Genomic DNA, 230,686 nt, shown 5'->3' with positions numbered 1-230,686 from the left:
GCACATCTTCGGGGCCGGTAATCACTCGAAATCCACCGGGCGCCACTTCAACAGGCCGACGCCGACGCTTCAGTCGGTGCTGCGCCTGATGTCGACGGGTGCGGCATGAGCATCGGGTTTCCCGACTGGTACAAGGGCGGCTGGCCGGTCCGTGAGGATGTGGTGCAGGCGTGGCTGACCCCGTTCTTGAACCTGCTCACGGTGGCCGATTCGGTCGGCGTGCAGATCATGAACACCGACGGCACGCCGCGGCGGCCGACGACGTGCTCGTATCTGCCGGGCCAGTACGACACTCAGCTGCCGCTGGTGCCCGTGTATGGGTCTGGCGGCATGCCGGGCATGTCGACGGTGCTGGATCCGCAGTCGGTGCTGATCGGCGCGTTGGCCTCCACCCGCGACGAGTCGTGGCAGCTGCTGGAGTACTGCGTTCAGCTGCTGTTGGCACTGCCCCGCGCCGGCGGCACGGTGAAGATGTCCGACGGTAGCTATATGCAGGTCACCTCGGTCAGCCGGGGGTTGGCTCCGGAGTTGCGTGCGGACGCGAATCCGGATCTGCGTCTGGTCGTCGCGACCCTCGATATCGACTGCCGTCTGCCGCGGTCGGTTCCTGATTACGGCCCGATCCTCACCGAGATCGCCGCCTCTTTCTGAAATTCATTACCTCCCTCTCGGATTGGAGAGACCCATGACCGCTACGGGCGTCCAGCTGTTCCAGCAGATGAAGGACAAGCAAGACCCGTTGGTGTTCGCGCCGCTCAACAGCTTGGCGTTCGCGCACAAGTGGAGCATCGGCGCGTCGTACATCCCGCAGCACATCTGCGATCCCACGACCGGCGCGCTGCTGCCGCTGCCCCAGGGCTGGCAGACCCTCGGTGAGTTGCAGAAGAAGGCCGGTGTCGACATGACGCCGGACGTAAAGACCTCCGATGTCGAAGGTCTCGGGTCGCTGGCCCCGCGCCGCACCATCAAGACCAGCGAAGGACTGGCGATCGATTACACCGCGCAGGAATGGCGCAAGGTGAATCACGAGTTGTATTCCGGCGCAGACCTTTCCGACACATGGGCCAACTCGACCTCGGGCGAGTGGCGCGGGCACAAGATGATCTCGTCCACGTCCGACTACTGGTCGCTGATCGTGATCGCGTTCGACGGCATTGTCGGCAGCGAGTACTACCCGTACTGGATCCTGCCGAAGCTCGCGAACACCAAGCCCGGCAAGGTGTCCCTGGCGGATGGCTCCGAGATCGCGTTCCCGCAGACACTGACCTGCTACCAGGACAGTGCGTTCGTCAGCTCGGACGGTGTGGTCGGCTCGTTCTACGACTTCGGCGTCGCAGGTGTCGGCAACATCCCGCTCGCGAAGCTGGGTGGCTTCATGCAGGTCACCGCTATCACGGTGAGCCCGTCGACGGCGACTCTGGCAGTGGCGGGCACGCAGCAGTTGAAGGTGACCGACTCGAACGGCAAGGACGTGACCGCCTGGTCGACGTTCTCGTCCGGCACCCCGGCGGACGCGACGGTGTCGAGCTCGGGTCTGGTCACCGCGGTGGCGACCGGCAGCTCGGTGATCACCGCCTCCTACACCCCGGACGGCGCGACCACGGCGCTGACCGGTACCTGCAACGTCACCGTCTCCTGAGATTTCCGGGCGGCGCACACGCCTCCCACTGCGCGCCGCCCGGAAAACCCCATCCCTTACAACACATCTGGAGCTTTGAATGGCTGCTGCCTCCCCGCGCAAGCGCACGACATCGTCGCGCAAGCCGACCGCGCCGAAGTCGCCGAATCTCGCTGCGTTCGAGACGCTGCGCGAGCGGGCACAAAAGACCGTGTGGCGTCTGAGTGACGGTAATCCGGAGCCGTTCGTCGTGCCCGGCTTCGATCCGCCCATCGAGGCGCACTGGCCGAGGACGCTGGCCGATCGCGATACGTTCCACACCGCATCGAGCCAGATGAACTTTTTCGCGATGCTGCGAATTCTGTTGGCGCCAGAGGATTACGTGCGCGTGCTGGCCGCGTTCGACGAGCTGCCCGATTCTGGTGAGCTGCTGATCGGTCTCACCTTCAAAATCATCGATCACTACAACGGTCCGGGCGCGAGCGACGCAGCGCCGGGGGGTTATACGGCCTCGTAGAGCTCGTCGGGCGCTACGGGGCCGAGCTGCGCATCGACCTGCGCAGGCAATTTCACGGTCTGGATCTGAACGAATTCTTCCGCGGCGAACGCGACTGGCACGAGCTGTTCGAGTTCATTGCCGACCTGCGCGGCGGCGGCTCCCGATATCGCGCCGCACTGCTGCGGGATCCGGAACTGATCGAGTACATGGCGACCAAGGCGCTGCCGAAGAAAGCGCCGCCCCCGCCGCTCGAGGAGTTCGACCCCATCCGCGGCGAGCTCGCGAACATGCAGGACATCCTGTGGCGCATCCTCTACGCCACGATGCGCGCCGACCCGAAGGGCGCACCGACGGCCGCTCGCCCCGAAATGCCTTGGGAAGCAAGGCAAAACGAGCTGCTCGCGGCCAAGTCGCTGCACATCCGCTCGATTCTCGTCCCGTGGGAGGTGAACTGATTGGCCGACTACACCGCGGGTAATGCCGGGGTCTCCATCCATCCGGATTTCGACAAGTTCGTCGAGGAACTCCGTGCGGACCTGGAGGCGGTCGATGCTCGCCTGAAGGTCACGGTCGAGCCGCAGACCGCGGACGCGGACACGCAGATGGAGAAGTGGCGCGCCGACGCGGGCCGCGACATGTCCGTGCGTGTGGACGCGGACACCGAGCAGGCCAGCGCGGACCTGGACCGCTGGCGTGCCGAGCAGGAAGCCAACCCGGTCAAGATCGGGGTTACCGCCGACGAGGCGACCAGTAAATCGGCGAGCAACAAACTCAAGCGAGACCTGGAGTCGCTCAAGGGTGACCTGAAGGAAGCCGCGACCCTCAACATGAAGGTCGTCGGCGTCAACGGTGCCGCGGCGGCGGTCTCCGATCTGCTCGCTATCGCTGATGCGGCGACGCAGGCGTCTCGCGCGCTGGCGCTGCTGCCCGCCGCAGGTGGTGCGCTCGCGTTCGGCGGCATCTCCGCGGCGATCGGCGCGCACGGTATCTCGGACGTTTTCAAGGCGTACACCGCGGCGTCGGCGGATTCCGCTCAGACAGCAGTCAAACAGCGCGACGCCCTCAATGCTGTGGCTGAAGCCCAGTATCAGGTGGGTACCGCGCAGCGCGCCGGGCAGACCGCGGTCCGCAATCTCACCCAGGACGAGCAGGATCTCAACACCGCCTACAAGGACACCTCGCGGTCGATCCGGGACGTGAACCTTTCGCTCGAGGAGCAGAAGGTCAACGTCACCGATGCGTCGGTCGCGGTCTCCGAGGCCGCGAAGAACCTGCAGAAAGTCCAGTACGACCCGACCGCCGACGCGGACCAGCGGCAGAAGGCCCTCGACGACTATCAGCGTGCGGTCATCGGGCAGCAGCGGGCGCAGAACAAGCTCAACGACACCGCGCAGGACGCCGCCGAGGCCAACCGCAAGGGTATCGAGGGCTCGGATCAGGTCGTCGCGGCGAAGCAGAAGGTCAGCGACGGGATTCAGGCCGAGGCTGATGCCGCGCACCAGCTGAGCCAAGCCCTGATCGGTGTACAGAAAGCCGAGGAACAGGCCGCCCAGTCCGGCGGACAGGACAAGATCGCCTCTGCGCTGGCGAAGCTGTCGCCCAATGCGCGCGAACTCGTCGCCGATATCCGCGCTCTCGGCCCGGCATGGACCGACGTGCGCATCGCCGGGCAGGATGCGCTGACCAATGGCCTCGGCCCGGCGATCGAGCGGCTGGCCAACACGCAGCTGCCGGCGTTCAAAGCGGGTGTTGTCGGTGTCGACGAAGCACTGAACACGGGCCTTCGCGCGACACTCCTCGAGTTGTCGTCGCCCGGCAGCAAGGCGAACTTCGGTGAGTTCCTCACCAACACGGTCGCCGGGTTCCGGAATGCCTCGGGCGCTGCGGCGCCGTTCACTCAGGCCATTACCACGCTGGCGGCGGCCGGTTCGAGGGAACTGCCCGCGATGGGGCAGGCCGTCGACGACATGGCGACGAAGTTCGACAACCTGATCCTGCGCACGACCAGCGATGGCGAATTCGATGCCTGGATGAAGCAGGGCATCACCTCGGCGCGCGAGCTCGGCCAGACCGTCGAGCACCTCGGTTCGTCCGTGGCGTCGGTGTTCCGCGCGGCGGGTGACGGCAGTTCGGTAGTGCAGTCTCTCGACAACCTCACCGGCCGCATGGCCGCGTTCCTCAAGAGCGGCCAGGGCCAGACGGAGCTGGGTTCATTCTTCCGTGAACTACGCCAAGACGGCCAACAGCTGGCACCGTTGCTGAAAGATCTGCCGGGCCTGGCACAGGGGGTTGTCGAAGGCTTCCACCTGTGGGGGTCGGTCATCGGAGCGCCGCTGCACGAGATCGCGCACTTCCTATCCGATCACCCGCGCCTCGTTGAGCTGGCCATCGCCGCCTACGCGGGTTTCAAGACGGTCAAGCCTGCGGTCGACGGCGCGAAGCTGGCGATCGACTTCCTCGCGAAGAGTGCCGGCGGAGCCGCCGAGGGCTCGGGCGGTCTGGGCAAGCTGAAGGCTGCGGGGAGTGGCCTGATCGGGCTGCTCGGGAACCCATGGACAGTCGCATTGAGCGTGGCCGCGGTCGGGTTCCTGACGTTCTCCGAGTCCGCCGATAAGGGTTCGGCTGCGATCGACCGCTTCCACGGGCAGGTTCTGCAGACCACGCAGGACGCCAGCGCCATGCGGAAGGCGTTGCAGTCTTCCGGCGGCGCGCTCGATACCGGTGTGATCGACGCCAACACGAACGCGATCAAGAACTACCGGGATGCGCTGGCTACGAACGCCAAGGACATGCCCGGTGTCACCGACTACTGGTCGGCGGGCCTGGCGGGCGTCTCGAGCTCATGGTTCGGCGGCCTGGGGAAGGGCGTCGCCGCCAACTACAGCACGCGGAAATCCGTCGACGAGGAGTCGCAGGCCGCCTCGGCGGCGCTGGACAAGATCGGGCTGAGTAACGATCAGCTGTCGGCGAAGATCACCGGCAGCAAGCCGCAGTTCGACCAGTTGATCGGCCAGCTGAAGGGCATGGGCTCGGGCGGCGAGGATGCGGCGCACAAGCTCACCGAGCTGCGCGACGAGTGGGCCGTCGACGCATCCTCGGTGCATCCGGTCGCGGCCGCGATCCAGGATCTGAGCGATAAGAACCGGGACGCCGCGAACTCGATCGACGCCGCGACGAATGCGCTCGAGCGGCAGCGTCAGGGCGGTCTCACCGTCGAAGACGCGACGTTGAAGGTCAACGAGGCGCTCACCGCGATGGGCACGAACGCCTCAACCGCGGCAGGGGCCACGATCGACGCGTCGGGCGCGATCGATACGACCACCTCGAAGGGGCAGGCGCTCTATCAGCTGCTGAACCAGCAGCTCGCCCCAGCGTGGGAGCAGGAAACCGCGGCCGTCTACAAGGACGCGATCCAGCACGGCCAGAACGCCGACCAGGCGCAGGCTGCCGCGCAGAAGAAGTCCGACGCGATCCGCGACTCGGCGACGAAGTCCATCGAGGCGATGGGCTACACGCAGAGCCAGGCCGACGAGCTGCTCAAGCACTATCAGCCGCTGGCGGGGAACTTCAAGGCCACGTTCACTGCGGACACCACGCAGGCCACCGGCGCGGTGCAGCAGCTCGAGAAGCTGATCACCGACAGCAAAGACCGGGCCGGGAACATTCCTGGCGGCCTGCAGTACTACGCGTACAGCCTTGGGCTGCCGGGGCAGTATTCGCCCGGGTTCGGGACGCCGGTGACGCCGACTCCGGCGCCGGGTGTGCCCTCGAACGTCGCGCCGTTCTTCGCGGGCGCGCACGCCACTGGCGGCCTGCTCAGCGGACCCGGCAATGGCACCTCGGATTCGATGGTGATCCGCGCCAGCACAGGCGAATTCGTCGAGTCCGAGGGCGCTGTCGACACGTACGGCGTCTCGTTTTTCCAAGCTCTGAACGAGCGCCGGATCGACCCGAAGCTGATCGCGATGCTTCCCGGCTACGCGACCGGCGGTCAGCCCGGCAGCACCCCGGCCTCATCGAGCACGTCGGCCACGGCCTCGGGTGCGAGCAACATCGCTGCAGTGCTGGCGCTGGCGCAGTCGCTCGCCGGGCAGCCGTACGGCGGTGCGCTGGACTGCTCTGGCCTGATCTCGCAGCTCGCGCTGAAGGCGGACGGTCTGGATCCGTCCAGCGGCCGGATGGCGACCAGCAGTGAGGGCCCATGGCTGCAAGCGCTGGGCTGGAAGCTCGGAACCGGTTCCGGCAACGGCGTCTTCAGCGTCGGATGGATCGACGATCCATCGATGCCCGGCGGCGGCCACACCGCCGGGACGCTGCCGAACGGCCAGAACATCGAGTCGTCTGGCAGCGCGGGGAAGGTGCTGCTCGGCGGCAGTGCGCTCGGCTCGAATGCCAGCCTGTTCACGCAGCACGCCTACCTCAACATGAGCTCGGCGACGGTGAACACCGCCGATGGCGGCCTCGGCAACCCGGCGGCCGGCACCCTGGCGACGCCGACGCCGGGTGTGAGCTCGCAATCAGTGCTCAATCCGCAGGCTGCTGCGCCTGCTCCGCAGTCCGATGAGCAGATTCAGCTCGCCCAGGACAAAGCCGCGTTCGATCAGGCGAACTCGCAGCGCAACGCCGTTTATGCGAACCCGGCATCGACGCAGGCGGACAAGACCGCTGCGGACTATGCGTACAACAAGGCAGCGAACACGGTCGGCCGGGATATGCAGAACCAGAGCGCCGGTGCGGCAACGCTGTTCAGCGCTCAGGGTGCCGGTCAGGCGTTGGGCATCGGCATCGGTTCGGTGATCGGTGCCGCGATCGGCGCATCGATTCCCGGCGGGCAGGGCGCGGCGGTGAACGCCGGGATCGGCGGCCGGTTCGGGAACAAGTTCGGTGGCGAGCTGGGCGGTGCGCTCGCGGGTGGCCTGCTGAACTCGCTGGGCCTGGGCGGGTCGATCCTGTCCCAGGGCAACGCGTGGAACAGCGCGTTCCAGAAGGGCATCGCGGCGTCTGGGGCGGCGTCCGGTATCGCTGGCGCAGGTTTGGGTGCGGCTGGGTACGCGCCGCAAAACCTGCCGACGATCGTCACGACCACGACGCAGCAGGGCTCGCCCACCAACCCGGCCACGGCCAGCTACGCCGGCACCGCGGGCACATCGGCGAGTGCCGCATCGAACGCCGCGCTGGCGCATACCTACGTCCCGGGTGGGGGCGCGCAGCAGTGGCTCGGCACTGTCCAGGCGATCCTGACCGCCACCGGCCGCAATCCGGCAGATGCCGGGATCACCGTCGAGCAGATCCAGGACGAGAGCGGCGGCGACCCGAACGCGGTCAACAACTACGACTCGAACGCCGCGGCCGGCCATCCGTCGAAGGGTCTCTTGCAGGTGATCGACACGACGTTCGCGGCATACCAGGATGCGCGGTTTCCGGGTTCACAGACCGACGCGGCACCGAATATCGCTGCCGCGCTCAACTACGTGGACAGCAAGTACGGCGGCCCGGAGAAGATCTGGCCGACGACCGGCGGCTACGCCGATGGCGGCTGGGTCGGCGGCCCTGGTGGTCCGCGCTCGGACAGCGTCCCGATGCTGTGGTGGGGCTCGAACGGCGAGTACCTGCACGTCACGAATGCGGCTGGCGCGCAGCAGAATGCGCCATTCCTGGACGCGATGAACGCCGGCGCGCAGTTCCAGCCGTTGCCGATGCCGAGCAACTACGACATGTCCGCGACGCGCGGCGGCAGCGGTGAGACGCACTACCACAACGACGTGCACGTCAACGAACCGCGGATCATGCACATGGGCGAATTCATGGACCACATGAATCAGCAGGTCGCCCGCTCGACGCTCGGGGGGATGTCGACGTGGCCCGTATGATCGACCGCTCGCAGTATCTGCGACTCACGCTGTCCAACAAGACATCTGGCCGCAGCTGGAATCTCACGGATGGCACCGAGGGCGTCGAGATTCAGAAGAACACGAGTCAGCTGCTCACCGACGCGGACGCTGACACGTTCTACATCAAGAGCATCTACGGCCAGTCGTATCAAGGCTTTCAGTGGAAGCAGCGCAGGCCCACATTCGGCGTGAATGTGCACCATCCGGATCCGGATCAGTGGATGCAGATCGAGTCCGATTTCCGCGACGACCTCGGCATGTTCGACGACACATTTTCGATTACTGCGGAGGCTCCCGGGTCGACGCGCGATCTCGAGATGCGCCTGTATCAAGCCCCGGACTCGTATTCGAAAGGCGCATGGGAAGGGAAATCACCCTTTCTGCAGGACACCTCGACGATGGCGATTATGGCCGCGTGCGAGCGGCCGTTCTGGGCGGCTGAAAGCATCGTCTACCCGTGCACATTTCCCACCGGCAATGGCACGCTGCCGATCTGGGTGGAGAACCGCGGCAACGTCCCGATCTTCCTCGAATGGAAACTGCCCGCCCCGGGGACATGGACGGTCCCCGATTACAGCTGGGGCCAAGAGCTGAAGTTCGGGCGCACGCCCGGCCAGGACGCCACGCGTACGGTCACGTTGAATCCGCTACAGGCCGGTGAGGATCTGGACCTGGACACCGATCCATATCAGAAGCAGATGGTCGCGGCGTCGAATACACCTGTCGAACAGCGGAATCTGGGCGTGCAGCTCATGTATCCCGTAGCGCCGAAGACGCCGCCGACACAGGTCCCGCTCGAGCTGGTCGGCGGCACGGCGAACACCACGGCGTACGTGGTGTGCCCGGCCTGGTTTTCGCGGCCGTTCGGGGTGAGCTTGTGACGACGATGACGCCCCCGGAGCCGCTCACCCTGGCGGACATTCCGGATACGTGGGACGAGTGCGAGCGCATCCGCGAGGAGCGTCTGGCAATGCGGCGGGCGAAGCCGCGGGCGCGCGTGTTCACGAACCCGCCAGACGGACGCGAGGACGAGGGTCTGATCCTGGTCGGTGAGGCGGCCGACAACATCGCCGGTTCGTTCCCGCTGAAAAACAAGGTCACCGACCCGGGCGTCGGGACTTTGCGGCTGCGGCCGGATCACCCGATCTCCCGCTACATCATCAACATTCCGTTGCTGGCCAAGGCGAATCCGTCGATGGCGGACGTCATCAAGGCGAACGTCGTGCTGATCGTCGATCACATGGGCGGCGCGTTCCAGTGGTCCGGGCTGGTCAAGAACTGGCGGCTTCGCAAGGATGCGAACGGGATCCGTTACGTCGAGCTGACGTGCATCCACGACACCCAGTTCCTGCAGTACTACTTGTGCCCGCCGAACCCGATCCTGCCGCTCGAGGTCTTCCAGTGGCCAAGGGATTTGCCACTTTTCGGGCCCTCGAAATGGTGTATCTCCCTGGTAATCCTGCTCCAGCTGATCCGGCGAAACGGCAACCTCTGGAATATCCCCGAGGACCCGTTCGACGTCGGATCCTGGGACGCTCTATTCGACTGGTCCAGCTGGCAAGTGTTCATCAAGGCGAACCCGTTCGACCTCGATGATTCGTCGCTCTGGAACTTCTTCTCGATGCGGATGGATCGTGTCGATCAGCTGATCGTCGACGCGATGGACGATGCGCAGCTGACGATGCAGTGCCGCCGCGTCATGACGATCGACGGCGAAACCATCGACGTGCCAGGCGTTTCCACCTGCCGCAACGGTGCGCTGGTGTTCGAGGTTGTCGACAACTCCGGCTTCTACGATCCGGCCGGCACCTCGGTGATCGGCAACCTGTTCGACGGGTTCGCCCGCACAGTCGTCTCGTGGGCCGAGGGCGGCGTCGAGGACGTTTTCACCGCGACCAGCAACGACAACGTGCTGCTGCCGGACGAGTACTACGCGGCCGGATGGAACGGCACGATGCCGCCCTATCCGTGGGTGACGATCATGGACGGCCCGTACACGTCCATCGAAACCAGTGACCTCACGCACTCACCGGACACCGCGGTGTCGTTCATCGTGGGCGGCGACAACCCGTTGGCCGATGAGGCCGCGAAGATCGCGATCGAACTCGGCGGTGACCTACTCGGGTTCCTGCTGACATCTGGATTCGTCGACAACGCAGGCGATATCGCAGCCGACGTGATCATGCCGTTTATCCAAGGCTGCATTTTCGCGTGGGACCAGTACACCCACAACACGCGTGCGCATGCGCTCGGCTGGGTGCACCTGGGTGAGGTGCTCGGCGGTAGCGCGAACGTCAACGCCTGGTCGCTCGCTGCGATCGACGCGTTCCGTGCCGCGATCGACGCGACGGCCAGCGAGACCGCGCACGTGTTCACGATCGGCGGCTCGGCCCGCTACCTGCCGTTCCTGGATTTCCTGCCCGGCAACAGGATCGGCAGCACGGACCTCGAGATCTCGAACTTCCTGTTCGTCGACCAGGTCGCGATCGCGACGCTCGCCTGGGACTACTCCCAAGGCAAGCCGCACGACTACGAGGTCCAGGTCGGTGAGGCGAAATCCCGGCTCACGCAGGCGGAGCGCTTCGCTCGGATGCTCTCCAAGATGCAAGCCTCCATCGCCGATATCGGCGTCCACCTTCTCTCATGACGGGAGCCTCTATGCCCGAAGACGAGGACCGCGAGGCGGGAATCGCCGAGCTCACGCGCTACCTGGATTCGCTGCCGCTGCCGGGCCCCGGCAGGGTGCGCCGGTACGCGCTGCACTCGCTCCACTCGCGCGTGATCGCAACGGAGTGGTGGGACAAGGGATTGCGGCTGCACCACGACAAGGCCGTCATCTTCCCGATCCCCGGCCAGCAGCGGGGAGCCGAAACCGGCAGCAAGCTGCTCGACTGGGTGGACGCCGACACGTACGCGCAGTACATGGCCGAGCATCCAGCCGCTGCGGCGGTGCTGGCCGAGAAGCAGAGCACCCCGAAGGAGCGGTTGCAGGCCGCGCTCGCCGTGCTGAATCCCGAACTCGCCGAAAAGCTCCCGGCCATGACGCCCAAGGAGCGCGAGAAGGCGAGCGCCGAGTACGCCGCCAAGCTACCGAACGCGACCAAACGGCTCGCCGATCTCGCCGAACGCAATCACCGGATCCGGCAGCACCTGAAAGACCAAGACGGGAGCGCGCAGCGATGACCCAAGGACTCGATTACGCGGGCGGACGCCCAGGCGGCGCGGCCATCGCACGCGCCGGATACAGCTTCGTCTCCCGTTATCTCACTGACGGTGGACCTGGATTGCCGGGCAAGCTGCTCACGCCGGAGGAGGCCGACGATCTTCGAGCGCACGGCATCGACATCGTGGCGAATTACGAGACCTACGCCGATCGGATGCTCGTGGGCTACGACGCCGGATGCTACGACGCCGAAGCCGGGCTGACGCAGGCGCGTGCGTGCGGCATGCCCGACGGGCGTCCGATCTACTTCTCGGCCGACTGGGACGCAACCCCCGCGCAGCAGGCCGCGATCAACGGGTATCTGACCGGCGCGGGGACGGTCATCGGCGAGCAGAACGTCGGTATCTACGGCGGTTACTACCCGGTCAGTCGCGCCCTGGATGCCGGGGTCGCGCACTGGGCGTGGCAGACCGATGCCTGGTCCGGCGGCCAGGTCGATCCCCGAATCAACATGCACCAACGCATCGGCACCGCATGGGTGGGCGGCGTTTCGTGCGACGTAAATGAGGCCGACACACCGGATTTCGGCCAATGGAGCCTAGGAGGCGATATGCAGTTGAGCGACACCATCACCGATGCGTACGGGAATTCCGTCAGCGTCGGGGATGCGCTGAAATGGCTGCTCTACCACACGGATCTGACAGTCGACCAGATCGGCGGCGCGGGCACCCGCAACGACATGCCGGCGCAGTTCGGCGGCTGGCCGCAGCTGAATAACAGGACCGTCGTGGATGCGCTCGCCGAGATCGGTGCGCACCTCGGTATTCCCGGCTACACCGCTCCGACAGCCCCCGCGACTCCCGGGAGCGCGTCGTGAACAAGGTTGTCTCACTGATCGAATCGCAGCCGGTACGGATGGCCTTCTATCCGGTGGTGGCCGGTTTCGTCGGCTACCTGGCGATCCGCGCGGGCGCCGATGCAGATACCGCGAACTGGATCGCAGGCATCGTTGCCGCCATATTCGGCATCGGCGCGACGGAGGCCATACACGCCAAGGTCACCCCGGTGGCGCTCGCGGCCAAACCGTCGCCGCCCCCTACCGTGCCCGGCTCCGGTCCGGCTGCTGATCGGCATGCGTAGTGCAGGTGATGCTGAATGTGCTACCGCTGGCGGCCCTGACTCCGGTCGGTCTGCTGGCGACGTTCACCTGGATGGTGCTGCGCGGGCTGCTTGTGCCTCGCAGCTGGGTGGACAAGGCGTCGGCCGACGACGCCGCCGAGATCGCGTGGCTGCGGCAGACCAACGCGGACCAGGCCGTCACCATCGGCAGTTTGGTGACGCAGAACGCGGAGCTGACCGTGCAGGGCCGGTTGTCGGTCGCGTTGCTGCAAACGCTGCCGACGGCCCCGGCGGCATCGAACCACGTGGGTGACCCCGGGAGCGGCCATGTTCCGTCGATCGAAAAAGACTGATCGCCGCCGCTGTGAACCGGATGAGGTGAGGAACGCCCGGCAGGCCGCCGAGAAGGCGGCCGCCCAGCGCCGCCGCGTCGAGGAGAAAGCACCCGAAGCGCAGCGGATCGGCTCCGCGATCCGGGATGCCCTCGAGCGCAACCACTTCGGTGAGTCGATCGAACTCGCCTGGACTCTCCGAAGGGGGAATTCGTGAGCACCACCAAACGGCACGCCATTCTGGCCGCCGTTGCCGTCGCCAACCTTGGCGTCGTGGCTGTCGTGACACCGCTCTATGGCGCGGTCATGACGGCCGATGTGTTCCTGGTGCTGCTGATGATCAAGGCGGTCATCTTCGTTGCGTTGTATGCACGGCCGGGCAGCAACTGGCGTCAGACCGCGCCCGGGCGCGCGATTATGGGCCTGATCGCCTGCATCGCAACGATTTTGGGGATCGGCGTCGTGAATCTGGCCCTGGGCGACTATCCAGGCCGCCCGTTCGTGCGGCTCGCCGCATTCGCCGCGGTGGGGCTGACCCTCATGAACATGGTGCTTTCTCTCATTGACTCGCAACGCAGTTCGAAGCGTCGCGGCAACCAAGAACTATGAAAGGTCAACTGTGACAAACGAAGTGCGTTACAAGCTGGGCAAGAAGGACATCACCCCCGGGGCGGTGAAGTTCAAGCTTCGGGACTACCTGAAGAAGGACGTGATCCCGGCGATCCCGGCCTCGTTCGGGCATCAGGCGAAGATCGCCGACTGGCAGATGCTCGCCAACGATCGCGTGGGCGACTGCGCGATCGCGGGCGCGTTCCATGAGACGGCGCTGTGGTGCGCCGAGGGCAACAAGCCGTTCCGGATCGACGACGATGCCGTGCTCGAAACGTATTCGGAGTTCACGGGTTACGACCCGTCGCAGACCGATCCGGTGACCGGCGAGAACCCGACCGACGAGGGTACCGACCCGCAGGCGTTCGCCGAATACCGGCGCACCACCGGCATCACCGACGCTGGCGGCAACCTGCACAAGATCGGCGCGTATCTCGCACTCGATCAGGGCAACGTGGCGCAGCTGCGCGCGGCGATGTTCCTGTTCTCAGCGGTCGGTATCGGCGTGCAGTTGCCCGAATCGGCGCAGGACCAGTTCCAGGCCGGTGAAGTGTGGACCCCCGTGTCCGGCTCGCCGATCGAGGGCGGCCACTACATCAACGGTGCGGCGTCCGACAACGATTCGAATATCGGCATCGTCACCTGGGGCGCGTTCACCTGGATGACGGCGTCGTTCTACCGCCGTTACAACGACGAATCGTTGGTGTATTTGTCGGAGGAATTCCTCACCTCGGGTGTCTCCCCTGAAGGGTTCAACCTGCAGCAGCTGCAGGCCGATCTGGCGGCGATCGGCCACTGAGCCATGGGCTCTCCCCTCGGCCCGTCCGGGTACACCACCTCGGGTGTACCCGGCATCCTCACCGGCAACGATGGCTCACTGCCGTCGATGGTCGACAACACACAGGCCAAGGTCACTGCCGACTATCAGGCGCAAACGCAGCAGTCGACAGGCTGGAACTCGGCGTCGAGCAACTTCTTCGGCGGCATCCTGAGCGGGTTCCCGAACGTCAACGGTCTCGTCACCGCCGCGATCGACACATTCCTCGCTGACCTGTGCGACGCGATCACTGGGGCCACCGGCGGCCTGATCAACCTGAACGGGTGGGCGTCGTCCTTGCGCGCTGACGCCTCGGCGGCGCTGACGAATACCAGCACGATCGCGTCGGGCGTGACGAGCAACATCACCGGCTCGGCCGAATCCACGGCGGCTGCCGATGTCGGCCCTGCGGTCCAGCTTCTTAACGCCACGGTCCAGGCGAGCGGGAAGGCTCCGAGGATCGACATCTACAACCGCAGCGCGACATGGACGAAGCAGACTGGGATGACGACGGCGGACGCCATGGAGATCGGCTCGGGCGGCGGCGGCGCACAGGGCGGCGTGGCCTTCAATACGTCCGGCGCGGCGGGCGGCGGTGGCGGCCAGGGTGGCTACACGTTCACCTCCGGGATCTCGGCCGCATCGTTGCCGTCGACGGCCCCGGTGGTGGTTCCTGTCGGCGGCTCGGGCGGCGGGGGCGCTGCCAGTGTCCGGTACTCCGATGACTTCGAGCGCGCCAACAGTATTTCCCTGGGCGGCAGCTGGCGCACCGACTCCGGAAGCCAATCGGCGCAGATCGTCAACGGCATGGCTCAGGCGTTCACCCCGTCCACGTACGTGGGTGAGACGGGCAACTGGAATGCGTGGAGTTCACCGCTTGATACGGACAACTACGTCATCCAGGCGCAGCTGGCTACGCCGTCGACGCAATTGGCGACCAACAATTACACCGGCATCTACTGCGCGGCGCCGACGACCTATAGCGGTTCGTCGGTGCTAGTGGCATTCGTCGGCGATACCAGCGGCGGGTGTGGGCTCATCACCCAGACCAATGCGCCATCGGGCGCGTATATCGCGAACGGCGCGCAAACCGGTCAGACGGTCGTCGCGAACTCCACCACCCCGTTCACGACCTCGAGCCAGATCGCTCTCACACGCAACGGCAACGTGTTCACCGGGTACATCAACGGAACACAAGTCGTGCAATGGACCGACACCGGCAACACCGTCCCCACCGGATCAGGAAATCGCCTGTGGGGGATCATCACCGAATGCAACTGGCCTGTGGCGCAATCGTTGTATTCGTCGCCCGCCATTGCGTCCGCCACCGCGCGTGACGTTTCATGGTTGTCGCAGCCCGGAGGCGATGGAGATACCGCTTCCTTCAACGGGTCCAGCTACCAAGCCACCGGCGGGAAGGGCGGTGCCGGCGGTGGCGTTGACGCTTCAGGCACTCGGCGGCCAGCCAGCGGATCATTCCTGAACACTTCGACCACGTGGACAGGCGATGCGGGCAACGGGAATCAGTCCTCGTCCGCGTCCGGAGGTGTCGGAGCAGCAGGCCAGACCGGGTATCTACCGAGCGGTGAGAGCGGCGGGGGCGGTCTCAACACCGGCGGAGGCGCGCCGGGCACGAGTAGCTCACTGGATGGATCCGCCGGCGCAGGCCCAACCGGAGGCGTGTACGGACCAGCATCCGGTGGCGGCGGTGGCTTCTATCTGCCACTGGGCAGCACCTCGGTCGCCGGACAGGGTGGCCGGGGCGGGTTTCCCGGCGGTGGCGGAGGTGGGGGTGGTGCGTCGCTCGACGGCCTCGGCGGCAATGGTCCTGGCGGTGCTGGCGGCGACGGACAAGTCGTGATCACAACGTATTTCACGTGAGGTGGTGACAATGACGGACCCCCTCCGTGGCGAAGACGGCGAAATGCTCGGCGAGTGGCAGTGCCCGGACTGCACGACGCATGTCCATCTCCACGACAATCCGGAGCACGACAGCCACGACTGGACGCGGGACTTCATTCGCGAGCACCGGTACGTACATGAACAGCAGCTCGAGGCCGAGCACAACGGCGACCGCGGCATGCTGCGGCTCGCGCTCAAATACCCCGCTCTACACGCCGCGATCATCCAAGTCCACGGACCCGCAACGGATCTGCATCCCGAGCATCGCGCGCAGATCCTGCGATCCGCGGGGATCGCCGACCACCATGAGGAGATCTGATGCCACAGAACATTCCGGTGAAGTCGCAGGGCGCGAGCGAGATCCTGGACTACCCGTTCGATTTCATCGCCGCGCCCGCTGTCCTGGACTGGCCCGATGAGCAGATTTCCTCGGCGACGTTCACTGTCGATTCCGGGCTGACGAAGGTCACCGACTCGCACACCACGAGCAACGCCACGGTGTGGCTCACAGGCGGCGAGGTCGGTATCACCTACACCGTCACCTGCACCGTTCAGACCACGCAGGCGCGGACCTATGTCCAGTCCATGCACCTGCGGATCATCCAGAGCTGACGTAACCAAACCTCTTGCAGCCGACCGGAATTCGCCGGTCGGCTTTTTCGTGCACGAAAGGATTCACCATGCCCGACGTCGACACCCTCACCTGGGATATGCAGGCGCGCATCATCAAGTACTACCCCGAGTCGGTCTCCCGCATCACCCGCGACCTGATGCACGGGCACGAGCCGCTCGGATTCCACCTGCGTCACTTCGAAGAGGTCGGGCTTGCCGAGCCCGACGAGGTGATGGAAGCGCCCGGCAACCTGCTCGTCACCGGCGGCCTGAACCGGATCACGAACCTGATCATCGGCGGCGGCGGCGTGGCCCTGGCGCACGCAGACGCTGTTGTCGGCGTGGGTACCTCGACCACTGCGGCGACGGTGAGCGACACCGCGCTCGGCGGTGATGGCAACGCGAGCACGGCCTACTACCAGCAGGCGGACAGCTCGTATCCGACACAGAGCAACGGCATCATCACCGTCAACTGCACGTTCCAGTCCGGCGTGGCCAACTTCGCGTGGAACGAATGGTGCTGGGCCATCGACTCGGGCACCATCACCGCGGGCGCGACGCTGGCCAGCACCGGCACGTCCCCGCTCATGCTGAACCACAAGGTCCAGTCGCTCGGAACGAAGGTCTCGGGCTCGATCTGGACACTGTCCGCGACATTAACTTTGGCGTAGTTTGCCTTCATTAACACGGTATCGATACTATGTAAGGCATGTCAAGAGCTCCAAAGCATCCCGAACTCGCGAATGAGCGGTGGCTGCGCTCGCATTACGAAGCCGGTTCGGTGCGTTCCATCGCTCGCGAACTCGGCTGCAGCGCACCCACGGTCCAGTACTGGATGCGCAGACACGGCATCGAGAACCGGGGTGATGAATGGCTGCCGAAGGTCTGCGACGAGTGTCGCGAGGAATATCGACCAGATGGCCCTTCTCAGAAGCGGTGCCGAGCCTGCCGCGAGCGCGACCATCGGCTGACCTATCCCCAGCTGGCCGATCCGGATTGGTTGCGGGCGAAATACGAATCCGGATTGTCGAGCATCGAGATCGCAGAGGAGATTGGTTGCTCACCGAGCGCCGTCCAGTTGCGCATGAGACAGCACGGAATCAAGGCGCGGGGTCGATGGTCGGGCAAGTGGCAGCCGAAGAACTGCGAGAGCTGCGGCGAGACATATATCCCGTCGGGTCCCGCGCAACAGTTCTGTAGTGACAACTGCCGTGCTGCGAAGTTGGTCTGCGAGGAATGTGGGACCGAGTTCGTGGGACGCCCCCAGCAGCGCGGCGAGGTGGTCTACCGGCGCAGGTTCTGCACGGACGAATGCCGCCGAATTAACCAACGGCGCACTACCGAACGCCGCTTCATCAATAGCAACGGTTACGTCGTAATCCCGAATCCGACCCTACAGAGAGATCTCACCGATCGCGGCTACGTCCGCGTGAACGTCGGTCTTCGAGGTGATCGCAACGGCGGCCGCGTCCTTGAGCACCGCTGGGTAATGGAGCAGCACCTCGGGCGGCCGTTGCTGCCGTCCGAGAACATCCACCACATCAACGGCGACAAGACCGACAACCGGCTCGAAAACCTTGAACTCTGGGTGAAGCCACAGCCCAGCGGCCAGCGCGTCGAGGATCTCGTGGCCTGGGCTCGCGAGATCCTCGAGCGATACGGCGACACCGCCTGATCCATCCGCAACGGAAACCCTCCCACCTCTGGTGCGGAGGGTTTTTCGTTGTCCGGGAAAGGAATTCATGATCACTGTCCTGACCTGCCGCGGCACGGGCGAAGTCACCGGCGCGCCGACGAATATGCTCGCCCAGCTGGCGCACCTGCTGGATCCGGCGAAGTACGAGATCGGCGCGGATATCCCGTATCCGGCGGCGGTCGGCCCGGTCGGCAGCTCCGGTGTGCTCGGGCCGTCCGAGGCGGGCAGCGTCGCGGCCGGCCTGCCGCTGATCGCCGACGCGATCCGTGCGACACCGAATCTTGTCGGCCTGTGCGGCTATAGTCTCGGCGCCGAACTCGTCTCGGCGTTCCTCGAGGCGAAGGCGCGCGGCGAGTACGCCGATTGCGAACTCGCCTGGGCGGCCGTCATCGCGAATCCCAACCGCGCGCCGGGCGAGTCGATCGACCCGATGCCGGTCGGATCGGGCATCAACGGGCCTCACGGGCCGTGGCCGGCGCATCTGCCGGTGTTCAGCGCGGCGAATCCGGGCGACGGCATCACGAGCTGTCCGGACCGCTCCCCGCTGCGCGCCCTGGCGCACGGCATGTCGGCGTTCAGCTTCGCCACGCTCGGCGGCTGGACGGAATCGCTTGCGCAACAGCTGATCTCCGGCGAGTGGATGACCGAGGACTACTCGCCCGGCCAGCTGCTACGCGCGGGCCAGCTGATGCTCGGGTATCTGCTGGGCGGCCAGCACACGACGGCGTACGTGACCGCGGGCTATCTGCTGCGTCTCGCTGACCACATCAACGCAATGTGAGGTGAGCGATGACGGTCGCGGTTGCCGCACGTAATACCGGCTCATTCACCACTGCCGCAACGAGTTTCAGTATCACGTTGCCGAGCAGCGGCGCGGCGACAGGCGACGTGTATGTGGTCCTGGTGACGCCGGGCGCGGCGTCGACGCTGAGCACGAGCAGCTCGGGGTGGTCGCTGGTCACGCAGGGCGGTGCGTCCGCGTCGCCGATCACAGTGTTCGTGGGCGTCGTCGGTACGGCCTCGTCGACGCTCACGGTCGCTTCGTCGGCGTCGGTACTCGCCACGTCGGCGGCCGTCCGCGTCACGGGCGCAGGCAGCACGGTGAGCACGGCGTTCGCCAACGGATCCAGCACGACACCCACGCCGCCCGCGCTCACACCGTCCGGCGGCTCCCAGGGATATCTCTGGCTCGTCGCGGTCGCGGACGACCAGGGCGGCAACTTCTACCAGACCACCACCGCGCCAAGTGGTTTCAGCAACTTCCAGGCGGTCGCTACGGGTACGAGCGGCAGCACCACCGATGCCGCGATCGCCACGGCTGAACTGCTCGCGACCGCGGCGAGCGAGACGCCGGGCGCGTTCGGTGCGACAACGTTCTCGGCGACGTGGACCACGCTGACCCTGGCTGTCCCGCCGGGCGCTATCGCCGCCTCGGACACGGGGACAGGCGCGGACACGGGCGCGGTAACCGGCACCGAATCGGGCGCTGATACTGGAGCGGGTACCGACACGGGCGTCGTCCGCGGACAGGGTGCGGACACCGGTACGGGCACCGATACCGGCGCGGTGACTGCCACCGAGTCGGCCACGGACAGCGCCGCCGGGACGGACACCGCTGCCGTGCAGGTCACCGGCACCGAATCCGGTACCGGAACGGACGGCGCGACCGTGCCCGCGACGCTGACCGATACGGAGACGGGCACCGGAACGGACACTGCAGCTGTCCAGCAGATCGTGTCGGGCAGCGATACCGCGACGGGAACCGAGGACGCGTCTGTCCCCGCGGTGACCGGACAGTCCGCGGACAGCACGACCGGCACGGAGGATGCGACGGTCACGGCGCAAGTCGTCGGCACCGACGCAGTCACCGGAACGGACGATGCGATGGTCATCGTGCAGGTGTCCGCGGAGGAGTCCGCGACCGGAACGGACGCGCCGTGGCCGACGCCTACCTCGGCGGACACGGCGACGAGCACCGAGTCGGCGACGGTGCTGGACGTGGTCACCGACAGCGACACCGGAACCGGGACGGACACTGCCGCGCCACCGCTGGCGGACGTTACTGAGCCCGTGACGACCACGGACGCGGCGACCGTTCTGGTCGATGTCGCCGAAACCGGCACGGGCACCGAGGGATTCCACACCATCACCGATGCGGATACCGCGGTCGGCACCGACACCGCGCACGTCATCGCCCAGGTTCCGGTCGAGGAGACTGCCGCCGGATACGACATCGTCCTTCCGGCCGGCACCCCTGGAGTGATCCTGCGCGGGCCGCGCGTCGTGCGCGTCACGGCCGAGGATCGGACGGTGCGCGTCGAGCGCGAAGACCGGACGGTCCGGGTGCCGCGCGAGGTGCGCGTGCTGTGTGAGGCATGAAAATATGCCGGGAAATATACCGGCGAGCCTGCGAGCTGGGCGGACTCAATTCCGTTGCGTGAGGCCCGATATGCCGGCGAGCACGCTGCCGATGGATGACCCGGGCTGCATGGTGCACGTCCAGTCGGAGCGCATCATCGCGCCGTACCCGTTCTGCGAATCCACGGTGCCGCTGAGGGTGCCGGTCAAGCCGCCCCGAGCGTCCTCGTGCAGGTTGGTGTCGCCGAGCTCGAATCGCGCTGAGGCGGGCGACTTCAGCTTGTCGCGCACCAGGTTCTCGCACGCGTCCCCGACCGTCGCACGCATGCTCTGATAGCTGTGTATCGCACTCGTCTCCGCAGCAGCGGCACTGCTGACGGACGCATCGAACTGCTCGTCCATGTGGTTGTCGTGGTAGCCGCCGATTGCGTTGGCGCCCGCGATGACAGCGGCGCCGAGGCCGAGACCGACCGCGATGCAGGCCGCAGCGAGTGCGATGTGTCGTCCACGGATCCGCTTCATGATGGTGTCCCTTGCTGGGCAGGATGATTCGCAGGTACATAGCATTGCGCCCCGACCGCGTTACGTACGCGGGCGGGGCGCATTTTTCGTGTCGAGGGTCAGTGCATCGCCGACACCGCGCGGCCGTCCCGGGTGTGTACGACGACGGTCGGCTCGTCGGTCGCGCGAATCCCTACGATCGCGAAGGCGACGCCGTCCTCGCCGATCGGCTCCCGATGCTCCTCGCCGTTCACGGTGATCGAGACCGACTCTGCATCCTCGGCGGCGAGTCCGGCAACGGCGAACCACCACTGATCCGGCTGCCGCAATGTCGGCACGCGCTTGCGTGACATCTGTTTCAGCGGCAGACCGACGGGCGTGCGCTCGTAGCGCGGCGCTTGCGGCCGCGTTGTGCCGCCCAGCATCGACGGCGCCGACCATTCCCCGTCGATGTTCTCCATGATGATGATGAACCGGGCCTCGGTGGAATCCATGGTGACGGCAACAGCGTCATCCATGACCCGGATGGCGGTCGGGCTGAAGTTGACCCCGAACCTGTCGTCGAGATCGGCGACGCGAGCCTCTGCGACAGCGACCGCCGGATGGTCGGACTGGATCATGATGTGTCCCTTTCCGTCTCAGCAGGTCATCGGCTCGGAGGACGAGTTATCTGAGTGTTCGCCCGGGTTTCCGTTGATCCCGTCGAGGATCACCTCGGTGTGAAAAGAGTACCGAATCGAGGCGTTCGAGCAGGACGCATAGAACCAGGTATCGCGGTCGTAGTTCGGGCTGAACACGGTGTGCGAGGTGTGCTCGTAGGTTTCGAGCCGGTTGAAGTCCAGGCGCCACAGTTTGACGCGCAAGGCGATCAGCGCTGGCGGGTGTGGTGAGCAGTGCAGGGTGTAGCCGAAGGCGATCGGGGCGACGCTCGCGTGACTGGTCTTGACCGGCGTCAGCGCTCGCGCGAAGCAATCCACATGATCGGCCTGCCGGACGGGGGTCGCGTGGGCGGGTGCTGCGCCGATCATCAGAGCTGCGACGGCGGCGGCAATGGTGACGATCTTCATTTGTTCCTCCCTGAATTGTGCTGGGGCTATTCGGGTTTCGATGGCCCCGGGTGCCGGTCGCGCTCGGCCCATTGGTCGGTACCTTGCGCGATGCGGGGCAGCAGTGCGACGGATGGCGCTGAGGTTCGGTGGTGTGGGTGCGGTATGTGGGTCGCGCCGGGCGTGCGGCGCGGCAACTCGGTCACTTTGGCTCCCGGAGCTGTGTCACGGTCGGCGAATCGCTACCGCGGCGGTAGGCGTGCACGCATTTCGGGCTGCAGAACACTCGGCCGTCGAACCGGAAGGGCGCTGCTTGGATCAGATCGGCGCACCAGTCGCACCAGTCGTCATCGCGGGGCACGCGCCCTCCCGGGGCGGTCATCCGTGTATCCGGGCTGGTCGCACGTGGCCCGCTTGGATGAGCGTGTCGAGCGCTGCCTGCCTGCGCGGACACGCGTCGGTGTCACAGTCGATGTGCAGCTGCATCGCCTGATGTGCCTGATCCGGCGTGAACGGTTCGAGTGGTGCCGTATGCACGAGTGAGGTCGGCCAGCCTCCCGTTGCGGGCTCGGCCTGGACGGGGACCAGCTGCGCGACGGGTGTGGGGTCGTGCGATCCCCACACGTCGCGGAGCAGCATTACCCAGATGACGGCGAGCACGACCAGCGCGCAGCCGCCGACTGTCCATGCGCCGATCATGCGGACATCGCCAGCTTTGCCTCGGCATCGTCCCCGGCGTGCGGTCCTGCAAGCGCCAGGAGTTCGGTGCGGGCGCGAATCCAGTCGTCGATGCCGTCGACATGCCACATGCTCGGCACGATCACGTGTGTCGCACGGGCCCGGGCGATCGCGTTCGCGACCGTTGCCCACGGCCCCATCTCATCAGGGTTGATGACAACGACGATTGTGTCGACGGCGCAGCCCAACTGCACGCCGAGATCGGTCATCTCCTGTTCGATGCGGGCGCGGTCTTCCTCGGCGATCAGGTCGGGTCGGATGCATCGGACGGCGACTCGTCCGGCTACAGGTCCAGTCATGAGGTTCCCCTGTCTCGATGCCCCGGCGCGGTGGATCGGCCAGGGCCATAAGTGGACTATGCCACTAGTAAGACATGTGGCATAGGCCACTTGGAGAAGTTTGAAGGATTTCCGGAAAAATTCCTGATCTGAACTAGATATTTACGGGGTAGTCCTGTCGAAACGCCCACCGTTCAGGCGGGTAAACGCCCTCGTCGAACTGGACCGGAACGTCGGCGGTGTCGCAGGCCACTAGCCAGTAGACCAGCACCGCCGACGGCTCGGACAGCTGCAGCGCAGCGGATTCCTCGGGGCTGGCGAGGCGGGCGCATACCTGATCACGCGCATACGTGGGCCGGATGTCGGTGCATCGTGCGAGATAGCCGAGAGTCCCACCGCCGACGCGTGCGGTCTCCAACAGCCGCGGCGCGACATCGGCCAGCGCGGCAGGGAACCACGATGTACTCAACTCGACGGGACCGCTCGGGTTGCTGATGATCCGTTGCCGCTGAATCACTCGGCTACCAGCGGAGATGTTCAACGCTTCGGTGACGTACTCGGGACCGTCGACAATGCCGACGAACGGAAATGCGGCGTCCTCGGAATCGGAATACATGCTGCCCATCGCAGCGGCGCGCTCGAGCCGTTCCCGCGCTCGAGGTGCGGCATTCGGGGTGCGCACGAACGTGCCAGACCCTTGCCGCGATTCGACGAGGCGCTCACGACGCAGCACCTCGAGAGCGCGGCTCGCGGTCGGCCGCGCGACGCCGTACGTCTCGGCGAGCCGACGCTCGGACGGTACTTCGGCGCCGGGTTGGAGATCGCCGCGAATGATTTGATCACGCAGAATTCCAGCAATTTGCAGGTACTTCGCCGGTACTTCTCTGATCTCGGACACCCGTACACCCTTCGTAACTACCATAGGCCACTAGCCACTATACGGACGATGGAACAGGTACCCATTGATGCGCTCAGCAATCGCTATCGCGGCGGGAGGCGGCGGCGACGCGGTCACCGCGGCCATGCTCGCCCATGCCCGCCCGGACCTGGGGATCGCGGCGATCATGTCGTATTCCTGGGATCGGTTCATGATCGACCCGAGTCCGGGCCCGCGTGTCCGCGCCGATTTCGAGGGCCTCGTCGACCGCGGTGGCGTCGCAGAGATCCCGCCAGTCGCCGCACTGAGGATCGGCCAGTCGACGCTGCCGAGGCTCGCCGCAGCGATCGACCTGCCGCTGCTGCTCGTCGAGGCCGAGGGGGGAGCAGTTGGGCTGTCGGCGCTGATCGCCCGTGCCGCAAAGGCTTTCGACGCGGATCGGATCATCGTCGTCGACGTCGGCGGCGACATCCTCGCCGAAGGGCACGAGGCGAGTTTGCGCAGTCCGCTCGCGGATTCGCTCGCCCTGGCCGCGGCGATGCGCAGCAGGATCGACACCCGCGTGCTGGTGGCAGGCATCGGCATGGATGGCGAGCTGTCTGCGGCCGAGGTCGACGAGCGGCTCGGCAAGCTAGACGCGCAGCGGCTCGCCGAGCTCACCCCGCGCGACGCCGAACCGTTCGATGGCATCTGGGCGTGGCACCCGAGTGAGGCGAACGCGTTGCTCGCCGCAGCGGCGGCTGGGTGGCGCGGCACGGTGGAATGCCAGCGAAACGCCGCAGTCGAACTCACCGACGCGTCGCCTGCCGTGTTCGAGGTCGGCGCGCAGCAGCTCGTCGACGCGTCGCTCGCCGCGGTGCTGACCGAGACGACGAGTCTGGCCGAGGCCGAGCAGCTGCTACGGGATCGGCGCGACGGCCGTAGCGAGCTCGACATCGAGCGGCAACGCGCGGCCGGCGACCGGCTGAAAGTCCGGATGCCCGGACCGGAAACACTCGCCGAGATCGACGAATACGCGGCCGAGGCGCGCAAGCGCGGCGTTACCGCGCTGACCGTGCGGCGGGTAGCTGAGATGGTGTCTGCGATTGCGCCAGACGCGACCGACGCGCTCCGCGTGCTGCTCAGCGAGAACCGGCCGCACAATTTCCGGCCGCCGCTTTATGGGGTGGACTAACCGCGCAGACGCACGTCACGGTGACTTTCGTCCTGACTTCGCAGTAAATCGAATAATCGACCCGCCCATTTGGACGGGTGACCTTTACACTGTGTGCGTATCGCGCCGCCGTGTTTCGGGATGTCCGTCTCACCTCGGTAGATACAGGGCCGTCCCGGGCTGTCACAACCAGCCCGGGGCGGCCCCTATTTATTATTCAATTATTGTTGCTGGCTCGTTACGCGGCAGTGAGACCCTGGCGAGCTCCGGCAGCTGCGCGCCGCCGTGACGCATCGGGCACGAACGTGTAGATCTGCGTGGTGGTCACCCGCGCGTGGCCGAGCAGCTCCTGCACAGCCCGGATATCGCGTTCGACCGAGTACGCCAGCGAGGCGAAACGATGCCGCAGGTTGTGTGCCGTCCAGGCGTCCGGCAGCGCGGCACTCACGAGCTTGCCGAGGTGGTTCGCTGAGATGTGCCCGTCGATCTGGCCCGGGAAGATGAACCCCTTCGGGAGCGCCCGGATTGCACTGGCGAACGCGTCATCGACCGGAATGAGCCGTATTCGGCCGCCCTTGCCGAGCACTCGCATCCCCCACCCGTCGCCGATCCACTCAAGATCCTCGGTGTGCGCGCGGGACGCCTCGGCGCGCCGCATGCCGGTCACGGCAAAAATCAACACCGCCATACGGACACGCAGGTCGGCCGATCGCAGGGCGATATCGACCGCCGAGTCGGGCGCCGGCCGCGGATTCGGCGGCGGCGTCTGCACGGGCGCCAGGGCGAGCGAGGGGTCGGCGTCGATGTAGCCGCGGGCGTGCCCCCAGGAATAGAAGCACTTAAGCGAGGAGCGCCACGACCGGCGCGTCTCGGGTGCCCAGTTGTGCGCCGCCATCCAGGCAATCAGCTGATCCTCAGTGACCTCCCATGGAGGAATAGCCTTATGCTCAGTGGCGAACCGGCGTAGGTGATAGGTTCGCAGATGGCGCGTGGATTTAGGACGTCCCGCGGCAAGCATGACCTTGTCGTAGGCGTCGATCGGACCGACCCACTTGGGAGGGACGGCCATCCTATAGCAATTCTTTGTCATATCTAACGGTTGTAGTCGCCGCTTCATCTCGGACGCGTCTCTTTTGTAAATGTCTTCCATTTGTAATGCCCCCGTAAGTTTTATACCAACCGGTATGTGAAGAATGTACGAAATACGAGACTTGCGGGTCAAAATAACTGTCTTGTTTACCCCGTAAAGGGCGAAATTATTCGACCTTGCCGAGGCACGAATAACTCACGACCACAAGTAATCCATCATTTCGCCATGAAACCGTAATGTACGGCTGGGCTCCGATAACCGACACTTACCGGCGCTCAGCGCGCCGCCAGACGATCTCCCACGACCGGCCCGTCTTCGAGATGACGAGCGCCGCACCGTTCACCACGGCGAGCTGCCCCCACCGCGGATAGAACTCGCGACGCAACCGCTCGCACCGCGCGGCGATCCGTGCACGCGCCTCGTCGAGCGCATCGACGTCGGCTCCGTCGAGCCCGCGAGCGTTGGCGGCGCGGAGTGCATCGAACACGGCTGTACGCGCATCGTCGATCGCTGTGGCCTCGGCGGCGAAGTCGAGAACCTCGGCAGCCGGGGCGGTCACGCCGCTGTCCCGCACGTGATGCACATCACCGACGATGGCACCTCCGACGGCTGCCACCGGCTCGCGGGTATCACCTGACGCTGCCGAATGCTCCTACGAATGCCCAGGTCAGAGACCCGAGGCAGCAAACCGGCAGGTTTCTGGTTCGAGTCCAGATGGGGGAGCATAAAAGTTCGGGCCGAACCCGATATCGGCAAAAGCCCAGTCTTGTTGGACTGGGCTTTCACCAAAAATATGCCGAGAAATCACAGCCAGGGTTTCGTCAGCTGCGCGTACCCGGATCCAGCACCGCCGACGAATCCAACTCGCCTGCGCGCAGCTCGGAAACCGGGAAGACGACGTCCCACTGCCAGTTGGCCACCGAGACTGGAACCCGAACAGTGGGCAGGTCGAAACTCCCTGGGCCGTTCTTTCATGACGAGGTAGCCAGCCGGACGATGCCCGGATTGATCAGACCATCCAACGCCGAGAACGGAACTCTCGCGATCCCCTGTCCGCAGCCGAACGCCCACAGACGGTACGGCGAAAAAATGAATTCCACACCACCCGGCCACAAACCGACCACCATCGAGTGCTCGAAGCTGTCCGGAGTCACCGTGCCACTGGACGACGGACCACCAGCGAGCAGCGAGGCCGCGTCCGTGTGACATGAGTCGCCGGGCGCGCCTTTGATGCTGGGAGCGATGACACCCGCCAGTTTCGTCGCGCCCTCGGCGGTTCCAGCGGTCGCCAGGAACGATTGGTCGGCGGGAATGGCCGTCCAGGTGTCCGTGCGGATCAGGACCGACTCGGCCAAAGGGAAGCCGTGAGCGCCGCCGATGTATTCGTCTCCAGAGAACGCGACAGCGGCTATCCGACCGATGCGTTGGATCGCAACGCTTTCGGTGAGTGTGAACGGCGCGTTGCCATCGAAGTCGTCGGTCGGTGGGTTCTGGTCGGTGGCCGTCGTGAGCCCATCGATCTCCTTCCGGGTGCGATCCTGGAACATGGCGTTCACCGCCCGCATCGCCCGAGCATCGGCTATCCCCGAGAACTCCGGGGTGGCGACGCTGAGTTTGTAGGCCCGCCCGGTGATGCCGGTGCCGCTCGAAGTCGTCATCTTGACCGAAACGCTCCAGGTGTCCGCTTCGTGCGTCGATCCGTGCTTCGATGTGCCGAGACCATACGCGAATCCCGCAACCGCGCCCGTGACCAGGATTACCACGATCGCGATCTTCCCCCGCACACGCATGACGGCCCCTCTCACTGAATATTCGATGACAGGAACTGAACGTCAAGGCCCGCACTGAATGCCGGGGGCTGCACAGTCGACCCAGGGGCTCCCGTCCGGGCCCGGACCAAATCCATATTGGATGTGCTGGAGCGGCCGGTCAGGGCGCGACTCGAGGGTGAACGGCTTGCCGTTGTTGTCGAGGGTGATGCTGGATTGGTCGTCCACCGTCGCGTAGTCGGCCCTGAATTCCCATGAGCAGGATTTGCCGAGCACACCAACGGCTGTGACGCGCAGGGTTCCGGGTGTTGCTCCGGCGCCGAGGTCGATCTTGTGTTTCGCAAAGTAGTCATGGTCGATGATGCCGTTGTCGTCGGTCTCGGCTATGGGCTTCTCAGGGGTCTGAAGATCGAAGGCGACCTGATCGACTGCCCCACCTCCTTGCGGAGGGAGGTCGATCAGGGTGACTGCGCTACTGGGTATGCACTTGACATTCGACACCGAGATGTTCTCGATGGTCAGGGTGCTACTGCGATCGCTGAGCAGTGACATACGGAAGGTTTCCGTGGTTCGCATTGGGCCGCCGTAAGCCAGGGCGGGCTGGTCGCCTCCGGGGAGAAGCCGACCACCGAGCGGACGTAGGTACCCCCACACTGCCTGCCCGTCCGCCCCGTCGAGTTTCTTCAGACCGGCGATCTCATCGGACGTCAGCTTGCGGTCCAGCACGATGGACCAATTCTCGGGAACCTTGGTGTCGAAAAGATACTGGGCGGTGAACGGCGTCGACTCGCTGTCGACGGTCTTCGCGGCTTTCCGTTGGGCTTCCGTGGAGTCGGCGGCAGTCCAGTCGTTGTAATAGTGATGACCTACGACGTATGCGGCGATGAAGACCAAGGCGGTCAGGATGGCAAGGACCACGCGCTTGGGAGTGATCTTCAGGCTCTGGATTATGAGATCCCGGCCGGCCATGTAGTTCCGGCTGTTCCGTCCGAGCCTGGCCCGCTGGCTGGTCCGGCCGGCCCCCCGATCATCCGTCATTTCTCGCGTTCTCCCCTGTCGTTGATCCGCACATCCCGGCCGGCCATGTAGCTCTGACTCTCCTTGCCGAGCTTGGCCCGCTGGCTCACGCGGCCACCCGCCGCAGCAGGGTCGGCTCCGCCCGGTTCGGGTCTCTCCCGCTGAGCCCACCAGGCCAGCGGTCCCCCGGAGGCAGCGCCAACGAACGCCGCAATCGCGAACGAGACAGACCAGTGGGTGCCCTCGGCACTCGGGGTCCACGGGAACTTCACGGTCATGAGGAGCGCCGCGGACCCCCCGAAGACGATCAGCGGCACCAGTACAGCCACCAGCCACCGTGCAGTTCGCTGCATACGATCCCCCAAACTGTGCGCCATCGCGCGAACTCTGCCCGAAAGTATAGGCATGCGGGAAACGTCGGGGCGGCGGTTTCAACCTTGCCCGGCAACACTATTCGCGATATCGGAGCCGCCGCGCCGAACCGGACCGATGACGGCCATCGCGTCCCGACCGCGGCGACGTGGAAGGCACCGAGCCGATCCGGACGCATCACATCCATGGCCGTACATGGCGCTGGGTCGTGACATACCCCACTAGGGTAACGACGAGCTGGGTCTCGGGCGTCCGTATGATGACGAGCGTGAGCGATCGGCGCCTGCGGCCCCGAGTATCCGGACCGGTCCGGATACTCGGATTGCTGATGCTGATGTTCGGTGTCGCGGCCATGCACGTCGGCGTGTTCACGATCTGCGCCGATACGTACCGGATGATGCCCGAACACTCGGTCGTCGCACCCTTGCCGGCTCACGGCCCGGCCGTGTTCATCGGCCACGACATGTCCTGTCCCGGCGCCATGCATGCGTGCGAATTCATCCTGTGCGCGGCAGCGGTGGTTATCGGTCTCGTCCTGCTCACCTGGTTGGATACCGCATCGGCGGAGGTCGGCCGGTGCAAAGCCCGGCTCGGGCGAACGTACCGTGAGCGGCCACCACCTTGGACCGTGCCGTCCCTGGCCGAATTGTCGATCCTGCGGGTCTGACAGGTCCTCCCGCGCTTCCACGGGCGATGCCCGGACGCGGGTTCCGGCCTGCCCGCCCCATTTCGCACAATTCAGCAGGAGAAATCCATGTCGTCCAACCAGTTTCCACACCCGCCGCTGAACCGGCGGGGATTCCTCGCGCTCGGTACGGGTGTGGCCACCGCCGCGGTGCTCGCCGCTTGCACGAAGACCTCGTCGACCGCGCGCAATCTCGTCCAGCCTGATTCCGGCCCCGTCCGAGCCGCCGAGAACGCGCGCCGCGCCGCGGGCGCGCCCGTCCGGCCGGTTGCCCTGCGCGCGGCCCCGGCCACGGTGGATCTCGGCGGTGTCCAGGTGCAGACCTGGACTTACGGCGGGAAACTGCCGGGCCAGGAGATTCGCATCAACCGCGGGGACGTCCTGCGGGCCACCCTCACCAATGCCTTGCCCGCGCCCACGACCATCCATTGGCACGGGATCGCGCTGCGCAACGACATGGACGGGATGCCCGATCTCACCCAGCCCGCCGTCGCTCCCGGCGGCGATTTCACCTACGAGTTCACCGCACCGGACGCCGGTACCTATTTCTTCCACCCGCATGTCGGCGTGCAGCTCGACCGCGGCCTCTACGCGCCGCTGATCGTCGAGGACCCCGCCGAGGGCAAGGACTACGACGCCGAGGCCGTCGTCGTGCTCGACGACTGGCTGGACGGGGTCGACGGCCGCGACCCGGACGAACAACTCCGGCAGCTGCAGGCCAAGGGCATAGCGGGGATGGGGATGGGTGGCATGTCCGGAATGAACATGGGCGGGATGAATTCGGGCGGCATGTCCATGCCGACCGACCCGAACGCGCCGCTGGGCTCGGACGCAGGCGATATCAAGGACTACCCGTACTACCTGATCAACGGCCGGATCGGCGCCGACCCGGTCACCTTCTCCGCCAAGCCGGCCCAGCGGATACGGCTGCGCATCATCAACGCCGCCGCCGACACGGCCTTCCGCGTCGCCGTCGGCGGCCACCGAATGCGCGTCACCCACAACGACGGCTATTCGGTGCAACCGGTCACCACCTCCAGCCTGCTGATCGGCATGGGAGAGCGCTACGACGTGATCGTCGAACTCGGCGACGGCGTCTTCCCGTTGGTCGCTGCCGCCGAAGGCAAGACAGGGCAGGGGTTCGCGCTGATCCGCACCGGCGGCGGAACTCCGCCCGCGGCCGACGCCCGCCCGGCCGAATCGAAGGTTGCGCCGCTGACCGCGGACCAACTCGTTGCCACGGAGGCGGTACGGCTACCGCGGCGCTCTCCCGACAAGACGTTGGACCTCGCCCTCGGGTCGGATTCGAAGAAGTACATCTGGACCATCAACGGCAAGGCATACCCCGACCACACCCCGCTGGACATCACCCAGGGACAACGGGTGCGGCTGCGGTTCGTCAACCACACGATGATGTTCCACCCGATGCACCTGCACGGGCATACCTTCCAGCTCGTCGATTCCGCAGGCACCGGCCCCCGCAAGGACACCTCCATCGTGCTGCCCATGCAGACCGTCGAGGTCGACCTCGACGCCACCAACCCCGGCCAATGGATGGTGCACTGCCACAACGCCTACCACGGCGAGGCCGGCATGATGAGCGTCCTGTCGTACGTGCACTGACTCCCGGAAATTCCGAACCCCGTAGGCGCAGGCCACGAAGCCGCACCGGGGGCGAGGCCGATCCGGGTCCACCCACCGGCCGGCGGACCGGGCGCCGGTAACCGCGAGCGCGCCGCCGACCGGACCGGGGGAACCGTGCACTGCCGAGCCGGGGTGCTCGCTCCCGCGCGCCGAAACGCGCACTCGACCTCGCAGGTATCGGCCCGCGCCGAGGTTTCAGCGTTCGACGGTGCCGGATGCCGATTTGCGCAGTACCGCGAGTCGGCTGTCGTACTCGGCCTGGTCGATCTCACCGCGGGCGAACCGCGCGGCCAGGGTCTCTTCCGCCGTCGGCGGATGCGGCGGCGGTGGCGGTGGGGTCGGTCCGCCGCCCTGCGCCGCGTACCGGACCAGCAGCACCAGTCCCGTGATGAGTACCGCCCAGAACACGACCATTCCGATACCCATCCATGCATATCCCCAGCCGGACATGTCGTGGTTGTACCAGAACATCATTTCGCCGCTCCCTTGTCCGCGTCGGCGAATCACGTCGCCGCCGATCCGGTGTTCAGCTCAGGGTGCGTCCCGACCCGCGGTATGTGATAGGGCCGATGGGCTCCTCGGGCCCGGACCTACGATCCTTCGGTGGGAGTTCGGCTGATTCGGCCGGAGAGCGACTCCTCGGCCGGATTCGCCTCGTCGGCCAGTGCGGTGCTCGGGTCGTCACGCGGGTAGCTGCTTCGTCCGGCGGATCGCTCTCGGCGGCGCCCGAGGCGTCGAGCGGATGCGGTTGGCAGGTACTTCGGCGGTGTTCCCGCAGTGGACCGATCGAGAGTCCGTGAGGGGGCGGCGGTTCGTTCCATTGGTGATCGGATGGGCGACCGATGCCCCGGGCGTCCGTGACCTTTGGTCCCTACCGCGTCGGGGTGGCGTGGAGGAGGTTGGGTGAGTGGGATTCTCTTGCAGAGGAAGTGATCGCCGTGAGTATCACCCGACGCATCGCCTTGCTGTTCCGGGTCAAAGCGAACAAGTTGCTCGACCGCAGCGAGGACCCGCGTGAGGTTCTGGACTATTCGTATCAGCGCCAGCTCGAGTTGCTGGCCCAGGTGCGGCGCGGCTTGGCCGACGTCGCGACCAGCCGTAAACGCGTCGAGTTGCAGGAGAACCAGCTTCGGCAATCCGCCGATCGCCTGCAGAGCCAAGCGCAGCAGGCGGTGGCCCAGGGGCGCGACGACCTGGCACGCGAGGCGCTGACGCGACGTGCGGCGGCCCTTGCTCAGGTGGATCAGTTACGGCCGCAGTACGACGACTTGGCCGCTCAGGAGGCCAAGCTCACGACCGCCTCGCAACGATTGGAGGCGAAGGTCGAGGCGTTCCGGACCCGTAAGGAGACCATCAAGGCCACCTATACCGCCGCCGAGGCGCAAAGCAAGGTCAGCGAGGCCGTCACCGGCATTTCCGAGGAGATGGGCGACGTCGGGCTGGCGATCCAGCGGGCCGAGGACAAGACCGCCCAAATGAGCTCGCGCGCACAGGCTTTGGACGAGCTGATCGCTTCCGGCGCGCTGGCGGATGCCACTGCCGCCGTGGGTCAGCGCGACGATATCCAGGCCGCACTCGATGCCGGGCGTGGCAGCACCGTCGATGCCGAACTGGCACAGCTGAAAAGCACGCTCGCCCCGGCGATCGAGGCCCGCGCGCAGGAAGGGAGCGGGTCATGATCGTGCGAATTCTCGGCGAGGGCCAATACGTCGTCGAGGACAGCCACCTGGCCGACCTCAACGAACTCGACGACCAGCTGATGGACGCCGCCGAAACGGGCGATGACACCCGGTTCGCACTGGTCCTGCACCGGATGCTGGCCAGCGTGCGGGATCTCGGTGCGCCGGAGGCGGACGACTCGCTGATCGCGTCGGATCTTGTCCTTCCCAACGTCGACATGCCGCTGTCCGAGATTCACGCGATGCTGCGTGATGACGGACTGATTCCGGGGTAACCGCGATGCGTACTCGTTTCCGGCCGGATCACAAGCTCACGGCCCGCATGGGCGTGACCATGTTCTTGCTCGGGCTGATCTACGTCGCCTTCATCGCGGCGCTGGTGGTGCTGATCAAATCGGTCGTGGTGATCGTGCTGATCGTGGGCGGGCTGCTGTTCGTGCAGTTCTGGTTCTCCGACCGGATCGCCCTGTACGCCATGCGCGCCCGCATCGTCACACCTGAGCAGGCGCCACAGTTACACGGCATCATCGATCGGTTGTGCGCGACCGCGGATATGCCCAAACCGCAGGTCGCGATTGCCGATCTGGACATGCCGAACGCGTTCGCCACCGGCCGCAGTCCCCGCCGCGCGGTCATCGCGGTCACCACCGGTCTGCTGCATCGCTTGGATGCCGATGAACTCGACGGGGTGCTGTCCCACGAACTGTCGCACATCGCGCACCGGGACGTGGTCGTGATGACCACCGCCTCGTTCATCGGCGTGCTCGCCGGCCTCGTCGCACGATTCACCCTGTACTCGGCCATGTTCGGCGGTGGCGGTGGCCGGGACCGCCGCAGCGGCGACCAGCTGTTCCTGCTCATCATGGCGGTGATGGCGATCTCCGCGGCCGTCTACGCGATCAGCTACCTGCTCCTGCGGGCCCTGTCCCGGTACCGGGAACTGGCCGCCGACCGCGCCGGGGCCATCCTCACCGGCCGCCCCTCGGAACTGGCGTCGGCACTGACCAAGATCAGTGGCGATATCTCCCGCATCCCCAGCCGCGACCTGCGTGCCGAGCAACCCTTCAACGCCTTCTTCTTCGCACCCGCCCTCGGTGCGGGAGCGAGCCTGTCCCTGCTGCTGTCCACCCACCCCAGCCTCGAGCAGCGCCTGGACCAGCTGGCCCGGCTGGCCACCGAACTCGGCCAGGAAACCTGAACGGCAATGAACTGGCTCGATTCGATACTGGGCCGCACCCAGCCCGTGCAGCCCAATCTCGATGTGCTGTTCGAGATTCCGCTCGCGGCCTACACGCTGCAGGCCGCGCTCGACCTTCGCTCCACCGGCTCCGGGGCGGTGTGTTTCAAACCGGCCGAGGGCGCCGGTGCCCGGCAATCCGAGGCCGAGATCCTCGACTTGTTGCACCGCGAGCCGGACGTCACGGTGGCGGTGACGACCGACGATTTCGGCTTCACCTGGATCACCTGCCAGCAGGAGGTTGCCGACCTGTCCGCGTTGGTGACCGCGCTGCACGCGATCAATTCGACCTTGTCCGACAAGGGATTCGGCCCGAGCCTGCTGTGTACGGTCATCGGCTTCGCCACCGCCGACACCCCACCACACCGGCTCGGCCTGGTCTACCTGTTCAAGCGCGGCACCATCTACCCGTTCGCGCCCACCGGCGACACACACCGCGACAACACCCTCGAATTACAGGTCCGAGCAGCACTTTCCAGCGAACTCCCCATCGAACCCGACCTCGAGCGCTGGTTCCCGCTCTGGAATGCACCGCTGACATGAACTTTCGGGCAGCCTCGCCGCCGACTCAATCGGATTGGGCGAGAAATTGTTCCAGATTGTCCAGCATCATCCGCCATTGCTTCTCGGACTCCGGGATCTCACCTTCGCTGCGGTTGTTGCCCTGACGAATGGTCAGTATCGTGCCGCCAGGCACCTCGGCCACGATGTAGGTGACGGTGTGATAATTCTCCGGCACATCAGGTGCCCCGGTCAACGGGCTGTAGTGACTGACAACGAGCCGCGTCGGCGGCTCGAACTCGAGCACTTGGCCGCGGTCTTCGTATGACTTCCCCTTCCATTCACCGCGCCACCGGATGGGGCCGCCGACCCGCCAGTCGGTGACCACATCGGTACCGAAGAAGTACTGCCCGATCTCGCTGGGATCGGTTAGCGCCCGCCACACACGCTCAGGAGGGTACGAAACGGTCGTGGAGACCACAGCATCGGGAAATTCCATGATCAGGATTGCCTTTCGTTTCGAGTTGATCTCACGCCAGTCTGCTGAGGCGAGCTCATACCCATACTGAGGCGATCCCACCCCGAAAATCATCGCCGCAGCTCAGTTCGGCCGTCCAGGAACGTGACGGCGATTGTAATGGCGATGACCGGAGACGCTCCGGCTACTGCTCCGGCTGCGCGCAGTCCGTTGTGCTGGGGCGAGTCCGGATGCGGCGGTGACGAACACGGTCGGGTGGGGCGGCCGGCAGCACGCGGAGGCCACACCGGCACCCATCCGGAGCGGTGATTACCCGGGCAGGTCACTGGTCGGCCGCGCCAAGCGCTGCGGCGACGGCCGCCTCGGCGTGCAAACGTGTGGTGGCGAAGACCGGAACCGGGCTGTCGTCGGGTCCGATCAGCAGCTCGATTTCGGTGCAGCCGAGGATCACTCCTTCGGCGCCGTGCGCGACGAGGTCTGCGATGACGATCTGGTACGCAGCGCGCGACTGGTCCCGGATAACACCCTGGCACAGTTCCTCGTAGATGATGCGGTGCACCGTGCCCCGGCCTTCAGCATCTGGAACGAGTACTTCCAGTCCGTTCTCGGTCAACCGACTCCGATAGAAGTCCTGCTCCATCGTGAACGCAGTTCCCAGCAGTCCGACCCCGTGGAGATTATGTGGTTGGCTCGCGCCTTCGGAAACTGCCCACGGCTGAAGCTGATCGGTTTTGTACTGGATCAGTGCCGATGATTTTCGCGGTGAGCTCGCCTCTGTACGTGTAGGAGGTGATTGGCATGACCGCAACGGTCGTGATTCAGTACCAGGCACGCAGCCAAGACCGGAGGTTCGGTCGGCTCCTCGCAGGAGAGTCGAAATGAGCCCGGCCGATCAGCCGGGCACCACGGCGGTGGTCACCGGCGCCGGCCGCGGATTCGGTGCGGCGATTGCCGCCGCACTGGTCAGCGAGGGGCACCGGGTCGTCGGTGTCGCGCGTACCGCCGACGCACTGGCCAAGGTGCAGCAGGAGCTGGGTTCGGTGTTCGTCCCGGTGGTAGCGGATGCAGCTGCCGAGGAGACCGCCCGCACCCTGATCCAGCAGTACCAACCTACGTTGCTTGTGCTCAACGCGGGCGCGACCCCCGGCATCGGCCCAGTACACGAACAGACATGGGAATCGTTCAGCCGCAACTGGCAAGTCGATACCCAGCACGCCTTCCATTGGATCCGCGCGGCCCTGCGGCACCCGTTGGCGCCGGGCAGCCTGGTGGTGGCCATATCCAGCGGTGCCGCTGTGGGCGGCTCCCCGCTGAGCGGGGGATATTCGGGCGCGAAGGCGATGATCCGATTTCTCGCCGGATACGCCGCCGAGGAATCCCGCCGCGCCGAGCTCGGCATCGGCTTCGCCACCGTGCTGCCGCAACTGACCCCCGCCACCGAACTCGGGGCCGCCGGGGTCGCCGCGTACGCAGGCCGCCGGGGAGTCGACCCGGCCACGTTCGCGGCGGCATTCGGACCGCTGCTCACACCCTCCCTCGTCGGAGCCGAGGTCGCGCGGCTGTGGCAGGACACCGATAGCCACGGCGAGCACCGGGTGTACCAGCTCAACGGTCATGGTCTTCACGCGTTGGCGTGAACTACAGAAAGAGAAGATTATGTTGCTGGAAGGCAAGAATGTCGTCGTCTACGGCGCGGGTGGCGCGGTCGGCAGCGCGGTGTCCCGCGGTTTCGCGCACGAGGGTGCCAGGGTGTTTCTGACCGGGCGGAACCCAGAGGTTATCGGCACGGTCGCGAAAGAGATCACCGCCGCAGGTGGCGCGGCCGAGACAGCGGTGGTGGACGCCGAGGACGAGAACGCGGTGACCGAGCACTTGGCTGTGGTGGTCGCGGACGCGGGCAGTGTCGACGTGTCGTTCAACGCGATCGGGCTCTCGCCGGTGGGATTGCAGGGCATCCCGCTCACCGACCTGCCGGTCGAGAACTTCCTGCGTCCGATCGAGACATACACCCGGGCAAATTTCATCACGGCGAAATCCGCTGCGCGGCACATGATCGCCCAGAAATCGGGGGTCATCATGATGAACACCCCCGAACCGGCCCGCCTGCCGACGCCTCTGGTGGGCGGGATGAGCGTGGGCTGGGCGGCGATGGAAGGTCTCAACCGGGCGCTGTCGGCCGAATGGGCCCAGCACGGCATCCGCGCGATCTGCCTGCGCACCACAGGCATGGCGGAGACGCCGACCATCCACACCGTGTTCAGGCTGCACGCGGATGCGATCGGCATGGCAAAGGATCAATTGCTCGAGATGGAGGGCGCGATGACCCACCGCAAGCGGTTGACCGCGCTAGCGGAACTCGCGCAAGCGGCAGTGCTGCTCGCCTCGGACCGGGCCTCGGCGATGACCGGCACCGTCGCCAACCTGACCGGCGGACTCATCGTCGACTGACCAACCCCTTCGCCCCGACCACCGCACACCATGTCGCTGGTCGGGGCATGGCCAATAAAGGAGTAACAGCAATGAATGACCTGCTCGCGACTGCGGTCGCCGCGCACGGCGGCCTGGACCGGTGGAATCGGATCCGGACGATCACCGTCGATGCCGCCGTCACCGGCGCCTTCTGGCAGATCAAAGGACAGGCCGACGCGCTGACGAAGATCCGCTTCGAGGTGGACACCACGCGGGAGCGGTTGACGATGGATTTCGTCGGCCAGGACCGTCGATCGGTCTTCGAACCCGACCGGGTCGTGCTGCAACAACCCATCGGAACCGTGGTCGGCACGCGCGAGGACCCGGAGCGGTCATTCGACGGCCACGAGTTCGAGACCCCCTGGGACGACCTGCATCTCGCCTACTTCACCGGCGAAGCACTATGGACGTACCTGAATACGCCGTTCCTGTTCACCTGGCCAGGGTTCGTCACCGAAGAGATCGCCCCGATCGAGGTCGACGGCGAAAAATGGCGGCGGTTGGAAGTGACCTTCCCCGTCCACATCAAGAGCCACACCCGCACACAGATGTTCTGCTTCGGCCCGGACGGATTGCTGCGCCGCCACGACTTCACCATCGACATCGTCGGCCACACAGTCGAGTCACAGCTGGACGCCACCGACTACCGCGACGTCGACGGAATCATCATCCCCGCTACGCGACGTGCCTACGCCCCGATGGGTGACGAGGAGATCGTTTTCGTCGGCATCGACATGGCCGAGATCACCACGCGCTGACCTGAATTCCCTTTCCGCACAGAGACTCTCAGTGAGGTCGATATGAACAACGCCTACCGCCACCAGGTCGTCGACGGCCCGCCCAGGCGCGCCGCACACCCCACCACCACAGAATCGGCGGATCATGCGCACCATGACTGAAGCCAAGGCCGGCGACAAGGATTTCGAGAGGCTGAGCGAACCGTTCCGGCGTGAGCTGCTCGCCTACTGCTATCGCATGCTCGGTTCGGTCGACGACGCCGAAGAGGTGGTGCAAGAGGTCTACCTCGACGCCTGGCGTGGCTTTGCGGCGTTCGAGGGACGGTCGTCGCTGCGTACCTGGCTGTACCGCATCGCGACCCGGGCGTGTTTCAAGGCGCTCGAGAAAAGCAGACGCCGGCCGCTGCCTGCGGATCTCGGCGCTCCCCAAACGGATCCGGACGCGACGCTCGGTGCGTCGGCTCGAGAGGTGCCGTGGCTCCAGCCGATGCCCGATTTTCTGTTCACCGCCGCCCCGGCCGATCCGGCGACGGTCGTGGTGGAGCGCCAGACCATGCGGCTCGCGTTGGTGGGAGCGCTCCAGCAGCTTCCGCCGCGACAACGGGCCGTGCTGATTCTTCGCGATGTGCTGCAATGGCGGACCGCCGAGGTGGCACATCTGCTGGAGATGACGACCGCGGCGGTCAACAGCGCTCTCCAACGCGCCCGAACCCAGGTGCCGCTCCGTCAGGACGACCTGACCGAACCTGCCGAGCCACAACTGCGGGCCCTGCTCGACCGCTACGTCACCGCCTTCGAAACCGCCGACGTCGACCAACTCGTCGCGGTTTTGACCGAGGACGCGAGATGGGAAATGCCGCCGATCGCAACGTGGTTCGAAGGCCGCTACACCATCATTTCCTTCCTCGCCAAGCAGATGCGAGTGATCGGACCCGCGACACTGGTCCCCACCTCCGCCAATGGACAACCGGCGTTCGCGGTGTACGCCCGCGGCCACGACGGCCGAAACCACCCGCACGCACTGCACGTCCTGACCCCCACATCCGGGGGCGTCGGCCGGATCGTCGCGTTCCACGGCGCAGGACTGTTTCCACTGTTCGGACTGTGACTCCGCAGCCGTATGTCCCAACCAGAAAAAGACACCGAGTGCGGCGACGAACTCGACAAGCAATTACGGCTGTTCTGCTACCTCATGCTCGGCTCAGCCGACGCCGCCAACCACATGATGCGGCAGATCCACCGTCACGCACTCGAACATCGAGGCGCTCAACAAAATCAGCAATCAGAACGCGCCCGACTGTTCGACATCGCCGCCGAACTCTCCGGCGCCCGACATTGCTCATCGTATTGATTAATTCCGGGCGTTGGCGGCGATGAATTGCGGGGACTGTTCGCCTCTACCTGAGTAGGAGGTGATCGCCATGACCATATTCCGCCTCGAGGACGGCGTCGGGTTCGTCCATGTCGTCGGATTCGACGGCACCGTAGACCCCACCACACCGGCTCGGCCTGGTCTACCTGTTCAAGCGCGGCACCATCTACCCGTTCGCGCCCACCGGCGACACACACCGCGACAACACCCTCGAATTACAGGTCCGGACAGCACTTTCCAGCGAACTCCCCATCGAACCCGACCTCGAGCGCTGGTTCCCGCTCTGGAATGCACCGACGACATGAACGTTCGGGCAGCCTCGCCGCCGACCCGTCCCGGCCCGGCTCCTGGCCGGGCTCGCGCCCGGTAGCCGCCGGCCGATATTCTCGTCGGTACCGGGGGCTATGGTCACCGGACATGCAGCCCGCCACCGCGCTCGTCGCCGATATCGTGACATCGATCGAACCACTGGACTCCCTCGAACGGCAGCACATCGACCATGCCCTGGCCTGGCTCGCCGGCACCGACGACATCTTCCGACGCGCCAAACCCGCGACCCCATCCCAGCACCTGGTCTCTTATGTCGTACTCGTCGACCCCGACGAGTCCGGCATCTTCCTGGGCCGTCATCGACTCGCCGGACTGCACCTCCCGATGGGCGGACACGTCGAACCGGGCGAACACCCCCGCACCGCGGCCACCCGCGAAGCGGCAGAAGAACTCGACATCGACGCCGAGTTCACCGTCGTCGGCGACCGCCCGCTGTTCCTCACCGTGACACAGACCGTCGGCAAAGACCTTCCACACACCGACGTATCCCTGTGGTACGTCGTCCGCGGCTCCAGAAACCACGAATATTCCCTGGACCCAAGGGAATTCGACGGCGGCAGCTGGTGGGACATCACCCGGGGCACCACCCCGGAATCCGACCCGCACCTCGGACGCTTCCTCACCAAACTCCAGGCCGGGATATCGCCGGGCGAGTCAGCCTGAACAGCCCGGTCGGCCAGCCGAATACCTTGACCTACAACAGATCCGGAATCCGGGGACATCGACGCAGGGTTCGTGAACCACCGCAGGCAGGGTGTCACCTCCCGAATGTGGCGACGCCTCTCACGCTCACCTCAACTCTCGTCTGGAGCTGTGCCGGATGATTGCCCCGCGACCGTTTTCGGTCATGCGGCGACCAGCGCCTGAACGAGATTCTCCTGCTCCGCTGTGCCATATGTCCGACCAACCGGATTTTCCGGCCCAGCAATTGCGGTAACTGGATGTACGCCACAACGCCTTCCGACGTATAGTGGGGGCCATGACCAGCGGCACCGCACCGGCGGGGCAGGGGTCGGACTTGTGGGCGCGGGCTTTCGCGGCACTGTACGACCCGCTGTTGTGGCGCGGCGAGCGGGCGGGGATGGCAGATCGCCGGCGCCAGTTGCTCGGTGGAGCACGAGGACGGACGGTCGAGCTCGGCAGCGGTACCGGCCTCAATTTGCAGTACTACCCCGATGAGCTCGAAGAGCTGATTCTCACCGAACCCGAGGCCGCGATGCGCACTCGGTCGGACGCGCGGCAGCGCAGCCTTCAGCGGAGGGCGAAGGTGCTCGACGCGTCGGCGGATCAGCTGCCGTTCGCGGAAGAATCCGTGGACACGGTGGTCTCCACGCTCGTCCTGTGCACTGTCGACAGCCCGGAGGCGGTGTTGCACGAGGTCGAGCGCGTGCTGCGCCCCGGCGGCAGGCTGCTGTTCCTGGAGCACGTCCGCTCGAAGTCTCCGCGACTGGCCCAGTGGCAAGACCGCCTCGAAGGTCCGTGGCGCCGGTTCGCGGAGGGTTGCCGCTGCAACCGCGCCACCCTCGAGTTGATCCGGGCGTCCGGATTGGAGCTCGACGACGCTCAGGAAGCGAACTGGCGGGGAATGATGGTCCCCATCGTCCGACCGCTGATCATCGGCGCGGCGACCAAGGCGGGCGGCCGACGCGCTTAGCTCGTGATTCGACCGGGTGACCCCGGCGTAGGCGCGCCTTCCTCGGCCGCGGCACGCGCGGTTGTCTCGGCGACTGCGCGAGCGGCGGCGAGGAAGGCATCGACCAACGGGGATTCGCGGGATTCCGGTACGGCCAGGCACACCTGGTCGGGGGCAAGCTCGGGGATGGGGACGTAGCTGATGTCGGGGCGGGAGTAGAAGGCGGTGGCCGAGCGCGGCAGGAACGAGATGCCTCGGCCGGCCGCGACGTGCTCCAATTTCTCCTCCACGCCGCGCACGAAATGACCCGTGGTGGGATGTGGATGCCGGGTCGGCTGGGTGTGCGGGTCGACGTGCCAGATCAGCGGCTCACCGGCCAAATCGGCCTCGGAGACCTCGGCCTTACCGGCCAATCGGTGGTCTGCCGACAACACCACCACGCGCGGTTCGGTGAACAGCGGGGTCACGCGCAGGCCGGTCTCGTCGATCGGCAGGCGCACATAGGCGACGTCGACACGGCCGTCGAGCAGCATCGCGGCCTGATCGTCCCACTCCAACCGCTGCACGTCGACGATAACGTCCGGATGCGCGACCCCGAAGGCGCGTACCGCGTGGGTGACCACGATGCCCATCCGGAATCCGACCACCAGCCGACGACTCTCCCTCGCGGCCACCGCAACTCGACGTCGCGCCGCATGCGCGGATGCCAGCAGCGGCCGGGCATCGGCGAGCAACTGCGCGCCCGCGACGGTCAGCGTCACGCCGTGACTGTCCCTGGCGAACAGTGACGCGCCGAGATCGTGTTCCAGCGCGCGAATCTGCCGGCTCAGCACGGGTTGCGCGATATGCAGATCCTCGGCGGCCCGCCCGAAATGCAGCCGGTCGGCGACGGCCACGAAGTATCGGAGCTTACGCAGATCCAGATCCATGGCAACCTCCGATTTCCGGCAATGCCTCCAGGGTATCGCCGAGGCCGAAAGAGGTCTTGGACACCCCTTCCGACCAGCGGCATCGTGGGAAATGTCCAACCGCGCAAGAGAAAGAAGACCTACGAGATGACTCTCGAAGACAAGCGTGTGGTGCTCCTGGGCGGCACCGCCGGTATCGGCCTGGCCACCGCGCAAGCGGCCGCCGCGGCGGGTGCACGGGTCGTGGTGGTGTCCAGCAACCCGGACAATGTGGCCAAGGCATCGGCTCAGCTGCCGACCGGCGCGCAGGGCGAGACCGTCGACCTGAGCCGTGAGTCCGAGATCGAGGCGCTGTTCGCACGGCTGGGCGCATTCGATCACCTCGTCTACACCGCGGGCGAGTCGCTGGCGCTGTTCCCGTTGCAGGATGTGGCGATCGATGCGGCGCAGCGGTTCTTCCAGACCCGCTTCTGGGGTGCGTACACGAGCGTGAAATATGCTGTGCCGCATATCAATACCGGCGGCTCGATCGTATTGTCCAGCGGCAGTGCGGTGCAGCGGCCGACGCCGGGCTGGACGGTGTCGGCGAGCATCCTGGGTGCGATCGAGGCGCTGGGCCGGGCTCTGGCCGTAGAGCTGGCGCCGATCCGGGTGAACGTCGTGCGGCCCGGACTGGTGCGCACCGAACTCTGGCGAGAGTTCCCGGTGGACGTGCGGGAGGAGTTGTTCCGCACGCACGGCGGCGCGTTGCCGGTCGGCCGGGTCGGCGCGGCAGAAGATCTGGCCCGCAGTTATGTGCACTTGATGGAGCAGGAGTACGCCACCGGCGGCGTTCTCACCGTGGACGGCGGCGGCCTTCTCGTCTGAGCGGACGGTACGGGCGATCGCGATCCGCGTGTCGGACAATTCGAACCTCGATCCCGATCGCCCCGACCCGGCGCCGGAAACACGCCGGACCGCAATTCGCACAATACGTTTGGCCCGCGGCACCACGGCCTAAGCTGTCCGACCAGAACGTGCGGAAGATTTCAGAGGTCCGGAAACGAAAAGGCGCTGTGCCCAGGAGGAGTGGAATGTCGGAAATCGATCTTCGGCGAGTATCGGGCCTGATATTGGCCGCGAGCATGGTGTCGCTCGCGGTCGTCCTCGGAACCGGACAGGCCGGTGCTTCGCCCGCCGAGCCCGCGCGAGCGCCCGCACAGGCGTCCGCCGCACCACTCCCAGCACCGCTGCCGCAGGTCGAACAGGGTCAGAACCCCGCACCACTGCCGAGCGAACTCGCTCCACTCGCACAGCAATTGGCCGGAGTCGTGCCCCCGGACCTGCTGTCCCATATTCTGCCCCCGAACACGTTGCCGGACATCGCATCCCAGCTCGCGTCACCGAAAATAATTCCGCACATGGCACCGCCGAATTTCGCTCCGGCGGTGCCGTCGCCGAATACCATCCCGGCGGTGGCGGCACAGCACAGCATTTCGACAACGGCAGCGCAGGACGCGAGTCCGCAAGACGCGCCACCGAATTCCGAGCCCCGAGCCGAGGCGCCGAATATCGCACCCCGCATCGCAATACCGAATTTCACGCCACCGACCGCGGTACCCGATATTTCGCCTGCGATCACGCTGCCGAAAATGACGCTGCCGATCGCTCTGCCGGATGTCGTCCGCACGACCGGTCTGCCGGATCTCCTTTCCTCGATCGCCCGAACGGCACAGGGTACGCAAATCGGCAATAACGCCACCACGATTCCGCTGGTGACCGATTTGACGACACCGTCCTCGCCGACCGCGGATACGCCGGATCCGACGCAAGCGGTGCAGACATTCTGCAGCTACATCCCGGCGAGTCCCGCGCGATGCAGTGCCACGGTCGTGGATGCGGGCGTGGGCGCTGCGATCGGTGCGGGTATCGCCGCAGGACTGAGTATTCCGCTGGCGATTCCGCTCGCCCTGACCGGTGCGGTCGTGGGAATGGTCGTCGGAACTCCGTTCGCGCCCGTGGGGATGGTCGTGGGCCCGCTACTCGGCGCAGCGGCGGGCGCAGCCGTCGTCGCCGGACCCGCGGCCGTACTCGGCGGGGCGATCGGAGCATCGATCGGCACGATCGTGGGCATCACCGCCCCGCTGCCGGCGAAGGCCACCGTCGACCTCCCCGTGCGGTAGACGCGGACGGCAGCCGCGCACTGATGCCAGCGCCGGTCCGGCACCCGATCACGCGCGGGCGCCGGACCGGGCTCTGCGCACCGCCGCGTGCGGAGACCGGCCGGCAACGCTGCTCGCGCCGGCCGGCCGGTCTCCGGCCTCACCGATCCAGTCGTGCGTTGAGGATCCGGGCGATCTGGGCGATCGCCCCTGGTTCGGTCATGGCGAGGTGGGTGGCATCGATGTCGATGTTCGCGATGTTCCCGGCGATCAGATGCGCCCAACCGTGGTGCCCCTGCGCCTCGGGCCGCCGGTCACGAGTGGCGGTGAAGTAGAGCATGTCGCTGTCCACGACCGGAGGCTGCCACGCACCCGCCGCGCGAATCGACATGTTGTAGGCGTCGGTGAGGCGTTCGATCATCGCCGCGTCGATGCCCAGACCGTCGCCGAGATGCTCGCGGATCAGATCCGCGGCCTCTTCGGCCGTCGCATCGGATCGTACGAAATCGATGCCGAGGACCGGGCCGAGATTGCTGATCAGCTCACCGGCCATGACGGTCGAGACCGACTCCTCATCGATACCGTCCGCTTCGGCATCCAGCACGGCCAGAAGTGCGACCTGCTCACCGGCAGCGCGCATTTCGGCGGCGATGGCGTGAGCGATCAGACCACCCAGCGACCAGCCCAGGAGATGGTAGGGGCCGTGCGGTTGGACCGCTCGGATCTCCTCGGTGTAGCGGCGGGCGATGTCCTCGATCGTTCGGGGACCGGGGACCTCGCCACCGATCTGCGGCGCCTGAATGCCGTAGATCGGCCGGCCGGCGGAGAGGTATTCGCCGAGTGTGTGGTAGCACCACGACAGACCCGAAGCGGGGTGGATGCAGAACAGCGGAGGCCGTGAACCACTCGTCCGAATCGGCAGCAGCACATCGAATCCGGACGCGGTCGCGGCTGCTCCCCCGGATCGCATCGCGGATTCGAGCCGCCGGGCCAGATCGGCCGGGCTCGGATCCGAGAGCATCCAGCTGATCGGGAACTCGTAGTCCAGTTCCTTCTTCAACTCGGTGACCACCTGCACCGACCGCAGCGAATTGCCGCCGAGTGCGTAGAAATCGTCGTCGGCGCCCACCCGGTCCACGCCGAGCACCTGGCCGAAGGTCCGCGCGACCACTCCTTCGAGCCATGTGGACGGATCCCGGAACTCCCCTACCGCGAACACCGGGTCCGGTAGTCGCGAACGGTCCAGTTTGCCGGATGTGGTGAGCGGCAACGTATCCAGCGCCGTGAGCGTACTGGGCACCATATAGCCGGGCAGTTCGCTCGCCGCGTGCGCCAGGACCGCGGCGGGGTCCACGGAGCTGCCCGCAGCGGGGAGGACATACCCGACGAGACGGTCTCCGGAGCCGTTGGAATGCACCGTCGCAATCGCCCGCGCAATGCCGGGATACTCGGCGAGTACCGTCTCGATCTCACCGAGTTCGATCCGCAGACCTCGCAGCTTCACCTGGAAATCGGTGCGGCCCAGGTACTCCAGCTCGCCGTCGCGGCGCCAGCGCGCCACGTCGCCGGTGCGATACAGGCGCTCGCCCGCGCCGAACGGGTCGGGAACGAAGCGCTCCGCGGTCAGGCCCGGACGCGACTGATAACCGCGCGCGAGCTGGACGCCCGTGAGGTACAGCTCCCCGGCGACACCGGGCGGTACCGGCCGCAAACGGCTGTCGAGTACATAGGCTCGGGCATTCCACACCGGCGTGCCCATCGGCATACTGCCGCTGTCGGATTCGATCACCCGATGCGCGGTCGCGTGCACGGTGAACTCGGTCGGCCCGTAGAGGTTGTGCAATTCGATCCAGGGCGCCGTCCGCCGCACCGCGTCCGCCATCTCCGAGCCGAATGCCTCACCGGCCACCAGTAGCGCACGGACCGACCCGAGCGACTCCGGCGGGGCCGCCTCGATGAACGCCCCCAGCATCGACGGGACGAACGAAGTGATCGTGACGCGCTGTGCGGCGATGGTTTCCGTGAGATAGGCCGGATCGGTGTGGCCATCGGCCCGCGCGATCACCAGCCGCGCCCCGGCGGCCAACGTGGCGAACAGCTCCCACACCGAGACGTCGAACGTCGCGGGCGTCTTCTGCAACACCACGTCGTCCGGGGTCAGCGCGTAGGTCCCGCAGATCCACCGGACCTGGTTCACCACCGAACCATGGCTCACCGCGACGCCTTTCGGCCGTCCGGTCGATCCGGAGGTGAACAGCACGTAGGCGAGGTTGTGCGGTCGCAGCGATGCGATCCGATCGGCGTCGGTGACCGGCGCGTCATCGAATCCGGACAATTCGACCCCGTCGAGAGACGACAGCTCGAGCACGGGTGCGGCGGTCGAGAGCATGTACGCGATGCGATCGGCAGGCAGGTCCGGGTCCACCGGCACATATCCGCCGCCGGCGGCGTGCACCGCGTACATGGCGGTGACCTGGTCCAGCGAGCGCCGCATGCGCAACGCCACCAACGATTCCGGACCCACGCCGCGAGAGATCAGCCAGCGCGCCAGACGATTCACCCGCGCGGCGAATTCCGCGTACGTCAGCGACTGATCACCGGAGATCACCGCGATCCGATCCGGGTACGTCCGGGCCGCCTCGGCGAAGACAGCGGCCGGCGTCTCCTCCGGCGCGAGTGCCATATCCGTCGAATTCCACTGTGTCAGTATGGCTTCGCGCTCCGCGGCGGCGAGCAGTTCCACCTCGTACACCGGCTGCGCCGGATCGGTGGCCACGGCGTCGAGCATCCGCAGCAGGCGATCCACCAGCGCTGTCACCGTGGCGGCGTCGAACAGGTCGGTCGCATAGGTCACCACACCGTTGATGCCGGCCGGAGCGCCGTCCGGATCGTACGAGTCCGACACGGTGATCTGCAGATCGAACAGTGCGACATCGGTATCGGCGGTCAGGGTCGACACCGACAGCCCCGGCAGTTCGAACTCCGCGGTGGCGAGGTTCTGGAATGCCAGCATCACCTGGAACAGCGGATGATGGGCGTGCGAACGGACCGGGTTGAGCACCTGTACCAGCCGCTCGAACGGAACGTCGGCGCGGCCGAACGCGGCCAGATCGGTCTCCCGCACGTGTTCGAGCAACCGGGTGAACGTCGTAGCCGGGTTCAGTCGCGTTCGCAGCACCAGGGTGTTGACGAACATGCCGACCACGTCGTCCAGTTCGGGTTCGCCACGGCCCGCGTACGGAGTGCCGATCGCGACGTCGTCGGTATCGGCCAACCGGCCCAGCGTGGCCGCGAGCGCGGCATGGAAGATCATGAACAGCGTCGTGTTGTGCGCTCGCGCCACCGCCTGCAACCTCGCGTGCAGATCGGCGGGCAGGTCGATCGGCACGGTCGACCCCGCATAGGACTGTACGGGCGGGCGCGGGCGGTCGGTCGGCAGCTCCAGCAGCGCCGGCAGATCCGCCAATGCCGTTGTCCACTCGTCGATCTGGGCGCGCAGCAGCGAGCCGGGATCGTCCTCGGAACCCAGTACCGACTTCTGCCAGATCGCGTAGTCGGCGTACTGCACCGGCAGCGGCGACCAGTCCGGGGCCTCCCCGCGCGTCCGTGCCGCGTACGCGGTCATCATGTCCCGCGCCAGCGGAACCAGCGAGGATCCGTCACAGCAGATGTGGTGCATCACGATCGCGAGAACCGACTCGTCCTGCCCCAATTCGAACAGCCGGGCCCGCACCGGCGTTTCGATCGTCACATCGAACACCGCACCGGCGAACGCCGACACCGATTCGGCCAGTTCGGATTCCGCGATCGAGACCACGGTGATCGGCGCGATGGCCGCCGCGACGGGCAGGACGACCTGGGACGGTTCGCCCTCCGAGTACGGGTACACGGTCCGCAGCACCTCGTGCCGGTTCAGCACGTCCTCGATGGCCGCACGCAGTGCGTCCAGGTCGAGCCGTCCGGACAGCCGCAGCGCGATCGGAATGCTGTAGGCCGCCGAGTCCGGTTCGAGCCGATTCAGGAACCACATCCGCTGCTGTGCGTACGACAGCGGAATTCGGCGCGGGCGCTGCTGTTCGGTCAGCGCGACCCGGCCGGTGTCGGCATGCGATTCGGCACGGGCAGCCAGCCGCGCGACGGTCGGCGCCTCGAAGATCATCGCCACCGGAATGGTCGCGTCCAGCGCCGCGCCCAGGCGCGCGGCGACGCGGGTGGCGATGAGGCTGTTGCCGCCCAGGTCGAAGAAGTCGTCGTCGGCGCCCACCGGACCGCTGATGCCGAGCACCTCGGCGAACACGCCCGCCACCACCTCCTCGCTCACCGAGGACGGAGCCCGGAACCGCTTGGCCTGCACCACGGGTTCGGGCAGGGCCGCACGGTCGATCTTGCCGTTCGGAGACAACGGAATCCGGTCGAGAATCATCACCGCGGCGGGCACCAGATACGACGGCAACGCCTCGGACAGCGCGGCGCGCAGTTGTTCGGCCGAGATGCTCACCCCGGGGCCGGGCACCACATAGGACACCAGCATCGCCGGACCGGCGCCCGCGTCGCGCGAGATGGTGACCGCGTACGCCACGTCCGCGCGCGACCGCAGCGCCGCATCGATCTCACCGAGCTCGACCCGGTAACCGCGGATCTTCACCTGGAAATCGTTGCGGCCCAAGAACTCCAGCATATCTTCGGAGTTCCGTCGCACCATGTCGCCGGTGCGGTACATGCGACTTCCCGGCTCCCCGAACGGGTGCGCCACGAACCGCGCCGCACTCGTCGCCGTCTTGTTCAGGTATCCGCGCGCCAGCGCCGGGCCGGCGAGATACAGTTCCCCGGCCACCCCGATCGGCACCGGCCGCAGCCGGGCGTCCAGGACCAGTACCCGCAGGCCGGGTAGCGGACCGCCGAGCGTCGGGCGCTCCCCCGGTTGCAGTCCACTCGTCGCCGTGGCGACCATCGTGGCCTCGGTCGGGCCGTAGAGCACCCGGAACTGCCGTGCTCGCTCGATATCGGTTCGCGCCCAACGGTTCACCAGATCCGCTGGGACCTCGTCACCACCGGACATCACCACGGCCAGATCGTCCAGGCCGGCCGGATCCACCGACGCGAGCGCGGCGGGGGTCAGGAACGCGTGCGTGATCCGCTGTGTCCGCAGGAATTGCGTCAGCTCGTCACCGCCGTAGATGCCGGTCGGCGCTACGACCAGTGCTCCGGCCCGGCCGACGGCCAGCAGTATCTCCAGCAGCGAGGCATCGAACGACGGCGAGGCGAAGTGCAGCACCCGCGACGCACCGCGGGGTTCGAGGTCGCCGCGCAGCCCGGAGACGAAATCGGCCGTGCCCGAATGGGTGACGCCGACGCCCTTGGGTACGCCGGTGGACCCGGAGGTGAAGACCACATAGGCCAGGTTCGCCGCGTGCAACGGGCGACTGCGCTCGTCGTCACCGATCGGACCGCTCGCGGACTCGTCGATCCGGGCGGCGACCTCCGCGTCGTCGAGCACGATCCAGTCCACCGCATCGGACATCGCGCCTCGTGCCGAGGACACCGTAATACCCAGTGCCGCACCAGAATCCGACACGATCTGCGCGATCCGCCCGGCGGGATAGGCCGGGTCGACCGGCACATACGGCGCACCGGTCCGGACCACCGCCCACCAGGACACGACGGATTCGATCGATCGCGGTATCGCGACCAGCACCGGATTCTCCGGTCCGGCGCCACGGCCGATCAGCGACCTCGCCAACCGGTTCGATCGCTCGTCGAGCTGCGTGTACGTCAACGCGGTGGTCCCCGAGATCAGGGCGATACCCTCGCCGTTGTCCCGCACGGCCGCGGCGAACAGATCGGTCAGCAGTTCCGGCGGCCGTTGCCGGGCCGGGGGACGCGCTCCCACCTGCGAGGTGAGCATCGTGCGCTCTTCGGCGTCCAGCCAGTCGATATCACCGACCACGACGGCCGGATCGGCGGCGACGGCATCCAGCACCCGCATCAGACGTGCGGCGAATCCCGCCGCGGTCGCCTCGTCGAACAGGTCTCGGGCATAGCTCAGCATTCCCGAAAGCCCTTGTGCAGCACCGGTTTCACCGGCCTCCTCGGAGAGGATCAATTGCAGGTCGAACTGGCTGGCGCCGGTGTCCACCTCGGCCCGGGAAATCTGCACGCCGGGCAGCGCCACATCGATCGTGGACACGTTCTGGAAGGCCAGGACCACTTGGAACAGTGGATGGCGGGCCGCGGATCGCTCCGGATGCAGCTCCTCGACGACCCGCTCGAACGGCACGTCCGCGTGCTCGAACGCGCGCAGATCCGTCTCCCGGGCGCGCATCAGCAAGTCGGCGAACGGCTCGCCGACATCCACGCGGGTCCGCAGGGCGAGGGTGTTGACGAACATTCCCACCAGATCGTCCAGGCCGGGTTCGCCGCGTCCCGCGATCGGGGTGCCGATCACGATGTCATCGGTGTCGCCCAAGCGGCCGAGGACCGCGGCCAGCGCCGCGTGCACGACCATGAACAGCGAGGTTCCGTGCGCGCGAGCCAGTTCGAGCAGCCGCTCGTGCACCCTCGCATCGATACCCACGGGCACCCGCCCGCCCGACAGGGAAGCCGCGGCCGGGCGGGGCCGATCGGCGGGGAGATCGAGCCGGTCGGGTGCGCCCGCGAGGGTCGAACGCCAGAACTCCAGCTGTTCGGACATCAGCGAGTCCGGATCGTCCGCAGTGCCCAGCATCCGGCGCTGCCACCACGCGAAATCCGCGTACTGCACGGCGAGCGGCTGCCATTGCGGCGCATACCCCGCCAGGCGGGCGGCATAGGCCGTCATCACGTCGCGGGCCAGCGGGCCCATCGACTGCCCGTCCCCGGCGATATGGTGCACCACCAGCACCAGCAGGAATTGTGCTGTGTCACTGCCGTTCTCGGCGTCGAGCTCGAACAGCCCCACGCGCATCGGCACTCGCGCGGTCACATCGAATCCGCGCCGCACGAACTCGCCCACCGTGCCGGCGACCGAATCGGCCCGCACCCGCATCCTGTCCACCGGCACCCCGGGCTCGTCGAGCACGACCTGCCGCGGCTCACCGGAGAATTCCGGATAGATCGTGCGCAGTACCTCGTGCCGGGCCATCACATCGGTCAGGGCGTCCGTCAGCGCCGCGACGTCCAGCTGTCCCGACAACCGCAGCATCACCGGAATGTTGTACGCGGCCGAGTCCGGCTCGAACCGGTTCAGGAACCACATCCGTTGCTGCGCCAGCGACAGCGGCACCGGGTCCGGATGCTCGCCGGCCACCAGGGGCAGCCGTCCCGCACCACGGAAAGTCGTTGCGCGAGCGGCCAATCCGCTCACGGTGGGAGCCTCGAACACCGATCGCACCGGCACCCGCGCATCCAGCGCCGCACCGATGCGCGCCACCACGGTCGCCGCGCTGAGCGAATCGCCGCCCAGTGCGAAGAAGTCGTCGTCGGCGCCCACCCGCTCGACATCGAGTACCTGCTCGAACGCCTCCGCGACCAATTCCTCGACCACCGAGGACGGCGCCCGGAATTCCGTTGCGACGCTCACGGGTTCGGGCAGCCGCTCACGATCCAGCTTGCCGTTGGCGGTCAGCGGCACCTCGTCCAGCACCAGCACCGCAGATGGCACCAGGTATCGGGGCAGCGAATCGGCCAGTGCCGCACGCAACTCCGCACCCGAAACCCTCGTCCCGGCCGCGGGCACGACATAGGACACCAGCATCACCGGTCGTCCGCCGTCGCTGCGCGGCACCGTGACCGCATACGCCACGTCCGCGCGCGCGCCGAGTACCGCGTCGATCTCGCCCGGCTCGACGCGGGTGCCACGCACCTTCACCTGGAAATCGTTGCGTCCCAAGAACTCCAGTTCGCCGTCGGCGGTGCGCCGCACCATGTCGCCGGTGCGGTACATGCGCTCGCCCGGCTTCGCGAACGGGCAGGCGACGAACCGCGCGGCACTCAACCCGCTCCTGCCGACGTACCCGTCGGCCAGTCCCGCGCCGGACAGATACAGCTCACCCACCACACCGTGCGGCACCGGCCGCAACCAGGTGTCCAGCACCATCGCCGCGACCCGGCCGACCGGCCTGCCGATCGTGATCGGCCCGCCGGGGACCAGCGCGTCACCGGCGGTCGCCCAGATGGTGCTCTCGCTCGGTCCGTACAGGTTGACCATGGTGCGATGCGGCGCCCACCGCTCGATCAGTTCCGGCCCGACCGGCTCACCGGCCGTCGCCAGCACACACAGTGCGCCGAGGCCGTCGGACGGAACCGTCGACAGTGCCGAGGGAGTCACGACCGCGTGCGAAATACGTTCGCGCGCCATCAGTTCCGCCAGTTCCGGGCCGGCGTACACATCCGCGGGAGCAACGACCAGCCGACCGGCCGAACCGTGCGCCATCAGCAGCTCGAAGATCGAGGCGTCGAAGCTCGGCGAGGCGACCTGCAGCACCACGGACCTCGGGCCGACGTACAGTATCCGCCGCTGCGCCGCGATCAGATCGGCCAGTCCGCGGTGGGTGACCAGGACGCCCTTGGGGATTCCGGTCGAGCCCGAGGTGTAGCTCACCCAGGCCAGCTGATCCGGCCGAATCGCCTCGCCGCGTTCGGCATCGGTGATCGGTTCGGCGGGAGCCGCGGCCTCGTCTCCGAGCGGCTGCTCCTGATCCAGGATCAGCCAGTCGACGCTGTCGGGAAGGGACGTCCGCCCGGCCTCGGCGGTGATGCCGAGCGTGGCTGCCGAATCCGCGAGCAGGAATTCGATCCGCTCCGCGGGCAGGGTCGGGTCGATCGGCAGGAATGCCGCGCCGGTCTTGGCCACCGCCCACAGGCTGAGCACGGCCGCGGGCGACCTCGGCAGCACCACGGCGACGATCCATCCGCGACGCGCCCCGTGCCGCAATAGGTTTCGGGCCAGCCGAGTGGATCGTTCGTCGAGCTGCCGGTACGTCCAGACGTCCGTGCCGTATCGCATCGCGACCGCATCGGGGTCGTCCGTCGCGGAGCCGGCGAGTATCCGGTCCAGCGTGGCCGGAACAGTGGGACCGGCCACCAGCATCGGCGAGGACGGCAACGACTCCTCGTCGAGGGTCAGCTCACCGAGCCGGGTGGCGGCGTTCGCGGCGATCCGGCTCAGCAGCGCGACCGTGCGGTCGAGAATGCGGCGCGCCGAGTCCGAGTCGAATTCCCGATCGTGGAAGCGCAGGGCGATCCGGAGTCCGCGCGGCGCACCGTGCTCGTCCTGGGCCGGTTCCACGACCAGGCTCAGCGGGTACGGCGTCGCGTCCACGCCGCCGAGTTCGTTCACCCGCAGACCGGCCTCGTCGACCAGTCGCTGCAGTGCGGTTCGGTCGACCGGGAACGACTGGAAGGTTATCGCGGTGTCGAAGAGTTCGGGCAGTCCGACGCTGCGGTGGATCTCGGGTAGGCCGATGTGGTGATGATCCAGCATGCGGGCCTGACCCGCCTGGATACCGGTCAGCAGCTCGCGTACCGTCATCGCCGGTTCGAGCCGGACCCGCACCGGAATCGTATTCAGGAACATCCCGAGGGTCTGTTCGACCTGTGGCAACTCCGCGGGCCTGCCCGAGACCGAGGCGCCGAAGATCACATCGGTCTCACCGGTCAGGACGCGCAGATTCAGCGCCCAGGCCGCAGAGACGACGGTGTTCACCGTGACCTCCGCATCCGCGGCCGCCAGGCGGAGTTCCTCGAAAAGGTCCGCCGGCAACTCGGCCTCGACCTCACCGGCCGAGAACGAGCCCGCCGCGCCCGCTCCGCGTGACACCCGGGTGGGCGAGTCGACGCCGGAGAAGGCTTGCGCCCAAGCCGCTTTGGCGACAGAGCTGTCCTGCCGGCGCAGCCAGGCCAGGTAGTCGCGATAGGACGGAGCGGGCCCGGCGGAGTCGATATGCGCGGGAGATCCGTAGTAGTCCAGCAGTTCTCGCATCAGCAGCGGCATCGACCAACCGTCCAGGATCACATGGTGATTCGTGACGAGCAGCCGGAAGGATCCGGGAGCGAGCCGGATCAGCGTGAATCGGACCAGCGGTGCGACCGACAGGTCGAATCCGGCCGCCTCGTCCGCCGCGGCGATGTCTTCCGGAGAGGTCGCGTCGTCGTCATCGGTGAGATCGATGTCCCGGAACGGAACCTCGGCGTGGTCCAGCACGATCTGGCACGTCCCGGCCGAGGTCTCCACGAAGGCGGCCCGCAGGATGTCGTGCCGGTCGACCACGGCCTGCGCGGCGCGGCGCAGGCGTTCGGCGTCGACCTCGCCCGAGAATCCGATCGCCGTCTGCACCGTGTAGTTGTCCTCGGCGTCCGGGTCGTAGGTCGAGTGGAAGTGCACACCGGATTGCATGGGCGACAACGACCAGATGTCGGACAGGCCGGGGTGATCCCGCTCGAGCCGATCGATGTCCTCCTGTCCGAGTTCGACGAGCGGGGTCCGGTCGGATTCCCCGGTGACCTGCGCACCGTTCGCCACAGCGGCGAGGGCCGCAACGGTCTTGGCCTCGAACACATCCCGCGGGGTGAGATGCAATCCGGCCGACCTGGCCAGCGCCACCATTCGCATCGACACGATGCTGTCCCCGCCGAGCGCGAAGAAGTTGCTGTCCGCGGAGACGGTGTCCAGACGCAGGACGTCGGCGAAGAGTTTCGCGACGATCAGCTCGGTCGGCGTGGACGGCGCCCTGCCGCCCGCGATGGCGGGACCGAAGTCGCGCTGCTCCAACGCCTTCCGATCGATCTTCCCGGTCGATGCGCGCGGCATCCGGTCCAGTTGCACGATCGCCGCGGGATTCATGTACCGGGGCAGGGTGTTCGCGAGATCTTCGGTCAGCGCGGGGATATCCACCCCCGCGGCCGAGGCGGAGACGACATAGCACACCAGCACCGGTTCGCCCGTCGGGCCTTGCGCGACAACGGTCGCGGCACTCGCCACGTCCGGGTACCGGGCCACGCGGGTATCGATCTCCCCGAGTTCGATCCGCAGACCGTGAATCTTGACCTGCTGATCGGATCGGCCCAGGTACTCCAGGACCGGTCCGGTGCGACCGCGTACCCAGCGCACGGAATCACCGGTGCGGTAGAGCCGCTCGCCGGTGGCCGACCGCGGATCCGCGACGAACCGCGCGGCGGTCAGATCGGGGCGGTCGACGTACCCGCGCGCCAGTCCGGGCCCGCCGAGGTAGAGCTCCCCGGCGACTCCGATCGGCACCGGCCGGAGCCACATGTCCAGGACCACCGCGGACACGCCCCGGATCGGGCCGCCGATCGTCACCGGCTCGCCGGGCAGCAGAGCATCCGAGCCGGTCGCCCAGATCGTGCTTTCGGTCGGCCCGTAGTGGTTCATCAGCCGCCGCCCCGGCGCCCACCGGTTCACGGTGTCCGGCCCGGTCGCCTCACCGACGACCGCCAACGTCGTCAACGACGGGATCCGGGACGGGTCCATGGTGTTCAGCACGGACGGAGTGATGATCGCGTGGGAAATCTGTTGCGCCCGAATCAATTCCTCGAGGTCGATCCCGCCGTACGCCTCCGGCGGAGCCACCACCAGGCATGCGCCGCTGCCGTGTGCCAACAGCACCTCCGACACACAGGCGTCGAATCCCGGCGACGCGACCTGCAGCACCGCCGCGTCGGGACCCGCCGCGAACGCCTCGGCCTGCGCCGCGACGAGGTCGGCCAGACCTCGATTGGCGAGCTGTACGGCCTTGGGCTTACCGGTCGATCCGGACGTGTAGATCACGTACGCGGCGTTGTCGGCGCGCAACTCGCCCGCTTGGAGCGGTGTGCCGGATGTGCGGGCGGGCTCGGCCTCGGCGTCCAGCGCCAGCCAATCGACGGTATCCGGAAGGCTCTGTGCGACAGCGCGTGTCGTGAGCCCCGCACAGGTTCGGGTATCGGACAGCAGCTCGGCGGTGCGCGCGGTGGGATTGCCGGGGTCCAGCGGCAGGAAGGCGGCGCCGGTGCGGGCCACCGCCCAGATCGCCACGGCCAGTTCGGCCGAACGAGGGAAGGCCAGTGCGACAATCGATTCGGCCCGGGCGCCGCGCTCGATCAGCAGTTGCGCCACCGCATCCGCGCGCCGGGCGAGTTCACGATAGGTCCAGGTGGTCGTACCGGATCGCACGGCCACCGCGTCCGGATACCGCCGCGCGGTGTCCCACAGGATTTCGCGCAGTACGGCGTCGGCGACCGGCTCGTCGCCATGAGCCGAAAGCAGCTCCGCGCGTTCGGAATCCGCGCAGGAGGAGATCGTGGCCACTTTTCGAGCCGGATCGGTGACGATCTGGGTGAGCAGCAGCTCGAAGCGGTCCAGCAGTGCCCGCGCCTGGTCGTGATCGAACCGGTCGAGGGCGAATTTCAGTGCGACCGTGTAGGTCCCGGACGCGCCATCGTCCGGGCCGCCCGGTCGCGGCGGGGTCACCTGCAGGCTCAGCGGATACGGCGTGGCGTCGCGTGCGTCGATATCGACCAGGCGCAGACCCGCGTCACCGAGGTTGCGCGTCAACAGATCCCGGTCGACCGGGTAGGACTCGAGCACCGTCGCGGTGTCGAACATGTCGGCGATCCCGGTGATCCGTTGCAGCTCCGCCAGGCCGATGTGCGAATGTTCCACCATCGCGGCCTGTTCGGATTGCACGCGCACGAGCAGTTCGGCGACCGTTTCGCCCGGATCGAGCCGGACGCGCACGGGCAACGTGTTGACCAGCAGCCCGACCATGCGGTCGATCTCCGGAATTTCCGGCGGACGCTGGGAGACGGTGTTGCCGAACACCACATCGGACCGTCCGGTCGTGAGCGCGACGAGCAGAGCCCACGCCACCTGCAACGACGTATTCGCAGTGACGCCGTGCGAGCGGCCCAGTTCACCGATCGCGGCGCTGGTCGCGACGTCCAGGTCGAAGGCGACCTCGCCATTGCGCACGGTTCCGGCCGGGTCCGCGCCGGCGGTGACTCGCGTCGGGCTGTCGATTCCGGCGAGCATCTGCTGCCACGCGGCCACGGTGGCCTCGTGATCGCGCGCACCCAACCACCGCAGATACTCCCGGTACGAGCGCGGTGGCGCGAGTTCGGCAGTGTCGCAATCCGATACGTACAACGCGAGCAGCTCTTGGATCAGCAGCGGCATCGACCAGCCGTCCAACACGAGGTGATGGTTCGTGAGGATCAACCGGTAGGAGTCCGCTCCGGTGCGCACCAGGTGGAAACGGATCAGCGGCGGCCGGGCGGGATCGAACGCGGCCGCCTGCGCGGCCGCCAGGCGATCGAGCGCCTCAGCGCGCGCATCGTCATCGGCGATCTCGGCGACGCTGGTCGCACCCCATTCGACCGCGGCGTCGCCCGATACGATCTGCCGTGCCCCCGCGGCGCTCTCCACGAATGCGGTCCGCAGGCTGTCGTGCCGGTCGATGAGCAGCTGCGCCGCGCGGTGCATCCGCTCGCCGTCCACCGTCCCGGTGAACGTCAGCGCCGCCTGCACGATGTAGCCGTCGTCATCGTCGTCGGCATAGACCGTGTGGAACAGCAGCCCGGTCTGCAACGCCGTCAGCGGCCACACATCGGTCATCGCCGGGTATTCGCGCAGCCACCCGTCGATATCGCTCTGCGACACCTCGACCAGCGCGAAGTCCGAGGGCGTGAAAACCGGGGTGGTAGCCGACCGGGCGTGTTCGGCGAGTCCGCTCAGCGCCTGCGCGAACAGCCCGGCGAGTTCGGCGACCTGCTCGTCACGCAGAATCCGGGAGGCGAAATCCCAGGTCGCGTCGAGCTGGAGCCCGTCGGGCCCCGGCTCGGCGATCGCGTTGACATCGAGCGCCGCGGACAGCGCCATCGCCGGATCGCTGGTCCCGGTGAGCGCGGTGAATTCCGTTGTGGGCGTCCAGGGGCCGGAGAGTTCGGCCGTGCCCACCCGCCCGAGATAGTTGAAGCTGATCTGAGGTTCGGGCAGGCCCGCGAGTTCAGCGCCGCCCTCGGGATCCAGGTAGCGCAGCATGTCGAAGCCGATGCCGTGATCGGGCACCGCGCGCAGCTGCTCCTTCACCTGCCGCAGCGCCAGTCCCGCGGCCGCACCGCCCGCGAGCGCGTCGTCGAGGTCGATATCGTCGAGGCCGATCCGCAGCGGGTAGCGGGTGGTGAACCAGCCCACCGTCGCGCCGAGATCCGCGCCCGGGACGGCGTGTTCCTCACGACCGTGTCCCTCGAGGGAGATCAGCTCGTCCGCGACCGTCGTACCGTGCCGACGCCGCCACGCACCCAGTGCCAGCAGCAGTGCGGTCAGCAGCGGTTCGTTGGCGCCGCAGTGAAAACGCTCCGGAATGGTGGTGAGCACGGCGTCGGCGACCTCCGCCGGGACTCGCTGATGCACCCGGTCCGAGGTGGCGACGAGGTCGCGACCCGGGTCGAGCGGACGCGACCCGAGTAGCCGATCGCCCTGTCCGAGAACGTCTTTCCACATCGCGAGCTCCGCGGACCGCCGGCCCGGCGCCTGCTCGACCAGGCCGTGCGTCCAGCGGCGGAACGATGTGGTGGCCGGGCCGAGCTGCGATTCGCCGCCGTCGGCGGCCTGCGACCAGGCCTGCGCCAGGTCGGACAGCAGAATGCGCCACGAGACCGCGTCGACCGCGAGGTGATGGATCACCAGCCACAACAGATCGGGCCGGGAACCGTCGACGTCCTGCATCCACACCGCTTGCACCAGAACACCTTCGGCCGGGTCCAGGCGGTCGGCCGCCTGTTGTAGCTGCCGGTCGACCTCTTCGGCGTCCCGGTTTTCGAGCCGGACCCGCACGAGTGCGGCGTCGGCGTCGACCGCACCCCGCTCGAGTACCTCGACGAACCCGTCGACCGACTGTGCGCCGCGCAGCACGGCGCGCAGCATGTCGTGTCGATCGAGCAGGGTCCGCAGTGCGCGCACGAGCCCCGGTCGATCGACGTTCTCGGGCAGCTGCACGAGGGCGGCCTGCGCGAATCGGTCGAAATGCCCGCGGGCGAGCATGGCGCGCATGATCGGGGACAGCGGCATCGACCCCACGCCGCCACCGGACAACTCCGCCAGCACAGGAGTATCGCCCACCTCGGTCGCGATGGCCGCCAGGCCCGCAACGGTCTTGTGCGCGAACACGTCCTGGGTGGAGAAGCTCAGGCCAAGGGCCTTGGCGCGCGCCACCAGCCGGATGGACAGAATGCTGTCACCACCCAGGGCGAAGAAGCTGTCGTCCGCCCCGACCCGCGGCACACCGAGCACCTCGGCGAACAGCTCCGCCAGCGCCTTCTCCCGGGGAGTGGCCGGCGCGCGACCCTCGGGCGCGGCGCCGAATTCGGGTGCGGGCAGAGCCTTGCGGTCGAGCTTGCCGAACGCGTTCACCGGAAGACCGGCCAACGGGCAGACCACTGCCGGAACCATATGCGGCGGAAGGGATTCGCGAGCGAAGCGCTGCAGTTCGACGCTATCGATCCGGCGGCCGTCGACCGGGACGACATACGATGCCAGCACGGTCGTGCCGACGTTGTTCCGCACCGGCACCGTGACGGACATCTCGACATCCTCGTGCGTGGTGAGGGTGTCGTCGATCTCGCTGGGCTCGATCCGATAGCCGCGTATCTTGACCTGAAAGTCGCTGCGCCCCATCAGTTCCAGCGCGATCTCCGAATCGTCGCCGTTCCAGCGCGCGATATCGCCGGTGCGGTACATCCGCTCGCCTGCCGCGCCGTACGGATCGGCGACGAACCGCGCGGCGGTCTCCCCGAACAGATGGCTGTATCCCCGGGCCAGGCCCGGCCCGGCCAGGTACAACTCGCCCGCGGTGCCCTTGGGCACCGGCTGCAGCGTCCGGTCCAGGACCATCGCCGAGACGCCGCGGATGGGACCGCCGACGGTATGGGACCGGTCGGCTCGCAGCGCGGCGCCGACGGCGGTCACCGTGGTCTCGGTCGGTCCGTACTCGTTGTACATGGACAGCGATCGCGTCCACCGTTCGATGACATGCGGTGCGCACACGTCACCACCGACCACGACGACCTTCAGGTCGACCGCCTGATTCGGGTCCACGGTCGCCAACATCGCGGGCGTCAACGTCAAGTGGGTCACGTGCTCGTCGGCCAGCAGCCGCGTCAGCGGCTCGCCGCCGGTCACCTCGGGCGGCACGACCACCAGGGTCGATCCGTTCGCGAAACAGGTCAGGAACTGCTCCAGCGAGGCGTCGAAGCTGGGCGAAAGCGCATAGGACACCCGCGATGTGCTGTCGACGCCGTACGTCGCGGCGCGATCGGCGATGAGGTTGGCCAGACCGGCGTGCGTGACCTGCACGCCCTTCGGCAGCCCGGTGGAACCCGAGGTGTAGGTCAGATAGGCGATATTGGAGGACCGCAGTGGCCGGATCCGGTCGGCGTCGATGATCGGCCCGTCGTCGGCCTGGTCACAGGCCGACACGGTCGCGGGGTCGTCGAGGGTTACCAGGCGCGTCGCGGACGGCAGGCGATCGGCCAGGGCGTCGACCGTGACCGCCACGCTCGCGCCGCTGTCGGCGATCATGTGCTCGATCCGCTTCGGTGGATTGTCCGGTGACAACTGCACGAAGGCCGCACCGCATTTGGCGACCGCCCAGGTCGCCATGACGGATTCGGACGAGCGGCGCAGCAGGATCGCCACGACGGTGTCCGGCCCGCAGCCCAACGTGATCAGATGCCGGGCGAGCTGGGAGGATTTCGTGTCCAGTTCGCCGTACGTCATCGATCGGCCGGACGAGGCGATCGCGGTTTCACGGCGATTGCGGCGCGCACCCTCGGTCAGGATGTCCGGAAGCAGCCGCGTCTCGACACCGCCGGGGCCGCGCACGGGCAGCAGTTCGGACCTCTCCGCGCCTTCCAGCAGCGGCAGCTTGTCGACCGGGTATTCGTCGCCCCCGGCGAGGAACTCCCGCAGAAACATGAGAAACCGGTCGTGGTGCCCGGCGAGTTCCGCCGAAGTGTACGCACTCGGATTGCCCTGGAAATCGATATGGGTACTGTCCCGTCCCGCACCCGGATAGATATTGACGAAAAGGTCGGCGGTCGGGCCCGAGGTGAGAACGTTGAGGCGTCCGGTGGTATTGCCCAGAACGACCTCGTTCTCGACCATCATGATATTCACGGCCGGGCCGAAAGACGCCGCCTGGTCACGGGCGATGCCCATATCGTGGAATATGTCCTCCTGCCGGTAACGCTGCCGCCGCAGGGCGCTGGTCAATTCGCTCTGCGTGCCGCTGATCACCTCGCCGATTGTGCAGCCCGCGACGCGCACACGCAGGGGCACGACATTTGCCACCATCCCGCCGGAACGGCGCAGTAGCGCGGAATGCCGACCCGAAACGGGCAGGCTCAGCAACACCTCATCGCTTCCGGTCATCCGGGCGAGATAGGACGCGAAGGCGGCGACGATCACCGGGGTAACGCTCGTACCGCGGTCGAGCACGACCTCGTCCAGCGCACGCGCGGTGCGCTCCGGCAGCGGGGTGCTGACCAGGATCGGATGAATGGTGGGTTCGCCCACCCGATCGGCCAGGCTCACCACGGGAGGCGCGTCGGCCAGATGTTCCGTCCAGTACGCGCGGTCGTTCTCGAAACGCGGCGAATCACGATACGCGATATCCTGTTCGACCACTTCGCCCAGATCGCGCGCCGCGGACGGCGGCGCCTGCTCGCCGGCGATCCACGCGTTGTACAGCTCGGTGACGCGGTGCATCATCGTCACCGCCGCGAATCCGTCGAGCGCGACATGGTGGGCGCGCTGATACCAGAGGAAGTGTTCCTCGCCGACCCGATAGATCACACTCGCCATGAGGTCGTCGTTCAGCAAGTCCAGTGGGGCGGAATACTCTTCGACCATCAGCCGGCGCGCCGTGGTGACCGGGTCGGGGTGATCACGCAGGTCCACGACCGATACCGGCGTGCCGTTCTCGTCCACGAACTGGCGTGGTTCCCCGTCGACCTCGAGCAGGCGCAGGTGACCCGACCCGAATTCGCGGCTGGCGGTGTTACACGCCTCGACCAGCAGATCGGTATCCAGCTCACCGACGATCTCGACATACTGCGCCACGGATATCGGCGACGACGCGGCAAGGTGCTGGGCGAACCAGATTCCTCGCTGCGCCGCGGTCAGCGGGCGCACATCGAAGGACGGCCGTCCCCCGGCCATGCCATTGTTCGATTGGGGCATATCGATCTCCACAGCTCTCCCATTGCCGCGCCAGAGCAATCGGGTTATGTTTCTGCAACAATTCCGATGCCAACGCGGTAGATGTTTGCGGTTTGATAACTGCGATCGAGTTGCCTCTCATGAACTACGGCTCATCGCAGTCGGCGTCCGCTCCGCCGACTCCCGCCGACAGCCCCGATACCCAGACGCCTCTGTCATGTATCCATCGTCCGACCATTACCAACCCGAACCACAGGGACCAAGGTCACAAACGCAGGGTGCCCTGTGCTCTTCTACTTCAGAAGTGGCTATATATTTGCTGAGTCGCGAAAGTTGGTTCATACCGACACCGAAAAGGTCGGGCGGATGAAACGACGGCCGTTCAGAGCGGCAAAACAGCTATGTTACGGCTAAAGACTCTCTGAGAATTACCGCCGGAAAAGCCCGAATGAAACCATTCAGCTCTGACTCTCACAGTGACGTCGAGAGTCGGGCCGCAAACCCGCCGCAGCGGTCCTCGGTAGGCCGTGGAACCCCGCCCGCACCCAACGCCGGTTCCGCCGCCGGGGCATGATGAAGGTTCCGATTCGAACCATCGAGGAGTCCGCGTATGCCCCGTATCGCGACCGCCGACCGTGTCGAGCTGACCACGCTGCTGGAGTTCCTGCGGCCCCGGCACCGTGGCGTACTGATCACTTCCCGCGCCGACGGGAGTCCGCAGATGTCACCGGTGACCTGCGGCGTCGATTCCGAGGGACGCATCGTGGTCTCGACCTATCCGGCTCGCGCCAAAGCCGTCAACGCACGACGGAACCCGCGAGTCTCGATCTGCGTACTGTCCGACGAGTGGAACGACGCGTACGTCCAGGTCGACGGGCGCGCCGAGGTACTGGACATGCCGGAGGCGCTGGACGGCCTGGTCGATTATTTCCGCTGCATCTCCGGCGAACATCCCGACTGGGACGAGTATCGCGCGGCGATGGCCCGGCAGAACAAATCCCTGATCCGCATCCACATCGAACGCTGGGGCCCCGTCGCCACCGGCGGATTCCCCCCGCCCGAGGACTCCTGACCCGTCGGACCGGGCCGTCGACGCGATGCTCGGTGATCGGCGCGCTCAGCGAGGTGCCGCCTCGGTAGGACTACCGGACGAGGTCCTCGAAGAGGATCTCGCCGACGACCACATCTTCCAGGTGCACTGATTTGTCGCGATGCATCCGGTGCCGGCGGTACTCACGGGCATGTGCGCCCAGCCGGAATTCCGGGACCTCGGCGACCCCGAACTTCGCATCGAGTACGACGACCAACTACAGCGGAATTCCGGCGTGGGCGTACTGCGGCAGCGAATCCACCGATTGGATCCTCATGCCATGAGAGTGCCGAGTTCGGGCGCATACTGCGGATGGTGACCGTCGCACGCGAAAGCCGTTCGGGATGTGGCTCGCGGGGCGATCAGTGTGCGCCTGCTGTCGCCGGTTCCTTCGGTGGAGTTGTCGGGGCAGCGGTGGTAGTCCGCTCCGGTGTGGTTGTCGCGCTGGATGTTTCGGCAGATGACGCGGCGGTCGGTGCCGGAGTTCGCGGAGTGCGGGCGACTTCGGCTGCCTTGGGCTCGGTGGTCGCCGGGGCCGGGGAGACGGTCGTGGTGGTTCGAGTGGGGGTCGTGGTGGTAGCGGGCGCGACTGTCGTCGCAGGGGCGGCGGAGGTGGTCGTGGGGCTGGTTGTCGTCGTGGGGATTGCCGTGGTGGTCGAGGCGGCCCGGGTTTCGGCGGCGGCCTTGTAGGCGGCGGCGACGTCGGTCGAGTCGGGCTTGGAGGTGGTGTCGATCTGCTTGCCCGCCTGGGCCTGCTGGGCCAGGTGGGTGAGCCAGGCGGCGGCGTATTCGGCGGAGGTCAGCGGCTTTCCGTCGGCGGTGCTCGAATCGCGCCAGTAGTCGAAGTGGTGGCCGGTGCCGTTCGGGCCGAGGGTGAGCTGGTACGGATCGCTCAGGATCACCGGAATCGTATTCTGATTGGTCACGATCAGACCGACGACCTCGTTGAACACCTTCTGCGGCAAATAGGCCAGCGGCGCCAGCTCATCGGTCGAGATCGATTGCGCCGGAGCCGGATCCGCCTGTTGCTGACCCGGCTTGTACCCCGGCTCGGACACCTTCAACAGCACCTGGAGCAGAGTTTCCTCGCCGGCCATCCAATTCGGCTGGGACCGGATGTATTCGAAGGCGTTGTAACCGATCCGGGCCAGCACGGTCGCGACGTCCTGTCCGGTCGCGGGAGTGAGCCCGTCGGCCTGCAACTTGTCCACGTTCAGTTGCCGTCCGACGTTGGCGGCCAGCTGCAGCAGCGAGATGTTCTGCGGCGCCGCGCAGGTCAGATCGCCCTCCGAACAGAACGAGGCGACCTTGCCGTCCAGCGAACCGAAATCACCGCTGTTGTCCGGCAACGCGCCCTGCCCGGAGATCGGCGTCGTGCCGTTCTGATATTTCTGGTCGAAGCCGTCGGGGTTGCTGTAGGGATTCTGCGCACCCGGGAACGGACCGTCACCCGCGGACCGGCCCGAATCGGCGAGGATGACCACACCGGTCACGCTGGCGGGATCGACGATGGCGTAGGAGCCGTCCTTCGCGGGCTCCTGATGCCCCACCTGCATGGCCACCCGGCGCACCACGTCCGCACCCTCGCTGTAGCCGACGATCGCGAATTTCGTTGCCGGACAAGCCTGTTTGATCTGCTCCATCACCTGCTCGGTATTCGCCACGCCCGCGTTCACGGCATCCTCGTAGCTGTTCATGTTCGCCGGATAGGAGATGTAGACCGCGGCATACGAGCCCGGATCGACCTTGCCGTTCGGCGCGTTGACCACGGGATCGACCCACTGGCTGTGATAGTCGTCGGACAGCGCGGCGGGCAACTCCTTGCCATCGGCTCCGACCAGCAGTTTCGTCGTGGCCGCCGACGGACTGTCGTTACGCCCGGCGACCGAGATGGTGACCATGTCGTGGCAGTCGGTGACCGACGCGATCAACCGTGGCGTGGCCGTGCGCGGCCCCGCGTCCGGCAGTACCGCGACGGCGACGGCGACCGCTGTGCCCAATATCGCGGGCGCGGCGACGGCCGCCGTAATGCGATGGCGCACAACGAATGTACGTTTGCGCGCCCAGAATTCACGAGATGACATGCCCGATCCCCATTCCGAAGTGACGAGTGGAGGAACAGGCCTCCCCGAGGACCATGTGCCATACGGAACGTCGTCACGGAAGCCGCGGGCGTTACGAGAACTGGACGATCGACCGGAAACCGGATGCCGGCGGGATGCCCGATTCCTGTCGTACCCCCGTGGCAGGGTGTGCCCCAGAACGCACACCCCCGACCGACCGGTGCCGGATCGACAGCCGAACCGGATGTCGGGCAGGATGTACGGCGCGGGACAGGTAACTGGAGGGAGCGAGGGCACATGCTGCGGTTGATCATCGGTATTGCGGCCGGATACGTACTCGGCGCGAAGGCCGGGCGGGTCCGCTACGAGCAGATCAGCAAGACCACACGCGCCATCACCGAGAGCCCGGTCACCCGCAAGCTCGTCCTGGTCGGCCGCCAGAAACTGTCCGACAAGCTCAGCACGCAGCCCAAGCTCGAGCCGATGGAACCGATCGACGAGCGCACCACCGTCCTGGTGCCGCACGATCAGTTGCGCGGCTGAGAGATACCTCTCAACGGATTCAGGTGGCGGCGAAGTCGCCCGAATTCCCCATCGCCTGCGCCTGCAGGCTTCTGCGGTATTGCTCGAGCGCGACCAGATCGCCGAACAGAGCCATGTACGCCTCGGACTGCTCGGTCGAGGAGATGCGCTGCAGTTTCGACTTCAGCTCCGCGACCTGACGGCCGACCCACGCCTCCTGGGTGCGCGCGAGCACGCCGGTGATGAAACGCTGGACGTCATCGATCGATTTGATCGGCAACGGCAGCGCGGCCAGTTCGGAAACCAGCGCCCGCAGCGTGAGATCGTCGGTGTGGTCGGCGACCCGGGCCACCCATTCGGCGCCGCCGAGGCCGGCCGAGGTTCCGCCGGCCTCGGTGATCGCCGAGCGCACGGCGACATACGCCGGATGTGTGAACGCCTCCGGCTCGATCGCGTCGAATGCCGGCCCGGCCAGCGCCGGATACTGCAGTGCCGCGGCCAGCGCCTGACGCTGCGGCAGCAGCGTGGGATCGTTCGGATTCAGCGGAGCCGCGGGACGTTCGGCCGCGGGCTGAGCCGGACCTTCCCCGCCGGACCGGCGCGCGGTGGCCGGTGAGCCGTTGCCCTGGGTGCGGTTCCGGCGCGCCTCGTCGCCGACCCGGCGCACCACCATCTGGATGTCGTCCCAGCCGATCCAGCCCGCCAGGCGCGTCGCATAGGCCTTGCGGGAGGCGTTGTCGGTGATCTGCGCGACCACGGGCACCGTGCGCCGCAACGCCTCGACCTGCCCCTGCGCGGAGTCCAGATCGTATTGCGCGAGATAGCCCTTCACGATGAACTCGAACAGCGGGATCCGGCGTGCGACAAGATCTTTCAACGCCGCATCGCCCGAACGCTGACGCAACTCGCACGGGTCCTGGCCGTCGGGCGCGATGGCGATATAGGTCTGCATGGCGATCTTCTGATCGCCCGCGAACGCCTTCTGCGCCGCCGCTAGACCGGCCTCGTCACCGTCGAAGGTGTAGATGAACTCACCGCTCATCCAGGTGTCGTCCATCAGCAGACGGCGCAGCAGCGACAGATGTTCACTGCCGAAAGCCGTACCGCAGGACGCCACAGCCGTTTTCACCCCGGCCATATGCATCGCCATCACATCGGTGTAGCCCTCGACGACCACCACCTGACGCCCCTTGGCGATCTCCCGCTTGGCGTGGTCGAGACCGAACAGCACCTGAGACTTCTTGTACAGCAACGTTTCCGAGGTGTTGATGTACTTGGCGGTCATCTGGTCGTCGTCGAACAGCCGCCGCGCGCCGAAGCCGATCACCTCGCCGCCGAGATTGCGGATCGGCCACAGCAGCCGCCGGTGGAACCGGTCGATCGGCCCGCGCCGCCCCGGCTTGGACAAGCCCGCGGCCTCGAGCTCCTTGACGTTGAACCCCTTGCGCAGCAGGTGTTTCGTGAGCGTATCCCAGCCGCCGGGCGCATAGCCGCAGCCGAACTGCTGCCAGGCCGCGGCGTCGAACTGCCGATCGGTGAGGTACTTGCGCGCGGTCTCGGCCTCGGGCTCGCGCAACTGCGCGATATAGAACTCGTGCGCGGCGGCATTGGCCGCGACCAGCCGCGACCGGGTGCCGCGATCGCGCTGCACGGAGGTGCCGCCACCCTCGTAGTTGATCTTGTAGCCGATCCGGTCCGCCATCTGCTCGACGGCCTCGACGAATCCGACATGCTCCATCTTCTGCAGGAAGGCGAACACATCACCGCCCTCACCGCACCCGAAGCAATGGAACAGCCCGTGATTGGGGCGCACATGGAACGACGGCGACTTCTCGTCGTGGAACGGGCACAACCCCTTCAGCGAATCGGCCCCCGCCCGCTTGAGCGCGACGTACTCCCCTACGACATCCTCGATCCGCACCCGCTCACGAATCGCCGCGATATCTCGATCAGGAAGTCTACCGGCCACGAGGTCCGAGTCTAGCTCCCCCACCTCCCCGCACAGCATTTCAGACCAACGGGTGGTACCATATGTGGCATGAATAAGACGACCGTATACCTTCCCGATGAGCTGGAGGTCCGGCTCGACGCGGAGGCTGCGGCCACGGGCATCAGCAAAGCGGAACTCATCCGCCGCGGTATCGCGATGTTGCTGGACGCATCCGATCGACCGCGTCACGATGCACCGCTGCCAGTCTTCCGCAGCGGACGCTCGCGCAGTACCGATGAGATGCGTGAGGAAATCTACCGGGAGATCAAGCAGCGGTCGGCCCGTCGATGATCATCGTCGCCGACACCTCCGCACTCTTCGCGGCGTTCGATGCCGACCAAGCCGAACACGAGCAGGCACTGTCGGTCATGGAACACGAGACACTGGTCATATCACCACTGGTACTCACCGAATTGGACCACCTGACTCGCCGCGACCTGGGCTTCGCCGCGGCCATGCGGATCACCGACGCGCTACTGGCCCGAGCGATCGACGGCCGCTACCGCCTCGCCGAACTGAAACATGTCGACCTATCCACAGCACAATCCGTCCGAGCCAAATACGAGGGGCTGCAACTCGACTTGGCCGACGCGGTCGGTGTCGCGCTTGCCGACAAGTACAAGACCGACTGTGTCTTCACGCTCGACCAACGCGATTTCCGCGCCATCGAACCCCTGACAACGGGCTTCGACTCGTTCCGGATTCTGCCCGCCGACAAATAGTGGCTCGGCAACCGCTCCGCATACGACGAAGCCGACCGTCGACGGACACTCGGGCCTGATTGCCTGACGACCGGCTCGGCCGGTACAGCGAATGGATGGGTCAGCGACGCCGGCCCTGGAACCATCCCCGGTTGAAGTTGTTCACGAAAGGGTGGAAGAAGTCGGTGAAGGGCTGCCAGATGCTGTGGAACATGGTGCTCACCTTTCAGTCGGTATCACGAATCACCGTTCGGGGCGATTCATACTGCCGGGATCCAGATTCGGTGGTTCGAATTGGAGGATCATTGGTGTGAACTGTCAGGGGGCTCTCGATTCTGCTCGCGCTCGTGGTGGAGGCCGGATTCCTGATCGCCCCGATGACCGGCCGGTCACGAGCGGTGGGACCGCAGCCCATGCCGTATGCGGCGGATGCGGTTCCGGGACAGAAGAAATTCAGCGCCGGCTTCTATCCGATTGCGGCGGCGACTCGTTCGAGGCGGCTCTCGGTGTAGGAGGCGATCTGGTCGACGATGACGCGGGTACGGGACGCGTCATCGGCGGCCGCATTCCACCAGGGCAGCAGGACCGGGTCCAAAGTGTGCGGCGCGTCGGACAGCAGGTGATCGGCGACCGCGCGGATACGCTCGCGCTGGGCCCCCTGCCGCTTGTTGTGGGCCGGATCGGACATCACATAACGCAGCGCAACCGTTTTGAGCACGGCGACCTCCGCGGCCACAATCGGCGGAACCTCCAGATCCGCGGCGTAGCGGGACAGGCGGCGGCCACCCCACGCCTCCCGAGTCGCCGCCACGGCGGCGGTGGCGAAGCGGCCGACCAGATCACTGGTGAGCCGCTTCAACGCCACCGAGGCGCGCAGAGTGCCGTCGTAGCCGACGGCCTCGGCGATCACCGGCAGTTCGGACAGGCGCTGCGCGGCGGCGACCAGATCATCGATGGACAGGCCCCGGTGCTGGGCGTGACCGAGTTCGGCCAGCGCGATCTGCTCGATCGGATCGGCCAGCGCACGCAGGTCGATACGGCCCGCGATCACCCCGTCCTCGACATCGTGTACCGAATAGGCGACGTCATCGGACCAATCCATCACCTGCGACTCCAGGCACTGCCGCAGCGTCGGCGCGTCGCGGCGGACCCACTCCAGACGGTCCGCATCCGCGGCGTAGACGCCGAACTTGCGGACCGAATCCGTTCTGGCCCAGGGGTATTTGACCGTAGCGTCCAGTGCGGCGCGGGTCAGGTTGAGCCCGAAACTCTCCCCGTCGGTGCCGAACACCTTCGGCTCCAGCCTGGTCAGGATGCGCAGATTCTGCGCATTACCCTCGAAACCGCCGAAGGCCGAGGCGAATTCGTCCAGGGCGCGCTCGCCGTTGTGGCCGTAGGGCGGGTGCCCGATATCGTGCGCCAGCCCGGCCAGATCCACCACGTCCGGATCACAACCGAGCTCCTCGGCGATACTGCGCCCGATCTGCGCGACCTCCAGTGAGTGGGTGAGCCGGGTACGCGGCGTGTCGCCGTCGCGCGGACCCATCACCTGTGTCTTGTCCGCGAGACGACGCAGCGCGGCCGAGTGCAGCACGCGGGCGCGGTCGCGAGCGAAATCGCTGCGCCGCTCGGCGACCGACGACCAACTCAGTCCCGCGCTCTTGGCCGACTCGGTCACCATACGTTCATGATCTTGCGCGGTGTATGCCTGCGCGATGCCGCGCTCGGCCGATCCGCCGGGGAGGCCGCCGGTCATCACATCTCCTCGGAAATCACTGCTCCGCAGTGTATTTGAAGTCTGCGGGGAAGTGCGTCAGCTTGTACCAGAGCAGGGCGACGGTCTCGCGGGCGATGCCGTGGAACTGCGATTCGCGGGTGTAGACCGCAGGGCCGGTGCGGGTGGGCGCGGTCCACGCATCCAGACCCGCGTCGCGCGCCATGGTCCGGGTGCGCATCGAATGCCACGGATCGCTGACCAGCACCACCGACGACAAATCCCGCGACCGCATGGCGCCGGCGACCGCATCGATACTCTCCAGGGTGTCCGAACCGGTCTCCACCGCCAGCACGTGATCCGCCGGCACGCCGTGATCGGTCAGATACATCTTGCCCGCCGCGGCCTCGGTGTATTCGTCCCCCGGACGTTTGCCGCCGACCGTGATCACCAGTGGCGCAATACCTTTCCCGAAAAGCCGGTAGGCCTGGCCCAGCCGTGCCTGGAACACCGAGGACGGCGTCCCATCGTACTGCGCGGCCCCCAGCACGAGGATCGCGTCGGCATGCGAGTAATCGTCGATCCGCGCCACCTGCCACACCCGAACCGCCGTCCCGCCGATCAGCACCAGCGCGGCCAGCACGCTGCCCGCGATCACACGACGCACCCAGCGCCCGGTCGAGGAGGATCGGCGCGGACGAGCAGCCGTCCGGACGGCGGGCGACGGTGCGGGACGAGTCGGGGCCCAGGACATTCCCCGAGTGTGCCAGGGTTCGATCACGCCGAGATTGCGGCGCGAGCTACCAGCCGCGTTCACGCCATTCGCGCAGATGCGGACGCTCCGCACCGAGGGTGGTGTCGTCACCGTGGCCCGGGTAGACGATCGTCTCGTCAGGGAAACGGTCGAACAGCTTGGTGGTGACATCGCGGTAGAGCGAATCGAACTCCTCCGGTGATGTGGTGCGGCCCACACCGCCGGGGAACAGCGCGTCTCCGGTGAACAGGTGAACCTGCCCGGCCCCGTCGGTCAGCACCAGCGCCACCGAACCCGGCGTGTGCCCGCGCAGGTGGATCGCCTCGAGGGTGAGCTCACCGATCCGGACGGTGTCGCCCTCGGCGAGCAACCGGTCGGGCGTGACCGGCAGCGGTTCGGCGTCGAGCCGGTGGGCGGCGGTGGGCACGGCGGTCTCCGCGACCACCTTCTCCAGGCCCCACCAGTGGTCCGGATGCTGATGGGTGGTGATGATCAGCTCGAGCCGCCCGGCGGCCTCCTGGCCGATCAGTTCCAGCAGACGCTCGGGCTCGTTCGCCGCATCGATCAGCAGGCTCGCCCCGGTCGCCGTGTCCTGCACCAGGTAGGCGTTGTTGTCCATCTTGCCCACGGACATCTTGACGATGCGCGCACCGGGTACGGCGCGCTGCTGCGGGTTCGACCCCGGCGAGACATGGCCGGTGTATGCGTCCAGGGTAATCACGGTTAGATCGTAACCACGGGCGCCGACAGCGCGCCCATCCCGCGCCCGATCAGCTCGCGGGCGGAACGGGCGCGCCGGAACGCGTCGTCAGCCACTGCTGGATCTCGACCAGATTGCCTTCCGGATCGCGCAGATACGCGCACCGGATTCGATCTCCGAAAACCACCGGCCCCGCGGCGATCTCGGCTCCCCGGGCGGTGAGCTCACCGAGATATCCGGTCAGATCGTCGACCCGCAGCGACACCATCGCGGTATCGCCGCGGCCCGGCCGGAGCACCTCGCCGAGCATCCCGTCCAGATCTGCCCGCTCGTGCAGGCACAGACTGCTGCCCAGCGCCGGTTCGAAGGCGACATACGGCGGCGCGGGATCGGGCACCAGCGGTTCGAGTCCGACGACGGTGCGATAGAACTCGGCGGTACGCGCGAAATCGTCCACGATCAGCCGGATCTGAGTCAGATGCACGTCACGAACCTACGCCGATCGGTCACACCGCAACCAGGCACCTTACAGCCAGCCCTGGCGATCCGCGGCCCGGATCGCCTCGGCGCGGGTGCGGGTGCCGGTCTTGCCGATGGCCGCGGACAGGTGATTGCGGACCGTCCCCTCGGACAGGTGCAGCCGGGCGGCGATCACCCCCGCGGTGGATCCGTCGGCCGCGGCGGCCAGCACCTCGCGCTCGCGGGCGGTCAGGGGTGAGGTCCCCGCGGTGAGGGTTTCGGTGGCCAGCGCTGGGTCCACCACTCGCAGACCGAGATGGACGCGCCGCACCGCGTCGGCCAATTCCCGTGCGGGCGTGTCCTTCACGACGAATCCGCTCGCCCCCGCATCGATCGCGCGGCGCAGATACCCCGGGCGGCCGAACGTGGTGACCATCAGGATTCGTACCTCCGGACGGCTCGCATGCAGCTGCGCCGCCACCGAAATACCGTCCGCCCCGGGCATTTCCACATCCAGCAGCACCACGTCGGGGGAACTGCGCTCGACCGCTGCGAGCACCTCGTCGCCCCGGCCGACCTCGGCGACCACCTCGAGGTCGGATTCGAGCCCGAGCAGCGCCGCGAGCGCACCGCGCACCAGGGCCTGATCATCGGCCAGCAGCAACCGGATCACCGCGGCCACCTCCGTTCACCGGACATCGGCAGATCTCCTTCCGCCCCATCACCCGCACCGTAATCCGTTCGCACGACGCTCATTCCGGGAAAATCGGCGGTCACCCGCAGTCCGCCGCCCGGTGCGGCGGCCAGGGTGAGCGCGCCGCCCGCCGCGCGCACCCGCTCCCGCAACCCCGCCAGGCCCGAACCGAATTCGGCATCCGGACGCAGTCCGGTGCCGTCGTCGATCACCTCGATGCGCGACGGGCCGACCCGCACCGTGCAATGCGAGGCGGCGCTGTGCCGCACCACATTGGTCACCGCCTCACGCAGCACCCAGCCGAATATCGCGTGGTAGTCGCCGAAGTCCCCGTCGGGCAGTTCCGCCTCGATTCCGGCCGCCCCCAGCGCCGTTCGCACATTGGCCAGCTCACCGGCCAGTGAGACCTCCCGCAGTCCGCCGACCGTATCGCGCACGCCGGCCAACGCCTCGCGGGCGAGCCGTTCCACATCGGACATCTCGGCCCGCGCGCGTTCGGGATCGAGATCGATCAGGCGAAGCGCCAGTTCGGTTTTCACCGTGATCACCGTCAGCGAGTGGCCGAGGATGTCGTGCACGTCGCGGGCCACCCGATTGCGGTCCTCGATGATGGCCATCTCGGCGCGCTGCCGCCGTTCCAGTTCGGCCGTGCGCCGCCTGCGAATTCCGATCTCTCGCCCGCCCCAGATCAGGATCGGGATCGCGGCGAGATAGAACGGGACTCCGCCCAAGCGCCAGTCGGGCACCAGCATCGGTACGACCAGCATGAGAATCGCGTACGAGAAGGCGAATCGGGCGGATTCACGCGACGGCAGCAGAAAGATGGACATCGTCGCCAGGTAGGTCAGGGTGGCGAGGCCGGGGCCGCCCAGCAGGATCAGCGTCACGGCGCTCAACACACCCAGCACGCCCAGCACCGGCCAGGCCCGCCGATCGACGGTACGGCTGGGCAGGCCACCGTCCCACCCCGGCTGCGGAAACAGCGTGAACGACAGCGCGACAATCGCACCGAACACGATCACGCAGGCCCCCGCGGCACCGGCCAGCAAGTACTGTCCCTCGTTCCAGCGCTGAGTGATCGGCGCGAACAGGCCGAACAGCCACACCGTGGCCATCACCGCGCCGAACCAGCCGCGCCGTACCGAGGTGGTATCGGACGCGCCGAGACCCGCCAGACGATCCAGCAGGCCGGATACCAGCCGCACCGCCGCCACTGACCAGGTCCTCACCGGCATCGGCAGCCTCCGCCGACTCCCGCGCACCTGATCATGCATCGAAGGTAGCCCATCGCCGGGGCCGGTGATCGCCATCCACACGAAAGCCCCACCGGCAGTCGGCATTTCCGACATCGCGAAACCCGCACCGATCGGCGGGCGGGCTGCCACGGCGATCGGTGCGGGTTCCGGCAATGGTGCGCGCGGGCATGCTCACCGGGCGGTGTCGCGGCGGAACAGGATCGTCGAGCCGACGGTGAACGCCACCGCCCAGAAGACGACGTTCAGCACGGCCAGCGCGATGTCCGGCCCGCTCGAACCGCCGAACGGGATGCGGGCGAGGGTGGCCACGCCGTTGGTGGGGAACACTCGCGAGACGTCGCCGGTCCAGCCGTGCAACGGAAAGAACAATCCGCCGGCGAAGCCCAGGATGGCCAGCAGCAGACCCAGGATCTGCATGATGCTGCTCGCGGGCAGCAGGTAGCCCAGGAACAGTCCGAGGGCGGCGAAGATGAGCGATCCGGCCCAGACGATGAGGAAGCAGCTCACCCAGGCCACCGCCGGCAGATACGCGCCGAGCACCGCGCCGAGGATGAACACCACTGCGGCGGAACAGAATCCGAGCAGCATGGCGAGCATGATCTTGGTCGCGATGTAATGGACCGGACGCAGCGGGGTCAGGCGCAACTGCCGGCTCCAGCCCGACGCGCGTTCCACCGCGACCGTCGCACCGCCGCTGGTGGTGCACAACATCGCGCCGTAGAGCGCCATCGACACCATCGCGTAGGCGGTCATATTCCCGGAACCGTATGCCGCGGTGCGGAATCCGGATTGGGTGCCGTAGGACAGGAAGACCAGCGGCGGCACGATCAGAGAGACGATCATGGTGCGACGGTTGCGCAGCATGCGGCGCAATTCCAGCGCGGCGAATTCCCAGCCGAATCCACCGGCGCGGCGAATTCGGTCGGCGGGCAACGTATTTCCGAGGGCGAGGCTGCGCATATCAACGGTCTCCGGTGAGGGCGAGGAAGGCATCTTCGAGGTTGTGGCCGGTGATCTCCAGATCGACGGCCGCGGTGGCGGTGATCAGATATCGTGCGACGGCATCGGAATCCTTGGCGTGCACCAGAATTCGATCCCCCCGTTGTTCCACCTGTTCGACGCCGGGAATGGCCAGCAGCCGAGCCTGATCGGCATCGGGCAGGGTGGCGGACACGACGCGCCCGGCGGCGAGGTTCTTGATCGCCGATGCGCTGCCGTCGGCGACCACGGTTCCGTTGCGCACCAACACGATCCGGTCGGCGTAGGCGTCGGCCTCGTCGAGGTAATGGGTGGCGAACACCACCGTGCGGCCGTCGCGGGCGTCCGCGCGAATGGCGTTCCAGAACTGGCGGCGCCCCTCCACATCCATGCCCGCGGTCGGCTCGTCGAGGATGAGCAGATCGGGGTCCGGCAGCAGCGCCAGCGCGAATCGCAATCGCTGCTGCTGGCCGCCCGAACACTTACCCACCAACCGCCCGGCGATACCGTCGATGCCCGCGCGCGCGAGGACCTCGGTGACCGGACGCGGATGACTGTGCAGGCTCGCGACCAGTCGCACGGTCTCCGCGACGGTCAGTTCCGGCAGCAGACCGCCGGTCTGTAGCACCGCGGAGATCCGGCCCGCCGCGATGGCCTGATCGGGTGTGCCACCGAAGACGCCGATCCGGCCCTCGTCGGGACGCAGCAGGCCCAGCAGCATATCGATGGTGGTGGACTTGCCCGCACCGTTCGGCCCGAGAAAGGCGACCACCTCACCCGGCGCGACGACCAGGTCGAGCCCGTCGACCGCGTGGACAGGCCCGGCGGAGGTGCGGAAGGTCTTGCGCAGAGCGCGAATCTCGATCGCCGGTGCGGCGCCGGTCCGGTGCGCCGAGCCGGACGTGAGTGCAGATGTCATGAGTCGAGTCTCCGGCGTGCGAGGCCGGCGCACCTGCGCCGTCCGTCACGACTCCGCCATGACATCTGTCATGCCCCACCCGCTCATCGCATCCGAATCACCTGTGACTCAGCGGCTTTCACGGATGAAGGACGATCTTCCCGTGGGTGTGCCCGCGCTCGAGTTCGGTATAGGCGGCACGCACCTCGGCCAGCGGATAGACCGCGGCGACCGGCACGTCGAGAGTTCCCGCGACGACCAGCTCGGCCAGCTCGGCCAGCACGTCGATGGTGTCGGCCGCACTGTTGCCCTCGGCCTTGACCCCGTACTTCGACACGGCGGCGAAATCGGCGATCGTATCGATGCGATCCGGCCGCACGCCCAGCTCGATCGCCAATTCGACGTAATCCGGTCCGTACAGGTCGATGAACGCGTCCACACCGTCGGGCGCGATGGCCCGGATCCGATCCGCGAGACCGTCTCCGTAGGCGACCGGGGTGACGCCCAGCGACCGCAACCACTCGTGGTTCGCGGCCCCGGCGATCCCGATCACCGTGACGCCCCGAGCCCGAAGCAGTTGCACCACAAGCGAACCCACGCCACCGGCCGCGCCGGACACCACGATCGTGTCACCGTCCTCCGGGCTCACCGAACGGACCGCCGCGAAGGCGGTCGTCCCGGCCACGAACAGCGATCCGGCCACGTCCCAGGACAATCCGGCGGGCTTGGGCGCGATCTGCTCCACCGGAACGACCGCGTGCGTCGCATGGCTCGCACGCTCGTTGGTGAAGCCGAGCACCTCGTCGCCGGCCGCGACCCCGCTCACGCCCTCGCCGATCGAGACCACCCGCCCGGCCAGGTCGCTCCCCTGCCCGGACGGGAACTTCGCGGGGTAGATTTCGTGCAGGGAGCCACTGCGAATCTTGGCCTCGCCCGGGTTGATTCCCGCCGCGACCACCCGAACGACGACCTCGCCCGGCCCCGCCACCGGGTCCGGCACCTCGACCACGTTCAGTACGTCGACATCCCCGTACCGATCGAACCTGACTGCTTGCGCCATGGTGCAACTCCTGTCTGCGACGTCTACGACGTAACCGAACAGCACCTCCCGGCCCGATATTTCCGGGCCCCGACCCAGACACTCGATCGCGGGCTCAGGCCCCGATCAGTCGCTGCGCCAGATAACCCTCGACCTGGTCCAGGGCGATGCGCTCCTGGGCCATCGAATCACGCTCGCGCACCGTCACCGCCTGATCCTCGAGCGTGTCGAAGTCGACGGTGATGCAGAACGGCGTGCCGATCTCGTCCTGGCGACGGTAGCGGCGGCCGATCGCGCCGGCGTCGTCGAAATCGATGTTCCAGTTCTTACGCAGTTGCGCGGCAAGGTCTTTCGCCTTCGGCGACAGATCCGCGTTGCGCGAGAGCGGCAACACCGCTGCCTTCACCGGGGCCAGACGGCGGTCCAGGCGCAGCACGGTGCGCTTCTCCATGACGCCCTTGGCATTGGGCGCCTCGTCCTCGCTGTAGGCATCGATGAGGAAGGCCATCAGCGAGCGGGTCAGACCGGCCGCGGGCTCGATCACGTACGGGATGTACCGCTCGCCCGAATTCTGGTCGTAGAAGCTCAGATCCACGCCCGAATGTTCCGAATGCGTCTTCAGGTCGAAGTCGGTGCGGTTGGCCAGGCCCTCGAGCTCACCCCACTCGCTGCCCTGGAAGTGGAAGCGGTACTCGATGTCGACCGTGCGGGTCGAGTAGTGCGAGAGCTTCTCCTTCGGGTGCTCGTACAGCCGCAGATTCTGCGGATCGATGCCCAGGTCGGTGTACCAGGCCAAACGCGTATCGATCCAGTACTGGTGCCACTTCTCGTCCTCGCCGGGCTTGACGAAGAACTCCATCTCCATCTGCTCGAACTCGCGAGTGCGGAAGATGAAGTTGCCCGGGGTGATCTCGTTGCGGAAGCTCTTGCCGATCTGCGCGATACCGAACGGCGGCTTCTTGCGCGCGGTGGTCTCGATGTTCTTGTAGTTGACGAAGATGCCCTGCGCGGTCTCGGGCCGCAGGTAGTGCAGGCCCTCCTCGGATTCGATCGGGCCGAGGTAGGTCTTGAGCATCATGTTGAAATCACGCGGCTCGGTCCACTTGCCGACGGTGCCGCAGTCGGGGCACGAGATCAGTTCCATGGACACGCTGTCCGGATCGTCGATCTTGTGCTTCTCGGCGTACGCCTCCTGCAGATGGTCCTGCCGGTGCCGCTTGTGGCAGTTCAGGCATTCCACCAGCGGATCGTTGAACACGGTGACGTGACCCGAGGCGACCCACACCTGACGCGGCAGGATGATCGAGGAATCCAGGCCGACCACGTCGTCGCGGCCGGTGACCATGGCCCGCCACCACTGCCGCTTGATGTTCTCCTTGAGCTCCACGCCCAGCGGCCCGTAGTCCCACGCCGACCGGGTGCCTCCGTAGATCTCACCGCTCGGGTAGACCAGGCCCCGGCGCTTGGCGAGATTGGCGACGGTGTCGACCTTCGACTTGGGTGCCACGACTGGAGCTCTCCCTCTGCAATGGTGATCGGTCTGATTCGCCCCAGAGTATCGGGAGCATTGGACAAAGTTCCAAGCAGTATCGGTGTGCCAACGCAACGACTGATTTCATTCGCACATGGGTAACTCCCCGGGCACGCCCGAAAGGCACCGACACACACCACCGCCGGCCCGACGCGCAAGTCCCGCGACACCAAACGACACGCTGAAATCTCGGGGAGGCGGGGGCGCATTGACATGCGCACGTGTGCATACTAATAATGGCATCGGTTTCCGATAAGGAGTTGGATGCGATGACCGCCGACAGTGGTGCCACAGCGCGCGAGGGCGGCGCTCCCGCACGTCGCAGCCGCGTCGCGATGGAAGCGCCCACCGCGATCCCGCACGACCCGTTTCCGTATCGCGCGCCGCTGGCGCCCGCCGTGCCCACACGGCCGGTGCTGGACAGCGCGGGTGAGCTGCTGCGCGCACTGGCCGCGCCGGTGCGGATCGCCATCGTGCTGCAGCTGCGCGAGTCGCCGCGGTGCGTGCACGAGCTGGTCGATACCCTGGGCGTGACCCAGCCGCTGGTGAGCCAGCACCTGCGCATTCTCAAGTCGGCGGGGGTGGTGCGCGGCGAGCGCACCGGCCGCGAAGTGATCTACGAGCTGGTGGACGACCATCTCGCCCGCATCGTCGTGGATGCGGTCGCACATGCCGAGGAAGGGTGACAAGTGCCGGACAAGACGGGCACGGAAGACAAGATCGTCGGAGTTCGCAGTACCCGCCAGCGCAGCGCCATCGCGGCCCTGCTGAGTGATACCGAAGAGTTCCGGTCCGCACAGGACCTGCACGACGAGTTGCGCCGCCGCGGCGAGGGCATCGGCCTGACCACGGTCTACCGCACGCTGCAATCCCTGGCCGATGCGGGCGTGGTCGACGTATTGCGTACGGACACCGGCGAATCGGTATACCGGCAGTGTTCCCAGGGCCACCACCACCACCTGGTGTGCCGGCACTGCGGACGCACCGTGGAGGTCGAGGGCCCGACCGTGGAGGCATGGGCGCAGACCGTCGCGCGCCAGCACGGTTTCACCGATATCAGCCACACCATGGAGGTCTTCGGGAGCTGTTGCGAATGCGCGGCGGCCGGGCGGTGACTCCCGCCCGCACCGGAGACGACGCGGTACCGCAGATCTAGGGCACCAGCCCCTGCCTTGCGCGGCTCGCACCGGACAGGACCAGCAGCAACATCGTAGCGAGAGCCTCGTCGCCGAGGCCCGCGGCCGGGAATGTGTACCGCAGGATGACATCGGCCAGCTTCTCGTGGCCGATCACCGTCAGCGACCCGAACTGCAGGGCGTTGTTGCGTTCGGCGACACGCTTGTGCAGCTGAGCCTTGAGCGGCCGATCCCAGGCCAGAACCGCGGTGAGGGTGAGTACGTCCAGGCCGGGGGCGAGGTTCACCGCGCGCAGCGAGCACAGCGCGCCCTCGTATTCGAAACCCAGCGCCTTCTCCTCGACGCGGACGTCGACGCTGCCGTAGTGCGCCAGGCAGGCCCCGGCCCGCGCCTCCAGGTCCGCGGTGACGGTGTTCTCACTCATTTGGACGTCCTCGCTCATTTGACGCCGCCGAACCGACGGTCGCGCTTGGCGTACTCCAGGCAGGCGGCCCACAGATCGCGGCGGTCGAAATCCGGGAAAAGCGTGTTCTGATAGACGAATTCGGCGTAGGCCGACTGCCAGATCAGGAAGTTCGAGCTGCGCAACTCACCGGAGGGCCGCAGGAAAAGATCCACGTCCGGCATATCGGGCTCGTCCAGGTACTTGGCGAAACTCGCTTCGCTGATCCGCTCCGGATCCAGTTCACCCGCGGCCGCGCGACGCGCGATTTCCCTTGCCGCGTCCACGATTTCGGCTCGTCCCCCGTAGTTGACGCACATGGTCAGGGTCATCACCGTATTGTCCTCGGTGAGTTTCTCGGCGACCTCGAGTTCCTTGATCACGCTGCGCCACAACCGCGGACGCCGCCCGGCCCAGCGCACCCGCACACCCATCTCGTGCATCTCGTCGCGGCGGCGGCGGATCACGTCGCGGTTGAACCCCATCAGGAAGCGCACCTCCTCGGGGCTGCGCCGCCAGTTCTCGGTCGAGAAGGCGTAGGCCGACAGCCATTTCACGCCGATCTCGATACATCCCTCGACGGTGTCCATCAGCACCGCCTCGCCCCGCTCGTGTCCGGCGGTGCGCGGCAGCCCGCGGTCCTGCGCCCAACGCCCATTGCCGTCCATCACCAGCGCCACGTGGCGGGGCACGAATTCGGCCGGGATCTCCGGCGGCCGCGCCCCCGAGGGATGTGGCGACGGCGGACGAATCGTGCGGGTGGACGGTGCGTCAGCGTTCTGGGTGCGATTACCGATCACGCCCCCATCCTGCCCGATGGCCCCCCGTGGTTCCGAACGCCCGGGAAATTTCCGTTCCGGCCCGGCGACCGCGGTCCGCCGGCTCCCCGCACTCACCAGGTCCGACCGGGTCGGCCGTTCTCCAGGTGCCCGGTGAATCGACGAGACCACGCGGCCGTACCGGCGCCGGTCAGGGTGAGGTCGTACCAACCGTCCGAGGTCGGCGCCACCAGGTCGTGCACCGCGCCCGGCGGTACGGTGACGCTCGCGCCATCAACCCGGAAGGCGGCCCGCGCCGGCGTCGCGTTCCGGACGCTCACCACCAGAATCGGCTCCTCGGCCGTCCCCCGAACTGCCGCCGACACGACGATCCCGAGCCCCGCCGATCCACCGGTGGCCGAGAACCGGAACCCGTTCGCCGCGTACACCTCGATGTCGTAGTTTCCGGACCAGGCGATCTCCCGGGACGTCGCGGCACCGGCGCCGACGACGATCTGACTCACCCGAGCACCGCCCTCGGGCCGAAAGTCGTACGCCTGGAACGCGATCGCTTCCCGGCCCTGATTGGCCAGGTGCACGGTGACGCTCGCCTCGGTCGCCTCTGCCCAGACGATCGGCTGATACGGCAGGGGCCGCGCCTTCACCGATCCCGGGTTCTGGCGCGGTACGGACTGTTTCGCCGGAGGCGAGGGCGCGGGCAGTTTCGATTGCGTCCGGTCCGCCTGTGCGCGCAGGGCTTTCGCATCCGGCAGCGACGGAATACTGGTATCCGGATTCTCGAAATCGAAGCAGCCGAGCAGGTCTCCGCAGACCGCCCGCCGCCAGGCCGAGATATTGGGCTCACGCACCCCGGTCCACTGCTCGAGGAACCGCAGCACCGACGTGTGGTCGAACACCTGCGAATCGACCCATCCCCCGCGGCTCCACGGCGAGACCACGATCATCGGCACCCGCGGGCCGAGACCGATCGGCGTCAGCGCACCGTGCGCGGCGGCGGACGCGGCTACGCCGGTGCCGGTCTGGTCGAGCGGCAACTCCTCCCCCGGCGTTCCGGGCGGCGCGGTCGGCGGCGCCAGATGATCGAACAGGCCGTCGTTCTCGTCGAAATTGATCAGCAGCACCGTCGAGCGCCACAGTTCCGGTTCATCCCACAGCGCCTGCAGGACCCGCTGCACGTAGGCCTCGCCGTCCACCGGCCGCGCCGCGGGATGTTCGCTGTAGCCCTGCGGGGCGACGATCCAGGAGACCTGCGGCAGCGTATGCGTCCGGCAGGCCGAAATAAATTGCCGCAGAACATAATCGACACTCTTGCCGTTCTCGTCGGTGGCCAGTGGCCAACTGCCGGTGACATTGGCCCGGTCGGCCAGCCGCCGCACCGCGGGGTCCTCGGAGTTCAGCGCCTCGTGATATGCCCGGAACAGCCACAGCGGATTGTCGCCGAAATCGCCGAGGAACATCTCGTCGGTGTCACCGGCGACGTCGTCGGCGTAGACCTGCCAGGACACCCCGGCCTTCTCCAACCGCTCGGGATAGGTCGTCCAATCGAAGACGGGCCGGTAGTCGGGCGGATTGCCGGTCGCGGGCCCGCCCCGGCGGCCCTCGGGGTCGATGGTCCCGGTCCAGTGGTACAGCCGGTTCGGCGTCGTCGGGCCCTGAATCGAGCAGAAGTAGTGGTCGCACAGCGTGAACGCACCGGCCAGGGCACGGTGGAACGGGATGTCGGCCTCGGTGAAGTAGCCCATCGTCATGGCCGATTTGGCCGCGACCCACCCGTCGTACGCACCGCCCGCCCAGGCCCGATGGGTCGAGGCCCAGTCGTGCTTCAGATCCGGGAGGTCCTGACCGTCCACCACGCGGGTATCGATCCGGAACGGCAGCCGATAGCCGAGACCGCTGTCGGCATCGGGCTGGGCCAGGACGGTGCCCGGATGCTTCGGCGCCGAACCCGGGAGCACGCTGCCGACGTCGCGGCCCGCGAATCGGGCACCGGACCCGCCCGCGGCGGAACGTCCGGCGGACGAGCGCAGCGCGGTGGGGTCGCCGAAACCGCGGACCCCGGCCATGGTGCCGAAATAATGGTCGAAGGAGCGGTTCTCCTGCATCAGGATCACCACGTGCCGCACGTCGGCGAGGCTGCCTCGATGCGGCGCGGCCGACGCGCGAGCCGCCCGGCCGGGCAGCGTGCCGATTCCGGCCAGGCCCGCCGCGCCCATCATGCCGCCGAGCACGGCGCGACGCGTTGTTCCGGACGTTCGGTTCATCGCTGATCCCCCATCCATCCGGTGGACGAGCAGTCCGCACCGAGACTTCGAACGGCTCCGGACGACGACATGGTCGCAAGCGAAAACGGACTCGCGGTTACCCGCTGCCGACCGCCCCGATGAATTCGGCCCGCCGGTCCGGTGAACGCCGACACCGGCTGTTCCGGCTGCTGTTTCCCGCAGGTCACGGTGGCGCGGTCGGTACAGACGGGCCGGAGGCGCCGGATGCCCGCACCAAGGCTCGAGCACCCTCGCCGGGGAGGTCTACCGGATCAGCGAAAAATACCGATCGGTCCTGCTAATCTAGGGCGGTTTTCGGGTTTCGATCGATTGCTACGGTCCAGCGGGCCGGGTCAATCGAAACTCGTGATCCTGCAACGGGTGTGAGGTAGATGGTTCGACGCAGTCGGCCCCGCCTCGGCCGTATTCTCGTTCGACCGCCTGGAGTCCCCTTTGAACATGCCATCGCCTTCCGGCACGGCCACGCCCGGAATCTGCCCCGTCCAGCACGGATCGCCGCTCGACTCGAACGAGCCCCGAATCCTGTTGGGTACAATGGAGTTCGCGGCGGACCCTCACACGGCCTACCGGTGGATGCGACGTGAATACGGCTCGTTGGTGCCGATCGAGTTGTCCCCGGGCGTTCCCGCGACGCTCGTCATCGGATATCGCACGGCCCTGCGGGTCCTCAACGATCCCGAGCACTTCCCGGCCGACCCGCGCCACTGGCAGGACACCGTGCCGGAGGACTGCCCGGTGCGACCGATGATGCAGTGGTACCCCAACGCCGTGCGCAACGCTGGAATGTTGCACGCCCGCTACCGCCAGGCCATGGTGGCCGCCATCGACGGAGTCGACCTGCACGCTCTGCATTCCACGGTCGAGCGTATCGCCATCCCGCTGATCAACACCTTCTGTGAGAAGGGCTCGGCGGACCTGCTCGCCGAGTACGCGTTCCCGCTGGTATTCGAGGCACTGAACCAGATGGTGGGCTGCTCGCAGGATATCGGCCAGCGCATCGCCACCGGAGTGGCCGCGCTGTTCGACACCGAGAACGCCGCCTGGGGCATGCAGCACACGACCGAGGCCCTCACGGAACTCATCGCGCTGCGCCGCGCGGAACCCGGCGACGACGTTACCTCCCGCATGGCACACCACAAACCCGGGCTGAACGACGAGGAGATGGTTTACAACCTGCTCAACTTCTACGGCGCGGCCATCGAACCGCAGACGAATCTCATCACCAACACCTTGCTGCTGATGCTCACCGACGACCGGTTCGACGGCTTTCTCGGCGGGGCCACCTCCACCCGCGACGCGGTGGACGAGGTGTTGTTCAACGACCCGCCGATGGCGAACTTCTCCATCACCTACCCGCGCCAGCCGATCCTGATCGACAACCACTGGCTGCCCGCGCATCAGCCCGTGGTGGTCAGCCTGGCCGGGTGCAACAACGACCCCGCCATCGTCGGCGGCGACCGCACCGGCAATCGATCCCATCTGGCGTGGAGCGCCGGACCGCACGCCTGCCCGGCCCGCTCGGTGGCGTATCTGGTCGTGCAGGATGCCATCGATCAGCTGCTGGATGCGATTCCGGAACTACGCTTGGCGGTCGGAAAGGACGAAATATCCTGGCGGCCAGGACCTTTCCACCGGGCGATGGCAGCGTTGCCGGTCGTCTTCCCGAAGTCTCCCGCGTTGAATGTGATGTAAGGAGCCCGTCGATGGCGCACGAACCAATCATCCTGGATACCACTGGCGTCGATATCCACAGCGAATCCGCCCGGATTCGCGCCCGCGGTCCGGTGACACTGGTCGAGTTGCCCGGTGGCGTACCGGCGTGGTCGGTGACGGATGCCGTGTTGCTGCGCACCCTGCTGGCCGATTCCCGGGTGTCGAAGGACCCCCGGCAGCACTGGTCGGCGTTCATCAACGGGGAGATCACCGAGTCGTGGCCGCTGCTGCCGTGGGTTATCACGGAGAGCATGTTCACCGCGTACGGGCCCGAGCACCGGCGGCTGCGCACGCTGGTCTCTCCCGCGTTCACCAATCGCCGCACCCAGGCGATGCGTCCGCGCGTCGAGGAGATCGTCCGGGATCTGCTGGACACCCTGGCCGCCACCCCGCCCGGCGAGACCGTGGATCTGCGCGCCGCATACGCCTATCCGGTCCCGATCCGGGTCATCAGCCAATTGCTGGGCGTGCCCGAACATCTGGACGCCGACATCCACAAGTGCGTCGACGGATTCTTCGACGGATCGCTCACCCCCGAAGAGTCGATGGCCAATTATGTCGAAATGTTCCGGCTCGTCGGCGAACTCGTCGCCTACCGGCACGAGAATCCCGGTGACGACATCACCTCCGTGCTGATCGACACCCAGCAGGAGGACGGGTCCCGGCTCTCGGACAAGGAACTCGTGGACACGCTGATGCTGGTCGTCAACGCGGGTCACGAGACGACGCTGAACCTGATCGACCAGTCGATCCACACGCTGCTGACCCGGCCGCAGCTGCGCGCGGACGTACTGGCCGAACGGATCTCCTGGGCGGACGTCGTCGAGGAGATGCTGCGTTTCGAGGCCCCGGTGGCCCATATGCCGCTGCGATACGCGGTGGAGGACATCGAGATCGACGGCATCTCGATCCCCAAGGGGGATGCCATCCTCGCCTCGTACGCCGCGGCCAACCGCGACCCGAAGGTGCACGGCGACACCGCCGACGAGTTCGATCCGCTGCGCAGCACCAAGGATCAGCATCTGGCCTTCGGTTACGGCGCGCACCACTGCATCGGCGCGCCGCTGGCCCGGATGGAGGCCACGATCGCCCTGCCCGCGCTGTTCGCACAGTTCCCGGCGATGCAATTCGCCACGGAGCCGAGCACTTTGGCGAAACTCGGCAGTTTCATCTCCAACGGGCACGTGGAGTTGCCGGTAATCCTGCGGCCTGCCCACTGACCCTCGCGCACCGCGGGCCGCGAACGCCAATCGAACGGTGAGACCCTCAGGGCAACACCAACACCCCAGTTCGCGGCCCGTCTCGCCGATCGGACGCGTGGCGGGCGCGAGGAACGAGTGCCCGACACGGGGCCGAACGGCGAGACCTCCGGGGGCCGCGAACCCGCCGGAGCCGAGCGGAGGCCAAAAACACAGCATCCCCGCAAATCTCACCCGTGTGGCGCGTGGGATCGGTTACCGTGAGCGTCGGTTCGTCCCAGTCTGATTCGGGAGGGCAACGATGCTCAACCGGCGTGACCTGCTCCGTAGTGGCGCCCTGGCGGGTGCGGCCCTGGCCGTGCCGAGCCTGGCGGGCTGCGGATCGAGTTCCGGCGCGCTGACCTTCTTCTTCCAGGCCGCACCCGATGAGGCCAAGGTGCGGATGCAGATCATCGAGGCATTCACCAGGTTGCATCCGGAGATCGAGGTCCAGGTGCAGATGTCCGGGCCCGATCCGACCCAGCAGATCCTCACCTACGCCGCCGGTGGCAAATGCCCGGACGTGGTGATGCAGTGGGAATCCTATTCACACTTCGTCGAACTGGGCATCCTGGAGAACCTCGACACCTACCTGAACGCCGACCCGGCCTACGCGGACCGGATCCGCGAGGACGGCGAGCCGGCGGTCTACGAACTGTTCCGCTATCGCGGCGGGCAATACGTCCTGCCCGAGCAGTGGGCGGGAATCTTCTTGTACTACAACAAGAAACTGTTCGAAGAGGCGGGCGTGCAACCGCCGCCGGGTCGCTGGGAGGACGCCTGGACCTTCGACGAATTCCTGGCCGCGGCCCAGGCGCTGACCAAGCGCGACTCCTCGGGCCGGATAACCCAGTACGGGTTCGCCGACGCCTGGCCGGTGCCGCGATACTCGGCGTCGATCTTCGGAATGAACAACGGCGGTGAGTGGTTCGTCCCGCCCACCGATCCGCAACACACCGCGATCGACGGCGATGAGTTCATCGAGGGTTTCCAATTCTACGCCGATCTCGCGGTACGCCACCGGGTCGCGCCGCGCTCGACCGATGCCGACGCACTGCCCTCGATCCAGCTGTTCTCCCAGGGTAAGGCGGCAATGGTGCTGACCGGGCACTGGCAGTACAGCGCCATGCTCGCCGAGCCCGACCTGGATTTCGACATCACGGTGCTGCCGGTCGGCCCGCACGGCCACAGCGCGAAATCCGATATCGGCAGTACGGGCCTGGGTATCTCCGCGGCCAGCCCGCGTAAGGAATTGGCTTGGGAATTCGTGAAATTCGCGACAGGTCCGGTGGGGCAACAGGCGGTGGCCGCGTCCGGGCTGTTCGTTCCGGCGCTGAAATCGGCACTGCATTCGGAAGATTTCGCCAAGGCGCACAGCAGAATTCGAAATCTGGAGGTGCTGACCGGCGGCCCCTCGAACGCGAATCCCATTCCGGTGAGCCCGAATTGGTCACGAATCGATGATGCCTTCCATCGTGCGTCGGACCGGGTCCTGCGCGGCGCGGCCCCAGCCACCTACTTCAAAGGTGACGTGACCAGGCATATCAACGATCTGCTCGGGGGTACGGAATGACGGCGGTTCAGGAGCAGGCCCGGACATCGCGGACGCACTCGACTCGGACATCGCGGCCGCAATCGGCCCTGACCCGCAAGAAGGCCGCGGCCGGGCAGCGGTTCATCGTGCCGAATCTGCTCGCGGTACTCATCTTCATGTTGATTCCGCTGCTGTTCTCGCTGTATCTGAGCTTCCAGCACTGGGATCTGTTCCACACCCCGCGATTCGTCGGCGTATCGAACTACCGTCGGCTGTTCACCGGCGATCCGATGTTCTACATCGCGTTGGTCAACACCGTGATCTTCACGATCGCGACGGTAGTGCCGACGATCGTGATCAGTCTCGCGGTCGCCGCGGCGCTGAACGCGAAGGTCCGGGGAATCGGCATCTTCCGCAGCATCATGTTCCTGCCGTTGATCTCCTCGGTCGCCGCGATGGCGGTGGTGTGGAACTACATGTTCGATCCCGATACCGGCGTGCTCAACAGCGTGTTGCACTGGTTCGGCATCGGGGCGGTCCCGTGGCTGGTCGACCCGCACTGGGCGCTGGCCTCGTTGTGCGTGGTCAGCGTGTGGAAGAGCGTCCCGTTCGCGGCGGCGGTGCTGCTGGCCGCGATGCAGGGGGTGCCGGAGGATCTGCACGAGGCCGCACGCATCGACGGCGCGAACGGATTCCGGCGATTCCTCTCGATCACCGTGCCGCTGATCCGGCCCGCCCTGGGGTTCGTCTTCGTGATCTCGATCATCAATTCGTTTCAGGCCTTCGACCAGGCCTATGTGCTGACCGGCGGCGCGGGCGGCCCCGAATCGGGCACCTACATCTTCGGAATCATGTTGTTCCAGAACGCCTTCCAATTCGACGACCTCGGCTACGCGTCGGCGCTGGCATGGGTGCTGTTCGCGATCCTGCTGATACTGACCTATCTACAGCTGCGGATGGGACGAAAGGACGAGGCATGACCGGACCCGCTCCCCTGTCCCCCGGATATCAGCGGATCATCGCCCGGCGCAGCGTGCGCGGGCTGCTGGCGTACGTCGTGCTGGTGGTGATGGCGTGGTGTGCGTTGTTCCCGATCCTGTGGGCGCTGTCCGGTTCGTTGAAAAAGCAAGGGCAGCTGACCAATTCGCTGATTCCGCCGCATCCGGAGTGGTCCAATTACCGCACCGTGTTCGAGTACGTGCCGTTCGGCCGGATGTTCCTGAACACCGTGATCTACGCCGGGTGCGTGACCGCGGGGCAGGTGTTCTTCTGCTCGCTGGCCGGATACGCGTTCGCGCGGCTGCCGTTCAAGGGACGTGACACGCTGTTCCTCGCCTACCTGGCCACGCTGATGGTGCCGCTCACCGTCACCGTGATCCCACAGTTCATCCTGATGCGCACCTTCGGCTGGGTGGACACACCGTGGGCGATGATCGTGCCGGGCCTGTTCGGCAGCGCGTTCGGCACCTTCCTGATGCGCCAGTTCTTCCTGACCCTGCCCGCGGAACTCGAGGAGGCCGCGATCCTGGACGGCTGCACGATCTGGCAGACCTACTGGCGGGTCCTGCTGCCGCACGCGCGTCCCGCGGTGATGGTCCTCGCGGTGCTGACCTGGGTGACGGTCTGGAACGATTTCCTGTGGCCGCTGGTGATGATCCAGCGCACCAGCATCTCCACCCTCAACCTGGGCCTGGTCTGGATGCAGGGCCAGTACACCGCGCACTGGCCGGTCCTGATGGCCGCCTCGATCCTGATGCTGCTGCCGATGATCGTCATCTACGGCTTCGCCCAGAAAGCCTTCGTCCGCGGCATCGCCACCTCGGGCCTCGCGGGCCGCTGACCCCAAGGTGATAATATGTTTTTATGCGCACCACAATCGATGTACCCGAAGAGCTGATGCGTGCAGCCAAAGTCGCGGCCGCTGAACGTCATATGAATCTCAAAGAGTTGTTCACCAGGGCGTTAGCGCATGAGCTCGGTACCCAGGTGTCGGCGCAGAAGCGGGGGCGGGTCGAATTTCCCCTGGTCGGCAGCAACCGTCCCAGCAAGAAGACCGACCTCACCAACGAAGACATCGCTGAGATCTTCGCCGACGAAGATGCAGAGAAGTACGCGTGACGACACTGATCGATGTCGGCTTGTGGCTTGCCGCGACGTGGCGTGGACACGTCCATAACGAGTCGGCGGTTCAGTGGTTCGAGCGCGAGTCCGGAACTCTGCTGATGTGCCGCGTTACCCAGACCGGACTGCTGCGTCTGCTCTCCAATCCGGCGGTGATGGGTGATGATGTCCTGACCCGTAGTTCGGCATGGCGGATTATCGACCAACTACTCGCGGACGAACGCGTGCTGTGGACCGAGGAACCCACCGACCTCGAGGCGGTCTTCCGGGCACTCTCGGCGCGCAACGAGACCAGCCACAAGCTGTGGACCGACGACTATCTGGCCGCGTTCGCCCAGACGAGTGGAGCCGAAATAGCCACATTGGACAGGAAATTCGCGGCCCGGTATCCGTCGGTGAAGGTCGTAACCATCGCGTTGTAGATCGTTGGTTCCCTAGCCGGTCAGGTGCCACAGGAGGCATTGGCCGTTGGAGCCGGGGGTTCGGATCCGCAGAACCGGATCAGCCCGCTCGCGAGGCCGACGGTTCCGCGGGGGCGTCGTGCGGGCGGGTGCGTTCGATCAGGGGCAGGGTGCGGAGCTGGCGTTCCAGATGCCATTGCAGGTGGGCGGCGGTGAGGCCGCTGGACTGGCGGCGGATGGTCTCGGGTACGGCGTCGATACCGGACCACTCGCCGTGGTAAAGGGCACTCATCAACTCCAGTACGCCCACCGACGGGGTGGCCGAACCGGGCGGGCGGCAGTGCACGCAGACCGCGCCGCCCGCGGCGACGTGGAAGGCGCGGTGCGGGCCCGGGGTGGCGCAGCGGGCGCATTCGTCCAGGGCCGGCGCCCAGCCCGCGAAACCCATGGCGCGCAACAGGAATGCGTCCAGGATCAATTCCTGCGGTCGTTGCGCGGCGGCGATCGCGCGCAACGCGCCCGCGGTCAGGGTGTGCAGTCGCGGAGCGGGCGCGCGTTCCTCACCGGCCAGGCGTTCGGCGGTCTCGAGGACCGCGCAGGCGGCGGTGTAGCGACCGTAGTCGGCGACGATGTCGGAGGCGAACGCCTCCACGGTGTGCACCTGGGTGACGGTGTCGAGGTTGCGTCCGGGATACAACTGCACGTCGACGTAGGCGAACGGCTCGAGCCGCGCCCCGAATTTGGACCGGGTGCGACGAGCCCCCTTCGCCACCGCCCGTACCAGCCCGTGCTGACGCGTGAGCAGCGTGACGATGCGATCGGCCTCGCCCAGCTTGTGCTGGCGAACCACGATCGCCTGGTCCCGATACAACTGCACGGCCCCATCCTCCCACGCCGCCCGGACGCGCACACCGAGCCACGCACATCCGCCCGGCTCCTGCCCCCCGCTCAGGCCTGGCGGTACCCGTTCTCGCCGTAGACCTGGGCGATGCGCGGGGCGTGAATCGTGCGCAGCAGTAAGGTGGTCCAGCCACGGCGGGCGCGATCGATCTCGCGGTCGTCCGCCTCGATCAACATGCGTTCGGGCCCTTGCAGCTCCATGGATACCGCCGGATGACCCAGCGGGACGTCGACCAGCGCCACACGGTTGCCCCACACGACGAACCGCCGCCGACTCATCGCGATGGTCCCCTGTCCGATGTTCTCCCAGCTCGACGACGCGTAATGCAACGGAGTCCGATAACTGCGCCGTGCCACCGATCCGTCCACGGGACCGAATACCACGATCCCCTCCCATTCCATATCCGAACGCAGTTGGGGCGGCAGCTCTTTCGAACCGAACGCCCGGGACATCCACTTCACCCGACGATCGTAGGTGCGTCCGGCATCGCGTGCATGGACCCTTTTGCGTCACCTGCGCAAACAGCGTCCACCGAGATCACACTGTGACTCCGCGCCCGAGAAAACGGGACTCAGAAACCGAGCTTGCCGAGCTGTTTCGGGTCGCGCTGCCAGTCCTTGGCCACCTTCACGTGCAGATGCAGATAGATGCGGGTACCGAGGATGTGCTCGATCTGCTTGCGGGCGTTGGTGCCTACCTCCTTCAGCCGCGCGCCGCCCTTGCCGATGACGATCGCTTTCTGACTCGGGCGTTCGACGTAGAGCAGGGCGTGCACGTCGAGCATCTCCGGAGACGAATCGTCCTGGCCCGCATCGCCTTCGCGCGGCAGCACCTCTTCGATCACCACCGCGAGCGAATGCGGCAGCTCATCGCGTACCCCCTCGAGCGCGGCCTCGCGGATCAGCTCGGCCATGAGCGTTTCCTCGGGCTCGTCGGTCAGCTCGCCATCCGGATAGAACGCGGGCCCCTCGGGCATCTTCGAGGCGATGACGTCGACGAGAACCTCGACCTGTTCGCCCTTCGCCGCGGACACCGGCACCACGTCGGCCTCGGGGCCGAGCAGTTCGGACAACGCGACCAGTTGCTGGGCGACCTGGTCCCGGCTCACCTTGTCGATCTTGGTGACCACGCCCAGCAGGGTCGTCTTCGGGGCCATCTGCCGGATCTGGGTCAGGATCCACCGGTCGCCGGGACCGATCTTCTCGTCCGCCGGAATGCACAGCGCGATCACGTCGACCTCGGAATAGGTATCGCGCACGAGGTCGTTGAGCCGCTGACCGAGCAGCGTGCGCGGCCGGTGCAAGCCCGGGGTGTCGACCAGGATCAGCTGCGCGTGCTCGCGATGCACGATGCCGCGGATGGTATGCCGGGTGGTCTGCGGGCGCGAGGACGTGATCGCGATCTTCTGTCCCACCATCGCGTTGGTGAGCGTGGACTTGCCGGTATTCGGCCGCCCCACGAAACAGACGAAGCCGGAACGGAATTCGGCATCGGTCATTGCGTGGCCTCGGCGCCGACCGTGTCGTAGACCGCGCCGTTGCGATCGGCGAAGATGATCTTCCCCGAGGACGAGAGTTCGCGCACCGCAGCGATTCCGGCGTCGTGGAACGATGCCCCGATCACCACCGCGGCCTCGAAACCCTCCGCGCCACTGGAAACAGCCGCGGCCACCGCGGCCTGCAGAGCGGTCAGCGTCAACGCCCGCAGCTCCACCGCGCCCGCGGCATAGGTGCGGCCGTCGGTGTCGCGGACCGCCGCGCCGCTGTTGCCGCCGGTGCGGCCCATCGCGCCGCGGGCGAGCACCAGCAGCTTCTCGTCCTCGGCATCCAAACCACCGGCCCGCGGCGCAGTGTCACTCATTGCTGTCTCCATCCTCGTGTCCGGGTTCGCGATCGTGTTTCTTCTCCGGGGTTCGCCGCACCACCACGGTGTGCACCCGCATCCGGCCCCGCGCGTCCGCGCCGCCCTCTCCCCGCAACTGCAGGCCGTGGATGACGCCCTTGGATCCGGGCAGCGGCACGCGCCCGAGCGCATGCGCGAGCAGACCGCCGACGGTGTCGACGTCCTCCTCATCGATCTCCATATCGAACAGCTCGGCCAGATCCTCGATCGAAAGCCGTGCCGAGACGCGGAATTTGCCGTTACCGAGCCGCTCGACGGGCGCGATCTCATCGGTGTCGTACTCGTCGGCGATCTCCCCGACGATCTCCTCCAGCACGTCCTCGATGGTGACCAGACCCGCGATACCACCGTATTCATCGACCAGCAGCGCCATGTGGTTACGGCGACGCTGCATTTCGTCCAGCAGCTCGTCGAGCGGTTTGGAATCGGGTATGAACACCGCGGGACGCATCACCTCGCGCACCTGCACCTTGCGACTGCGATCACCGTACGGCACAAGGTCTTTCAGATAGACGACGCCGAGGACGTCGTCGGCGTTCTCGCCGATCACCGGAATCCGCGAATGTCCCGAACGCACCGCCAGCGAGGTCGCCTGCGCCGCGGACTTGTCCGCCTCGATCCACACCATCTCGGTGCGCGGCACCATCACCGCGCGGGCCGATGTGTCGCCGAGTTCGAAGACCGACTGGATCATGCGGCGCTCGTCCGAATCGACCACGCCGCTCTGCTGCGCCATGTCCACGACCTCGCGCAGTTCCACCTCGGAGGCGAAGGGACCGTTGCGGAATCCGCGACCCGGGGTGATCGCGTTACCGACCGCGATGAGCAGGCGGCTCAGCGGGCCGAGCAGCACCGCGATCGCCTGCAGGGGCAGCGCGGCGGCGAGCGTTATCGAATACGCGTGCTGGCGGCCGAGCGTGCGCGGGCCGACGCCGATCACCAGATAATCGACCAGCACCATCACCACCGCGGTCACCACCAGCGACCAGCCGGTGCCCAGCGTGTCGATCAGCGCCGCCGCCAGCAGCACCGTCGCGGTGATCTCGCAGACCAGCCGCAACAGCACCATCAGATTCACGTACCGGGCGCGTTCGGTGACGATCCGCGTCAACCGCCGCGCCCCGGCCCGATCCGCGCGAACCAGATCCTCCACCCGAGCGGGCGACACGGTGGCCAGCGCCGCATCCAGCGCCGCGAACACCCCGCCCACCGGAACCAGCGCAATGGCCAGCGGCAGCAGGATCAGTGCATTCACGACGCCTGACCACTCATGCCGCGTCTATCCACAGCATGAGCGGGGCCCTGCGTGGTAACGCTCCGCTGCCGCCGCAGTGTCCGATGGCAGCACTCCCCGGTCACTCCGTGGTTACGCAGGCTGCCGCCTCCGCTCCCACCGCTCGTACCGCGTACCTGACCGCTCATGCCGCGCCTATCCACAGCATGAGCGGGGCCCTGCGTGGTAACGCTCCGCTGCCGCCTCCGGGCCTGACCGCTCATGCCGGGTCCAGCGGGTCGCCCGCGTCGCCGAAACCGGTTTTGCCGAGGAGTTTGCGGTCGCGTTCGGCGAGGGCGGCGCGGCGCTGGGCCTCGCGCAGGCTCTCGTACCATTCGGCGAGCAGGGTGTTCTGCAGGCCGAACATCTCCTTCTCCTCCTCCGGCTCGGCGTGATCGTAGCCGAGCAGATGCAGGACGCCGTGCACGGTCAGCAGGGCGAGTTCGTGGTCCAGCGAATGTCCGGCCTTGGCCGCCTGGGCCGCGGCGAATTCGGGGCACAGCACGATATCGCCGAGCATGGACGGGCCCGGCTCGGCGCCGTCCGGGCGGCCACCGGGTTCGAGTTCGTCCATCGGGAAGGACATCACGTCGGTCGGGCCCGGCAGGTCCATCCAGCGCATGTGCAGATCGGCCATGGTGTTGAGATCGACCAGCACCATCGACAGCTCGGCCGCCGGATGCACATCCATGCGGCCGATCGCGAAACGCGCGACGCTGACCAGATCTTCCTCGGGAACGTCCATTCCCGATTCGTTGGCGACCTCGATACTCACGCCGCTAGCTTAAAGCGTGTCGTACGACCTCGGTGAGATCGGGCGGCACCGCCCTTCTCCGGCGTCGTCGGTTCAGCTGCCGATGCGGCTGACGCAGGAAATGACGGCGGACGTTCGCGACACGGCGGTGATGTCGCCCCAAGCGGGCGAGGGCGTCGATGCGACCGCCGGCGAACCTGGCGCGGCGAGCCGCCGAACCACGCGGTTGGTGCTAAGTTCGCGGCGGTGAAGACCATACGCACGGCAGGCCAGGCCGCGGTAGCGACAGTTTTCGCCGCCATCATGTGCGCTCCGGCGGCCTCGGCGACGCCGTCCCCCGCCTCGGACACCGGTGCGCTGGCCGCCGCGGTGCACCGCGATCTGGGTATCTCCGTCGAGGAGTATCAGCGGCGCGCGGACCTGGCCCAGCGGCTGGCCGTCTTCGCCGCGACCGAACAGCGGCGCTCGCCCGGCTCGGTACGCGGAATTCGGCTCGATCAGCAGGGCCGAGCGTTGATCGCGGCCGTCGGCACCGCCGCGCAGGGGGCGGCACGGCACGCAGGCTTCCAGCTCACCGATGATTCGGCCGGTCAGTCGAATCCCCTTGCGTCCCACGAGGTTCAGTCCGGCAATCGGATCCCGGCACCTCGGCACACCCCGGCCGCCGACGCCCCGGCCGATCCGATCGCGGGCGGCGATATCTATCTGAGCCGCACTCCACCGAGCGATCAGGCGGCCAAATGCTCCTGGGCGTTCAACGTGGTCGATCCGGACGGCATGCCCGCGGCGCTCACCGCGGGCCACTGCAACGAGGCCGTACTGGCCGGACATCCGCTCACCCCGGACCAGCAGACCTTCCCGTGGCGGAACGACCATGTGACCGGCCCCTCGACCGGCTCGTTCGAGAAGTCGGTGGTGGACGGGATCCGGGACTACTCGATCGTGCGGATCACCCCGGCGGCGCGAAACTCGTTCCGCAACAATCTCGTTCGCGGACCGATCGGCGGGCCCGATATCCGTATCACCGGCGTCGGCATCCCGGTTCCCGGTGCGCCCGTATGCAAATCGGGTTCCACCACCGGGTTCACCTGCGGTGTGATCACCGCTGTGGACCAACCCGACCCGCAGCGCCCGCCGATCCGCTTCAAGCACAGCGCCCTGTCGCTGCCCGGCGACAGCGGCGGAGCACTCCTGTCGGGCACCCTCGCGATCGGCATCATCAGCGATGGCGGTCTCTATTCCGACCCTTCCCAATTCCCCACCGACCGCCCCAGCGTCCTGCCGCCCTCCGCGCCCGGCTCCCCGATCACCCTGGGCCGCATCCTCCAGCTGATCGGACCCCAGGCGTTCCAGCAGGCCGGCCCGCTGGTAGGGCAAGCATTGCCCGCCGTCCCGCAGATCTCGATGATCGCGCAATCCGTCGCCGACATCCTCGACCAGAACCCGGGCCTGCGACTCCGTACGAACTGAACGCCGCCGACAGCTCATCCGCTCCCCCGCGCGCACCGCAGGGCGCTCATCGGCGAACCCGAGGCCATTCGAAACGACTCGCACCCAGCTGAATTCACATACACATCGCCATCGTGCCGCGCGCGGTAACACGCGACATCGGATGGCGCCGCTGTCGGCATCACCGGCAGATCGCGTCGGTCCCTGCCGCCGGCCGATGCGAACGGCATCATCCGAGCCATATGTCGTCGACGAGTGCCCGCGACTTCAGGGGCCCTCGGTCCGCAGCCGAACCCGAGTTCAGGCCGAGGCGGATTCGCAGGTCACCACATGCCCACGGGTGGCCGCCGAAGCCGAACTCGATCGGCTCCGGCGTCCACCGTCCGTTCTGCTCAGCGCCGGGAACGCTCCGCGGCGCGGCGCTGCGCCCGGTTGCCCGGGTAGTGCGGCGCCGCCAGTGCCGGGCGGTCGGCCTCGTAACGCTCGTAGGCGTCGACGATATCGGCGACCAGACGGTGCCGCACCACATCGCTCGAGGTGAGCTGGGCGAAGTGGATGTCATCGACGTCGGTGAGGATGTCGCTGACCACGCGCAGGCCGGATCTGGTGCCGCCGGGCAGGTCGACCTGGGTGATATCGCCGGTGACGACGATCTTGGAACCGAAGCCGAGCCTGGTCAGGAACATCTTCATCTGTTCGGGCGTGGTGTTCTGCGCCTCGTCCAGGATGATGAACGAATCGTTGAGGGTACGGCCGCGCATATACGCCAGCGGCGCCACCTCGATGACGCCGGACTGCATGAGCTTCGGGATCGATTCCGGATCCATCATGTCGTGCAGCGAGTCGTACAGCGGGCGCAGATACGGGTCGATCTTCTCGTTCAGCGTGCCGGGCAGGAAGCCGAGCCGCTCACCCGCCTCGACCGCGGGCCGAGTCAGGATGATGCGATTGACCTGTTTGCTCTGCAGCGCCTGCACCGCCTTGGCCACCGCCAGGTACGTCTTACCGGTACCGGCCGGGCCGATGCCGAAGACGACGGTGTGCTCGTCGATGGCATCGACGTAGCGCTTCTGGTTCAGCGTCTTGGGGCGGATGGTTTTGCCGCGGCGGGACAGGATGTCCAGGCTCAGCACCTCGGCCGGGGAATCCGAGGAACCCTCGGTGAGCATCGCGTACGTGTGCCGCACAGCCTCGGGGGTGACCACCCGATTGCGGCCCGTCAGCGCCACGAGCTGCTCGATCACGCGCTCGGCCAGGGCGACGTCGGCGGCCCGGCCGGTGAGCGTCACGGCATTGCCGCGGACGTGGATGTCGGCATCGAGCAGGCGTTCGAGTTCACGCAGGTTCTCGTCGGCCGAACCGAGGAAGCCGAAGACGGATTCTGGAGCGAGTTCGATACTGGAGCGCGCGGTCCGCGCGGCCGGTCCGGTACCGTTGCCGCCGTCCCCGGCGGTAGGAGTTGTCGGGTCGCCTATTTCACCTGGTGTTCTCAAAAGTGCCTATGGCCTGCTTTCCGGTCTAGAACCTCATTGGTTGTGATGAAAGTTTACAGCCGAGCACCGACACAGCCCAGTGAATAGACCACAACCAGCAGGTCACGAGCCCGTGTACGGTCGCGTCGCGGCAACCGGCCCGGCCTGCGCGAACGTCGACGACTCGGCCCGCCGCGCCCAGCGCGCGCCCGGACCGCCCGCCGAACGTGAAGTGCCCGCCCGAGAGCGGGCGGGCACTTCATCTCGGCCCCTACCGTCACACGGACATCGCCGGGTCGCCGGCCTTCGCGGCCTCGCGCGCGAGAATCCGCGCACGCTGCTCCTCGAAGCGGATGACATCGCGTCCCAACTTCTCCATGTACGCGGCCAACTCCTCGCGACTGCGCTCGCCGCGCGCGGTGAAATCGTTGCGGTCGAAGATGTTCCAGGCTCGCAGTACCGGGTTGAGCACCTCGTCGAGATGTTGGCGCAGGTCGTAGATGCCGTGTTTGACCATGAGCACGCCGTTGCGGCGCCAGTTCGGCATACCCTCGCCCGGCATCTTGAAGTGCTCGACAACCTTGGTGATCGCCTCGATGCTCTGGTCGGGGGCCAGATCCAGGGCCGCACCGCACAGGTTGCGGTAGAAGACCATGTGCAGGTTCTCGTCGGCGGCGATCCGCGTCAGCATGCGGTCGGCGATCGGGTCGTTGCACACCCGGCCGGTCGTGCGATGGCTGACCCGGGTGGCCAATTCCTGCACTGTGACGTAGGCGACCTGGTCGAGCACGCCGCCGAATCCGGCGGGCGCGTGAACCCCGCGGGTCATGTGCACCATCCGGTCGTTCTCCAGCGCCACCGGATCGACGCCGCGGGTGACCACGAGATAATCGCGCATGGCGATCGCGTGGCGGTTTTCCTCGGCGGTCCAGCGGCCGACCCAGGTACCCCACGCGCCGTCGCTGGAGAAATTCTCGGAAATGGTTCGGTGATAGGAGGGCAAATTGTCCTCGGTGAGCAGATTGGTGATCATGGCAACCTTGGCCACTTCGGACAATCGCGACTGTTCGGGCTCCCAGTCGATTCCGCCCATTGCGGCGAAGTTGCGACCCTCGTCCCACGGAACGTAATCGTGCGGGTTCCACGCCTTGGCCATCCCCAGATGCCGGTCCAGATTCTGCGCAACCGCGGGCTCCAGCTCCTCGAGCAACTCCAGCTGCGTCAAATCCCTTGCCATACACTCCCTTTCGACGTGATCGTTCCGGTACAGCGATTCGGTGAGTTGCCATCCGCCGAGGGCGGCACCGCTCGCGAACATCGCCGCGGCAACCGTCGGCGGCCGGGGATCGGAACGCACGCTCGACGACCGATCACCTTCATTCGGGTACAGCTTCAGCGGTACGGAGAGTACTGAGAGGTAATGGAATCACCGAGTTCCGCGGCCGTGTGTCACAAACGCGGACAAAAGCTTAGGTCGGGCATCGAGCTCATGTCCAGCTAATCGTCCGGGGCGTGGACTCCGAATGTCTACTCGACATAACGCAACTCGCGATCCGCCGCATTTCCGGATGAATCCTTCCGAATGCCCGAGTGCAGGAGGGCGAATGGGACGAGCGCGAGGGTCGCGACGACCGCGGCGATCACGGGCAGCAATCCCACGACGCCGAGAGAGGAGGTCAGGCTGCCGAGACCGGCCCCGAGGCCGATGCCGAGGTTGAGCACCGTGATCAGGATGCTGCCCGCGGTGTTGCGGAACCGTTCGGAGGCCACCCGCATGACGCGGGCCTGCAGGACCACGGGAAGGACCCCGATGAGTACCCCCCACAGCGTCACCAGGACGACGTAAACGATTGCGCCACTGTGTATTCCCATCCCCGCGGTGACCACGGCCAGCGCGAGGGCGGTTACCGGCAGCGCCGCGGTGGGCCAGCGATCTCCGATCCGGCCCGCCACCAGGACACCGCCGAAACCGCCGATCCCGCTGGCGAGCAGAACCCCGGGCACGGCTCCGGCGCCGAGCCCGGCGGCGGCGCTGACCGGAACGACGAAGGTGAACACCGCGTAGTACCCGATGAGCGAGAAGAACCCGCCCCCGGCAACCAGCAGCACGGACCTGGCCGATCGGTCCCAACGCTCGGGCTCGGGTCGGGTGCCGTTGCCGACCGGCGGTACCAGGATCGTGATGACCGCCGCGCACAGGGCGCACAGTACGGCAAGCGCCGCGAAGGTCACCCGCCAGCCGATCTGGTGCGCCACCTGCGTTCCCAGCGGCACGCCGACCAGACCCGCGACGGTGGGTCCGGCCAGCACGATCGACAGGGCGCGCCCGACCCGCTCGGGAGGGACCAGCGAAGCGCCGTAGGCGACGACCACGGCCCAGAACAAGCCGTGTGCGGCGGCCGCGACCATCCGGGCGACCAGCGCCATCGCATACGCCGGAGCCAGCGCCGTGGCCAGATTCGCGGCTGCCATGACGCCCAGGCTCGCCAGTACCACCGACTTGCGAGACCAACGCATCGTCAAGCGCACCAACGGAATTCCGGTCAGCGCGATGGTGCCCGCCCAGCCGGTCACGAGTAATCCGGCCGTCGACACGTCGACCGAGAGGGACAAGCTCATGGAGTCCAGGACTCCCGCGGGCATCATCTCGGCGCTGACGGTCGTGAAGGTCGCCCCACCGAGCGCCAGTAGCGGTATCAGGAAGCCCTTTGATCTGTTCACATCGAAAACGTAAACTTTGACATCTATGTCAAAGTCAAGAGGAAAGTTCGAGCCACGATGAAGATCGGCGAACTCGCGGAGCGCACCGGAATCTCCACGCGAATGCTGCGCTACTACGAATCCCAGGGCCTGCTGCGGTCCGAGCGAGGTTCCAACGGCTACCGCTACTTCCCGGACAGCGACATCGAGCGCGCCCGAACCATTGCCAGCCTGATCCGATCGGGCCTGCCCACCAGACTGATCCGCGTCGTCCTGTCCGCCGAGGACAGGCCGGACGACTGGACCGACGCATGCGACAGCGAATTCGCCGCGATCCTGCGGGCTGAACTGATCAGCCTCGACGACAAGATCGCCTGCCTGAGCCGAAGCCGGGAAACCGTCAGCGCCTACCTGGCACGCGCCGCCCGTTGACGATCCCGGTGGGCCACGCGCCGCTGCCCCGCCGAAGTCGTCCGAACCCCTCTCACCCCGGCCGAGTCCCGGGCGAATGTTAACCCCGGGTTAGATCCCGGGCCGGATCGCCGTGCCGACGAGGCGTGGCCGGTGACCCTTTCGGTGACCCGCGGAGAACGTGATCGCGGGCCTATCGAGGAGGCATTCATGGCCACGACTGGTGCGCCGGGCGCGCGCAACGTCTGGACAGCGTTGATCGGCGGTTCGATCGGAAATCTGATCGAGTGGTACGACTGGTTCGTTTATTCGACCTTTTCCGTGTACTTCGCCTCGGCGTTCTTTCCCAAGGGCAATCCGACGGCCCAATTGCTCAATACCGCAGGCATTTTCGCGGTCGGATTCTTCATGCGCCCGGTCGGCGGCTGGCTGCTCGGACGGCTCGGCGACCGGAGGGGGCGCAAGGCGGCGCTGACCACCACCGTGACGATGATGACGGCCAGCGCCCTGCTGATCGCGGTGGCGCCCACTTATGCCCAGGTCGGTTATTTCGGCGCGCTGGTGCTCTTGCTGGCGCGATTGCTGCAGGGGTTGTCGATCGGCGGCGAGTACGCGGCCAGCGCGGCCTATCTGAGCGAGACGTCCATACCCGGCAGACGAGGTTTCTTCTCCAGCTTCCAGATGGTCTTCATGAAGGTCGGGCAATTGTTCGGGCTGGCGCTGCAGATCATCCTGCAGCACTCGATGTCGGACCACACCCTGCACTCCTGGGGCTGGCGCATCCCGTTCGTCTTCGGCGGCTTCGCCGCGGCCGGCATCTACTACATGCGGCGCAAGATGCTCGAGACCGAGACGTTCGACGAGGACGACACGGCCGGACGCGAGCGCGGCACACTGCGCGCGCTGTTCACCTACAAGCGGGAATTCCTGCTGGTGCTGGGTTTCAGCATGGGTGGCACACTGTGCGACTACACGTATTCCACGTATATGACGAAGTATCTGTCCAACAGCGCCGGGCTCAGCAAGGACACCGCCGCCCTGGTCAGCTTCTGCGCCATCGTGGTGTTCATCGTCCTGCAACCGCTGGCCGGCGCGCTCTCGGACCGGATCGGTCGACGTCCGCTGCTGATCGGCTTCGGCGTGACCGCGACGCTGGGCACCGTACCGCTGATGACCGCACTGAAGGGTGTGCACGGATTCGGTGACGCGCTGGTGCTGATGCTGATCGGCCTGGTGATCATCACCGGATACACCTCGATCAGCGGTGTGGTGAAGACCGAGTTGTTCCCCACCTATGTCCGCACCCTCGGCGTCGCACTGCCTTACGCGATCGCCAACGCATTGTTCGGCGGCAGCGCCGAATACGTGGGGCTGTGGTTCAAGCACGCCGGGATCGAATCCGGATTCTTCTGGTACGTCACCGGGTGCTGCGCGATCTCGCTGGTCGTGTACATCGCGATGCGGGAGACCCGGAATGTGGCATTTTCCAGCCAGGATCGGGCATCGGAGCAGGTCAGCGCGTAGTCTGTGGCGACGATGAGAGTGCTGCTGGTCGAGGACGACGATCGGTTCGCCGATGCCTTGACCACGGCACTGTCGGGCCGTGGTCATCGGGTCGAGCGGGTGGCCCGCGCCGACGAGGGTTTGCGCCGCAAGAGCGGCGTGGAATTCATCCTGCTCGACCTCGGTCTGCCCGACGGCGACGGCCTGGACATGCTCCGGCGGCTGCGGCAGGTCTCGGCGGTGCCGGTGATCGTGCTGACCGCGCGCCGAGGAGACCACGGTGCTGCGCGCGCTGTGGGGCGGCGCCGACGATTATCTGGTGAAGCCGTTCCGGATCATGGAACTGCTGGCCCGCATGGAGGTGGTGCGGCGTCGGCTGCCCCGGCCCGGAATGCCGACGGCCGGTGCGGATATCGTGGTGTCCGGGGATGTGCGGATCGAATTCCCCACCCGCACGGTGACTGTCGCCGGAAGCGCGGTGGCCCTGACCAGTCGCGAATTCGATGTGCTGGCCCTGTTGGCCCGCACCCCCGGTGTGGTGCGCAGCCGGGCCGAAATACTCGACGCGGTCTGGGGTGACGCCTTTCTCGCCGCGTCCCGCTCACTGGACGTGCACATCCGGGGCATTCGCGCGAAAACCGGCCGCCCCGACCTGATCCGGACCCTGCGCGGCGCCGGATACCGCCTGGACCTCGGCGAGACGACCGCGCCCTGATGCGCCGCCGGATTCTCGCCACCTACCTCACCCTCATCGCGGGATTGCTTCTGGCCCTGGCGATTCCGCTCGGCTGGGCGTTCGCCCTCGAGCGCACCAATCAGCTGCTGCTCGATCGGCGCGCCGATGCCACCAGGTTCGCGCTGCTCGCCGAACAGGCCGTGCAGGACGGCGACACCTCCCGGCTGCGCATCGAAATCGACCGCTACGCCGACCTTTACGACGCCACGGTGCAGGTGCGTTCGAACACCGGCGTGGTGCTCACCGCCGCAGGGACATCGCTGCCCGCGAGCGGCGAGGAGGCCGTGCACGGGGCGATGCTGGGCCGCACCACCGAGAACCTCGCGATGATCACCCCCTTCGGGCCGGTTCGCGCGGTGATCGCCGAACCGGTCGGCCGCGACGCGCAGGTGCTCGGCACCGTGGTACTCGCAACGCCCACGACCGCGGCGCGACACGCGGTCGCGGCGGTCTGGCTCGCGTTGACCGCCGCCGCCCTGTTCGCCTTCCTGCTCGCCGCCGTGGCCGCGCGGCGACTGGCGCGCTGGATGCTGCGGCCGGTCGCCGAACTGGACGCGGCCACCGCGGCGATCACCGCGGGCCGCCTGTCCGCCCGCACCTCGGTCACCGGTCCACCCGAATTGCGGCAGCTGGAACAGCGATTCAACGCGATGGCCGATGCCGTGACCGACGCGCTGAACCGGCAGCGCGCGTTCGTCTCCGACGCCTCGCATGAACTGCGCACACCGCTGGCCGTGCTGTCGCTGCGACTGGAGAACCTGCGACCGCACCTGACCGGTTCCGGCGCAACCGGTTACGAGCAGGCGTTGGAGGAGATGGACCGGATGACGACCCTGCTCGATGATCTGCTCGCGCTGGCCCGCATCGAATCCGGTACCGTTCTCGCCGAATCCGTGGACCTGGTCGGCGAACTGGGCCCTCGTCTGCGTACCTGGCAGGAGGTCGCGACCGCCGCCGCGATCACACTGCGGGCCGAATTACCGTCCCGGCTGACCGCCCGTTGCCCGCCGGACACCGCGGGCCGGGTCGCCGATATCGCCATCGACAACGCGTTGAAGTTCACCGAGCCGGGCGGCCGGGTGACGGTGTCGTTGACCGCCGCGGGCCGCAGCGCTCGGTTGTCCATCGCCGATGACGGCCCCGGCCTGCCCGTGGACGAGATAGCCGTTGCGCGCCAACGCTTCTGGCGCTCCACCCGGCACGCGAACGTCGAGGGCAGCGGACTCGGCCTGGCCATCGCCGATGAACTGGCCACCGCCGCGCACGGTCGCCTCACTCTCACCGCTGCCACGCCGCACGGCCTGGTCGTCACCCTGGAGCTCCCGCTGCACGAACCATGAGTGTCGCTCAGCCGTATACGGATCGGTAGTACCGCCGGGCCCCGGGGTGCAGTGGAACCGTGCCCGTACCGATGGCGAACCGCTCGTCCAAGTACGCGCCGGGCGTCTCCGGTCCGGGCAGCCGATCCCGGGCGGAGAAGATCGCCCGGGTCACCCGGAAGGCTGGATCTTCCGGCAGATCACGATGCGCCACAAGGTAAGTCGGCACCCCGATGGTGGGCACCTCGGCCCGCTGCCCGTAGGTGCCGACGGGGATCACCACATCGGTGTAGGTCGGTCCGTAAACCCGGCGCAGCCCGGCGGCGAGTCCGTCCAACGGCAACAGCCGAATCGGCGCGTATCGGGACAGCGCGGTGAAGACATCGATCGGCACGCCCCCGGAGAAGAAGAACGCATCGATCTCGCGCCGGGTGAGGGCTGCGATGGCATCGTCGGTGCCCAGATACCGGGTCGAGGCGGGCTCGGCGAGTCCGGCGGCGGACAGAATCCGCTCGCCGAGTACGGCGGTGCCGGATTCCTCGGCTCCGAGCGCCACCCGACGCCCGGCCAGGTCGTCGACCCGGTGGTAGGGCGCGTCCGCCGACACGACCAGCAGCGTGTAGTTCAGATAAAGCCGTGCCAGTGCCGTGACGGGCACCGGCGCCGAGAAGGATCCGGTGCCGGCGTAACCGTCGGCGACGCAATCCCCCAGTGCCAGAGCGAGTTCCGCGCGCCGAGAGCCGATCAACAGCAGATTCTGCACGCTCGCCGAGGTATTGAGCACCGGGACCGTCAAACCGCTTACGGTGCGCTGCAATTCGTCGGCGAGCCGTCGGCCGAAGGTCTCGTACGGCCCGCCCGCCAGTCCGGTTGCCAGCGGCAACCGCACCCGCTCCGGTCCGGCCGTACACCCCGCCGTCACCGGCAGCACAGCCGCCGACAACAGTAGCGATCGCCGGCTCATCGTCACCATGACCGACCCGCCCACCCCGGACCCGCCCCTTCACGACACATCGCACCGACCACTACCACATGCACTCCTTCGACCGATCCGATTCTGCATCCGCCGACCCCGGTTGGGGCGGATACCCCAGAATCTGGTCGCAGAGGTCCGATTCCTCCACCCCCGGACCGACCGTGCGCTGCTGGTCGGGGCTGGGATCGTGGTCCGCCGGACCGCTCGTCCGGGGCTGGTGGATCCCGATCGATTCGCGACCTGACCGGGTTGAGATCGGCATGCGCGAGGAGCCGCTTCGCCGCCGAGCCGGTGCCGTAGTCGAGATACCGCTCGGCAGCGCGCCCGGTCGTGGCGGGCCGGACCCGGACGAGTGTGCGGGCGAGCGGCCAGCAAACTCAGCGCGGACCGAAAGCATTGGCCGCGGCCTGCCCGGGTACCCCACAATTGAACCGCAACGTATCGGTTGCGGGGCGAGGACGGGGGTGAAAGCAATGCCGGTTCGAATAGCAGAATGGCTGATCAGCAGCGATATCGTGGACGAAATGGCCTTCCGGATCGATGTTCCGGGCGGCGACCGGGGGCGGTGGATCGTCTCGTTCCTCCCGCCGGGCTTTCGACTGACCGAGAAGCAGGCGCTGACCTGCATGGAGCTGGCCGAGATGATTCTGCTCGCCCTGGAGTCGTCGATCGGCACGCTCGAACTGGAACTCGCCCGAATCCGGGCGAACGAACTGGAACTGAGCCTGGAGGACCTGATGTGGTTGCTCGCGGCCCGTTCAACCACCCTGCACGAAAATCCGGCTCCGGAAACATCGGGGTCGTCCGCACAGGCGTAGACGCACCACACCGGCACGGGCCGGTGTGGTGCCCCTGACCCGATCAACTCACTTCACGCAGGGAATCCGGCTGCCGTTCATACTGGACAGGTCGGTCGGGGCCGGAGCCTTCGCACCGAGGTTCGTCGCCGAGACCGGCGGCGGGGGCGGTGTGGTGGATGTCGGGGTTCCGGACGAACCATCTCTGCCCACGCCCACCACGCTGGTGAGGGAGTCGCTGCCGGCCAGCTCGGTCCCCACGGTCAGCTGAATCGATTGCGAACTGATCGAGGACGACTTGGTCGCGGTCAACCCCAACTGCCCGGCCAACGCCGTCGCCGCCTCCTGCGCACCCGAACCGTAGAGCAACGTGCTGGAACTACGCGTGGCACCGGTGATCGCCTCACCCTGCGTGAACCCCCGGCCGGCGAGGGCCTTCGCCACATTTCCGCCCAGACCGGTCTTACCCGAACTGTTCACCACGTCGAGCACGATCCCGGCGGCCGAGGCGATCGCCGTGGTGGTCGGCGGCGCGGCGGTGGTCGTGGTGGCGGCCCCCGGCTTGGGCGGATTCAGCAGATTCTTCACGTAGGCGTGGATCTTGTCCGGGTCGACGATGTTGATGGCCTCACCGTTGTTCGGATCGTTGCCGAAATCTTCGACCGGCAGCGTGAACAACGTCAGACCACCGGACATCAGCGACGACGCCTCCGCGGCGAATTTGCCGAGATCCAGACCGCTGTCCACGGCCATGTTCTGCTGAGCGACCCCGAGCAGATTCATCAACTTGCCGGGACTGGACATCGTTCCGCTGCTCTGCAGTTTGCTCGCCAAGGAGACGATGAACGCCTGCTGGCGACGGGTGCGGTCCAGATCGGTGAAGTTCAGCGATTCGTCCGGATCGCGCCGCTGCCGCACGAAGGCCATTGCCTGCGAGGCATTGATCTCCTGCCTGCCCTTCACGAAATCCGCGCCGGAGAACTTGTCCCGAGTCCGCTCGTTCAGGCAGACCGTGATCGGCTGCACCGCCTGAGCCACCTGGAAGAAGGCCGCGAGCGTGACCTCCACGAAATGGTCGATCGGCACGCCGCCGAGGAATTTGGTGACGGTATTGGCCTCGGCCTTGCGCCCGGCATCACGTGCCTTGGCGTCCAGCGCTTCCGGACTCTTGATCGTGTTCTCGTACTTCTGTTTCGCCGCGAAATAGGCGCGGCCGTACGCCTCCTTGATCTTGCCCTTGCAGATATCACCGCCGCAGGAAGTCGGATCCAAGGTGACGTAGTCGTCGCGGGGAATGGAGATGGCCGTGGACTTGGAGCCGTCGCCCGGAATGTGGATCAGCATCAACACATTCGAATTCATCCCGACGACGCTGTCGTCGCCCGCGTGCAGGGCGTTGTACATGTCCTGCGGCAGCGCGTTGCCGTGCTCGTCCAGGCGACTGTCCAGGCCCATGATGAGGATGTTCTGTTCGTGGCCGACCGATTTGGGGCCGTCGCTGATCGCGTCGGAGGTCGTCACGCCCTTGACCGCGTGGTCGTAGACCCGCCACGCCGCGCCCGTGCCGACCAGAACCAGAGTGGAGACCAGGGCGATGAGCGTGCGCGCGGCCAGCGCCGCCTTGCGGTTGCGCCGACGTCGCACCGGAGCACGCGAAGGCCGACGCGGCCACGACGCACCGGTCTGCTCCCCAGCCTGCGACCGATCGCCGCGTGCCGTGCGAGCCTTCATCACACGCGACGACCGCGGTTCGGTGCCATGCGGCAACCGCTCGGTATCCGGACCGTCCGCCGGTCTTCGTGGACGCTCCCCTTCATGGGTCATACGGACCGAATATAGGCCGCGATATCGCCGCCGGCGAAATGCGCGGGTTACCGCCCCGAGACCGGAATCACTTCACGCACGGAATCCCGCTGCCCGCCATACTCGACATGTCGGTCGGCGCCGGAGCCTTCGTACCCGCGTTGGTCGCCGACACCGGCGGTGGCGGCGGCGTCGTGGAGGTCGGAGTGGAACTGCCGTCATCGCCCGAACTGCCCGCCATGCTCGTGATCGAACTGCTGCTCGCCAGCTCCGTGCCGACGGTCAGCTGAATCGATTGCGAACTGATCGAGGACGACTTGGTCGCGGTCAACCCCAACTGCCCGGCCAACGCCGTCGCCGCCTCCTGCGCACCCGAACCGTAGAGCAACGTGCTGGAACTACGCGTGGCACCGGTGATCGCCTCACCCTGCGCGAAACCGCGACCGGCGAGCGCCTTTTCGAGATTTCCACCCAGACCGTTCTTGCCCGAACTGTTCACCACGTTCGCCGTCACTCCGGACGCGGACGGGATGTTCGTGCTCGTCGGCGTCGCGCTGGGGGTCGTGGTGGCGGCCCCCGGCTTCGGCGGATACAGCAGATTCTTCACGTAGGCGTGGATCAGATCCAGGTCGACGATGCTGGTGTCCTCGCCGTCGATGACCTTGAAGTCCTTGACCGGCAGGGTGTACAGCGTCAGCCCGCCACCCATCAGAGACGACGCCTGCCCGGCGAACTTACCCAGGTCCAGACCACTGTCCACGGCCATGTTCTGCTGAGCGACCTTGAGCAGACCCATCAGGGTGCTCGGGCTGGAAAGCGTTCCGCTGCTCTTCAATTTGTTCACCAGCGAGACGACGAACGCCTGCTGGCGACGGGTGCGGTCCATATCGGTGAAGTTCAGCGACTCGTCCGGGTCACGACGCTGCCGCACGAAAGCCATTGCCTGTGCAGCGTTGATCGACTGCTGACCCTTGACGAACCTCGCACCGGAGAAAGTGTCGTGCGTATTCTCGTTCAGGCACACCGTGATCGGCTGCACCTGCTGGGCGATCTCGAAGAAGGCGGCCATCGTGATCTCCACGAAGTGGTCGATCGGGATATCGCCCAGGAACTTGCTCACCGTCTTCAACTCGGCCTTGCGGCCGGCGTCGCGAGCCTTGGTCTCCGCGTCCGGATCGCCCTGGGCCTGCTTGCCCAGCACGGCACCGTAGGTGCGGCCGTACGCCTCCTTGATCTTGCCCTTGCAGAGATCACCGTCACACGCGGCCGGGTCGAGAGTCACGTAGTCGTCGCGTGGGATCGAGATCGCCGTGGATTTGGAGCCGTCACCCGGAATGTGGATCAGCATCAGCACATTCGAGTTCATGCCGCCGTTGTCGTTGTCACCGGCGTGCAGGGCGTCGTACATCGCCTGCGGCAGCGGGTTGCCATGCTCGTCCTTACGGCTGTCCAAGCCCATGAGCAGGATGTTTTGATCCTTGCCCGCGGATTTGGGACCGTCGCTGATGGCATTGGAGGTGATCACGCCCTTGACCGCGTGATCGTAGATCCGCCATGCCGCACCGGTTCCGACCAGAACCAGGACGGAAACCAGCGCGATCAGGGTGCGACCCGCGACCACCGCCTTGGCGGTGCGCTGGGGCCGGGCCGGGCGCCGAGAGTGCCGGCGCGGCCGCAGCAACGTCGTCGCGGCATCGGGATCCGGCTGCGTCTCTCGCGTCTTCGACTCGTCGGACTGGGACTCACCCGACTCGGGTTCCTGTGCCTGCGAACGACTTTGCCGCGTAGGCGGCACGGCGTGCGCCCTCTCGGCCCGCGCCGAACGCGCCTTCGCCACGCGCGACAGGCGCGGCTGAGTGCCATGCGGCAACCGCTCGGTACTCGGACCGTCCGGCTCCTTCCGCCGATGGCCCCCTCCGTAAGTCATACGGACCGAATATAGGGGTCGTGCCCGGCGTTCGCCAGGCGAGCGCCCGCCGACGTGGAATTGATCACCGACAGCCGGTGCGAGGTATGACAACGCGATCGAACCGGTTGTGCGCCAAGACAATGAATGATTGCTCTACCACCTGGAGGTCAGCGCACCCAACGCACCCAAGGCGACCGCGCCCGCGGTCGAGGTGCGCAGCACGGTAGGCCCGAGCAGTGCGACGTCCGCGCCCGCATCGGCGAGCGCGGTGATTTCGGCATCGTCCAGGCCGCCTTCGGGCCCGACGATGAGGACGATCCGCGATGCGGCGGCCAACGGCAGGGAAACGAAACGGGCCGTACCCGATTCGTGCAGCGCGACGACGATTCCGTTGTCCGCCTTGGTCTCCCGTACGAGTGCCAGCACATCGGAGGTGTGATGCGGCTCGGCGACCTCCGGGATGAACGCCCGGCGGGACTGCCGCGCCGCCGAGCGCGCCGCGGCACGCCATTTCTCGACGCCCTTGCGCGCCTTGCCTTCCCAGTTGGCCACGCAGCGCGCGGCCTGCCACGGCACGACGACGTCGACGCCCGCCTCGGTCATCAGTTCCACCGCCAGCTCCGAGCGATCGGATTTGGGCAGTGCCTGCACCACCGTGACCGGCGGCGCTACCGGTTCCGCGAGGGTTCGGTCGAGCACCCGCAGTTCGAGTCGATCCTTCTGCGCCGCAACAACTTCCGAGGAAGCCAGCACTCCCGCGCCATCGGACAGGGTGATCGGCTCACCCACACGAATGCGCCGCACGGTCGCGGCATGGCGGCCCTCGGGGCCGTCCAGGATCGCGATACCGTCCGGCTCGGGTATCTCGTCGAGATAGAAAACCGTTGCCGCCACTGTGATTCCGCCTGAGTCAGCGTCCGCTGAACGAGGCCCGCAGGCGCGCGAACAAACCGCTGTTGTGCTCGGACTGGGCCGAAAGTACCTCGGTGCGTTCACCATTGCGCATGGCCTTGTACTTGCGCAGCAGATCGGACTGCTTGGCGTCGAGCTTGGTCGGCACCACGATGTCCAGGTGCGCGATCATATCGCCGCGGGCGCTCGAACGCAGCTTGGGCATACCGTGCGCGCGCAGCACCGACACCTCGCCCGGTTGCGTCCCGGCCGGGATGGTCAGTTCGGTCGGGCCGTCGAGAATCGTGTCGACCACCACGGTCGCGCCGAGCGCCGCGTCGACCATGGGGACGCGGATCGTGCAGTGCAGATCGTCACCGTCGCGGACGAACATATCGTGCGGCTGCTCGACGATCTCCACGTACAGATCACCGGCCGGGCCGCCGCCGGGGCCGACCTCGCCCTGTGCGGCCAGCCGCACCCGCATGCCGTTGGCCACGCCCGCGGGAATCGGCGCGGCGATCTCCCGGCGCGAGCGCACCCGGCCGTCGCCGCCGCACTTGCGGCACGGATCGGGGATGGTCTCCCCCGCGCCGCGGCAGGTCGGGCACGGCCGGGAGGTCATCACCTGGCCGAGGAACGAGCGCTGTACGGTCTGCACCTCGCCCGCGCCGCCACAGGTCTCGCAGCGCACCGGCTTGGAGTTGCCATTGGTGCCCGCGCCCTGGCACAGGTCGCAGAGCACTGCGGTGTCCACGGTGAGGTGCTTGGTGACCCCGACCGCGCATTCGGCCAGCGACAACCGGGTACGCAGCAGCGAATCCGCGCCGGGCTGCACGCGCCCGCGGGGACGGCGCGGACCGGAGGCGTTCATACCGCCGAAGAAGGCCTCGAACACATCGCCCAGGCCACCGAAGCCGGCGCCGGAGAATCCACCCGGACCGCCGCCGGACTCGAGCGGATCGCCGCCCATGTCCACGATGCGGCGCTTCTCGGCATCGCTGAGCACCTCGTAGGCCGCCGAAACCTCGCGGAACCGCTCCTGGGCGTCCGCATCGGGGTTGACGTCGGGGTGCAGCTCACGCGCCAGCTTGCGATAGGCGCGTTTGATCTCCTGGTCGGACGCGTTGCGTCCGACACCGAGCAATCCGTAGTAGTCCCGTGCCACTTGCGTCTCTAGTCCTGTTCCGAATCCGTTTGCTTCACGATCTTCCCATCGCGAACACTTCACCCGGCGCGGTCACCTCTCGGCAAGTACCTCGCCGATGTATCGGGCGACTGCCGCGACCGAGGCGATCGTCCCCGGATAGTCCATGCGAGTCGGGCCCAGCACACCCATACCGCCGAGCACGGTACCCGGCATACCGTACCCGGTGGAAACCACCGAGGTTCCGCGCATCTGCTCGAGCTGCGTTTCCTCGCCGATCTGCACCGTCACCGTGCCCGGATGCTGCGCGGCGGCCAGCAACTTGAGCACGATCACCTGTTCCTCCAGGGCCTCGAGCACCGCGCGCAGCGAACCCGGGAAACCGAAGTCGTTGACGTTGCGGGTGAGATTCGCCGTGCCGCCGAGCACCAGCCGCTCCTCGGGATGTTCCACGAGGGTCTCCACCAGCACCGTCGATACCCGGACCAGCACGTCACGCAGGCGGGCCGGGGAATTCTCCGGCAGATCCGCGACCGCCGCGGAGGCCGCCGAGAGGCGTTTGCCGTCCATCGCTTTGCCGAGCATGGCGCGCAACGCGGTCAGATCCTCGTCCCCGATCACCCCGCCCAGTTCGACCAGACGCTGATCGACACGCCCGCTGTCGGTGATGACCACCAGCAACAACCGGGCCGGATTGAGCGCGACGACCTCGATGTGCCGGACCGTGGAGGCCGAAACCGTCGGATACTGCACCATCGCGACCTGGCGGGTCAGCTGCGCCAGCAGCCGCACGCCGCGTCGCAGTACGTCGTCCAGGTCGACGCCGCCGTCGAGGAAGTCCATGATCGCCCGGCGCTCGGCCGTGGACAGCGGCTTGACCTCGGCGATGTTGTCGACGAATTGGCGATAGCCCTTGTCCGTGGGAATGCGGCCGGAGCTGGTGTGCGGCTGGGTGATGTAACCCTCGGCTTCGAGCACCGCCATATCGTTGCGCACCGTCGCACTGGAAACGCCCAGGTTGTGCTTGTCGACCAGCGTTTTCGACCCGATCGGCTCCTTGGTCGCGATGTAGTCCGCGACAATCGCGCGCAGGACCTCGAGCCGCCGCTTCTCGGTGCTCGACATCGGCCCCACCTCCTCGTTCGCCATCGGACCGCCCGGCGTATGCGAGCAGCATCGACCGCGCGGATCCCGAGTTGATCCGGTTCCAGTTTAGTTCGTGAAAGCCTGATCCCCGGTGTGGCGTGGCGCAACCGCGGCGCGGACTCCGGTCCGCCGCCCGGACGAGCTGGTTCAGTCCAGGAGTGCGCGCACGACTCCGTCGGCCAGGAGGCGCCCGCGGCCGGTGAGGACGACCGCCCGATCCCGGACCTCGACCAAACCGTCGGCGACGAGCCCGTCGACCGCTGCGCGCCCGACGGCGTCCAGGTCCGCCAGCGGCAGCCCGGAACGCAATCGCACCGCGAGCATGATTCGTTCGGTGTAGCGCTCGGCGTCGGTGAGTTCCTCCCACCCGTCCGCGGGCAGGGCCCGAGCAGCCGCGACACGTTCGGCATAACGCCCCGGATGCTTCACGTTCCACCACCGCACACCGCCGACGTGACTGTGCGCGCCCGGTCCCGCGCCGAGCCAGTCGCCGCCGTCCCAATAGCCGAGATTGTGCCGACAGCGGGCGGAATCGCCCGAGGCCCAATTGGATACCTCGTACCACCGCAGACCGGCCGCGGACAGGCGCGCGTCGATGCGCTCGTAGCGGGCGGCGAGCACATCGTCGTCGGGGGCGGGCAGTTCACCGCGGCGGACCTTGCGGGCCATCGCGGTGCCGTCCTCGACGATCAGCGAGTAGGCCGAGACGTGGTCGACACCGGCCGCGAGCACCGCGTCGAGACTGGTATCGAGATCGGCATCGGTTTCACCGGGGGTGCCGTAGATCAGATCCAGGTTGACGTGGTCGAAACCGGCCTCGCGCGCCTCGCGGGCAGCGGCGGCCGGCCGGCCGGGAGTGTGCGTGCGATCGAGGATGCGCAGAACGTGCGTCGCGGCCGACTGCATTCCCAGCGATATCCGGGTGTAACCGGCGGAGCGGATCCGGTCGAAGAATGCCGGGGAGGTGGATTCGGGATTGGATTCCGTGGTCACCTCGGCATCGGCGGCCAGCGCGAAGTTCGCGCGGATGACCGCGAGCACGTCGGCCAGCCCGTCACCGCCCAGCAGCGAGGGCGTCCCGCCGCCGACGAAAACCGTCGACACCGGCGGCTGCCGACTCGGTAGTGCATCGAAAGCCGCTGCGGCCGTGGACATCTCACCACGCAATGCCTCCAGCCAGGACTCCGGTGAAGCCGAGCTGCCCAATTCGCCCGCGGTGTAGGTGTTGAAATCGCAGTATCCACAGCGCGTCGCGCAGAACGGGACGTGCACGTAGATGCCGAACGGCCCGCCGCCGAAATCACGCAGCGGCGGGGCGGGCAGTGCGGTCTGCTGGACGGCGGGGCTCACTCCTCCAGTGTGCGTGCGGGCCACCGCGCCGCCGGGCGCGGGTGCCGGTTCCGCGCCCATCCGACCGGGCGATAATCTCGGGAATCGGAGGCGATGTACCGGGCTGTGACAGATGTCTCCCGCGCGTCCGGCACACCCCTCGCACGCGTTCGCGGATCGGCATCGCGGAGGTCGAGATCATGTGGGCGCGGATGATCTATGACGCATCTCACAAACTAGGACGAGCGTCCAGGGAATTTCCCTCGAATCTTCGGAAAATATGGGCGGTCGGTCCGAACTACCCGGCTGACATGGCACAATAGACCGCATGACCGGACTTGGAGTGCGTCTCGTGGCTCGTCGCCACGTCGACTTCAAGCGTGTCTGCAGCGCGAGCTGTCTGCCGGAAAGCCTCCGGTAGTTCGGCCCCTGTTCCCGGTTCCGGCGTCACCGTCGCGGCGTCCCGGCCGCTGACTACCGAAGGCGCGAGCAGCCCCTCCCGCCTGTCGCCAGGTCTGATCACCACCCCCAGGAGCGACCCCTATGACGTCGAGTACCGACGCCGGTCATACAGCCGAGTCCGAACCCGTCGCACGCGCGGAATCCGAGCGTCTCGCACGCGAGCAGGAAGTCGCGCGCGAGCGTGCGCAGGCCGCCCGCGAACGCCGGTCACGGCCGCGCGCGGAGGTCAGCGGCCCGCGCGAACGCACCGCAAAACCACTGCGCCGCAAGTCCGAAGGTCAGTGGGCGCTGGGCTACCGCGAGCCGCTCAACCCGAATGAGCAGAGCAAGAAGGACGATCACCCGCTCAACGTCCGCACCCGCATCGAGAACATCTACGCCCCGGGCGGATTCGACTCGATCGACAAGGCCGATCTGCGCGGCCGGTTCCGCTGGTGGGGCCTGTACACCCAGCGCGAGCAGGGCTACGACGGCACCTGGACCGGCGACGAGAACATCGACATTCTCGAGGCCGCGTATTTCATGATGCGGGTCCGCTGCGACGGCGGCGCGCTGAACGTCGAGCAGGTGCGCACGCTGGGGACGATTTCGACCGAATTTGCCAGGGACACCGCCGATCTCTCCGACCGGGAGAATCTGCAGTACCACTGGATCGAGATCGAGAACGTCCCGGAGATCTGGCGGCGCATTGAAGGCGTCGGCCTGCAGACCACCCAGGCGTGCGGCGACTGCCCGCGCGTGGTGCTCGGCTCCCCGCTGGCCGGTGAATCGCTGGACGAGGTCATCGACGGCAGCTGGGCCGTAGAGGAGATCACTCGCCGCTACGTCGGCAAGAAGGAGTACTCGAACCTCCCGCGCAAGTTCAAGACGGCGATCTCGGGCCAGCAGGATGTGGTGCACGAGATCAACGACGTCGCGTTCATCGGCGTCGAGCACCCCGAGCACGGCCCCGGCTTCGACCTGTGGGTCGGCGGCGGGCTGTCCACCAATCCGATGCTGGCCAAACGGGTCGGGGCGTGGGTGCCGCTCGCGGAGGTGCCCGATGTGTGGGAGGCGGTCGTCTCGCTGTTCCGCGACTACGGCTACCGCCGCCTGCGCACCAAGGCGCGGTTGAAGTTCCTGGTCAAGGACTGGGGTATCGAAAAATTCCGCGAAGTTCTCGAATCGGAGTTCCTGAAGCGCAAGCTGATCGACGGCCCCGCGCCCGAGGCTCCGGTCCGGCCCATCGATCACGTGGGCGTGCAGAAGCTGCGCAACGGGCTGAACGCGGTCGGGTTCTCCCCCATCGCCGGACGGGTCTCGGGCACGATCCTCACCAAGGTGGCCGAGGCGACCGAGCGGATCGGGTCCGACCGGATCCGGTTCACCCCGTACCAGAAGCTCATCGTGCTCGACGTCGCCGACGACAAGGTCGAGGAACTGATCGCCGAGCTCGAGCCGCTCGGCCTGCAGGCGCGTCCGTCCAAGTGGCGGCGAAACCTGCTGGCCTGCAGCGGTATCGAGTTCTGCAAGCTGTCCTTCGTGGAGACCCGCAAGCGCTCCCAGGTGCTCGCGCCCGAACTGGATCAGCGGCTGGCCGACATCAACGCCCAGCTCGATGTGCCGGTCACGATCAACATCAACGGCTGCCCGAACTCCTGCGGCCGCTCGCAGATCGCCGATATCGGCTTCAAGGGTCAGCTCGTCGACGACGGCGACGGGAATCAGGTGGAGGGTTTCCAGGTTCATCTGGGCGGCACCCTCGGCCTCGATGCCGCCTTCGGCCGAAAGCTCCGCCAGCACAAGGTGACCAGCGACGAACTCGGCGACTACATCGAGCGCGTGGTGCGCAATTTCGTCAAGAACCGCAACGACGGTGAGCGGTTCGCGCAGTGGGCGGTCCGCGCCGACGAGGCCGATCTCCGGTAAGGGAAAGAGACGCAATGGCAAGCACTTTGGAAAAGCTCTCCGAGGACGAACTGCGGCATATCGCCGAGAACGGCGCGGCCACACTCGGTCCGGACGCCTCGGCCGCCGATCTGCTGCGGTGGACCGACGAGACTTTCGGTTCGAACTACATCGTCGCGTCGAATATGCAGGACGGGGTGCTGGTGCAGCTGGCCGCGCAGACCCGCCCCGGGGTGGACGTCCTTTTCCTGGACACCGGCTACCACTTCGCCGAGACCATCGGCACCCGCGACGCGGTGGAGACGGTGTACGGCGTGAACATCGTCAACGTGCGGCCCGAACACTCTGTGGCGGAACAGGATCGGTTGCTGGGTAAGGATTTGTTCGCCCGCGAGCCCAACGAGTGCTGCCGCCTGCGCAAGGTGGTTCCGCTGAAGCAGTCCCTGAGCGGCTACAACGCCTGGGTCACCGGCATCCGCCGGGTGGAGGCTCCCACCCGCGCCAACGCCCCCCTGATCTCCTTCGACGAGGGTTTCGGCCTGGTGAAGATCAACCCGATCGCCGCCTGGTCCGACGAGGAGATGGCCGAGTACATCGACCGCCACGGCATCCTCGTCAATCCCCTTGTGGAAGAGGGATATCCGTCCATCGGTTGCGCTCCGTGCACGCGGAAGCCGGAACCGGGAGCCGATCCGCGAAGCGGCCGCTGGGCCGGCCTCGCCAAGACCGAATGCGGGTTACATCAATCATGACTCCTACCGCGACCGATACCCAGCTGACCGACGCCGCCGACATCGACCGCGCGCTGCGCATCCCAGCCGCGCAGTTCGACACCCTGGCCGCGCTGGAGTCCGAGGCCATTCACATCTTCCGCGAGGTGGCAGGTGAGTTCGAGCGGCCGGTGATCCTGTTCTCCGGCGGTAAGGACTCCACAGTGCTACTGCACTTGGCGCTCAAGGCGTTCTGGCCGGCGCCGTTGCCGTTCGCGCTGCTGCACGTGGACACCGGGCACAATCTCACCGAGGTCCTGGAGTTCCGCGATCACGTGGTGGAGAAGTACGGGCTGCGGCTGCATGTGGCCAGCGTCGAGGAGTACCTTGCCGACGGGCGGCTGACCGAGCGCCCCGACGGGATCCGCAATCCGCTGCAGACCGTGCCGCTGCTGGACGCCATCACCGAGAACCGGTTCGACGCGGTGTTCGGCGGCGGACGTCGCGACGAGGAGCGCTCGCGGGCCAAGGAGCGGATCTTCTCGCTGCGCGACGCGTTCGGGCGCTGGGATCCCAAGCGGCAGCGGCCCGAACTGTGGAACCTGTACAACGGTCGGCACGCGCCGGGTGAGCACGTCCGGGTGTTCCCGTTGAGCAATTGGACCGAGCTGGACATCTGGCGGTACATCGCCCGCGAGGACATCGAGCTGGCGACCATCTACTACGCCCATCAGCGCCCGGTCTACCAGCGCGACGGCATGTGGATGACCCCGGGCAGCTGGGGCGGCCCACGCGACGGCGAGGAGCTGGTCACCAAATCGGTGCGCTACCGCACCGTCGGCGACGGATCCACCACCGGCGCGATCGTCTCCGACGCCGCCGACAACGCCGCGATCCTCGCCGAGGTCGCGGCATCGCGGCTCACCGAACGCGGAGCGACCCGCGGTGACGACCGGGTGTCCGAGGCCGCGATGGAAGACCGCAAGCGAGAAGGCTACTTCTGATGCGCCCCGAGCTACCCACCACACCGAACGCGCCGCACAGTGCCACCTCCCGAAGCGGTGACGACCGGGTGTCCGAGGCCGCGATGGAAGACCGCAAGCGAGAGGGTTATTTCTGATGTCCGACCTATTGAGACTGGCCACCGCCGGCAGCGTCGACGACGGTAAGTCCACACTGGTCGGACGCCTGCTCTACGACACGAAATCCGTTCTCGCGGACCAGATCGACGCCGTCACGCGGGCCTCGGTGGACCGGGGCCTGTCCACACCGGATCTGTCGCTGCTGGTGGACGGCCTGCGCGCCGAACGCGAACAGGGCATCACGATCGATGTGGCGTATCGCTACTTCGCCACGCCCGAGCGATCCTTCGTGCTCGCCGACACCCCCGGACACGTCCAGTACACCCGCAATACGGTCTCCGGCGCGTCCACCGCACAGCTGGTGATCCTGCTGGTCGACGCGCGCAAGGGCGTCATCGAGCAGACCCGGCGCCACGCCGCGGTGATGGCGCTGCTGGGCGTGCCCAAACTCGTTCTGGCCGTGAACAAGATCGACCTGGTGGACGACGCGGCGGGCGTGTTCGAGAAGATCGTCGACGAATTCACCCAGCTGACAACGACATTGGGCTGGGCGCGGGAGGACGTCACCGAGATCCCGGTCTCGGCGCTGCACGGCGACAACATCGCCTCTCGTTCGGAGAACACCCCCTATTACGACGGTCCCTCGCTGATCGAGCATCTGGAATCGGTTCCGGTCGACGCCGATGTGCACGGGCGGCACCAGGTGGGGCTGCGTTTCCCGGTGCAGTACGTCATCCGGCCGCGCACTCCGGAGTATCCGGACTACCGCGGCTACGCCGGGCAGATCGCCGCCGGCGTGGTGCGCCGCGGGGACGAGGTCGTGGTGCTCCCCTCGGGGACGCGCACCACGGTCGAGCGGATCGACACCGCGGACGGTGAGCTGGAGTCGGCGCAGCCCGGACGCAGTGTCACCTTGATTCTCGCCGACGATGTGGACGTTTCGCGCGGCGATGTGATCGCCGCCGCGACCGATGCCCCCGAGCCCATCGACACCTTCGACGCCACCGTGTGCTGGCTCGGCGACAAGCCGCTGCGCGCGGGCGCGCGGCTGCTGCTCAAGCACGGCACCCGCACCACCCAGGCGGTCGTGGGCGCACTGCTCGAGCGTTTCGACGAACAGCATCTGGCCGCGGATACCGAGGCGGAGTCGTTGGCGCTCAACGATATCGGGCGCATCTCGGTGCGCGTCGCGGATCCGATCGTGGCCGACGACTACCGGGTCAACCGGCACACCGGCAGCTTCCTGCTCATCGACCCCGCCGGGGGCAACACCCTGGCCGCGGGCCTGGTGGGCGATGCGCTGACCGCGGTCGAGGTCGGCACCGAGAGCTGATGTCGTACGACGGCGGCGAACCGCTCGACAGCTCCGGCCTCCGGGCCGGAGCCGGGCCGGTTCGCGGCGGTCTGGTGGCACCGGGCCGGGTGGGTTCGCCCGGTGGTCCGGCGCTGATCGCGGTCGCACACGGCAGCCGGGATCCACGCTCCGCGGCGACGATGACCGCGGTGATTGCCGATGTGGCACAGCAGCATCCAGGATTGGATGTCCGGTTGGCGTTTCTGGATCTGAATACGCCGTCGGCCGAACAGGTCATCGATGCCGTTGCCGCACAGGGGCATCGGGAGATCGTCGTGGCGCCACTGCTGTTGGGCAGCGCGTTTCACGCACGCGTGGACCTACCCGGGGTGCTCGCATCGGCGCGTGCGCGGCATCCGCGACTGCGGCTGATCCAGGCCGACGTGCTCGGTCCGGACACCCTGCTGATCACCGCTCTGCGCGAACGCGTGCTGGCGACCGGATCCGATCCGAACGACGACACGCTGGGCGTGGCCGTCGCGGCGGTCGGCTCCTCCTCCGCCGAGGCCAACCGCCGCACCCGCACCCTGGGCAGCCTGCTCGCCGCGGGCACCGCCTGGCGTACCGCGGTGTGCTTCGCCACTACCGAACCGTCTCTCCCCCAAGCGATCTCGGCGTTGCATGCGCTGGAGTGCACCCGGTTCGTCGTCGCGCCGTGGTTCCTTGCCCCCGGTCTGCTCACCGATCGCCTCGTCACCGCCGCGCCACACGTCACCCATGCCGAACCGCTCGGAAGTCACGGGCTCGTCGCGAAAGTCGTTGCGCAGCGGTACGAGACGGCGGTACGCCACCTGCGGGTGCGGTCCGACTCCGATATCGCCGTCGCGTAACTTCACACCTCACCACACCGCATGCATCCCGCATAGGTGCACAGGGGAACATCGCGATGGGCCGTCCGCGATCAGTTGCCGAACCAGCGCTCCAGGACGGCGGCGACGCCGTCCTCGTGGACCGTGCCGGTGACCTCGTCGGCGACATCGCGGGCGGCGTCGACGGCATTGCCCATGGCGACGGAATGCCCTGCCCAGGAGAGCATTTCGCAATCGTTGTAGCCGTCTCCGATGGCCAGGGTGGCCGCCGGCGGGACGTCGAGTTCGCGGCGCAGCCGTTCGAGCGCCCAGCCCTTGGATATGCCCTGGCGGCACGCGACGAGCCAGGGCTCGTCCTCGCCGTGCACCCAGCCGGCGCCGGGAAGCTCGTGCTCGCCCATCACGGCGACCATATCGTCCAGTGAACCGCCGGGCCACCAGCCGTTCAGGCGCGTGGTCGGTTCCAGGCTCAGGTCCTCGTCCTCGACGAACCGGAATTCACCGAGCCGGAAGCTGCCGGGGTAGTAACCGGTGGTCCAGGTGCCGATGCCGACCTTCTCCACCGAGAGCACCATGTCGGGGAACAGCTCGCGCAGGACGGTGACCGACGGCTCCGGATCGAAGGTGTGCACATCCTGCGGCTCCCAGGTCGAAATATCCGCCTGCACCGCGCCGTTCGAGCAGATCGTCCGGCCCTCGCCCAAGCCTAGATCCCGCACCACCAGCTTGGTCGCCAACAGGGTCCGGCCGGTCGCCACGACCACGTGCGCACCGGCGGCGGCCGCCGCGTGCACCGCCTTGCGCACGCGCGGGGTGATCGGCTCACCGGTCCGCAGCAGGGTTCCGTCCACATCCAGAGCTATCAGTCGAGGTCTGTCGGCAGTGTCGTCCACCGCCTCATTCTTGCCGATCGCACGGATGCACTTTCATCGCCGTGGACGTCCTACCGGCGACCGTCGAATTCGGGTAGCGGCAGATACGGGGTGATCGCGTGCGCGAGGTTGGCAACGGTCAACGACTGCAACCACACTCGGCCCGGACCGGTGAGCGCGGCAAGGAACAGGCCGTCCCCGCCGAACAGGATGTTCCGGATGCCGCGCAGGATTGTGATGTCGAATCCGACAGTGGCATCGAACATTCCGACATGTCCGGGATGCACCCGCAATCGCTCCCCCGGGGCCAGATCGTATCGAATCACCTCGCCGGACAGCTCGGCCCACATATGGCCCGCCCCGCTCACCCGCTGCAACGTGAACCCCGCGCCGCCGAAGATCCCCGCACCCAGCCGACGCTGAAAGCTCAGCGAAACCCGGACATCGCCTGTGGCACAGAGGAATCCGTGCCTATGCAGCAGATAGTCCCGTCCCGGCTCCACCGGAACCGGCACGATCTGGCCCGGCAGTTTCGCCGCGAACGCCACCGTCCCCGGATGACGCGCCGCCGAGTACTCGGTCATGAACAACCCGGCCCCCGCCAAGGCCCGCTTCACCGCCCTGAACACCCCGCCCGACCCCGCCCGCGTCGAGGTGTGCAACCGAATCGACTCGGTCATCCACGACAGCTGCCCCGATTCGGCAACCAGGGTCTCCCCCGGGTCGAGCGACACCTCGAGCACCGGCATCACACTTCCGATGATCCTGGGTTCCATCCCATCAGTGTGCGCCGACTACGGGAGTTCGGGCTCGGGCTCGGGATTTCGCGCCTCGAATGCTTCGGCGACGGCGAGGCTGTCCTCGTAGAGATGGTAGCGGACGATGAGGCCGTTCTCGATCGTGAGATGCAGGGCGAAGCGGGAACGGTAGGCGCGGCCGGTGGGACGGGCCGTCTGACGAATCTCGCCCAGTACCACCGCATCCGGGCCGTCGACCAGGATGCGCTCGACCACGGTGCCGACCTGTTCGGGTATGTGGTGGCGGGCGATCTCGCGGAAATGCTCGGCCGCGTCGGCGGGTGTGGCGCGATGCCGGATCCAGGGCGTCGCGGGGCGTCCGTGTTCGTGTTCCGGCCAGTTCAGTTTCCACTCGGCGACCGGGGCGTACAGAGCGGCGATGGCATCCGGGTCGCCGGCGCCGATCCGGCGCACCAGTTCTTCGACGACAGTGCGTGTGGTGTTCGTCGGGGAATCGTTCACATTCGATACCGTGCCCGCATCGGCTCATCCCGTCGATTACCTCCGATGTAAGGCTGCTCGACGGCGGCGGCACACCCCGCCGCACCCCGCACTGCCCCATATCCGACGTCTCGGCAGGACAGCGAATGGAGAGTGCGAACGGGTGCGGCCGGGGCGGGATCGGACCGCCGCCCCTCATTTTGCGGCGGTCCGGACGGCGTCAGTGAAGTCCGCCCCCTGCATGGGAACCGCCGCTCGCGCCGCCGTGGAAACCACCGACCGAGGAACCACCGTGAAAACCACCCAACGAGGAACCACCGTGGAAACCACCGTTGGAGGAATTGCCCCCCGCGGAACTGGGGCCACTGTGCGACGGACCGGACGTCCCGTTCGAGGTCGATCCGCCGGAGGAGTGGGAGGTTCCGTTCGACGTGACTCCGCCCAGCGGGCGGTGGGAGTTGTTCGAGGTTCCGCCGCCCGGCGAGTGAGCGAAGGCGCCGCCGAATGAGCTCGAAGTGTCGTGTGCGGCATTACTTCCGGAAGAATTCGACAGGCCGTTACCGGAGCCCGCGGCATCGCCGCCATGGGACGCGGGACTCGAGGTCTGGCTGTCGCCGGCGGGACCGGTCGATGTCGTATTGCCGCCGGAAGACAGGGCGCCCCCGGTTTCGGTGCTCGCCGAATCTCCCGCGGTGCTCGCCCCGGAGCCGGAGTGGGGCGTGCCGGGAGTGCCGGAACCGGGACGCGTACTCGTGCCTGATGTATTGCCCGGAGCCGAATTCCGGCCTCCCGCCGACGAATTCCCGTCCGGCAGGTCCGATCCGGGCTGCGAATCCGCCACGGGGTGCGGAGTCCCGGTACTCGCCTGTGTCGCAACGGGATCTGTGAACGAAGCCTTCGACGGTGGCGCTACCCGAGCCGCCGGATCCCACCTGCGCGGCAGTGTGTCGTGATCCGGATCGTGGTGGGGTGCGGTGTTTCCCGAACCCATCGACGGGTGCGGCAGCCTGATCGCGGGTATCGGGGCGCCGGACGCTTTCGCGAACGGCAGCGGGTTGACGAACTGTGCCGGGTCGGCGTAGATCGGCGGCCGGAGACGACCGAGCGGGCCGCAGTGCGTACCGGGGCCGTGCTCGTTCAGCGCGCGTTGCGCCTCGGCCGACCTCGAGTCCGGAAAAGTCTGTACCACAGCGCTGTAGGCCTGCACCCTGGAATAGGACCGCAGCGGCAGTGCGGCATCGGACACCACGGGTGAGCCCATCGATTGCGCGCCGGGAACGGTTCCGTCGATCACCTGCACCTCGGGCGCCGGATCGGGCGCGGGCCCCGCGAGCGCGGGCGCGAATTCCAGCACGGGACCGTCGGAGCCGATCGGACCGCCGCCGAGCATGGTGGCCGCCGACATCGCCAGTGCCGAAGCGACCGCGGCACTGGACAATACGGCCGCACCGCGCGCGTACCGACCGAGATTGGCGCCGGTGTCGGCCATCCGGAACGAAGCCAGCGCGGCTCCCTCCGCGACGGTGTGCGCCGGATCCGGCGAGATCACCACCGGACGCCCGAGCTCCGCGATCACCTGCGCCACCTCGACCGGCCGCGCCGCTCCGCCGACCAGCAGAATCCGGTCCACATCGCCGATCGTGAGCCCGGCCGCGCGAACGCAACGCCGCACCAGGCGCAGGGAATTGCGAATATTCCAGGTACGCAATCGGGCGGTGTCGTCGGCCGGGACGACCTTCGAGACCGGCGACGACGCGTCCGGCGCCAGCGCCCGGGCGTAGCGGGCCAGCGTGGTCCCCAGCGGCCGGCCGCCGTATTCGTACGAACGCACCGGTTTCCCGAGCACACCGCGTTTCTCTCGGTCGGCCTCGGTGCGCACGACCGCGATGTCGAGGCTGTTGCCGCCGAGATCGTAGACGAGTGTGAGCCCGTTGTCGGATACGCCGTATTCGGCATCGAGCCACTCGGCCGCAGCGACCGGTTCGGGCATCAGCAGCGTCCCGGTGGCTCCGGCCCAGTCCAGGGCGTGCCGCAGTGCGGCAACCCGTGCGTCGGAATAGCAAGCGGGATAGGTGATCACCGGTTCGCCGTCGAATTCGGTGGCGCCGATCAGGCAGGTGGCTACGGCGGCAACGAGATCGGCCGAGGTCCAGATCCGCCCACCCACGACGACGGGTTCGATCTCACGGGTGAGATCGGCGAAATCCGTTACCACCGGAGCGAATCGCGGCAGGCCGCCGATTCGCGCGCCGCCGGCGCTGTCGAATGTGACGGCGGTGCGACGCACCCGCACCGTGGGAATGTCCCCCTCTCCGGTGGTGGCTGCCCACGCGGAGTTCACTGTGCCGATGCTCATGCCGAAGCCAACAGTCATTGCCATCCTGTCAAACGCACCGAGACCACGGCCCGGGGTACGAACCTCGCGGTCGCGGTCGTTTACCAAACAGCGAACCCAGGTTAGCTGGTCGATATCGATCGCGGACACCCAATGGGCGGAAAAGGTTTCATACCCACCGGTACACAGAACAAAACACCTGATAGACCGGTATACGAATTGGAAAATTCGGTCACGGAATGTGCGACACGCCCAATCAGCCGGAAAAACCAGCTACCTTTCAGTAACTAGCGACACAAACCAACCGGTGCGCTGCGGATGTGTCGCAACAGCTTTCAGGCACCATCATTCGATCGATCTATGTGGAATGGCTGAATAGTTGCCACCGAAGAACGGCGAACATTTCGGACAGAACGACCTTCCGGACGGACCGGCCGGTATCCGGCAGTCGGTCTCGGACAATGGCATTCGTCGCCCCGACAGGACAGCGCATTTCACGGACGGCCGCGTCGGTGTGGGCAGAGGCCGAGTCACCCGGGAGGCGCGAATCGACCTCTGCCCACACCGAACGGAACAACCACCCGACCGCTCACTGTGTTCCGCTCCCGCGACGTCCAGACATGATGCCGGACAACCGCGGTCGAGCGATCCCGCCACGGCGCACCATCGATCCGGCAGCGCGCGTTCCCCGCATCAGCTCGGACACGTCCGGCAATGCACCGACTTCGGTGAGAACACGCATCACCGAAGCACCGATAGTCAGGCCCGCGCGAACAGACGGCGCTTACGCCTGGGCCGCGCTGCCACCGCACCGCCCCGGATCACCGACGGACGACGCGCGGAGACGAGCGCATCGAAATCGCCCGCGCTGTGCGCGGGTTCGGGGAGGCGGCCGGTGTTGAAGTCCGCCACGAGACCGCGCACAGTTTCCTGGGCGCAGGATTTGTTGGTACCGATGAATCCGGTCGGGCCGCGCTTGATCCAACCGGTCACATAGACGCGCGGGACGATCTCGCCGCCCGGAGCCGATCGCACCCGCCCGGCGGAATTCGGGATGACCCCGGCCGCATCGTCGAACGGCAGGCCGGGCAGCGGTACACCGCGGTATCCGACCGAGGCGAGAACCATTCCGGTGTCGAGGGTTTCGGTGAGACCCGTGGGCACCGCGCGCACCGTGCCGTCGGCATCGGTGGCGAGTTCGTTGTGCGCCAGCTCGATTCCGGTGACCCGGTCGGTGCCGACCAGAGCCGTCGGTGAGGACAGATAGCGGAAAACGATCCGCTTGCGGTCGCTCACCGGCCGGTCGGCCAGACCACGCAGCATCCGCAACTTGTGCTCGACCTTCTGCGGCATCCCCGGAACTGGTTCGGGCACATCGCCATCCACAACGATGTCAACGTCCGCACCGAGCAGGCCAACGAATTCGGGTACCGTGAAGGCAGATTCGGCCGGCCCACGCCGCGCGACGATCACGACCTCTTCGACCTTGCTGTGCCGCAACGCCTCCAATGCCCGAGGCGACACATCGGTGTGCGCCAGCGCCTCGGGATCGGCGGTGAGAATCCGCGCGACGTCCAGCGCGACATTGCCGTTACCGACGATCACCGCCCGTCGCTGGGTCAGATCGAAGTCGCGCTCGGCCTGATCGGGGTGGCCGTTGTACCAGGCCACGAAGTCGGTGGCGGAGGCGCTGCCCGGCAGGCCCTCACCGGGAATGCCGAGTTTACGATCGGTCGAGGCGCCGACGGCGTAGATCACCGCGTGATGGTGCGCGAGCAGTTCCTCGTGCGAAATATCCTGCCCCACAGTGAGGTTCAGATAGGCTCCGAATCCGGACTGCTCGGACATCACGTCGTACAACCGGCTTACCCGACGCGTCTTGGTGTGATCGGGGGCGACGCCGAACCGAGCCAGGCCGTACGGCACCGGCAGCCGGTCGATCACGGTGACCGAGACATCCGGCTGGGTCAGCAGTTCGTCGGCGGCGTACATCGCCGACGGGCCCGAACCGACGATCGCCACCCGCAGCGGCCCGCCCTCGACCCGCGCCGCGGGCACCGGCCGCGCCAGCACCGGACGCGGGCGCACCTGCCGGTAGAAATCGGCGTTGATCTCGATGAAGGGCTGCTGCTCGGGAGTGAGCCGCTTGGTCGAGGTGATGGCGTCGACCGGGCACGCGGTGGCGCACGCCCCGCAGTCCACGCATGCCTCCGGATCCACGTACAGCATTTCCGCACTCAGGAAATCCGGCTCGTCCGGAGTGGGGTGGATGCAGTTGACCGGGCATGCGTAGACGCAGGACGCGTCGCTACAACAGGATTGGGTGACGACGTACGGCACTGTCCGCTCGCCCTCAGCTCGCCTCGAGCACGCGCAGCGGCTCCGAGCGATAACGGCTGCTCGGGCCGTCGATGCGCAGCAGCTTCCAGACGGCCTTGGCGACCGGGTTCATCAGGCCGATCTGCTTGGCCAGCGCCCGCACGTCGACGAAATAGTCGCTGAAAACCTTGCGAGCCTCCTTGGAACCGTAGAACAGCTCCTTGCGAACCTCATTCGGAATGTCGAACTCCTGGAAAAACGACTTCGGCGGCGTGGCGATGGACCGGCCCAGAATCCACATGATCAGCGGCATGGCCAGCGAGAGCACGAACTTCTTGGCCGGTGTCACCTGCGGCACATGGTGTTCGAGGAATTCGTGCGCGAAGGAGATGTGCCGCGCCTCCTCCGCGACGTGGATCGACATGACCCCGCGCATGATCGGGTGCACCTCCTCACCCGAACGCAGAATCGCCTTCTGGATGTGATCGATCGGCTCCTCGCCGGCGAGCACGGCCATGAAGAACAGATTCGGAGTCAGCACGGCCACCGGAACGCCCAGATACCGCAGCTTGCGCACCACCGGGCCCATACCCGGTACGTCCGCACCGATCCGGTTGACCATCTCCTGGAACATCTGGGTGTGATTGAGTTCCTCGGTCATCTCGTGCGTGCAGTACCGGAACTCCGGATCGCCGTTGGGCAGCGCGAAGGTGTGGTTCACCATCCCGCTGATCAGGATCGACTCGAACTGCAGACCCACCTTGGCGACGTTCGCCTGGCGGTACTTGCCGATCTCGATCTGCCGCTCCCGGGACTGCGACAGATACCACGGGTGCCGCCCGAGCGGATCCGCGGAAACGGGCAGAATCCACCGCTCGGGGGCGGCATCCGGGTGGAAATCGGGGTTTTCCCAGTCGATGTCCTGGAAAGGATCGAAGTGACGGTTCACCGAACCTTCCGACAGCAGCGTCAGCTTGGCGGCGTACTCCCGCGCCTCTCGGACAATCGGATCCTCGGGCTCGACGTGGTCGGTACCAGGCGTCGTGGCAACGGACGTCATCGTCACAGCCTCTCCACTCGTTGGGTAACTGTTTCCAATAGTTACACCAACCGTGGGTCACGTCAACTGTCGCAGGTCATCGGTCCGGTGGCACCAACCCCGCGTGGGCCGATCCGGCCGCCACCGCGGCCTCGGGCACCACGACTCCGGCCATCGCGCCGCCACCGGCGATCAGCACCGCCGCCGCGACGCGCACCAGCCGCCGCTGCGACCACGCCGTGCCCCTCCGCCGACGACCGACCGTCCCGTGTGCCGCCTCGGCCGCCCGCTGCGCGAGGATCGCCGCACCCTCCGCGATCGTGCGCTCCGGATCAGCCGCGACGACCACCGTGCGGGCGAGTTCTTCACCGAGCACCTTCGCGACCTCGCGCGGCCGGGCAGCGCCGCCGATCACCAGGACCCGATCCACATCGGCCATGGTCAGATCCGCGGTGCGCAGGCAGGTGTAGACCAGATCCACCGAACGCAGCACATGGATGGAACGCAGAGCCGAGATCGCGGCATCGGAACCGGTGAGCGAGCGCGGCGAGGCCAGCCGGCTCGCACGCTTGGTCATCAGGGCCCCGAAGGCGCGTCCGCCGTACTCGCTCGACCGCACCGGCGTGCCGACCACGCGATTGTCCGGCGCACCCGCGCCGACCCGGACCAGGGTCACGCTCAGACCGGAACCACCCAGGTCGTAGACGAGCATCAGTCCCGGGGTGATCGGGCCCTGCGTGGCCTCGAACCAGGCCGCCGCCGCGGCCGGTTCCGCGATCAACTCGGCCCGTTCGAGGCCCACCGTGTCGAGTGCGCCGCGCAATTCGCCGACCTGCTCGTCCGAATAACCGACGGGATGAGTCACCGCCAGCGCGAGATCCTCATCCGGCTCCGCGCCGAGCGTTTCGGCGATCACGCCCTGCGCGACCGTCGCCACCAGATCCGCCGCGGTGAGCGTGCGGTCACCGACCCGCGCGGTAGGCGTGGAACGCTGACTCAAATCGGCGAATTCGGCCAGCGCGCGGCCATGTTTGGGAATGTGGCCGACGCGTGCGACGCCGGCGCTGTCGAACGTGAGGGTGGTGCGCCACTTCGTGGGCACGCTCTTCCTCTTGTTCCGATGCGCGGCGCGGCCACTCTCCCCCGCCACTTCGCACACCGTATTGACCGTTCCGATACTGACTCCGAGCCCAACTGCCATCTACACCCACCTCGGTCGACGAACGAACAGGGTTTACGCAATCGTGATCCGAACGAGTCTCAGGCAACCATCCGCAACCCGGCGCTGACAACCACCGGACAAGAGGTTGTCCGCTCCTGACATCTCCCGCACATACCGTTCAGAAGTGGTCAAACCGTACGGATCGACCGCCCGCGCAGCTGTCGGCGAGCCGGGTGGACCACATCGGAAGTCCGCTCGGCGCCGCACTCAGAATCCCGCGGGCAACTCCGGAATCCGGGTCGCGCGGGCATATACGGTCTCCCCGTCACGCAACTGCAGCGCCTCGGAGTCGCCGCGGGTGATCTGCGCGGTGAACACGTCACCGGTGGCGGCGTTGCGCAACTCCAGCCGCACCTCGAAGCCGAGCACCACCACCCGCTCGACCGTGGCGCGGGTGACACCCGCCGATTCCGCCGTGCCCTCGTGCGAGGCCAGCGCCATCTCCGGATCACGGCCGATCCGGATATCGTGCGGACGCACCAGATGTCCGTTCAACTTGGCCACCGCACCCAGGAAGGACATGACGAACTCGTTCGCCGGACGGTCGTAGACGTCCTCGGGACTGCCGATCTGCTCGATGCGCCCGGAGTTCATCACCGCGATCCGGTCCGCGACGTCCAGGGCCTCCTCCTGGTCGTGCGTCACCAGCACCGTGGTCACGTGCACCTCCTCGTGCAGGCGGCGCAGCCAGGTCCGCAGATCGGTGCGCACTTTCGCGTCCAGCGCGCCGAACGGCTCGTCCAGCAGCAGCACCTGCGGATCGACCGCCAGCGCGCGGGCCAGGGCCATGCGTTGGCGCTGACCGCCGGACAGCTGCGCGGGATACCGATGCTGGAAACCGTCCAGGCCGACGATGCCGAGCAACTCGTCCACCCGCTTGGCGATCTCGTTGCGCGGCCGTTTGCGGATCTTCAGGCCGAATGCGACGTTGTCGCGCACGGTCATATGTTTGAACGCCGCGTAATGCTGGAATACGAAGCCGATATCGCGCTTCTGCGGTGACACCCGGGTGACGTCGCGCCCGGCGATGGTGACCACGCCCGAATCCAGCGATTCCAATCCGGCGATCGAGCGCAGCAGTGTCGATTTGCCCGAGCCCGAGGGGCCGAGCAGGGCGGTCAGCTCGCCCGCGGGAATATCGATGCTGACATCGTCGAGTGCGGCGAAGCTGCCGTAGCTCTTCTTCGCATTCGCAACGCTGATCATGTGCTCGCCTCCGGCGGGGGTCGTCGAGTTCGTCATTTCGCGGTACCCCGCTTGCGTTCGAGTACGGTCATCAACAGCAGCGTGACCAGGCCCATGGCCATCAGCAGCGTCGCCGCACAGTAGGAGCCGAAGATGTTGCGGTCGTCCATATATCGCGCGTTCACCAGCAGCGTCAAGGTCTGGCCGCCGCCGGGCAGGCCCGTCGAGACCATGATCACCGCGCCGAATTCGCCGAGGGACCGTGCGACGGTGAGCACGATGCCGTAGGTCAGGCCCCAGCGGATCGCGGGCAGGGTGATCCGCCAGAACGTCTGCCAGCGTGAGGCGCCCAGCGTCGTCGCGGCCTGCTCCTGATCGTCACCGATCTCGTGCAGTACCGGCTCCACCTCGCGCACCACGTACGGCAGGGTCACGAACAGCGTCGCGATCACCATTCCGGGCAGGCCGAAGATCACCCGGAAGCCGAGATGTTCTATGCCACCCAACCATCCGGTCACACCCCACAGCATGATCAGCGAAACACCCACCACCACAGGCGAAACCGCGAAAGGCAGATCCACCACGCCCTGAAGCAGGCTGCGGCCCGGGAAGTTTCCGCGCACCAGGGCGATCGCGGTGAGAATGCCGAACAACACGTTGAGCGGAACCACGATCAGCAGGATGATCATCGTGATGTTGAACGCGGAGATCGCGGCGGGCGTGGAGATCCAGTCGTAGAACTGCCCCACCCCCTCGGCGAAACTGCGCCACAGGATGATCACCAGCGGCGCCACCAACAGTGCGAGCAGATAGACCAGCGCGACCACCCGCAGCGAAATGCGGCTGAGCGGTGAGAGTTTCATCGGCTCGCCAGCTCCTTGCGCGCGGTGCGGTCGGCGAACAGCCGCAGCACCAGCAACGTAGCGAACGAAATAACCAGCAGCGCAACGGAAACCGCTGCCGCGCTGACGGGCCGGTCCACCTCGATCTGCTGCTGGATGTACTGCGAGGCGACCTGGGTATGTCCCGGAATGTTCCCGCCGATCAACACCACCGAGCCGAATTCGCCGATGGCGCGGGCGAAGGCCAGGCCCCCGCCGGAGACGATCGCCGGGACCAGCGACGGCAGCACGATACCGCGGAAGGTGGTCCAGTTGCTCGCACCCAGTGATACCGCGGCCTGTTCCACCGAGTGATCGGATTCCAACAGCACCGGCTGCACCGCCCGGACCACGAACGGCAGCGTCACGAAGGCCAGCGCGATGATGACGCCGGGCCGGGTGGCGTTGAGGTGGATGCCGATCGGGCTGTCCGGCCCGTACAGCGCCAGCATCACGATGCTGGCGACGATGGTGGGCAGGGCGAACGGCAGGTCGATCAGCGAGTTCACGATCGACTTACCCGGGAACTCGTCGCGCACCAGCACCCAGGCCACGAGCGTGCCCATCACCACGTTGAGCAGTGCCACCAGCACCGACAGGATGATGGTCACCTTCAGCGCGTCCAGCGCCGCGGGTGCGGTGGCCGCGGACCAGAACCCGGACCAGCCGTTGTCGAACGCGTGAAATGCCAACGCCGCCAACGGAAGCAGGACGATCACGCTCAACCACAGCACCGCCGTGGCGATGCCGAGCGGGCCGACCGATCCGGTCACCCGCAGCCATGATCTGCGGCTCGGTGTACGGACCGACGCGGCGGTTTCGATCTCGGTCACTATTTCGTCGCCCTGTCGTAGATGGTCGCCACGCTGCCGGTATCGGGCGTGAACAATTGCTTGTCCACCTTCTTCCAGCCCCCGAGGTCCGCGATGGTCCACAATTTCTTTTCGGGCGTCGGGAAATCATGGACGAATTCGGCGGCGACCTGTGGATCGACCGGGCGGAATCCGGCATCGGCGATCGCTCGCTGACCCGCCGGGGTGTAGAGGAAATCCTTGAACGCCACGGCCTTGTCGAGGTTGCGGCTGTTCGCGAGCACGGCCACCGGATTCTCGATCTTGAACGTCACGGGTGGGATCAGGTACTCGATCGCATCGCCTTCCCGCTCGGACAGGATCGCCTCGTTCTCATAGCTGATCAGCACGTCACCGGTGCCCTGCAGGAAGGTCTCGGTCGCCTCGCGGCCGGATTTGGGCTGCACCTTGATGTGGTCCTTGGTGATCAGCTTGCCCAGATAGTCCAGCCCGGCCTGAGGATCCTTGCCGCCGTCACTCTCCTGCGCGTACGGGGCGAGCAGATTCCATTTCGCGGAGCCGGAGCTGAACGGATTCGGAGTCACCACCTGCACTCCCGGCTTCAGCAGATCGTTCCAGTCGTGGATGCCCTTCGGATTGCCCTTGCGGACCACGATCGCCACCACCGAGCCGAACGGAATTCCCTTGTCGGCGTCGGCATTCCACTTCGAATCGACCAGACCCGCGGTGACCAGGCGGGTGACGTCCGGTTCGACCGAGAAGTTCACCACATCGGCGGCGGCACCCGCGGCGACCTTGCGGGACTGGTCGCCCGAGGCGCCGTAGGACTGCTGCACCTGTATGCCCGCGCCGACCGCGGTCTTGTTGAACGCGGCCACCGCCTTGTCGAAGGCGGGTTTGGCGGTGGAATAGGCGAACAGCGTCAGCGCGCCGTTGCCTCCCTTGCCGCCCTTGCTGCCGGGCACGTCGCTGGTACCGCCACTACACGCGCTCAGCAGTACCACTACGAGCGCGACCACGACGGCAGGGGTCGATCTCCGGGCGCCGGGCCCCTTGCTGCGAGACATTCGGATGTGGACCTTTCCTGCCTGCCCGCCTGCGCAGCGGGTGGGATCGAGATGCCGCTTCCGTTGCCCTGCAGACGATTTCGACAACGCCGCGACGAGGCCCGAAGGGGCCTGGCGAATACGGACACATCTGGAAAATTCGATCGCGGCCAGTGTAGGCACGCAGTAGTGTCCGACCTATCAGCGACAGTAGATGTCCGCGAGCACGAGGCAGCCGACCGCGATCAACGCCAATTCATGGCGGACCTTCGGCAGAACACTCGATGACACGGGCAGACTGTAGCAGAACAGGACGAATCACCGCGACCCAATCGAACTCCAGGGGGTATTTGTGACCGCATCGCGCGAGCCCGCACCAGGCGACCGGACGGTGGCCGCATCCGCCGCTCCGGACCGCGTCCGACGCACCTTTCCCGGTATCAGCACGCGTGCGTGGGAGCATCCGGCGGATCGCACCGCGCTGGTGGCCATGCGCACCTTCGCTGGATTCGACACCGTACTGCGCACCCTGTCCGGCCTGTTGCGTGAGCGCCAGCACCGGCTGATGTACCTGGCGACCGCGGTCCGCGTGGACGAGCGGCAATTCAAGACGCTGCACGATCTGCGCGCCGATGCCGTGCGCATCCTCGACGCGCCCGTCGCACCGGAGCTGTACGTCCTGCAGGACCCGGTCGCCAACGCCTTCACCATCGGCATGGACGAGCCGTTCATCGTGTTGACCACCGGACTGGTCGAACTACTGGACGTGGAGGAGCTGCGGTTTGTCGTCGGCCACGAACTCGGGCATGCGATGTCCGGGCACGCGGTCTACCGGACCATGCTGATGCACCTGCTGAATCTGGCGTCCTCGTTCGGCTGGATGCCGATCGGCGGCTGGGCGCTGCGCGCGCTCATCGCCGCGCTGATGGAGTGGAGCCGCAAATCCGAACTCTCCGGCGACCGTGCCGGGCTGCTTTGCGGACAGGATGTGGAGGCCTCGGTACGCGTCCATATGAAATTGGCCGGCGGCGCGATGGTGAGCGAGATGAATCATGCCGCATTCCTGCAACAGGCCGATGATTACGACCGCACCGGCGATCTGCGCGACGGCGTGCTCAAACTGCTGAACATCGAACTGCAGACACACCCGTTCTCGGTACTGCGCGCGGCCGAACTGCGACGCTGGATCGCGGGCGGCGAGTACGACCGTATCCTCGACGGCCGGTACCCACTGCGCGAGCAGGACAAGAACACCCGGATCAGCGATGAGATCCGCGAGGCCGCCCGCACCTACCGGGAAAGTTTCGACACCTCGGAGGACCCCCTGATCCGCACCGTGCGCAACCTGGGCCGCGATGTCGGGACCGCGGTGAGCACCGTGGGGCAGGAGGTCGGCGAGACGGTCTCGAAGATCGGAAAACGATTGGGGCTGTAATTTCGGCCTCCGCTTCGCTCCGGCGGGGCGGGCGAAACGCGGTGGCGAGGTAGTTACCCCACCTGCGGGACAGGGAAAGGGGGCGGCTCGGCGAACCGGCTGATCGGTACGTCAGCAGGTACCACCGGTCGGCCGAGCCGCCGGTCTCCTCAGTCCTCTTCCAGCTCCGGCGGGCTCTCCAGCAGATCCAGGATCCATTCCTCGGAGGCGGACTCCTCGCCGTCCTCGTCGGCCTCCTCGATCCGCAGCCGGTTGTGCAGCCGGACTCCCAGGCCGAGCAGCTGAGCGGCGCGCACCATCTCGATCGCTTCGTCCGGGGCGGCGTAATGGGTGGCGATCAGCCGGGGGCTCTCCTCGAGTTCCTCGGTGTCGAGCAACTGGGTGAGTTCAGCGAAATCCTCATCGGTTGACATGGGCGAGAGCGTACCCCGGGCAACCGACAGCGGCAGGGCGTTCGTGCCCAGGGCCGAGGCGTCCTCCCGTCTCGCCGGCGTGCGGGCTAGGCTGAGCCTGTGCATCGCATTGCTGGCTGGTGGGACGGTTTCGAACTGTGGGTCGCGGGCCTGCCGTTCCTACCGCAGTTCGCGGTGGTGCTGATCGGGATGGTCCCGATCAGCTTCCTCATCGCGTATCTGCTCGATCGGCTACTGCGTGAGGCGCTGCGCCTGCTCGGCCGCGATCGAGTGGTTCGGCCGGAGCCGATTTCGCCGATCGACGCCGAGAATCGCGCCGACCCCACGGAGACCGGCCCCACTGTGGTGGATTACGGACCACCAGCTCTGGAATTCGGGTCGCAGCCCCTGGATTACGGGCCACAGCCGCTGGGATACGGAGCACGAGCGCTGTCCCACACCCCGGGCGCGCGGCAGAAGGAAGTGGTGTGATGCCCCGCTCACGGGTCCAACTGGCTCTCCTGGCCCTCATCGTGCTCGTGATCGTCGCCTGGCTGCTCACCCGCTGACCGCGCGCGACGCTGGACGACACGGTCGTGACGGGCCGATGATGTCCTTATGACGTCCTACGACGAACCGCTGAGCGACGCACCCGACGACGTCAGCAATGCGGATATCCCGCCGCAGCCCGTTCCCTCAGACACTCTCCCCATGAACGCCGACGCTCCCGCGGTACGCCGCGACGCCCTCGGCGATGTCGCAGACGATCAACTCACCGCCGGATATCTGCCCACCCCGGCGGGTGTGACGCACAAATCCGCCTATCCGCCCATCGACGACTACGCTTTCCTGTCCGACTGCGAGACCAACTGCCTGATCGCCCGCAACGGCGCGGTGGAATGGCTGTGCCTGCCGCGCCCGGATTCGCCCAGCGTCTTCGGCGCGATGCTGGACCGCAGCGCCGGACATTTCCGGGTCGGCCCGTATGGGGTGAACGTGCCCGCGGCCCGCCGCTACCTACCCGGCGGCATGATCGTCGAGACGACCTGGCAGACCGATACCGGCTGGCTGATCGTGCGCGATGCCCTGGTGCTCGGCCCGTGGCACAACAACGACAAGCGCAGCAGGACCCATCGCCGCACGCCGATGGACTGGGACGCCGAACACATGTTGCTGCGCACGGTGAAATGCGTGAACGGCGTGGTCGAACTGGAGGTCAGCTGCGAACCGGCCTTCGACTACCACCGCGCTCCGGCCCGCTGGGAGTACACCGGCAACGTCTACGAGCAGGCCACCGCGACCTGTGAGGGCGAGGCCGACTGCACCAGCCTGACCCTCACCACCGATCTGCGCATCGGAATCGAGGGACGCGAGGCCCGCGCCCGCACTCGGATGAAGGAGGGTGACGAGGTCTACGTCGCGTTGTCCTGGTCCCAGCTGCCCGCCCCGCGCAGCTACGCCGAGGCCGCGGAGAAGATGTGGGCGACCACCGAATGCTGGCGGCAGTGGATCACGCTGGGCAAGTTCCCGGACCACCCGTGGCGCGGATATCTGCAGCGCAGCGCGCTGACCCTCAAGGGCCTCACCTATGCGCCGACCGGCGCGCTACTCGCCGCGGCAACCACCTCGCTACCGGAAACCCCTGGCGGAGAACGCAATTGGGACTACCGATACGCCTGGGTGCGCGATTCCACCTTCGCGCTGTGGGGTCTGTACACCCTCGGCATGAACCGGGAGGCCGACGACTTCTTCGCCTTCCTGCACGACGCGGCCACCGGCGGCAACGGCGAGACGCTCCCGCTGCAGGTGCTGTACGGCATCGGCGGCGAACGCACCATTACCGAATACGAACTGGGCCATCTGCACGGTTACGACGGCGCATCGCCGGTCCGCATCGGCAACGGGGCCTACAACCAGGACCAGCACGATATCTGGGGCACCATCCTGGATTCGGTGTATCTGCACGTGCGTTCACGCCAGCAGGTTCCCGAAACGCTGTGGCCCATGCTGGAAAGGCAGGTGCAGGGAGCGATCGAGCACTGGCGCGAGCCCGATCGCGGAATCTGGGAGGTCCGCGGCGAACCGCAGCATTTCACCTCTTCGAAGGTGATGTGCTGGGTCGCGCTGGACCGCGGCGCCCATCTCGCCGAGATGCACGGCGAGACCGACTTCGCCAAGAAGTGGTCCGAGCTGGCCCGGGAGATCCGCACGGACATCCTCGACAACGGCGTCAACGCCGACGGCGTCTTCACCCAGACCTACGGCGGCGACACCCTGGACGCCTCGCTACTGCTGGTGCCGCTGCTGCGCTTCCTGCCCGCGGACGATCCCCGGGTGCACAAAACCGTGCTGGCCATCGCCAACGAACTCACCGACCAGGGCCTGGTGCTGCGCTATCGCACCGACACCACCGACGACGGCCTGTCCGGTGTGGAGGGCACCTTCACGATCTGTTCGTTCTGGCTGGTCTCGGCCCTGGTGGAGATCGGTGAGGTGCAGCGGGCCCGGCACCTGTGCGAGCGGCTGCTCGGATATGCCAGCCCGCTCGAGCTGTACGCCGAGGAGATCGACCCGCGTACCGGACGTCATCTGGGCAACTTCCCGCAAGCGTTCACCCACCTGGCTCTGATCAACGCGCTCACCCACGTCATCCGCGCCGAACAATCCATCAGCGCAGGCGAATTCCACCCCGCACACCGCGCGGGCTAGTAGCCGCGCGGTCGTTGCGGTGAGTCGAGCCGGCGTGAGTGGCATTGACACGCGTGCGTCGGCTGGAACGACAAGCCATTTCGTTGTCCTTGTGGCAACAGTATCGACGCGCAGGTTCTGTCTCTCCTGACCGACGATCTGTTTTACGAATACGCTAGCTGGCGGGCTGCCACAGCCCCTATTCTGACCGAAGCATGAGATTACGTTGTTAGCTAACGGCCAACAGTGAATCCCTTGTCGCGCTTGTTGGTTCATTCTTTGGAGTTAGCCCCTTTGACAACACCACGTTCCGACCTGTCGGCCAGCCCCGGCTGCCCGGTCCAGCACACCGGCTCCCCGTTCGACACCGACAGCCCCCGAATCGTGCTGGACACACCGGAATTCGTCGCCGATCCACACCGTGCCTATGCGGCGATGCGCCGCCGCTATGGCTCGATGGTGCCGATCGAGCTGGCACCCGGAGTACCGGCGACGCTGGTCATCGGCTATCACACCGCGTTGCGGATCCTGAACGATCCCGACCATTTCCCAGCCGACCCGCGGGCGTGGGAGAGAACCGTGCCCGAAGATTGCCCGGTACGTCCGATCATGGAGTGGTATCCGAACGTGATTCGCAGTGCCGGCAGTGCTCACCTGCGCTATCGGCAGGCGTTCACGGCCGCTTTCGACAGGGTCGACCTGCACAAATTGCACACCACGGTAGAGAAGATCGCCATCCCGCTGATCAACGAATTCTGTGAATCCGGTTCGGCGGATCTGGTGTCTCAGTACGCATTCCCGTTGGCTTTCGAGGTGCTGAACCGCATGGTCGGCTGCTCGGCGGAGTTGGGCGGGCGCGTCGCCACCGGGATGGCGGCGATATTCGACACGGTGAACGCCGCGTGGGGTATGGAGCATATGAGTCAGGCGCTGATGGAACAGGTACAGCTGCGCCGCACCGCACCCGCCGACGATGTCACCTCGCATCTGGCCCATCATCGGGCCAACCTCACCGACGAGGAAATGGTCCGCAACCTGATCGTCTTCTACGGCGGGGGTATCGAACCGCAGCAGAATCTGATTTCCAACACGCTGCTGCTGATGATCACCGATGAACGTTTCGGTGGCGACATCCTCGGTGGAAGCCTGTCCACCCGCGATGCGCTGGACGAGGTGCTGTTCACCGATCCGCCGCTGGCGAACTTTTGCATGACCTATCCGCGCCAGCCGATTCTGATCGACAACACCTGGCTGCCCGCCCATCAACCGGTGGTGGTCAGTCTGGCTGCCTGCAATCGCGATCCGGAAATCGCGGGCGGCAATCGCACCGGTAATCGCTCGCACTTGGCGTGGGGTGCGGGCCCGCACGCGTGCCCGGCCCGCTCGGTGGCCTATCTGGTGGTGCAGGACGCGATCGATCAGCTTCTCGACGCGCTGCCGGAGATCCGCCTGGCCGTAAACCCGAGTGAAATCAGTTGGCGCCCTGGTCCGTTCCACCGGGCGATGGTGGCGCTACCGGTCGTCTTCCCTCCGGCGCCTCGACTGAATCTGGGGTAGGGGTGTCGGATCGGGTGCGGCCGGTAATCGACGAAGCGCTGAGTTATCGGCCGGTTGCGCTGTAGGGCATCGGCTATCGGGATCGATCGATGATTCCCGGTGCCCGCTCGGCGTGGGCGCACGAGTTTCGACGCGGAGAAGGGCAACTCCGTGGGGCGGGCAAGCACGCCGAAGTCACGGAAGGCGCACTAGCCGTGGATTTCGCGGAGGCGGATCAGGGAGGATTCGATTTCGGTGAGGCGGCGGTCTCGGGCCGGGCCGGACTGTTCGGCTGCCGCCTCCTCCGCGGCGCGCAGGGATTCGTCCACCGAACGCAGTGTCTGACTTGCGATTTCGGTGAAATGGTCGCGCAGCGTACGCTGCACGCCGCGCAGGCGGTGCCGTGACTCCTTGCTGACCTGGAAGATCACATCGTCCATCAGGCGCGCGACGGCCGTCTTGGCCTCGGCCTGACGACGTTCGCGACGCAGTTTGCGATCCTCCCACAGCGCGTTGACGCCCAGCAGTACCGCGGCCGCACCCGAATACCAGTTCACCGGTGGAATGTTCAACACGCTGGCCAGGACCACGCCGACCATCAGCAGACCGCCGTAGGAACCCCGCATGATGTTCAGAATCGGCTGGATCACACCGATTTTCGCCGACGCGAGCGGTTCCAGGGAGGCCACCGGCTCCAGGACGTCGGCCGGATTCTCCAGACGCATATCGGCGAGCACGGCCTCGTAGTCGGTGCCGGGGAACTTCTCCGCGACCTCCTCGGCCAATTCCGCCGAGCGATAGTGCGCGATGACGAAGTTCTCCTCCACCGCCTCGCAGATGCGCGCGTCCAGATCCGCGCCGAATTCCTTCCAGCCGCGCGCCGGATCGCCCTTGACGATCTCGGCCTCGGCGTCGCGGACCAGGCTGCGCAGCCGGTGGCGCAGATCGTGTTCGATATCGGCCATCAGATCCGAACAGCCGTCGGCGAGGGTGATCTGCCAGTTCGCCGAGCGGTGTCGCAGGTTGTCCGCCTCGGCACGTGACTGGCGCAGTTGTTCGGTGATCTCGGCGAACCGCTGCGGATCCCGCAACGTCTCGGCCTCGCTGCGCAGGGCCAGCGCCAGATGGTCGGTGATGGTGCGGATATCGCGCACCGCGGCCTCGCGGGCCAGTGCGTCCGCGCGCCGCAGGACGTACTCGCGCAGATGCTCGATCAGTTGCGGCACACCGGATTCCAGGTCCCGGCGCTGATCCGCACCGGCCCGCAGATGTTTCTCGGCGGAGATCGGCGCGACGGCGAATCCCAGACCCGCCTGGTCCAGCAGTTCGCGATTGCGCTGCTGCACCTGACCCCAGACCGGATATCGGTCGATCTTGTTCAGCACGCAGATCACCGTCGGGCAGACCTGCTGGATCCGCGCCAACAGCACGATCTGTTCCGGGGTGTATTCCTTCCCCGCGTCCGCGACGTACAGCACGGCATCGGCGGCAGCGATCAACGACCAGGTGGTGGGTGTGTCGGCGGGCGCACCGGGCGCGTCCATCAGGACGAACCCCTCGGCCAGCAGCGGACTCGGATCGGTGAACTCGGCGCGGACCACGTCCTCCAGGGACATCGCCGCCGCCGGATTGAGCGGGTCGACCGGCTGACGTTCGGTGCGGCCACCGGCGACCGCGCGCACCAGCGTCGCGGTGGCCTGCGGTCCGTACTCGGCGATCACCGGGACGCTGACCGGACTGTCGGTCGCGCTGACCACGGTCCCGACCAGGCCGTTGACCAGGGTGCTCATCCCGTTCTTGGGTTCGCCGACCACGACCAGCCGCACTCGGGGATCGGCCACCCGGGACCTGGACATGCTCAGCCGGGCGGTCAGGTCTGCCCGTCCGGCCGCACGCGTGAGACCCAGCAACTCGTCGATCTGCCGCAATAGCGGCGCCATCGCGTCGGGATGTTTGGCCGCGGCCGGATCGACCGTGGTCACAGTGCGATATGCGGGTCGGGGGCGGGGTGGATGAGGACGTGCGCCGGATCGACGCCGGCTCCGGGAAGCAGACCGCCGGACAATCCCGCGGGCACCGCGGTCAGACCGGTGTGACCGGAATCCGGCCAGGGCTGATAGGCGCTCGAATCATGCAGCTGCGCAATAGGTTTCGTCGGCAGGTGCGGGATCATGGTGATCTGCGGCACCGTCGGGGCGTGCGGTGTGTGCACGCCGGGCGAGGTACCGTGGCCGCCCGGAATCTGCGGGGCCGTGACCGCGGGAGATTCGTGACCGGGAATTGTCGGCACGCTCGGTTCGCGGGACGGCATCGGAACCTCGTGCGACGGCGTCCAATCGTGCGTCGGTACGGACTGCCGAGTGGGATCGGAGTCATCGGTGGACGCCGGGCCGTGGCTGGGCTGCGAATCGTGCGTCGGCGTCGAATCGTGCGTCGGCGTCGAATCCCGTGTAGGCGTGGATGATCCGTGGCTCGGCACCACGGTGGTCGGCGCGGTCGCGGAGGCCGAGCCGGGTTGTGCGGCCGTGCTCGGGTCGACCGTGGTCGCGCCGGGATGCGAGTCGGTGGTCGTATCGCTCGTAAGGGTCGGACTCGGGTGCTCCGCGATGGTGGAGGTGGCGCCGGAGGAGTCGCTGCCGTGCCTGTGTGACGGCGTTCCCGTCGGAGTGGGCTGGGCGGACGGTCCATGCGCGTGCGACGGCGATGTCGGGCCGTAGGTCGTATGCGTCGGATTCTCGGGATGTAGCGGGAACACACTGCCCGGCTGCGGGAGGGGCGGGAGGGGCGGGATGCTCACGTGCGGGATCGGTAGGTGGTCGAACGTCCCGGTCAGGGGTTGCGCGGACGTCGGCGCGGTGCTCCCGCCGTGCTCCCCGGGCACGGGGGTGGCCGCCGCGGCCGGACCGGGCCTGGGCAGGCCGAGGAATGCCGCGGGCCCGACCGCCGCGGCCGCCCCGAGCGGTATCGGCCCGAGATGATCCGGCAGCGCGCCGGCCAGTATGTGCGCCGTGGCATCCGGGTGCACCGCGGGTTGCAGCGGCGTCGTGACGACCGGTTGCGGAACCGGCGGCGCCACGATCGCCACGACGGCGGGCTGAGGCGCGGTGGCGACCGAGGTCGCGACCGCGGGCGTGGTCACCACCGCGGGCGCGGCGACCGATGCGGGCACGACCGAGACGACCGGTCCGGCCGTGGGCAGTGCCGGGGACAGGGCGACGGTGGCCGGAACGACCGGCGCGGCGGCGATGACGCCCGGGCCCGCGAAACTCACCGGCATCGCCGCACCGGGCACGCCGGACTGCGCGATCCCCGCGCCCGGAGCCACCGGACCGTGGGTGGGTCCCGGCCCATCCGAACCGGGAATCCCTATCCCCGAACGGATTCCGTGTGGCTGACCGGCCAGGCCATGGACGAGTGCGGACTCCGGGTCCGCCGCCGCGGCCGGTGCGGACTCGCCACCGCCCAACCACTGACCGTAGGTGTCGATCTGCTCCCCGATGCCGCCGGCGACACCACCCGCGGCCTGCGCACCGGCGTTCAACCAGACACCGTCCAGTCCGGCGTGTGCGTCGAGGTGCACCTGAACGTCGGCGTAGATGCTCAGCTGGGCGCTGCCCACTCCTTCGAATCCGGAAAGCATGTGCAGCGCATCGTTTTCCGAGCCGAGCGGGCCGAAATTCGTTCCCCCGTCGGCGGCCGCGGCATCACCCAGATCGATCGGCCCGAAACCGTTGCCGGCCTCGGAAATCGAGGCATCGGCCGAATGGACCGGACTCGTGGGCGTCGCGCCCTGGTCATTCTCGGCGGCGATCGGCGCGGCCGCCGGATGGATGCCGGGCAGGCCGAGGTTCGAACCGGCGTTACCGGAATTCAGTTTGGGGATCTGGAATTCGGGAACCGACGGGACATTGGGCATCGCCGGAACGCTCGGCAGATCGAACGGCGAATCACCGGTACCCGGCGTATTCCCGAATCCGGGAATACCGTTGCCCAGCCCCGGGATCCCGTTACCCAGACCCGGCACCCCGTTACCCAGGCCGGGCACGGTGCCCGTACCGGGCAGATGCTCCTCGCCCGTACCCGGCACGGCCCTCTCACTGGGGCCGGGAACCATACTCAATCCCGGTGTGCTGTCATCGGTTCCGGGCATCCCGTTCATCCCGGGAATCTTGCTCAGGTCGGGCTGCTGGGCCGCGGCGGCGGGACCGGTCTCGATCCGAACGTGAAATTCGAAGCCCGGCGGGAGGTTCGGGAATGCGAGCGGCGGATGGTCGGCGGCGGCCGCACCCGGGTGGCCGAGGACAGGCGGAACCGAGTCCGGAGCCGGATCCGGATAGGTGATGACCGGGCTGGGCGCATTGGGCTGCGGATCCTGCAGCGACCAACCCGCGATCCGGCTGGCGTCGTGGGATTCACCGTTCTCCGGAGTGTCGCTGCCCTCGGCGACCAGCGCACCACCGGTGACATACGCCCCTGCCCTGGCGACCCGGGCGACGCCGGTCGCGACGCGGTACGCGGTGTCCCCGGCGTGATCGCCCGGGTCCTCCGCGTCTGCGTCGAGGGGCAGGTCACGCGTCATACACACTCCGCTCTCAGGTGTCCGGCCCGGAGAACCGAACGGGTCTTGCCAACTGTCGAGAAACTGGTAACACCATATTTCCGGATATCCCGGCTGTCACATCCTCCAGACATGGTGAACACCGGATCATGGTGCGCCACACCAGGGTGCCAGTGCGCGGTTCGATTCGAAAGCCCCGAGATCGACCGGCGGCTATTTACCCTTCGGCTTGTCCGACGATGCCTCGGTCGACAATGCGGCGACGAAGGCCTCCTGCGGAACGTCGACGCGTCCGATCGTCTTCATCCGCTTCTTGCCCTCCTTCTGCTTCTCCAGCAGTTTGCGCTTGCGGCTGATGTCGCCGCCGTAGCACTTGGCCAGCACGTCCTTGCGGATCGCCCGAATATTCTCGCGCGCAATGACCTTCGAGCCGATGGCCGCCTGGATGGGTACCTCGAACTGCTGCCGCGGAATGAGTTCGCGCAGTTTGGTCGTCATCTTGTGGCCGTATGCCTGCGCCGCGTCGCGGTGCACGATCGCGGAGAACGCGTCCACGGCCTCGCCCTGCAACAGGATGTCGACCTTCACCAGATCGGCCTCCTGCTCACCGGCCTCCTCGTAGTCCAGGCTCGCGTAGCCGCGGGTGCGGGATTTGAGCGAGTCGAAGAAGTCGAAGATGATCTCCGCCATCGGCAGCGTGTACCGCATCTCGACACGGGTCTCCGACAGATAGTCCATTCCGCCGAGTTCACCCCGCCGGGATTGGCACAGCTCCATGATCGAACCGATGAACTCGCTCGGCGCGATCACCGTGGTCTTGACCACCGGCTCGTACACGTGCCGCAGTTTGCCCTCGGGCCAGTACGACGGGTTGGTCACCACATGCTCGGTGCCGTCCTCGAGCACCACGCGGTAGACCACGTTCGGTGCGGTGGAGATCAGGTCCAGACCGAATTCGCGCTGTAGCCGTTCGCGCGTGATCTCCATGTGCAGCAGGCCCAGGAAACCGCAGCGGAACCCGAAGCCCAGCGCCACCGAGGTTTCCGGGGTATAGGTCAGCGCGGCATCGTTGAGCTGCAACTTCTCCAGCGCGTCGCGCAGATCCGGATAGTCCGAGCCGTCGACCGGGTACAGGCCGGAGTAGACCATCGGACGCGGGTCCTGATATCCGGCCAGCGCCTCGGACGCGCCGTCGCGGGCGGTGGTGACGGTATCGCCGACCTTCGACTGCCGCACATCCTTCACACCGGTGATGAGGTATCCCACCTCGCCGACGCCCAGGCCCTGCGTCGGCTTGGGCTCCGGGGAGACGATGCCGATCTCGAGCAGTTCGTGGGTCGCGCCGGTGGACATCATCTTGATCTTCTGGCGCGGGGTGAGCTTGCCGTCGACCACACGCACATAGGTGACCACGCCGCGATAGGTGTCGTAGACCGAGTCGAAGATCATCGCGCGGGCCGGGGCGTCCGCCTCGCCCACCGGCGGCGGGACCTGCTCGATCACCGCGTTCAGCAGTTCGGTGACGCCGACGCCGGTCTTCCCGGACACGCGCAGCACGTCCTCGGGCTCGCAACCGACGATATGGGCGAGTTCGGCGGCGTAGCGGTCCGGATCGGCGGCGGGCAGGTCGATCTTGTTCAGCACCGGAATGACCGTCAGATCCTTGTCCAGCGCCAGATAGAGGTTGGCCAGCGTCTGCGCCTCGATGCCCTGCGCGGCGTCGACCAGCAGGATCGCGCCCTCGCACGCCTCCAGCGCCCGGGAGACCTCGTAGGTGAAGTCCACGTGACCGGGCGTGTCGATCAGGTGCAGGACATAGTCCGAACCGTCGACGGACCAGGGCAGCCGCACGTTCTGGGCCTTGATGGTGATACCGCGCTCACGCTCGATATCCATCCGGTCCAGGTACTGCGCGCGCATCGCCCGTTCCTCGACAACTCCGGTGAGCTGCAGCATGCGATCGGCCAGGGTCGATTTCCCGTGGTCGATGTGCGCGATGATGCAGAAGTTCCGAATTTGCGACGGATCGGTAAACGTGGTATCGGCGAAGCTGGGCACTGGGCTCCTGGTCACGAAGGGTATTCAGGCGGCATCCATGATCCCATGAGCCCGCACCGCCCCCGCCCCGAGGTCCGGACTGAGCCCCGGCACCCGGCTGCGACCGGCCGAGGCCGGCCGGTTCGTGCCACCCGGAGTGCACCGCGGCGAGAACGAGCGCGTTCACGTCTCATTAATCAACTATTGGGCGTCTCGCCAAGCTTTGTGCACCTGCAGTGCGGATTCGGCGAACGCAGCGGAATGTAATGTTCGTCGGGTAGGAAAATCGCGATCATAGACCCGAAAGATATCCTCGAGCCAGCAATGAAATTCTCGTCGATGGATTTACTGGATAAACGCGCCACGGCACCGCGCCTCGACATTTCCACGAATGTCGGCTCCCGTGCGATATGGGAACGCGAGATGCTGTTCTGGGATGCTCGGCGCTGGCATCCCCGCACGGTGTGGAAGCGAGTGCGGACGTGGGTCGGTACGACCCGGCGACGCCGCTGGACGACCGGGATCACCGCCGCACTGACCGTGTTCTTCCTGGTGCCCGGCATCGTCGGGGCGGCGGCGCGGGCGCAGACCGGCGTCGCGGCCGGTTCCGATCGGACCACCGGTGTCACCTCGTCGGTCATCAGCGCGTTGAGCTGGATGTCGATCAAGGATTCGTCGGGTGCGCCGCTGTCCAACTATTTGTTCGTGACCGATCACGGCAGCCTCTTCCACCCTGGAAACACCATTCTGTCGGTGATTATCGGACTGGAATTCATCGGTTGGTTGGTTATCGTGATCACCGCGATCTGGTTGATCGGCTTCGCATTGAGCTTCCAGTGGTTGAATCTGGTCGCTGAAGCGCTGCACGGAGTGGCCGACAGCCTGACCGGACAGCTCGCGACACCGCTGATGCTGGTGACCGCGACGACGATCGGCGCGTTCTTCGTGGCGTATTTCGTGGTCCGCGGCTTCTACAGCAAGGCGACCGTGCAGGTGGTGACCATGATCGTCATCGCCATGCTGAGCCCGCTGTTCCTGGCGAATCCGCTCGCGGACGTACTGGATTCCGACGGATTACTGGCCCAGGGGCGAAATGTGGGGATCTCGGTGGCCGCCGGGCTGAACGGGGACAGCAGTCCGGATCCGACACAGCTGGTCGCGACGATCGAAGCGGATATGGCCGACAATTTCGCGCGCAAACCCGCCGAGGTGTGGAATTTCGGGCATACGCTGTCCTCGACCTGCCAGAATTACTACTCGGCGGGCATGATCTCCGGCAGCGAGAGCGCGATCAAGAACGGAATGAAGATCTGCGGTGACACCACGGCCTATTCCGCCTCGTCGAATCCGACCATGGGCCAGATCGGCTCTGGGCTGGTACTACTGATCTCCGGCACCATCATGCTGCTGTGGGCCGCCTATCTGGCGATCAGAATCATCTGGTCCGCATTCGACGCCATCTATCACGGTTTCCTGACGATATTCGGATTCGCGGCGGGCGGCTATGTATACGGGCCGACGCAGATATTCACGATTCACAACGTCGTGGACGGATTCATCGCCGCCGCACGGATGATGGTCCAGGTCATCGCGCTGGGGGTGTACGTGCTGTTCATCGGTGATCTGTTCACCGAGGCGAACGGTCAGGTCATGACGGTGTTCGTGATCGGGGCGGTCGTGGAGGTCATCTTCATCTTCCAGTTCGGCCGGTTGACCGCGGCGGTGACTCGCGGCAACGGTTGGGTGACCGGGCATCTGACCGCGGCGATCTCATCCGGGCGCGGGAGCGCCGGATCGGGCGGCGGTGGGGGTGGGAGTGGGACGCCCCCTCCCTCGGCGCACACACTCGCGGCCAATCGGATGCTGCTGAATCTGAGCGCACTGAACTGGGTGGCCACCTCACCGGTGACCGCCTGGGCGATGGGTAAGACCCGCAACCCGCTGAATCCCTATGCGCGGATGGAGAAACGGGCACAGGTGAAGGACTGGACGTACAAGAACACTCCGTGGTACCTCCAGGCCCAGTCGCAGCAGTACATCGATCGGCGCGAATACATGCACAGGGCACGCGCGGCCGCACAGGCGAACGGCGGCGTGCGCAGCTACCGCGGCGCAGGTTACGCGCTCGCGGCACTGCGTCACCGCGGCGTGAACGCGTACACGTCGTACGGCCCGATGGAAATGGCCGGGCTCGAGGACCGGGATATGGTCGACAATGTCATCTCGGCGTGGGTGCAGGCGGGTTTGATCTCCGATTCGAATACCTTCAAGGACAAGAATCTCGGCCTGCTGGTGGCGGCGACTCAGCGCACCATGAACTCGGCGGACGCACTCGTTCAGGGGACGCGGGGAGCAACAGCCGGTAAGGCGGCGGGCAACATCGCCGCAATGCAGCAGGCCATGCTCGAATACCGGGACCGCATCAGGAAGTTCGGAAACGTCCAGCTGGACGAGGGCCGGGCGAACGGAGTGGAGCGGCAGTACGTCGAGGACTACATGCTCGCCCCGACCGAGGCCAAGATCAAGGCCCTGCAACAGTGGTCCAACGGCCATCATCGAATTCCGGCGCTGAAGAAGGACAATCCCGGCGATCCCGACACGAGCGCCGAGAATTACGAGCTCGTCCAGTCGCTGACTCGGCTCGACGGAATGGATGCCACACAGGCACAGCGCATGATGAACTGGATCGCCACCACCGAGTCGCAGCAGATCGAGGGCGTGGTCGACGCCCTCGTCGCGGATCCCACGAATCCGGAGAACTTCCGCAGGGCACGGCACGTCATCAACGCGGCGCAGAACACCGACCAGTGGCTGACCGGCTCCGCTCGCACCGGCGCGAACTCGTTGAACCCGCCGGGGACGCGCCCGCCGTCCGATCCCGGCCACTGGGCGCGAGCGCTGCGACCGGTGGGCAAGCTGCTGCGCTGACTTCGTACTACCAGGCTGGGATGAGAACGACGGATTCCGCCGTTATGCTCGCGGACTATGGCCGGTACGTGGAGCTCACTAGGCAGGCAGCTGGGAACCCTCGCCCGGGAACAGGGGCCTCGGATCGTCCGACAGCAGGCTCCCAAACTGGTCGATCGGATGCAGCGCGCGGCGATCTGGGATCGAGCGGTGGGCAAGCGCCGCCCGGCCGGGGTGGCGGTGCGACCGGCTGCGTCGGTTCCGGTGCCGACGCGCGAGCGGGCCCGCCAAGTGGTCTACTGCCCGCGTCTGGACGGACGGGCCGATCCCGGTGAGATCGTGTGGACCTGGGTGCCTTTCGAAGAGAATCCGAACGAGGGCAAGGATCGCCCGGTGCTGGTCGTCGGCCGGGCGGGGACCACGCTGCTGGGGTTGATGCTCTCCTCGAATCCGGAACGTTCGCGTGACCATCACTGGGTCGAGATCGGTTCGGGCCCTTGGGATTATCAGGGCCGGACGAGTTGGGTGCGGCTGGATCGGGTGCTCGACGTCCCCGAGGAGGGCATCCGGCGCGAGGGGGCGATCCTGCCGCGCCGTACCTTCGATGTCGTGGCGCATCGCCTGTGCCAGGAGTACCAGTGGCAGTGACCAGGGTGATTTCACTCGGAGTCCACCTGGCTGGTACTCTCGATCGTCGGTGCGGCGCTACCCGGTCATCATGATTTCGGTGTAGTGCGCCCAGAGACTTCCCGGTAGTACAGAACACACCACACAGACGACAGGAATCAGAGGAACTACGCGTGGCCAACATCAAGTCCCAGATGAAGCGGATCCGCACCAACGAGGCGGCGCGTCTGCGCAACCAGTCGGTGAAGTCCGCGCTGCGCACCTCCATCCGCAAGTTCCGCGAGGCCGCCGCGGCCGGTGAGAAGGACCAGGCCAAGGATCTGCTGGTCACCGCGAGCCGCAGCCTCGACAAGGCCGCCTCCAAGGGCGTCATCCACGCCAACCAGGCCGCCAACAAGAAGTCGGCGCTGGCGCTGGCCTACAACAAGCTCGGCTGATTCGTCGCGGTAGCACCTACCGCATACGCTTCACGGCCGCCGTGGCAGAGGGTCTGCGTGAGCAGACGACCACGGCGGCTTTTGTCGTGCGCGCACCCTTGCGGCCGAGGCGGGCACGGCGACCGCGGCTCAGGCCGCGCCGTGCAGGTCCAGGATGGTGGACAGCGCGTGTTCGAGGGCGTAATCCGTATCCGCCGCGCCACCCTTGACGTCCGCGTTGAGGGTCGCGACGATTTGCAGGGCCGAACCGATTGTCGCGGCCGTCCAGCCGCGAGCCTGGCCCTGAGCCTTCTTCACTTTCCAGGGCGGCATGCCGAGCTGGGAGGCGAGTTTGAACGGGTCGCCGCGACCCGCCGAGCCGACGCGAGCGATGGTGTGCACCGAATCGGCGAGGGCGTCGGCGAGCAGGACCGCGGGCACGCCGCGATCGGTTGCCCAGCGCAGCGCCTCCATCGCGGCGGGACGATCCCCCGAGACGGCCAGATCCGCGACATCGAATCCCGTCACCTCCGCCCGGCCCGAATAGTAGCGGCGCACAGCGGCGATATCGACCTTGCCGCCGGTATCGGCCGCCAGCTGAGAGCAGGCCGCGGCGAGTTCACGTAGATCCGACCCGACCGCCTCCAGGATGGCCTGTACCACCTCGGCCTGAACCCGCAGCCCCGCGGAACGGAACTCGTTGCGCACGAACTCGACCCGTTCACCCGCCTTACCGACCTTGGCGCAGTTGTGCGTGACCGCACCCGCCTTCTGCAGCGCCGGGGCCAGCGCCTTGGCGCGCCCGCCACCGGAATGCAGGACGACCAGGATCACGCCCTCCGGCGGTTCGGCCGCGGCATCGGTGATCACCGCGACCGCGTCCTTACCCGCCTCGGCCGCGGATTCCAGAACGATCACCCTGTCCTCGGCGAACAGCGACGGACTCAGCAACTCGGCCAGCTCGGCGGTGCTCGCATCGCCGGCCCGCAACCGATCCACCGCTAGCGCTTCGGGGTCCGGGGCGACCGCGCGCACACCGGAGACGATCGAGGCGACCGCGCGCTCGATGAGCAACTCTTCCTCACCGAGCACGAGCTGGACAGAGGCAGGACGATCGGTCACGTCCCGCATCCTACGGTGGGCCCCCGACAGCGCCGCACCTCGCCGCCGCAACGGATCACCTCCGCAACCGGTTGCCCCGACGACCGGGATGCCCAACGAGATCGTGCGGCCGATCACACTGACGGACTCGGCCGGTGATGACGGCGGTCTCGCGGCGAGTGTCACCGAGTTGCCCGGCCCCCCGCGATTCTCCTTCCGGCGGACCGAGGCACGAGGGATCCGCCGGGCGGGTGACGCGGTGGAGCAGGACCAGGAGACCTGCGACGAGTATCGCGGTGGCGAAACCGCCGCGCGGCCCGTCCGGTAGCGAGACCGAAATACCCAGTGACGCACCGCGTTCGGCGACGAACAGCAACCACCACAGCGGCGGTCCGGTCAGCCGCAACACCAGCACACCGGCGGGCAGCCACGTACAGGACAGCACCGCGCCGATCGCGCCGACCACCGTGATCGGGGCGATAACCGGCTCGACCAGCAGATTGGCCACGATGGCGAGCAGTCCGACATGTCCGGTGAGCGCGACGATCAGCGGTACGGTCAGCAGGAAGGCGGCGGTGGCGACACCCACCGCCTCGGCAGGACCGCGCCGCCAGCCACGTTCCTCGAGCCAGTGCGACCATCGCGGCGCCAGAACGATCAGCCCGACCGTCGCGAGTACCGACAGCGCGAATCCGATATCCAAGGCCAACTGCGGGGACCACCCGATCAACCCGATCGTCGCACCGCACAACGCGGGCAGAGCCTGCTTGCGCCGGCCGAGCAGCACCGCGAGCAGGGCCACAGCACCCATCACCGCCGCGCGCAGCACCGTCGGAGAGGGACGTGCCAGAACGACGAAACCGACGAGAGCCAGCGCCGCCAGCACCGCGCCCACACGTGGATCGATGGTCAGCAGACGCACCGAAATCAGCACCGCGGCAAGCACGATCGTTACGTTCGTACCCGAGACGGCCACCAGATGTGAGAGTTCGGTGTGCTGGAAATCCTCGCGCACGTGATCGGGCAGGCGGGACACATCGCCATCGACCAGCCCCGGCAGTAGTCCGGCCTCTGTACTCGGCAGGGCGCGCGAGGCCGCCGCGGCGAAGTGCGCGCGGACCGATCCGGCCGCGCGCTGCCACCACGGCGGGCGCTCGACGGTGACCGGAGGCCCCTGCGCCCGCAGCACCGCCACTGTCAGATCTCGCCGCCACGGCCGATCCAGGCGCGCCCGGAAACGCACCGCCTGCCCCGGCAACAGTCCTGGCCACCCGGTCCGCGCGGCAAGGACGATGACCGAACCACCCGCGCGCACCGGCGCCCTTCCGTACCGGTACTCCCGCAAATCCGCCTCGACCATCCACTGCCGACCGCCGAAAGATCTGGCGGGCAACGGTTTCGGATCGTCGGTCGGCACGACTGTGACCGTGAGAGAGGTGCCCACCGCCGCAGTGCGCAACGGATGCGTCGCAACCCGATACTCCCGCCACGCCGCGGCGGTCCCGAACCCCGCACCCGCGACCACAGCGGCCAACAGCACCGCGGCAGCCATCCGCAACCCGTCCCCGTGAGCCCGAACCGCACACACCCCCGCCACGATCGCCACCCCGACCAGCACCCCCACCACCAGCAGCCCTGTCCGCCACCCCGCCAGCACAGTCACAATCGTTGTCCCCCAACACAACACAGCCGCCGGAACCAGCCGCGCATCCAGCACCTGCGGCAGCAGCACCGCGTCCCCGTCCGCCCGCTCCCCCACCCCACGCCCCCTCATTCGAGGTCCCCGTTCACGCCGGTGATCAGCCTCGTTGGGGAAACGAAGCGCCCTGATTCCAATTCGACGACGCGTTCCTCGGGAACATCCCACATGCGCGGATGCGCGACGATGCCGATCGGCAGCATGAGGGGCGCATCCTGATCCGCGACCGGGGCGGCGAGCACAACCACATCCGGCCCGTATGCCTGGCTGCACGCCCTGGGCGGATTCATCGGGCGTCCGCCTTGGATACTCCGCCGTTTGCCGCAGCGGGAAATGGGCGGACGCGCCGCTTGTACCGCATGACAGATTCTTGAAAGCGCTGCCGGCCGGGTGGGGGCGCTGCCGATGGCTGTGGAGCGAAGCGGTCCACCAGCATGAATCCGGGCAGAAACCGACGTTCGCGCGCCTCGCGAAGCCGCTGACCCGAGCGCGAGCGACGATGCCGTGGCTGCGCGAAGGTTCTCCAGTCGCCCCAACAACAAACGCTGGCTGATTACGCGCGGTTGCCGGACGAGTCCTTCACCGTGAAGGGGCGTGGTCGCCCGAAGGTCAAGTGCCGCAGAACTTCCGTGCCGTCGCAGGAATATCCGAGGCGAGGGCCCTCGATCCGTGCGGGCCGATTGATACTGCCCAAGGGCATCACGATTTCGCTCGTCTGGCCGCGAGAATTGCCGTCCGAGCCGACATCGGTCCACCTCAGCCGGGACAGTCTCGGGCACTGGCATGCCTCCTTCGTCGTGCGCCGGAAAATCGCGGACCGTCCACGCGGCCAGGGCGGTATCCGAATCGACTGGGGTGTGACCACCACGGCGACCACCACCGATCCTGCCTTCGATCTCTCGCATACGGCAGAACGGGGCCACGCCGGTGTTGAGGGTGTAAGACAAGCGGATTCACCTGCTCCGGTGGTGGAATCGGTTGCGGTCCGAGCTGGAAATCTCCCGCCTTCAGGCGGTAGGACCGTTAAAGCGTCACCAGGTCGCGAAGGCGGTTGAGGCGGGATTGGCCCAGGCCGGGGATTTCGGCGAGTTGGTCGACGGTGGTGAAGGGGCCGTGTTCGGTGCGCCAGGCGATGATGCTGCGGGCCGTCGCGGGACCCACGCCGGGGAGTTCATCCAGTTCGGATTCGGTGGCTGTATTGAGATTCACCTTGGCCGCGGCGGCCGAGGCGGTGCCGGAAGCGGCATTGGCGCGCTCACTGCCGGATATCACCGCGCTGCCGAGCTGGGGTACGCCTTCCTGCGGGTCCAGCGCGCCGACGATGATCTGATCGCCGTCGGCCAGTCGTTGGGCGAGATTCAGGCGCGCCAGGTCGGCGCCTTGCCTGGCCACCGCGATCGCCACGGCATCGGCGACCCGGGAGCCCGCCGGAAGGTGCAGCAGACCGACATGCTCGACCAGCCCGACGACACTGACCACCAATTCAGCCGGTCGGCTCGGTGCGGGCGCGGGCGTGGTTGGTTCGGCCGATGCGCCGGATGCGACGGGCACAGCCGCCACCGCCGAGGTCTGCACCACCGGCAGAGGTGGAACCGGCTGCGCGACAGGACTTTCCCGCTGTGTGACCACGACCGCCAGCAGCACCGCGACAACACCCACGACCGCGAGAACCAGCACCCCGCGCCGTCCCGGATGCAGCCGGACCCCACGGAACCGCCCGGGCACCAACCGCTCGTGCCACAGCGAAACGCTGCCCACCGGCTCGCTCAACCAGTCCGGGGTATTCGGCGCTCCCGACGCCTCGTCGTCCCATCCCCCGGACGTTTCGCGGCCGGTTTCGGACTCCTCGAACTCGACCTGCTCGGCGTCCCACCGTCCCCCGCGCATCGCCGATCGGCCGGGGGCCTGCCCATCGAGCGCCCCCAACCGCTCTCGAACCCGCATCCGCTCGTCATCGCGCGCCATATCAGCCACCGTAGGACCGAGATCCCGGCTCCCAGCCGTGCCGACCTGCGGCTATATCTCCCCTGTGGACAACCCATCCGCTGTGGAGAACACACCCGACCGGACCCGCGCATGTCGGTCCCCCTGTGCTGATGCCGAGAACCATTCCGCCGCCTGCGACCACCCGGACCCCAGCAGATCCGAGCCGGGCAGGGGTACTGCGACCGCGAGAGCGAACCAGATTCTGCGACAGCGATATTCGGGCAGGAAGACGGCCGGGGCCACGGCCCGTCGCAGACTTCGGGCACGCCCGGAAGGTCAGCCGCAGCCGCCGGGGACCACCAGTACACCGACCGCGCCCGAGCCGAGGTGCACCCCGAGGGTCGGGCCGAATTCCGCGGTGATCAACTCGCGGATATCGGGTATCAGCTCGGTGAGCTGGGTGGCGAGGGTGAGAGCGGCGTCGGGGGCGGCGAGGTGTTGAACGGCGATCGCCGCACCTGCCTCGCCGGCCGCATCCACCGCCGCGGCGACGAGTTTCGCGTAGGCCTTGGACCTGGTACGTGCCTTCTCGCGCAATTCGAGGCGGCCCTCGACCATCTGCAACAGGGGTTTGGTCACCAGTTCGGTGCCGAAGAACGCGGCGGCACTGCTGAGCCGTCCGCCGCGGCGCAACTGCTCGGTGCGGTTGACCATGATGAACGCCCGGCTCCGCCCCGCCGAGGCGACAGCCGCGTCGTAGACGATGTCGAGCCCCGCGCCGGCCCGGGCGCGCCGCGCCGCGGCCAGGACCGGCAGGCCCGTGCCGAGTCCGGCGCCGAGCGAATCCACCAGGCGAACCCGGTCGGCGGCGTCCATATCGCGGATGGCCTGCCGCCCGGCCTCCCAGGTCGCCGAGAGCTGACGGGAAATATGTACGGCCACAACGCCGTCGCCATCACTGAGTTCCAGCGCGCGCTCGTAGACAGTGCGCAGCTCACCCGGGGAGGCGGCCGAGGTGCTCACCGTCGCCGAGGCGTAATCGATGGCGCATTCGTCCACGCCTTCGCGAATTTCGCGATCGTCCACCAGCACATGCAGCGGCACCACGAGAATGCCGAGGTCCGCCACAAGATCGGCGGGCAGGCTCGCGGAGGAGTCGGTCACCACCACGACGGACATTCGCCCCGAGGCCTTCCCATCGTCAGCAACTCACCTCCGAGATCACCTTCACCATCGCCCGCGCGACCGCGGTATGCCCCTCCCAGCCCCAGTGGATGCCATCCGGGTTCGATTCGCCGTGGAAGACGTTGTCACGCACGGCCTCACCCAGATCAACCAGCGGCACAGCGGTTTTCGCGGACCATTCGCGCAACGCCCGCACCGCCGGCTCGCGACCGGTGTGCACCCGGCCGTACGCCTCGCAGTCGTGCACCGACGGCAGCACACCGACCATCGGCAACTCGGGACGCAACTGCGCCAACGAGATACGGGACTGCTCGAGGTAGTCGATGCTCACATGCGGCGGGAGCGCAACCGGCCGCCCCAGTTTCGACAACCGCGGCTGCAACCAGTTGTAGCCGTCGCGCACCCGCCGCCGCACCGACGGCGGCCGGACGTAGCGGATCAACTCACGCAACGCGGTCGGCAGCGGCGAGGGCAGCGAGTCCATCCCGCCGGTCGCGAACACCACCGCACCGGCCCGCGGCACCGCGGCCCAGACCCGCGGGTCACCGATCAGCGCCCAGTAGGCGTCGCGGCAGGTCCAGCCGATCCGCCCGATCAGCTCCACATCCCAATCCAGTTCCGACGCAACCAGATTGGGCCAGATACGCGGATCGTCGGCAGGCAGGCCGCCCTTGGGCCCGAAGTACGCCAGCGAATCGGCGATCACGAGCAGAACCGGCCGACCGGATCCCCCCATACCGTCGCCCGCCACAGAGCGGTCCTCGGCGCCGGCCGGAACAGCGTCGTCGGCCGTGACCTCGACCCCGGCGGCCGAACCATGCTCGCCCGAAACGGCTTCCGACTCCGCAACGGGCGGTTCGAGCTGGACAACCTCGCCCGAGGCCGCGGAACCGGCCTCGGACGATTCCGCTACGATAGCCGAGTTTCCCTCGGCAACAACGATATTCGTCGATACAGCCGATGCGGAATCGACACCTTCCGCATCCGACGATGCAGCTGCCCGGTCCATCGTCGCGGCCCCGGCATCGGACGATCCGCCGCTCGAAACTTCCTGATCGGCAGCGGAATTCGCGGCAACGGGACCATCCGCGATCGCGGACTCGGCATGCGGCACCGGATCGCCGGAATCGTCGGCGACCACAGTGGATTCGGAGCGCACCGAGACCCCGGGCGGTCCCGTATCTCCCACGGAGTCCCCCGGGACAGCTCCCGGCCCGGACTGTCCGCCCTCGCCCGCACCCGAGTTCCCCTCCTGCGCAGCCGGTTCCGGCACGGGCCCGCCGAACAGCAGATCCGGCAGATGACGCACGGGCCCCTCGGACGCCTTGCGCAACAACTCGTCGGAGACGGCCCCGTCGCGCTCGGCGCCCGTCGCGCGCGTGCCGGCCGGCTCGTCGCCGGGCCGAGCGGGCGCGGGCCCGCCGAACAGCGCGTCCGGCAGATGCCGGACCGGCCCCTCGGACGCCTTGCGCAACAATTCGTCCGACACCTGCCGGGTATCGTCCCGGTCGTTCGGGGTGGGTTTCTCAGAGGACATCAGGTGCTACCTTCGCCGCCGCGTTCCATACATCCAGCCGCCACCCGGGGCGCTCGATGCTCGGACCGTGACTGCTGAGCTGCACCCAGCTGGTATTCGCCAGTCCACCCAGGACGGGCCAGTTCGCCGCAGGCAGTTCGAGCAGCGCGGCGGTCAGAGCCGCGATCAACCCGCCGTGCGCGACGAGGATGATGGTACGGCCGGGCCAGTCGGCGCGCGCGTCGAACAATTCGCGCACCACCGGCAGCGCCCGCGCACCCACCTCGAGCTTGCTCTCACCGCCGGGCGGGGTGAACGACGCATCCAGCCGCCACTGCTGGCGCGCGCCGGGATAACGTGCGTCCACGTCGATATGAGTCAGGCCCTCCCACTCGCCCAGGCCGGTTTCGCGCAGCCGCTGATCGGGCATCACGCCCAGATCGCTGTGATCGGCCAGAGCGGTCGCGGTGTCGTACGCGCGACGCAGATCCGAGGAGATCAGCGCGATCGGCTCGACACCCATCAGCTCGCGGGCCGCATCCTTGGCCTGCCGACGGCCGAGTTCGCTCAGATCGGTGTCGTACTGGCCCTGCATACGGTCGGCAGCATTCCATTCGGTCTGGCCGTGCCGCAGCAAAATCAACCGGCGAACGCCGACGTGCTTAGTCATCTGTATCCGTATCCGTCTCCGACGCCCAGCCGACCACCGGACGGCGTGTGCTCGGCCACGCCGTCGCGGATCCGTCCGTCACTCGGGCGATCCGTCCGCCGTCCCGGCCTTGCCGATCCCCTCGACCGGCACCTGCGGGCAATCCTTCCAAAGCCGTTCCAGCCCATAGAATTCGCGCTCGTCGCTGTGCTGGATGTGCACCACCACCTCGACGTAGTCGAGCAGCACCCAGCGGCCCTCCCGGGTGCCCTCCCGGCGCACCGGCTTGTGCCCGGCCAGGCGCAACTGCTCCTCGACGGCGTCGACGATCGCGTTGACCTGCCGCTCGTTGGGCGCGGACGCGATGACGAAGCAGTCCGTGATCACCAACTGCTCGGACACGTCGAGCACGACCACATCGGTGGCCAGCTTCTCGTCGGCGGCGCGCGCGGCCACCTGTGCCATCTGCACCGCTTCGGCGGATGCTGTCATTACGCCCGGCCCACCTTCCCGTTCCCTACCGGCACGTACAGATGCCGCTTCGATATGTACTGCACGACCCCGTCCGGCACGAGATACCACACCGGCCTGCCCTCGGCAGCCCGGCGACGGCACTCACTCGAGGAGATCGCCAGCGCCGGGATCTCGATCACGGTCACCGCATCGGGCGGGCTGTCCCGCAGATGCTTCTCCAGATGGTCGGTGTTCAGGTCGTACCCCGGACGGCTCACCCCGACGAACTTCGCCAGTTCGAACAGTTCCGCCCAATCCTGCCATGTGAGGATGCTGGCCAGTGCGTCCGCACCGGTGATGAAGTACAGCTCCGCGCCGGGATACTGTTGTTTCAGGTCACGCAGGGTGTCGACGGTATAGGTGACCTTGCCGCGGTCGATGTCCGCGCGGCTGACCGAGAATCGCGGATTGGACGCCGTGGCGATGACCGTCATGAGATAGCGATCCTCGGCCGGGCTGACCTGTTTACCGGACTTCTGCCACGGCTCGCCGGTGGGGACGAAGATCACCTCGTCGAGCTCGAAACGATGCGCGACCTCGCTGGCGGCGACCAGGTGTCCGTGGTGAACGGGATCGAAGGTTCCGCCCATCACGCCCAGTTTGCGCCGACCTGTTTCCTGCACGACTGCCGAGCTTACTGGGCGGCGTCTCCCGGGCGAGTCACCGCCGCCCGTCGCGGGCGTTCAGCGAGCGCATCTCGGCGCTCAGCGGTGGACCAGCGTCTTGAATCCCGCCGCGGCACAGCGTTCCACCCGGACCACGGACGTGCGGTGGTGGCGGCCGGTTTCGGCGGCGGTGCAGGAGGCCGATCGGGATCCGGCCCACAGACATGCGGCGACCACCGCGAGGACCACCAGGACCAGAGCCGACAGGGGCACCCTGTGGGTCATACCGCGCTCGCCTCCTCTCGCATCGTGTCGAGTTGTCGGCGGGTCTGCAGGAGTTCGCCGCGCACCTCCGGGGAGGCCGCAGTCCGTGCGAGCCGCTCCAAATCTTCCAGCAGAGTCCGCATGGTGGCCAGTCCGACGCGCGGGGCGGCCGCGACCGATTCGCCGCCCCAGAACTGCAGCCACGCCGCCGAACGCAGACTGCGGGCCCGCGGACCGATGCGGTCCAGATCCGCGAAGAGATTCGCGGCACGCAGGTATGCGACCAGCGCATCGGCGTCGCGGCCGCACACCGACAGGGCCGCGGCCTCGGCGTGGACCAGGTCCGCGATCAGCTCGCGCTGCCGCGGATCGTTCTCGATCAGCCGGGCGGCCTCGGCGAATTGCGCCGCGGCGTCGCGGTATCGGTTCAGTGCGTTGAGCGATTCACCGAATTGCCTTCGAATCAGCGCGATCTCGGCTGGCGGGTAGGGAATCGCGTTGTCGGGCAAGGATTGTCCAGAGGAACCGGACTCCAGTGCCAGCGGCTGCTCGAACAGCGCGGCGGCCTCGCCGTGACGGTCGGCGCGGTGATAGGCCCGCGCCGCGACCAGGGTGTGATGCAATGCGTCGGCCGCCGAGAGCGGCTCCCACCGCCAGGCCGCGACGAGCGCCGCGTCGGCCAGGGTGGATTCGCGACCGCGCTGTCCCGAGATCGCCGTCACCAGCAGCGAACTCAACCGGGCCAGTTGCTCGCCGGGCAGTGTCGACGCGCCGGCCTCGAGTGCCCGGCGCAGGCGCCGCTCGGCCCCGGCGGGGTCCACGGCCAAGCGGGCGATGGCCCATTCGGCCAACCGCTCGGTCTCGGGTCGCTGCCCGGGTTCTGTCGCGGGAGCGGCGGGGCGGACCGGAAGCCGCAGATCAGCCACGGCGCGAACGCCGAGGGGCAGGTGATCCACGAGCGGCGCCCGGTGCAGTCGTGCGCGAACGACCGCACCGATCGAATCGGTGCCGTTGCGGGCGTCGAACCGGGCACACAGCCCGTCGACCTCCGCGGTGAGCGTCGCCAGTGATACCTCGGCCGCGCTCTCGCCGACGCGCACGTCACCGTGTCCGAGTTCCACCAACCGCCGCAGCAGTACGCAGACGCCGGTGAGGAATTCCAGCCGCAGATTCGCATCCGTGCCGCTGTCGGTCAGCCAGTCGGCGTGCTCGCGCAGGATGTCCAGGCCGCGAGACTCGTTACCGGTCAGGGCACAGAATTCGATGTGCCGCGCCACCGCGTGACACAGCCCGAGGACACCTCTGACCAGTGGATATCCAGTCAGATGCGCGGCGCGGGCCGCATCGAAGGCCGCGGTGCGCACCAGCGGCAGCAGCGCGTCGGCGCGAACGCGGTGCGGCTCGTGCGCGCACCGTCGCCTGCCGTCCAGCACCGGAGCCCACCGGCGCAGCGCATCGGCGTCCTGTCCGATGCACACCGATAACATTCCGGCCCAATGCGATTCGCATGCTTCGCAATCGGTCATCTCGTCGCGTGGCGCGTCCAGCGCGAGAGCGCGCAGCCGCGCGGCCTCCCCGTACTCGCCGAGATCACGGGCCAGGATCGATCGCAGTTTCAACACCGGGCGAACACTGTAACCCGCTGTGCGATAGCGATTTTCGAGCTCGTCGAACCAGCGGCGGACGGTTCCCAGCGGCACGGCCGGATTGTCGATCAGGTCGCTGGTCATCCATTTCATGTACCAGTGCACCGATCGCGACAGCTCCGCGGTGGCGTCGGGATGCTCGTCGAAGATCCGCAACAGCCGGACGATGGCGATCGGCGCCAGATCTCGTTCTCCCGCATACGTATACGCCTGAATCAGGTCCAGCAGCACCTCCGCCTCCGCGGCCCGATCGGCGCCGGCGCGCGCGGCAGCGGAGAGGTCTTCCAGGCGCCGGGTGCGATCACGGCCCTCGAGCCCCGTGCGGGCACGGGCGAGTGCGTGCCTGATCTCCGCCGAATCCATACGTGGATGATCGCGATTCCCTCATGGGGTGCGCTTAAGAAAACCTAATGATCACCCACCGCTCAGATCGGCAGCAGTCCCCCGACGACGGCGGTCAGCTGCCGGGCCGACCGGCATTCGTACATCTCGACGATCTCCGCGTACCGGCGAGCCGCGGAATCACCGGTGCCCCAGACTTTTTCCGCCTCGGGATTGAGCCAGTACGCATGTTTGGCGGTATCGGCGAGGCGGCGAAGGGTGTCCAGGGCGGGATCGCGATAGTTGGTGCGCGCGTCGCCGAGGATCAGCAGCGAAGTGCGGCTGGTGACCGCGTCCGGCCACTGCTCGGCAAATCCGTCCAGGGCCGCGCCGTAATCGGAATGCCCTTCGAAACCCACCACCTTCGTCTCGGTGAAGATCCGCCGGGTCACCTGATCCAGCGGCGTCACCTGGTCGAACAGGTGCGTCACCTCGTCGGCGCGATCCACGAACGCGAAGATCCGCACCCGGGAGAACTGCTCTCGCAACGCGTTCACCAGCAGCATGGTGAAACTGGAGAATCCCGCCACCGAGCCCGAGATATCGCACAGCAGAACCAGATCCGGGCGGCCGGGACGCGGTTTGCGGGAGACGAGATCGATCGGCACTCCGCCGGTGGACATCGACCGGCGCAGGGTTTTGCGCAGGTCGATCTCCCCGCGCCGGGCGCGACGCCGGCGGGCGGCCAGCCGGGAGGCCAGCACCCGGGCCAGCCGCTGGCTGCTGCGCCGCAGTTCGGCCAGTTCGTTCTCGGAGATGCGCAGGAAATCCGCGTCCTCGGCCTGGCGCTGCACGCCGTAGGTGGCGACTCGTTCGCGACCGATCCGCTCGGCCACCCGGCGCCGGGTCTCCGCCTCGACGGTGCCGCGGAACTCTCTTACCCGTTCCCGCGCCGCGCGCCGCGCGATCTCCGAGCCGAAATCCGAATCGTCCACTCCCGCGGCCAATCCCGCGAGCAACTTGCTCACCAGCAGTTCGGGCTGTACGTCCTTGAGCGTCTGGTAGGCGGAGAACGACGGGCCGTTGGCCGACCGATACTGCCCCATCTGCTCGACCATCTGCGCGGCGAGCTGCTGCAACTGCTGGGCCCGCTCGGCCGAAGGATCCGCGACGAGCAACTCGGCCAACATCTTTCGGAGTTCGAGGATGTCGACCTCACCGTCGGGCCGACGCGGAATCTCCACTTCGTCCGCACCGGTGCGCTCGCCCAGCGCGGCCGGGAACCACAGGTCGAACAGGCCGTCGAAGGTGGCACGCTGCGCGGGGCGTCGCAGCAGCGCGCAGGCCAGCCCCTCGCGCACCATCTCGCGGTCCATCAGATCCAGCACCGCGATGACCTGTCCGGCATCCACCGTCTCCGAGGGCCCGACCGGAATTCCCCTGGCGCGCAACGCCTCCACGAAACCGACCAGATGTCCGGACAGCCCGTGCGGCGCGGCGTCCGGGAGGTCGGCCGGTGGCCGCGCCGCCCCGGACGCCCGGGATCCGCCGCCGAACATCAGGCCAGCTTCAGCTCGGCCAGCGCGCGCTGGTGATCGCTGTGATGTTTGAGCACCACACCGAGGGTGGCGCGCACGGACCTGTCGTCCAGATCCTTCAGGCCCAGGGCCAGCAGTGTGCGACCCCAGTCGATCGACTCCGCCACCGAGGGCAGCTTCTTGAGCTGCATCCCGCGCAGCACGTGCACGATCCGCACCAGCTGCGCGGCGACCGCGGGCTTCAGCTCGGGCACCCGGCTGGCCAGGATCCGGCGTTCGAGTTCCTCGTCCGGGAAATCGATGTGCAGGTAGAGGCAGCGGCGTTTGAGCGCCTCGGACAGCTCGCGGGTGGCATTGGAGGTCAACACCACGAACGGGGTGCGGGTGGCGGTGATGGTGCCCAGCTCCGGCACGGTGACCGCGAAATCGCTGAGCACCTCGAGCATCAGGCCCTCGATCTCGACGTCGGCCTTGTCCGCCTCGTCGATCAGCAGCACGGTGGGGTCACTGCGCCGGATCGCGGTCAACAGTGGGCGCGAGAGCAGGAATTCCTCGCTGAAGACGTCGGATTTCGTTTCCGCCCAACCGTTCTCGGCCGTACCCGACTCCGCGCCGGCGGCACCGGCCTGGATCCGCAGGATCTGCTTGGCGTGATTCCACTCGTACAGCGCCCGCGCCTCGTCGATGCCCTCGTAGCACTGCAGCCGCACCAGTTCCGCGCCCGCGACCTGGGCGACCGCCCGGGACAGCTCGGTCTTGCCGACACCGGCCGGACCCTCGATGAGCAGTGGTTTGCCGAGACGGTCGGCCAGGAACACCGAGGTCGCGGTCGCCTTGTCCGACAGATAGCCGGTCGTGGCGAGTCGGGAGATCACATCCTCGACCGACGCGAAGATCGGTTCGTGCACCGGGGTCTGCACTGTTGGACTCCATCCTTGCGACGTGGGCTGCCACGCCCATCGGCCCTACCGGCCGCCCTTCGACTGTATACCGTACAAACACAAATTACCGGTCAGTAACATTACTTCTCAGTAAGTTGTCTGCCGAGACGCGGTATTCGTCACGCCCTGGTCTGGCCGTCGCCCCACACGATCCACTTGGTGGAGGTGAGTTCGGGCAGGCCCATCGGGCCTCGGGCGTGCAACTTCTGGGTGGAGATGCCGATCTCCGCACCGAAGCCGAACTGCTCGCCGTCGGTGAACGCGGTGGACGCGTTGACCATCACCGCGGCCGCGTCCACCCGTTCGGTGAATTCGCGCGCGGCGCGCAGATCCGCGGTGACGATGGCCTCGGTGTGGCCCGTACCCCACCGGTTGATGTGCTCGACGGCCGCGTCCAGATCGTCGACGACCCGCAGCGCGATATCCAGGGACAGATACTCCTGCGCCCAGTCCTCCTCGGTGGCGGGCACCAGCCCCGGCAGATCACCGTGCACGGTGACGCCGGCATTCTCGAGCGCGCCGATCAGCCGAGGCGCCGCGATTTCCGCGACGGCCCGATCGATCAACACCGTCTCGGCGGTATTGCATACGCTCGGCCGACGGGTCTTGGCATTGAGCAGGATCGACTCGGCCATATCCAGATCCGCGGCGGAGTGCACGTAGACGTGGCAGTTGCCGGTGCCGGTCTCGATGGTGGGCACCTGCGCGTCCCGGACGACGGCCTCGATCAGCCCGGCGCCACCGCGCGGGATCACCACGTCGACCAGACCGCGCGCCTGGATCAGATGGGTGACGCTGGAGCGGTCGTGGCTGGGCAGCAACTGCACCGCGTCGGCCGGAAGTCCCTGTGCGACAAGCGCATCGCGCAACACTTCGACCAGTGCGGCGTTCGAGCGCGCCGCCGAGGAGGAGCCGCGCAACAAGGCGGCGTTACCGGATTTCAGCGCCAGCCCGAAGGCGTCGACCGTGACGTTCGGCCGGGCTTCGTAGACCATGCCGACCACGCCGAGCGGCACCCGCACCTGGCGGATCTCCAGACCGTTGGGCAGGGTCGAGCCTCGGATCACCACACCGACCGGATCCGGCAGCCCCGCGACCTGACGAAGGCCCGCGGCGATTCCGTCGACCCGGGCCGGGATCAGGCGCAGCCGGTCCAGCAACGAATCGGCGGTACCGTCCGCGCGGGCGGCCTCGATATCCTCGGCATTGGCCGCGAGCACCGGCTCCGCGGCGGCGAGCAGGGCGTCGGCACATGCCTGCAGTGCGTCGTTCTTCTCGGCGGTGGTCAGCCGGGCGAGCGCGCGCGAGGCCACCCGGGCCCGGCGAGCCGCGTCGCGCACCGCCGTGCGGACATCGTCGAGACCGGTCGCAGTGCTAGCTGTCATGTCGACCAGGGTACTGACCGGCTGATACATCCCACCCGGGCATCCCCCGAGACCATCGGCTACGAGCAGGGGCACCGGTCAATACGTAGCCCCGGTGACCGGGACGAATCGGTGGAAGATACGTAGTTCCACCGATTCGCCATCCGGCGGCGAGGGTCCACTGTGACTGGTAATACGAATATGCGACCCGAGGATGCCCAGTCCACGGCCTTCGAGACCGCATATGAGCCAACGGAGGAACATATGACCGCCAGCGCGCCGCCCGTCGACGATGGCGCCGTACCCGCCCGCGGCCACGCGACCGAATCCGAGCAGCACCCCGCGAACGGCGCGGCCCGGCCGACCCCGGTGTCGATGATCGAGCGGATGACGCTGATCCTCGACGCGTTCGACGCCACGACTCCGGCTCTGACCCTGCTGGAAATCGTCGAGCGAACCGGACTTCCCCGATCGACCGTGCATCGGATCCTGGACCAGATGATCCGGCTACGCTGGCTCGCGCACACGTCGGGCGGCTACCGGCTGGGTATGCGCACTCTGGAATTGGGCGGACTAGCCGCCGATCACAACGAGACCCGCGATACGGTCGGCCCGCTGCTGCACGAACTGGTCCAACGCACCGGTCTGGTCGGCCATCTGGCCGTGCTGGACGGCCGCGAGGTGGTCTACCTGGACAAGGTCGGCGGCCGGTTCGCCGCCGCACTGCCGACCCGCCTCGGCGGCCGGATGCCGGCGCACGCAACGGCTCTGGGCAAGGCGATGCTCGCGACGCTGGAGCCGCCCATCGCCGAATCCGTTGTCCGGACCCGTCCGGCGCGCCTGACCGCGCGCACGGTCTGCGAGCCCGACGCATTGCGTCGCGAACTCGACCGCATCCGGCTTCGCCAGGGCGTGGCGATCGACCATGAGGAAGCGGTGTCCGGAATCGCCTGTGTCGCAGCACCCGTGCGCGTGCGCGGTGCGGCACCGGCGGCACTCTCCCTGACGGGCCCGGCCGACGCGATGGGTTTCGATCGGCTCGCCCGAGTGGTGCTCGAGGTCGCGCACGAGGCGGGACGCGCCCTGTTCCCGAGACGTCCGCGGAGCCGTTGACCCGACGGAGCATCCGGCGGCCGCGTGGTCAGCGCCGCGCTATCCGCGCGGCCCAGGCGGCGGTCTCGACATTTCCGTCCGGATCGGCACGCACCCCCTCGACGGCTTCGGGCGGCAGGGCGCTGGTGATCCTGCCGCGATAACGCGCGGGCCGCAGATCCTCCAATTCCCATCCCGCACCGAATGATTCGCGGATCATGCTGTCACTGATGCGGGGGCCGAATCCGGGCTCGGCAGCAGAGAGCGCCAGCAGGAGTACCCGGCCGCCCGGAGCGCACAGCGCGTGCAGGGCGTGCACGTAGGCGGCCCGAGCCTGCGGGTCCTCGCGGAAGACGTGGAACAGCGCACTGTCCAGAATCGTGTCGAAGACGCCGAGGCCGGCCGCGAGGCCGGGATCACCGCCGATCGCGACCATGTCGGCGAGTTCGAATCGCGCACCGGGCACACCCTTGTGCTCGGCATTGGCGCGCGCGTAGGCGACCGCGCTGGGCGAGAGATCCACACCGAGTACGTCGTAACCGAGCGCGGTCAGCGCGATGGTGTGTTCACCCGCGCCGCATCCGGGGTCCAGCACGCGGCCCCGGATCCAGCCCTCCCGTTCCAGGGCCAGCACCTGCGGCTGCGGCTCCCCGATCACCCAGGGGGCGGTGTCGTTGTCGTAGACGGTGTTCCAGAACTCTGCGGGCTGTGTCATGTGTCCAGCCTGCAACCTCAACCCGGGTGGAGGTCAACCGATCGCTCTTTCGCCCGGTTCAGAGCCGGTTTTCGGCCAGCCAGCGGTTGCCGCGCGCCGCGGAAGCCCGGGACAGCCAGGCATCCTGCACGACCTCGCGCAACTCGTCCAGGCGGAGCTCGCCGATCCGGGATGCGCGTACCAGGACGGAGGTATGCCCGTCGAAATGCGGGGTGCTGAACCAGGGCGAGTCCGGATCCTGGATCAACGCCAGCTTGTCGGACTCGGACGGAACCCAGATCACGATCACGTCCGGATAGCGCTCACCGGTTTCCGGATCGACCGCGTCCGGGCGCGGAGTCCGGAAGAAGATGAACGACTTGCGCCCGACCTGATAGACCGGATTCGCCAGCGAGCCGTATTCGACCGTGACGTGCGGCATGGCCAGTGCCAGCTCGTGCACGTCGTCGATCCGAGCGCGCCGTGACCCGGGCATGGATCAATCCGCCAGCCCGGCCAGCAGGGTCCGGGTGCGGACCGCATCCTGGCCGCCGACGAAGACCGCGCCCACGAATTCCGTGGCGCCCGCGTCGAAGATGGCCCGAATACGTTCGGCGACATGGTCTTCCGAGCCGATGATGGCCAGATCCGCCGGCCCCTCGGCGCCCTCGCGATCCATCATCGCCCGGTACGAGGGCAGTGAACCGTAGACGGCGAAGACCTTGGCTGCCTGCTCGCGGGCGGCGTCCACGTCATCGGTGACGCAGACCGGCAGCGGGCACACCACGCGCGGTGCGGGGCGTCCCGCCTCGGCCGCGGCGGCGGTGATCGCCGGGGCGACGTGATCGCGGATGGTCGCCGGGCCGGTCATCCAGAGCACGGTGCCGTCGGTGGCCCGGCCCGCGAGCTTCAGCATCGCCGGGCCCATCGCGGCCAGCAGCACCGGGACGCGTCCCTCGTCCGGCACCGACAGCGCCAGGTTGGCCCGGACCGTCTCGCCGGTGAACGACACCGGCTCGTGCTCGAGCAGCGGCGTCAACACCGACAGGAACTCGCGCATGTGCCGGGCCGGGCGTTCGAAGCTGTACCCGAACATATTCTCGATCACGATCTTGTGGGACAGACCGACGCCGAGCGTGAGACGTCCCGGACCGACCGCGAGCGCGGTGGTTCGCGCCTGCTGGGCCAGCGCACCCGGGTGACGCGGATAGCTCGGCACGACACCGGTTCCGATATCGATTCCGGGCACCTGGCTGCCGGCCACGGCCAGCGCGGTGAGCGCGTCCACACCGAAGATATGCGACATCCAGGCGGCGTTGAAGCCCTCGTCCGCGGCGCGCCGCAGCTCGTCGGTCAGTCCGCGCAGGCCGTCGGGTCCGGTCGGTTCGTTCAACAGGATGCCGATCCGCACAGCGGGCCTCCTCGGTCGTCGATGCTTCTGGCTCACGTCCCACACGTGGTGCGGAACACGCATCGGGCTAGCCTATGCCCGCCGGGTTCGTGTCCGGCGGCCGGTTCTTCGCGGGGCCGATTCCGGCGTCCGGGCACGCGCTAGTGTGGCGGATATGGCGCGTCGTGTCAGCGGGAACCTTCCCGCCGAGGTCACCAGCTTCGTCGGCCGCCACGACGAACTGGCCGCCGCGAAGCATCTGCTGTCGACCACACGCGTGCTGACGCTGCTCGGCCCGGGCGGTGTAGGTAAGACGCGCTTGTCGAGACAGCTCGGCGCATCGGTCGGACGTGCTTTCCGCGACGGGGTCTGGCTGGTCGAACTCGCCGACGTGCGCGATCCTGCTCTGGTGACGCTCAGCGTGGCCGAGGCGCTGAACCTGGGAGACGACACCACCGATCCGCTGCCGCGGCTGCTGGAATTCCTTACCGGCCAACGGATGTTGCTGATCCTGGACAACTGCGAGCATCTCGTCGACGCCTGCGCCGAGCTGGCCGAGCGTATCGTCACTGCCACCCCGGCGGTGCGGGTGGTCGCGACCACTCGTGAGGTGCTGGGGATCGCGGGGGAACAGGTGATGCCGGTGCCGCCGCTGCCGGTCGGCCGACAACGGCCCGAACCCGAGGATCCGGCGGGCGACAGCGATGCGGTACGCCTGCTGGTCGAACGGGCCGGCGCGGTCGATCCCGGCTTCGCCAGCACACCTGCCAATCGCGCGACACTCGCCGCGATCTGCCGCCGCCTGGACGGGATGCCGCTGGCACTCGAGCTGGCGGCCTTGCGTTTTCGCGTATTCACCCCCGCTCAGATTCTGGACCGGCTCGATGACACGATGGCACTGCTCAACACCGGCCCACGCACCGCGCCGGGACGTCAGCGGACCATCGAGGGCGCCATCCGTTGGAGCTATCAGCTGTGTACGGACGCCGAACAGGCACTGTGGCAACAACTCTCGGTCTTCGTCGGCGGGCTGGACATCGACGCCGCGGAGGCGGTCTGCGCACTGCCCGGCGCGGATATCGTCGGCACGCTGACCGGACTGGTGGACAAGTCGGTCCTGCTGCTGCGTCAGGACGAGGAGAAGGCCAGATATTCGATGCTGGAACCGATTCGGCAGTTCGGCCACGACCGGCTGGTCGAGTCCGGTGCGGAGTCGGCCGTGCGGACGCGGCATCGCGACCACTATCGCCGCCTGGCGATGCGCGGACCTCGCGCCTACTGCAGCCCCGACGATGTGGCGTGGTTCCGGGATCTGTCCCGCGAGCACGCGAATCTCCGTTCGGCCCTGCAGTTCTCGATGTCCGACGCACCGCACCTCGCACTGGATACCGCGACCGCGCTGCGCCCGTACTGGGAGCACTACCGCTTCCTGTCCGAGGGTCGCCGCTGGCTCACCGACGCCCTGATGCGCGTTCCGGCGACTCCCTCTCCCGAACGGGCACGCGGACTGTCCTCGGCGGCATCACTGGCCGCGCTGCTGTCCGATCGCGAATCCGCGGCCGAATTCGTCGAGGAGAGTCTCGCGCTGGCGACGGAACTGGGCGCGGCGGACATCCTCGCCGAGAACCGGCTCGACAGCGCCTTGATCGCGTTCACCGACGGCGACACCCGGCGCGCGCTGACGATGGCGGAGCAGGCCGCCGCACTGGCCCGCGATGCCGGGCATACCACCACCGAAATGGACAGTCTCTCTTTTGGTTTCATGTGCGCCACGCTGCTCGAGGACGACCGGTCGACCGCGATCGCCGAGACCCTGCGGGCGCTGACCGAGCGGCACGGCGTGCACCTGCTCGGCGGCCTGGCGCTGTGGACGGTCGGCGTGGATCACTGGCGGCACGGCAATCAGGATGCGGCCGCGGCATATATGAGCCGCGCGGTGGAGATGTTCGCCGAATTCGACCGATGTGTCTGGCTGGCCTCGGCATTCGACGGTATGGCCTGGTCGGCGGCGGCCCGCGGCGATATGGTGCGCGCGGCCCGATTGATGGGCGCGGCGCAGACCCTGCAGCGCGACACCGTGCGCCTGGCCCACGCCATTGCCACCGCGGTCGGCGAGAAGGTTCGCCTTCGCGTTCTGGAGGATTTGGGCGAGAAGGGGTTTCGCGAGGCATACGACAGCGGCGCGGCATTGTCGCTGCCCGCCGCCATCGACTACGCGTTGGGCCGCACCGCCGACCCCGCTCAGACCGCGCCGAAACCGTTGCGTCGCATACCAATCGATGACGCGGCCACACAAATGCTCACCCGCCGGGAGAAAGATGTCACCCGGCTGATCGCGGCGGGTCACAGCAACAAGCGGATCGCCGCGGACCTGGTGATCTCGGTGCGCACCGCCGAAACCCACGTCGAGCACATTCTCACCAAACTCGGCTTCACCTCCCGTACCCAGATCGCCGCCTGGGCTCGCGATCACGGCCTCTGAGGGGCTATTCGCCGGTCACGCCGTCGATGCGCTCGCGCAGCAGGTCGGCATGGCCGTTGTGGCGGGCATATTCCTCGATCATGTGCAGGTAGACCCAGCGCAGGCTGATCTCGCGGCCGGTACGCGGGTGGATGAAGGCGGCGTCGAGCGCCAGTGCGGCGACCGCGGCGTCGCACAGATCGATCTCGGTGTGGTACAGGTTGAAATCGCGGGCCGCGTCGGCGGTGTCGACATCGTCGAAATCGCCGTCCTGGTTCTGCACGGTGGAGTACTGGTACGCCACGTCCTGCCGCGCCGCGCGCAGCCGGAACCACGCTCGCTCCACGTCGGTCATATGCCTGATCAGGCCCAGCAGCGACATCGAGGACGGTTCGACGGCGCGGATCACCAACTGGTCGGCGGTCAGGCCCTGACATTTCCACAGCAGGGTCGTGCGCTGCTGATCGAGCATGGCTTGCAGCATCGAACGCTCCTGCCCCACCAGAAGGTGGCGGGGTCGCGCTATCTCCGGGACAGTCCAAGTCATACGCCGAGGCTAAGCCGCCGGTCGTCGGCGCGACACCGAATTCCGGCGCACCCCGACGCGCCGAATGCGGATCACCGCCGACGCCGAATTACCCCCACGACCCTCGGTCGGCATGCAAAAATCGCGATGGTGCACGAGATATGGCGGATCGATCAGGCGCGGACCCGCTCCATCAGCCCGGAGAACCCGACCGGAGCGCCGGGCGGCGGCGGGCGCGCGACGGAGGGTACGGGCGCACATGCGGCCGCGGAACTGGGCATCGGATGGAAGATATCGCCGTCGATCGATCTCTCCCCCGGCGAAACCGCCACCCTGGCCGACGTCTCCGGGCCCGGTGTGGTCCGGCACTTCTGGCTGACCACCGACCGCGCGCTGCTGAACGAGATGACGCTGCGGGTGTACTGGGACAACGATGCCGATCCGGCCATCGAGGTGCCGCTCGGTTCGTTCTTCTGCAACGCCTGGGACGAACTGGCACAGGTCAATTCGGAAATGGTGGTGGTCGCCCCGGCGGGCGGGCTGAACAGCTTCTGGCCCATGCCGTTTCGCGCGCACGCCCGCTTCACCCTGCACAACGGCGGCGACCGCTCGGTGCCGGTCTACTACCAGATCACCTACCTGGAACAGGATGTGCCGCGCTCGGCGGGCTATCTGCACGCATGGCGGCGGCACAGCAATCCGCTGGGCAATCCGGCGATTCACACTGTGCTGGAGGATATTCCGGGACCGGGTCGCTATGTCGGCACCTATCTGGCGATCGTGCCCAACGCACCGGGCTGGTGGGGTGAGGGCGAGATGAAGTTCTATCTCGACGGCGATACCGAATTCCCGACCATCTGTGGCACCGGCACCGAGGACTTCTTCGGCGGCGCATGGAATTTCGACATGCAGGACGCCTATCAGACCTACTCCACGCCCTATCTCGGCCTGGTGCAGGTGCTGCCGCCGGACCGGATCTATCAGCCGGAGCAGCGATTCGGCATGTACCGCTGGCATGTGCGCGACCCGATCTGCTTCGACCGGAGTCTGCGCGTCACCCTGCAGGCGCTGGGCTGGCGCGACGGCGGCCGCTACCTGCCGCTGGAGAGCGCCGAGGTGGCCACCACCTCCTGGTGGTACCAGCACCGATCGGTGACCGGACGCAGGCACCACCTTCTCTGACTCGGAATCCACTGCCCGGCACGGTGTTTCAAGAGTCTGCGGTGACCACCTCGTGCCGGTCGGAGCGGTGCGAGCGCCGGTACTCGCTGGGCGCGATGCCCACCTCCCGGCCGAAGTGCGCGCGCAGGTTCGCCGCACTGCCCAGACCGCAGCGTTCGGCGACGACGTCCACGGGAAAATCGGTGGTCTCCAACAACTCTCGCGCCCGGATCAACCGCTGGGTGAGCAGCCACCGCAGCGGTGTCGCACCGAGTTCGGCATGGAAACGCCGAGCAAGGGTCCGCTCGCTCATCCCCGCCCGCTTGGCCAGATCGCCGACGGTGAGCGGGGTGTCCAGTCTTTCCAGCGCCCATTGCAGGGTCGCGGTGAGACCGGGATCGGTCGCCTCGGCGGGCACCGGCGCGGCCAGGAATTGCGCTTGGCCGCCCGCGCGATGCGGCGGGACCACGAGATTCCGAGCGACCGCGTTGGCGACACGTGAGCCGAGATCCTTGCGTACCAAGTGAATACACAGATCCATCCCTGCCATCGTGCCCGCGCTGGTGAGGATGCGGCCGTCATCGATGTAGAGCACCGACGGGTCGACGTCCATTCCGGGAAACCGATCCAGCAGCACGTCGACGTGTTTCCAATGCGTGGTCATCCGCCGATCGTCGAGCAGTCCCGCCGCGGCCAGCACGAAGGCACCCGAGCACAGCGCGACGATGCGCGCCCCGGCCGCGTGGGCCGCGCGCACGGCCTCGACCAATTCGGCGGGCGGGTCCTGCCGGACGTCGGGCGTGCCGGGCACGATGACGGTTCCGGCGGTGAGCATGTCGTCATAGTCGTAATCGGTGAGCGTGACGAACGGATCACGAAGTGTCGCATGGCGAGTCCCGCGCGGACCGCACAACCGCAGCTCGTACCAGTCCGCGACGTCGACGCCCGGGGGCGGCTCGAAGAACACCTGATACGGGATCGCCACCTCGAACATCGGTTGACCCGTGGCGATGGCGATAGCGATGGTCCGTTCGCGACGATCGGTCATGTCGATAATCTAGCGCATATTGTCAATTCTGCCACTGGCCGCGCTCGTGCCGTGACTGGATAGTTGCACCCATGACTGTTTCTGCCAGTATCAATGGGCCTGCGCCGGTAGAGTCCGTATCCCTGGCCGCATCGCCGCGACGATGGCGGGTGCTCGCGGTCGCGGCCGTCGCCCAATATCTGGCCATTCTGGACCTTTTCGCCGTCACGGTCGCCTTTCCGACGCTGCAGACCTCCTTCGGTCACGCATCGGCGAGCACGGTGTCCTGGGTGCTCAACGCCTATACGATCGTCATGGCCGCACTGCTGGTGCCCGCCGGACGTCTCGCCGACGACACCGGGCGCAAACGCGGATTCCTGCTCGGCATAGCGCTTTTCGGACTGGCCTCGGTCGCCTGCGCGGCCGCGCCCGGCCTGGGCGCGCTCATCGCCGCCCGCGTCGTGCAGGCCGCCGCGGCGGCACTGCTGGTACCGACCGGGCTCGGACTGGTACTGCCCTCGTTCGACGCCCGTGAACACCCGACCGTGATGGGGATCTGGACCGCGATCGCCGCCGCGGGCGCGGGCAGCGGTCCGGTGATCGGTGGACTGCTGTTGCAGGCGGGATGGCGCTGGATCTTCCTGCTCAACATCCCGTTCACGGTGGCGGCCTTCCTCTTCGGGCTGCGTGTGCTGCCCGATATTCGCGGTCAGGCCGGACGAAAACTCGACTTGTTCGGCGCGACACTGATTCTCGCCGCCACCGCCGCCCTGACCACCGCGTTCGTCCAGGCGTCGGACTGGGGATACACCTCGCCCGCCACGGTGGGCGCCCTGCTGGCCGCTTCGGCGCTCGCGGGCACGTTCGGCCGGCACGTGCGACGTCACCCGGATCCGGTGGTGAGCCCGGCGGTCTTGCGGCACAAGCTGTTCCGGATCGCCACGGCCGGAGTGTTCGCCTACTACCTGGCCTTCGCCGCCCTCATCCTGGAGGCCACGCTGTTCCTGACCCAACAGTGGCACTACTCGCAGCTGACCGCGAGCCTGGGCATCGCGCCCATCCCGATCAGCTGCCTGCTGCTCTCACCGCTGTCCGGACGCCTCGTGGCCCGGATCGGCGCGCGAGCCTGCGCGGCGCTGGGCGGAGCGACGATCGCACTGGGCGCGGCATGGTGGATCGCCACGGCCGGACTCACCACGTCGTATCCGATCATGTTCCTACCCGGCGCGATCCTCGCCGGAGCCAGTACCGCGCTGCTGCAACCGCCGCTGTTCGGGGCCTCGGCACTACTGCCCGCCGATCAGCTCTCCCTGGGTTCGGGGACGTTGATGATGGCGCGACAGACCAGTTCCGCACTGGGTGTGGCGATTCTGACCGCCATCCTGGCCCGTGCGGTCGTTCCCGGACTCGGCGATTATCGCGCCGGATGGGTGTACATGGTGGCGGTCGGCCTGCTCGCCGCCGTCGCCGGGCTGGCGTACCGGCCCGGCGCACCGGCTCAGAACAGTACCGCGCCCCGCAGACCGGGCCAGCCGTAGCGGAGCGGCCCGTCGGCGAGTCCCGCGCTGCGGTCGGCGGGCGTATTCTGCTGAGCCATCTCCGGCGCGTTCGCCAGTTCCGGATTCTGTCGGACCAGCTCGCGGCGGACCTCGTCCATATCCAGCCACATGATCTCCTGCACAACGTTTTCCAGTTGTTCGGAGGTCTTGAAACCGGGCTCGGAGTAGACCGGCAGGCCGTCGCGGAAAGCGATCAGGGTCGGCAGGCTGCTGACCTGCGCGATGGCCGCCAACTGCTGTTCGGCGTCGGCATCGACGGTGGCGTGCACGATATCCGGGTGCATGCGCGAGGACTCCTCGTACACCGGCGCGAATCTGGTGCACCATCCGCACCAGGTCGCCCAGAAGTCCACCAGAACGATGCCGCCACGCGAGACGACCTGCTGGAAATTCTGCTCATTCAGCGCCTGCGTCGGCATGCGGCCCTCCCGAAATCACAACTCGCCTGCATAGTTTCGGATTCTTTCACGAATCCCGGGCCACGTCACTGTCCGGGACACCCACTCCGGACCGCCACGCTACACCGCGTGAGCTGCGGCCCGAGGCTCGGAAGTTCCGGTCCGGCCGAGTGCGGCGCGCAGCAGCCGCACATATCGGTTCCAGCGCGCCGGGGTGCGCACTGATCCGGTGAGCTCGAATTCGGCGCGATCGAGCAGATCCTCGATCAGCGCATCGTGCAGCCAGCGCACGGCCAGCGGCCAGATCAGCCGGAACCGGCCGCTCAGCCGCGCCGCCAACTGATGGACCAGGAGCGTCTCGCCTCCCGCGTCGAGGACCAGGAATTCGTGGAAGCCCTCGACGCCCGTGGTGCCGAAGACCCGATCGAATCGGCAGTTCAGCCAGCTACCCGGCTGATACCCCTGCACCGTGTAGCGGACCACGCCGTGACCACCGGACGCGCCCGCCGACAGCGGCCGGTCCAGCACCAGCGGCGGCCACGCATCACCCGGCCAGAGCCGGTCGCCGGGCCCGGCGAGGGTATCGAGCAGAGCCCCCGCCCGCGCTGCGGGCGCCGAGATGCGGCGGGTGTGGATATTGAGCACAGCCATCGTGAATCACCCTCTCGGCCGAGCCTCCGGGGCGCGGCCGGTTCGATATGGAATGTTCCCTCTATATCGAATTAGAGCATACATTCCATATTGACGCCACAGTGCGATCGTGAGGCTCGAGAAGCAACAATTGCGGCCGCGCGGAGAGGTCGGCCCACGGTCCGCGCGGCAGTGCGGAAAGTCCGCGACCCAGTTGGGTGGGCACCTCGGCGCGAGATCACCGTGCGGCGGTGCGGTGCTGCTCTGCTGCTAGGAAATGCGCTGCGTCGCAGGTGGATTCGTACAGCGCGCGATAGTGCCGGTAGTACTGCGCGTACAGCTCGGTGTGCGCCGGATCGGGCTCGACCGTAGTGACCACCGGATTCCATCGGGCGGTATCCACACCCGCCGCCTCGGCGGCGAGCATCGCGTCACCGAGGCAGGCGCCGACGGTCTCGGCCGGGAGCTGTTGCGGCAATCCAGTGATATCGGAGACGATCCGCGTCCACAGACCGCCCTTGGTGCCGCCCCCGACCGCGACGAGCCGATGCGCCCGGCCACCCGCTTCGGCCATCGCCTCCAGATTGTGACGCACTCCGTAGCCGATGCCCTCGAGCGCCGCGCGATAGAGCTCGGCCCGACCGTGAGCCAGGGTCAGGCCCGCGACGATGCCGCGAGCATCCGGATCGAACAGCGGCGTGCGTTCACCGGCGAAATAGGGCAGCATGATCAGCCCGCGACTGCCGGGCGGAACCTCGCCCGCCTCGACGACCAGGTCGGTGAAATCCCCGCCGACCAGGCGGCGCAACCAGTCGGTCACCGCGCCGGAGGTGGCCATTCCGGCGGCGAGAGTGTAGGTGCCGGGCCAGGTTCCGCACGTCCCCCACAGACCCGGATGCGGGCGCGGGTCGGTCAGCACCTGCACCAGGAACATGGTGGTGCCGTACATGACCATGGCGTCGCCGGGCGCGCGCACCCCCACACTGGTGGCCTCGGCCCAAGCGTCGACAGTGCCTGCGGTGACGGGCAGACCGGCCGGAAGTCCGGTGGCGGCGGCCGCGCCTCGCGTCACTCGACCGATAACCTCCGTGGGCCAACACAATTCGGGCAGCTCGAGCCCGGGCGCGACCGAATCCGCCCAATCCGCGGCCCATTCGCGGCGGCGCAGGTCGTACATCGGCACGCACTGGCTCGCCGACTGGTGGTCGAGTACATAGCGCCCGGTGAGACGTTGCACGAGAAAGGAACTCGCCATCAGCAGCATTCGGGTGCGTGCGTAGACATCGGGTTCGTGCCGCGCCAGCCAGCGCACCTTCGGCCCGACGGCCTGACTGGTGAGTGGCGAACCCGCACGCGAAAGCACCTGTTCCGCACCGAATTCCACGTTCAGTTCCGCGATCTCGGCGGTCGCTCGGGTGTCCACGCCGTAGAGCACGGCCGGACGAAGCGGCGCGCCCGCGGCGTCGGCGGGCAACAGGCACGGGCCGATACCGCTGACCGCCAGCCCGTCCACTGACTCCTGCCCCGCCGCATCGAGCAGTTCCCGGGTGATCGCGACGAAATCTGCCCACCACACGGTCTCCGCGTCGTGCTCGACCCAACCGGGGTGCGGCGTCGAAACCCCATGCGCCCGTTCGGATCTCGCCACAATGGTGCCGTCCCCGGCAACCAGCACACCCTTGGAACCGGAGGTGCCGATATCGATCCCGAGAAACATCAGCGCTGCCCTTTCCTCGCCTGCCCGGATGCATCGCCTGCCAACCCGCGTCGTCCCGTCCCGCCCGCCGTGCGGGGCCGATCGGCCGACGTCACCAGAATTACAGGCCAGCGCCTCGGCCGACCGCGATTCACCAACTCTGCCCGGATTCCATCCGGAGAGATGCCACGCCCGGTGTCTGCATCCACGCCGATGCGGCAGCTGCCCGAGTCGACAGACGACCCCATAGCGGGAAGATCAGCGTCCGGGTTCCGGGCGGATCGACATTCAGCCCGGCCGCAGCGGCGAGGAGGTCCGTGCCGACCGTTCCTCCGATCATCGGTGCACGAAGCCGAGCGGGTCCGTCCGAACGGATTTCGTTGTCCCAGGGGCGCGAAAGCCCTCGCCCGGGTGGACCGGTCGACGGCACTCGTTCAGGCCGGGTCGGCGAAATGCAGCGGCGCGATATGGACGCCGCCCTGACCCCACCCCGCGGTGGTGATCCACCAGTCGTCACCATCGGCGACCATCTCCGCGGCGTGGGCTTCGATATGGCCGACGCGATCCTGGGCGCGGAAGTGCAGTGGATCGGCGCTGCGGAAGACGTCGGTGCCGACGTAATCGGGGCGCGGTCCGATGAACAGGTACCAGAAATCGTTGTGCCGCACCACGAACGGTGATTCGGTCGGTCCCGCCCCGGTGCCGGTGGCCGGATCGGTGTAGGCGATCGCGCGGTCGCCCCAGTGCACGAGATCGGTGCTGGTGCGGTAGGCGACCACGTGGTTGCCGCCCGCCGGCTCGCTGGTCGCGCAGTAGTACATCACCCAGCGGTCGTCCAAGCGCAGCACCATCGGATCGCGGGCGTCGTAGCCGTCGCGGAACACCGGGCCCCGCGGCCGACGTGTCCAGTTCCGCAGATCGGTGGAGGTCGCCAGATTCATCGCGGTCGCGGTGCGGTCCTCGCCGCCGCCGTCGTAGAACATGAGATAGCCCGCGCCGCTGTCGACGACGTACGGAGCCCACAGGTGCGTCTCGCCGTACTCATGATCCACTTCCAGCGCGGGCGGCTGTTTCGTCCACGGCCCCAGCAGATGTTCGGCGGTGGCGTGTGCGAACCTGGTCTCGTCCCACGGGTCGGCCGGCTCCGGATGGGTGATCCCGAACAGATGCCAGAGCCCGGTCCGGTCGCGAATCACGGTGTGGTCGTTGATGTACCACGGATGCGTCTCGCCGTCACTCGGATCGTAGATGCGTCGGAATGGTCCTGCGGTCACCTGCATACGGCTACCGTGCCGCCTCCGCCGAACGGGCACACGCCGACACGCCGTCCGCCCGGGGTCGCGGGAAATCAGCGCTCGTTCGGGTACCCAGTCCTCATGGCAGGACATCCGCGCCGGACAGCGTTCCTCGGGACGCTGATGATGCTGGTCGCCTTCGTCAGCGCCCTGTTGGTACACGAACTGCCGACAACGGCGCTCCGGGTGATCGCGTACGTCCTGCTGTTCCTGCTCGCGGCCGTCGGATTCGTGATGAGCTTCCGCGACTACTCGTGAATTCGCCTCAACGCCTGCGGATCAATCCGGCGAAACCCGCTCCCATCAGCATGAATCCGGAGATCAGCGCGAATCCGTTGGTGACCCAGGAATGCAGCGCCACCTGCCAGGTGGAATCGATGGACGGTAGATCGCCGATCAGGCGGAAGGTGTCGTCCGGGAACAGGATGTGCAGAATTCCCGGGAACACGCCGAACACCAGCCCGGCCACGAAGGTGCCCGCCGGGGAGAACGCGGCCATCGCCGCCACCAGCATCAGCAGCACCGATCCGACGATGATCTCACCGGCCGCGGTCCATCGGTCCGTGACACCGCCGATGATCACCCAATACCGGATATCCGCACCGCCCTTGGCCGCGAAGGCGATACCGATCGGCGTCATCACCAGCGCGATCAGCACACCTGTCACGGTGCGGCCGGTTACGCCACGGCTCTGGAACTGCGCACCGGGTGGCGCCCAGCCCGGGGGTGACTCGAACTTGTTCGGCATCGCCCGTCCTCCCTGCTCCCGCGGTGCGCGACGGCTCGTCGCCGCTGCCGCACCCATTGTCGCGCCCAGCGCCTTAATTATCCTCGCGGACGCCGAAATCCTTCGGGTGACGACTCGCCGGGTTGCGGACGGTTAGCATCGGATATGCCCGATGCGATCTCACAGCCTCCGGACATCGCCGGAGTGCGCCGCGGCCATATCACCGCCCGCGGTGTGCGGTTCCACGTCACCGAGGCGGGTCCTGTCGACGGCCGGCCGGTTCTCGCACTGCACGGCTGGCCACAGCACCACTACGCATATCGGCACCTGCTCGCCGACCCACCGCCCGGACTGCGGATCATCGCGCCGGATCTGCCCGGGTACGGCTGGTCCGGTCCGGCTCCGCACCGCTGGCTCAAGGAGGAAGTCGCCAGTGATGTGCTCGCCCTGCTGGATTCGCTGACCTCCGAACGCACGCTGCTGGTCGGTCACGACTGGGGCGGATATGTCGGCTTCCGCATGGTCCTGCGCGAACCCGAGCGGTTCTCCGGATTCGTGCCGCTGAACATCGCGCACCCGTGGCAGACCCCGCGCACCCTCGCGCCACATGTGTGGCGGTTCCTGCTGTATCAACCTCTCGTCGCGGCACTGGGTATGCCGCTGCAACAGCACACTCCCTTCCTGGATCTGTTATTCCGGTTCGCGGTCGCCGACTCCACCGAATTCACACCGGATGTGGTGCACGCCTATACCGATCGTTTCCGCGATCCGGTCACCGCCCGCGCGGCCACCGACACGTACCGCACCTTCCTGCTGCGCGAGGTCCCCGCCCTGCGACGCGGCGAACGACGTCGCGCCACCCTCCCGATCCGTGCCCTCTTCGGTACCGCCGATGGCGCCATCCACCATTCACTGGCCGCCGCCGAAACCGCCGACGCCACCGACTACACCGTCGAATACGTCCCCGGCTGCGGACATTTCATCCCCGAGGAGCGTCCCGACCTGGTCCGCACACGACTGCTGTCCCTGGCGGCCGAAACCGCTTGAGCACGAAGCGGATCGGCCGCATCGTGCGGCCGCGCCCGACCTCACCCGCCTCCCGAGGTTCGGAGTCGTCAGCGGGACGGCGAACAACGCCCGGCCGCCGAACTCTTCGGTAGCTGTACCAAAGTCGAGGAAAGGGAGATCGCCGTCCGGCATCGGGAGCACAGTTCGCAGGCCCCTGGCATGTCGCGCCCGGACGACCGGAACCGATGCGCCGCCGGTCGACTGCCCCGGCCCGGACGGCTACCACCGTCCGAGCCGGGACGAATGTACCTTTCGGCCCGGATACCGCTGTCGCTCAGATACTTCGGATCAGCAAGGGCGTGGGTTCGGGTAGGGATGATCGGCGGATGTGTCCCTGCGGGCGCCGGCGGCCGATGCGGGCCAGCGCGGCGCGGAAGCGAGCGGTCACCGCGTCGGTGGGCAGTTCGTCCCAGGTCCAGCGGATGACGTGGAAACCTGTGCCGCGCAGGGCATCCTCACGTCGTCTCTCGGTCGCGGCCGCGTCCGCCGGATCGTGGCCAGGGTGGGTCCGGCGGCCGTAGCGGGTGCGGCCGTCGAATTCACCGACGATGCCGGTATCGCCGAAATAGAAGTCGACCCGGCCCAGAAATCTGCCCTCGGCGGTGAAGACGTCGCCTTGCGACTGCGGTATCGGCAGGCCGAGGTCGCGCAGCATCACCCGGCTGCGCGACTCGCCGACGCTCTCACTGTGCGGATTCAGGAATCCGACGACCTGCCGTGCTCGATCGATCCCGCGGCGTCGACCGGCCGCCTGCAATTCCACGTCGAGATCGGCCGCGGTGACGCCGTATTCGCGGGCCAGCCAGTCGCCCGCGACGACCGCGGACTCGAACGCGACCGTACGCCCCAGATCGACGATGGTGCGCGCGGGTGTACTCAACAGCAGGCCGCCCACCTCGGCCACGGAATCGATCGGTGCGCAATGCACCTTCAGATCCGGCTTGATCCGGCCGCCGTTTCGGCGGTTACGGGTCACGCACAGGCGATCCATCGGCGCGGCCCAGATCGGCGCACCGTAGATCGCCGCCGCCGACTGGTGACTCACCACAGCGTCGGCCGCCATATCGGGCAACACCGCCGCGGCCAGAACGCGGTGGCGGGCAACCGCATCCAGTTCCGCGTAGACCGCCTCCTCCGAATAGATCCCGCGCCGCAGCCGCCGCCACCGCCCGCCCGTGCACATCCGGCGGATCTGATCGTCGGTCACGCCCTGGGCGAGCGCATCCCGCCGCCGATGGATCCGGGCCTGCTCGGCGGACGTCGCACACGGTTGCGCGGCGGTACCGCAATCGTGCGGCGCGGCCGGATCTCCCCCACTGCCCCCGACGGTCACCGAGCCGATCCGCGGGCGACACTCCTGCCCCACCGCCGCACCGCCGGGACGAGCGAGCCGGTTCCCGATGCGCGGGCCGGATGCGGAACCGAAGACCGGATGCAACCTCGTGGCGCTCACCGGAAATCGGTCTCCGGGCGCGGGCGCCGGGTGGGGCGCGAGGTGAACCGCTCACAGAACGCATCGTGCCGAAGGACGGGACGCACCCGCGGTGCGCGAGAGCCGATTCCGTTACGCCACGAGGTGCGGCAACCTTGACAATGCTTCAACGCTCGAACCTCCCCATACGAATTGGTCGAACCGGGTTTGTTCTAGTTCGACGCTAGGTGGCTCCATCCGGTTCCATAGTCATTTGACCAGGTCACAGCCGCACCCGCTGTCATGATTCGCATACTTCGCAGCCTGACCGAAACCGTGCGGATTCGGCTATGAGGTGCGGCCGGTCAGCACCCGTCTCGACGTCATGCGAAGGATTGGACGGTGTACAGACGACCAGTTCGCAGTTCGCGTGCGGCGGCGATCAAGAGCGGGATAACCGCACTCCTTGCGAACACCCGCACCCGAAGCAAGTCCTGGACCAGGTGCGGGTGCCGACATCGGGTGCGTCTGCCCCTGGGCGGTGGAGTGTGTCGGTGGGCTCGGGCACCATGGTCGGCGTGACTACAACCGACCTGCGTGAATCCGCCGAGGCACTACTGCGTGACCTGGCCGGGCCACGGGCTCACCTCCGAGAGGACCAGTGGACCGCCATCGATGCGCTGGTCCGGCAGCGGCGGCGGGCGCTGGTCGTACAGCGCACCGGCTGGGGCAAGTCGGCGGTGTACTTCATCGCCGCCAAACTCCTGCGCGCGGCCGGACGCGGGCCGACGGTGATCGTCTCGCCACTGCTGGCGCTGATGCGCAACCAGGTCGCGGCGGCGCGCAGAGCGGGTGTCGTCGCCGCGACGATCAATTCCGGCAATATGACCGAGTGGGACGATATCCACGCGCAAGTGGCAGCCGGAGCGGTGGATGTCCTGCTGGTCAGCCCGGAACGCTTGAACAATCCAGACTTTCGCGATGCGGTCCTGCCCGAGTTGGCCGCCGATGCCGGACTGGTCGTGATCGACGAGGCCCACTGCGTCTCGGACTGGGGTCACGATTTCCGGCCCGACTACCGCCGGATCCGCACCCTGGTCGCCGATCTCGGCGACGACGTCCCGGTCCTGGCCACCACGGCCACGGCGAACGACCGGGTGGTCACCGATGTGGCCGGTCAGATCGGGACCGACACGCTGGTTCTGCGCGGCACCCTGGACCGCGAATCGCTGCACATGTCCGTCGTGCAGATCGAGGATGCGACCGCACGCACCGCGTGGCTCAGCCGATATCTGCACGAACTTCCCGGCTCGGGCATCATCTACACCCTCACCGTCGCGGCCGCCCACGACCTCGCGGACGTCCTCGGCTCACACGGCCACCGGGTCGGCGCCTACACCGGCCGGACCGATCCGGCCGAACGGGAGACGCTCGAACAAGCCCTGCTGGACAACGAGGTCAAGGCACTGGTGGCGACCTCGGCCCTGGGCATGGGATTCGACAAGCCGGATCTGGGATTCGTCGTGCACGTCGGCGCGCCGTCCTCACCGATCGCCTACTACCAGCAGGTGGGTCGTGCGGGTCGCGGCACCGCCCGCGCGGAGGTGGTGCTGCTGCCCGGTCCGGAGGACCGGCGGATCTGGAGTTACTTTGCCTCCGTTGCCTTTCCGCGCGAACATATCGTCCGCGCCGTCCTGGACGCACTGGATTCCGAACGGCCGCTGTCCACCAGCGCGCTCGAACCGCTGGTCGAACTCAATCGTTCCCGGCTCGAGATGGTGCTCAAGGTGCTCGATGTCGACGGGGCGGTGCGCCGGGTCCGGGGCGGCTGGCTCGCGACCGGCGAACCGTGGACCTACGACACCGAACGTTATGAGCGCCTGTCCCTGGCGCGTGAGGCCGAGCAGCAGGCGATGATCGACTATCAATCGACCACCGAATGCCGGATGAGTTTCCTGCGCCGCCAACTCGACGATCCGGCCCTGAGCGGGGCCGGTTCCGATGCCCCCGCCTGCGGACGTTGCGACAACTGCACCGGCGTCCGCCCCGATACGACGGTCGACACCGAGGATCTGGCCGCCATCCGCACCCGCCTGGACCGCCCGGGCATCGACCTGTCCCCGCGCAAACAGTGGCCGACCGGTATGGCGAAACTCGGAATTCCGTTGTCCGGCAAGATCACCGACGGGCCGGCCACCGGCCGGGTGCTGGGCCGACTCAGTGACCTGGGCTGGGGGCAGCGCCTGCGCCCACTGCTCGACGGCCCCGACGCACCGGTCCCGGATCACATCGTCGACGCATGCATCGCGGTCCTGCGCGATTGGGACTGGGATCAACGGCCCACCGCCGTCATGGCCATGGAATCCCCCACTCACCCCAAGCTGACCGCCGACCTCGCCGCCCGCTTGGCCCATATCGGCCGCCTCCGCGACCTGGGCACCCTGCACGTTCGCCCCGGCCGCCCACCGGTCTCGGCCGCCAATTCGGCACACCGCGTAGCCGCCCTGCACGACTCCTGGGACACCCCACCCCTCGACGACCTCGACGGCCCCCTCCTGCTCGTCGACGCCCTCACCGACACCGGCTGGACGCTCACCCTGGCCGCCCACACCCTCCGAGCCGCTGGAGCTTCCGCCGTGCTCCCCTTCGCTCTCGCCACTCCCACCTGACGCCCGGCCGCTGGCGGCCCATCACAGCCTCGCCCATCACAGCCCCGCCCATCCCCAACCGATCGGCGCGAGTGACCGCCGCCCCGGCGCCGGTAGATCTCACCACGTGTTCCGGCTGATCCGCGCACATTCACACTCGGCCGGGAACCGGGTCTCAGTCGCATACCCTCGCGTAATGATGTTTCGGGCTGGCGGGGAGGGAATCCACAATCATCCGGACGGGACCAGTGGGCATGTTCGGGTGCGGGAAGCATGATCGACTCGCTATGGTCGATCGGGTGGCCAGTAAGTCTGCCTCGCCGGCGATGGAGTTGACGGTCGGCGAGCGCACGGTGCGGGTATCCAACCCTGATCGGGTCTACTTTCCCGAGATCGGGGCCACGAAGCTGGATCTGGTGCGGTACTACCTCGCGGTGGGCGAGGGCATCGTGAACGCGCTGCGGGATCGGCCGTGTATGTTGCATCGGTTTCCGAAGGGGTTGCCGGGCGGGAAGGTGCATCAGAAGCGGCTGCCCGCGGGCGCACCGGACTGGATTTCCACTGTGCGCGTGTACTTTCCGCGTTACGGACGGCATGCCGACGAGTTGTGTGTGCGTGAGCTCGCGGAGGTCGCATGGGCCGTGCAGATGTCCACCGTGGAGTTCCATCCGTGGAATTCGCGCCGATTCGACACCGAGAAACCCGACGAGTGGCGGATCGACCTGGATCCGATGCCCGAGTGCCCGTGGTCGCGGGTGCGACGGGTGGCGGAGGTGGTGCACGAGGTGCTGGACGAGGTCGGTGCGGTCGGCTGGCCGAAAACCTCCGGCGGTAAGGGCCTGCACATATACGTCCGGATCGCGCCGGAATGGGGTTTCACCGACGTTCGCAGGGCCGCACTCGCATTCGCCCGTGAAGTCGAACGCCGCGCACCCGACGACGTGACCACCACGTGGTGGCGTAAGGACCGCGACCCCACGCTGCTGTTCATCGACTACAACCAGAACGCCCGCGACCACACCATCGCCGCCGCCTATTCGGTGCGCGGCGTCCCGGCGGCGACCGTCTCCACACCGGTGCGCTGGGCGGAGATCCCGGACATCGAACCCCGCGACTTCACCATCACCACCGTGCCCGCCCGCTACGCCGAACTCGGCGATCTGCACGCGGGCATCGACGAGGCCGTCTTCCGGATCGATCAGCTCCTGGAATGGGCTGAACGCGAACCCGTCGAGATCGATCTGGACGAGGACACCGGCAACACCGGATCGGACACATCCGGCTAACGTCGGATCCGACCGGCCCCGGACATCGCACAGGAGATCCTCATGACGGCGACCCCTATCGCGCTCGGACCGAACCGCACCCCACTGCTGGAACGAGCGATCACCGGGGCAGGGGGCGCACTGGCCGACCTGGATGCCGCGCGGGCCCTGATCTGGGATGCGGACCCGGCCGGGTTCCCCGAGCAACTGCCCGAGAACATCGAATGGGTGCAACTGTTCTCCGCGGGCGTCGAGGAATGGTTCGACACATCGGTTTTCGACCGCCATCCGAACGTCCTGTTCACCTCCGCGGCAGGCGCTTTCGCCAGGACGGTAGCCGAACACTCGCTGATGCTGCTGCTCGCGGGCGTGCGTGCGCTGCCCGAACATCTCGCCGCCCGCAGCTGGCGCAGAGCGGAACTCGGCCGGAGTATCGGCACGCTGCGCAACGCCACGGTCGCCGTGGTCGGAGCCGGGGGCATCGGCCGGGAACTGATCGCCCTGCTGGCCCCGCTCGGTTCCCGGGTGATCGCGGTGAACCGGTCCGGCACCCCGGTCGACCTACCCGGTGTGGTGGAAACCCTTCCCGCGCAGCACCTCCCGGAGGTCTGGTCACGCACCGATCACGCGGTGATCGCCGCCCCGGCCACCCCCGGCACCCGGCATCTACTCGGCAAAGCCGAACTGGCCCAGCTGAAACCGCACTCGTGGGTGATCAATATCGCCCGTGGCAGTCTGGTGGACACCGATGCCCTGGTCGACGCGCTGCGCGAGGGCACGATCGGCGGCGCCGGACTCGACGTGACCGACCCGGAACCGCTGCCCGAGGGCCACCCGCTGTGGGATCTGCCCAATGCCTTGATCACACCGCACGATTCGAATCCGCCGCAGCTGCGCACGGTCGCCTTCGCCGAACACGTCGCGGAGAATGTGGGCCGCTTCACCCATGGGCGCGAACTGGTCGCCCGCATCGACGTCGCCGCAGGGTACTGACCGGACGGGACTGCCCCGGAGCGCTACTGCTCCGCCTCCGCGGGATCGACGAATTCGAGTCCGGTGACCATATCGGGCAGGATGCGCACGAGGTGTTCACGCGGACCCGGCAGCCACGGCCGCAACAGTGCGCGACAACGCTCGATCTCCTCGGGATCCTGTACCGGCTCCGCGGCCCCGGTGACGATCACGCACCACCCGCGACGGGTGTTCTCGTCGATGACATCCGCCTCGTAAGCGACCATCTGCCGCTCGGCCGAGAGCGCCGCGGCGCGAGTGGCGTGTACGACGATCGTCTCACCGTCGACGATGTGGTTGACCGGGCGAATGATGGGTAATGCGTAGCGCGCGAACACAATCCGCCCGTATCGCACCAGCCCCAGCCGTCGCAGCGACTCGGCGGAGGTCAGATCTCGCGACTCCTGCGGCGCGAGCGCGTCCATATCGGCGAGCATTCCCGCACCGTGCCCATCGCCCGCAGGCATGCCCGACCCACCCGACTGCCCGGGGTATTCCTCGGCTCGGTTGTCCATTTGCGATATCTGCCCCGCTGATCATGAACGTGTTGTTCCGGGTCACCACAAGTTTCCCGCAATCGGCAACGATCAAACCTGTCCCAGGCCACGCGCACGGAAACAGCAGGCGAACAGCACTACCTTCGTCGGCCCGGCGGCTGCCCTCACTGTCCGGCCGCGCGGGGCGGAAAGACCGGCACGGCTCGCCGTCCGGCCGCGGCCTCAGGGGCTGCGGGCGTCGTCCGGCGAACCAGCTCGGTCCATTCGTCCGCCAGGGCGGCCAGCAGGGACCAGGCGGAATGGACGCGTTCTTCGCCGACGTCCGCGCCGACGCGCAGCACCGCGACCGCGCGCACCTGAGCCGCCGCCATGGCATCCACCTCGGCGCCGAGCGATTGCGGAGCCGGACGCCGGGTGTGCGTGACCGCGGCGATCCAGTCGTCGATATGGGCGACGATTTCGGCACGGCGACAATCGATCTCGGCGGTGCGCAACGGCGATTCCCGACGGGTCAGGTGAAGTTCGGCGAGTTCGCGGGCCCAGCTCGTCACCGGGTGGGCGTCGGGATCGTCGCCGACGTGCCCGCAGAAGGCCGCGAGCAATTCGTGCCAATTCGGTAGACGGGCGGCCGAATCGCCGCCTCGCCGCTGTGCCGGATCGTCGGGTTGCGGTACGTACATGACGTGTACCTCCAGGACCGCGGCGAGCCGGTCCGGCGGCCTGCGTGCCCCGCAGTCAGTACCTCGCCCACCTTCACTACGTACACACCCGGCGCCACAAACGCGGGAACCGGACCGCGAGCCCGGTGTGGTAAGGGCGGACCACACCGGATCCGGTTGTGCCGCAATCTGCGAAGGGGACATCTCCTTGCGGCGCCGGGTGCACTTCCAGCATGCACTTTTCCGGCGGCCCTCCCACTGCCCTTTCCATGGCCTTCCGATGACTGTCGGAACGCGGATTCCGCGACGTCGTCTGGCCGCTCCCGTGGCGTCCCGTTACGCTTGTTCGGGTTCGGGGGACGGAACGGTGAAGGGTGAGTCTGGGCGTGAGTTGGTCTTTCACACCGGATGAGTTCGCACACATCTGGCGAGAGACCGACCTGGACCGATACCCGTTCCCGATCCGGATTCTGGAGACCCCCCGCACCGAGCACGAGGCCGCCGCGCTGCGTCGCACGCTGGAAAGCCGCATACCGTTGGGCTCGGATCCGGATCTGTCCGCCTGCCTGCGCATTCTGGCCCAACCGCATACGCGCGTGGTGGCCATCGGCGGCGCGCACCACCCCGACGCGCAGATCCGCGCGGTGGGCGCCGCAGTCTACGACCATGCCGTACTGGCCGTGCAGGACACCGGCTCGTCACCGGATTTCGGTGGGCGGGTGCATATTTCGATCGGCCACAGTGGCAAACTGGGCGCCCGTATCGCCGCACTGCTGCCGGACGCCCCGCCCGGACAGGAACCGGCCCGCTCGGCGACCGCGGCCGCGGTGCGCGACGAGGAGACCGTGGTCACCACCGATCGACTCGCCGCGCGCATCCGGCGGCTGCTGCTCAAGCCGCACAACGCCGAGGGGCAGATCCGGATCGAACCGCGGCTGGACCGGCCCACCCCGCCCGCACCGGTCTACTACACCTGGTTCGACGTCGACGGAGACGGCCGCTATCTGGTCCGCGCGGGGGAACAGGTGCACCTCACCCCTGCCTCGACCCAGCAGATCGGCGCCCACCTGCAGAAACGCATTCCGCGATGATGCCGCCGATACCGTCATCGCCGCACCGCCGACGTGTCCTGCGGTTAGGCTTGGCACGACCGACCGATTCTCGAGGGGGTGCGCATTGACGATCGAAACCAGTCAAGCCGATATCGCCCGGTTCATGCAGGCAGCGCGCAGCGGCACGGTCCGTTTCGATCCGGACGCGGCGCGGCGCTGCGCGGCGCAGTACGAGGAGCAGGCCGAGGGGCTGATCGCCCTGCAGCAGCAGTTGGAGTCGGTCTCACAGCTGCACGGTTTCGGCGGATTCTTCTCCGCGGAACAGTTGCAGGCCGGATTCTCCCGCAAGGCCCGGGACGCGGCCGCACAGTTGGATCGATACATCTCCGCCTCCTATCGTATGAAGGAAGCCTTCCTGCTCAGCGCCGGGCTGCACGAGGAGGCCGATATCGCACACGCCGCCGCCCTGCGCGCGCTCTCGTCGAGGCAGCCGTGGTGAGCGTGTTCGAGCACAGTTCCGGGGCGGTTCCGGTTCGAGGCGCCGGCGCGAACGGGGCGTGTCATGAGTGAACATGTCCTCGGCGCCACGCATTTCGGCCCGCACGCACGGCCCACCGATCCCGAATACATCAGTGCGATGGAACATTTCGAGTCCGTACCGCACGAGCGGATCTACGCGGGCACGCAGCAGATCGATGCCGGGGAGATCGCGCGGGCGTCGCTGGTGTGGCTGAACGGCGCCGCGACGATCAACACCGCGATGCCGATCACCCGGTCCACGACGGACGGGGTGATGAATTCCACCGGATGGGAGGGCGCCGCGGCCGACGCCGCATATGCCAGCACGCGCAGTTTCGCCGAGTCCCTCGACGAACTGGCCGAGGTCATGGCCGAGGTCGGCGCGCGATTGGGGGCGGTCGCCGCCGCGGCCGAAGCGGTGAAACTGGCGGTTGCCCCGCCCGGCGGCTCCGGACCGGTCGGCGCGGTCGCCCGCGCTCTCGAGGCGGCGCACGTCATCGATGCCGCGCTGGCACAGGAGACGCTGCGGCAGGAGGCCGTGCTGGCGATGAACATGATCTACAAACCGGCGTATTCCGGTGCGGGAACCGGAATTCCGGCGCTGCCCGAACCTCCTGTGCTGCCCGGGGACGACTCGTCCGCGCCGAACCACTCGAACCACACCGCACCACAATCAGTCCCGCCCCAGCAGCAATATCCCGCGACGCCGCAGCAACCCGAGACTCCGCAGCCGCACGCGGAACCGCGGCAGCCAGCGCATCCGCAAAACTCCGCTCCCCCAGCAACTCCCGCGCCACCGACCGAGCCCGCACCATCGCCGACGCCACCGGAATCCATCCAGCCCCCGGACGCGGCCCCGGCACCGCGACCACCCAGCCCGCCGGCCTCTCCCATACCCGCACCGCCCGCGGACCCGCGACTCAGTGATCCGGGCGGCCAGCCCGGCATCACCGGACCCATCCCGAACAACACCACACCCACCACCCCCGACCAGCCCGGCGTCTCCCCGGACCACTGACCTCGCCGGTCGGCGGCCCGCTCGCCATGTGACAGCGCCGGCCGGATGACGCGGTCAGACCTTGACCAGGTCGTCGGCGTGGATGACGGGGCGCCGCATACCTTCCGGGAGTTCGCTGGTGGAGCGGCCGACCATGGCCTCCAGTTCGGAGCTGTCGTATTCCGCTACACCGCGAGCGACGAGGGCGCCGTCGGGGGCGATGAGGTCGATGACGTCGCCGCCGGAGAAGCGGCCGCGCACACCGGTGATTCCGGCGGCCAGCAGCGAGCGGCGACAGCCGGCGACCGCGCGCACAGCGCCCGCGTCGAGCAGCACAGCACCGCGGCTGTCCGCGGCGTGCCGGACCCAGAACTTCCTGGCGGACAAGCGAATCGGGCGGGCGGCGAAGGCGGTGCCGACGGTGGCCGAGGTGAGCGCGAGAGTGGCGTCGGAGGCGGCGGCCAGCAGTACCGGAACCCCGGCGTCGGCGGCGAGGCGGGCCGCGGACAGCTTCGAGGCCATTCCGCCCGTGCCCAGCGCGCCACCGCTTCCGGCGATCACGCCGTCCAGATCGGCGCTGCCGCGCACCTCCGGGATGAATGTCGCACCGCCCTTGCGCGGATCGCCGTCGTAGAGCCCGTCCACGTCCGAGAGCAGCACGAGAGCGTCGGCGCCGACCAGGTGCGCGACCAGGGCGGCCAGGCGATCGTTGTCGCCGAAGCGGATCTCCTCGGTGGCGATCGTGTCGTTCTCGTTGACCACGGCGATCGCGTGCAGGGAGCGCAGCCGATCCAGCGTGCGCTGCGCATTGCGATGATGTTCGCGCCGGGAGAAGTCACCGGCGGTCAGCAGGACCTGCCCGACCGTGCGGCCGTAACGCTGGAACGAGGTACCCCAGGCGTGCGCCAGCGCCAGCTGGCCGACACTCGCCGCGGCCTGTTTGGTGGCAAGATCCTTTGGCCGCGAGGATAATCCGAGTGGCGCGATGCCCGCGCCGATGGCGCCCGAGGACACCACGACCACATCGGATCCGGCGCGCATGCGCGCCTCCACCGCATCGGCCAGCCGATCCAGCCGAGCGGTGTCGAGCCCGCCTTCGAGACTGGTCAGCGCCGAGGATCCGATCTTCACCACCACACTGCGCGCCGACGCGATCACCTGTCGCGTCTCGCTCAGTGCGTGATCCGAATCCGCCTGCGTCATACCGGAGCTCATCAACCTCACCTGAACCGATCGACACCACAACAGTTTTCGGGCTCCCGAATGCCACGTGATACGGACGCGCCTGATCCATCGCGCCGCATCCGGAGCGCAGTCTCGGAGGCGGTACCGCAAACGAGCGCCCCTCGCGGATCTCGCCCACACCGATGAAGCCGCACCCGCCCCGGGAAGCAACCGTGCACCCGACCGGTGACCACACCCGATGCACCGCACCATGAATGGAGCGCAATCCTGGCAGTGGTGCGGTGGGCAGGGGTCATTCGACGATCTCGTCGTCGGAGATCAGGCCGCGGCGGACCCGGGACGCATGTTTACGCTCGGCCGCGGAGATGCGTTCGGTCTGGTCGAGGCGGGGGTCGGTGCCTCGACCGGTCATCACCACGTCCACGCCCGCGGAGATCTGCGGTTCCCAGTCGAAGGTGACGTCGCCGATCGTGACGGGCGCACCCGGTTCGGCGCCGAGCTTCTCGAGCTGCTCCTCGACACCGAGACGGGCCAACCGGTCGGCCAGATAGCCGACGGCCTCGTCGTTGTCGAACTGCGTCTGACGCACCCACCGCTCGGGACGTTCACCGCGCACGATGAATCCGCCCTCGAGTTCGGCATCACGCTCGACGCTGAAACCGCTTTCGCCCGCGGCCACCGGACGGATCACCTGTCGCGGCGGAGCCGCCTTCGGATGTGCCTCGCGGTACTCGCGAACCATCTCCGCGAGCGCGAAAATCAACGGCCGCAACCCTTCCCGGCTCACCGTCGAGATCGTGTGGACCGGCCAGCCGCGCTCGGCGAATTCGGCGCGCACCATTTCGGCCAGGTCGGCGGCGTCCGGGATATCCGCCTTGTTCAGGATCACCACACGTGGGCGATCGGCCAGATCCCCGAGCTCGGCATCGGCCTTCAACGCGGGTTTGTAGGCGGCCAGCTCCGCCTCCAGTGCGTCCACATCGGAGACCGGATCGCGACCCGGTTCGAGTGTCGCGCAGTCCACCACGTGGGCGAGCACCGCACAGCGTTCGAGATGCCGCAGGAATTCCAGGCCCAGACCGCGCCCCTCGCTCGCGCCGGGAATCAGGCCGGGTACATCGGCGACGGTGAAGGTGGTGTCACCGCTGGACACCACGCCGAGATTCGGCACCAGCGTCGTGAACGGATAGTCCGCGACCTTCGGCTTCGCCGCCGAGAGCACCGAGACCAGCGAGGACTTACCGGCCGACGGGAAGCCGACCAGACCCACATCGGCGACCGACTTCAGCTCCAGGATGACATCGCGTTCCTCACCGTCCTCGCCGAGCAGTGCGAAACCGGGCGCCTTGCGCGCCTTGGAGGCCAGCGCCGCGTTGCCCAGTCCGCCACGCCCGCCGCGCGCGGCGATATAGGTCGTGCCGACACCGACGAGATCGGCGAGCACCTCACCGTCGGAACCGATGACCACCGTCCCGTCCGGAACCTGCAACAGCAGATCCGCACCCTGTTTGCCGTCGCGGTTACCGCCCTCGCCGGGTTTGCCGTTGCCGCCCTTGGCGTGCGGATGGAAATGGAAGTCCAGCAGAGTGTGCACATTCGGGTCGACCTGGAGGATCACATTCCCGCCGTGCCCCCCGTTGCCACCGTCGGGGCCGCCCAGCGGCTTGTACTTCTCGCGGTGCACCGAAGCACACCCGTGTCCGCCCTTACCTGCGCGGACGTGCAGCACGACGCGGTCGATGAACTTCGACATGCTGTTGATCATCCTCCGTAATTTCGGCAGTGCTCAATCTGCCTCCGCACGAAGCGGGTGCCCGAACGCACGAAGCGGGCCAGGGTTTCTCACCCTGACCCGCTTCGAAGAATGTGTGGAAGGCTCCGGTGCGGCTCAGGCCTGCACCGGCTCCGGGACCACGATATTCACGGTCTTGCGGCCGCGCTTGGTGCCGAACTGGACCGCGCCCGCCGCGAGGGCGAACAGCGTGTCGTCGCCGCCACGGCCGACGTTGACGCCGGGGTGGAAGTGAGTGCCACGCTGACGCACCAGGATCTCGCCCGCCTGGACGGCCTGACCGCCGAAGCGCTTCACGCCCAGCCGCTGGGCGTTCGAATCACGACCGTTACGGGAGCTGGACGCACCCTTCTTATGTGCCATTGCTGGTTTACTCCTCGTAGCCCGAGATGGTTGGTCCCGGGAATCCTGACGGACGTGTGCGGGGTGATGAAGCCCGCAGGCCGTTTACTTGATGCCGGTGACCTTCAGGACCGTCAGCTTCTGACGGTGGCCCTGACGCTTGTGGTAGCCGGTCTTGTTCTTGAACTTGTGGATGCGGATCTTGGGACCCTTGGTCTGGTCGACGATCTCGGCGGAAACCGAGACCTTGGCCAGCTTGTCCGCATCGGTGGTCAGCTCAGCGCCATCGACGACGAGCACCGGGGAGAGCGATACCGCGCTGCCCGTCTCGCCCTCGATCTTCTCGACCTTCACCAGGTCACCGACCGCGACCTTGTACTGCTTTCCGCCGGTCTTGACGATCGCGTACGTTGCCATCGGTCGGCTGCCCTCTTTCTCTACTAGTGCTCGGCACTCTGTTCGCGCGGCTGCTGTCCGGTCAACACCGGAAACCGCCGCACGACTGGTCTGGTAATCACCGCCGCCTCAGCGCCTGTGGCTCTCGTCGAACCGGGCCACGGGCCAGCGCACAAGACAGTGCTGACGCCGAGCAGCGACTGTCCAAGGCTACAGGACGCGTACCCCAGCGACAAAACCAGGGTCGCATCCGGTAATCCCCGCTCCGGCCACCGGATTCGCCGCACCGAGAGCAGTCTCGTTCGCTTCACGCGAGGGCCCGGCCGCCCGCACGGCTCGACGGGGCAGGGTGTGCGTCGACCGGCCGACACCGAGTGCGGGGCCCGGGCACTGCATGCCCGGGCCCCGCATCGCTGGATCCGACTGTGACCAACCGCTCGGTTGATCGGCCCGCTTACTCGCCTTGTTCCGGTGCTCCCGCGGCGCGACCGGCACTACGGCGACGAGGACGGCTGCGCGGCACGGCAACCGGTGTGAAGTCGGTCACCGACGCCGCAGCGCTTTCCGGCTGATCGGAGTTGGACAGTACGAATACCGCCGCGGCGCTGTCCGTGCTGAGCGCGGCCGAGGAGCGGGCCACCCGACGACGACCCTTGCGGGCGGATTCGGGGTGCGCGCCATCCGAGGCGGTGCGAGCCCGATCGGCGGCGTCGCCGTGGTCCGTACCCTCCTCCTCGGCGGAGAGCGTCGCCGCAGCGGGTTCGGGGGTCTGCGACGGCCGGGCCGATTCCGCGGCGGTATTCGCTCGCGCGGACTCGTCCCCCCGCTCGGCGTCCGCCACCCGCGCCGCCTCACCAGCCGCAACCGCCACGAGCTCACTCGCGCGGCCGGACCGATCGTCCTGCGCCGGTCCGCCGGCTTCCGGCTCACTCGCCGCAGCCGATTCCTCCGGACGATGCGAATCGCCGGACTCCGCCGCTTCGCTCGCGCGCACAACCTGCTCCCGTGCCAGCTCACGACCGGACCGTGAACGGCGTCGACGCGACGGCCGCTCGGCGGTCTCCTCCGGCGCCGACTCCGCGGACACCCCCGGCGTCACGGCGTCCGCATGCGCCTCGTTCTCGTCACCATGGTGCGCGGCCATCGCCAACGCCACCGGATGCGCCCGCTTGGCGGCGGCATCCTCCTCGGCATGCGCCTCGACGGGCACCGGCGCCGCGGCGGGCGCGGTCGTACCGGACTTGTCCTTGTCCTTGCGACGGCGACGGCCCTCGCGACGGCCGAGGCCGTCCTCGGCGGGGGCGGACTCCACCGGATAGTCGTGCACGACGAGGCCGCGGCCGTGGCAGTGCTCACAGGTGGTGGAGAACGCCTCGACCAACCCGGTGCCCAACTTCTTGCGGGTCATCTGCACCAGGCCCAGCGAGGTCACCTCGGATACCTGATGGCGGGTGCGGTCGCGGCCCAGCGCCTCGGTCAGCCGACGCAACACCAGGTCACGGTTGGATTCGAGCACCATATCGATGAAGTCGACGACGATCATGCCGCCGATGTCCCGCAGGCGCATCTGGCGCACGATCTCCTCGGCCGCCTCGAGGTTGTTGCGGGTGACCGTCTCCTCGAGGTTGCTGCCGCCCGCGCCGGTGAATTTACCCGTGTTGACGTCGATGACGGTCATCGCCTCGGTGCGGTCGATGACGAGTGTGCCGCCCGAGGGCAGCCACACCTTGCGGTCCAGAGCCTTGGACAGCTGCTCATCGATCCGGAAACTGCCGAATACGTCGACGCTGTCGTTGTCGTAGCGCTGCACCCGCGCCAGCAGATCCGGCGCGACGGTGCGGATGTAGTTCTCCACGGTCGTCCAGGAGCGCTCACCCTCGATGACGAGTTTGGAGAAGTCCTCGTTGAACAGGTCACGGATGACCTTGACGAGCAGGTCCGGCTCTTCGTAGAGCGTCTTGGGCGCACCCGAGCCGTTCCTGGACTGCTCCTCGATGATTTTCCAGGTGGCCTGCAGCCGCTCGACGTCGCGGGCCAGTTCGGCCTCGGCCACGCCCTCGGAAGCGGTGCGAATGATCACACCGGCGTCCTGCGGGACGATATCGCGCAGGATCTCCTTCAGTCGCTTGCGCTCGGTATCGGGCAGTTTGCGGCTGATACCGGTCGACGTCCCGCCCGGCACGTACACCAGAAAGCGTCCGGCCAGGCTGATCTGTGTGGTCAGCCGGGCGCCCTTGTGCCCGACCGGATCCTTGCTCACCTGCACCAGCACGGTGTCGCCGGGTTTGAGCGCCTGTTCGATCTTGCGTTCCTTACCGCCGAGCCCGGCGGCCTCCCAGTTCACCTCACCGGCGTAGAGCACGCCGTTGCGGCCGCGACCGATATCGACGAATGCCGCCTCCATGCTGGGCAGCACGTTCTGCACCTTGCCCAGATACACGTTGCCGACCATGGACGCCGACCCCGTGCTGGTCACGAAGTGCTCGACCAGGATGTTGTCCTCGAGCACGGCGACCTGGGTGACGGCGCTCGGATGATCGGTGAACGTCTTCTCGCGCACCACCATCACCCGGTCCACCGATTCGCGGCGGGCCAGGAATTCCGATTCGGTCAGGATCGGCGGACGACGACGTCCGGCCTCACGACCGTCCCGGCGACGCTGCCGCTTGGCCTCGAGCCGCGTCGAACCGCTGATGCCCTGCACCTCGTCCACCGACGAGGCGGCGACCCGGCGCTTGTTGCGCGGTTCGCGCTCGTGCACGACGGTGTTCGGCGGATCGTCCTCCGACACCTCGTTCTCGGCATCCTCACCAGCTTTGCGACGACGGCGACGACGGCGGCGGCGAGTCGATCCCTCGGGCACCGCCTCACCGTCCTCGGCACCGCCCTCGGCGGGCTCGGCCTCGGTGTTGCCGGACTCCTCGGTGGACTCCTCCTGCTCCTCGGAATCCTCCGACTCCTCGGCATCACCGTCGGCGGACTGCTCACCCCGGCCCCGGCCCCGGCCGCGACGGCCGCGACGGCGACGACGCGAACGCCCGCCGTCCTCGGAGTCCTCCCGGGACTGGTCGTCGTCCCAGTCGCCCGATTCGGTCTCGGACTCGGCAGTCTCGGCGGTAGCGGTGGCGGTGTCGTCGGTACTCGCGCGATCCGCGGCGGATTCGGTGCGAGCCGCCTCCTGCTGAGCGGCGGCTTCCTCGGCGGCGGCCTGCTCCTCGGCGGCCTTGGCCTGGCGGGCGGCCCGGCGCTGCCGGCGCGCCTCCTCCGCGGCCGCGGCGTCCGGCGGCAGGAACAGCGGTGCGGCGACCATCGCGGGCGCTTCGAAAGTCACCGGCTCGGCAGCCTGGGGCTGCGGTGCCCGGAAGGGGCTGGTGAACAGCGATTGCCGCTGCGGCGCAACGGCCGAAGCCGCGGGTTCGGTCTGCGGGGTCGCGGCGGGTGTCTCGGGCTGCGCGGCAGTGGTTCCGGCAACGGGCGCTGCCCCGGCAGCGGCTGCGGGCTGCGCCGTGGTGGCCTCGGGCGTCGAGGCGACCTGGCCGGACGCTGTCCCACCCGTGCTCGCCCCTGTCCCCGACGTGCTCGCGACCGATTCGGCGGCGCCTGCCGACGGGGATTTGCTCACCTCGGTCGCGGACGTCCCCGCCGACGCTTCGGAGCTGCTCGCTCCCGCATCGGGCACGGTCGTCGCGGGCTCGGCTGAACTCGCCATCGTTTCGGGAGCACTCGCCACGGCCTCGGGCACTGCGTCCGGGGTGGCGGTCGCCACCGACGCCGTCTGCTGCGCTGCCTGAGTTTCGGTTCGGGATTCGGCGGCCGTCGGAGCTTGCTCCGGGGCCTGGTCCGCGGGGACGAAGGCTTCACGCACCGACTCGGCGACCGTGCGATCCAGGCTCGACTGCGCGCTGCGGGCCTCGGCCCCCAGCTCGGTCAGATGAGCCAGAATGCGTTTGCTGGTGGTTCCCAGCAGCTTCGCCAGCGCGTGTACCCGGATACGTTCCGGCAACTGCGCCGCCTCCCCTACCCCTGGCGCCTGCTGCGGCGCGTGTCCATTCGTATCGTGCGACGTTTCCTGCGGCTCTTGATCGGCCACGAAATCTCCTCGGATCCCCGGGCGCGTCCCACTCGAACGAGAGTGACGCGGCCAACGCGGGGGCGCTGTTCGGTTGCCTCACGCCCCGTGGACGCAAGGCCAAGTGGTCTCCGCCCCGCGTGACCCGTTGTCACCCTGTCGGTCGTCGTTCGGGTAACCGATCACGCGGCGCCTGGCTGTTGGCTCCAACACCGGGTCCGAGCGCTCATCCAGCGTGCGGCCGGACGGCCGAGTCTTGGTAACCGTCCGGGGCAGCGATGATCGGCGTCGAGCCGCGGTGCCATCGGTCGAGCCCGCACCGGCCTGGGCGGCCGATCTCGAGCGCTTCCACTGCCAGTATCCCACACGCGCTCGAGTAAATGGCTCCCGTGTCCAATTGCCTGTGCTTCGCTCCGGCGTGTTCACGGCCCTTGCGAGCACCGTCACACCGGTTCGGACCGGGACCGGAGCCAGGTCGGAGACGGGCGCGCGAGAACTCGCCGAGGGGGTAACGCCGCTCCTCGGACGGGGTTGGTGCGGGAATCGGAGTGGGTTCGAACTCCGGGGCCGGCCGGTATCGATCCCACTCCGGCGGAAATATCCGGCGACTACTGGGCGAACTCCGGGAACCAGAGCGCGATCTCGCGCTTGGCCGACTCGGGTGCATCCGAACCGTGGACGAGGTTGTACTGGGTCTCCAGAGCGTAGTCGCCCCGGATGCTGCCGGGCACGGCCTTCTCGACCGGATCGGTGCCACCGGCGATCTGCCGGAATGCGGTGATGGCGCGCGGCCCCTCGAGCACGGCGGCCACGACCGGACCCGAGGTGATGAACTCGATCAGCGAACCGTAGAACGGCCGCTCGGCGTGCTCGGCATAGTGCGCCGCGGCAAGCTCCTGCGATACCTGCTTGAACTCCAACGCGGCGATCTTCAGACCCTTGCGCTCGATGCGGGTGATGATCTCACCGACCAGGCCACGGGCCACGCCGTCCGGCTTGATGAGTATCAACGTCTGTTCAGTCACTGTGTCATTATTGCGTCCGCTTCGCTTCGGTGGTTCGCGGCCCCCAAGGCTCGCCGTATTCGTGCCGGCCGAGCGATTGCGACGGGGCGTCAGGTCCGCTGGCTGGGGAGCAGGCCGCGATCCATCCGCTTCTTGACATCCGCGCGCAGGACCAGGATGAACGCCCATACCGCGACGAACACCACGCCGATGATGCCGATCGACAGATGGACGAACGTGCCGAGCAGGAGCAGCACCTGCATGGCGATGTTGAACCGCATCGCCCAGGAACGCCGCTGCACCCCGGCGCCCAGGAACATCAAAACGGCCAGGCCGACCAGATAGGTGATCGACCACCAGCTCAATCCACCGCCGACCGAGGCGACCACCGGCAGCGCCAGCAGCACGGTGATGGCTTCGAGGACCAGCGCACCGGCCATCACACCGCGGAATCCCTTCCACGGATCGGTCGCCGGGGGCGGTACCGGATTCTCACTCATGCGGGATCCTTTCCGAACAGCGAACGCGCGGCACCCGCGGTGACGACCGATCCGGTGATGACAATCCCCGCACCGGAGACCGGCTCCCCGCTCTCGCCCGCCTCCTCGGCGATGGCGATGGCGGTCTCGACCGCGTCGGCCAGCGTGGCCGCGGTGACCACCCGCTCGTCCCCGAACCGCTGCACCGCGATATCGGCCAGATCGTCGACCGGCAGGGCGCGCGGTGATCCGTTCGTGGTGACGACGACCTCGTCCAGCACCGGCTCGAGCGCGGCCAGGATGCCCGCGGCGTCCTTGTCGCCGAGCACGCCGACGACGCCGACCAGTTTGCGGAAGTCGAACTCCTCGGTCAGGGTCGCGGCGAGGGCCTGCGCGCCGTGCGGGTTGTGCGCGGCGTCCAGGAAGATGGTGGGCGCGTTGCGCATGCGCTCCATCCGTCCCGGGCTGATCGCGTTCGCGAACCCGGCGCGCACGGCCTCGATGTCCAGTTGCCGGTCCGCGCCCGCACCGAAGAACGCCTCCACCGCGGCCAGCGCCACCGCCGCATTGTGCGCCTGATGTTCGCCGTGCAGCGGCAGGAAGATCTCGTCGTACACCCCGCCCAGACCCTGGATCTCGAGCACCTGCCCGCCGACCGCGGTCCGCCGGGACAGCAGCCGGAATTCCGAGCCCTCGCGGGCGACCGCGGCATCGGCCTGCACCGTGCGGCGCAGCAGCACATCCATCGCCTCGGGATCCTGTTCGGCGATGATCGCCACGGTCTCGCGCGGCACCAGCGGATCCTCGGGGGCCTTCTTGATGATCCCGGCCTTCTCCCCGGCGATCGAGGTCAGGTCCGAGCCCAGATAGTCCATGTGGTCCAGGCCGATCGGCGTGATCACCGCGACCTGGCCGTCCACGACATTGGTGGCGTCCCAGGTGCCGCCCATCCCGGTCTCGACCACCGCGACGTCGACCGGCGCCTCGGCGAACGCCGCATAGGACATCGCCACCAAGACCTCGAATTTGCTCAGCTTCGGCCCGCCCGCTGCCTCGGACCGCTGGTCGATCATCTCGATGTACGGCTGGATCTCGCGATAGATCTCGACATATTTCGCGGGACTGATCGGTGCGTTGTCGATGGCGATCCGCTCGGTGGCCAGTTGCAGGTGCGGGCTGGTGATCCGGCCGGTGCGGCGATGCAGCGCGGTGAGCAGCGCGTCGATCATGCGGGTGACCGAGGTCTTGCCGTTCGTCCCGGCCACCTGGATCGCCGGGTACCCGCGCTGCGGTGATCCGAGCAGATCCAGCAGCGTGACGATCCGGGTCAGCGATGGCTCGAGTTTGGTTTCGCCCCAGCGCTGGTCGAGTTCGGCCTCGACCAGCGCCATCTCGGCCAGATCCACCGGGGAGGGCCCGGAGTGCAGCCGCTCCGACGAACCCCGCTGGAATTCCGGTTCGGAGTTCACTTCTTCACCGCCAGACGCGCGATCTCCTCCAGCCGGGCGCTTATCCGCGCGACTTCGGATTCGGCGACCTCCCGGCGGGTGCGGATCTTGGCGACCACCTCGTCGGGCGCCTTGGCCAGGAACGCCTCGTTGGCGAGTTTGGCCGTGGTGCTCGTCAGATCCTTCTGCGCCACACCGAGATCCTTCTCCAGGCGACGACGTTCGGCGTCCAGATCGACCGTGCCGGAGGTGTCGAGTTCGACGGTGACGGTCGCCCCGGACAGCCGCACCTGAACCGAGGCGGTCGCGCTGAAATCGTCGGCGGGCTCGGTGAGCCGCGCCAGATTCGCGATCTGGACCGACAGCCCGGTCAGGTCGGCGGTGTCGATGCCCACCAGTGCGGCGGCCACCTTCTGCTTGTCGGTCAGCCCCTGATCGCTGCGGAAACGGCGGATCTCGGTGATCAGGCGCTGTGCGTCGGCGATGCGGCGCGCGGCGGTCTCGTCGGCGGCGACGCCCGAGGACCGCGGCCAGGACGCGACGACGATGGACTCGCCTTCCGTACCGCCGGTCAACGCCTGCCACAGCGATTCGGTGACGAACGGGATGACCGGATGCAGCAGGCGCAGCACCGAATCCAGCACCGCACCCAGCACTGTCCGGGTGTGCGCGGCGCGCTCGTCCGATTCGGCGAACTGCACCTTGGCCAGTTCCAGATACCAGTCACACAGCTCGTCCCACGCGAAGTGGTACAGCGCCTCGCATGCCTTACCGATCTCGTACCGGTCGAACGCCGAATCCACTTCCGCGCGAACCTGTTCCAGACGGTCCAGGATCCACCGATCGGCATCGGTCAGGGCGACGCGGTCGGTGATCTCGCCCGGGGCCGCGCCGTTCATCAGCGCGAACTTGGTGGCGTTGAACAGCTTGGTGACGAAACTGCGCGAGGCGGTCACGTGCGGCGGGCCGACGGACAGGTCACTGCCGGGCTGCGCACCGCGTGCGAGGGTGAAACGCGTTGCGTCCGAGCCATATTCGTCGATCCACAGCAGCGGATCCACGCCGATGCCCTTGGACTTGGAGTACTTGCGGCCGAATTCGTCGCGAATCAGGCCGTGCAGGAACACATCCCGGAACGGCACCTGCACCGCACCGGCCGGTTTCCCGGCGGTGATGGCCGGATCGTCGGAGACGAACGTGCCGAACATCATCATCCGGGCCACCCAGAAGAACAGGATGTCGTAACCGGTGACGAGAACGCTTGTCGGATAGAACTTCTCGAGCTCCGGGGTGGCATCGGGCCAGCCCATCGTGGAGAACGGCCACAGGCCCGAGGAGAACCAGGTGTCCAGCACGTCCGGATCCTGGACGTAACCCTCGGGGGCCTGCTCGTCCGGTCCGACGCAGACGACCTCGCCCTCGGGGCCGTACCAGATCGGGATGCGGTGCCCCCACCACAGCTGACGCGAGATGCACCAGTCGTGCATGTCGTCCACCCAGTCGAACCAGCGCGGCTCCTGACTGGCCGGGTGGATCACGGTGTCCCCGTGGCGAACCGCGTCGCCCGCGGCCTTGGCCAGAGATTCCACCTTCACCCACCACTGCATGGACAGCCGGGGCTCGATGGGTTCGCCGGAACGTTCGGAATGACCGACGCTGTGCACATACGGCCGCTTCTCCGCGACGATGCGCCCCTCTTCGGTGAGGCGTTCGCGGATCTTCACCCGCGCCTCGAAGCGGTCCATACCGTCGAATTCGGTTCCGGTATCGGCGATCTTGCCGGTCTTGTCCATGATGGTGGGCATGGGCAGGTTGTGGCGCAGACCGAGCTCGAAGTCGTTCGGATCGTGCGCGGGGGTGATCTTCACGGCGCCGGAACCGAATTCGGGATCGACGTAATCGTCGGCGACCACGGGGATCTGCCGTCCGGTGATCGGATGATAGAGCGTCGTGCCGATCAGGCTCGCGTAGCGCGCGTCCTCGGGGTGCACCGCGACCGCGGTGTCGCCGAGCATGGTCTCCACCCGGGTGGTCGCCACGATGATGTGCGGCTCGTCATCCTCCAGCGAGCCGTAGCGCAGTGAGACCAGCTCACCCTCGACGTCCTCGTATTTGACCTCGACATCGGAGATCGCCGTCTTAAGCACGGGCGACCAGTTCACCAGGCGTTCGGCGCGGTAGATCAGGCCCGCGTCGAAGAGGCGCTTGAAGATGGTCTGCACAGCTCGGGACAGGCCCTCGTCCATGGTGAAGCGGTCACGCGCCCAGTCCACGCCGACGCCGAGACGGCGCATCTGCCCCTGGATCGCGCCGCCGGACTCGCGCTTCCAATCCCAGACCTTGTCGACGAACAGTTCACGGCCGAAGTCCTCCTTGGCCTTCCCATCCCGCGCGAGCTGCTTCTCCACCACGGACTGTGTGGCGATACCGGCGTGATCCATACCGGGCAGCCACAGCACCTCGTAGCCCTGCATGCGCTTGCGGCGGGTGAGCAGATCCATGATGGTGTGGTCGAAGGCGTGACCCATGTGCAGATTGCCGGTGACATTGGGCGGCGGCAGCACGATCGAGTAGGGGGGCTTCGCGCTCTTCGCGTCAGCGGCGAAGTAACCAGCGGCTACCCAGCCCTCGTACAGGTCCGACTCCACATCGCCGGGATTCCAGCTCTTGGGGAGGGCATCGGCACGATTTCGTGAGTTCTCAGAGGCTGTGCTGGTCACCGTGTGATTCTAAGGAATTGGGTCACGGCCCGGACGACGGCCCCGGCGGAGCATTTCCGCATCGGCTCGCAGGCGGCTCCGCAGCGATCACGCCCGCGCGCCGAACGGGGGTGTGGATACCCGAGAGGGCGGGGGTTTCGGCGGATGAGGGACACCGAAAACCCCGCCCACAAGATTCAGGTTACCGCCGATTCATGCGGTATTCCCGTTTCATATCGAATTCTCAGGTTCGGCCCGAATCCTTTGTGTTGGTGCGGGATTGCCCCACATGCACATATCGGGTAGGCACACACACCGGCTGTGACGCATACCTCCTCGAGTTGCCGCCGGGCCCGCGATCCTGCCTACTTGGGGCGAACAGTACAGACGCTGCCTGTGCCTGCTCCGGAAATTCGCTCGCGCCGTGACCGGACCGCCGGTCGCTCACGAAAGAGGATTCTCATGCGTGCTCGGACTGTTGTCATCGCCACCGTGGCGGGCATCACCGCCGGATTCGTCGGCGCCGGATCGGCCGCGGCGCTCACCCCCGTCACCGTCCCGCGGACCGGCGGGGTCGGGGTGGAGCTGAACCACGGCGAGACCCGGACGTTCGCCAACGGCCCGATTCCGGCGCTGATCGATCAGGCGCTTCCGGCCGACGCGATCGCCGTCGGCATCGGCCACGGTTCGCAACTGCCGAGGACCGGCGACCACATCCGGGCCGACCTGCCCAGCATCGTCAACGAGGCCGCGAACAAGCCCGACGGCCGGGTCGCCCTGGTTCTGCAGCCCGGCCCGGAACTGGCCGTGGTGCAGCTCTGGTAGCGCCGCCGGTCAGGGAACCAGCACGGGCAGCGCGCCCGGTAACGCGCGAAAGGTCGCCGGCAGCATGCCGACCGGTTCACCGTCCGCGGTCACCGGCGCGTCCGGAGCTCGCAACTCCACGGTCGCCGCGCGATATCGGCTCAACGCCGGATGATCGACGCGCTGTCCCGCGGACAGGGCCGGAAGCAGGCGCACCATATCCCGCCGGGTCATCGCGCCGACCACGGTCACCTCGAGCAGCCCGTCGTCGATCACCGCGTCCGGGCAGATCAGCATGCCGCCACCGTAGGTGCGAGCATTGCCCACCGCGACCATCACCGCCTCGGTCTCGACGACCGATCCCACGGATCGTCCTGGCACACCGGATAATTCGAGACGGTAGGGTACGGCCAGTCCGCCGGCCAGTTCCGTCACGGCGGCGAAGGTGTAGCGCAGGCGCCCCTTCGGAAAGCGCATCCGATTGGCGCGCAGGGTGACCCGGGCATCGAATCCGGTGCCCGCCACGGTCGCGAACCTGATCGGCCCAGCGATGCCGAATCCTGTTCCCACCGAGTCTGGTTCGACTGTTCCGGGCTCGGGGGCCCGCACCTCCGCCGCACCGAGATCGATGGTGCGCATCGTTCCGCCCAGCACGATGTCCGCGGCGGAAATCGGATCGTCCTGCGGCACACCGAGTTCGCGAGCCAGATCGTTACCGGTTCCGCCGGGCACCAGGCCCAGCGGCACGCCGGTCCCGGCCAGCGCCTGCAGGGTGATGCAGACCAGCCCGTCGCCGCCCGCGCAGACCACCACATCGGGAACGGCGTCGCCGGTGAGCCGATCCCGAACCAGGCGAACCGATTCCGCGGCACTCGCGCCGCTCACCTCGTCCACCGCCACACCGCGCGCCCGCAGCCGCGCCGCCGCCACCGCAGCGGCGGCCTGCCCCTTGCCGTGCCCGGCCAACGGGTTGGTCACCAGCAATACCGAGCCCACCCCGGTGTGGCCGGTCACGGGATCAGCTTGCCGGGGTTGAGGATTCCGGCGGGGTCGACCGTCTGTTTGACCGCGCGCAACACCTGCACGCCCAGTTCGCCGATTTCACCGGACATCCAGGGGCGGTGGTCCCGGCCGACGGCATGGTGGTGGGTGATGGTGCCCCCGGCCGCTGCGATGGCATCGCCGACCGCGCGTTTGGCGATGTGCCACTGGCTGATCGGATCGTCGAGCTGTTTGGCGATGATCGTGAAGTACAGTGAGGCGCCGGTCGGGTAGGTATGCGAGATATGGCACATGACCAGTGGCGCAGTGCCCTGCCCGCCCAGTGATTCGGTCAGCGCCGCGGTCACTTTCGCTTTGAGTGCGGCGAGGTTCGACCAACTGGTCGCGGTCTCCAGGGTTTCGCACAGAATCTCGTGGTCCAGCAACGCATCCCGCAGATAGGGCGCGGCGAAGCGGCCGTGTTCCCACTCCCGCGCGGGTTTCTCGCCCAGCACGACCCCACCGGCGGCGGCGAATAGCGCGTTCGCCTCGGCGCTGCGGGCTTCGACGTGGGCGGCGGTGCCCTCGAACGTGGTGACGGCGAGACATCCGGCCACCGGTGCGCCGCCGATATCGCCCGCGCGAGCCAGATTCAGGCCGGTCTCGGCCTCATCGGACAATCGCAATACGGTCGGGGCGGCCCCGGCCTGGACGACGGTGCGCAGCGCGGCCGCGCCGGTCGCGAAGTCCGGGAACGACCATGCTCGATACGCGACGGTTTCCGGTACCGGATGCACCCGCAGCGTGACCTCGGTGATCACCCCGAGAGCGCCCTCCGAACCCGAGAACAGCTCGCGCAGATCGGGTCCCGCCGCCGAGGCCGGTGCGCGGCCGAGATCCAGTGTGCCGCGCGGAGTCGCGACTCGCAGACGCTGGATCATATCGTCGAAACGGCCGTATCCGGCCGATGCCTGCCCACTCGAACGGGTCGCGGCGAAACCGCCGATACTGGCGAATTCGAAGCTCTGCGGAAAGTGTCCGAGGGAGAAGCCGCGCTCCGCGAGGAGTTTCTCGGCCTGCGGTCCGGTCAGACCGGCTCCGAGGGTCGCGGTGTGGCTGACCTCGTCCAGCTCCGTCAACCCGGTCAACCGCCGAAGATCCAGGGCGACAACGACGTCGAAGCCGGCACGGGCGGGGTCCACCCCGCCGACGACGCTGGTGCCGCCGCCGAAGGGCACCACCGCGATCCCGCGCTCGGCGCAGTAACCCAGGACGTCCAGGACCTCGGCGTGGTCCGCCGGGAAGACGACCGCATCCGGCGCCTCCTGCGGATCGGTGGAACGGCGGCGCAGCAGATCGGGTGTGCTCTTACCCCCGGCGCGCAACAGCCGGGCGCGGTGATCGGTGCGGACGTGCTCCGCGCCGACCACCGCGGACAACCCCGCGCGGTGCGCCTGCGACAGGGCCGAGGCGCGCAATGGCACATTGCCCTCATCGCGACGCGCCACTGAATCACCGGACACCCCGAAAACCTGCACCAGCAAGGTCCGGATCTTCTCCGGGAGCGGCGCATGCGCGGACGGAATGCCCCAGGCGTCCCACACCATACTCGGGCGGGACGACAACTCGCCCGGCATTGCCGCAGGAGATGCCTCCTGCCGTTCATCGACCATGCGTTACAGTCTTACATAGAATGTCAAGCAGTAATCAGCCGTCGTGCGGACCGCCGCCGTCCGCGCCCGACCCGACAAGTGATCCGATGCAGACAATCGACGTCGCCGGTATCGGCGACGAACCCTCCGAGATCGACCTGGCGATCCTGGACGCCGCCCGCGCCTGCGTGGAGGAGTTCGGTGTGCGCCGCACCACGCTGACCGAGGTGGCCCGGCGCGCCGGTGTGAGCCGTCCCACGGTCTATCGCCGCTGGCCGGACACCGGCTCGCTGCTCGCCGAACTGCTGGTGCGGGAATTGCGCAAGATCGTCGGCCGGACCATGCCCGGGAGCGGCCCGGCCCGCGCCCGCCTGGTCGACGGAGTTGTCGCGGGCGCGGCGACGATCCGCGAGAATCCGTTGTTCGCCAAGATATTCCGCACCGACACCGACCTGATGCTGACCTACGTCTTCGGCCGCCTCGGTCGCAACCAGCGTGAGCTGATCCTGTTGTTCGCCGCGCTGATCCGCGAGGGCCAGCGCGACGGCTCGATCCGCCCCGGCGATCCGGACGAGCTGGCCACCATGGTTCTGCTGATCTCCCAGTCCGCCGTGCAGTCCGCCGGAATGGTCGGCCACATCCTCGAGGAGTCCCGCCTGGACGCCGAACTCGCCCGCGCGCTGGACGGCTACCTGCTGCCCGGCGGCAGTCCCGACCTGCGATGAGCACACAGCGCGCTCGGCCCGATCAGGAGCCGCCCGGATGTCTGGTCACACCGCACGCACAACTGATGCCAGCCGCCCGCGAACGAACCGGTGCGTGGCGTGAACGAGCGAAACCCGCACGGTTATCCCGGCGACGAGACATGGAGTGACGAGATGAGCGGAACGGCACGAGGTTTCGGAGACTCCGCGCTGAATGCCGCGCGGCGGGAACGGGAGTTGCGCGAACTCGGGGACGCCGGAATCGTCGATGTGCTGGTGATCGGCGGCGGGGTCACCGGGGCCGGGGTGGCGTTGGACGCGGCCTCCCGGGGGTTGCGGACGGTTCTGGTGGAGGCACGTGACCTCGCCTTCGGCACGAGCCGGTGGAGCTCCAAGCTGGTACACGGCGGGCTGCGGTATCTGGCCGGCGGCGGGGTCGGGATCGCGCACGAGAGCGCCGTGGAACGGCATATCCTGCTCACCTCGACAGCACCGCACCTGACCCGGCCGATTCCCCAGATCGTGCCGTTGCTGCCGGATATCGGTGCGGCACAGCGGATACTGGTGCGCGCGGGATTCGCCGCCGGAGATGTGTTGCGGCGCAGCGCCGGAACCCCGGCCTCGGTGCTGCCGCGCTCGCGGCGAGCCGCGGCCGCCGAGACGTTGCGGCTGGCTCCGACGGTGCGCCGCGCGGGACTACGCGGCGGACTGCTCGCCTGGGACGGCCAGCTGGTCGACGACGCACGCCTGGTGATGACCCTCGCGCGCACCGCGGCGGCGCACGGGGCGAGCGTGCTCACCCGGGTCCGGGCCGAGCGGGTGAGCGGCGATCGCGCGGTGCTGCACGATGCGCTGTCCGGTGAAACCCTCACCGTCCGAGCGCGTTCGGTGATCAATGCCACCGGCGTGTGGGCGGATCGGCTGGACCCCTCCATCGAACTGCGGCCCAGCCGCGGCACCCACCTGGTATTCGACGCGGCCGCGTTCGGCGGGCTCAGCGCCTCGCTCACGGTGCCGATTCCGGGCAGTACCAGCCGTTTCGTCTTCGCGTTCCCCGCCGCGCACGGCCGGGTGTATCTGGGCCTGACCGATGAGGACGCCCCCGGGCCGGTGCCCGACGAACCGGAACCGACCGACGCCGAGATCGGCTTCCTGCTCGACACCGTCAATACAGTGCTCCGGGAGCCACTGCACCGCAACGATATTCGCGGCAGCTTCGCGGGCCTGCGGCCGTTGTTGCGCACCGCCGAGGGCAGCACCGCGGATATCTCTCGCGAGCATGCGGTGCTGCACTCCCCCGACGGCCCGATCACCGTCGTCGGAGGCAAGCTCACCACCTACCGCAAGATGGCGCAGGACGCCGTCGACGCCGCGGTCGGCTACGCGGGCCTGACCGCGGGCCCGTGCCGGACCCGGCGAATCCCCTTGGCAGGCGCGGTCTCCGGCGCGGCGCGCGATCGTCTGGACGCGCCGCCGACGCTCATCGAACGCTACGGCAGCCAGGCGCGCGCGATCCTGGCTCTGGCACAGGACGATCCGGCCCTGGCCGAACCCGTCGCCCCTGGAATCGACGTGCTGCGGGCCGAATTCGCGTATTCGATCAGTCACGAGGGCGCGCTGGACGCGGACGACCTGCTGGATCGCCGCACCCGAATCGGCCTGGTCGCCGCGGACCGCGCGGCCGCCGCGCCCACCGCGGCGCGGATGTTCCGGTGACGCGCACCGCCATGCGACGGTAGCGGCGGGGCTGCTGTCGGGCGCGGCGGCGTTTTCCTCCGTACGCTGAGACCGATGTGCCGCCGAACGTTCCGATGAACCGCCACACGCGATATCGTCCCGATCGTGCCCGATCGGCCGAGCCCCAGGTTTGCCGGTCCGGCAGCTGGACCAATGCGAAGGAGGCGGGAGTGGCCGAGACACGGCAGACGCCGACCGATACCCGACGGGCCGAGATGTTCGTTGCCCCCGAACACGATCCCCGAACCCGCCTCCACACCACCGGTGACGAACGCAGCGTCCTGACCGAGATCTTGGCCGGTCAGCGCGCCACGCTCGAATTGAAGTGCGCGGGTCTGGGCACCGAACTGGCCCGCCGGTCCGTCGCCCCGTCCACCCTGTCGCTGCTGGGGCTGGTGCGGCATCTGGCCGACGTCGAGCGGCGCTGGTTCCGCCGGGTGCTCGCAAAGGAGGACGTCCCGCCGCTGTTCACCTCCGCCGACCGTCCCGATGACGACTTCGACGGGGCGAACACCGATTCCGGATCGATCACCGCCGCATGGGGCGCCTGGCGGGCCGAGGTCGCGTTCGCCGAACGCTTCACCACCGCCACGCCGGATCTCGGGATCACCGGCGTGGACATCTGGCTCGGCGAGGTGTCGCTGCGCTGGGTGCTGGCCCACATGATCGAGGAGTACGCCCGCCACAACGGCCATGCCGATCTGCTGCGTGAGCGCATCGACGGCGCGGTGGGCCTGTAGTGATGCCGGACGTCGCGACGACGTCCGGCATCCGGCTCAGGAGTTGTTGCCGCCCAGACTGAATCGCACGCCACCCGGATCGACCACGGCGGCCAGCCGCCCGTACGGAGTGTTCTCCGGTTCACGTTCCACCGAACCCCCCAGGGAGACCACGGTTTTCACCGCGGCGTCGACATCCTCGACCCCGAAGTAGACCCGCCAGCCACCCGGGGCGCCGGCGGGCAGGAATGCCGCCGAGTCCATCACCCCACCCAGCATCGGGCTGGTCGAATGAATTGTGGTGTAACGGAATTCGGGGACATCCGAGACTGTGAACGGGTCCTGCCAGCCGAAGACCTCGCGGTAGAAATTCAATGCCTCGTCGTAGGCGGGGGTGTGCAGTTCGAACCAGGACGGGACGCCCACGTGCTCGCTCCACCGCCCACCGCTGACATCGCCGAGCGCACCGAATCCCGGGTGCGCATCCGGCTGCCACACCCCGACGCCGGCGCCGCTGGGGTCACCGAGAACGGCCATCGTGCCCTGCTCGCCGACCCGCATCGGGGGCACCACCACCCGGCCGCCGTCGGCCGTGGCGGCAGCGGCGGTCGCCTCGGCGTCGGCGCTGGCCAGATAGATCGTCCACTGATCCGGCCCGCCGGAGGAGCCGTCGTTGCGCATACCACCCGCGACGGCATCGCCGTCCTTGCGGAACGTGATGTACCCGCCGTATTCGGGCCCGGCCTGTTCGGCGGTCCAGCCGAGCAGTTCGGAGTAGAACGCGATGGAACGCTCCGGATCGGAGGTGAACAGCTCGACCCAGCAGGGGTCTCCGGGCTTGAAGGTGTAGGTCATGGTGGCTCCTGGGGAGATGTTGGGGACTCGCACAATTGAGACGACACCGCGGCAGCGAATTCATCGGCCGCGAGACACACCGGCCGACCACATACCAGGCAGGTTTCACTCCAGGCGGAAATCCGTTCCTTGACCTGAAGTTGACTTCAGGTTTCACGATGAGGTCATGTCCGAGAACCCGACAGCCCTCATCACCGGAGCCTCCGCCGGATTCGGCCGCGCGACAGCACTGGCCCTGGCGGAGCGGGGGTGGGACCTGATCATCACCGCACGCGGTCCGGAACCGCTGGAGCGGGTGCGGGCGGCGACCGGCGCGACCGCCGTGCCGGGCGACGTGGCCGATCCGGCGCATCGCGAACACCTGGCCGCGGTGCTCACCGGCCGAGACCGGCTCGATCTGGTGCTCAACAACGCCAGCGCACTGGGGCCGAGCCCGATGCCGCGCTTGGCGGACTATCCGCTCGGCGAATTCGCCGCCGTGCTGCAGACGAATGTCGTCGCACCGCTCGCCGTCCTGCAATTGGCGCTGCCGAAACTGCGGGTCCGCGACGGAATGGCGATCGATATCAGCTCCGATGCGGCGGTGACGCCCTACGAGGGCTGGGGTGCTTACGGTGCGTCGAAAGCGGCGCTGGACCACCTGACCGCCATCTTCGCCGCCGAGAACCCCCGGCTGTACGTCTACGGCTTCGATCCCGGTGATATGCGCACCGCCATGCACCAGGCCGCATTCCCGGGCGAGGACATCTCCGATCGCCCCGAACCGGAGACCGTCGTCCCGGCGCTGCTGCACCTGATCGACACCCGCCCGCCCAGCGGCCGATACACCGCCGCGGAGCTGTCCGCTCCGCGTTGACAACCCGACCCGACCCATCGGACCGGACCGCACAACCGCCGGTTCCGGACGACCGAGGCAAGAGGCACCCGATGAGAGCCATCCGACGCGAATTCGTCCTCCCCGCCGACAGAGCCGCGACCGTCCCCGCGGAGGCGCGCGGACTCGCCCGCGACGAGGTGCGCCTGCTGGTGTCCGCCGACGCGGGCATCACCCACGCCAGGTTCCGGGAGTTGCCGCGATTCCTGCGGCCCGGAGACCTTGTCGTGGTGAACAATTCGTCGATGCTGGCAGCGGCGGTCGATGCCCGCTACCGTGACGTTCCGGCCGTCCTGCATATGGCGGCGCGCCTGGACGACGGGCGCTGGGTCGTAGAACTCCGCGCCCCCGAGGGGACCCCGTTCACCGCGTGCGAACCGGAACCCGGTGCCCGCGTACACCTGCCGGGCGCCACGGCGCGACTTCGCGCCCCCTGGCTCCCACCCGCCCGCCGCTTGTGGATCGCCGAGGTCGATACCGAGGTGCCCGCCTTACTGGCCCGGCACGGCCGCCCGATCACGTATTCCTATGTGACACAGCGATGGTCACCGGACTACTACCTCACGATCTTCGGCCGCGAACCCGGTAGCGCCGAGATGCCCAGTGCTGCAAGGCCGTTCACCGATGCGCTGGTAACCGAACTGGTGACCGCGGGAATCACACTGGCCCCGATCACCCTGCACACCGGCGTCTCCTCACCGGAGACGGGTGAGCCGCCGAGCCCGGAGCGCTACACCGTCCCCGAAACGACTGCCCGCCTGGTGAATTCGACTCGCGCCGCGGGCGGCCGGGTAGTCGCCGTCGGCACGACCGTCACCCGGGCCCTCGAATCGGCGGCCGACCCCTCCGGCCTGGTCCACCCGGCGTCCGGATGGACCGACCTGGTACTCGGCGAGGACCGCCTCGCCCGCACGGTCGACGGGCTCATCACCGGCTGGCACGAACCGGGAGCCTCGCATCTTCATCTGCTGGAGGCGGTCGCCGGAACCCAGCGGGTCGATGCCGCATATCGCACAGCACTGGAGACCGGCTATCTGTGGCACGAATTCGGCGATACCGCCCTGCTCTTCGCCGCTCCCCGAACCTACTCCGCCGCTTCGAGTTTGGGCACCAGACGCTCGAGCATGCCCGCGAGCAGCCGTTCCTCCTCGGGCGTCAACTCGGCCAGGGCTCGGTAGGCACGGACCTGCGACCCGCGGATCTGCGCGGCCAGGTCGCGGCCCTGGTCGGTGGATGCCAGATATTTCACCCGGCGATCGGCCGGGTTGACCGTGCGCAGGACAAGGCCGCGGGACTCCATGCGGTCCGCGACGCCGGTCAGATTGGAGGGGTCGCAGGCCAGGCGACCGGCCAGCTCGCGCATGGGCAGTTCGGCGGGGGGTTCGTTGAGCGCCAGCAGCAGTTTCGCCTGGGTCAGGGTCAGGCCGTGTTCCTCGGCGGCGGTCAGGAAATCCTGCAGATAGGCCGAGACGAACCGTCCGATCAGTAACGCAAGAGGACTCGGTTCTGTGGCCTGACTCATAGCCGCGATCCTACCGGCGCGATTGACAACCAATATATTTGAAGCCTTAGATGCTTGAGGACTTCAAATGTATTTGTACTCAAGCTTCTGGAGGTGTCATATGACGCGGAAGGCCGCGCTGCTGACCGGCGTCCTCGCGTTCGCCGCGATGATCGTGACCGTAATGCAGACCCAGGCGGTGCCGATCCTGGGTCTGATCGCGACGAAACTGCACGTCTCGACGACGTCGGTGTGCTGGGTGACCACCGCGACGCTGCTGTCCGCGGCGGTATTCACTCCGCTGCTGGGCCGCATCGGCGATCTCTACGGCCGCAAACCCACACTGCTTGGCGTCCTGGTGGTCGCGGTCGCCGGCTCGGTCGTCTCCGCGACCGCGGGATCACTGGGCATGCTGCTGGCCGGACGCACCCTTCAGGGCGTGGCGACGGCGATCTTCCCGCTGGCGCTGTCGGTGCTGCGCGACGAGATTCCGGTCGAACGGCTGCACGGCGCGATGGCCATCGTGAGCGGCACCCTCGCCTTCGGCGGCGGTATCGGGCTGGTCGCCACCGGTCTGCTCACCCAGGGCAGCGATCCCGGCTACCACGTGGTGTTCTGGTTCACCGCGGGCTTGGCGACAGTCGCCCTGGGCCTGGCCGCGGTCGTGGTGCCCGCGACCGGCGCCCGGCATCCCGGCAGCGTCGACCTGCCCGGTGCGATCACCCTCGGCGGCGCGCTCATCCTGCTGCTCCTGCCGATCTCGCAGGGGCACGAATGGGGATGGACCTCCGCCGCGACGCTGGGCTGCTTCGGCGGTGTGATCGTCATGGCCGTGCTGTGGGTCCTGATCGAACGCCGCTCGGCCGCGCCGCTGGTGGATCTGGAGATGTTCACCCACCGGCCGGTGCTGTTCACCAACCTGTCCGGCGTCTTCATCGGATTCGCGATGTTCCTGCTGTTCATGGGCGTCTCGTATCTGGCGCAGATGCCCGCGCGGATCGCCGGATACGGATTCACCGCCTCGATCCTGCGCGCCTCGGTGGAATATCTACTGCCCAGCACGATCGCCTCGATGCTCGCCGCACCGCTGGGCGGACTGCTGGTCGGCCGCATCGGCGGCCGGTACGTGCTGGCCCTGTCCGGCGTCGTCGGCACGGCCGGATTCGCCTGGATGGCCCTGGCGCACGAGGCGACCGGCACCGTGATCACGGCCAGTGTGGTCGTCGGCATCGCGATCAGCTTCGCCTACGCCGCCATGCCCGCGCTGATCGCGGCCGGCGTCCCGCACCGGCACAACGGGGTGGCGAACGGGATCAACTCCATCTCCCGCACCGTCGGCAGCGCGCTGGGCAGTGCTGTCATCACCACCCTGCTGACCGCGAAGCTGTTGCCGCATCTGCCGCTGCCGCAGGAGGGTCAGTTCACCGTCGCGTTCTGGGTGGGCGCGGGAGCCTGTGTGGCGACGGTAGCCACCGCGTTGCTCGGGCTACGCCCGGAAACCCGCTCGGCCACAACCGAACCCACCGCATCACAGCTGGTGAGCGCGGTCGGCTGAGCGCAATGCGACATAGCATCGATCGAGGTGTCCGTCGAGCTGGACACGGTCTCAGTTCCGGTTGATAGCATGCCCGACCGTGACCCAGACGCTCAGTCGACACCCGGCCGATGATCGGCCGCTGGACCAACCCGCTCCCCGACGTGGGAGCAGTCGACTGTGGCGGACCCTCGCCGTCGTGACCGGCCTCCTCGGCGCACTGCTGGCCGTGGCGGTACCACTGCTGCCGGTGCATCAGGAGCAGTCCTCGCTGTCCTGGCCGCAGGCGGGCCGTGCGGCGAGCGTCACCGCGCCGCTGGTGTCCTATTCCCCGACCAGCGTGCACGCCGACATCCCGTGCAGCGCCGCGGCGGCGCTGGGCCCCCGCGGCGGAACGCTGTTGTCCACGGTCCCGGCGGCATCCGGATCGTCCTGGCACTACGGCCTGAACGTCCTGGTCGCCGCCGCACCCACCGGCGACCGGCTGCAGGTGGTGCTGCGGGATCAGACCCTGATCGACACGCCGGTGCGCGATCTGCCGCGCGGCTGCACGATCACGATCTCCTCCGACAGCACAGCCACCACCGTTCAAGCGGGCGGCGCGCCCGTCACACTGGCCGGTGAGCACCGACCGCAGCTGGTCGGCCTGTTCACCGATCTGACCGGTGCCGCACCGGCGGGTATGCACGCCGACGTGGTGATCGACTCGCGATTCACCACCTCCCCGACCGTACTCAAGCTGATCGCGATCATCGGCGCGATCATCGCCACCGCCGTGGCCCTGTACTCGCTGCACCGGCTCGACTGCCAGGACGGCCGGGGCAACCGGCGCGTACTGCCGCGCCGCTGGTGGCGGCCCCGACTGGTCGACACCGTCGTACTGGGCACGCTCGTCCTGTGGTACTTCATCGGCGTCGGCACCGCGGACGACGGCTACATCTTCGGCATGGCGCGCACCGCCGGGCCCGCGCGATACCTGGCGAACTACTTCGCCTATTTCGGCGTGCCCGAGACGCCCATCGGCATTCCCTACGACAACCTTTTCGAACTGCTCGCGCGCCTGTCCACCGCGAGCATCGTGGTACGACTGCCGGAGCTGATCTTCGGCATCGCGTGCTGGTTCCTGATCAGCCGCGAGGTGGTGCCGCGCCTGGGCGTCGGCGCGCGCACCGACCGCTCGGCGATCTGGGCCGGCGGGCTGGTCCTGCTGGCGTTCTGGCTCCCCTACAACAACGGCCTGCGCCCCGAACCGGCGATCGCGCTGGGCGTCCTGCTGACCTGGGTGTCGATGGAACGCGCACTGGCCACCCGGCGACTCGCTCCGGCGGCGGTCGCGCTGATCCCCGCGGCACTGGCCGTGGTCACCAACCCGTCGGGCCTGATCTGCTTCGCCGCACTGCTGGCCGGGGCGCGACCGCTGGTACAGATCATCGTGCAACGTGCCCGCACCTCGGGATACGTCGCGCTGATCGCACCCGCGCTGGCCGCGGGCCTGGTCGTGCTGACCATCGTCTTCGCCGGACAGCCGTTCGCCGAGGTGTCGGCGATGCGTCAGGCGCACAAGGTCGTCGGACCCGATATGCCGTGGTACACCGACTATCTCGTCTATCAGGACCTGCTGCAGCCGACCCCGGACGGTTCGCTCGCGCGGCGGTTCGCGATGTTGGTGATGTTCCTGGCGCTCGCGGCCGCGGTGATCACGCTGCTGCGCAAGAGCGGCCGGATTCCCGGACTCGCGGCCGGACCCACCCGGCGCATCCTGGGCACCACGGTCGCCGCGGTGCCGCTGATGATGTTCTCGCCCACCAAGTTCACCCATCACCTCGGCGTATTCGCCGGTCTGGGCGGCGCGGTCGCGGTGGTCGCCGCGGTCGCGGTGGGCTCGCGATCGCTGCGCTCCGCGCGTAACCGCGCACTGTTCGCCGCCGCCGTCTTCGCCATGCTGGCCCTGTCGTTCGCCAGCTCCAACGGCTGGTGGTACGTGGCGAGTTATCGAATCTCCTGGTGGGACAAGCCGATCTCGGTGCACGGGATCAGCGCGGGCACGGTACTGCTGGCGATCTCGCTGCTGCTGATCGTCGCCGCGGGCTGGTTCCACATCCGCGAGCCGTTCCACGGCGAGCGACGCACGCCGCGTCGCCCGATCCCGATCCTCGCCGTCGCGGCGGCGCTGGTCGTGCTGTTCGAGGTGCTCTCGTTCGTCAAGGCGGCCGTCGAGCAGTACCCGGCGTTTTCACTGGCCTCCTCGAACGTCAAGGCGCTGACCGGAGATGCGTGCGGCATGGCGAACGACGTACTGGTCGAGCCGGATGCGAATGCCGGTGTGCTGCCACCGTTGTCGGGCAGCCTGGCGCACGCGCTCGGCGGCGGGACGAACGACGGCTTCACCCCCGACGGCCTGAACCTCGCCGACCTGACCCCGGACGGTTCGGCCGCGGCCGCCGCCTCGGTCGGCCAGTCCCTCGGCAGCGCGGGCACCACCACCAAGACCGGTAAGGACAACACCGGAGCCGGGGGCGAGGCCGCGAAGCCCGGCATCAACGGCAGCACCATCCCGCTGCCGTTCGGGCTGAATCCCGCGACGACTCCCATGCTCGGCAGTTTCGGCAGCCCCGGCGCGCAGAAGTCGCTGATCTCGGGCTGGTACCGCCTGCCCACCGCGGACTCCTCGGGCAGCCGCGGCCAGATCGTCTCGATCGCCGCCGCCGGGCGCATCGCTTCCACCGATATCGACAACCTGCCCGTGCCCGGACAGAACGTCCAGCTCGAGTACGGCGTCGCCGGCCCCGGCGGGGTGCAGTCACTCGGCCGGGTCACCCCGGACGATGTGAGCGTATTGCAGCCGTCCTGGCGCAACCTGCGAGTTCCGTTGCGGCAGTTACCTTCCCAAGCCGACGTCGTGCGCGTGGTCGCCTCGGTGGACAGCTCGGACCCGCTGCAGTGGGTCGCGGTGACCCCGCCGCGCGTGCCGCGGTTGCAGAGCCTCGACTCACTCGTCGGGCACACCGATCCGGTGATGCTGGACTGGCTCGTCGGCCTGCAGTTCCCGTGCCAGCAACCCTTCCGGCACCGGGACGGCGTCGCGGAGATCCCGCAGTACCGCATCACCCCGGATTTCGCCGCCGCGATCATGACCACCAACTGGCAGAGTCACGCGTCGGGCGGCCCGCTGGGGTACGTCCAGCTGCTGACCCGCCCGGAGGTGATGTCCTCGTATCTGAAGGACGACTGGAAGCGCAACTGGGGTGAGATCGAGCGCCTGGTCCCGCTGGACCCGAAGGCGACTCCCGCCCACCTGGATACGGTCACCGAACAGCGGTCCGCCAAGTGGAAGCCGGGCCCGCTGAACTTCGACATCCGATAACGACGCGGACAGCAGTGCGGGCGGCCCCTTCGAGGGGGCCGCCCGCACTCGTCTTCGAGACTTCAACGCCCGGCCGACAAGGTCCGCTCGTTCACCCGGAGACCACTCGACCCCGGTGTCTCGAAACCGTGCCGCTCAACCGAAGACGGCGCAGTTGTTGCCCATGTGCGCGCCGTTCGCGACGCGGATGTCGACATACGGCGTCGGTGCGCCGGGTGGTGTCGCGGCCTGCACGGCGGTGATGTGGTGCCAACCGACCGTGGCGGGAACCCAGGGTGCGACCACCGTGCCGCCCGAGGGCCGGAACCAGCCGATCGACCGATTGTTGTCGAGGACCTGGACCGGCTGGACCGGGTCGTTGACCGTAACCTGCACGGTGGACTGGCATCCCACCGCGTAATTGGTGCCCAGACCGTAGTTCATCCCCGGTTCCGTGCCGACCTGCGTCGCGGTCGCACCGGCGGGTGCGGTGAGCAGCGCGGCCGGGGCGAGCAGCAGTGCCGCCACACCCAGACCCGCTGCGGCGGGACGTGCGATGCGCCGGCGAATCCGCGCGGTCCTGAGTCCTTTGTCCATCCTGTTCCGATCCTTGCTGTCCGGTTCCGGGGCAGCCACCCCGGCGGTCGCATCGATACTTGCGTCCCGGCGGCCGGAATGGGGGCGATTCGCGGCATCCGCGGGTCAGGTGGACGATGGAACCATGCATCGCAGCGCTCCGTCTCACGATATCGACGAATCCAAGGTCGCTGTCACGCCGCCGAAGCAGCAGGCGGCCGGCGTCACGGCCGTGACGGTCGCGCTCGAGCGGGCCGTCGAGGAGATGGGCGTGGTCCGCACCGCCCGCACCCTGACCCGGATCAATCAGCGGCACGGCTTCGACTGCCCGGGATGCGCGTGGCCGGAGCCGACCGATCACCGCCGCCCCGCGGAGTTCTGCGAGAACGGCGCCAAGGCGGTCGCCGAGGAGGCGACGCTGCGTACGGTCGATCCGGAGTTCTTCGCCCGGCATTCGATCGCGGAGCTGTCCGGCAAGTCCGGCTACTGGCTGGGCCAGCAGGGCCGGCTCACCCATCCGATGGTGTTGCGTCCCGGCGAGGATCACTACACCCCGATCGCCTGGCGCGAGGCGTACCGGCTGATCGCCGAGGAACTGCGCGCCCTCGACTCGCCCGACCAGGCCCTGTTCTACACCTCCGGCCGCACCGCCAACGAGACCGCCTTCCTGTATCAACTGCTGGTGCGCAGCTACGGCACCAACAATCTGCCGGACTGTTCGAATATGTGCCACGAATCCTCGGGCACCGCGTTGAGCGCGTCGATCGGCATCGGCAAGGGTTCGGTGACCATCGACGACTTCCCCGCGGCCGAGGTGATCGTCGTGGCCGGTCAGAATCCGGGCACGAACCATCCCCGCATGCTCTCGGCGTTGCAGAAGGCCAAGGAGCACGGGGCGCGCGTGATCGCGGTCAATCCGCTGCCCGAGACCGGATTGCTGGGCTTCCGCGATCCGCAGACGCTGCGCGGCCTGACCACCGGGATCGATATCGCCGACGATTTCCTGCAGATCCGCCTCGGCGGTGATATGGCGCTGTTCCAGGGCCTGGCCAAACTGCTGTTCGAGGCCGAGGACCGCGCGCCCGGCACAGTCGTGGACCGCGCCTTCGTCGACGCGCACACGGCGGGCTTCGGCGAGTACGAGAAGCAGATGCGCGCGGTCGATCTCGCCACGGTTCTGGAGGCCACCGGCCTGACTCGTGCGGATCTCGATCGCACCGCCGAACTGCTGGCCACCTCGAAGGCCACGATCTTCTGCTGGGCCATGGGCCTGACCCAGCAGCGGCACGGCGTAGCCACCATCGAGGAGGCCACGAACCTGCTGCTGATGCGCGGCATGATCGGAAAGCCCGGCGCGGGTGTGTGCCCGGTGCGCGGGCACTCCAACGTACAGGGCGACCGCACGATGGGCATCTGGGAGAAGATGCCCGAAAGTTTCCTCGCCGCACTGGATTCCGAATTCGGCATCACCAGCCCGCGGCAACACGGCTACGACACCGTCGATGCCATCCGCGCACTGCACGAGGGCCGGGCGAAGGTGTTCTTCGGCATGGGCGGCAATTTCGTCTCCGCCACGCCCGATACGGCGATCACCGAGGCCGGGCTGCGCCAGTGCGCGCTGACCGTGCAGGTCTCCACCAAACTCAACCGCAGCCACGTCGTGCACGGCCGGACGGCGCTGATCCTGCCCACCCTGGGCCGCACCGATCTGGATTTGTCTCCGCTCGGGGTGAAACAGCAGGTGTCCGTCGAGGATTCGATGTCGATGGTGCATCTGTCGACCGGTCGCCTGACGCCGGTCAGCCCGGAGCTGCGCAGCGAGGTCGCCATCGTGTGCGAACTCGCCCAGGAACTGCTCGGCCCCGAACATCCCGTGCCGTGGGCGAAATTCCGCAACGACTACGACGCGATTCGCGACTCGATCTCCCGGGTGGTCCCCGGTTGCGCGGACTACAATACGAAGGTTCGCGGCCGCAACGGTTTTCAGCTGCCGCACCCGCCGCGCGACGCGCGCGAGTTCCGAACCTCCACGGGTAAGGCCAATTTCGCGGTCAACGACCTGCAGTGGCTGCCGGTCCCGGAGGGCAGGCTGATCCTGCAGACCCTGCGCAGCCACGACCAATACAACACCACCATCTACGGCCTCGACGATCGTTACCGGGGTATCCACAACGGCCGCCGGGTGGTCCTGGTCAACGCCGAGGACATCGCCGAATTCGGTTTCGCCGAAGGCGATCTGGTGGATCTGATCTCGGAGTGGACCGACGGCGTGGAACGCAAGGTCACCGGTTTCCGGCTGGTCGCCTACTCCACTCCGCGCGGTAACGCGGCGGCCTACTATCCCGAGACCAACCCGCTGGTCCCGCTGAACCACGTGGCCGAACGGTCCAACACTCCGGTGTCCAAGGCCGTCACCATCCGGCTGGTACCCCACGTCCACACCGCATGAGCAGTTACACCGCACGATCGCGGCGCGGCTTCGCGAACCGATGACGCCGGGCGAGAACAGGAACGAGGCGCAACCATGAGCAGGGTGACGGCCCGGCGCAAGACGCTGCGGATCTCCGCCGACGGGCAGGTGCGACGTCCGGACACCCTGGCCGTGGAGGAACCACTCGAGCTGCGCGTCGACGGTGAGTCGTTGACGGTGACCATGCGCACCCCCGGCAACGACATCGACCTCGCGCACGGATTCCTGTTGAGCGAGAACATCATCGGCTCGGCACAGGACATCGTCTCGGCCCGGTACTGCGCCGGCGCCGACCGATGCGCGCCCGGCGCGAGCAATATGCGCAACCATCTGGGCTTTCCGGAAGCACCGCGGGACACCACCGACGGGCAGAACACCTACAACATCCTGGATATCGAATTACGCACGCCCACACCGATTTCCGCGCGAAATATCCTGACCACCAGCGCGTGTGGCCTGTGCGGTAGGACCACCCTCGACGAGGTCCGCACCCGCAGCCGCTACCGGCTGCCCGCGAACGGGCCGGCCGTGGACATCGCGACGCTGGCCACCCTGCCGGACGAATTGCGGGACCGCCAGAAGGTTTTCGCCTCCACCGGAGGCCTGCACGCGGCGGGACTGTTCACCGCCGACGGCGAGGTCGTCGCCGTGCGCGAGGACGTCGGCAGGCACAACGCGGTGGACAAGGTGATCGGCTGGGCCATGCGCGAAAACCGGGTTCCCGCACACGATCTCGTCCTGATCGTCAGCGGCCGCGCCTCGTTCGAACTCGTCCAGAAGGCCGTGATGGCCGGAATTCCCATGCTCGGCGCGGTATCCGCACCCAGTTCCCTGGCGGTGGATCTGGCCCTGGAGACGGGGCTGACCCTGGTCGGCTTCCTGCGCGGGCAGACCATGAACGTCTACTCCGCGCCCGAACGTCTCACCGCCGTCCCGCTCACCGCACACGCCGACTGATTTCGGACCCCGCGACTGCTACGCTGCAAAACTGGAACACGTTTCAATCCATTGGGAGCAGGCATGGGTACGCAGCAGAGTCGCGCGACGGTCGAACGGTACGTGGAGCTGGTGGCGAGCGGGACGGCCGCGCAGATCCTCGAGCTCTACGCCCCCGAGGCGGTCGTGGAGGACCCGATCGGCAGCGAACCCCGGCGCGGGCTCGAGGCCATCCGCGAGCTGTACGCGGTGCTGGAACCCTTGCAGCGCAAGGCCGAAGCCACCACGATCCGAGTGTCGGGCAATCACGCCGCGGTGGCCTTCACCATGGTGTCCGAGGGACACGGGCATCGGATGACGATCTCCCCCGTCGACATCATGGAATTCGACGACGAGGGCCGCATCCTGAGCATGCGCGCCTACTGGAGCCAGGACGACCTGCAGGTCGAACAACTCTGACCCACACCGGCTCCGACCCTCGCCCCGCCGGCGGTCTTGTCCGCGCCGTCCGCCCGAATTACCGTGGTCGTGCAACTCGATTGCGGCGAGGCGGGAGGATCGGATGCGGATCTCGTTCGAACGCGCGGGAAACAACCTGCGGGTGCGAATGCGCCTGGACGTCAACCGGCGACGCTGGTTGATCACCCGGATCGCCCTCGGGATTCTGGCGGTCGCGGGCATCATCACCGGCCTGTGGGGTGTCCTGGCACCCGGGGCCTTCTACCGCAGCATGCCTGGTCTCGGTCTGCACTGGGTCGCGGCGGACGGCCCCTACAACCACCACCTCGTCGCGGATACGGGAGCGTTCTTCCTGGCCCTCGGCGCGATGACCGCCGCCACGCTGTTCTACGGCGACAGCCTGTTGGCGCGGGTGACCGGCGGCGGCTGGGTGGTCTTCGGGGTGCCGCACATGATCTACCACCTCACCCACCGCCCGGCCGAAATCTCCACGGGCAACTACATTCTCGAAATCATCGCCGCCGTCGCGCTGCCGCTGCTCGGCCTGATCGCGGCGCTGGCCGCCCCACGCGAACGCGTGCAACTCCGCGATCCGGCGCCGATGACTTTCCGGCTGCCGGGCCGTCGTAACAGATGAGCGGATCGATAGTAACGAGCTCACTACGACCGACGATTCATCAATAGCGGACGAAGGTTCAACGGCGAACCAGGGAGATCAACGGCGACCTCCGGCAACGGGCACGAGCGGTCATACCGGTCGTCACCGGTCCGCGGCGAGTGCGATAGACCACGCACTCGCCCTGCGATCAAGGGGGTGTGAGACCGTCCTGCCTGATGATCTCCTCGCGTGGTACCGCCGAGAGGATCATCAGGGAGTTCAGCAGGCCACGCCTGTCGGCGGCGCTGAGTCTGCTCAGCAATTTCTCTTCTTTGGCCTGGATATCGGCCTGCGCGGCGTCGCGCACCGCTCGCCCCCGGTCGGTCAGCGCCAGCACCCGCGCCCGCCGGTCGGCGGGGTCCGGTCGACGCTCGATCAGTCCGCGCTGCTGCAGGTCGTCCAGGACCGGGATGATCCGGGTCTTGTCGGCGCCGATCTCCTGAGCCAGTACGCCCTGCCCGCGAGCGGGCCCGCGGCCGAGCCCGAGCAGTACGGAATACGCCCACATCGTCAGCCCGTACTCGTCGAGTACAGGCAGTTCCGCCGCCATCAGCGTGCGCGCGAGCGGCGCGATCATCGCCGCCAGGTCGGGACGCCCGCCCCGCGCCTGGTCGGATGTCCGCGGCTGGCGTGACCGCGCAGACCCCTGCGGGGCGCCACCGTCGAACTCGGTCATGTGAGCAGACTTTACGTGTTCTCAATTAGTAAGCATGGACATACGATATGCGTGCGCTTACTATTTCAGGCATGAGCACTCCCGATATCCGCGATCTGAATCGCCGCGCCGTCGACTACTCGGTCGAGATCGTCTCGCACCTCACCCCCGGGCAACTGGAACATCCCACCCCCTGCGCGGCATGGTCCGTCGCGGATCTGCTGGCGCACATGACCGTTCAGCACCGGGGCTTCGCCGCGGCCGCCCACGGCAACGGCGCGGACCTCGACGTCTGGAAGGTGCAACCGCTCGCCGCCGATCCGGTGCGCGACTACGCCGATGCCGCCGCTGAGGTCACCGCCGCCTACGACCGGCCCGACATCCTGGACCGGCCCTTCGATCTCCCCGAATTCGGCCCCGGCGTCCAACTCCCCGGCAGTACGGCCCTGCGCGCCCACTTCATCGATTACGTCGTGCACGGCTGGGATGTCGCCCGTGCCCTGGACGTGCCCTATCGGCTCGCCGACGATTTCGTCGAACCGTCCCTCGAGATCATCCGCATGGTGCCCACCGGCGAGGACCGCAAGGCCTCATCGGCCTTCACCACGGAACTGCCGATCGCACCGGACGCCGCTCCCCTCGATCGAATCCTCGCCCACCTGGGCCGCAACCCGTCCTGGCCGCACTGACCGACCGCGATCCCCACTCGCGCCGACGCATCGACAAAGCGGATGAGCGTACCGATCGAAGACGAACCGCGCGGTATCCCCGCGGAGTCGTTCGCCTGGCCCGTCATTCCGCTGTGTCGGTGATGTGCGCCGAATCCCGAACGGGCCCCGGGAGATTCACTCTCCCGGGGCCCGTTCGGACGAATCGGCGAAAACTCAGGCGGACTTCTCGCGGCGCTCGGTGCGCTGGGATTGCTTGCGCGGGACGATGGTCGGCAGGACGTTGTCGTTGACGGTGTCCGCGTTCACGACCACCTTGGCGACGTCGTCGCGGCTCGGGATGTCGTACATCACCGGCAGCAGCACCTCTTCCATGATGGCGCGCAGGCCGCGAGCGCCGGTGCCGCGCAGGATCGCCTGATCGGCGATGGCCTCGAGGGCATCCTGGGTGAACTCCAGGTCGACGCCGTCCATGTCGAACAGCCGCACATACTGCTTCACCAGGGCGTTCTTCGGCTCGGACAGGATCTTGACCAGCGAATCCTTGTCCAGGTTCGTGACCGAGGCCACGACCGGCAGACGGCCGATGAACTCCGGGATCAGACCGAACTTGATCAGATCCTCGGGCATCACGTCGGCGAAGTGATCGGTGGTGTCGATCTCGGCCTTCGAGCGAACCTCCGCGCCGAATCCGATGCCGCGCTTGCCGACCCGGTCCTGCACGATCCTCTCCAGGCCCGCGAACGCGCCCGCCACGATGAACAGCACATTCGTGGTGTCGATCTGGATGAACTCCTGATGCGGATGCTTGCGCCCGCCCTGCGGCGGCACGCTGGCCTGGGTGCCCTCCAGGATCTTCAGCAGCGCCTGCTGCACACCCTCGCCGGAGACGTCGCGGGTGATCGACGGGTTCTCGGACTTGCGGGCGATCTTGTCGACCTCGTCGATGTAGATGATGCCGGTCTCGGCCCGCTTGACGTCGTAATCGGCGGCCTGGATCAGCTTGAGCAGGATGTTCTCCACATCCTCACCGACATAACCGGCCTCGGTCAGCGCCGTGGCGTCGGCGATGGCGAACGGGACGTTCAGCATCTTGGCCAGCGTCTGAGCCAGATAGGTCTTACCGCAGCCGGTGGGGCCCAGCATCAGAATGTTCGATTTGGTGAGCTCGACCGGCTCACCGCGGCCGTCGCGACTCTTGTCGCCGGCCTGAATGCGCTTGTAGTGGTTGTAGACCGCGACCGCGAGCGTCCGCTTGGCGGTGTCCTGCCCGATCACGTAGTTCTCCAGGAAGTCCCGGATCTCGGCGGGCTTGGGCAGTTCGTCGAGTTTGACCTCGCTCGATTCGGCGAGCTCTTCCTCGATGATCTCGTTGCACAGGTCGATGCACTCGTCGCAGATGTACACCCCCGGTCCCGCAATGAGCTTCTTGACCTGCTTCTGGCTCTTTCCGCAGAACGAGCATTTGAGCAAGTCGCCGCCATCACCGATGCGCGCCATCTCGTGGGTCCCTACTTCCTTGTCCGCGTGCAACCGTCTGTTCCGGTCGCCGACAAGCCGCCTCCAAACAACGCTACCCGCAACGCCCTGTGCGGTGTCGGCCGCCGGACGATACTCCCGGGCACCGACTTGTCGAGTTTGTGCGGTCCTTGCCGACAACCACGAGCAAAGGTCCCTGGAATGACCGTACCTGTTGGGCCCGATGGAGGGCGACAACTTGGCATGTTTCTCACGACGCCGTGTCCGGATCGACCGAACGCGATGCCGTGGCCGGCGCGTCCCAGTGCCTACAGCCTACGGCCACCGGGACGCCGCCGCCGAACCAATCACTTCTTCTGGGCGCTCAGCTTGCGATAGTCGAAGACCTGATCGACGATCCCGTACTCCTTGGCCTCTTCCGCGGTGAGGATCTTGTCGCGGTCGGTGTCCTTGCGGACCTCTTCAGCGCTCTTGCCCGTGTGGCGGGCCAGGATGGTCTCCATCTGGGCCCGGATGCGCTCGATCTCCGCCGCCGCGATCTGCAGGTCGGAGACCTGGCCCTGGATACCGCCGGTGCGCGGCTGGTGGATCAGCACGCGGGCGTTGGGCAGCGCGGCGCGCTTGCCGGGGGTACCCGCGGCCAGCAGCACCGCCGCCGCCGAGGCCGCCTCGCCGAGGCAGACCGTGGCCACGTCGGCGCGCACGTACTGCATCGTGTCGTAGATGGCCATCAGCGCGGTCACGTCGCCGCCGGGCGAGTTGATGTACATGGTGATGTCGCGATCCGGATCCAGCGACTCGAGCACCAGCAGCTGCGCCATGATGTCATTGGCGACGGTGTCGTCGATCGGCATGCCGAGGAAGATGATGCGCTCCTCGAACAGCTTGTTGTACGGGTTCGACTCCTTGACACCGAAGCTCGAGTGCTCGATGAACGACGGCAGGATGTAGCGCGACTGCGCGCCTCCGTACGCCTTACCGCCGAGGCCCGCACGCGGGTCGAAAAGATTGGCCATCTTCGTCTCCAAAGTCCTTGTGGGGTGTGCTTATTCGCTGCGGCCGTTACCGGCCTGGCCCTCGCGGCTGATCACGCGGTCGATGAATCCGTAGTCCAGGGCCTCCGCGGCGGTGAACCAGCGGTCGCGGTCGGCGTCGGCCTCGATCTGTTCGACCGTCTTGCCGGTGTGCTCGGCCTGCAGGCGGTTCATCTCCTCTTTGTTCTTCGCGTACAGATCGGCCTGGATGGCGATATCCGCGGCGGTGCCGCCGATGCCCGCCGAAGGCTGGTGCATCATGATCCGGGCGTGCGGCAGGGCCAGACGCTTGCCCTTCGCACCGGCGGTCAGCAGGAACTGGCCCATCGAGGCCGCCAAGCCCATACCGATGGTCATGATGTCGCATTCCACGAACTGCATGGTGTCGTAGATGGCCATACCGGCCGAGACCGAACCACCGGGCGAGTTGATGTAGAGCGAGATGTCACGCGTCGGATCCTCGGCCGACAACAGCAGCATCTGGGCGCACAACTTGTTGGCGATGTCGTCGTTGACGTCGGTGCCCAGGAAGATGATTCGTTCCCGCAGCAGGCGCTCGTAGACCGAATCACTCAGGTTGAGCCCAGAAGTTGGGGATGTCATTAACGGATACCTGCCCTCTCTCACCGGCTCGCTGCTTGCAAGCACGCAGTCTCTATCCAACGTGCGATCTCCCGTGAGCACGTCGTCCGGAGTCACCCGAACCGCCCCTCCGCTCGACCGCATATTTGATTCGCTGACACAAACCCTAACGAAGCAGGGCGGCACCGAACTCCCGGTACCGCCCTGTCTTCGCTCACAGCGCAACTTCGCTGG

The 230,686-nt window shown here is 67.5% G+C and carries 205 protein-coding genes and 1 pseudogene (1 of these 206 cut by a window edge); 96 read left to right on the top strand and 110 right to left on the bottom strand.

From position 1 onward, the window contains the following. From NV1_RS15005 to NV1_RS14910, 21 genes are all read left to right on the top strand, one after another. A protein-coding gene (locus NV1_RS15005; RefSeq protein ID WP_067891206.1) for a hypothetical protein crosses the window boundary here: on the top strand, positions 1-109 show its end. The gene continues 236 nt to the left of window position 1, outside the view; 109 of the gene's 345 nt are visible here — the last part of the coding sequence; its start codon lies off the left edge, out of view; its stop codon occupies positions 107-109. Further along, positions 106-651, top strand: a complete 546-nt coding sequence (locus tag NV1_RS15000; RefSeq protein ID WP_067891203.1) for a phage tail termination protein — start codon at positions 106-108, stop codon at positions 649-651. The genes NV1_RS15005 and NV1_RS15000 overlap by 4 nt, the downstream gene beginning before the upstream one ends. 34 nt (positions 652-685) lie before the next feature. Further along, positions 686-1,639: an Ig-like domain-containing protein gene (locus NV1_RS14995; protein ID WP_067891200.1), complete on the top strand. Its 954-nt coding sequence runs from the start codon at positions 686-688 to the stop codon at positions 1,637-1,639. 79 nt (positions 1,640-1,718) lie between these two features. Then, positions 1,719-2,135: a hypothetical protein gene (locus NV1_RS14990; protein WP_067891197.1), complete on the top strand. Its 417-nt coding sequence runs from the start codon at positions 1,719-1,721 to the stop codon at positions 2,133-2,135. Positions 2,136-2,323: 188 nt separating this feature from the next. Continuing rightward, positions 2,324-2,572: a hypothetical protein gene (locus tag NV1_RS14985; RefSeq protein ID WP_067891194.1), complete on the top strand. Its 249-nt coding sequence runs from the start codon at positions 2,324-2,326 to the stop codon at positions 2,570-2,572. Further along, positions 2,573-7,987 carry a hypothetical protein gene (locus NV1_RS44930; protein ID WP_067891191.1) on the top strand — a complete coding sequence of 1,805 codons (5,415 nt, stop codon included), beginning with the start codon at positions 2,573-2,575 and terminating at the stop codon, positions 7,985-7,987. After that, the gene (locus NV1_RS14975) at positions 7,975-8,889 is read left to right on the top strand and encodes a hypothetical protein (protein WP_157116928.1); all 915 of its coding nucleotides are present in this window, start codon (positions 7,975-7,977) and stop codon (positions 8,887-8,889) included. The genes NV1_RS44930 and NV1_RS14975 overlap by 13 nt, the downstream gene beginning before the upstream one ends. Before the next feature lie 5 nt (positions 8,890-8,894). Then, a complete protein-coding gene (locus NV1_RS44540; protein ID WP_067891185.1) occupies positions 8,895-10,655 on the top strand; it encodes a Gp37-like protein in 1,761 nt (586 codons plus the stop codon). A gap of 11 nt (positions 10,656-10,666) precedes the next feature. Further along, complete coding sequence (locus NV1_RS44535; protein WP_067891182.1) at positions 10,667-11,191, top strand: hypothetical protein; 525 nt, start codon at positions 10,667-10,669, stop codon at positions 11,189-11,191. Then, entirely contained in the window at positions 11,188-12,048 is an 861-nt protein-coding gene (locus tag NV1_RS44530) for a DUF1906 domain-containing protein (RefSeq protein ID WP_067891179.1), read from the top strand. The genes NV1_RS44535 and NV1_RS44530 overlap by 4 nt, the downstream gene beginning before the upstream one ends. After that, the gene (locus NV1_RS14955) at positions 12,045-12,311 is read left to right on the top strand and encodes a hypothetical protein (protein WP_067891176.1); all 267 of its coding nucleotides are present in this window, start codon (positions 12,045-12,047) and stop codon (positions 12,309-12,311) included. The genes NV1_RS44530 and NV1_RS14955 overlap by 4 nt, the downstream gene beginning before the upstream one ends. Positions 12,312-12,319: 8 nt before the next feature. Further along, a complete protein-coding gene (locus NV1_RS14950) occupies positions 12,320-12,643 on the top strand; it encodes a hypothetical protein (RefSeq protein ID WP_157116926.1) in 324 nt (107 codons plus the stop codon). Between the two features lie 25 nt (positions 12,644-12,668). Next, on the top strand, positions 12,669-12,839 hold the full coding sequence (locus NV1_RS43500) for a DUF7620 family protein (RefSeq protein ID WP_157116924.1): 171 nt from the start codon (positions 12,669-12,671) through the stop codon (positions 12,837-12,839). Beyond that, complete coding sequence (locus NV1_RS14945) at positions 12,836-13,231, top strand: putative phage holin (protein ID WP_067891170.1); 396 nt, start codon at positions 12,836-12,838, stop codon at positions 13,229-13,231. Before NV1_RS43500 ends, NV1_RS14945 begins: the two co-directional genes overlap by 4 nt. 10 nt (positions 13,232-13,241) lie before the next feature. Continuing rightward, positions 13,242-14,030: a hypothetical protein gene (locus NV1_RS14940; protein ID WP_157116922.1), complete on the top strand. Its 789-nt coding sequence runs from the start codon at positions 13,242-13,244 to the stop codon at positions 14,028-14,030. A gap of 3 nt (positions 14,031-14,033) precedes the next feature. Beyond that, entirely contained in the window at positions 14,034-15,929 is a 1,896-nt protein-coding gene (locus NV1_RS43495; RefSeq protein ID WP_067891165.1) for a DUF7257 domain-containing protein, read from the top strand. 10 nt (positions 15,930-15,939) lie between these two features. Then, the gene (locus tag NV1_RS14930) at positions 15,940-16,269 is read left to right on the top strand and encodes a hypothetical protein (protein WP_084525382.1); all 330 of its coding nucleotides are present in this window, start codon (positions 15,940-15,942) and stop codon (positions 16,267-16,269) included. Then, a complete protein-coding gene (locus NV1_RS14925) occupies positions 16,269-16,562 on the top strand; it encodes a phage fiber-tail adaptor protein (RefSeq protein WP_067891161.1) in 294 nt (97 codons plus the stop codon). The genes NV1_RS14930 and NV1_RS14925 overlap by 1 nt, the downstream gene beginning before the upstream one ends. A 68-nt stretch (positions 16,563-16,630) precedes the next feature. Beyond that, positions 16,631-17,233 carry a hypothetical protein gene (locus NV1_RS14920; RefSeq protein ID WP_067891159.1) on the top strand — a complete coding sequence of 201 codons (603 nt, stop codon included), beginning with the start codon at positions 16,631-16,633 and terminating at the stop codon, positions 17,231-17,233. A 38-nt stretch (positions 17,234-17,271) separates the two neighbouring features. Continuing rightward, positions 17,272-18,237, top strand: a complete 966-nt coding sequence (locus NV1_RS45120) for an HNH endonuclease signature motif containing protein (RefSeq protein WP_067891156.1) — start codon at positions 17,272-17,274, stop codon at positions 18,235-18,237. A 67-nt stretch (positions 18,238-18,304) separates the two neighbouring features. Continuing rightward, positions 18,305-19,039 carry a hypothetical protein gene (locus NV1_RS14910; RefSeq protein ID WP_067891153.1) on the top strand — a complete coding sequence of 245 codons (735 nt, stop codon included), beginning with the start codon at positions 18,305-18,307 and terminating at the stop codon, positions 19,037-19,039. Here the strand turns inward: NV1_RS14910 and NV1_RS14905 are convergent. Continuing rightward, complete coding sequence (locus tag NV1_RS14905; protein WP_157116920.1) at positions 19,026-19,343, bottom strand: hypothetical protein; 318 nt, start codon at positions 19,341-19,343, stop codon at positions 19,026-19,028. The genes NV1_RS14910 and NV1_RS14905 overlap by 14 nt on opposite strands. A gap of 16 nt (positions 19,344-19,359) precedes the next feature. Between NV1_RS14905 and NV1_RS14900 the strand changes: the two genes are divergently transcribed. Continuing rightward, positions 19,360-20,637, top strand: coding sequence for a ribonuclease E domain-containing protein (locus NV1_RS14900; protein WP_067891148.1), 1,278 nt, complete (start codon positions 19,360-19,362; stop codon positions 20,635-20,637). 45 nt (positions 20,638-20,682) lie between these two features. On the opposite strand, the gene NV1_RS14895 is transcribed toward NV1_RS14900, so the two are convergent. The 6 genes from NV1_RS14895 to NV1_RS14870 form a co-directional block, all read right to left on the bottom strand. Further along, positions 20,683-21,138, bottom strand: coding sequence for a hypothetical protein (locus tag NV1_RS14895; protein ID WP_067891145.1), 456 nt, complete (start codon positions 21,136-21,138; stop codon positions 20,683-20,685). A 98-nt stretch (positions 21,139-21,236) separates the two neighbouring features. Then, a complete protein-coding gene (locus NV1_RS14890; protein ID WP_067891142.1) occupies positions 21,237-21,737 on the bottom strand; it encodes a hypothetical protein in 501 nt (166 codons plus the stop codon). Positions 21,738-21,755: 18 nt separating this feature from the next. Continuing rightward, positions 21,756-22,184 carry a hypothetical protein gene (locus NV1_RS14885; protein ID WP_067891139.1) on the bottom strand — a complete coding sequence of 143 codons (429 nt, stop codon included), beginning with the start codon at positions 22,182-22,184 and terminating at the stop codon, positions 21,756-21,758. A 357-nt stretch (positions 22,185-22,541) separates the two neighbouring features. Further along, entirely contained in the window at positions 22,542-22,862 is a 321-nt protein-coding gene (locus NV1_RS14880) for a hypothetical protein (protein ID WP_067891136.1), read from the bottom strand. Then, on the bottom strand, positions 22,859-23,200 hold the full coding sequence (locus NV1_RS14875) for a hypothetical protein (protein WP_067891133.1): 342 nt from the start codon (positions 23,198-23,200) through the stop codon (positions 22,859-22,861). Before NV1_RS14875 ends, NV1_RS14880 begins: the two co-directional genes overlap by 4 nt. A 133-nt stretch (positions 23,201-23,333) precedes the next feature. Next, a complete protein-coding gene (locus tag NV1_RS14870) occupies positions 23,334-24,077 on the bottom strand; it encodes a GntR family transcriptional regulator (RefSeq protein WP_067891130.1) in 744 nt (247 codons plus the stop codon). A 67-nt stretch (positions 24,078-24,144) separates the two neighbouring features. Here NV1_RS14870 and NV1_RS14865 point away from each other — a divergent pair, with 67 nt between their 5' ends. Continuing rightward, positions 24,145-25,230: a DUF1152 domain-containing protein gene (locus NV1_RS14865; protein WP_067891127.1), complete on the top strand. Its 1,086-nt coding sequence runs from the start codon at positions 24,145-24,147 to the stop codon at positions 25,228-25,230. 217 nt (positions 25,231-25,447) lie between these two features. Here the strand turns inward: NV1_RS14865 and NV1_RS46355 are convergent, their stop codons facing one another. The 5 genes from NV1_RS46355 to NV1_RS14840 all read right to left on the bottom strand — a co-directional run bounded on the left by NV1_RS46355 (position 25,448) and on the right by NV1_RS14840 (position 29,414). Further along, positions 25,448-26,104, bottom strand: a complete 657-nt coding sequence (locus NV1_RS46355; RefSeq protein WP_084525424.1) for a tyrosine-type recombinase/integrase — start codon at positions 26,102-26,104, stop codon at positions 25,448-25,450. 460 nt (positions 26,105-26,564) lie between these two features. After that, positions 26,565-26,915: a hypothetical protein gene (locus NV1_RS14855; protein WP_067891123.1), complete on the bottom strand. Its 351-nt coding sequence runs from the start codon at positions 26,913-26,915 to the stop codon at positions 26,565-26,567. A 355-nt stretch (positions 26,916-27,270) separates the two neighbouring features. Beyond that, entirely contained in the window at positions 27,271-28,089 is an 819-nt protein-coding gene (locus NV1_RS14850; RefSeq protein ID WP_067891119.1) for a polysaccharide deacetylase family protein, read from the bottom strand. A 42-nt stretch (positions 28,090-28,131) separates the two neighbouring features. Further along, positions 28,132-29,106 carry a hypothetical protein gene (locus NV1_RS14845; protein WP_067891117.1) on the bottom strand — a complete coding sequence of 325 codons (975 nt, stop codon included), beginning with the start codon at positions 29,104-29,106 and terminating at the stop codon, positions 28,132-28,134. Further along, the gene (locus tag NV1_RS14840; protein ID WP_157116917.1) at positions 29,103-29,414 is read right to left on the bottom strand and encodes a hypothetical protein; all 312 of its coding nucleotides are present in this window, start codon (positions 29,412-29,414) and stop codon (positions 29,103-29,105) included. Before NV1_RS14840 ends, NV1_RS14845 begins: the two co-directional genes overlap by 4 nt. A 311-nt stretch (positions 29,415-29,725) precedes the next feature. Between NV1_RS14840 and NV1_RS14835 the strand changes: the two genes are divergently transcribed. Next, the gene (locus tag NV1_RS14835) at positions 29,726-30,124 is read left to right on the top strand and encodes a DUF6153 family protein (protein WP_157116915.1); all 399 of its coding nucleotides are present in this window, start codon (positions 29,726-29,728) and stop codon (positions 30,122-30,124) included. Positions 30,125-30,211: 87 nt separating this feature from the next. Further along, entirely contained in the window at positions 30,212-31,765 is a 1,554-nt protein-coding gene (locus NV1_RS14830; RefSeq protein WP_067891108.1) for a multicopper oxidase family protein, read from the top strand. A 216-nt stretch (positions 31,766-31,981) separates the two neighbouring features. On the opposite strand, the gene NV1_RS14825 is transcribed toward NV1_RS14830, so the two are convergent. Next, the gene (locus NV1_RS14825; RefSeq protein ID WP_067891106.1) at positions 31,982-32,260 is read right to left on the bottom strand and encodes an SHOCT domain-containing protein; all 279 of its coding nucleotides are present in this window, start codon (positions 32,258-32,260) and stop codon (positions 31,982-31,984) included. A gap of 425 nt (positions 32,261-32,685) precedes the next feature. Between NV1_RS14825 and NV1_RS14815 the strand changes: the two genes are divergently transcribed. The 4 genes from NV1_RS14815 to pspAB (NV1_RS14800) are packed head-to-tail and all read left to right on the top strand — an operon-like array spanning position 32,686 to position 35,245. Further along, the gene (locus NV1_RS14815) at positions 32,686-33,465 is read left to right on the top strand and encodes a PspA/IM30 family protein (protein ID WP_245713725.1); all 780 of its coding nucleotides are present in this window, start codon (positions 32,686-32,688) and stop codon (positions 33,463-33,465) included. Continuing rightward, a complete protein-coding gene (pspAA, locus tag NV1_RS14810) occupies positions 33,462-33,740 on the top strand; it encodes a PspA-associated protein PspAA (RefSeq protein WP_067891097.1) in 279 nt (92 codons plus the stop codon). The genes NV1_RS14815 and pspAA overlap by 4 nt, the downstream gene beginning before the upstream one ends. Before the next feature lie 5 nt (positions 33,741-33,745). Then, a complete protein-coding gene (gene htpX, locus NV1_RS14805; RefSeq protein ID WP_067891094.1) occupies positions 33,746-34,663 on the top strand; it encodes a zinc metalloprotease HtpX in 918 nt (305 codons plus the stop codon). 6 nt (positions 34,664-34,669) lie between these two features. Continuing rightward, positions 34,670-35,245 carry a PspA-associated protein PspAB gene (gene pspAB / locus NV1_RS14800; RefSeq protein ID WP_067891092.1) on the top strand — a complete coding sequence of 192 codons (576 nt, stop codon included), beginning with the start codon at positions 34,670-34,672 and terminating at the stop codon, positions 35,243-35,245. Between the two features lie 25 nt (positions 35,246-35,270). On the opposite strand, the gene NV1_RS14795 is transcribed toward pspAB (NV1_RS14800), so the two are convergent. Beyond that, positions 35,271-35,795 carry an SRPBCC family protein gene (locus NV1_RS14795; protein WP_218026979.1) on the bottom strand — a complete coding sequence of 175 codons (525 nt, stop codon included), beginning with the start codon at positions 35,793-35,795 and terminating at the stop codon, positions 35,271-35,273. 208 nt (positions 35,796-36,003) lie between these two features. Continuing rightward, positions 36,004-36,513 (bottom strand): aspartate/glutamate racemase family protein, encoded by a 510-nt coding sequence (locus tag NV1_RS46350; protein ID WP_218026978.1) that lies wholly within the window; start codon positions 36,511-36,513, stop codon positions 36,004-36,006. Between the two features lie 46 nt (positions 36,514-36,559). Here NV1_RS46350 and NV1_RS14785 point away from each other — a divergent pair, with 46 nt between their 5' ends. From NV1_RS14785 to NV1_RS14755, 8 genes are all read left to right on the top strand, one after another. Continuing rightward, on the top strand, positions 36,560-37,318 hold the full coding sequence (locus NV1_RS14785) for an SDR family oxidoreductase (RefSeq protein ID WP_067891089.1): 759 nt from the start codon (positions 36,560-36,562) through the stop codon (positions 37,316-37,318). 19 nt (positions 37,319-37,337) lie between these two features. After that, entirely contained in the window at positions 37,338-38,129 is a 792-nt protein-coding gene (locus NV1_RS14780; RefSeq protein WP_084525423.1) for an SDR family NAD(P)-dependent oxidoreductase, read from the top strand. A 71-nt stretch (positions 38,130-38,200) separates the two neighbouring features. Beyond that, complete coding sequence (locus tag NV1_RS14775) at positions 38,201-38,908, top strand: hypothetical protein (protein ID WP_067891083.1); 708 nt, start codon at positions 38,201-38,203, stop codon at positions 38,906-38,908. 124 nt (positions 38,909-39,032) lie between these two features. After that, positions 39,033-39,995 carry a sigma-70 family RNA polymerase sigma factor gene (locus tag NV1_RS14770; protein WP_084525379.1) on the top strand — a complete coding sequence of 321 codons (963 nt, stop codon included), beginning with the start codon at positions 39,033-39,035 and terminating at the stop codon, positions 39,993-39,995. 12 nt (positions 39,996-40,007) lie between these two features. Further along, a complete protein-coding gene (locus NV1_RS14765) occupies positions 40,008-40,238 on the top strand; it encodes a hypothetical protein (protein WP_067891081.1) in 231 nt (76 codons plus the stop codon). Between the two features lie 158 nt (positions 40,239-40,396). Further along, positions 40,397-40,564, top strand: coding sequence for a PspA-associated protein PspAB (pspAB, locus tag NV1_RS46805; RefSeq protein WP_373864617.1), 168 nt, complete (start codon positions 40,397-40,399; stop codon positions 40,562-40,564). Between the two features lie 112 nt (positions 40,565-40,676). Then, complete coding sequence (locus tag NV1_RS14760) at positions 40,677-41,252, top strand: NUDIX domain-containing protein (RefSeq protein ID WP_067891078.1); 576 nt, start codon at positions 40,677-40,679, stop codon at positions 41,250-41,252. Between the two features lie 316 nt (positions 41,253-41,568). Then, a complete protein-coding gene (locus NV1_RS14755) occupies positions 41,569-42,243 on the top strand; it encodes a class I SAM-dependent methyltransferase (protein WP_067891076.1) in 675 nt (224 codons plus the stop codon). On the opposite strand, the gene NV1_RS14750 is transcribed toward NV1_RS14755, so the two are convergent. Further along, complete coding sequence (locus NV1_RS14750; RefSeq protein WP_067891073.1) at positions 42,240-43,151, bottom strand: LysR family transcriptional regulator; 912 nt, start codon at positions 43,149-43,151, stop codon at positions 42,240-42,242. The two genes, NV1_RS14755 and NV1_RS14750, sit on opposite strands and share 4 nt — an antisense overlap. 126 nt (positions 43,152-43,277) lie before the next feature. Between NV1_RS14750 and NV1_RS14745 the strand changes: the two genes are divergently transcribed. After that, positions 43,278-43,997, top strand: a complete 720-nt coding sequence (locus NV1_RS14745; RefSeq protein WP_067891930.1) for an SDR family oxidoreductase — start codon at positions 43,278-43,280, stop codon at positions 43,995-43,997. A 206-nt stretch (positions 43,998-44,203) separates the two neighbouring features. Beyond that, positions 44,204-45,292 (top strand): hypothetical protein, encoded by a 1,089-nt coding sequence (locus tag NV1_RS14740; RefSeq protein ID WP_067891070.1) that lies wholly within the window; start codon positions 44,204-44,206, stop codon positions 45,290-45,292. 139 nt (positions 45,293-45,431) lie between these two features. On the opposite strand, the gene NV1_RS14735 is transcribed toward NV1_RS14740, so the two are convergent. Beyond that, positions 45,432-63,485 carry a non-ribosomal peptide synthetase gene (locus NV1_RS14735; protein ID WP_084525422.1) on the bottom strand — a complete coding sequence of 6,018 codons (18,054 nt, stop codon included), beginning with the start codon at positions 63,483-63,485 and terminating at the stop codon, positions 45,432-45,434. Between the two features lie 589 nt (positions 63,486-64,074). On the opposite strand from NV1_RS14735, the gene NV1_RS14730 reads away from it, so the two are divergent. Beyond that, a complete protein-coding gene (locus tag NV1_RS14730; protein ID WP_067891064.1) occupies positions 64,075-64,536 on the top strand; it encodes a PPOX class F420-dependent oxidoreductase in 462 nt (153 codons plus the stop codon). A 70-nt stretch (positions 64,537-64,606) separates the two neighbouring features. Here NV1_RS14730 and NV1_RS43480 read toward each other — a convergent pair whose 3' ends face one another. Beyond that, on the bottom strand, positions 64,607-64,771 hold the full coding sequence (locus NV1_RS43480) for a hypothetical protein (protein ID WP_157116911.1): 165 nt from the start codon (positions 64,769-64,771) through the stop codon (positions 64,607-64,609). 145 nt (positions 64,772-64,916) lie between these two features. Continuing rightward, positions 64,917-66,638 (bottom strand): cutinase family protein, encoded by a 1,722-nt coding sequence (locus NV1_RS14725; RefSeq protein WP_067891061.1) that lies wholly within the window; start codon positions 66,636-66,638, stop codon positions 64,917-64,919. A 276-nt stretch (positions 66,639-66,914) separates the two neighbouring features. On the opposite strand from NV1_RS14725, the gene NV1_RS14720 reads away from it, so the two are divergent. Beyond that, positions 66,915-67,160: a hypothetical protein gene (locus NV1_RS14720; RefSeq protein WP_067891059.1), complete on the top strand. Its 246-nt coding sequence runs from the start codon at positions 66,915-66,917 to the stop codon at positions 67,158-67,160. Positions 67,161-67,179: 19 nt separating this feature from the next. Here NV1_RS14720 and dnaG read toward each other — a convergent pair whose 3' ends face one another. Beyond that, positions 67,180-69,108 (bottom strand): DNA primase, encoded by a 1,929-nt coding sequence (gene dnaG / locus NV1_RS14715; RefSeq protein ID WP_067891056.1) that lies wholly within the window; start codon positions 69,106-69,108, stop codon positions 67,180-67,182. 69 nt (positions 69,109-69,177) lie between these two features. Here dnaG and NV1_RS14710 point away from each other — a divergent pair, with 69 nt between their 5' ends. Beyond that, positions 69,178-69,420 (top strand): ribbon-helix-helix protein, CopG family, encoded by a 243-nt coding sequence (locus NV1_RS14710; RefSeq protein WP_067891053.1) that lies wholly within the window; start codon positions 69,178-69,180, stop codon positions 69,418-69,420. Then, positions 69,417-69,851, top strand: a complete 435-nt coding sequence (locus tag NV1_RS14705) for a type II toxin-antitoxin system VapC family toxin (protein WP_067891050.1) — start codon at positions 69,417-69,419, stop codon at positions 69,849-69,851. Before NV1_RS14710 ends, NV1_RS14705 begins: the two co-directional genes overlap by 4 nt. A gap of 445 nt (positions 69,852-70,296) precedes the next feature. Here NV1_RS14705 and NV1_RS14700 read toward each other — a convergent pair whose 3' ends face one another. The 10 genes from NV1_RS14700 to NV1_RS14655 all read right to left on the bottom strand — a co-directional run bounded on the left by NV1_RS14700 (position 70,297) and on the right by NV1_RS14655 (position 79,829). Beyond that, positions 70,297-71,586 (bottom strand): deoxyguanosinetriphosphate triphosphohydrolase, encoded by a 1,290-nt coding sequence (locus NV1_RS14700; protein WP_067891047.1) that lies wholly within the window; start codon positions 71,584-71,586, stop codon positions 70,297-70,299. A gap of 16 nt (positions 71,587-71,602) precedes the next feature. Next, positions 71,603-72,298, bottom strand: a complete 696-nt coding sequence (locus NV1_RS14695; protein ID WP_067891044.1) for a YdcF family protein — start codon at positions 72,296-72,298, stop codon at positions 71,603-71,605. A gap of 46 nt (positions 72,299-72,344) precedes the next feature. Beyond that, positions 72,345-73,019, bottom strand: a complete 675-nt coding sequence (locus NV1_RS14690; RefSeq protein ID WP_067891042.1) for an MBL fold metallo-hydrolase — start codon at positions 73,017-73,019, stop codon at positions 72,345-72,347. A 49-nt stretch (positions 73,020-73,068) separates the two neighbouring features. Next, the gene (locus NV1_RS14685; protein ID WP_067891039.1) at positions 73,069-73,482 is read right to left on the bottom strand and encodes a VOC family protein; all 414 of its coding nucleotides are present in this window, start codon (positions 73,480-73,482) and stop codon (positions 73,069-73,071) included. A 42-nt stretch (positions 73,483-73,524) separates the two neighbouring features. Beyond that, on the bottom strand, positions 73,525-74,139 hold the full coding sequence (locus NV1_RS14680; protein ID WP_245713723.1) for a response regulator transcription factor: 615 nt from the start codon (positions 74,137-74,139) through the stop codon (positions 73,525-73,527). Next, positions 74,127-75,386, bottom strand: a complete 1,260-nt coding sequence (locus tag NV1_RS14675) for a sensor histidine kinase (protein ID WP_084525420.1) — start codon at positions 75,384-75,386, stop codon at positions 74,127-74,129. The genes NV1_RS14680 and NV1_RS14675 overlap by 13 nt, the downstream gene beginning before the upstream one ends. Before the next feature lie 192 nt (positions 75,387-75,578). Continuing rightward, positions 75,579-76,367, bottom strand: a complete 789-nt coding sequence (locus NV1_RS14670) for an ABC transporter permease (protein WP_067891033.1) — start codon at positions 76,365-76,367, stop codon at positions 75,579-75,581. Between the two features lies 1 nt (position 76,368). Further along, positions 76,369-77,304, bottom strand: coding sequence for an ABC transporter ATP-binding protein (locus NV1_RS14665; RefSeq protein WP_067891030.1), 936 nt, complete (start codon positions 77,302-77,304; stop codon positions 76,369-76,371). Between the two features lie 118 nt (positions 77,305-77,422). Next, positions 77,423-78,343, bottom strand: a complete 921-nt coding sequence (locus NV1_RS14660) for an NADP-dependent oxidoreductase (RefSeq protein WP_067891027.1) — start codon at positions 78,341-78,343, stop codon at positions 77,423-77,425. Positions 78,344-78,437: 94 nt separating this feature from the next. After that, positions 78,438-79,829: a glycine--tRNA ligase gene (locus NV1_RS14655; RefSeq protein WP_067891024.1), complete on the bottom strand. Its 1,392-nt coding sequence runs from the start codon at positions 79,827-79,829 to the stop codon at positions 78,438-78,440. A 359-nt stretch (positions 79,830-80,188) separates the two neighbouring features. On the opposite strand from NV1_RS14655, the gene NV1_RS14650 reads away from it, so the two are divergent. Together NV1_RS14650 and NV1_RS14645 are read left to right on the top strand one after the other, a co-directional pair. Next, entirely contained in the window at positions 80,189-80,539 is a 351-nt protein-coding gene (locus NV1_RS14650; protein WP_067891923.1) for an ArsR/SmtB family transcription factor, read from the top strand. A 3-nt stretch (positions 80,540-80,542) separates the two neighbouring features. Further along, positions 80,543-80,968: a Fur family transcriptional regulator gene (locus NV1_RS14645; RefSeq protein ID WP_067891022.1), complete on the top strand. Its 426-nt coding sequence runs from the start codon at positions 80,543-80,545 to the stop codon at positions 80,966-80,968. Between the two features lie 37 nt (positions 80,969-81,005). Here the strand turns inward: NV1_RS14645 and NV1_RS14640 are convergent, their stop codons facing one another. From NV1_RS14640 to NV1_RS14630, 3 genes are all read right to left on the bottom strand, one after another. Then, positions 81,006-81,413, bottom strand: a complete 408-nt coding sequence (locus tag NV1_RS14640; RefSeq protein WP_067891019.1) for a hypothetical protein — start codon at positions 81,411-81,413, stop codon at positions 81,006-81,008. Between the two features lie 14 nt (positions 81,414-81,427). Then, the gene (locus tag NV1_RS14635) at positions 81,428-82,231 is read right to left on the bottom strand and encodes an isoprenyl transferase (protein ID WP_067891016.1); all 804 of its coding nucleotides are present in this window, start codon (positions 82,229-82,231) and stop codon (positions 81,428-81,430) included. A 92-nt stretch (positions 82,232-82,323) separates the two neighbouring features. Further along, positions 82,324-84,471: a phosphocholine-specific phospholipase C gene (locus tag NV1_RS14630; RefSeq protein ID WP_084525419.1), complete on the bottom strand. Its 2,148-nt coding sequence runs from the start codon at positions 84,469-84,471 to the stop codon at positions 82,324-82,326. A gap of 459 nt (positions 84,472-84,930) precedes the next feature. Here NV1_RS14630 and NV1_RS14625 point away from each other — a divergent pair, with 459 nt between their 5' ends. The 7 genes from NV1_RS14625 to NV1_RS14595 all read left to right on the top strand — a co-directional run bounded on the left by NV1_RS14625 (position 84,931) and on the right by NV1_RS14595 (position 91,520). Beyond that, positions 84,931-86,184 (top strand): cytochrome P450 family protein, encoded by a 1,254-nt coding sequence (locus NV1_RS14625; RefSeq protein ID WP_067891013.1) that lies wholly within the window; start codon positions 84,931-84,933, stop codon positions 86,182-86,184. An 11-nt stretch (positions 86,185-86,195) separates the two neighbouring features. Then, on the top strand, positions 86,196-87,425 hold the full coding sequence (locus NV1_RS14620) for a cytochrome P450 family protein (protein WP_067891009.1): 1,230 nt from the start codon (positions 86,196-86,198) through the stop codon (positions 87,423-87,425). A gap of 280 nt (positions 87,426-87,705) precedes the next feature. Next, positions 87,706-89,016 (top strand): ABC transporter substrate-binding protein, encoded by a 1,311-nt coding sequence (locus NV1_RS14615; protein WP_067891007.1) that lies wholly within the window; start codon positions 87,706-87,708, stop codon positions 89,014-89,016. Beyond that, entirely contained in the window at positions 89,013-89,957 is a 945-nt protein-coding gene (locus tag NV1_RS14610; protein ID WP_067891004.1) for a carbohydrate ABC transporter permease, read from the top strand. The genes NV1_RS14615 and NV1_RS14610 overlap by 4 nt, the downstream gene beginning before the upstream one ends. Beyond that, a complete protein-coding gene (locus NV1_RS14605) occupies positions 89,954-90,817 on the top strand; it encodes a carbohydrate ABC transporter permease (RefSeq protein WP_067891000.1) in 864 nt (287 codons plus the stop codon). The genes NV1_RS14610 and NV1_RS14605 overlap by 4 nt, the downstream gene beginning before the upstream one ends. 23 nt (positions 90,818-90,840) lie before the next feature. Then, positions 90,841-91,095 (top strand): hypothetical protein, encoded by a 255-nt coding sequence (locus NV1_RS14600; RefSeq protein ID WP_067890997.1) that lies wholly within the window; start codon positions 90,841-90,843, stop codon positions 91,093-91,095. Continuing rightward, positions 91,092-91,520, top strand: coding sequence for a TA system VapC family ribonuclease toxin (locus NV1_RS14595; RefSeq protein ID WP_067890994.1), 429 nt, complete (start codon positions 91,092-91,094; stop codon positions 91,518-91,520). Before NV1_RS14600 ends, NV1_RS14595 begins: the two co-directional genes overlap by 4 nt. A gap of 79 nt (positions 91,521-91,599) precedes the next feature. Here NV1_RS14595 and recO read toward each other — a convergent pair whose 3' ends face one another. From recO to ybeY, 6 genes are all read right to left on the bottom strand, one after another. After that, positions 91,600-92,376 (bottom strand): DNA repair protein RecO, encoded by a 777-nt coding sequence (recO, locus tag NV1_RS14590; RefSeq protein WP_067890991.1) that lies wholly within the window; start codon positions 92,374-92,376, stop codon positions 91,600-91,602. A gap of 71 nt (positions 92,377-92,447) precedes the next feature. After that, positions 92,448-92,861, bottom strand: coding sequence for a hypothetical protein (locus NV1_RS14585; protein ID WP_157116909.1), 414 nt, complete (start codon positions 92,859-92,861; stop codon positions 92,448-92,450). A gap of 110 nt (positions 92,862-92,971) precedes the next feature. After that, positions 92,972-93,898, bottom strand: coding sequence for a GTPase Era (gene era, locus NV1_RS14580; protein WP_067890986.1), 927 nt, complete (start codon positions 93,896-93,898; stop codon positions 92,972-92,974). Next, a complete protein-coding gene (locus NV1_RS14575; RefSeq protein WP_084525378.1) occupies positions 93,895-94,260 on the bottom strand; it encodes a cytidine deaminase-like protein in 366 nt (121 codons plus the stop codon). Before NV1_RS14575 ends, era begins: the two co-directional genes overlap by 4 nt. Continuing rightward, positions 94,253-95,557, bottom strand: coding sequence for a hemolysin family protein (locus NV1_RS14570; RefSeq protein WP_067890980.1), 1,305 nt, complete (start codon positions 95,555-95,557; stop codon positions 94,253-94,255). The genes NV1_RS14575 and NV1_RS14570 overlap by 8 nt, the downstream gene beginning before the upstream one ends. Before the next feature lie 238 nt (positions 95,558-95,795). Continuing rightward, on the bottom strand, positions 95,796-96,350 hold the full coding sequence (gene ybeY, locus NV1_RS14565; protein WP_067890977.1) for an rRNA maturation RNase YbeY: 555 nt from the start codon (positions 96,348-96,350) through the stop codon (positions 95,796-95,798). A gap of 225 nt (positions 96,351-96,575) precedes the next feature. Between ybeY and NV1_RS14555 the strand changes: the two genes are divergently transcribed. Then, positions 96,576-97,799 carry a S1 family peptidase gene (locus NV1_RS14555; protein ID WP_067890970.1) on the top strand — a complete coding sequence of 408 codons (1,224 nt, stop codon included), beginning with the start codon at positions 96,576-96,578 and terminating at the stop codon, positions 97,797-97,799. Positions 97,800-98,170: 371 nt separating this feature from the next. Here NV1_RS14555 and NV1_RS14550 read toward each other — a convergent pair whose 3' ends face one another. The 3 genes from NV1_RS14550 to NV1_RS14540 form a co-directional block, all read right to left on the bottom strand. Beyond that, positions 98,171-99,253: a PhoH family protein gene (locus NV1_RS14550; RefSeq protein WP_067891917.1), complete on the bottom strand. Its 1,083-nt coding sequence runs from the start codon at positions 99,251-99,253 to the stop codon at positions 98,171-98,173. A gap of 274 nt (positions 99,254-99,527) precedes the next feature. After that, positions 99,528-100,487, bottom strand: a complete 960-nt coding sequence (locus NV1_RS14545; RefSeq protein ID WP_067891914.1) for an acyl-ACP desaturase — start codon at positions 100,485-100,487, stop codon at positions 99,528-99,530. 290 nt (positions 100,488-100,777) lie between these two features. After that, the gene (locus NV1_RS14540; protein WP_067890967.1) at positions 100,778-101,971 is read right to left on the bottom strand and encodes an MFS transporter; all 1,194 of its coding nucleotides are present in this window, start codon (positions 101,969-101,971) and stop codon (positions 100,778-100,780) included. Between the two features lie 57 nt (positions 101,972-102,028). Between NV1_RS14540 and NV1_RS14535 the strand changes: the two genes are divergently transcribed. The 4 genes and pseudogenes from NV1_RS14535 (at position 102,029) to NV1_RS14520 (ending at position 105,940) form a co-directional block, all read left to right on the top strand. Further along, entirely contained in the window at positions 102,029-102,382 is a 354-nt protein-coding gene (locus NV1_RS14535) for a MerR family transcriptional regulator (RefSeq protein WP_067890964.1), read from the top strand. A gap of 189 nt (positions 102,383-102,571) precedes the next feature. Further along, a complete protein-coding gene (locus tag NV1_RS14530) occupies positions 102,572-103,885 on the top strand; it encodes an MFS transporter (RefSeq protein ID WP_067890961.1) in 1,314 nt (437 codons plus the stop codon). A 12-nt stretch (positions 103,886-103,897) separates the two neighbouring features. After that, a pseudogene (locus tag NV1_RS14525) lies at positions 103,898-104,579 on the top strand (response regulator transcription factor). Then, positions 104,579-105,940: a sensor histidine kinase gene (locus NV1_RS14520; RefSeq protein WP_067890958.1), complete on the top strand. Its 1,362-nt coding sequence runs from the start codon at positions 104,579-104,581 to the stop codon at positions 105,938-105,940. Before NV1_RS14525 ends, NV1_RS14520 begins: the two are co-directional and overlap by 1 nt. Before the next feature lie 7 nt (positions 105,941-105,947). Here the strand turns inward: NV1_RS14520 and NV1_RS14515 are convergent, their stop codons facing one another. Then, positions 105,948-106,883: a TAXI family TRAP transporter solute-binding subunit gene (locus NV1_RS14515; RefSeq protein WP_218026976.1), complete on the bottom strand. Its 936-nt coding sequence runs from the start codon at positions 106,881-106,883 to the stop codon at positions 105,948-105,950. 485 nt (positions 106,884-107,368) lie between these two features. Between NV1_RS14515 and NV1_RS14510 the strand changes: the two genes are divergently transcribed. Continuing rightward, positions 107,369-107,713, top strand: a complete 345-nt coding sequence (locus NV1_RS14510; RefSeq protein WP_067890955.1) for a hypothetical protein — start codon at positions 107,369-107,371, stop codon at positions 107,711-107,713. A 48-nt stretch (positions 107,714-107,761) separates the two neighbouring features. Here NV1_RS14510 and NV1_RS14505 read toward each other — a convergent pair whose 3' ends face one another. The 6 genes from NV1_RS14505 to hemW all read right to left on the bottom strand — a co-directional run bounded on the left by NV1_RS14505 (position 107,762) and on the right by hemW (position 115,938). Beyond that, positions 107,762-109,336 carry an LCP family protein gene (locus tag NV1_RS14505; protein ID WP_245713722.1) on the bottom strand — a complete coding sequence of 525 codons (1,575 nt, stop codon included), beginning with the start codon at positions 109,334-109,336 and terminating at the stop codon, positions 107,762-107,764. 247 nt (positions 109,337-109,583) lie between these two features. After that, complete coding sequence (locus tag NV1_RS14500) at positions 109,584-111,422, bottom strand: LCP family protein (protein ID WP_084525375.1); 1,839 nt, start codon at positions 111,420-111,422, stop codon at positions 109,584-109,586. 135 nt (positions 111,423-111,557) lie between these two features. Further along, complete coding sequence (locus NV1_RS14495; protein WP_067890952.1) at positions 111,558-112,298, bottom strand: 16S rRNA (uracil(1498)-N(3))-methyltransferase; 741 nt, start codon at positions 112,296-112,298, stop codon at positions 111,558-111,560. Between the two features lie 16 nt (positions 112,299-112,314). Next, complete coding sequence (gene dnaJ, locus NV1_RS14490) at positions 112,315-113,463, bottom strand: molecular chaperone DnaJ (protein ID WP_067890949.1); 1,149 nt, start codon at positions 113,461-113,463, stop codon at positions 112,315-112,317. A gap of 72 nt (positions 113,464-113,535) precedes the next feature. Continuing rightward, on the bottom strand, positions 113,536-114,567 hold the full coding sequence (gene hrcA / locus NV1_RS14485; RefSeq protein WP_067891897.1) for a heat-inducible transcriptional repressor HrcA: 1,032 nt from the start codon (positions 114,565-114,567) through the stop codon (positions 113,536-113,538). A gap of 168 nt (positions 114,568-114,735) precedes the next feature. Continuing rightward, complete coding sequence (gene hemW, locus NV1_RS14480; protein WP_373864616.1) at positions 114,736-115,938, bottom strand: radical SAM family heme chaperone HemW; 1,203 nt, start codon at positions 115,936-115,938, stop codon at positions 114,736-114,738. Positions 115,939-116,245: 307 nt separating this feature from the next. Here hemW and NV1_RS46800 point away from each other — a divergent pair, with 307 nt between their 5' ends. The 6 genes from NV1_RS46800 to NV1_RS14455 all read left to right on the top strand — a co-directional run bounded on the left by NV1_RS46800 (position 116,246) and on the right by NV1_RS14455 (position 122,242). Further along, entirely contained in the window at positions 116,246-116,338 is a 93-nt protein-coding gene (locus tag NV1_RS46800) for an Ms4527A family Cys-rich leader peptide (protein WP_353526446.1), read from the top strand. Positions 116,339-116,460: 122 nt separating this feature from the next. Continuing rightward, positions 116,461-118,287, top strand: coding sequence for a nitrite/sulfite reductase (locus NV1_RS14475; protein WP_084525373.1), 1,827 nt, complete (start codon positions 116,461-116,463; stop codon positions 118,285-118,287). Between the two features lie 14 nt (positions 118,288-118,301). Then, positions 118,302-119,018 (top strand): phosphoadenylyl-sulfate reductase, encoded by a 717-nt coding sequence (locus NV1_RS14470; RefSeq protein WP_067890945.1) that lies wholly within the window; start codon positions 118,302-118,304, stop codon positions 119,016-119,018. Beyond that, complete coding sequence (gene cysD, locus NV1_RS14465; RefSeq protein ID WP_245713721.1) at positions 118,997-119,980, top strand: sulfate adenylyltransferase subunit CysD; 984 nt, start codon at positions 118,997-118,999, stop codon at positions 119,978-119,980. Before NV1_RS14470 ends, cysD begins: the two co-directional genes overlap by 22 nt. A 115-nt stretch (positions 119,981-120,095) precedes the next feature. Beyond that, on the top strand, positions 120,096-121,391 hold the full coding sequence (locus NV1_RS14460; protein ID WP_067890942.1) for a sulfate adenylyltransferase subunit 1: 1,296 nt from the start codon (positions 120,096-120,098) through the stop codon (positions 121,389-121,391). Then, positions 121,391-122,242 carry a sirohydrochlorin chelatase gene (locus NV1_RS14455; RefSeq protein ID WP_084525372.1) on the top strand — a complete coding sequence of 284 codons (852 nt, stop codon included), beginning with the start codon at positions 121,391-121,393 and terminating at the stop codon, positions 122,240-122,242. The genes NV1_RS14460 and NV1_RS14455 overlap by 1 nt, the downstream gene beginning before the upstream one ends. 71 nt (positions 122,243-122,313) lie before the next feature. Here NV1_RS14455 and NV1_RS14450 read toward each other — a convergent pair whose 3' ends face one another. From NV1_RS14450 to NV1_RS46795, 12 genes are all read right to left on the bottom strand, one after another. Then, complete coding sequence (locus NV1_RS14450; protein WP_067890939.1) at positions 122,314-123,114, bottom strand: HAD family hydrolase; 801 nt, start codon at positions 123,112-123,114, stop codon at positions 122,314-122,316. Between the two features lie 50 nt (positions 123,115-123,164). Next, positions 123,165-123,869, bottom strand: coding sequence for a TIGR00266 family protein (locus tag NV1_RS14445; RefSeq protein WP_067890936.1), 705 nt, complete (start codon positions 123,867-123,869; stop codon positions 123,165-123,167). 18 nt (positions 123,870-123,887) lie between these two features. Continuing rightward, positions 123,888-124,352 carry a nuclear transport factor 2 family protein gene (locus NV1_RS14440; RefSeq protein ID WP_067890933.1) on the bottom strand — a complete coding sequence of 155 codons (465 nt, stop codon included), beginning with the start codon at positions 124,350-124,352 and terminating at the stop codon, positions 123,888-123,890. Between the two features lie 199 nt (positions 124,353-124,551). Next, complete coding sequence (locus NV1_RS14435) at positions 124,552-126,705, bottom strand: Hsp70 family protein (protein ID WP_169813330.1); 2,154 nt, start codon at positions 126,703-126,705, stop codon at positions 124,552-124,554. A 720-nt stretch (positions 126,706-127,425) separates the two neighbouring features. Next, positions 127,426-129,006, bottom strand: coding sequence for an FAD-dependent oxidoreductase (locus tag NV1_RS14430; RefSeq protein WP_067890928.1), 1,581 nt, complete (start codon positions 129,004-129,006; stop codon positions 127,426-127,428). Between the two features lie 13 nt (positions 129,007-129,019). After that, on the bottom strand, positions 129,020-130,045 hold the full coding sequence (locus NV1_RS14425; RefSeq protein ID WP_084525370.1) for an AurF N-oxygenase family protein: 1,026 nt from the start codon (positions 130,043-130,045) through the stop codon (positions 129,020-129,022). A gap of 76 nt (positions 130,046-130,121) precedes the next feature. Further along, on the bottom strand, positions 130,122-131,126 hold the full coding sequence (locus tag NV1_RS14420; RefSeq protein ID WP_067890925.1) for an Hsp70 family protein: 1,005 nt from the start codon (positions 131,124-131,126) through the stop codon (positions 130,122-130,124). A gap of 327 nt (positions 131,127-131,453) precedes the next feature. Then, positions 131,454-132,452 carry a sulfate/molybdate ABC transporter ATP-binding protein gene (locus NV1_RS14415; RefSeq protein ID WP_067891873.1) on the bottom strand — a complete coding sequence of 333 codons (999 nt, stop codon included), beginning with the start codon at positions 132,450-132,452 and terminating at the stop codon, positions 131,454-131,456. A gap of 32 nt (positions 132,453-132,484) precedes the next feature. After that, the gene (gene cysW / locus NV1_RS14410) at positions 132,485-133,294 is read right to left on the bottom strand and encodes a sulfate ABC transporter permease subunit CysW (protein WP_067890921.1); all 810 of its coding nucleotides are present in this window, start codon (positions 133,292-133,294) and stop codon (positions 132,485-132,487) included. Beyond that, entirely contained in the window at positions 133,291-134,145 is an 855-nt protein-coding gene (cysT, locus tag NV1_RS14405) for a sulfate ABC transporter permease subunit CysT (RefSeq protein WP_373864615.1), read from the bottom strand. Before cysT ends, cysW begins: the two co-directional genes overlap by 4 nt. Next, a complete protein-coding gene (locus tag NV1_RS14400) occupies positions 134,145-135,191 on the bottom strand; it encodes a sulfate ABC transporter substrate-binding protein (protein WP_067890918.1) in 1,047 nt (348 codons plus the stop codon). The genes cysT and NV1_RS14400 overlap by 1 nt, the downstream gene beginning before the upstream one ends. 180 nt (positions 135,192-135,371) lie before the next feature. Next, positions 135,372-135,461, bottom strand: a complete 90-nt coding sequence (locus NV1_RS46795) for an Ms4533A family Cys-rich leader peptide (protein ID WP_373864614.1) — start codon at positions 135,459-135,461, stop codon at positions 135,372-135,374. Between the two features lie 61 nt (positions 135,462-135,522). Here NV1_RS46795 and NV1_RS14395 point away from each other — a divergent pair, with 61 nt between their 5' ends. Then, positions 135,523-136,605: a M48 family metallopeptidase gene (locus NV1_RS14395; RefSeq protein ID WP_245713720.1), complete on the top strand. Its 1,083-nt coding sequence runs from the start codon at positions 135,523-135,525 to the stop codon at positions 136,603-136,605. A 149-nt stretch (positions 136,606-136,754) separates the two neighbouring features. On the opposite strand, the gene NV1_RS14390 is transcribed toward NV1_RS14395, so the two are convergent. Further along, positions 136,755-137,018 (bottom strand): hypothetical protein, encoded by a 264-nt coding sequence (locus tag NV1_RS14390; RefSeq protein WP_067890915.1) that lies wholly within the window; start codon positions 137,016-137,018, stop codon positions 136,755-136,757. 99 nt (positions 137,019-137,117) lie between these two features. On the opposite strand from NV1_RS14390, the gene NV1_RS14385 reads away from it, so the two are divergent. From NV1_RS14385 to NV1_RS14375, 3 genes are all read left to right on the top strand, one after another. Next, positions 137,118-137,489: a hypothetical protein gene (locus NV1_RS14385; protein ID WP_067890912.1), complete on the top strand. Its 372-nt coding sequence runs from the start codon at positions 137,118-137,120 to the stop codon at positions 137,487-137,489. 219 nt (positions 137,490-137,708) lie between these two features. Then, a complete protein-coding gene (locus tag NV1_RS14380; protein ID WP_067891861.1) occupies positions 137,709-139,706 on the top strand; it encodes a glycoside hydrolase family 15 protein in 1,998 nt (665 codons plus the stop codon). A 273-nt stretch (positions 139,707-139,979) separates the two neighbouring features. After that, positions 139,980-141,242 carry a cytochrome P450 family protein gene (locus NV1_RS14375; RefSeq protein ID WP_084525369.1) on the top strand — a complete coding sequence of 421 codons (1,263 nt, stop codon included), beginning with the start codon at positions 139,980-139,982 and terminating at the stop codon, positions 141,240-141,242. A 188-nt stretch (positions 141,243-141,430) separates the two neighbouring features. On the opposite strand, the gene NV1_RS14370 is transcribed toward NV1_RS14375, so the two are convergent. The 3 genes from NV1_RS14370 to lepA form a co-directional block, all read right to left on the bottom strand. After that, positions 141,431-143,203 carry a P-loop NTPase family protein gene (locus tag NV1_RS14370; protein WP_245713718.1) on the bottom strand — a complete coding sequence of 591 codons (1,773 nt, stop codon included), beginning with the start codon at positions 143,201-143,203 and terminating at the stop codon, positions 141,431-141,433. After that, positions 143,200-145,800 (bottom strand): hypothetical protein, encoded by a 2,601-nt coding sequence (locus NV1_RS14365; protein ID WP_067890909.1) that lies wholly within the window; start codon positions 145,798-145,800, stop codon positions 143,200-143,202. Before NV1_RS14365 ends, NV1_RS14370 begins: the two co-directional genes overlap by 4 nt. Positions 145,801-145,992: 192 nt before the next feature. Next, the gene (gene lepA, locus NV1_RS14360) at positions 145,993-147,852 is read right to left on the bottom strand and encodes a translation elongation factor 4 (RefSeq protein WP_373864613.1); all 1,860 of its coding nucleotides are present in this window, start codon (positions 147,850-147,852) and stop codon (positions 145,993-145,995) included. 303 nt (positions 147,853-148,155) lie between these two features. Between lepA and NV1_RS14355 the strand changes: the two genes are divergently transcribed. The 3 genes from NV1_RS14355 (at position 148,156) to rpsT (ending at position 151,787) form a co-directional block, all read left to right on the top strand. Further along, entirely contained in the window at positions 148,156-150,744 is a 2,589-nt protein-coding gene (locus NV1_RS14355) for a hypothetical protein (protein WP_157116905.1), read from the top strand. A 57-nt stretch (positions 150,745-150,801) separates the two neighbouring features. Then, positions 150,802-151,371, top strand: a complete 570-nt coding sequence (locus NV1_RS14350; protein ID WP_067890900.1) for a type II toxin-antitoxin system PemK/MazF family toxin — start codon at positions 150,802-150,804, stop codon at positions 151,369-151,371. Between the two features lie 152 nt (positions 151,372-151,523). Next, entirely contained in the window at positions 151,524-151,787 is a 264-nt protein-coding gene (gene rpsT, locus NV1_RS14345) for a 30S ribosomal protein S20 (protein WP_067890898.1), read from the top strand. A gap of 129 nt (positions 151,788-151,916) precedes the next feature. On the opposite strand, the gene holA is transcribed toward rpsT, so the two are convergent. The 14 genes from holA to NV1_RS14275 form a co-directional block, all read right to left on the bottom strand. Then, entirely contained in the window at positions 151,917-152,888 is a 972-nt protein-coding gene (gene holA, locus NV1_RS14340) for a DNA polymerase III subunit delta (RefSeq protein WP_245713717.1), read from the bottom strand. Positions 152,889-152,943: 55 nt separating this feature from the next. Then, on the bottom strand, positions 152,944-154,626 hold the full coding sequence (locus NV1_RS14335; RefSeq protein WP_067890891.1) for a ComEC/Rec2 family competence protein: 1,683 nt from the start codon (positions 154,624-154,626) through the stop codon (positions 152,944-152,946). Between the two features lie 11 nt (positions 154,627-154,637). Further along, positions 154,638-154,814, bottom strand: a complete 177-nt coding sequence (locus NV1_RS43475; RefSeq protein WP_157116903.1) for a hypothetical protein — start codon at positions 154,812-154,814, stop codon at positions 154,638-154,640. Positions 154,815-155,589: 775 nt separating this feature from the next. Next, entirely contained in the window at positions 155,590-156,531 is a 942-nt protein-coding gene (locus NV1_RS14325; RefSeq protein WP_067890884.1) for a ComEA family DNA-binding protein, read from the bottom strand. A gap of 297 nt (positions 156,532-156,828) precedes the next feature. Then, complete coding sequence (locus NV1_RS14320; protein ID WP_067890881.1) at positions 156,829-157,671, bottom strand: DegV family protein; 843 nt, start codon at positions 157,669-157,671, stop codon at positions 156,829-156,831. Positions 157,672-157,693: 22 nt separating this feature from the next. Continuing rightward, positions 157,694-158,413 carry a diglucosylglycerate octanoyltransferase gene (gene octT / locus NV1_RS46600; protein ID WP_067891849.1) on the bottom strand — a complete coding sequence of 240 codons (720 nt, stop codon included), beginning with the start codon at positions 158,411-158,413 and terminating at the stop codon, positions 157,694-157,696. 790 nt (positions 158,414-159,203) lie between these two features. Continuing rightward, complete coding sequence (locus tag NV1_RS14310) at positions 159,204-159,863, bottom strand: histidine phosphatase family protein (protein ID WP_067890878.1); 660 nt, start codon at positions 159,861-159,863, stop codon at positions 159,204-159,206. Positions 159,864-159,941: 78 nt separating this feature from the next. Continuing rightward, a complete protein-coding gene (gene rsfS, locus NV1_RS14305) occupies positions 159,942-160,334 on the bottom strand; it encodes a ribosome silencing factor (RefSeq protein WP_067890875.1) in 393 nt (130 codons plus the stop codon). Next, a complete protein-coding gene (nadD, locus tag NV1_RS14300; RefSeq protein ID WP_084525367.1) occupies positions 160,334-160,978 on the bottom strand; it encodes a nicotinate-nucleotide adenylyltransferase in 645 nt (214 codons plus the stop codon). The genes rsfS and nadD overlap by 1 nt, the downstream gene beginning before the upstream one ends. Before the next feature lie 81 nt (positions 160,979-161,059). Continuing rightward, complete coding sequence (locus NV1_RS14295; protein ID WP_067890871.1) at positions 161,060-161,245, bottom strand: hypothetical protein; 186 nt, start codon at positions 161,243-161,245, stop codon at positions 161,060-161,062. Further along, on the bottom strand, positions 161,242-163,233 hold the full coding sequence (locus tag NV1_RS14290) for a hypothetical protein (protein ID WP_067890868.1): 1,992 nt from the start codon (positions 163,231-163,233) through the stop codon (positions 161,242-161,244). Before NV1_RS14290 ends, NV1_RS14295 begins: the two co-directional genes overlap by 4 nt. A gap of 62 nt (positions 163,234-163,295) precedes the next feature. Beyond that, positions 163,296-164,750: a vWA domain-containing protein gene (locus NV1_RS14285; protein ID WP_067890865.1), complete on the bottom strand. Its 1,455-nt coding sequence runs from the start codon at positions 164,748-164,750 to the stop codon at positions 163,296-163,298. Next, entirely contained in the window at positions 164,750-165,649 is a 900-nt protein-coding gene (locus NV1_RS14280) for an AAA family ATPase (RefSeq protein ID WP_067890863.1), read from the bottom strand. The genes NV1_RS14285 and NV1_RS14280 overlap by 1 nt, the downstream gene beginning before the upstream one ends. A 140-nt stretch (positions 165,650-165,789) precedes the next feature. Continuing rightward, positions 165,790-167,055: a glutamate-5-semialdehyde dehydrogenase gene (locus tag NV1_RS14275; protein WP_067891847.1), complete on the bottom strand. Its 1,266-nt coding sequence runs from the start codon at positions 167,053-167,055 to the stop codon at positions 165,790-165,792. A gap of 243 nt (positions 167,056-167,298) precedes the next feature. On the opposite strand from NV1_RS14275, the gene NV1_RS14270 reads away from it, so the two are divergent. Further along, entirely contained in the window at positions 167,299-168,147 is an 849-nt protein-coding gene (locus NV1_RS14270; RefSeq protein ID WP_084525414.1) for an IclR family transcriptional regulator, read from the top strand. A gap of 28 nt (positions 168,148-168,175) precedes the next feature. Here the strand turns inward: NV1_RS14270 and NV1_RS14265 are convergent, their stop codons facing one another. From NV1_RS14265 to NV1_RS14255, 3 genes are read right to left on the bottom strand one after another with little or no spacing between them, the layout of a single operon-like run. After that, complete coding sequence (locus NV1_RS14265; RefSeq protein WP_067890860.1) at positions 168,176-168,841, bottom strand: class I SAM-dependent methyltransferase; 666 nt, start codon at positions 168,839-168,841, stop codon at positions 168,176-168,178. A gap of 58 nt (positions 168,842-168,899) precedes the next feature. Beyond that, a complete protein-coding gene (locus NV1_RS14260) occupies positions 168,900-169,316 on the bottom strand; it encodes an MmcQ/YjbR family DNA-binding protein (RefSeq protein ID WP_067890857.1) in 417 nt (138 codons plus the stop codon). A 3-nt stretch (positions 169,317-169,319) separates the two neighbouring features. Beyond that, the gene (locus tag NV1_RS14255) at positions 169,320-170,231 is read right to left on the bottom strand and encodes an LLM class F420-dependent oxidoreductase (RefSeq protein ID WP_067890855.1); all 912 of its coding nucleotides are present in this window, start codon (positions 170,229-170,231) and stop codon (positions 169,320-169,322) included. 154 nt (positions 170,232-170,385) lie between these two features. On the opposite strand from NV1_RS14255, the gene NV1_RS14250 reads away from it, so the two are divergent. Beyond that, positions 170,386-172,692: an ATP-binding protein gene (locus tag NV1_RS14250; protein WP_067891844.1), complete on the top strand. Its 2,307-nt coding sequence runs from the start codon at positions 170,386-170,388 to the stop codon at positions 172,690-172,692. A gap of 4 nt (positions 172,693-172,696) precedes the next feature. Here the strand turns inward: NV1_RS14250 and NV1_RS14245 are convergent, their stop codons facing one another. Further along, positions 172,697-173,218 carry a DinB family protein gene (locus NV1_RS14245; protein ID WP_067890853.1) on the bottom strand — a complete coding sequence of 174 codons (522 nt, stop codon included), beginning with the start codon at positions 173,216-173,218 and terminating at the stop codon, positions 172,697-172,699. A 126-nt stretch (positions 173,219-173,344) separates the two neighbouring features. On the opposite strand from NV1_RS14245, the gene NV1_RS14240 reads away from it, so the two are divergent. Next, complete coding sequence (locus NV1_RS14240; RefSeq protein WP_067890850.1) at positions 173,345-174,379, top strand: glycoside hydrolase family 172 protein; 1,035 nt, start codon at positions 173,345-173,347, stop codon at positions 174,377-174,379. Positions 174,380-174,407: 28 nt separating this feature from the next. Here the strand turns inward: NV1_RS14240 and NV1_RS14235 are convergent, their stop codons facing one another. Further along, a complete protein-coding gene (locus tag NV1_RS14235; RefSeq protein ID WP_067890847.1) occupies positions 174,408-175,406 on the bottom strand; it encodes a GlxA family transcriptional regulator in 999 nt (332 codons plus the stop codon). Between the two features lie 71 nt (positions 175,407-175,477). Here NV1_RS14235 and NV1_RS14230 point away from each other — a divergent pair, with 71 nt between their 5' ends. Further along, positions 175,478-176,923, top strand: a complete 1,446-nt coding sequence (locus NV1_RS14230) for an MFS transporter (protein WP_084525366.1) — start codon at positions 175,478-175,480, stop codon at positions 176,921-176,923. Here the strand turns inward: NV1_RS14230 and NV1_RS14225 are convergent. The 4 genes from NV1_RS14225 to NV1_RS14205 all read right to left on the bottom strand — a co-directional run bounded on the left by NV1_RS14225 (position 176,884) and on the right by NV1_RS14205 (position 180,948). Next, positions 176,884-177,363 carry a thioredoxin family protein gene (locus NV1_RS14225; protein WP_067890844.1) on the bottom strand — a complete coding sequence of 160 codons (480 nt, stop codon included), beginning with the start codon at positions 177,361-177,363 and terminating at the stop codon, positions 176,884-176,886. The genes NV1_RS14230 and NV1_RS14225 overlap by 40 nt on opposite strands. A gap of 99 nt (positions 177,364-177,462) precedes the next feature. Continuing rightward, positions 177,463-177,993 (bottom strand): hypothetical protein, encoded by a 531-nt coding sequence (locus NV1_RS14220; RefSeq protein WP_067890840.1) that lies wholly within the window; start codon positions 177,991-177,993, stop codon positions 177,463-177,465. Between the two features lie 217 nt (positions 177,994-178,210). Continuing rightward, positions 178,211-179,689, bottom strand: coding sequence for an FGGY-family carbohydrate kinase (locus NV1_RS14215; protein ID WP_067890838.1), 1,479 nt, complete (start codon positions 179,687-179,689; stop codon positions 178,211-178,213). Positions 179,690-180,102: 413 nt separating this feature from the next. Continuing rightward, on the bottom strand, positions 180,103-180,948 hold the full coding sequence (locus tag NV1_RS14205) for a glycoside hydrolase family protein (RefSeq protein ID WP_067890832.1): 846 nt from the start codon (positions 180,946-180,948) through the stop codon (positions 180,103-180,105). 96 nt (positions 180,949-181,044) lie between these two features. Between NV1_RS14205 and NV1_RS43470 the strand changes: the two genes are divergently transcribed. Then, positions 181,045-181,221: a hypothetical protein gene (locus NV1_RS43470; RefSeq protein ID WP_157116902.1), complete on the top strand. Its 177-nt coding sequence runs from the start codon at positions 181,045-181,047 to the stop codon at positions 181,219-181,221. A gap of 7 nt (positions 181,222-181,228) precedes the next feature. Here NV1_RS43470 and NV1_RS14200 read toward each other — a convergent pair whose 3' ends face one another. Next, positions 181,229-181,711 carry a hypothetical protein gene (locus NV1_RS14200; protein ID WP_067890829.1) on the bottom strand — a complete coding sequence of 161 codons (483 nt, stop codon included), beginning with the start codon at positions 181,709-181,711 and terminating at the stop codon, positions 181,229-181,231. A gap of 144 nt (positions 181,712-181,855) precedes the next feature. Here NV1_RS14200 and NV1_RS14195 point away from each other — a divergent pair, with 144 nt between their 5' ends. Beyond that, entirely contained in the window at positions 181,856-182,737 is an 882-nt protein-coding gene (locus NV1_RS14195; protein ID WP_067890826.1) for an alpha/beta fold hydrolase, read from the top strand. A 295-nt stretch (positions 182,738-183,032) separates the two neighbouring features. Here NV1_RS14195 and NV1_RS14190 read toward each other — a convergent pair whose 3' ends face one another. Further along, positions 183,033-184,211 (bottom strand): putative endonuclease domain-containing protein, encoded by a 1,179-nt coding sequence (locus NV1_RS14190; protein WP_245713715.1) that lies wholly within the window; start codon positions 184,209-184,211, stop codon positions 183,033-183,035. 527 nt (positions 184,212-184,738) lie between these two features. Here NV1_RS14190 and NV1_RS14185 point away from each other — a divergent pair. The 3 genes from NV1_RS14185 (at position 184,739) to NV1_RS14175 (ending at position 189,075) form a co-directional block, all read left to right on the top strand. After that, entirely contained in the window at positions 184,739-186,838 is a 2,100-nt protein-coding gene (locus tag NV1_RS14185; protein ID WP_067891835.1) for a RecQ family ATP-dependent DNA helicase, read from the top strand. Positions 186,839-187,143: 305 nt separating this feature from the next. Then, positions 187,144-188,103 (top strand): non-homologous end-joining DNA ligase, encoded by a 960-nt coding sequence (ligD, locus tag NV1_RS14180; protein ID WP_245713741.1) that lies wholly within the window; start codon positions 187,144-187,146, stop codon positions 188,101-188,103. A gap of 42 nt (positions 188,104-188,145) precedes the next feature. Next, entirely contained in the window at positions 188,146-189,075 is a 930-nt protein-coding gene (locus NV1_RS14175; protein WP_067890820.1) for a D-isomer specific 2-hydroxyacid dehydrogenase family protein, read from the top strand. A gap of 23 nt (positions 189,076-189,098) precedes the next feature. Here NV1_RS14175 and NV1_RS14170 read toward each other — a convergent pair whose 3' ends face one another. Both NV1_RS14170 and NV1_RS14165 read right to left on the bottom strand, forming a co-directional pair. Then, positions 189,099-189,560: a pyridoxamine 5'-phosphate oxidase family protein gene (locus NV1_RS14170; protein ID WP_218026975.1), complete on the bottom strand. Its 462-nt coding sequence runs from the start codon at positions 189,558-189,560 to the stop codon at positions 189,099-189,101. A 194-nt stretch (positions 189,561-189,754) separates the two neighbouring features. Further along, complete coding sequence (locus tag NV1_RS14165) at positions 189,755-190,270, bottom strand: hypothetical protein (RefSeq protein WP_067890817.1); 516 nt, start codon at positions 190,268-190,270, stop codon at positions 189,755-189,757. Between the two features lie 365 nt (positions 190,271-190,635). Here NV1_RS14165 and NV1_RS14160 point away from each other — a divergent pair, with 365 nt between their 5' ends. From NV1_RS14160 to NV1_RS14150, 3 genes are all read left to right on the top strand, one after another. After that, on the top strand, positions 190,636-191,340 hold the full coding sequence (locus NV1_RS14160) for an ESX secretion-associated protein EspG (protein ID WP_067891821.1): 705 nt from the start codon (positions 190,636-190,638) through the stop codon (positions 191,338-191,340). Between the two features lie 85 nt (positions 191,341-191,425). Beyond that, complete coding sequence (locus NV1_RS14155) at positions 191,426-191,800, top strand: hypothetical protein (RefSeq protein WP_067890814.1); 375 nt, start codon at positions 191,426-191,428, stop codon at positions 191,798-191,800. Positions 191,801-191,863: 63 nt separating this feature from the next. Beyond that, on the top strand, positions 191,864-192,838 hold the full coding sequence (locus NV1_RS14150; RefSeq protein WP_067890811.1) for a hypothetical protein: 975 nt from the start codon (positions 191,864-191,866) through the stop codon (positions 192,836-192,838). Positions 192,839-192,892: 54 nt separating this feature from the next. On the opposite strand, the gene proB is transcribed toward NV1_RS14150, so the two are convergent. From proB to NV1_RS14105, 9 genes are all read right to left on the bottom strand, one after another. Beyond that, positions 192,893-193,993 (bottom strand): glutamate 5-kinase, encoded by a 1,101-nt coding sequence (gene proB, locus NV1_RS14145; protein WP_174557447.1) that lies wholly within the window; start codon positions 193,991-193,993, stop codon positions 192,893-192,895. A gap of 301 nt (positions 193,994-194,294) precedes the next feature. After that, positions 194,295-195,755, bottom strand: coding sequence for a GTPase ObgE (obgE, locus tag NV1_RS14140; RefSeq protein WP_067891819.1), 1,461 nt, complete (start codon positions 195,753-195,755; stop codon positions 194,295-194,297). 135 nt (positions 195,756-195,890) lie between these two features. Beyond that, a complete protein-coding gene (gene rpmA / locus NV1_RS14135; protein ID WP_067890806.1) occupies positions 195,891-196,157 on the bottom strand; it encodes a 50S ribosomal protein L27 in 267 nt (88 codons plus the stop codon). A gap of 84 nt (positions 196,158-196,241) precedes the next feature. Next, complete coding sequence (rplU, locus tag NV1_RS14130) at positions 196,242-196,553, bottom strand: 50S ribosomal protein L21 (protein ID WP_040820290.1); 312 nt, start codon at positions 196,551-196,553, stop codon at positions 196,242-196,244. Between the two features lie 433 nt (positions 196,554-196,986). Continuing rightward, positions 196,987-200,622 (bottom strand): translation initiation factor IF-2 N-terminal domain-containing protein, encoded by a 3,636-nt coding sequence (locus NV1_RS14125; RefSeq protein ID WP_169813329.1) that lies wholly within the window; start codon positions 200,620-200,622, stop codon positions 196,987-196,989. Positions 200,623-201,209: 587 nt separating this feature from the next. Further along, positions 201,210-201,626 (bottom strand): nucleoside-diphosphate kinase, encoded by a 417-nt coding sequence (ndk, locus tag NV1_RS14120; protein WP_067683967.1) that lies wholly within the window; start codon positions 201,624-201,626, stop codon positions 201,210-201,212. Between the two features lie 89 nt (positions 201,627-201,715). Beyond that, on the bottom strand, positions 201,716-202,105 hold the full coding sequence (locus NV1_RS14115; protein WP_067890804.1) for a DUF4233 domain-containing protein: 390 nt from the start codon (positions 202,103-202,105) through the stop codon (positions 201,716-201,718). Then, complete coding sequence (gene folC, locus NV1_RS14110) at positions 202,102-203,475, bottom strand: bifunctional tetrahydrofolate synthase/dihydrofolate synthase (protein ID WP_067891815.1); 1,374 nt, start codon at positions 203,473-203,475, stop codon at positions 202,102-202,104. Before folC ends, NV1_RS14115 begins: the two co-directional genes overlap by 4 nt. Positions 203,476-203,549: 74 nt before the next feature. Then, the gene (locus NV1_RS14105; protein ID WP_067890801.1) at positions 203,550-206,252 is read right to left on the bottom strand and encodes a valine--tRNA ligase; all 2,703 of its coding nucleotides are present in this window, start codon (positions 206,250-206,252) and stop codon (positions 203,550-203,552) included. A 441-nt stretch (positions 206,253-206,693) separates the two neighbouring features. Between NV1_RS14105 and NV1_RS14100 the strand changes: the two genes are divergently transcribed. After that, complete coding sequence (locus NV1_RS14100) at positions 206,694-207,056, top strand: hypothetical protein (protein ID WP_067890798.1); 363 nt, start codon at positions 206,694-206,696, stop codon at positions 207,054-207,056. 9 nt (positions 207,057-207,065) lie between these two features. Here the strand turns inward: NV1_RS14100 and NV1_RS14095 are convergent, their stop codons facing one another. Together NV1_RS14095 and NV1_RS14090 are read right to left on the bottom strand one after the other, a co-directional pair. Next, positions 207,066-208,049: a diacylglycerol kinase family protein gene (locus NV1_RS14095; RefSeq protein WP_174557443.1), complete on the bottom strand. Its 984-nt coding sequence runs from the start codon at positions 208,047-208,049 to the stop codon at positions 207,066-207,068. Next, complete coding sequence (locus tag NV1_RS14090) at positions 208,046-209,623, bottom strand: FAD-binding oxidoreductase (protein ID WP_084525413.1); 1,578 nt, start codon at positions 209,621-209,623, stop codon at positions 208,046-208,048. Before NV1_RS14090 ends, NV1_RS14095 begins: the two co-directional genes overlap by 4 nt. Before the next feature lie 152 nt (positions 209,624-209,775). Here NV1_RS14090 and NV1_RS14085 point away from each other — a divergent pair, with 152 nt between their 5' ends. The 3 genes from NV1_RS14085 to NV1_RS14075 all read left to right on the top strand — a co-directional run bounded on the left by NV1_RS14085 (position 209,776) and on the right by NV1_RS14075 (position 212,849). Next, a complete protein-coding gene (locus NV1_RS14085) occupies positions 209,776-210,393 on the top strand; it encodes a TetR/AcrR family transcriptional regulator (RefSeq protein ID WP_067890793.1) in 618 nt (205 codons plus the stop codon). A gap of 153 nt (positions 210,394-210,546) precedes the next feature. Then, positions 210,547-212,088: a glycerol-3-phosphate dehydrogenase/oxidase gene (locus NV1_RS14080; RefSeq protein WP_067891809.1), complete on the top strand. Its 1,542-nt coding sequence runs from the start codon at positions 210,547-210,549 to the stop codon at positions 212,086-212,088. A gap of 191 nt (positions 212,089-212,279) precedes the next feature. After that, a complete protein-coding gene (locus tag NV1_RS14075; RefSeq protein WP_245713714.1) occupies positions 212,280-212,849 on the top strand; it encodes a DinB family protein in 570 nt (189 codons plus the stop codon). Positions 212,850-212,885: 36 nt separating this feature from the next. Here NV1_RS14075 and NV1_RS14070 read toward each other — a convergent pair whose 3' ends face one another. Next, positions 212,886-213,683, bottom strand: coding sequence for a VOC family protein (locus tag NV1_RS14070; RefSeq protein ID WP_067890790.1), 798 nt, complete (start codon positions 213,681-213,683; stop codon positions 212,886-212,888). 166 nt (positions 213,684-213,849) lie between these two features. Between NV1_RS14070 and NV1_RS14065 the strand changes: the two genes are divergently transcribed. Further along, the gene (locus NV1_RS14065) at positions 213,850-214,539 is read left to right on the top strand and encodes an SDR family NAD(P)-dependent oxidoreductase (protein ID WP_067890787.1); all 690 of its coding nucleotides are present in this window, start codon (positions 213,850-213,852) and stop codon (positions 214,537-214,539) included. A gap of 71 nt (positions 214,540-214,610) precedes the next feature. Next, positions 214,611-215,735: an S-adenosylmethionine:tRNA ribosyltransferase-isomerase gene (locus NV1_RS14060; RefSeq protein WP_084525364.1), complete on the top strand. Its 1,125-nt coding sequence runs from the start codon at positions 214,611-214,613 to the stop codon at positions 215,733-215,735. On the opposite strand, the gene NV1_RS14055 is transcribed toward NV1_RS14060, so the two are convergent. Then, positions 215,642-216,079, bottom strand: a complete 438-nt coding sequence (locus NV1_RS14055; protein WP_067890784.1) for a MarR family winged helix-turn-helix transcriptional regulator — start codon at positions 216,077-216,079, stop codon at positions 215,642-215,644. The genes NV1_RS14060 and NV1_RS14055 overlap by 94 nt on opposite strands. A gap of 100 nt (positions 216,080-216,179) precedes the next feature. Between NV1_RS14055 and NV1_RS14050 the strand changes: the two genes are divergently transcribed. Together NV1_RS14050 and NV1_RS14045 are read left to right on the top strand one after the other, a co-directional pair. Beyond that, positions 216,180-217,613, top strand: coding sequence for an MFS transporter (locus tag NV1_RS14050; RefSeq protein WP_067890781.1), 1,434 nt, complete (start codon positions 216,180-216,182; stop codon positions 217,611-217,613). A 79-nt stretch (positions 217,614-217,692) separates the two neighbouring features. Then, positions 217,693-220,956: an arabinosyltransferase domain-containing protein gene (locus tag NV1_RS14045; protein WP_067890778.1), complete on the top strand. Its 3,264-nt coding sequence runs from the start codon at positions 217,693-217,695 to the stop codon at positions 220,954-220,956. A 135-nt stretch (positions 220,957-221,091) separates the two neighbouring features. Here the strand turns inward: NV1_RS14045 and NV1_RS14040 are convergent, their stop codons facing one another. Further along, positions 221,092-221,532 (bottom strand): hypothetical protein, encoded by a 441-nt coding sequence (locus NV1_RS14040; RefSeq protein ID WP_157116900.1) that lies wholly within the window; start codon positions 221,530-221,532, stop codon positions 221,092-221,094. Between the two features lie 124 nt (positions 221,533-221,656). On the opposite strand from NV1_RS14040, the gene NV1_RS14035 reads away from it, so the two are divergent. From NV1_RS14035 to NV1_RS14020, 4 genes are all read left to right on the top strand, one after another. Then, positions 221,657-223,960, top strand: coding sequence for an FdhF/YdeP family oxidoreductase (locus tag NV1_RS14035; protein ID WP_067891801.1), 2,304 nt, complete (start codon positions 221,657-221,659; stop codon positions 223,958-223,960). Positions 223,961-224,035: 75 nt separating this feature from the next. Continuing rightward, the gene (gene fdhD, locus NV1_RS14030; RefSeq protein ID WP_067890773.1) at positions 224,036-224,938 is read left to right on the top strand and encodes a formate dehydrogenase accessory sulfurtransferase FdhD; all 903 of its coding nucleotides are present in this window, start codon (positions 224,036-224,038) and stop codon (positions 224,936-224,938) included. Between the two features lie 63 nt (positions 224,939-225,001). Then, positions 225,002-225,376 (top strand): nuclear transport factor 2 family protein, encoded by a 375-nt coding sequence (locus NV1_RS14025; protein WP_067890770.1) that lies wholly within the window; start codon positions 225,002-225,004, stop codon positions 225,374-225,376. 103 nt (positions 225,377-225,479) lie between these two features. Beyond that, entirely contained in the window at positions 225,480-226,013 is a 534-nt protein-coding gene (locus tag NV1_RS14020) for a hypothetical protein (protein ID WP_067890768.1), read from the top strand. A 169-nt stretch (positions 226,014-226,182) separates the two neighbouring features. On the opposite strand, the gene NV1_RS14015 is transcribed toward NV1_RS14020, so the two are convergent. Further along, positions 226,183-226,611 carry a MarR family winged helix-turn-helix transcriptional regulator gene (locus NV1_RS14015; protein ID WP_067890764.1) on the bottom strand — a complete coding sequence of 143 codons (429 nt, stop codon included), beginning with the start codon at positions 226,609-226,611 and terminating at the stop codon, positions 226,183-226,185. 170 nt (positions 226,612-226,781) lie between these two features. On the opposite strand from NV1_RS14015, the gene NV1_RS14010 reads away from it, so the two are divergent. Then, entirely contained in the window at positions 226,782-227,378 is a 597-nt protein-coding gene (locus NV1_RS14010; RefSeq protein WP_067890761.1) for a TIGR03086 family metal-binding protein, read from the top strand. Positions 227,379-227,573: 195 nt separating this feature from the next. On the opposite strand, the gene clpX is transcribed toward NV1_RS14010, so the two are convergent. The 3 genes from clpX to NV1_RS13995 all read right to left on the bottom strand — a co-directional run bounded on the left by clpX (position 227,574) and on the right by NV1_RS13995 (position 230,473). Continuing rightward, complete coding sequence (clpX, locus tag NV1_RS14005) at positions 227,574-228,857, bottom strand: ATP-dependent Clp protease ATP-binding subunit ClpX (RefSeq protein ID WP_067890758.1); 1,284 nt, start codon at positions 228,855-228,857, stop codon at positions 227,574-227,576. 326 nt (positions 228,858-229,183) lie between these two features. Further along, positions 229,184-229,852 (bottom strand): ATP-dependent Clp protease proteolytic subunit, encoded by a 669-nt coding sequence (locus NV1_RS14000; RefSeq protein WP_067890755.1) that lies wholly within the window; start codon positions 229,850-229,852, stop codon positions 229,184-229,186. A gap of 30 nt (positions 229,853-229,882) precedes the next feature. Beyond that, positions 229,883-230,473: an ATP-dependent Clp protease proteolytic subunit gene (locus tag NV1_RS13995; RefSeq protein ID WP_067890752.1), complete on the bottom strand. Its 591-nt coding sequence runs from the start codon at positions 230,471-230,473 to the stop codon at positions 229,883-229,885. Positions 230,474-230,686 lie beyond the last annotated feature (213 nt).

This window comes from Nocardia vaccinii NBRC 15922, assembly GCF_001613305.1.
Lineage (GTDB): Bacteria > Actinomycetota > Actinomycetes > Mycobacteriales > Mycobacteriaceae > Nocardia > Nocardia vaccinii.
Note: the sequence above shows the minus strand (reverse complement) of the source record. Positions and strands in the feature narration are given on the sequence as shown.

Excerpts from the sequence above, each read along its gene's own strand:
- NV1_RS14175 (WP_067890820.1), top strand. The coding sequence starts at position 188,146 with ATGACGGCGACCCCTATCGCGCTCGGACCGAACCGCACCCCACTGCTG.
- NV1_RS14085 (WP_067890793.1), top strand. The coding sequence starts at position 209,776 with ATGCAGACAATCGACGTCGCCGGTATCGGCGACGAACCCTCCGAGATC.
- NV1_RS14660 (WP_067891027.1), bottom strand. The coding sequence starts at position 78,343 with ATGGCGCAAGCAGTCAGGTTCGATCGGTACGGGGATGTCGACGTACTG.
- NV1_RS14055 (WP_067890784.1), bottom strand. The coding sequence starts at position 216,079 with ATGAGTCAGGCCACAGAACCGAGTCCTCTTGCGTTACTGATCGGACGG.
- NV1_RS14455 (WP_084525372.1), top strand. The coding sequence starts at position 121,391 with ATGTCGTACGACGGCGGCGAACCGCTCGACAGCTCCGGCCTCCGGGCC.
- NV1_RS14365 (WP_067890909.1), bottom strand. The coding sequence starts at position 145,800 with ATGACGCGTGACCTGCCCCTCGACGCAGACGCGGAGGACCCGGGCGAT.
- NV1_RS14295 (WP_067890871.1), bottom strand. The coding sequence starts at position 161,245 with ATGACCCACAGGGTGCCCCTGTCGGCTCTGGTCCTGGTGGTCCTCGCG.
- NV1_RS14700 (WP_067891047.1), bottom strand. The coding sequence starts at position 71,586 with ATGACCGGCGGCCTCCCCGGCGGATCGGCCGAGCGCGGCATCGCGCAG.
- NV1_RS14530 (WP_067890961.1), top strand. The coding sequence starts at position 102,572 with ATGGCCACGACTGGTGCGCCGGGCGCGCGCAACGTCTGGACAGCGTTG.
- obgE (WP_067891819.1), bottom strand. The coding sequence starts at position 195,755 with ATGTCGAAGTTCATCGACCGCGTCGTGCTGCACGTCCGCGCAGGTAAG.
- NV1_RS14445 (WP_067890936.1), bottom strand. The coding sequence starts at position 123,869 with ATGGAACCCAGGATCATCGGAAGTGTGATGCCGGTGCTCGAGGTGTCG.
- clpX (WP_067890758.1), bottom strand. The coding sequence starts at position 228,857 with ATGGCGCGCATCGGTGATGGCGGCGACTTGCTCAAATGCTCGTTCTGC.
- NV1_RS14470 (WP_067890945.1), top strand. The coding sequence starts at position 118,302 with ATGGCAAGCACTTTGGAAAAGCTCTCCGAGGACGAACTGCGGCATATC.
- NV1_RS14575 (WP_084525378.1), bottom strand. The coding sequence starts at position 94,260 with ATGAGTGACACTGCGCCGCGGGCCGGTGGTTTGGATGCCGAGGACGAG.
- NV1_RS14520 (WP_067890958.1), top strand. The coding sequence starts at position 104,579 with ATGCGCCGCCGGATTCTCGCCACCTACCTCACCCTCATCGCGGGATTG.
- NV1_RS46355 (WP_084525424.1), bottom strand. The coding sequence starts at position 26,104 with ATGGCGGCGCACAACTGGGCACCCGAGACGCGCCGGTCGTGGCGCTCC.
- NV1_RS14775 (WP_067891083.1), top strand. The coding sequence starts at position 38,201 with ATGAATGACCTGCTCGCGACTGCGGTCGCCGCGCACGGCGGCCTGGAC.
- NV1_RS14065 (WP_067890787.1), top strand. The coding sequence starts at position 213,850 with ATGTCCGAGAACCCGACAGCCCTCATCACCGGAGCCTCCGCCGGATTC.
- hrcA (WP_067891897.1), bottom strand. The coding sequence starts at position 114,567 with ATGTCGAGCACCGAGAAGCGGCGGCTCGAGGTCCTGCGCGCGATTGTC.
- NV1_RS14170 (WP_218026975.1), bottom strand. The coding sequence starts at position 189,560 with ATGCCTGCGGGCGATGGGCACGGTGCGGGAATGCTCGCCGATATGGAC.
- NV1_RS14415 (WP_067891873.1), bottom strand. The coding sequence starts at position 132,452 with ATGATCAGCGTTGCGAATGCGAAGAAGAGCTACGGCAGCTTCGCCGCA.
- NV1_RS14750 (WP_067891073.1), bottom strand. The coding sequence starts at position 43,151 with ATGGATCTGGATCTGCGTAAGCTCCGATACTTCGTGGCCGTCGCCGAC.
- NV1_RS14625 (WP_067891013.1), top strand. The coding sequence starts at position 84,931 with ATGCCATCGCCTTCCGGCACGGCCACGCCCGGAATCTGCCCCGTCCAG.
- NV1_RS44540 (WP_067891185.1), top strand. The coding sequence starts at position 8,895 with ATGACGCCCCCGGAGCCGCTCACCCTGGCGGACATTCCGGATACGTGG.
- NV1_RS14920 (WP_067891159.1), top strand. The coding sequence starts at position 16,631 with ATGCCCGACGTCGACACCCTCACCTGGGATATGCAGGCGCGCATCATC.
- NV1_RS14080 (WP_067891809.1), top strand. The coding sequence starts at position 210,547 with ATGAGCGGAACGGCACGAGGTTTCGGAGACTCCGCGCTGAATGCCGCG.
- NV1_RS14245 (WP_067890853.1), bottom strand. The coding sequence starts at position 173,218 with ATGACTTGGACTGTCCCGGAGATAGCGCGACCCCGCCACCTTCTGGTG.
- NV1_RS14985 (WP_067891194.1), top strand. The coding sequence starts at position 2,324 with ATGGCGACCAAGGCGCTGCCGAAGAAAGCGCCGCCCCCGCCGCTCGAG.
- NV1_RS13995 (WP_067890752.1), bottom strand. The coding sequence starts at position 230,473 with ATGACATCCCCAACTTCTGGGCTCAACCTGAGTGATTCGGTCTACGAG.
- NV1_RS14225 (WP_067890844.1), bottom strand. The coding sequence starts at position 177,363 with ATGCCGACGCAGGCGCTGAATGAGCAGAATTTCCAGCAGGTCGTCTCG.
- NV1_RS14400 (WP_067890918.1), bottom strand. The coding sequence starts at position 135,191 with ATGTCTCGCAGCAAGGGGCCCGGCGCCCGGAGATCGACCCCTGCCGTC.
- NV1_RS14745 (WP_067891930.1), top strand. The coding sequence starts at position 43,278 with ATGACTCTCGAAGACAAGCGTGTGGTGCTCCTGGGCGGCACCGCCGGT.
- NV1_RS14845 (WP_067891117.1), bottom strand. The coding sequence starts at position 29,106 with ATGACGGATGATCGGGGGGCCGGCCGGACCAGCCAGCGGGCCAGGCTC.
- NV1_RS44535 (WP_067891182.1), top strand. The coding sequence starts at position 10,667 with ATGCCCGAAGACGAGGACCGCGAGGCGGGAATCGCCGAGCTCACGCGC.
- NV1_RS14115 (WP_067890804.1), bottom strand. The coding sequence starts at position 202,105 with ATGAGTGAGAATCCGGTACCGCCCCCGGCGACCGATCCGTGGAAGGGA.
- NV1_RS14270 (WP_084525414.1), top strand. The coding sequence starts at position 167,299 with ATGACCGCCAGCGCGCCGCCCGTCGACGATGGCGCCGTACCCGCCCGC.
- NV1_RS14100 (WP_067890798.1), top strand. The coding sequence starts at position 206,694 with ATGCGTGCTCGGACTGTTGTCATCGCCACCGTGGCGGGCATCACCGCC.
- NV1_RS14435 (WP_169813330.1), bottom strand. The coding sequence starts at position 126,705 with ATGACTGTTGGCTTCGGCATGAGCATCGGCACAGTGAACTCCGCGTGG.
- NV1_RS14235 (WP_067890847.1), bottom strand. The coding sequence starts at position 175,406 with ATGACCGATCGTCGCGAACGGACCATCGCTATCGCCATCGCCACGGGT.
- NV1_RS14355 (WP_157116905.1), top strand. The coding sequence starts at position 148,156 with ATGGATTTACTGGATAAACGCGCCACGGCACCGCGCCTCGACATTTCC.
- NV1_RS14350 (WP_067890900.1), top strand. The coding sequence starts at position 150,802 with ATGGCCGGTACGTGGAGCTCACTAGGCAGGCAGCTGGGAACCCTCGCC.
- NV1_RS14325 (WP_067890884.1), bottom strand. The coding sequence starts at position 156,531 with ATGGCGCGCGATGACGAGCGGATGCGGGTTCGAGAGCGGTTGGGGGCG.
- NV1_RS46800 (WP_353526446.1), top strand. The coding sequence starts at position 116,246 with ATGACCGGACTTGGAGTGCGTCTCGTGGCTCGTCGCCACGTCGACTTC.
- NV1_RS14500 (WP_084525375.1), bottom strand. The coding sequence starts at position 111,422 with ATGACTTACGGAGGGGGCCATCGGCGGAAGGAGCCGGACGGTCCGAGT.
- NV1_RS14780 (WP_084525423.1), top strand. The coding sequence starts at position 37,338 with ATGTTGCTGGAAGGCAAGAATGTCGTCGTCTACGGCGCGGGTGGCGCG.
- NV1_RS14695 (WP_067891044.1), bottom strand. The coding sequence starts at position 72,298 with ATGTCCTGGGCCCCGACTCGTCCCGCACCGTCGCCCGCCGTCCGGACG.
- NV1_RS14895 (WP_067891145.1), bottom strand. The coding sequence starts at position 21,138 with ATGAAGCGGATCCGTGGACGACACATCGCACTCGCTGCGGCCTGCATC.
- NV1_RS14730 (WP_067891064.1), top strand. The coding sequence starts at position 64,075 with ATGCCCCGTATCGCGACCGCCGACCGTGTCGAGCTGACCACGCTGCTG.
- NV1_RS14630 (WP_084525419.1), bottom strand. The coding sequence starts at position 84,471 with ATGAACCGAACGTCCGGAACAACGCGTCGCGCCGTGCTCGGCGGCATG.
- htpX (WP_067891094.1), top strand. The coding sequence starts at position 33,746 with ATGCGTACTCGTTTCCGGCCGGATCACAAGCTCACGGCCCGCATGGGC.
- era (WP_067890986.1), bottom strand. The coding sequence starts at position 93,898 with ATGACCGATGCCGAATTCCGTTCCGGCTTCGTCTGTTTCGTGGGGCGG.
- NV1_RS14600 (WP_067890997.1), top strand. The coding sequence starts at position 90,841 with ATGCGCACCACAATCGATGTACCCGAAGAGCTGATGCGTGCAGCCAAA.
- NV1_RS14150 (WP_067890811.1), top strand. The coding sequence starts at position 191,864 with ATGAGTGAACATGTCCTCGGCGCCACGCATTTCGGCCCGCACGCACGG.
- NV1_RS14725 (WP_067891061.1), bottom strand. The coding sequence starts at position 66,638 with ATGTCATCTCGTGAATTCTGGGCGCGCAAACGTACATTCGTTGTGCGC.
- NV1_RS14230 (WP_084525366.1), top strand. The coding sequence starts at position 175,478 with ATGACTGTTTCTGCCAGTATCAATGGGCCTGCGCCGGTAGAGTCCGTA.
- NV1_RS14740 (WP_067891070.1), top strand. The coding sequence starts at position 44,204 with ATGTCGGAAATCGATCTTCGGCGAGTATCGGGCCTGATATTGGCCGCG.
- NV1_RS14275 (WP_067891847.1), bottom strand. The coding sequence starts at position 167,055 with ATGACAGCTAGCACTGCGACCGGTCTCGACGATGTCCGCACGGCGGTG.
- NV1_RS14290 (WP_067890868.1), bottom strand. The coding sequence starts at position 163,233 with ATGGATTCGGCGGAGATCAGGCACGCACTCGCCCGTGCCCGCACGGGG.
- NV1_RS14990 (WP_067891197.1), top strand. The coding sequence starts at position 1,719 with ATGGCTGCTGCCTCCCCGCGCAAGCGCACGACATCGTCGCGCAAGCCG.
- rplU (WP_040820290.1), bottom strand. The coding sequence starts at position 196,553 with ATGGCAACGTACGCGATCGTCAAGACCGGCGGAAAGCAGTACAAGGTC.
- NV1_RS14875 (WP_067891133.1), bottom strand. The coding sequence starts at position 23,200 with ATGACTGGACCTGTAGCCGGACGAGTCGCCGTCCGATGCATCCGACCC.
- NV1_RS14795 (WP_218026979.1), bottom strand. The coding sequence starts at position 35,795 with ATGATTTTCGGGGTGGGATCGCCTCAGTATGGGTATGAGCTCGCCTCA.
- cysW (WP_067890921.1), bottom strand. The coding sequence starts at position 133,294 with ATGAAACTCTCACCGCTCAGCCGCATTTCGCTGCGGGTGGTCGCGCTG.
- NV1_RS14640 (WP_067891019.1), bottom strand. The coding sequence starts at position 81,413 with ATGAGTGAGAACACCGTCACCGCGGACCTGGAGGCGCGGGCCGGGGCC.
- NV1_RS14885 (WP_067891139.1), bottom strand. The coding sequence starts at position 22,184 with ATGAAGATCGTCACCATTGCCGCCGCCGTCGCAGCTCTGATGATCGGC.
- ligD (WP_245713741.1), top strand. The coding sequence starts at position 187,144 with ATGGAGTTGACGGTCGGCGAGCGCACGGTGCGGGTATCCAACCCTGAT.
- NV1_RS14675 (WP_084525420.1), bottom strand. The coding sequence starts at position 75,386 with ATGCCGGTGAGGACCTGGTCAGTGGCGGCGGTGCGGCTGGTATCCGGC.
- NV1_RS14285 (WP_067890865.1), bottom strand. The coding sequence starts at position 164,750 with ATGTTCGGCGGCGGATCCCGGGCGTCCGGGGCGGCGCGGCCACCGGCC.
- NV1_RS14035 (WP_067891801.1), top strand. The coding sequence starts at position 221,657 with ATGCATCGCAGCGCTCCGTCTCACGATATCGACGAATCCAAGGTCGCT.
- NV1_RS14215 (WP_067890838.1), bottom strand. The coding sequence starts at position 179,689 with ATGTTTCTCGGGATCGATATCGGCACCTCCGGTTCCAAGGGTGTGCTG.
- fdhD (WP_067890773.1), top strand. The coding sequence starts at position 224,036 with ATGAGCAGGGTGACGGCCCGGCGCAAGACGCTGCGGATCTCCGCCGAC.
- NV1_RS14250 (WP_067891844.1), top strand. The coding sequence starts at position 170,386 with ATGGCGCGTCGTGTCAGCGGGAACCTTCCCGCCGAGGTCACCAGCTTC.
- NV1_RS14705 (WP_067891050.1), top strand. The coding sequence starts at position 69,417 with ATGATCATCGTCGCCGACACCTCCGCACTCTTCGCGGCGTTCGATGCC.
- NV1_RS14650 (WP_067891923.1), top strand. The coding sequence starts at position 80,189 with ATGGAAGCGCCCACCGCGATCCCGCACGACCCGTTTCCGTATCGCGCG.
- NV1_RS14260 (WP_067890857.1), bottom strand. The coding sequence starts at position 169,316 with ATGCCCGGGTCACGGCGCGCTCGGATCGACGACGTGCACGAGCTGGCA.
- NV1_RS43470 (WP_157116902.1), top strand. The coding sequence starts at position 181,045 with ATGGCAGGACATCCGCGCCGGACAGCGTTCCTCGGGACGCTGATGATG.
- NV1_RS14925 (WP_067891161.1), top strand. The coding sequence starts at position 16,269 with ATGCCACAGAACATTCCGGTGAAGTCGCAGGGCGCGAGCGAGATCCTG.
- pspAB (WP_067891092.1), top strand. The coding sequence starts at position 34,670 with ATGAACTGGCTCGATTCGATACTGGGCCGCACCCAGCCCGTGCAGCCC.
- NV1_RS14020 (WP_067890768.1), top strand. The coding sequence starts at position 225,480 with ATGCGGATCTCGTTCGAACGCGCGGGAAACAACCTGCGGGTGCGAATG.
- NV1_RS14040 (WP_157116900.1), bottom strand. The coding sequence starts at position 221,532 with ATGGACAAAGGACTCAGGACCGCGCGGATTCGCCGGCGCATCGCACGT.
- rsfS (WP_067890875.1), bottom strand. The coding sequence starts at position 160,334 with ATGACAGCATCCGCCGAAGCGGTGCAGATGGCACAGGTGGCCGCGCGC.
- NV1_RS14890 (WP_067891142.1), bottom strand. The coding sequence starts at position 21,737 with ATGATCCAGTCCGACCATCCGGCGGTCGCTGTCGCAGAGGCTCGCGTC.
- octT (WP_067891849.1), bottom strand. The coding sequence starts at position 158,413 with ATGGGGGGATCCGGTCGGCCGGTTCTGCTCGTGATCGCCGATTCGCTG.
- NV1_RS14720 (WP_067891059.1), top strand. The coding sequence starts at position 66,915 with ATGCTGCGGTTGATCATCGGTATTGCGGCCGGATACGTACTCGGCGCG.
- NV1_RS14390 (WP_067890915.1), bottom strand. The coding sequence starts at position 137,018 with ATGTCAACCGATGAGGATTTCGCTGAACTCACCCAGTTGCTCGACACC.
- NV1_RS14760 (WP_067891078.1), top strand. The coding sequence starts at position 40,677 with ATGCAGCCCGCCACCGCGCTCGTCGCCGATATCGTGACATCGATCGAA.
- NV1_RS14195 (WP_067890826.1), top strand. The coding sequence starts at position 181,856 with ATGCCCGATGCGATCTCACAGCCTCCGGACATCGCCGGAGTGCGCCGC.
- pspAA (WP_067891097.1), top strand. The coding sequence starts at position 33,462 with ATGATCGTGCGAATTCTCGGCGAGGGCCAATACGTCGTCGAGGACAGC.
- NV1_RS14865 (WP_067891127.1), top strand. The coding sequence starts at position 24,145 with ATGCGCTCAGCAATCGCTATCGCGGCGGGAGGCGGCGGCGACGCGGTC.
- NV1_RS43495 (WP_067891165.1), top strand. The coding sequence starts at position 14,034 with ATGGGCTCTCCCCTCGGCCCGTCCGGGTACACCACCTCGGGTGTACCC.
- NV1_RS14615 (WP_067891007.1), top strand. The coding sequence starts at position 87,706 with ATGCTCAACCGGCGTGACCTGCTCCGTAGTGGCGCCCTGGCGGGTGCG.
- NV1_RS14205 (WP_067890832.1), bottom strand. The coding sequence starts at position 180,948 with ATGCAGGTGACCGCAGGACCATTCCGACGCATCTACGATCCGAGTGAC.
- NV1_RS14165 (WP_067890817.1), bottom strand. The coding sequence starts at position 190,270 with ATGTACGTACCGCAACCCGACGATCCGGCACAGCGGCGAGGCGGCGAT.
- NV1_RS14770 (WP_084525379.1), top strand. The coding sequence starts at position 39,033 with ATGCGCACCATGACTGAAGCCAAGGCCGGCGACAAGGATTTCGAGAGG.
- NV1_RS44530 (WP_067891179.1), top strand. The coding sequence starts at position 11,188 with ATGACCCAAGGACTCGATTACGCGGGCGGACGCCCAGGCGGCGCGGCC.
- NV1_RS14785 (WP_067891089.1), top strand. The coding sequence starts at position 36,560 with ATGAGCCCGGCCGATCAGCCGGGCACCACGGCGGTGGTCACCGGCGCC.
- NV1_RS14320 (WP_067890881.1), bottom strand. The coding sequence starts at position 157,671 with ATGTCCGTCGTGGTGGTGACCGACTCCTCCGCGAGCCTGCCCGCCGAT.
- NV1_RS14670 (WP_067891033.1), bottom strand. The coding sequence starts at position 76,367 with ATGCGCAGCCTCGCCCTCGGAAATACGTTGCCCGCCGACCGAATTCGC.
- NV1_RS14015 (WP_067890764.1), bottom strand. The coding sequence starts at position 226,611 with ATGATCGCGCCGCTCGCGCGCACGCTGATGGCGGCGGAACTGCCTGTA.
- NV1_RS14425 (WP_084525370.1), bottom strand. The coding sequence starts at position 130,045 with ATGACGTCCGTTGCCACGACGCCTGGTACCGACCACGTCGAGCCCGAG.
- NV1_RS14605 (WP_067891000.1), top strand. The coding sequence starts at position 89,954 with ATGACCGGACCCGCTCCCCTGTCCCCCGGATATCAGCGGATCATCGCC.
- NV1_RS14475 (WP_084525373.1), top strand. The coding sequence starts at position 116,461 with ATGACGTCGAGTACCGACGCCGGTCATACAGCCGAGTCCGAACCCGTC.
- NV1_RS14850 (WP_067891119.1), bottom strand. The coding sequence starts at position 28,089 with ATGCGTGTGCGGGGGAAGATCGCGATCGTGGTAATCCTGGTCACGGGC.
- NV1_RS14910 (WP_067891153.1), top strand. The coding sequence starts at position 18,305 with ATGATCACTGTCCTGACCTGCCGCGGCACGGGCGAAGTCACCGGCGCG.
- cysD (WP_245713721.1), top strand. The coding sequence starts at position 118,997 with ATGCGGGTTACATCAATCATGACTCCTACCGCGACCGATACCCAGCTG.
- NV1_RS14185 (WP_067891835.1), top strand. The coding sequence starts at position 184,739 with ATGGTCGGCGTGACTACAACCGACCTGCGTGAATCCGCCGAGGCACTA.
- NV1_RS14995 (WP_067891200.1), top strand. The coding sequence starts at position 686 with ATGACCGCTACGGGCGTCCAGCTGTTCCAGCAGATGAAGGACAAGCAA.
- folC (WP_067891815.1), bottom strand. The coding sequence starts at position 203,475 with ATGGCGCTGGTCGAGGCCGAACTCGACCAGCGCTGGGGCGAAACCAAA.
- NV1_RS15000 (WP_067891203.1), top strand. The coding sequence starts at position 106 with ATGAGCATCGGGTTTCCCGACTGGTACAAGGGCGGCTGGCCGGTCCGT.
- NV1_RS14765 (WP_067891081.1), top strand. The coding sequence starts at position 40,008 with ATGTCCCAACCAGAAAAAGACACCGAGTGCGGCGACGAACTCGACAAG.
- NV1_RS14950 (WP_157116926.1), top strand. The coding sequence starts at position 12,320 with ATGCTGAATGTGCTACCGCTGGCGGCCCTGACTCCGGTCGGTCTGCTG.
- NV1_RS14220 (WP_067890840.1), bottom strand. The coding sequence starts at position 177,993 with ATGGCTGTGCTCAATATCCACACCCGCCGCATCTCGGCGCCCGCAGCG.
- NV1_RS14060 (WP_084525364.1), top strand. The coding sequence starts at position 214,611 with ATGAGAGCCATCCGACGCGAATTCGTCCTCCCCGCCGACAGAGCCGCG.
- NV1_RS14240 (WP_067890850.1), top strand. The coding sequence starts at position 173,345 with ATGGTGCACGAGATATGGCGGATCGATCAGGCGCGGACCCGCTCCATC.
- NV1_RS14010 (WP_067890761.1), top strand. The coding sequence starts at position 226,782 with ATGAGCACTCCCGATATCCGCGATCTGAATCGCCGCGCCGTCGACTAC.
- NV1_RS14735 (WP_084525422.1), bottom strand. The coding sequence starts at position 63,485 with ATGCCCCAATCGAACAATGGCATGGCCGGGGGACGGCCGTCCTTCGAT.
- NV1_RS14710 (WP_067891053.1), top strand. The coding sequence starts at position 69,178 with ATGAATAAGACGACCGTATACCTTCCCGATGAGCTGGAGGTCCGGCTC.
- NV1_RS14880 (WP_067891136.1), bottom strand. The coding sequence starts at position 22,862 with ATGATCGGCGCATGGACAGTCGGCGGCTGCGCGCTGGTCGTGCTCGCC.
- NV1_RS14380 (WP_067891861.1), top strand. The coding sequence starts at position 137,709 with ATGAACGCCGACGCTCCCGCGGTACGCCGCGACGCCCTCGGCGATGTC.
- NV1_RS14825 (WP_067891106.1), bottom strand. The coding sequence starts at position 32,260 with ATGATGTTCTGGTACAACCACGACATGTCCGGCTGGGGATATGCATGG.
- NV1_RS14200 (WP_067890829.1), bottom strand. The coding sequence starts at position 181,711 with ATGCCGAACAAGTTCGAGTCACCCCCGGGCTGGGCGCCACCCGGTGCG.
- NV1_RS14265 (WP_067890860.1), bottom strand. The coding sequence starts at position 168,841 with ATGACACAGCCCGCAGAGTTCTGGAACACCGTCTACGACAACGACACC.
- NV1_RS14025 (WP_067890770.1), top strand. The coding sequence starts at position 225,002 with ATGGGTACGCAGCAGAGTCGCGCGACGGTCGAACGGTACGTGGAGCTG.
- NV1_RS14620 (WP_067891009.1), top strand. The coding sequence starts at position 86,196 with ATGGCGCACGAACCAATCATCCTGGATACCACTGGCGTCGATATCCAC.
- NV1_RS14050 (WP_067890781.1), top strand. The coding sequence starts at position 216,180 with ATGACGCGGAAGGCCGCGCTGCTGACCGGCGTCCTCGCGTTCGCCGCG.
- NV1_RS14545 (WP_067891914.1), bottom strand. The coding sequence starts at position 100,487 with ATGGCAAGGGATTTGACGCAGCTGGAGTTGCTCGAGGAGCTGGAGCCC.
- NV1_RS14930 (WP_084525382.1), top strand. The coding sequence starts at position 15,940 with ATGACGGACCCCCTCCGTGGCGAAGACGGCGAAATGCTCGGCGAGTGG.
- rpmA (WP_067890806.1), bottom strand. The coding sequence starts at position 196,157 with ATGGCACATAAGAAGGGTGCGTCCAGCTCCCGTAACGGTCGTGATTCG.
- NV1_RS14535 (WP_067890964.1), top strand. The coding sequence starts at position 102,029 with ATGAAGATCGGCGAACTCGCGGAGCGCACCGGAATCTCCACGCGAATG.
- NV1_RS14830 (WP_067891108.1), top strand. The coding sequence starts at position 30,212 with ATGTCGTCCAACCAGTTTCCACACCCGCCGCTGAACCGGCGGGGATTC.
- NV1_RS14515 (WP_218026976.1), bottom strand. The coding sequence starts at position 106,883 with ATGAGCCGGCGATCGCTACTGTTGTCGGCGGCTGTGCTGCCGGTGACG.
- NV1_RS14460 (WP_067890942.1), top strand. The coding sequence starts at position 120,096 with ATGTCCGACCTATTGAGACTGGCCACCGCCGGCAGCGTCGACGACGGT.
- NV1_RS14070 (WP_067890790.1), bottom strand. The coding sequence starts at position 213,683 with ATGACCTACACCTTCAAGCCCGGAGACCCCTGCTGGGTCGAGCTGTTC.
- NV1_RS14000 (WP_067890755.1), bottom strand. The coding sequence starts at position 229,852 with ATGGCCAATCTTTTCGACCCGCGTGCGGGCCTCGGCGGTAAGGCGTAC.
- NV1_RS14510 (WP_067890955.1), top strand. The coding sequence starts at position 107,369 with ATGCCGGTTCGAATAGCAGAATGGCTGATCAGCAGCGATATCGTGGAC.
- NV1_RS45120 (WP_067891156.1), top strand. The coding sequence starts at position 17,272 with ATGTCAAGAGCTCCAAAGCATCCCGAACTCGCGAATGAGCGGTGGCTG.
- NV1_RS14610 (WP_067891004.1), top strand. The coding sequence starts at position 89,013 with ATGACGGCGGTTCAGGAGCAGGCCCGGACATCGCGGACGCACTCGACT.
- NV1_RS14665 (WP_067891030.1), bottom strand. The coding sequence starts at position 77,304 with ATGACATCTGCACTCACGTCCGGCTCGGCGCACCGGACCGGCGCCGCA.
- NV1_RS14755 (WP_067891076.1), top strand. The coding sequence starts at position 41,569 with ATGACCAGCGGCACCGCACCGGCGGGGCAGGGGTCGGACTTGTGGGCG.
- NV1_RS14310 (WP_067890878.1), bottom strand. The coding sequence starts at position 159,863 with ATGACTAAGCACGTCGGCGTTCGCCGGTTGATTTTGCTGCGGCACGGC.
- NV1_RS14090 (WP_084525413.1), bottom strand. The coding sequence starts at position 209,623 with ATGGTGTGGGACGCCTGGGGCATTCCGTCCGCGCATGCGCCGCTCCCG.